The organism is Pseudarthrobacter sp. AL07, assembly GCF_029960665.1.
In the GTDB taxonomy this organism is placed as follows: Bacteria; Actinomycetota; Actinomycetes; order Actinomycetales; family Micrococcaceae; genus Arthrobacter.
The window spans coordinates 1-230,686 of the sequence record NZ_JASBRB010000002.1 but is presented as its reverse complement, the minus strand read 5'-3'; the positions used below and the strand labels follow the sequence as shown (position 1 = coordinate 230,686).

Here is a 230,686-nt window from a genome sequence, read left to right as displayed (position 1 = left end):
CACTCAAACTCAGCAGATCCCGCCGTCCCATGATTTGGGCAGACAACAGGCAGACGGCGCCGGCGGCCAGGAGCCCCCAGCCACGCTGGCTGAAAAGGTGCCGGGGGAGTCGGTCACGCAGCGCCATGTGACAGCCCAGCCTAGTGGTTCCGGCGCAATCCGGCGGGCGGGGCCGATGACCGGGCCGGGTTTTTCACCGGCTCCTGGTTCACCGGGAGCCGGGAGAGGATGCCCCGGATGACGGTGTGCGGCGTCTCGCCGGCGCCGGCTGCCTTGCGGTCCAGGATGATCCGGTGGGCCAGCACGGATTCCGCCACGCCGACGACGTCGTCGGGCAGCACAAAATCGCGGCCGTCCAGGGCCGCTGTGGCCTTCGCAGCCCGGAGCAGCTGGAGCATGGAGCGTGGGCTGGCGCCCAGCCGGAGCAGCGGGCTTCCGCGCGTTGCGCGGCCTACCGAGACCGTGTATTCCTTGACCGCCTGGGATACGTAAACCTGCTGGACGGTTGCGATCATCGCTGCGACGTCGGCCGCGGTGATCACGGGCGAGACCTTGGCCAACGGGGAGGTCGCCTGATGAGTCTCCAGCATCTCGATCTCGGAGTCCTTGTCCGGATAGCCCATGGAAATCCGTGCCATAAAACGGTCGCGCTGGGCTTCTGGGAGTGGGTAGGTGCCTTCCATCTCGATCGGGTTCTGGGTGGCCACCACCATGAACGGTTCGTCGAGTTTGTAAGAGTCGCCGTCCACCGTGACCTGGTGTTCCTCCATGCACTCCAGGAGGGCTGATTGCGTCTTGGCGGACGCGCGGTTGATTTCATCGCCAATGACGATGTTGGCGAACACAGCACCCGGGCGGAACTCGAAAAGCCGCGACGCCTGGTTGTAGATGGACACGCCCGTTACGTCCGAGGGCAGCAGGTCCGGGGTGAACTGGATGCGGCTGACCGTGCAGTCGATGCTCCGGGCCAGGGTTTTGGCCAGAAGGGTCTTGCCCACGCCCGGCACGTCCTCCAGGAGCAGATGGCCCTGGGCCAGCAAAACTGTCAGGGCGAGCCTGGCCGCATCCGACTTTCCGTCGATGACGGTGTTAACCGATGCCAGGATTCGCTGGCTGGCCGCGTGGAATGCTTCCCTGTCCATGGCTGCTGACTTATGGCCGTTGAGCTGGCCCACTTGCTCCGACACGGCGGAAAAGTTCCGGCTGGCAGGGGTCACCTCGTTGACAGCGGTGCGGCGGTGGGAATCCATCTGCAACCTTTCAGCCCCGGGATCGCCCGGAACGGGACAGCAGGCCTGCCTTCGCCCGGCGGTGGGCGTTCGCGTCTGTTCGTACCAGCCTACTAACACAACTGCCCTCGCTGACAGAGAGTTCCGGGAATTCTGCGGGGATCGGCCGCCGCTAGGCTTGAGGGATGTGCAAATCGCTGATTCCCGCCGCCTACCGCGCAGTCGGGACGGACCCTGAAGATGGAGCCCACGCTGCCGCTGAGGCCGCAGCCGGTGCAGCGGCCGGCACCCCAGCCAGCGCCGGGCGGCAGGCGCGGCCGGACTATCCGCCCGCGCCGGAGCCGTTGCCGGTCCCCGTGATGGACAACCATACGCACCTGGACTTCCCCGACGGTGAGAGCCCCGTGGGGATCGCCGCGGCGATGGATGCGGCCCAGGCCGTCGGAGTGCAGGGGGCTGTCCAGGTGGGCTGCGACCTGGAGTCCTCTCGGTTCACAGTCCGCGCCGTTGACCTGGACAGCAGGTTGCTGGGCGCCGTGGCACTGCACCCCAACGATGCCCCGGACTATGCCAGGCGTGGCGAGCTGGAGGATGCGCTGACGGAGATTGAGCGATTGGCCGCCCATCCCCGGATCAGGGCCATCGGCGAGACCGGCCTCGATTTCTTCCGCACAGAAGGGGACGGCCTTGCCCACCAGCGCTATTCGTTCCGGCGGCATATCGATATCGCCAAGCGACTGAACCTGACGCTGCAGATCCACGACCGCGACGCTCACGACGACGTGGTGCAGGTCCTGCGCGAGGAGGGGGCTCCGGAACGGGTGGTGTTTCATTGCTTCTCGGGTGATGAGGCGCTCGCCAGGATCTGCAACGCTGCGGGCTGGAACATGTCCTTCGCCGGCACCCTGACGTTTAAAAATGCCGCCAACCTCCGCGCCGCACTGGCGGTGGCAGACCCGGACCTCATGCTGGTGGAAACGGATGCGCCGTTCCTGACTCCGCATCCGCACCGCGGCCGTCCCAACGCCAGCTATATGGTGCCGTACACCGTCCGCGCCATGGCCGAATTGACAGGAACTGACCTCGCTGAGCTCTGCACCCGGATCAGCGAGAATACCGCGCGGGCGTACGGATCGTGGGACTGATCCCGGCCTCGACAGATGGCTTGATAAACATACTTCGTATGTAAAATTCTTGGCCGCTTTATAACGCTACGGTTACAGTAGAGAACTATTAGCCGGGGTCGGGGAAGGCCTTCGGATAATTTCACTCCATTCGCAGCAGGACCAGGCAGGGCTTTGATGCCCCCTGCCTGCCGCGCGGAGTGTGGCGGCGCAACGGTGCCCGGAGCTTGTCCCCAGGGTCACGCGCCGGCCATTTTACTGCGTTTTTCCCCGTGCCCGGATCGATCTAAAGTTACGGGCAATCGTGGTCAAGCTCTTCACAACGGACGGCAAGTTCAGTTTTATCAAGGTGGGCACCCAACTCGTGGTGCTTTGTGCGCTGGTGTTGGGCCTCGTGGCCTTCGTCGGAAATAACAAAACCGTTACCCTCAACGTCGATGGAAACGTGACTTCGGTCCAGTCCTTCGGCGGCACCGTGGGCCAGGTAGTAAAAAGCGCAAGCGTAGAACTGAAGTCGGCTGACCGCGTCTCGCCCCCGGCGGACGCCAAAGTGGAGAACGGCACCGTGATAAACGTCAACATGGCCAAGGCCGTGAAGGTCAGCCTGGACGGTTCCGAAAAGACCATAAACACCACGGCGCCGGATGTTGCTGGCCTCGTGACCGAACTCGGGGTGGCCAGCGCCTCCTCCGTCTCCGTCCCGAAGGACGCCCAGCTCGCTGTGGCCGGATCCTTTGTATCGATCTCCACGCCCAAGTCCGTCAGTATTGTGGCCGATGGTAAGGCCGCCACGGCCACCACCACCGCGGGGACCGTCGCGCAGGTGTTGGAGGACGCCGGCATCACCCTAGGCGTCGACGACCGCACCTCGCAGCCGGGCAACGCGCACGTGGTCAACAACATGGTGGTCAAGGTCTCCCGGGTGGATACCAGCCAGACCGCAGCCACCACTGAAAATGTTGCTTTCGACAGCATGACCACCGAAAGCGCCGAGCTCTTCAAAGGCGAGAAAGAGGTCACCCAGGCCGGCGTGGCCGGCAAGGTGGACAAGAGCTTCAAACTGGTGATGGTTGACGGCCGTGAAGCCTCGCGGACCCTGGTCTCCGAAACGGTTTCCGTGCCCGCCGTCACTGAAAAGGTCACGGTCGGCACCAAGGCAAAGCCAGCGGCCGTGGCCGTGACCGCGGCCGGAACGAACACCGGCGCCGCAGCCCCGGCCATGATGAACGAGGCCATGTGGGACAAAATCGCCCAGTGTGAGTCAACCGGAAACTGGTCCATCAACTCGGGCAACGGCTACTACGGCGGCCTCCAGTTCGACATCCGGACCTGGATCGGTTCCGGCGGCGGCGCCTACGCCCCCAACGCCAGCCTCGCCACAAAGGCGCAGCAGATCGACATAGCCAACCGCGTGTACGCACAGCGAGGCCTCCAGCCGTGGGGCTGTGGCTGGGCCGCTACAAGTTAGCCGCCATTAAGCACATGCGCTGGCGGCAGCTGACCACAACCGCCAGGTAAGCAGTAGGCGGCGGCCGGTCCCGGATTGTCCCGGGGCCGGCCGCCGCCGTTAAGCGGAAAAGCATGCCGCCTAACACGCATGATCCGCCCGGAAAGCGGGTGGACCGTCACAGCGGCCGGGATAGGATACCTAGGTGACTGAACCGACTGCCGCCGCGCCCGCACCCCTCTTCGGTGCCTCCGACATACGCCGGCTGGCGGATGAAATCGGTATCCGGCCCACCAAGACCTTGGGCCAGAACTTCGTCATCGACGGCAATACCATCCGCCGGATCGTCTCGGTTGCGAACATTGGGGCAACCGAGACCGTGCTGGAAGTCGGGCCCGGGCTTGGGTCGCTCACCCTGGGCCTTCTGGACGCCGCTCAGACGGTGGTCGCCGTTGAGATCGACCCTGTCTTGGCAGCGAAGCTGCCCGAAACCGTCAAGGCCTGGCGGCCTGAAGCGGCGGACTCTTTCCATCTTGTCCAGGCCGACGCCATGAAGGTGACGTCCCTCCCTGTTATGCCCACCGCCATTGTGGCAAACCTGCCCTACAACGTTGCCGTGCCGGTGGTCCTGCACCTCCTCCAGCACTTCCCCAGCCTCCAGCACGGTCTGGTCATGGTCCAGGACGAGGTTGCCGACCGCCTGGCTGCGGGGCCAGGATCAAAGACCTACGGGGTGCCCTCGGTCAAGGCAGCCTGGTACAGCAGCATGCGCAAAGCCGGCGTGATCGGCATGAACGTCTTCTGGCCGGCGCCGAAGATCCAGTCCGGACTCGTGGCCTTCACCCGGCGCGAACCACCTGAAACAACCGCCACCCGTGAGCAGGTGTTCGCGGTGATCGACGCCGCCTTCGCCCAGCGCCGGAAAACGCTGCGCGCCGCCCTGGCCGGCTGGGCCGGCGGTGCACCCGAGGCCGAACGTTGCCTCGTCGCTGCCGGGGTGGCTCCTTCTGCCCGGGGCGAAGTCCTGGACATCCACGCTTTCGCCCGGATTGCCGAAGCCCGCGAGGCCGGGTCGTGAACGCACTCTCGGGGAAGTTTCCCGCACGGACTGTCCGGGTAAAGGCGCCCGGCAAGGTCAACGTTTCCCTGGACGTTGGGCCGTTGCGCGCGGACGGTTACCACTCCGTTGCCAGCGTCTACCTGGCAGTTTCCCTCTATGAGGAAGTGGCAGCCACCAACACGGAGACGCCGGGGATCACCGTCAGCATCAGTCCTGACAGCACCCTGGACCTGGACGGCGTGGATATTCCGCTGGATGAGAAAAACCTGGCTTATAAGGCCGCAGCGATCATGGCCGATGTCTCCGAGCATTCCACCGGGGTGCACCTCGAAATCACTAAGCGGGTCCCCGTGGCCGGGGGCATGGGTGGCGGCTCGGCCGATGCCGCGGCCACCCTGCTAGCGTGCGATGCGCTGTGGAACAGCGGGCTGTCGCGGGACGAGTTGGCACACCTGGCCGCCGAACTGGGTGCCGACGTCCCGTTCTCCCTCCTTGGCGGAACCGCCGTCGGGCTCGGCGTTGGCGACGACCTTTCGCCGGCCCTGGCCAAAGCCCAGACCGACTGGGTCCTCGTGGCGGCGGACTATGGACTGCCCACGCCCGAAGTCTTCCGCACCCTGGACCGGCTCCGCGAGGCCGAAGGGCTGGACATTGCCGAGCCCACGGCCGTGGATCCCAAGATCCTGCAGGCGCTGCGGAGCGGGGACGCCGACGCCCTGAGCCGGGTCCTGGTGAACGATCTCCAGCGGGCCTCCATTGAACTTGCCCCCGCGCTCCGCGATACGCTGGGAATGGGCGAGTCCCATGGCGCCATCGCGGGGATTGTCTCCGGTTCGGGACCCACAGTGGCACTGTTGACGCACAATCCAACGGCTGCCGAAAGCCTGGCCGAGGATCTGCGGCACTACGGTCTGACAGCACTGGCTGTCCACGGGCCAGTGCCCGGCGCCCGCATCATCTCCGATACCCTCCTTTAAGAGCCCCTTCCTTACTGAGCAGCAGAAAGCAGTCCTCTTGGCACACCTTCTTGGCGGCGAAAACCTTTCGGTTTCGTACGCAACGCGCACCGTCCTGGACGGCATCACCCTCGGACTCGAGGAAGGTGACAGGATCGGCATGGTGGGCCGGAACGGCGACGGCAAGTCCACGCTGATGCGCCTGCTGGCGATGCGCTCAACCCCGGATTCCGGCCGGGTGACCAAGCGCAGCGAAGTCAACATCGGATATCTGGACCAAAGCGACGTGCTCGACGGCGACCTCACGGTCGGCGCGGCGATCGTCGGCGACCAGGCCGACTATGAATGGGCCCGTAATCCCCAGATCCGCGAAGTCATGGGCGGGCTTGTGTCCGACGTCGACTGGCACGCCAACGTCCACGCCCTCTCCGGCGGGCAGAAGCGGCGGGTGGCGCTGGCCAAGCTGCTGATCGAGGACCACGACGTCATCATGCTCGACGAGCCGACCAACCACCTCGACGTGGAAGGTGTCGCGTGGCTGTCCAGGCACCTGAAGACCCGCTGGCGGGCGAACCAGGGCGCCTTCCTGGTGGTCACGCACGACCGCTGGTTCCTGGACGAAGTCTGCACCAAGACCTGGGAAATCCACGATGGCATCATGGACCCGTTCGACGGCGGCTACGCGGCCTACGTCCTGGCCCGCGCAGAGCGTGACCGCGCGGCGAATGTTATGGAAGGCAAGCGCCAGATGCTCGTGAAGAAGGAGCTCGCCTGGCTGCGCCGCGGCGCTCCGGCCCGCACGGCCAAGCCGAAATTCCGCATCGAGGCCGCCAACGCCCTCATCGCCGATGTCCCCGAGCCACGCGACTCCACAGCCCTGAGCAAGATGGCCACCGCCCGGCTCGGCAAGGACGTCCTGGACCTCGAGAACGTCTCACTGGACTTCCTCGGCGGCGACCCCGGACAGAAGCTCTTCGACAACATCACCCTGCGGCTTGCACCCGGTGAGCGGCTGGGACTCGTGGGCGTCAACGGCGCCGGCAAGACCACGCTGCTGAAACTCCTCAACGGCGAGATTGAGCCGTCAGCCGGCAAGGTCAAGCGCGGCAAGACCGTGGTCACCGCCGTGCTGACCCAGGAGGTCAAAGAGCTCGACGACGTCTCGGACCTGCGCGTGATCGAAGTCATCGAGCGCGAAAAGCGGTCCTTCAACGTGGGCGGCAAGGAATTCACGGCGGGCCAGCTCGTAGAGCAGCTGGGCTTCACTAACGAAAAGCAGTGGACCCCGGTCCGGGACCTCTCCGGCGGTGAGCGCCGACGCCTCCAGCTGCTGCGCCTGCTGGTGGGGGAGCCGAACGTGCTGATGCTCGATGAGCCCACCAACGACCTCGACACCGACACCCTCGCCGCCGTCGAAGACGTCCTTGACGGTTGGCCGGGCACGCTCGTTGTGGTCAGCCACGACCGTTACCTGCTGGAGCGCGTGACGGACCACCAGATGGCGCTGCTGGGCGACGGCAAGATCCGCGCCCTGCCGCGCGGCGTGGACCAGTACCTCGAACTCCGCGAAGGGGCTCTTGCCGGCTCTACGATCACCGGCGGCGGCAACCCTGTCACCGGCCCGAGCGGCAGCACCGCCCCTGCCGCGTCCGGCTCCTCCGAAGCCGAAAAGCGGGACGCCCGGAAGGCAAAGAACCGGATCGAGCGCCAGCTGGGCAAACTGGAGCAGCAGGAAAAAAAGATTCACGACCAGATGGTCAAGAGCACCGCAGAATCGGACTTCGACGCCCTCGCCGACCAGAACAAAAAACTCAAGGACCTCGCCACGGACCGCGAAGCCCTGGAACTCGAATGGATGGAAGCCCTGGAAGTTCTCGGCGAGTAGCTTCGATATTGGGGCCGCCGCTGACATCCTCCGCGTTGCTCTTATCCCGCTTTCGAACGCAACCCGGCTCAGCTTTCCGTGCGGAGTTCGGGGTCTTTTTGGAGGCCGGTGAGGCCGTTTCAGGCGAGGTTGACCAAGCGCGCGGCAACGGTGTGTTTGTCAGGCTGGCGGCTGTCCGGCCACCGTGCCCACGAGCATCTGGGCGTACTTGGCGCCGTCCTGGGACAGCAGGGTGGAGAAGGCACCTTCGGGCTGCGACAAAAAGGCCACAGTCGACGTCGGCCAGCTGGCTGCGCCGCTGCGCGCCTGTCATCCGTATCCGGGGTGGGTTATTGCTCACATTTCCAGCATGCCCTAGCTCCGCTGAGCCGTTGAAAACGTCGGCGGCGCAGGGGCATCGCTGCCGAGTTTCCTGCCAATGTCGCGGGGGGCCCTGAAGCCATGGCAAAATAAATACTTGTGCCTTGGCCTTTGCGCCTGTGGCATGATCCGCCCTGGTGTAATGGCAGCACCCCGGCCTTTGGAGCCGTGGAGTATAGGTTCGAATCCTATGGGCGGAACTGCTGTGCGATGACCGTCCAGTAGGATGAACTCGGTGCCCCGCCGTGGATTTTGGCCGGACTGGCACCGCGCCCAGCGCAACGCGCAACCAAGCAAGGAGAACCCGTACGTGATCCCCGAGAATACCGGCCCAGCCGCCGTCATTGTTCTGGCAGCAGGCGCCGGTACCCGGATGAAATCCCGTACGCCGAAGATCCTGCACGAAATCGGCGGCCGGTCCATGGTGGGTCACGCCGTGCTGGCGGCCCGCAGCATTAACCCCGGACGGCTGGCCCTGGTGGTCCGCCACGAGCGGGATCTGGTGGCCCGCCACCTGAACGAGCTGGACCCCGATGCCCTGATCGTGGACCAGGACGACGTCCCCGGCACCGGCCGCGCCGTTGAGGTGGCCGTGCAGGCGCTGGACGCCCAGGAAAAACTCGCAGGCACCGTCGTGGTCACTTACGGCGATGTTCCACTCCTGACCGGCAGTCTGTTGGCGGACCTGGTGGCCACGCATGAGCGGGAGGCCAATGCCGTCACGGTACTGACCGCGCTGCTGTCTGACGCCACGGGCTACGGTCGCATTCTCCGCGGTGATGACAGCTCCATCATTGGCATCCGCGAGCACAAGGATGCAACGGAAGCTGAACGCCTTATCCGCGAGGTCAATTCCGGGATCTACGCCTTCGACGCCGATGTCCTCCGTGACGCGCTGGTCCACATCACCACCGACAATTCGCAGGGTGAAAAGTACCTCACCGACGTGCTGGGAATCGCCCGGCAGGCGGGCGGCCGGGTTGCTGCCGTCGTCACCGAAGACCGCTGGCAGGTGGAGGGCGCCAATGACCGTGTGCAGCTCTCCGCCCTCGGCGCGGAACTGAACCGCCGCACCGTTGAAGCCTGGATGCGCGCCGGGGTCACCGTCGTTGACCCCGGCACCACCTGGATCGATTCGACCGTCACCCTCGACGAGGACGTCCGTATCCTGCCGAACACGCAGCTGCACGGCGCCACCACCGTGGCGCGGGACGCCGTCGTCGGCCCCGACTCCACCTTGACCGATGTCCGCATCGGCGAGGGCGCCAAGGTGACCCGCACACACGGTTCCGGCGCTGTGATCGGCACGGACGCCGCTGTGGGCCCCTTCACGTACCTGCGTCCCGGCACCGTGCTCGGCGACACCGGCACGATCGGTGCGTTCTACGAAACCAAGAACGTCACGATTGGCCGAGGCTCCAAACTTTCCCACCTCGGCTACGCTGGTGACGCCGAAATCGGCGAGGATACCAACATTGGCTGCGGCAACATCACGGCCAATTACGACGGCGAGAAGAAACACCGCACGGTGATCGGCTCGGGCGTACGCACAGGTTCCAACACGGTCTTTGTTGCACCGGTCACCGTGGGGGACGGTGCCTACAGCGGCGCCGGCGCGGTGATCCGCAAGGACGTCCCGGCAGGGGCACTCGTCCTGTCCGTCGCCGCACAGCGCAACGCCGAGGGATGGGTTGTGGCCAACCGCCCCGGCTCGCGCTCGGCTGAACTGGCGCAGGCGGCCGCCTCAGATTCCTCACATACCCCGGCATCGACAGAAGAGGACCAGCGATAATGAGCGAAATTACGGCACGCGGCGAGAAGAAGCTGGTGCTAGCCGCTGGGCGGGCGCACCCCGAACTGGCGCGGGAAATCGCCAAGGAGCTGGGTACCGAGCTGCTGCCCGTTGATGCTTATGACTTCGCCAACGGGGAAATTTACGTCCGCGCCGGCGAAAGTGTCCGGGGAACAGACGCGTTCGTCATCCAGGCCCACCCTGCACCGCTGAACAACCACCTCATGGAACAGCTGATCATGATCGATTCGCTGAAGCGGGCCTCCGCCAAGCGCATCACCGTGGTGTCCCCGTTCTACCCGTACGCACGGCAGGACAAAAAGGGACGCGGCCGCGAACCCATTTCCGCCCGCCTGGTAGCGGACCTGTACAAGACCGCCGGTGCTGACCGCATCATGAGCGTTGACCTGCACACTTCGCAGATCCAGGGCTTCTTCGACGGTCCCGTGGACCACCTCATGGCCATCCCACTCCTGGCGGACTACATCCGCACCCGCGTCGCCGCGGACAACGTTACTGTCGTGTCCCCGGACACCGGCCGGGTGCGCGTTGCGGAGCAGTGGGCCGAACGGCTGGGCGGAGCGCCACTGGCGTTCGTGCACAAGAGCCGGGACCTCACTGTTCCCAACCAGGCCGTCTCCAAGACCGTCGTGGGCCAGATCGAGGGCCGGACCTGCGTCCTCATCGATGACATGATCGACACCGGCGGCACCATTTCCGGAGCGGTCCAGGTCCTGAAGAACGCCGGGGCGAAGGACGTCATCATTGCCGCGACGCACGCTGTCTTCTCCGAGCCCGCTGCACAACGGCTCTCCGAATCCGGCGCCCGCGAAGTGGTGGTCACCAACACGTTGCCCCTCACCGCGAATCAGCAGTTCCCGCAGTTGACGGTGCTGTCCATCGCACCGCTGATCGCCCGCGCCATCCGTGAAGTGTTCGACGACGGGTCTGTCACCAGCCTGTTCGACGGCAACGCCTGATTCCCGACGCTGTTGCAGCCGGCGGCGGGTCCGTTTTCAGTATTTGGTCCCGGCGCTGGTAAGCTTTTTGACGATACCTTGGCGAGGGAGAGCATCCGGGAAACCGGATCGCAGGTCTCCGTTATCGACTGGGTCTGAATCTCCCTTCTGGAAGGGCCGCCTCACGGCCGCCCGGCGTTGAAGGTCGTAACAGACCTCCGCCCTTGCTGAACACCTTTTAGTCTTCCGAGGAGATACACATGTCTGAGCAGAAGCTCGCAGCAGAAGTACGCACCGAATTCGGTAAGGGCTTTGCCCGCCGCGCGCGCATGGCCAACCTGATCCCCGCCGTCATCTACGGCCACGGCGCCGAGCCGATCCACATCACGCTTCCGGCGAAGGCCACCACGCTGGCAGTCCGCAAAGCCAACGCACTGCTGACCCTGGACGTCAACGGCGAAGAGCACCTGGCCCTGGTCAAGGACGTCCAGCGCGACCCCATCAAGCAGATCATCGAGCACATCGACCTGCTGACCGTCATCAAGGGCGAGAAGGTCACCGTGGACATCCCGGTTCACATTGTTGGCGAATTGGCTCCGGGCAGCGTCTTCAACCAGGAACTCACCGTCATCTCCCTTGAGGCAGAGGCAACCCACCTGCCCACCGCCATCGAGGTCGACATCGAAGGCCGCTCCGCCGGCCAGCACATCCACGCTTCCGACCTTGTCCTGCCGAAGGGTTCGGTCCTGCTGGCCGACGCAGACGCACTGGTGGTCCACATCTCCGAGGCCACAGAGGTTTCTGAGGAAGAGGCACAGGCTGACTCCGCAGCCGCAGTCTCAGCCGAGTAATAACGGCACAGTTTGATGTGTGGCCGGGCCCTGTCAGGGTCCGGCCACAGCCATGTCCGGACCACCTTAGGATTGAATAATGACTGACACCTGGCTGATCGTTGGCCTCGGTAACCCCGGGGCCGAATACAAGGACAACCGGCACAACGTCGGCCAGATGGTCCTGGACGAACTTGCTGGCCGGATGGGTGGAAAGTTCAAAACACACAAGGCACGCGCCCAAGTGCTCGAAGGGCGGCTCGGGCTCGGCGGCCCCCGGGTGGTGCTGTCCAAGCCGATGAGCTATATGAACGTTTCCGGCGGCCCTGTGGCGGGCCTGGCGAACTTTTACGGCATTGATCCTGACCATGTTGTTGCGGTGCACGATGAGATTGATATCCCGTTTAACACGCTAAAGCTGAAATGCGGTGGCGGCGAGGGCGGTCACAACGGGCTCCGGGACATGTCCAAGGCACTGGCCACCAAGGATTACTTGCGGGTACGGGTGGGAGTGGGCCGCCCGCCAGGGCGGATGGAAACTGCAGACTATGTCCTGCGCGATTTTGGCACTGCAGAACGCAAGGACCTTCCGTTCCTGCTCGATGAGGCGGCCGATGCCGTGGAATTGCTGGTCAGGGAAGGACTCAGCGCGGCCCAGCAGAAGTTCCATCCAGCCAGGTCAGACGGTCAGCCATAAAACTTAAAACGGTCTGTCCCTGTTTACCTGTGTGTGCCAAGGGGTAGTCTTCTTTCTAAGCGGGGGGGCGATGGGGCTTATCCCGCTTTAGGTGGGATTTAGGGGACAAGTTCATGTCAATCGAGCCACTCAGCTGGGGACGTGGGTCACCGCTCAACGACGTTGGGCTGCGCACCGACACTGCTGGCCGATCAGAGCCGCAGCCATGGTCCGTGCCTGCGCGGAGCGCCAACCTCGATGCGGTCCGTACAGCCCTGACCAGCCTCGAATCCCTGGGAGTCGTCATCACCGGCGGACGCGGCGTCGGCAAGTCCTCCTTAGCCAGGGCGGCCGTCTCCGAGTTGGGGCCGGATATCTGGACGTTGCAACTGCGCAGCGGACCGTCATCCGGAACAACGCCCTACGGTTGCCTGGCTTTCCTGCTGGCGCGCCTTCCCCAGGCGTACATGGGGTCACCCACGGCCATCCTCCGCGGCATTACATCCCTCATCAAAAGCGATGCCGCTGGGCGCCAGTGTGTCATCACCCTGGACACCGCAGGCGGCATCGATGACATGAGCGCCGGCGTACTGCTCAACATCCTCCTGACAGGGACCGCCCGCATTGTGGCCGTGGCACCCATGATCAGCGACCTTCCGGCCGACTTCCACTGGCTCCTCAGCGACCGCCGGCTCACCGAGGTCAGGTTGGACAACCTCAATGAACTGCAGACCCGCCAGGTGCTGCTTTCCTTGCTGGGCCACCGCGTGTCGGCCTCCCTGGTCAGCACCTTCCACACCATGGTTGGCGGAAACCCGCTGCTCCTGAAGGCGCTTGCCACCGAGCAGCAGCATTCGGGGAACCTGGTTCTTTCGGACTCCGTCTGGACACTGCGGGACAAAGTGGTGCTCGACGGCGCGGCCAGCCTTGACGACATCGTCCGATCCCAGTGGACCCGGAAATCTCCGGAGGAACGGGACGTCATCGAGATGCTCTCCTGCGCCCGCAGCGTGGAACTGTCCGGGCTGACTGCCGTTTACGGTGCCGGTGTGGTGGCGGACATGGAGGATTCGGGCCTGCTGAAGATCGATTCTTCGGACCACCGATGGGTTTCACTGCGCGAAAAGTACCTCGGCGACGTTGTCCGTTCCTGGCTGAGCATCACTCGTCGACGGGAACTGCGGAGCCTCCTCCTGGGCGGCAAGGAGCCTGACCCGGCCACCATGACGGTGGAGGAGCTGATGGCGTTCGGCGCCTGGACCCAGGAATGCGAGGCTGAGTTGAGTCCGGCCATGGCGCTGGCCGCTGCCGAAGCCGCAGTGCAGCTCTTTGACCCCCATTTTGCCCTCAAGTACGCCGACACATTGAAGCGGAATGACCCCCAGTGGGTGCCGGCCCAGCGGCAGAAGGCGGCAGCGTACCTGCTCATGGACCTGCCGGTGCAGGCAATGGCAGCATTGGACGATATTTCCCAGCCGCAGCTGGACAACCTGGACGTTGAAGAGTTCGCCCGGGTGGTCGCTGCCAAATCGCGGGTTATGGTCTGGCTCCCCGAACACACCGCCCGCGTGCCGGCACTTCTGCAGACGGCCCGGGAGCGGCTTGGCGTGGAACCGGGAATCGCGAAGGGCTGGCCGGAGCCCCTGGCTGCTGCGGCCAACCGGATCAGCCTGAGCGAATTCGAATACCAAGCCTTCGTGGGGGACTACTCCGCCGCCCTGCCGGCGCTGGAAGCCGCCGCGGACCCCGGGAAGAATCCGGATACCTGCTTCAGGATGAACTCAGCGGTAATCCTCATGAGCGCACTGTCCATGACAGGGCGGGAAATGGACGCGCTGAGCTTGATGAGGCAGGTGGGCGGGCAGATCTCCGACGCCGCCGAGATCGTGGGGCTGCGTGAGAAGTTCGCCGGCCGGGCGTACAACGTGCTCCTGATGGCAGGGCAGTGGCGCCGGTGCATCGACCTCCTGGATCCGCCTTCCGCGCGCGAATTCCACCGGCTCCCTTACCGGAGTGCTGCCGCGGAGCTCGCTGCCGGCATCGCCTACGTATACTCGGGCCGCGGTGCCGCGGCCCTTGATTCGCTGCTCTCGGCCGCTGCGCAGCTGGAGCTGCGGCCCCTCCAGAGCATGCTCCGCGCCGCCTACGCTGCCATCGCCTTCGCATATGCGCAGATCGGCAATGCCGGGCAGTCCCGGAAATATCTTGACAGACTGCAGCGGACAGCAGACGCCGCTGACCATGCCACCCGCAGCCGCACTGAATTCTGTGCCGATATGGCCGCCCGTTGGCTGGGGGACAGCGACGCAGCCACCCGCCTCAAGCAGTCCGCCCGCCGCGACATCGCAACGGGAACGTTCACACTTGCCGGGATCAGCCTGCTCGGAGCAACGGTCAACGGCACGGACGCTGACTTCCGGCTGATGGAACAAGTGGCCGGGCATCGCCAGGGCCCCTTGGCCGAAATTTCACGGCTGATCGCCGTGGGCAGCCGGACCCGCGATGCCAAAACGTTGCTTGCCGGCGGGGAACTGGCGGCCACCCTCGAACTGGATGCCGTTGAGGCCCGGTGCATGGCGTTGGCCGTTGACTACGCCCGGCAGGCGGGTGACTCGGTCTCCGCCAGGACTGCACAGGCCCGGCTCGACATCCTTGCAGCCACCGTTGCCAGCCTGCCGATCGTACCGAGCAGCGGCAGCCCGCTCCTGACAGCGCGGGAGCGGCAGATCGCGCGGCTGGCAGGCCGGGGCGCGTCCAACCGCGACATTGCCGTAGAGATGGGAGTGTCCGTGCGCACTGTGGAAGGGCACCTTTACCAGGTCTTTACCAAACTCGGAGTAACGTCCAGGGGTGATCTGACTGGACTCGTATAACGGCCACGTAGCCAAACCAGGACCGCCGTACCGGCTTCTCACGGGCCGGCGTGAACCGCTGGACCGGATCTGCAATATCATCCGCAGCCGCACGAGTCAGGCAGTGTTCCTCATGGCGGGCCCGGGCATCGGGAAATCAACACTGACCGAGGCCATCACCGAGCGGCTTGCCCAGGAGATGATCATTGTTCAGATTCATGGAAGCTCGTCGCTGTCCGGTGTACCCTTTGGAGTTCTGGCGCCGTACACCGCGGAGCTCACTGCCGAGGACTCGGTGTCCCCGGTGGCTGTGCTGCGGTCCGTGTGGAGGTACTTTGAGCAGCTGAAGGGCGGCAAAGATACCCCGTTGCTTCTGATGATGGATGACGCCCATCACCTGGACGAGGCATCGGCCAGCATTGTGGCGGACATGATCACCGCCGGCTGGGTCACCGTGCTTGCTGCCGGCAGGCCGCGACCAGGGCTGCCGCAGCCGCTCGCGCAGCTCTGGTACGACGGCCTGGCCGACCGTGTGGATCTGCGTCCCATGAATCGGGAGCAGATCGAGGAAGTCCTCTCCCATGTCCTTGATGGAACAGTCCCCGCTGGAACCATTGACACTATCTGGAGTGCATCCGGCGGAAATCCGCGGATTCTTGATGCCTTGTTGCACGATGCCGCAGAGCGGGGCCAACTCGCAAAGCGGAACGGGATCTGGATGCTGCTGGGCCCCTTGCCTGCCGACGGACCAAGACTCACCGAGGTGGTGGTGAAGGACATGCTCCGCCGCGGCCCGGAAGAACAGGAAGTCCTGAAACTTGTTGCCCTCGCCGGGCCCGTGAGCCGTAAAATGATCGAGGACACCTTTGGCGCCGACGTGGTGCGCACGCTTCTGGACCAGCAGATGATCGTCGAAAATTCCGGCATTCCGGCCGAACTCCGGATCTGGAACTCCGTATTCGGAGAGGCGCTCCGCACCAGCATCTCGGTGTCACGGAGCCTGCAGCTGCTTGAAAAGATCCAGGATCAGCTCGGCACCGCACCCGAAGGGTCTGAAGGCAGGATGAGGGCCGTGGAATGGGCCCTCGAATGCGGATTAAAAATATCCGATACCGAGCTGCTTGAGGCCGCCGGCACCGCCTTGGTCCACTCCCGAAATTGGAGTAGCCGCACGATGGCGGAAAAGGTCGCGGACCCGGACCTCGTACCGCAGGCACAGGCTGTCCAGGCAAGGGCCCTATTCAATGAAGGCGACTTCGTTGGTGCCGCTAAGCTTCTGGACGGGTGCTGGCTGCAGCTGGGGAAGGGGCCCTGGGCTGTTCCGGTCCTGATGCTCAGGGCAATGGCGCACCAGGCTCTGGGGGCACCGCTGGCAGTATTTGCAGCCGATTCCCGTGAAGCGCTTCAGCGCGCCGGTGCCATGACGGCTGGCCCCTTGGCCGTACTGCAGGATTCCGAACAGGCAACCGGTGCTCCTGACAGGATCTGGCAGGAGTGCTTGCTTCACCTGTTGGAGCTTGGCGAAGCCGGCAACCACCAGGCGTTGGCGGCCGAGGTCCAGGAACTTCGTAGCGGCCGCGGTGGTGATGCCACGGAGGACGCCCTGCATGCTGTGGGCCTCGCGCTGTTGGCCCATGCCCTCGCCTCGGCCGGACGTGCCGTCCAGGGGCTGGATGCTGCATTGCTGTCGGCCTCGGAACTTCCCGCCCTGCAGGGTGGCGTGTTCTTCTTCAATGAATTTGTCCTCGGCCGCCTGGTGGCAGACTACCTGGCCATGGGGGAGTGGGAGTCCGCGGAACGGGAGTTGGCGAACTACGCCGCCGGACAGCCGAGGGGTATCGCATATTTCAGCGGCAGCCTCGAGGTACTCCGTGGCTACTCGTTGCTGCGCCAGGGGCGGATGGAACGCGCCTACCAAACGCTGTTACCGGCTGTGGAGACCTTGCGGCTCAACGACCCGTTGCAGCTGTTCCGGTTTGGTTCCGGGCTGGCGTTCTATGCAGCGGCGAGGCTCGGTGACTCCGCCCAGGCCGGCCGGCTTGAGCTGGATTACAAGGATTCACCCTTGGGCTCCACTGGCTTCGGACTCCTTGCCACGGCCTATGCCGCAGCAGCATCAGAGTATGTAACGCACGACGGGAAAGGCCTGGCGTCCCTCCACACACTGTCCACCACGCGCGAGGTGACCAGCCGAACCGGGACACTTCTGGAACTTTTGGCACTCTGCTGGGACCTTGGCGATCATTCCGTGATCCCTTTGGTCCACAAGCTGGCGGGGAGCGTTGAAGGCCGCTGGGCCGCTGCAATGCTCACCCTGGCGGAGCATTGGGAGTCCGAAGACGCGGATTCCATCATGGAGACGGCGGCCATGCTTGAAGGCGCCGGATTCGTCAACCTGGCGCGGGAGGCCTACGCCCGGTCGAACACTGTCCTTGAGAGCTCCGGGGAGCGCCGGCGGGCCCGTCAGGCAGTGGCCCTGCGGGAGAAGTGTGACCACGAACTGGGGGAGCGGTTTCGGGAAGGCCACTTCATCGCCGCAGCACCGAGCGTGCACCTCACGCGCAGGGAACAGGACATCGTAGAGCTTGCTGTGCAGGGCTTCACCGACAGGGAGATCGCACAGAAGCTCATGGTGTCCGTGCGTACTGTGGAGGGCCACCTTTACCGTACCTACGTCAAACTTGGCGTGCGGAGCCGCGACGAACTGGCTACAGCACTTCCGCACTAGGGGCTGGGTACGGAAGCCCTCCGTCCGGGCCCCGAGCGCGGACGTCCCGGTATGCGTATTTACGTAGCCTAACCCGTAGCCCGGGCGCAAAAAACTAGAGTACTGCCTACTCGTGCGCCGGGCGTTCGTGTGCGGTTGACTTAGTGCGGCAGGAAAACCCGGATTCACCGGAACCGTGGACCGGCCAACAGACTTTATAGGCCTCGTTTTGACGCAAGCTTCCGGCACCTGGGGCCGGATTGAAACGGGGCCGGCGACGTCAGAGTCTTCTGAGACCGAGACTCTCCCCCCAGCCGTCGCCGGCCCTCACTTCCGCGGGCTGAAGCCCGGAGCTGCTGTGGGACAATTGAGTGTCAATCCATTGGCATCTCAAGGAGTTCGCTTTGGCCCTAGTATCAACGCCTGCCACGCTGGAACGCGCAGTGCCGGCCATGGATAACGCCGAAGTCCTCAGGATTCGGAACGACTTCCCCGTACTTGGCCAGCTGGTCAACGGCCAGCCCTTGGTGTACCTCGATTCGGGCGCCACGTCGCAGAACCCGCTGAGCGTCATCGAAGCTGAGCAGGAGTTCTACGAACAGCGCAACGCTGCCGTGCACCGCGGTGCCCACTACCTTGCGGTGGAGGCAACCGAGGTTTTCGAAGATGCCCGCCAGACCATCGCGGACTTCATCGGTGCCGACTACGCGGAAACGGTGTGGACCTCCAACGCCACCGAAGGCCTGAACCTGATCAGCTACGCGCTGTCGAACGCCTCGCTGTGGGCGGCGCAGGGGCGCGGTGACGGGCGGCTGAAAGAGCTCGGAGTGGGCCCGGGTGACCAGATCGTGGTGACGGAAATGGAGCACCACGCCAACCTGATCCCCTGGCAGGAACTGGCGTTCCGCACCGGCGCCACATTGCGCTACATCCCCATCGACGACGCCGGTGCCCTGCGGATGGACAGGGCGGCCGAGATCCTGGGACAAAAAACCAAGGTCCTCGCCTTCACCCACGCCTCCAACGTGCTGGGCACCATTAATCCGGTGCAGGAACTGGTGGCGCTGGGGCGGCGGGCCGGAGCCCTGGTGGTCCTGGACGCCTGCCAGTCCGCGCCGCACCTGCCGTTGAACGTCAAAGAGCTTGACGTCGACTTCGCCGTCTTCTCCGGCCACAAGATGCTGGCGCCCACCGGAATCGGTGTCCTCTACGGTAAGCAGGACATCCTGGATGTGCTGCCGCCGTTCCTCACCGGAGGATCCATGATCACCACCGTGACCATGGACCGGGCCGAGTACCTGCCCGCGCCGCAGCGCTTCGAGGCCGGTACCCAGCGCATCTCGCAGGCGGTTGCCTTGGCCGCCGCAGCCAACTACCTCACGGAAACCGGCCTGGACCGCGTGCACCGCTGGGAATCCGAGCTCGGCCAGCGGATGGTGGCGGGACTGGAGTCCATTCCCGGCATCCGTGTGCTGGGGCCCACCGCAGGACACGAACGGATCGGCCTCGCCGCATTCCACGTCGATGGTGTGCACGCGCACGACGTCGGACAGTTCCTGGATTCCCGGGGCATCGCCGTCCGCGTGGGACACCACTGCGCCCAGCCGCTGCACCGCCGCCTGGGCCTGACCGCAACCACCAGGGCAAGCGCCTACCTGTACAACACCACAGACGACGTCGACGCCTTCCTGGAAGCCGTTGCCGGAGTCCGGTCCTATTTCCGCGTCTAGCGCGATCACCGAAGGTACACCTCAATGAGCCTTGACCAGCTGTATCAGCAGATCATCCTTGACCATTCCAAGGTCCGTCACGGCAGTGGACTGGCGGGAATCGCCGCGCCGGCGGGTGCGTTCACGGGCCAGTCCCGCCAGCTCAACCCCGTCTGCGGTGACGAAGTCACGCTGCGGGTGGCTGTTGAAGGCGGCAAGGTGGCGCAGATTTCCTGGGACGGCGAAGGCTGCTCCATCTCGATGGCATCGGCGTCGGTCCTCAGCGAGCTCGCGGAGGGAATGACCGTGGACGAACTCCGCGCCGTCATTGGCACCTTCCGCGAAGTGCTCCGCTCGCGTGGGAAAGTCCACGCCGATCCCGAAATCCTGGGCGACGCCGCGGCATTTGAGGGTGTGGCCCGCTACGCCGCGCGCGTTAAGTGCGCCATGATTTCCTGGGTTGCCGCCGAAGACGCCCTGAACCAGGCAACCTAGGCCCGTACGGTCCGAAGCTGGCGCGCGGCCGCGCGGCCGCGCCGCGGCGGTCAGCGCCGCTGCTCGAAAACGTCCGGGACGCCGTCGCCGTCGGCATCACGCCGTTCCGTCTCTTCCACTACGCGGTAATGCCGGTTCCGCAACCGGAGCACCACGGCGGCGAGCAGGGCGGCCGCCAGTGATCCGGTGAGGATGGCCACCTTCGCGTGGTCATCGTGCGCCGAGCCCGCACCAAAGCTCAGCTCTGCGATCAGCAGCGACACCGTGAAGCCCACTCCGGCCAACATTGCAAGGCCGGCGACATCGATCCAGGCGAGGCCGTCGTCGAGCTTTGCCCTGGTGGTCTTAGTGATCAGGTAGGTAGTACCGAACACTCCAATCGTCTTGCCGACCACCAGCGCAGCCACAATTCCCAGTGCCACAGGATCCGCGAGGGCCGACCTGAAGCCGTCGAGGCCACCCACGGCTACTCCGGCGGAAAAGAAGGCGAAGACCGGGACGGCGAAACCTGCCGAAAGCGGGCGGAGCCGGTGTTCAAAGGACTCAGCCATCCCGGAGCCGGTCTCACCACGACTCCGCGACGCCAGTACCGGCACGGCAAATGCGAGCAGCACGCCGGCCACCGTGGCGTGTATGCCGGAGGCGTGCACGAGTCCCCAGGTGGCGGCGGCCAGCGGCAGCAACAGGTACCAGCTGCGGACCCTCCTCTGGGCCAGAAGGGCAAACAGCCCCAGCGGAACCAGTGCCGCCAGCAGGAAGAGCGGCTGCAGTCCGGACGAGTAGAAGAAAGCGATGATGCCGATGGCCAGCAGGTCATCCACTACGGCCAAGGTCAGCAGGAAGGTCCGGAGGGCAGCAGGCAGGTGGGTGTTGATGACGGCCAGGACGGCAAGGGCAAAAGCGATATCAGTGGCTGTGGGAATTGCCCAGCCACGCAGGCTCTCAGCGTCCTGCCCCAGGTTCACCAGCGTGTAGATCAGGGCGGGAACTGCAACCCCTCCCACGGCCGCGGCAACGGGAACCACGGCCTTGGACACCTTGCGAAGTTCGCCGGAGACAAACTCCCGCTTCAGTTCCAGGCCGGCCAGGAAGAAGAAGATGGCCAGGAGACCGTCGGAGGCCCATTGCCCCAGGGAGAGCCGGAGGTGCCAGGGTTCGTAACCGATTTTCAGGTCCCGCAGTGTGAAGTAGCCCTCGGCCGCCGGAGAGTTGGCCCAGAGGAGTGCGGCAGCAGTCGCCAACAAGAGGAGGGCGCCGCCGGCTGTTTCCAGTCTGAGGATCGCGGAGATCCGCAGGAATTCAGGGTAGCTTGAGCGGCTGAGGACCTTAGCGGCGAAGGCGGGACGGGAAGGGTGCTTGGCCATGAATGGCTCCTGGAATTAGGGGGTCGGCAAAACTATTGCCGACCAGACTTCCCGGCGCACCTTTGTATCAGCCTACCCGAGCAGGCCCATAACTCCGATCACCGCGGTGACAGCTCCCAGCATCATCGAGATGCTGACCAGCACCACGTGGACGGTGAGGAACTTTGTGGCCTTGCCGGCGGCGTCCCGCGCCCGGGGGTCCTTCATCACGCGACGCAGGAACTGCGGCCAGACCACGAGGGACCAGATGCCGGCGATGATCAGCAGGCAGCCCGCAAGCAGAGGGAGCTGCACGGCCTAGTGGCTTTCGAGCCAGGCCTGGGCCTGCTGGGACTGGATGTTCAGGGCCTTGGACACCATGGGCTCGGCCGCCTCGGCGATCTTGCCGCCCAGGAAGGGAACAGAGGACGTGACGTTGCCCTCGAGTTCAATGCGTGTGCTGCCGCCCTCTGCGACGAGCCGCTGGACCGCGGTCACATCAAGGGGGGCGCCGGCGATCTTCAGCGTGATGTTGCTCTGGCGGGAACCGTCAGCCGCTGGAGCCTCCCAGTTTTCCACCTGCGTCACTGTGAGCTTTTCGCCCACGAACTTGCGGGCGATCTCCGGCAGGCGGGTGGTGGGGAGGGTGCGGACCGAGGTGGTGCTGAATGCTCCGTCGACGTCTCCGGCCACTTCGAAGGACTCCAGGGTGCCGCCAACGAATTGGCTGGTGTGCCGCTGGAAGTCCTCGTTGATAAAAACAGCAGCAACGCTGCCGACGGCGTGCGGAAGGGTGGTGGTTGCACTCAGTGCCATGGGTCCTCCAGTGATGTGTAGGTCAGAACGCTTTTTGCTCCCCACATCCTACGGGGAGCCCTACCGGTTGTTGGAACCGGCCCCCGCGCTGCCGCCGCCGGCGATCTTCTGCGCCGCTGTGGTGATGTTCCGTGCCATCGCCGGAAAGATGAGGCTGTGGAATGGCAGTACGGCCAGCCAGTAGAGCTTTCCGCTGAGGCCCTTGGGGAAGAAAATCGCCCGCTGCCGGTAGCGGCTGCCCGTCCCGTCAGGTTCCACGGACAGCTCAAGCCAGGCACGTCCGGGGGCGCGCATCTCTGCGCGGAGGCGTAACAGTTTTCCGCGCTCTATCCGTTCCACACGCCACCAGTCCACCACTTCGCCTGAGGCCAGGGTGCCAGGATGCCGGCGTCCCCGCAGCAAGCCCGCGCCGCCGGTGAGCTTGTCCAGCCAGCCCCGAACGCGCCAGGCCAGCGGCAGTGAATACCAGCCGTTCCGGCCGCCGATCCCTTCGATGATGGTCCACACGTGGGCAGGAGCAACATCCCCGTGGAAAGTCCGCTCATCCATATAGACCGTGTGGCCTGCCCAGTCCGGATCGCTGGGCAGCGGATCGGCGTCCGCCCCGGCATTTGACCACGTGGTTTCCACCTGGCCGTCACGTTCCTTGCCCAGGGCCAGGGCAACAGCCCGCCGGTACGGAGTCAGACCGCTGGCCGGCACGGGAATATGGGCGTCGATATCTTGCTCGTGGGACACGGCATCGTGCTGCAGCGACTCGACGAGCGGCAGCGACATGGACAGCGGGATCGGCGTGGTCAGCGCCACCCACAGGCCGGCAAGCTTAGGGGCCGGAATGGGCAGCGCCAGGACCACCCGGTACGGCAGCCCGGCCTCGGCGGCGTATTCCTTCATCATGCCCGCGTAGCTCAGGACCTGCCGGCAGCCGATGTCGAAGGTGCGGTTGACCGGCCCGTCCATGGAGGCGGCACCCACAAGGTAATGCAGTACGTCCCGGACGGCGATCGCTTCGATCTTGTTGCGCACCCAGCTTGGGGCCGGCATCAGCGGAAGGGTCTCGGACAGGTGGCGGATCATTTCGAAGGACGCCGACCCGGAACCGATCACCACCCCGGCCTGGAACACCACAGCCTCCACCGCGCTATCCAGGAACACCTTCCCCACGGCTTCCCGGGAGCGCATGTGGGTGGACAATTCGACGTCGGCCGGGTGCAGGCCGCCCAGGTAAACGATCCGGCCTACATGGGCTGCGGCGGCAGCTGTGGCGGCTGTTTCCGCCATGGCCTTTTCCTTGGATTCGAACCCGGCGCCGGCGGCCATGGAGTGAACGAGGTAGTACAGCACGTCGACCCCGGCCAGCGCCTGGCGCAGGGAAGCGCCGTCGTCGAGACTGCCCTGGATCACCTCAACTTTGCCTAGCCACGGCACACCTGCGATCTTGGCCGGAGTCCTGACCATGACCTTTACGGTGTGGCCGGCCTCCAGCAGCCGGGGGACCAGGCGGCCGCCGATGTAGCCGGTGGCGCCGGTCACGAGGACGGTTTGCGCCGTCCCTGCGGCCACGGTGGAGGGAGTGTCGCTCGGACTCTTGCTATCGCTCATTGAAGGCTCCTCAGGCCAGGCGGGCGGATGCGTCAAACGGGTGCGCTTCCTCAGCAAGCTTAGCAACGGGGGTTCCCGGCGGGCCCCGGTGCAGGGGTAGGCTGGGATGACCCGGGATTCGAAGAGAATTTCGGGTTTTCGTGTTGCCTGCGATCCCTTGAACCCACAGGAGTTTCCGCCATGAGCCCCACTGGCCCGTCCCATCCTGGCCCGTCCCACGCCGGTCCATCGCTGGCCGGGCTGCGCCGTGTCCTGGCAGAAGACCAGACGTTCGCCAGGGTCCAGGCCGAGGCGGCCAGGGGCTTTGATGTCCGGGGCCAGGATTACCAGGTCAGCGCGCCGGCCGGTCTCCGTGCCGTCCTGCTGGCGGAAATGGCAGACGGCCTGGCCGCCGGTGCCGACGAAGGAACTCCCGATGGCGGGTTTCCCCCGGTGGTGCTGGCAGTCACCGCGACAGGACGCGAGGCAGAGGACCTGACGGCGGCCCTGCGTGCCTACCTGCCGGCCGATTCAGTGGCCGAGTTCCCCAGTTGGGAAACCCTGCCGCACGAGCGGCTCTCGCCCCGTTCGGACACGGTGGGCCGCCGGCTGTCCGTCCTGCGCCGCCTGGCTCACCCGGAAAGTTCGACGGCGGGTCCGTTGCGGGTGGTGGTGGCGCCGGTCCGCGCGGTGGTCCAGCCGATCGTCGCCGGGCTGGGTGAGCTCGTTCCGGTCACGCTGAAGGTGGGACAGGACATGCCGTTCTCCGACGTGGTGCGGAGCCTCGCCGACGCGGCCTACGCACGCGTGGACATGGTCACCCACCGTGGCGAGTTTGCCGTCCGCGGCGGTATCATCGACGTTTTCCCACCCACCGAGGACCACCCCATCCGGGTAGAGTTCTTCGGCGACGAGGTGGACCAGATGCGCTGGTTCGCGGTGGCCGACCAGCGCTCGCTGTCGGCGCCCGGCGTGCATCACCCCACCGAACTCCATGCCCCGCCCTGCCGCGAAATCCTGATCACGCCGTCAGTGATGTCCCGCGCGGCCACCCTGAAGGCGCAGCTCCCCGCGGCCGCGGACATGCTCGAGAAGATCGCCGGCGGCATCACCGTGGAAGGGATGGAATCCCTGGCCCCGGTGCTGGTGGATGCCATGGTCCCGTTCGTGGAGCAGCTGCCCGCCGGGTCCATTTCGGTGATTATAGAACCGGAAAAGGTACGCCGCCGCGCACATGATCTTGCCGCCACCAACGAGGAGTTCCTGGAAGCTGCCTGGTCCACGGCATCCGATGGCGGCACGGCTCCGCTGGACCTCAGCTCGGCGGCGTCGGAAGCCTTGCACTCCGCCAGCTTCCGTTCCCTGGCCGAAACCCGGAGCTCCTCGCTGGAGCACGAGGTCTCGTGGTGGTCGATTACGTCACTGGCCACTGACGAGGAGCTGCTGCCGGAGATCGACGTCCTCAACCTCCGCGCCCGGGAACCGCGCGGGTACCAGGGTGATGTGGCCGAGATGATGGACTTCATCGGCTCCCACGTCCGGGACCAATGGCGGATCGTGGTGGCCACGGAGGGTCCCGGCCCTGCGCAGCGCCTGGCGGAACTGTTCCACGATGCCGACATCCCCTGTGCCCGGGTGGACACCCTTGAGAAGGAGCCGCAGGCGGGCATCATCGAGGTGACCACTGCCGCCGTCGGACGCGGTTTTGTCCTGGACACCCTCAAAATTGGGCTGCTCACCGAAGCGGACCTGCTGGGACGGACGTCCGCGGGCTCCACCAAGGACATGCGGCGCATGCCGTCCAAGCGACGGAACGCCGTGGACCCGCTGCAGCTGGTCAACGGCGATTCCGTGGTGCACGAACAGCACGGCATTGGCCGCTTCATCGAACTCATCCAGCGCAAGGTGGCCGGCGGCGGAGACGGCGTCCGCGAATACCTGGTCCTGGAATACGCCCCGTCCAAGCGCGGCGCCCCCGGGGACCGCCTGTTTGTCCCCACCGACCAGCTGGACCAGGTGACCCGCTACGTCGGCGGAGACACGCCCGTACTCAGCAAGATGGGCGGCTCCGACTGGGCCAGCACCAAGTCCAAGGCACGCAAGGCCGTCAAGGAGATCGCCGGCGAACTCATCCGGCTGTACTCCGCTCGGATGGCCTCAAAGGGCCATGCCTTCGGGCCGGACACCCCGTGGCAGCGCGAGCTGGAGGAGGCCTTCCCGTACGTGGAAACGCCGGACCAGCTGACCACCATCAACGAGGTCAAGGCGGACATGGAGCGGGAAATCCCCATGGACCGCCTGGTGTCCGGCGACGTCGGCTACGGCAAAACCGAGATCGCCGTCCGGGCCGCGTTCAAGGCGGTCCAGGACGGGAAGCAGGTGGCGATCCTGGTGCCCACCACCCTGCTGGCCCAGCAGCACTACGAAACGTTCACCGAACGCTTCTCCGGGTTCCCCCTGCGGGTCAAAGCCCTGTCCCGGTTCCAGGGGACCAAGGAAACCAAAGAGACCGTTGAAGGAGTCAAGAGCGGCGCCGTTGACGTGGTCATTGGCACCCACCGGCTGCTGTCCAAGGACTTCGCGTTCAAGGACCTGGGCCTGGTGATCGTGGACGAGGAACAGCGCTTCGGCGTGGAGCACAAGGAAGCGCTGAAGAAAATGCGGACCAACGTGGACGTGCTGGCCATGAGCGCCACCCCGATTCCGCGGACCCTCGAGATGTCGCTGACCGGCATCCGGGAAACGTCCACCCTGGCCACTCCGCCGGAGGAACGCCACCCCGTCCTCACCTACGTGGGCCCGTACACGGACAAGCAGACCTCGGCCGCCATCCGCCGCGAGCTGATGCGTGAAGGCCAGGTGTTCCTGGTCCACAACCGGGTGTCCACCATCGAACGGACGGCTGCGAAGATCCGTGAACTGGTTCCGGAAGCGCGCGTGGAGGTGGCTCACGGGCAGATGTCCGAGAGCCGCCTGGAGCAGATCATCGTCGACTTCTGGGAGAAGCGCTTCGACGTCCTGGTGTGCACCACCATCATCGAAACCGGCCTGGACATCTCCAACGCCAACACCCTGATTGTGGACGGAGCCGACAAATACGGCCTCTCCCAGCTGCACCAGCTCCGCGGCCGGGTGGGCCGCGGCCGTGAACGCGCCTATGCCTACTTCCTGTACCCGTCCGAGAAGCCCCTGGGCGAGGTGGCCCTGGAACGGCTCAAAGCCGTGGCCACCCACAACGAACTCGGTGCCGGCATGCAGCTGGCCATGAAGGACCTCGAAATCCGCGGTGCCGGCAACCTGCTGGGCGGCGAGCAGTCCGGCCACATCCAGGGTGTGGGCTTCGACCTTTACATCCGCCTCGTGGGAGAGGCGGTGGCCGACTTCCGCGGGGACGCCGAGGAAAAGGCCGCCGAAATGAAGATCGAGCTGCCGGTCAATGCCCACCTCCCGCACGATTATGTGCCGGGGGAGCGGCTCCGCCTGGAGGCCTACCGGAAGCTGGCCTCCGCGGTGACCTACGAGGCCATCGAGGAGGTGCTGGCCGAACTCGTGGACCGTTACGGCGAGCCGCCGCTGCCGGTCCAGAACCTCATCGCCGTGGCCCGCTTCCGGGTGGGCGCCCGCGAAGCCGGCCTGTCCGACGTTGCGCTGCAGGGAAACTTCATCAAGTTCTCGCCCGCGCAGCTGCCGGAGTCGAAACTGATGCGGCTGACCCGGATGTACCCGGGTTCCCAGTCCAAGCCTGCCCTGGACGCGGTGCTGATTCCGAAGCCCAAGACCGCCAGGATCGGCGGCCGCGACCTCCAGGACGCCGAAATCCTCGAATGGGCCAACGGCGTCATCCGCAACATCTTCTCCGACGCGCCGCTCGCCGCTCCGGCAGCAAGGGGTTAAGCCCTTGATGGGAGGACACCACGCCGCGTCGGGAGCCGCGGCGTGGGTAGCCATTGCCTCAACGGGGCCGTACACGCTGGGCTGGTATCCACTGGACGCCACAGGAATCCTCATCGGCGGGATGGCGACGGCGGGGACGGCGCTCGTGTGCGACTGGGACCACCGCCACAGCACGGTGGCCGGCTCGCTGCCACCGCTCTCCAACCTGATTGCGGTGGGTATTGAGAACGCCAGCGGCGGGCACCGGCAAGGCACCCACTCGGTGCTCGGGGCCGCGTGCTTTGTGCTGCTGGCCACGATGGCCGGACAGTTCCAGCTGCAGACGGACTGGGGCCTGCTGTCCGTGGGTGCCGGCCTGCTGTGCATGTTCATGATCAACATTGCGGCCAAGGCGCTGAAGCTGTTTCCCAAGTCCGGATTTATCAGCAACTGGATCTTTGCGCTGACCATGGCCGGACTGGTGACCTGGTTCGCGCCGGAGCAGTGGACCTGGCTGCCCGTCTCGATGCTGACCGGGGTGGTGGTCCACATCGTGGGGGACATGATCACCACAGGGGGTGTGCCCCTGCTCTGGCCGATCGTCATCAAGTCGCCGAAGTTCCTCCGGAAGCTGCCGGTACTCAACGACGTCTGGAAAGCCAACGGCGCCTTTTCCTTGCCGCTGCTGGGCCGCGCCGGTTCCAAACGCGAGTGGCTGGTCCTGATCCCGGTGAGCGCCTACGCCATGGTGGGCATGTGCGTGGCGGCGTGGTCGTCGGCGAAAGCCCATTTCCCGGCCGCCATGGCACTCGGTAAGACCGTGGTCAGCCGGCTGCTGGGCGCGGGCTGACGCGGCCGGTACAGTTCACGACTTAAAAAGCTGCGGCCCCGGAATATCCGGGGCCGCAGACCTTTAAGTTGCAGAGGGTTCTTACTTGCCGCCGGCTGAATCGGAGCGGCCGGTGATGGTCTGCGGGATCCAGAACGCCAGGAAAAACAGGCCCAGGCAGACAGCCATCGGCCACGGGTTGCCGAGCGTGAGGAAGGACAGGGAGTAGATGGAGCCCAGGAACAGCGCCATCATGGGTACAAACAGAAGGATGCTGCCCACAAGGCTGTTCTCGTTCTGGGGGGTCTGTACCGTGGCGTTGCCGGACTCGGTGGTCTTGCTGGACATTATTTCCTCCTCGGCCCCGCGGGGCTCAAACTGTGGCGGCTCCGGGCCTGCGTCAGTAACTGGATGAACCCTGTTCACCCTTGACGATGGCAATGCCGGAACTGGCACCAATACGTGTTGCACCTGCAGCAATCATAGCCTGCGCGTCGGCCAGGGAACGTACGCCGCCGGACGCCTTGACGCCGAGATCGGGGCCTACAGTGCGGCGCATCAGAGCGATATCCTCGGCCGTGGCACCCCCGCCATTGAACCCCGTGGACGTCTTGACGAAGTCCGCCCCCGCTTCAACGGACGCCCGGCAGGCAAGGACCTTCTGGTCATCGCTGAGCAATGCGGTTTCGATGATGACCTTCAGGATGGCTCCGCCTGCGTGGACCGTCTCCGCGACGGCGGAGATATCGTCCACCAGCGCACCCTTGTCACCGGCACGGGCAGCCGCGATGTTGATGACCATGTCAATTTCGTCCGCCCCATCCAGTACCGCGCCGCGGGCTTCAAAGGCCTTCACGTCGCTGGGCGTGGCACCCATGGGAAAGCCGATGACCGAGCACGTGAGGACCCCGGACCCCTTCAGGGCGGTCTTGACTGTCTTGACCCAGAGGGGGTTAACGCAGACCGACTTGAAGTGGTACTCAGCGGCCTCGGCACACACTCCGAGGATCTCCGCTTCGCTGGCCTCGGGCTTGAGCAGCGTGTGGTCGATGTAGGAAGCGATGTTGCCGGTTGCGGGAATGGCTTCGTTGCTCATCAGGATGGTCCTTTCCAAGGGGCCTTGTGGGCCGCAAAACGCCGAGGCGTCCATGGCTCTTCTGGTGACCATCTTGCCATAGCAACGCGGGGTCACTTCCGGCCCAAAGAACGTTCCGCATTGGGCGGGATGTGACCCCGCGTTGTTGTGAGCAGGAGGTCAGGCAGCCACGGCAACGCGCTGTTCCGCCGCTGATATAGCGGTCATCAGCTGCGCCGCGCAGGCGCCGGCGGCAGAGGCCGCCGCGACCAGCAGCCCCAGCCGCACGCCGTCGAACGCGGCGGCGTCGCCGATGGCCCAGACGCCGGCGACCGATGTCCGGTAGTCCTTGCTGATGGCGATTCCGCCGTTGGGGGCGGTAGCGAGTCCGGCGCTGGCGGCGAGTCCATCGCGGGAAATCCGCTCTTCGGCCAGGACAACCAGATCGCCATTCATGCTGCTGCCGTCTTCGAAGACGACCCCGGAGGCGGTCAGGCCTGAGCCGGCGATGGAGTGCACTACGGCGGCCGGCCGGACCGTTGTGCGGATAGGCCGGACGCCGCGGGCCCGCAGCACCGCTTCGGCCTGGCCCGCTGCCGCGCCGGTTCCCACGAGGATCCCCAGTGGCCGCCGGCCCAGTTCCCGCGTCACTTCCTTCACGGCGTCGCCGATCCGGGCTGCGTCGTCGATCGTGGAGTAGCTCAGGCAGCGGCCGGCGCCGGCCACGGGGGACGCGACGGGCGCTGATCCGGTGGCGATGACCAGCTCGTCGTAGCTCAGGTCCATGCCGTCGGCGGTGGTGACGGAACGGTTCCCCGCGTCGATGAAGCTGGCTGGCTGGCCGAAGCGGACTGATACCTGTGGCAGCTCTGCGAGTTCCAGGAGTTCGGCTGGAGCGTCGTCCCGGTTGCTGAGGACGGTGACTGTGCCGCGGAAGCGTGCAGCGTCAAGCTGGCGGACCAGCGCCTGTGCGGCGGGCCCTGCTCCGGCAATGACAATGCGAGGAGCCTGGGAAACTGAGGTGGACGGTGCCGGAGCGGACATGTGCTCGCCCTTTCGCTGGCGGCCGCAGGAGCGGCCGGAACTTCGTGATGAATCCCAGCGTAGGCTGCCCGTTTTTCCACCGTGTTTCCACATTGTCGCTGCCATTTACCGCCCGGTAACAATAGGAGTTTTTGTCCAGATAATGCGCTCAAAACGGCGCTTTGGCCGCCTTATCTGGACAAAAACTCCTTTTGCGGGAGGCGCTAGACCCGGATCCGGTAACCCCGCTTGACCACCGTCTCCACCAGGCGGCCGTCCGGCAGTGATGACCGCAGGCGGCTGACCGTCATGTCCAAGGCATGGACCGAGCCCTTCAGCTCGAGCAGCTCCGACAGCGATTCCCGGGAAAGCACGGCCCCACCGGCCCCCAAGAGGGCGCGCAGCAGCAGCAGGGGCGCAGGCGCCAGCTCAACCTGTACTCCATCGACCCGCAGGCTGCGCCCGCGCAGCTCCAGGTTGCCCGACGCGGTGTCCAGCCGCCGCACATGGTTCAGGGCGAGGTGCTCGCACACCAGCCGGATGAGGGCGCCCATCCGGAACCGCTCCGGAATGAGCGGGGTGATGCCGGCGTCGAGCAGGGGCTGGGCCGTGACAGGCCCCACCACTGCCGTGGTGACGTTGGTTTTCAGGCTTTCGATGAGCTGCTTGTAGACGCCCATTTCGTGGGCGGTGCTCCACACGGCGTCGACGGCGGGGGCGCTGGTAAAGGTGAGCACGTCCAGGTTGCCGCTGCACACAGCCTCGATGAGGCGCGGGAGCCGGTCTTCGCCGTCGGGCTTTACCCAGCGGTAGGGGGTGACCGTCAGGACGGTAGCGCCGGACATACGCAGCCGTTCCAGCTGCCGGACGTCCGTGTAGCCGTGCAGCTGCACGGCCACGGTCTTGCCGCGCACGCCTTCGGCGAGCAGCATATCCACCAGCGTTGCGGTGGTTTCGTCGCTGCTGATTCCGACGTCGGCGAGTCCGGCCGCGCGGACGGCGCCGCGGGCTTTGGGGCCGCGGACGAACATCCGGCACGCCCCGAGGGTTTCCAGTAGCTGCTCACCGATCCCAAAGGAATCGGCAGCTTCGCACCAGCGGCGCATGCCGTACGCCGTGGTGGCGATGCACAGGTCCGGGCGTGCGGCGATGATGGCCTTGGTGTCCTCGATGAGGCGGATGTCCTCCTGCACCGGGGCGATTTTGAGGGCCGGCGCGTGCAGTACTTCCGCGCCGCGGCGTTCCAGGGCCTCGATGAGGTCCCGGGAGCGCCGGTGCGAGGTGACTCCGATGCGGAAGCCCTCCAGCGGGGAGCCCGCAGCCTCCGGCCCGGAGGTCTCTTCAAGCTGGGCGGGCTCAGCGGGTGCCAGTGCGGTCATGGGGGTCAATCCTTTCATGAACCGAGCAGCGAGGCGGCCAGCCGGTCGAGGTCGGCGGCGGCCTCAGCATGCCCGCGGTTGGCTTCTGCCACGCGAACCACCTCGCCAATGACCAGCACGGCGGGATTGCTGCACCCGGCAGCGGCGGAGGTGATGGTGCCCAGGTCCGCGATGGTGGTGCGCTGGCCGGGGCGGTAACCGCGTTCGACGACGGCCATGGGCATGTCGGGGCGCATACCGGCTTTACGGAGTCCGGCCGCGAGCTGGTGCAGGGTGCCGATGCCCATCAGAACCACAATAGTGCCGCCCAGTCCGGCCAGGTGCGTATGTTCCTTTTCGGTCAGCGGCGCGTGGCCGGAGACCACGGTGAACATGTGGCTGACCTCGCGGTGCGTGACAGGGATGCCGGCGGCCGCCGGCACGGAGATCGCGCTGGTGACACCCGAGATGACACGGACAGGCACGCCCGCTGCCACGCAGGAGGCCACTTCCTCACCGCCACGGCCAAAAACATAGGGGTCGCCGCCTTTGAGGCGGACCACGTTGTTGCCGGCGAGGGCGCTTTCGACCATGAGCTTCTCGATGTCGGCCTGGCCCACCTTGTGGTGGCCGGGCTTCTTGCCCACATCCACCAGTTCGGCGGAGGTCAGGTCCGGCAGGTCCTGGCAGGGAGCCAGCCGGTCGAAGAATACCACGTCCGCATCGCGGAGAGCCTTCACGGCTGCGACAGTCAGCAGCTCGGTGGTGCCGGGTCCGCCGCCCACCAGAGTGACGTGGCCGACGGGTCCGGCGGCAGGCTCGGCCGCCACCGGGATGCCGGTGGCGGCGCAGCGCTCGAGCAGAGGCTCCCAGCCGGGCTGGCCGTCGTCGACCGCTGCGACCAGGAACGGGCGCTCAGGGAGCGGGCCGTCATGCGCCGCACCCGCAGGGGTGCTAAGGCGAGAGACGACGGCGCCCGCGGCTTCGTAGCGGCGGACCGCCTGGCGGGCGGCGTGGTCGGAGCCGGTGACCAGGACTTCGCGGCCGGTGAGATCGATGCTGAGCTGCATGGCTATACCTCGTTCTCGTCCAGCAGTTCGGGAGCGGAGGGCCGCATGGGGATGGAGGCGCCGATCAGGACTGGCTGTTGGCTGGCGCGAGTCTTTTCCTCCGCAGTGGCAGGGCGCATCTGGCCGCGCTCGTCGGAGACGAAGGTGATGGAGTCATCCTTCTGGTCGGGCGCGTTGACGAAGGACCGGAACCGCCGCAGGCGCTCGGGATCCTTGAGGGTGTCCGCCCATTCGTCCACGTAGGTGTCAACGTGCTTGGCCATGGCGGCTTCAAGTTCCTCGGCGATGCCCAGGGTGTCATTGACCACCACGTCCTCGACGTGCTTGATGCCGCCGTCGAGCTCTTCCTGCCAGCGCGCGGTACGCTGCAGGCGGTCCGCGGTGCGGATGTAGTACATGAAGTAGCGGTCGATGTACTTGAGCAGGGTTTCGTCGTCGAGGTCCTTGGCCAACAGCTGAGCGTGGGCCGGGGTGGCACCGCCGTTGCCGCCGACGTACAGGTTCCAGCCGTCGGCCGTCGCGATCACACCGACGTCCTTGCCGCGGGCCTCGGCGCATTCGCGGGCACAGCCGGAGACGCCCATCTTGAGCTTGTGCGGGCTGCGGAGGCCTCGGTAGCGGAGCTCGAGCGCGATGGCCATTGCCACCGAGTCCTGGACACCGAAACGGCACCAGGTGGAACCGACACAGGACTTCACGGTGCGCAGGCTCTTGCCGTACGCCTGGCCGGATTCGAAGCCGGCGTCCACCAGTTCCTTCCAGATTTCCGGCAGCTCTTCGAGCCGGGCACCGAACATGTCGATCCGCTGGCCGCCGGTGATCTTGGTGTACAGGTTGTACTTCTCGGCCACGGCGGCGATAACGCCGAGCTTCTTCGGGGTGATCTCGCCGCCGGCGATGCGGGGGACCACCGAGTAGGTGCCGTCCTTCTGCATGTTCGCGAGGGCGCGGTCGTTGGTGTCCTGCAGGGTGCCGCGGCCGGCGTCCAGGACGTAGGCGCTGTTCTGGCTGGCCAGGATATTGGCGATGGTGGGCTTGCAGATATCGCAGCCTGCGCCGGTGCCGTACTTGGTCATGATCTCTTCGAAGGAGGTTAGTTCCAGGACGCGGATGGCGTCGAAGAGTTCCTGGCGGGAGAGTTCGATGTGCTCGCAGAGGGCCTTGGAGACCTCAACGCCGGACTTGGTAAGTTCGGTTTCCAGCAGCTTCTTGAGCATCGGCACGCAAGATCCACAGCTGGTGCCCGCGCGGGTGCAGCCCTTGAGCTCGCCAAGCTCCTGGACAGGGGCGTTGCCGTCGCAGGCGCCGCAGCCGTTGATGGTGTCGCGGATGGTGCCGGCGGCCACGTTGTTGCAGGAACAAAGGATGGCCTCGTCCGGGAGTTCGGTGTCCGGGGCGTCGCCGCCGCCGGCCGCCGTGAGGTAAGCGCCCGGTTCGGCGCTGAGTTCACGGCCGAGCAGCGGGCGCAGGCTCATGTAAGGGGATGCGTCGCCTACGAAGATGCCGCCGAGCAGGGTCTTGGCATCGTCGGTGGTGACGATCTTCTGGTAGACACCGCGGGCGGGGTCGGCATAGACGATTTCGAGGGAGTGCTCGGTCCGGGCGAACGCGTCACCGAAGCTGGCAACGTCCACGCCGGAGAGCTTGAGCTTGGTGGCGGTGTCGAACCCCGGGAAGGTGGCCTCTCCGCCGTGGAGGCGGTCAGCGACGATCTCCGCCATGGTGTTGGCGGGGGCAACCAGGCCAAGGCACATGCCGCCGAAGTTGGCCACTTCACCGATGGCCCAGATACCGGGGACTTCCGTGGCGCAGAAATCGTTGATGACCACGCCTCCGCGCGGGCCCAGGCTGAACTGCGGCTCCTCGCCCTCGGCTGCGCGGAAAAGTTCGTCACGGGGCTTGACGCCGATGGCCACGATGACGAGGTCGGCGGGGATGATCCGTTCGTCTGCCATGAGGACGCCGGTGACCTGTCCGTCGTCGTCGGAAAGGACCTGCGAGGGGAACACTCCGCCGTGGACCGTAAAGCCCTTGGCTTCGATGAGGCGGCCCAGTGACTGGCCAGCGCCTTCGTCCAGCTGGGTGTTCATCAGCCACGGTGCGCCGTTGATAACCACGGGAGTCGCGCCGAGCTGTTCAGTGCCTGCAGCTGACTCAAGTCCCAGGAGCCCGCCGCCGATGGTCACGGCGTTGATCGTGCGGCCCAGCTTTTCCGTGAGCTCCGCGATGGCCTTGTTGATGGCCCAGACGTCCTCGAGCGTGCGGTAAACATGCACGTGCTCGGCGCCGGGGATGGGCAGCCGCATGGCGTCGGAGCCGGTGGCAACCACCAGGTCGTCGAATTCAAAGATGCTGCCGGCAGCGGTCTCAACGGTCTTCGCCCCGGCATTGATCTTGACCACGCGCTCGCCGGTCTTCAATGACAGGGAAGCGTGGTCCCACATGGAGGCAGAGCCCAGGGTGAGGTCCACGCTGCTGTCCGTCAGTGCCTTGGAGAGCGCCACGCGGTCATAGGGGAGGTGGGCTTCTTCCGTGAGGACCGTGACGTCCCAGCCCTCAAGGCCCCGGGTGTGCATGGCATCGGCGAAGCGGTGGGCAGCAGGGCCGCCACCGGCGACGACGATCCGGCGCGGTGCCGTCTGGGGTGAAGTCTGTTCGGTCACTGTGGGCCTTTCGCATGTGCCGCAGACGGTGTTCTGCGACGTTCTCTGACGAGGTGTCCATCCAGACTAGGTAGCCGCAGTTTCGCTTCAGTTTCCCTTATGTTTCGTAGGCTTAACTTCTGCATCACGAACGGGTTTCCGAACGGGTGAGGTCTCTTTTACGCGCCGGACACATGCACCGCACGCCTTTGAAACACCCGTTGCCTAAGTTGTTTGGTACGGCCATAGAGGTGGCCAATCAAGCACGGGGAGAGGAGCCGGACATGACGGCAACACTGGAACTTGGGGCGCTCGCCGCCGACACCGCTACCTGGCACCGGGTCTGCGCCGTGGACGAGCTGGAGCTTGCCTGGGGCGAAGCGGCACTCATTGCGGGCCGCCAGGTGGCACTCTTCCGGACAGGCCCCAGTGAGGTTTTTGCCGTGGCCCACGAAGATCCCGCCACCGGCGCCCACGTGATGGCACGGGGCATTCTGGGTTCACGCGGCACACGGCCCACCATTGCGTCGCCGCTGCACAAAGAGGTCTACGATCTGGAAACCGGTGAATCCTTCGGAACCGCCGCGGTGCGGCTGGAAACGTTCAGCACCCGCATTTCAGACGGTTTCATCGAAGTTGAGGTTTAGCGTCCCGCTAGAGCCCGAGCGCCTCGCGGACATCACCGAGCACATGGTCCAGGGCGGAACGGGCTGCCTGCCGGGCTTCCGGAAGTTCGGCAGCTGACTCAACCGGGAGGATGACCTCCAGGTAGCACTTGAGTTTTGGCTCGGTGCCGCTGGGCCGGATGATGACCCGCGTGTCGTCCCGGGTCAGATACAGCAGGCCATCGGTGGGCGGCAGGTGCCCGCTCCCTTCGGCCAGGTCCACGAAAGTTTCAACAGCGGACGAACCGAACGAATCGGGCGGGCTCACCCGGAGCCGGTTCATCATGGCGTCCAGCAGGCCCAGATCCGCCACCCGGATACTCAGCTGGTCGCCGGCGTGCAGACCGTGCTGAAGGTAGAGCTCATCCAGGGTGTCGAAGATGGTTTTTCCGTCCGCCTTGGCGGCGGCAGCCATTTCCGCGATGAGGACAGCGGCAGAGATCCCGTCCTTGTCCCGGACCAGGTCCGGCGCAACGCAATAGCCAAGGGCTTCCTCGTAGCCGTAAACCAGCCCGGGCACCCGGGATATCCACTTGAACCCGGTCAGCGTTTCCTCATGCGCGTATCCTGCCGCGGCGGCGATGCGGGAGAGCAGGCGCGAGGACACAATCGAATTGGCGAAGACGCCGGCCCCTTCACCCCTGCCAAGTTCGTCCGCATTGCCTGACGCTTGCTCAGCGCCGGCCGCCAGCCGAGCCACAATATGTGCTCCCAGCAGCGCGCCCACCTCGTCGCCGCGGAGCATGCGCCACGCGCCGGTGTCAGGATCCTTGGCCGCCACTGCCGCGCGGTCCGCATCCGGATCGTTGGCCAGGACAATATCGGCGTCCACACGGGCCGCGGTCGCCAGGGCCAGGTCCAAAGCACCTGGTTCCTCCGGATTCGGAAAGTTCACCGTGGGAAAGTCGGGATCCGGCTCCGCCTGTTCGGCCACGAGAGTGACATCGGCAAAGCCGGCAGCATTCAGCACCGCCACGGCAGTTTCGCCGCCCACACCGTGCATGGGGGTCAGGACAATCCGCAGATCACGGGACGGGAAGCGGGCCGCATCGGCGAGTGCCGCCGTCGCGCGTTCATAATCCGCCGCAACCGACGGGTCCAGCACTGTCCAGCCGCCGGCGGCAAGGGTGATGGTTTCCAGGGCGCCCACGGCGTCGATCCGCGCGGCGATCCGGGCGTCGTAGGGCGCCACGATCTGCGCTCCGCGGCCGCTGTCCTCCACGGCATGACTGCCCAAATACACCTTGTAGCCGTTGTCCTGCGGGGGATTATGGCTGGCCGTCACCATCGCGCCGCCGTCGCAATTGAGGGCCCGCACGGCGAATGCGAGCAGCGGGGTGGGCAGCGCGGACGGCATCAGGAACGTTTCGATCCCGGCGGCCGTAAAGATGGCCGCCGTTTCTTCGGCGAAGATGTCGGAGTTGTAGCGGGCGTCATAGCCGACGACGGCGCGTGGCCGGGTCCCGGGGGCGGCCTCAGCCACCGCATCAACCAGGAAGTCGGCGAGGCCGGCGGCGGCGCGGCGCACCACCACGCGGTTCATGCGGTTCGGCCCGGCGCCCAGGGCGGCGCGGAGGCCTGCGGTGCCAAACTGAAGGGTGCCGTTGAAGCTGTCGGCCAGCTCCTGTGACGCTGCGGGGGAGCCCTCCTCCGCGAGTTGCAGCAGCTCGGTGAGCTCTGCGGCTGTGGCTAGATCCGGATCTGTGGCCGCCCACTCACGGGCTTGGCTGAACAAGGAGGCGGCATCGGAGGACGTCATGCGGTCAACGCTATCGTCATTGCTTCAGGAACTGTGCCTGAACACTCGCCTGTGACAGCGGAAAGCAGCGAAATCCTTGCAGGGAATTTTCTGGACAAGTAATGTCGCGAATATGAAACTTGGGCAGGGTGTTGAGTGGGGGCTGCATAGCTGCGTCAACATGTCCTGGACCGCGCCGGGGGAGGCCGTCAGCAGCGCACGGCTGGCCGAGTTCTACAAGCTTCCCGCCGCGTACCTGAACAAACAGCTCCAGGCCCTGGTGCGGGCCGGGATCCTGACCTCGGTGTCCGGGCCGCGGGGCGGCTTCTCGCTGGCCAGGCGTCCGGACCGGATTTCCGTCCTTGACGTGGTCCTCGCCGTTGAAGGAAATGACCATGCCTTCCGGTGCGAAGGCATCACCAAGGACGCGCCGGGCGGGAGTATGGACGCTGACTACGCCCGCACGTGCCTCATCTCCCAGACCATGCGCCACGCCGAAGTCACCTGGCGGACCGAGCTGTCCCGGCAGAGCATTGCCGGGATCGCACAGTCCATCGAGCGCCGGTTTCCCGAGGCCCGGGAGGACGCGGTCAGCCAACTCATGGGCGCCAAATCCTGACCAGCCTATAGGCAACGCGGGGTCACTTAGCGCCCGTTGCAAGGCCTCGGATGGGCGCTAAGTGACCCCGCGTTGCGCTAAAGCCTGGCGACGATGCCAGCCAGCAGTGTGGAGATGCGCGGTCCGGCGGCCTGGCCGGACTCGATGACTTCCTGGTGGCTCAGCGGCATGGCGCTGATGCCGGCCGCAAGGTTGGTGACCAATGAAATTCCGAACACTTCCATGCCTGCGTGACGGCCGGCGATCGCTTCCAAGGCAGTGGACATGCCCACCAGGTCCGCGCCGATCCGCTTGGCGTACTGGACCTCTGCCGGCGTTTCGTAATGCGGCCCGCTGAACTGGGCATAGACGCCTTCCTCCAGCGAAGGGTCCACTTCGCGGGCAAGGGCGCGGATGCGTGAACTGTACAGGTCTGTCAGGTCAACAAACGTTGCGCCTTCCAACGGGGAGGTGGCGGTGAGGTTGATGTGATCTTTGATGAGTACCGGGGTGCCCGGCGTCCAGTTTTCGTTAAGTCCTCCGCAGCCGTTGGTGAGGACCAGGGTTTTGCAGCCGGCTGCCGCGGCGGTGCGGATGCCATGGACCACGGCGCGGACGCCTTTGCCTTCGTAGTAGTGGGTGCGTGCGCCCAGGACCAGCGCGCGTTTGCCCTCTTTGGTCAGGACAGAGCGGATGGTGCCCACATGGCCCTCCACCGCCGGGGCATGGAAGCCCGGGACGGTGTCAGCGGTCAGGGTGGCGGTGGTCTTGCCGATGAGGTCGGCGGCTTCGGCCCAGCCTGAGCCCAGGACGAGGGCGATGTCGTGGCTGTCAACCCCCGTCTCCCGGGCGATGTAGTCAGCAGCGGAGCGCGCGGCGGCGAAAGGGTCCGTGTTCTGGAAGTCTGTATTACTCACTGGTACAAGTTATCGTGCTGCTGCCGCTGTGCACAGTGGCAACAGCGGTGCTCCAGGCCGCGGCCGGCACCGTGACGGGCCGCTCTTTTATTGGTGGTCCCTGCGCTGATGCGGGACAATGGTTGATTGTGACTACGCACCCTGATTTCAGCTCCCCCCGGATCGCAATCCTCGGAGGTGGCCCCGGCGGATACGAAGCCGCTATGGTCGCTGCCTCGCTGGGAGCGCAGGTCACCATCATCGAACGCGCGGGCATGGGCGGCTCGGCCGTGCTGACCGACGTCGTGCCTTCCAAGACTCTGATCGCGACGGCGGACCTGATGACCCGCGTCGGTGAGGCGGGCGAGCTGGGAGTGAAGTTCGACGTCGACGGCGGCGACTTTGTGCCGGCGATGCGCGCCGACCTCAAACACATCAACGACCGCCTGCTCGGCCTTGCCCGCCAACAGTCCACTGACATCTCCAGTGGGCTGGAGCACCAGAACGTCCGCATCCTGCTCGGTTCGGGCAAGCTCCTGGACAACCACACCATTGAAGTCCTGACCGCTGACGGCACCGAAATCGTGGAAGCTGACACCATTCTGCTGGCCGTCGGCGCGCACCCCCGCGAGCTGCCCACCGCGCGGCCGGACGGGGAACGCATCCTGAACTGGGCGCAGATCTACAACCTTGACGAGCTTCCCGAGGAACTGATTGTGGTGGGCTCCGGTGTGACCGGTGCCGAGTTTGCCTCCGCCTACAACGGCCTGGGCTCCAAAGTCACCCTGATCTCCAGCCGCGACCGGGTGCTGCCCGGCTCGGACACCGATGCTGCGGAGGTACTGGAGGAAGTCTTCGAGCGCCGCGGTGTGCGCGTGCTGTCCCGCGCCCGTGCCGAAACCGTCGAGCGGACCGACGACGGCGTGGTGGTCACTCTCGGTGACGGATCGAAAGTCACCGGCAGCCACTGCCTGGTATGCGTGGGTTCCATCCCGAACACCGCCGGCATCGGCCTTGAAGAGGCCGGCGTGGCACTCACCGAGAGCGGCCATATAAAGGTCGACGGCGTCTCCCGCACCACGGCGCCGAACGTCTACGCCGCGGGCGACTGCACCGGCGTGCTGGCTTTGGCCTCGGTGGCCGCAATGCAGGGCCGGATTGCGATCGCACATTTCCTGGGCGACAGCGTGATGCCGCTCAAGCTTCACCAGGTGGCGTCCAACATCTTCACCTCTCCCGAGATCGCGAACGTGGGCGTTTCCGAGGCCGAGATCCAGTCCGGCAAATACCAGGGCGACATCGTCAAACTTTCGCTCAAGAGCAATGCCCGCGCCAAAATGCGCAATCACAAGGACGGCTTCGTCAAGATCTTCGCCCGTAAGGGCTCCGGCACCGTGATTGGCGGTGTTGTGGTGGGGCCGAACGCGTCCGAGCTGATCTTCGCCATCTCCCTTGCGGTGACCCAGAAGCTCCACGTCGACGACGTCGCCAACACCTTTACTGTGTACCCGTCACTGAGCGGGTCCATCTCGGAAGCCGCTCGCCGCCTGCACGTCCACATGTAGCAGGTCCGGTAGCGTGGCGGGCATGACTACAGCTCTGGAGCGGCCACGCCGCGGAAAAATCATCGGTGGCGTTTGCGCCGCCCTGTCAGCCCGGTTCGGGCTCCCGAAGTTCCTGGTCCGGCTCGGCTTTGTGATCTTTGGCCTGCTGGGGATCGGGGAGCTGGTCTACATCGCCCTGTGGATCATGATCCCCAAAGCGTCGGCGTAGAGTCCGCCAGCGGCCGTTTGGTGGTTGGCCCTGAGACCAAGGGCCAACCGTGATGACAGCTTTACGGCCCTTCCTCCGGGAAAGCTTCGGGGTAAGGGAAGTTATGGCCATTGCAGAGCATGCCCGGGCTCGGCACTTCGGCCTTAAAGCCTGCCGCGACGATCTGCCCGTAGGACTGGACCCTGCCGCCTTCAACCGGATCGTCCGGGACATCGTTGAGGCCGGAGAACGAGCAGATCGAATTGGCATGGTCCGGGCCCCGTTCCACCTGCCCCGCGGCCGACGCAGGCGCCGTTGTCATTCCCATCAGCGCCAACGTACAGACGGCCGCACCCAACAGTGATTTCTTGTGCATTGTGTTGCCTCAATTCCTCGAAGTGATGACTCTTCTCGGTGGCAGACGCTGCAAATTGGTGCAAACCGTGACACTGCCCAGCGCAGGTCTGCTACCTACGGGCCGAAGGCCCGTGCGGTGAGTCTACTGACAGCGCACCGCGTTGGGAATAACCCGCGCAAATGGCCTGCGGAAAGCCGCCGGCCATGCGTCTTCGCCGGGACTTCCACGTGCTCAATCACGGGTGCATGGCTCAGTCACCGGTCGGAAATGTCAGGCGGCGGGAGCCGCCTGGAAGTGTTTTTCGATAAGCCCCTTGATGTCCTCGTGGCAGCCGCCGCAGCCGGTGCCGGCGCGGGTCGCCTTGGAGACCTCGGCCACTGTGGAGCAGCCATCGGCCACGGCACCCTGGATCCTGGTGCCGCTGACTCCGGCGCAGCGGCATACCGTTCCCGCAGGATCGGCGGGACCGGACGCGGCCAGCTGGTCCGGACCGTCCAGCCGCAGCAGCAGTGACCTGTCAGCCGGCAGTTCCGCGCCGCGCTCGAACAGTCCCACCAGCTCCGCGGCGGTCCGCGGCATGCCCACGGACACCAGGCCTTCCAGCACTCCGCCGCGGGTGGTCATCTTGACGTAGCGGCCGTGTTCCGGATCGGCCCACTGGGCGATCTGCAGCCGGGGCCGGCCGTTCACGGCACCCGCGGTGAGCGTCTCCACATCCCACGGTTCGGCCCCGTTGTTGCCGGCCACGGCCATGTTCATGCCGCGGGCCTTGAGCACAATCACGCCGGCCTGTTCCTGGGGCAGTTCCTGCAGCGCGTCGGCGTCGTCCTGTGTGCCGGAGGCCAGCAGGGTCAGGTATTCGGCCAGCCATTCGGCCTGCCGCCAGCCGGGACCCACCAGGCCGGACGGGCCCTTTGCCGTGCGGCACTCACCGCAGGCGGGGTCCGGGCAGCGGACCTCTGCGCAGTCGCCGATCGCGAAGATGTGCGGCTCGTGGTGGGCCCGCAGCCGGTGGTCCACCAGAATGCCAGCGCCAACCGACAGACCGCAGCCTTCGGCGAGCTCGGTCCTGGGGCGGACGCCGCAGGAGAGGACCAGGAGATCGCCGTCGATCGCCGAACCGTCATTGAGCAGCAGCGCCGAGAACCCGCCGTCGGGCGCGTTGTGCTCCACCCCGGTGGACCGGGCGTTGCTGGCCATCCGGACGCCGCACCGGCGCAGGCTGGCCGCCAGGACCGCCCCGCCGCCGCGGTCGATGTTGCGTCCCAGCGGGTGCGGCCCGTTGTGCACCACCGTGACGGTGGCACCTTCCTCGGCAGCGGCGAGGGCTGTTTCGAGGCCAAGGACGCCGCCGCCCAGCACCACTACACGTTTGCCGCCGTCGACCGCCGCGCGCAGAACCGAAGCGTCGCGGAGGTCCCGGAGCGCTGTGACGCCGACCGGAAGGACGGGGGAGGAGGGATCGGGGTTGATCCCGGTCAGATTGGGGATGACGGGCCGGGAACCGGTGGCGATGACCAGCCGCTCATAGTGGGCCGAGGTGCCGTCGGTGAGGATCACCTGCTGGCGGGCGCGGTCCACGCGGCGGACGCGCACACCAAGCCGGACGTCCACGCCGTCGGTGGTCAGGGCTGCGGCGTCGGAGAGGGCCAGGGCCTCGGCAGTGGTGCGTCCGACGCCGAGGTCGGCCACGAGCACCCGGTTGTAAGCGGCCTCGGCCTCTTGGCCCACCACGGTCAGGCTGACGTGCCCGTCGCGGACTGCGGGCAGCAGTTCATCGATCAGGCGGGCAGCCACCGGGCCGAAACCAACAATGACAATCTGCTCACTCATGATGCCTCCGATGTCTGAAGAACACTGGTCTGGGGCTGGTTCGGGGCCTGGTCGGCGGCCAGCCGGACCCAGACCTTGTTGAACTTGAATTCGGGCATCCCTGAGATGGGGTCGGTGGCGGCCTCCGTCAGCCGGTTGGCGCTTTCGAGTTCGGGGAAGTGGAACGGCAGGAACACCGTGTCCGGGCGGATTGCCGTGCTGAGCTCGGCCCGGCAGACCACCTGTCCGCGTTCGTTGGCCACCGAGACGAAGGAACCCTCGGCGATGCCCATGGACGTCGCGGCGGCCGGATGGATCTGTAATTTCGCCTCCGGCTGGCTGGCCAGCAACTCGGACACTCGCCGGGTCTGAGCGCCGGACTGGTAGTGCTCCAGGAGGCGGCCGGTGATGAGGGTCATGGTTTTTGCCGCCGGATCCGGATTGGCCTCGGGCGTACGACGACGGCGGGGCGTCACCGGGGTCATGACCGCCTTGCCGCCGGCGTGGGCAAACGTGTCCAGGAAGAGCCGGGGTGTGCCGGTGCTGCCCACAGGGTAGGGCCAGTAGGCGGCTTCGCCGCGGTCCAGCATGGCGTAGTCGATGCCGGAGTAGTCGGCGTGCCCGCCGGCCGAGGCCAACCGCAGTTCCTCGAAGACTGTTTCCGGATCTTCGCTGTAGGTGGAGGGTGCCTCGAGCGCTTCGGCGAGCCTGGCCATGATCCACAGTTCGCTGCGTGCGCCGGCCGGCGGCTGCAGGGCCCGGCGGCGGCGGAGGACGCGGCCCTCGAGGTTGGTGAGCGTGCCTTCCTCCTCGGCCCACTGCAGGACCGGGAGGACGAGGTCCGCTTCAGCGGCCGTTTCGGACATAAAGAAGTCGCAGACCACCAGGAAGTCCAGGCTGCGGAGCCCGGCGATGACGGCGTTGGCATCGGGGGAGGCCACCGCGATGTTGGAGGCGTGCACAAAAAGGCACCGGACGCCGTCGGGCTGTCCCAGCGACTTCAGCAACTGGACGGCGGGCAGTCCGGGCCCGGGAATGGTTCCCTCCGGGACGCCCCAGACGCCGGCCATATGGGCGCGGGCGGCGGGGTCGGTGATCTTGCGGTAGCCGGGGAGCTGGTCGGCCTTCTGGCCGTGCTCGCGGCCGCCCTGGCCGTTGCCCTGGCCGGTAAGGGTGCCGTAGCCGCTGCGGCGTGAACCGGGGAGTCCAAGAAGGAGGCTGAGGTTGATTGCTGCGGTGGCGGTGTCCGTGCCGTCCACGTGCTGTTCCACGCCGCGGCCGGTGAGGATGTAGCTGCCGCCCTTGGCCGCGCCGTCGGCAAGCCTGCGGGCCGTGTCCCGGATGAGCTCGGCCGGGACGCCAGTGAGGGACTGGACGCGTTCAGGCCAGAACGAGTTGACGCTGCGGACCAAGGCCTCATAGCCGGTGGTGCGTGCCGCGATGAAGTCTTCGTCTGCCAGGCCCTCGTGGATGATCACGTGCGAGAGGCCCAGCAGGAGGGTGAGGTCGGTGCCCGGCAGGGGCTGGAGGTGAAGGCCGCCGCCGTCGGCCGTGAACTTTGCCGTGGCTGAACGGCGGGGATCCACCACGATCAGCCCGCCGGCGTCGCGCGCGCCCTGGAGGTGCTGTACGAACGGCGGCATGGTTTCGGCCACGTTGGAGCCGAGCATCAAGATGGTGCTGGCCGTGTCCAGGTCCGCAAGCGGGAACGGGAGGCCGCGGTCCAGGCCGAAGGCGCGCATCCCGGCGGCCGCGGCGGAGGACATGCAGAAGCGGCCGTTGTAATCGATGCGTGAGGTGCCCAGGGCCAGGCGGGCGAACTTGCCCAGCATGTAGGCCTTTTCGTTGGTGAGGCCACCGCCGCCGAAGACCCCGACGGCGTCCTTACCGTAGCGTGCCTGCGTGTCCTTCACTGCGGTGGTGACCAGCGCCAGGGCCTGGTTCCAGCCGATGGGGCGATGGACGCCGTCGGCGCCCTTGAGGAGCGGTTCGGTGACCCGTCCGGGGTGGTTCAGGAGCGTGGCTGAGGTCCAGCCTTTGCGGCAGAGGCCGCCGCGGTTGGTGGGGAAATCGCGTCCACTGACCTCGAGGAGCACTTCGGGGAGGGGGGCTTCCAGGAGGGCAGCGGCCCGCGCTGCGGATTCAGCCGGCACGGGGACTGACCCCGGCTCGGAAGCCGGGGTCAGTTCCGCAGGGGATGTGAGCGTCATGGCGCACTGCAGGGCGCAGTAAGGGCAGTGCGTGTCGGCGCTTTTGGTCATGTTAGACGTGTCCCATCGCGTTTCGGTTGGCGTTGCGGATGTAGAAGAACCAGCAGACCGCCAGCATGACGACGTAGGCTCCGACGAAACCATAGAAGGCCGGGGTGTAGGAGCCGCTGGCCGTGTTGGAGGCGTTCAGCACCTGCGGAATAACGAAGCCGCCGTAGGCGCCGATGGCCGAGATGAGGCCGAGGGCCGAGGACGCGAGCCGCTGGGTTTGGACCGTGCTGGCACCGGACATTGCTGCGCGGCTGGACGTGGCGAAGATGATGGGGATCATCCGGTAGGTTGCGCCGTTGCCGAAGCCGCTGGCGGTGAAGAGCATCAGGAATAGGACCAGGAAGAGCCAGAAGTTCTTCAGAGGCAGGGTCCAGATCATGGTCAGGGTGATGACGGCCATGCTGGCGAACGCTGCAACGGTCATCCGCGCCCCGCCCATGCGGTCAGCCATACGTCCACCGTAGGGGCGGGCGAGTGAACCGACCAGCGGGCCGAGGAAGGCCAGCGAGAGTGCCATGGTGCCGACTCCGATGGAGGAGAACGCCGGGAAGTAGTCCTTGATGAGCTTGGGGAACACGCCGGCGAAGCCGATGAACGACCCGAAGGTGCCGATGTACAGCAGCGCCATGATCCACAGGTGCGGTTCCTTCAGTGCTGCGACCGAGCCGGCCACGTCACCCTTGGCGCTGGTGAGGTTGTCCATGTACTTCCAGGCACCGAAGGCGGCGATCAGGATGAAGGGGATCCACATCCAGCCGGCCATCGGCAGGTTGTTGACGCCGCCGATGGCGAGCAGGGTGATCATAATCGGGACGGCGAGCTGTGCAACGGCTGCACCCATGTTGCCGCCGGCGGCGTTCAGGCCCAGGGCCCAGCCCTTCTCGCGTGCCGGGTAGAAGAACGTGATGTTGGCCATGGAGCTGGCGAAGTTGCCGCCGCCGAAGCCTGCCAGAGCTGCCACGAAGAGCATGACGCCGAACGGGGTTTCCGGGTTGGAGACGCAGAGTCCCAGGCCGATTGAGGGAATCAGGAGGAGGAGCACGGACACGATGGTCCAGTTCCGGCCGCCGAAGCGGGGAACCATAAAGGTGTAGGGAATCCGGAGCGTGGCGCCTACCAGGCTGGGCATCGAGATCAGCCAGAAGATTTCCGAGGTGGTGAACGTGAAGCCGGCTGCCGGAAGCTGGACCACCACGATGGACCAGAGCTGCCAGACCACAAATCCTAGGAACTCGGCGAAGATGGACCAGTTCAGGTTGCGGCGGGCGATGGCCCGGCCGCCGGACTCCCACTGCTCTTTGTTCTCGGCGTTCCAGTTGGCGATCCAGCGGCCGGGACGGAATTCAAGGGCGGGGGCGTCGGGTGTACCCGTGGAGGGCTGCGTGCCGGCGGATGAGGACACGCCTCCGTGCTGGGGGTCGGTGTCTATATCTACGGAATTGCCGGGGCCGGCATTTGCGCTGCGGTCAACAGTCACGGTGGACCTCCTCATGGGGGATGTTGTTCTTCCAAGGTAAGGAAGGCGCGTTTCGTGGACGGTCGCGGTTTGTTAACGCGCTGTGACATTTGCCTATCGGCAGCCATCCGGCGGCGTGAGGAGCGTTAACGGCCGAAGGATGAGACAGGGTCCTCGGGTCCACATGATGGACGTTTTGTCCATTGAATGGACGGCTGGAACTACTATCGGACTCTAACTACTGCACGCCGGACCTTACCGGGCCCGGCCGGTTCTCAGGAAAGTGTTCATATGTCATCTACCCAAACCACCGCGGAGCCAGGATCCCCCAAGGCGGTGAACTCGCGCGGCCGCGTGATTGTGGCCAGCCTGATCGGCACCACCGTTGAGTTCTACGATTTCTACGTCTACGCGACCGCCGCCGTGCTGGTCTTCCCGTCGCTGTTCTTCCCCAACCAGAACGAGACCACCCAGCTGCTCAGCTCCTTCGCTGTCTTCGGTGTGGCCTTCGTTGCCCGCCCGCTGGGATCCATCGTCTTTGGCCACTTCGGCGACAAGTTCGGCCGCAAGGGCACCCTGGTGGCCTCGCTGCTGACCATGGGCATTGCCACCTTCCTGATCGGCTGTCTGCCCACCGCGCTGGTCCCGGGCTGGCAATTCTGGGCTCCGGCGCTGCTCGTTGTTATGCGCTTCGCCCAGGGCCTCGCCCTCGGCGGCGAATGGAGCGGCGCTGCCCTGCTGGCCACCGAAAACGCCCCGGCCAACAAGCGCGCCATCTACGGTACGTTCCCGCAGCTCGGCGCACCCATCGGCTTCATCATCGCGAACGTGATCTTCCTGGTGGCCAGCTACACGCTGACGCCGGCCGACTTCCTGGCCTGGGGCTGGCGCGTGCCGTTCCTGCTCAGCGCCGTCATGGTGATCATCGGCCTGTACGTCCGTCTCAAGCTGATCGAAACCCCTGCCTTCACCAAGGTGCTCGAATCCAATGAGGTGGCCAAGTTGCCGCTGGCCCGGGTCTTCAAGTCCAGTGGCCGTCCGCTCATCCTGGGCACGTTCATCATGCTCGCCACGTACGTGCTCTTCTACCTGATGACCACGTTCACGCTGACTTACGGAACCCGCGCCTCCAACCTGGGTGCCGCCAAGGCTGCTGCAGAGAAGGCCGGCAAACCAATGTCCGAGGCCGCCGCGGCAGCGTTTGTTCCCGGCCTGGGCTTCAACCGCAACGACTTCCTCTGGATGCTGATTGCCGGCGTCGTCTTCTTCGGCATCTTCACCCTGGTTTCAGGGCCGCTGGCGGAGAAGTATGGTCGCCGCAAGATGCTGCTGACCGTCACAGGTGGCATTTTTATCTTCGGCCTGCTGTTCGTTCCGCTGTTCAGCGGCGGCTTTGTGGGCACCATGGCCCTGCTGATCATCGGCTTCTCGCTGATGGGCCTCACGTTCGGCCCCATGGGTGCGCTGCTGCCCGAACTGTTCCCCACCAACGTGCGCTACACGGGCTCCGCCGTCAGTTACAACGTGTCCAGCATCCTGGGTGCTGCGGTGGCTCCGTTCATCGCCGTCGCGCTGTGGGAGCTGGCTGACGGCAGCCCAGTCCTGGTCGGTGTCTATCTGACCGCGATGTCGGTACTGACGCTGATCGCGCTGTTCGTGTCCAAGGAAACCCGCGACCTGGACTACGAGAACAACGTAGCCTGACGGGCCGCCGTCGGGCGTTCCAGCCCGGTTGCTGACGGAACTGCCCGGCATGTTCCCCGTTATTGCGGGGAACATGCCGGGCATTGCTGTGTCCGGACGGGACCAACGGGGGAGGAACGCACGACGGCGGCACCCGCCTACCAGCGCGGAGCTCAGCCGGCGTAGCGGGCCACGAAGTTCTTCAGAATGGTCATGGGTTCGGTGACGGTGAAGGTACGGGCGGCTGTCATCAGTTCCTCGGCGGATTCCGGCGGGAAGTAGCCGGCATGCCGGTAGATGTCGATCCTGGTGACCAGGCCCTCCGCGTCCAGCTCAGGGTGGAACTGCGTGGCGTACAGGTTCTGCTTGATCCGGAACATGTGGACGGGGCAGGCCTGGGAGGATGCCAGCAGCACGGCGTGGGAGGGCAGCGATGAACAGGCCTCCTTGTGCCCGGTGAAGGCGGTGAAACGGCGCGGCATCCCGTGCAGGAGCGGATCCGCGAGCCCGGCCTCCGTCAGCTCGATTTCCACCCCGCCCAACTGTTCGCCAAACGTCCTGTCAATCACGGCGCCCTGGTGCCTGCCCAGCGTCCCCACGCCGTAGCAGGCGCCCAGGAAGGGAAAGTCCTGTTCCACGATGTGGTCCAGCAGCCCGGCAAGCTCACGCTCCACCCGGTGCTGGGTGTCGCTTTTCTTCTCGGCGGGGTCGCTGGAGGTGAAGGGACTTCCGCCCACAATCACGCCGGAGTATTCGGCCAGGTCCAGGTGCGGCAGGGGCGCGGCCTCAAGCCGGACGCGCCGGAGCTGCTCCGGCGCCAGGCCGCAATACCTCAGGTACGCGGCATACTCGTCGTCAGCGGCGGCGTCTTCGGCCCGGGAGGCCAGGAGCAGGAAAGGCTTCACACGCTAAGTGTGCCTTTGGCCCCGGCCCGGCGCCAGAGCACCCCCGGCGCCAGAGCACTGTGCGGTGCCGGCGTGCCAATTGGGCCGGAGCACAGACCCGGCGCCGGGGGGATGTCAGTGGCTGGCAGGCTGCACGAACGATCGCCGGGACTGCGGCTGCGCGGCCGGGTCTGCATGGCGGTGGACCAGCTTCCAGTAGCCTTCTTCGCGCCGGAAGATGCTGGTCACACGGAGCGCGAATTCCTCTGGCGCTGCGGCGCTCCCCAGGCGGGCACGGAAGTGTTCCGTTTCCACCAGGAAGGCCGTATCACGTGCGGTGTAGGACGTGATGGTGTCGAATCCGAGCATCTCGCCGTCCTGGAACTGGCGGGACGCCTGGTCCAGCCGGGCCTCCACTTGGGCCCAACCGCGCGCGATGCCGCCGAACGGGTTGGCCAGCGTGACGTCGTCGAGCCTGGAATACAGGTCCTTGACGGCACCGGGATTCCCACGGGTGATTTCCGGAACCGCCAGGTGGTAGCGGTCTACTTCTTCTTCAAAACTGGGTGCAAGCATAGGGTGCCTCCGGCAGGGTCTAGTCTTCGATCGTGGCGATGACGGCGCCGGCCGACACCGTCTCACCGGCCGCTGCGCTGAGTCCGGTGATGGTGCCGGAACGGTGCGCGGTCAGGGGCTGTTCCATCTTCATCGCTTCAAGAACCACCACCAGGTCACCCTCGGCCACAACGTCGCCGTTGGCCACGGCAACCTTAACGATGGTGCCCTGCATCGGGGAGGTCAGTGCGTCTCCGGCGGCGGCCGAGGCCGCACCGCCTGAACGGAGGCGCTTCTTGGACTTGCCGGATTTGGCTCCGGAACCGGCGGTGGAACCCGCCCCGATCGAACCCAGGGAGGCGGGCAGGACAACCTCTAGGCGCTTGCCGCCTACTTCAACCACCACGCGCTGGCGTTCACCGGCGTGGCCGCCGGTGTCAGCGGTTCCGTCCGGCGTCCAGGCAGGAATGTTGTTGACGAATTCGGTTTCAATCCAGCGGGTGTGGATGCTGAAGGGCCCTTCCTCGGGCGCAAAAGCGGGGTCCGATACCACGGCGAGGTCGAAGGGGATAACGGTGGGGATTCCTGCCACCACCATTTCCTCCAAAGCGCGTCGCGAACGCTGCAGGGCCTGGGCGCGGGTGGCGCCTGTGACGATCAGCTTGGAGAGCATCGAGTCGAAATTGCCGCTGATGACATCGCCCTCCTCCACGCCGGAATCGATCCGGATGCCGGGGCCGGTGGGGTTCTTCAGGGTGGTGATGGTGCCGGGGGCAGGCATGAAGTTGCGGCCGGGATCCTCGCCGGTGATGCGGAATTCGAAGGAGTGGCCGCGGACCTCGGGGTCGCCGTAGCCGAGCTCCTCGCCGCGCGCCAGCCGGAACTGTTCGCGGACGAGGTCGATGCCTGTGACTTCCTCAGAGACGCAGTGCTCCACCTGCAGGCGGGTGTTGACCTCGAGGAATGAGATGGTGCCGTCCTGGCCCACCAGGAACTCGCAGGTTCCGGCGCCCTGGTAGCCGGCTTCCTTCAGGATCGCCTTGGACGATTCGTAGAGGCGGCGGTTCTGCTCTTCCGTGAGGAACGGGGCAGGCGCTTCTTCAACGAGCTTCTGGTTGCGGCGCTGCAGCGAGCAGTCACGCGTGGAGATGACCACAACGTTGCCATGGGCGTCCGCGAGGCACTGCGTTTCGACGTGGCGCGGGGCGTCCAGGAAGCGTTCGATGAAGCACTCGCCGCGGCCAAAGGCCGCCACGGCCTCACGCACGGCGGACTCGAAGAGCTCCGGGATTTCTTCGCGGTTACGGGCCACCTTGATACCGCGTCCGCCGCCGCCGAAGGCTGCCTTGATGGCCACGGGCAGGCCGAACTTGTCGACGAACTCGAGGATTTCCTCGGCGGACTCCACAGGATCGGCGGTGCCGGGAACCTGGGGCGCGCCGACCCTTTCGGCGATGTGCCGGGCCTGCACCTTGTCGCCCAAAGCGGAAATCGCGGCAGGGGAAGGGCCGATCCAGGTGATGCCGGCGTCGATGACCTTGGCGGCGAAGTCGGCGTTTTCGGCGAGGAAGCCGTAACCGGGATGGATGCCGTCGGCACCGCACTGGCGGGCCACGTCAATGATCTTGTCCATCACCAAGTAGGACTCCGCGGCGGTGTTGCCACCCAGGGAATAAGCTTCGTCGGCAAGCCTGACATGGAGCGCGTCGCGGTCCGGATCGGCGTAGACCGCCACGGAGGCAATGCCTTCGTCGCGTGCCGCGCGGATGATGCGCACTGCGATTTCGCCCCGGTTTGCGATCAGCACCTTGGTGAGGTTCGACTGCACGGGACTAGCGGACTGCTCCAAATTTGCTGACAAGGCGTCTCCTTCTTTCCTTCAGGGAGCCTAGCGCGATTTTGTGGGTTCCGCCGATATTACTTGCGGTTTCCGCGTGTAAACGGGCGCGGCTTTGTAGGGAACCTACAACTGGCCGGAAAATCGCCGCAATTATTCGGCGGACCACAGCTCCGTGATGCGTACGTTTGCGTGCGCGAGGAGGCTGCGCAGGGTGGAAACGGACAGCCCCACGACGGCGTGCGGGTCCCCGTCCACCTTCAGGATGAACGCGCCGCCCAGGCCGTCGATGGTGAAGGAGCCGGCGCAGTGAAGCGGTTCGCCCGTGGCGATGTACGCGTCGATCTCTTCCGGATCCATGTCCGTGAAGTGGACCTCGGCGGAGGCGACCGCCCCAAGTGTGGCGCCGGATCCCGGTGCTGTGGCGCCGTCGTCGGCCGCCCCATCCCCGGTGTCCTCGCCGGGCTCGTCATCGGCTGCCGTCGCGCGGCAGTCCACCAGCCAGTGGCCGGTGTGCAGGACCCCGCTGTTGCCGCTCATCCGCAGCATCCGTTCGCGTGCGACGGCGGCCGTGTAGGGTTTGCCGTGCGCCTCGCCGTCGAACTCGAAGACGGAGTCGCAGCCGATGACCAGCGCGCCCTCTGCTTCCGGCAACGCGGCCACGGCTTCGGCCTTGGCGCGTGCCAGCAGCAGCGCGGTATCGTGCGGGTCCGTGACGCCGTAGCGGGCCTGGACCGCGTCCTCGTCCACGTCGGAGACCAGCACGGAGTGCCGGATGCCGGCGTCGGCCAGGAGCTTGGTGCGGGCGGGGGACTGGGAGGCGAGGATCAGGCGGGTCACGGTTTCAGCCTAGTGGACTGGCTCGCTATGCTTCTGCGGCTCGATTTCGCGGCGTTCCAGCCGGGCGCCCTCCACGTCCACATCCGGCAGGATCCGGTCCAGCCACTTCGGCAGCCACCAGGTCTTTTCGCCGAGGAGGTACATTACGGCCGGGACGATGGTCATGCGGACCACAAAAGCATCCAGCAGCACACCGAAGGCCATGGCGAAGCCCAACGGCCGGACCATGGTCAGGTGGCTGAAGATGAAACCGGCGAACACGCTGACCATGATGATCGCAGCGGCGGTCACCACGGTGCCCGCGTGGCTGAAGCCGATGCGAACTGCCTTTTTGGCCGGGGCGCCATGCATGTAGGCCTCGCGCATGCCGGAGGCGATGAACACCTGGTAGTCCATGGCCAGGCCGAACAGCACACCGATCAGGATGATCGGGAGGAAGCTCAGGACCGCGCCGGGATTGGCGACGTCGAACACGCCGCCCAGCCAGCCCCACTGGTAGACGGCCACCACCAGGCCGAACGCTGCGGCCAGGGACAGCAGGAAACCGCCGGTTGCCAGGAGGGGAACCACGATGGAGCGGAACACCAGCAGCAGCAGGATGAGGGAGAGGCCGACGACGATCGCCAGGTACGGCGGCAGGGCGTCACCGAGTTTTGTGGAGACGTCGATGTTGCCGGCGGTCTGTCCGGTCAGGCCGATGGTGACCCCCGTTTCGGCCTGGATCTGGGTGCCGCGTTCGCGGAGTTCGCTCACCACCTGCACCGTACCGGCCTTGGCGGGCCCCTCTTCCGGGATGACCTGGAATACGGCGGTGCGGCGGTCTTCACTCAGTGCCACCGGCACTGTTGCCACCACGTTGTCCACGCCCCGGATCAGGTCCGCGACGTCATACTGCAGTTCCTGGGCCCGGGTTTCGTCCAGGCCCGCCGGGAATTCACCCACCACCACAATGGGTCCGGTAACGCCTTCGCCGAAGCTGCGCGCGGTGACGTCATAGGCCTGGTAGGCCTCGGAGTCCACCGGTTCGGAGCCGCCGTCGGGCAGTGCCAACTGGAGCTGCGCGGCGGGCAGGGCCAGCGTTCCCAGCAGGAGCACGCCGGCGACGAGCGCCACGACGGGGTGCCTGGTGACCATGCCGCCCCAGCCCTGGGTGCTCTTTTCCTCATCCTTGGCCTGGTCCGCAACCTCGTGGCCGGCCTCGGCGTTGTGGGCATCGGCCTTGGCCCAGGCCCGCCGGGAAATGATGCGCCGGCCGATCAGGGACAGCAGGGCCGGGGTCAGGGTGAGCGCCACCAGGACGGCCACCGCGACGGTGCCGGCCGCGGCCAGTCCCATCACGCTCAGGAACGGCAGGCCGGGCACCACCAGGGCAGCCAGGGCGATGATGACGGTCAGGCCGGCAAAAAGCACCGCGTTGCCCGAGGTTCCCGTGGCGCGCGCCACGGATTCTTCGGGATCCATACCCGCCTGCAGCTGGGTCCGGTGCCGGTTGACGATGAACAGCGAGTAGTCGATGCCCACCGCGAGGCCCAGCATCAGTGCGAGCATGGGCGAGATGGAACTCATCTCGAAGGCGCCGGAGAGGGCGAACGTGATGCCCACCCCGACTCCAACGCCGATGACGGCCATCAGCAGTGGCAGGCCCGCGGCGATGAGCGTGCCGAGCATCAGGATCAGGACCAGGGCCGCGACCCCGATGCCGATGATTTCTGCGGTGCCGAAGAGTTCTGAAATGTCTTCGGTGATTTCCTTGCTGGCCAGTGCCGTCACCCCAGCGGAGGACGTCTCATGCGCGATGTCCTGCACCTGCTGGCGCACCGCCGGTGTCAGGGCATTGATGGAGGTGTTGAACTGCACCTGTGCCACAGCTGCCTGACCGTCCGTTGAGACAAAGCGGATCCCGGCGGAAGCTTCAGCCTGCCGCTTGCCCAGGTCCAGCTTGGCTTTGGCGGCCTGCCATTCCTGAGTGCCGGCTTCGAGCTGCGCCTTGCCCTGTGCGAGGGCGGCCTTCTGTGCTCCAAGCCGGGCTTCGATCATGGCTGGGGTGGCGCCGCTGGCGGCGAACTGCTGCTCCGCGGCGCTCAGCTGCGCGGTGCCGGCGTCGAGTTCGTCGCGTGAGGCATCCAGGCGGGCCTTGCCCGCGGCAAGCTGCTGCTCGCCGTCGGCGATGGCCTGCCCGGCCTGGTCCAGCTTGGCCTGCGTGGCGAAGGGATCCACCGTGGCCTTGACGTCCGGCAGGTCGCCAAGCTTGGTCAGCGCGTCTGTGACGGCGGCGCGGCTCCGGTCGGTAAAGCCGCCTTCCGGGGCTTCAAAGACGATCGTGGCAGAGCCGCCCGACGCTGCCGGCAGTTCCTGCTTCAGCTTGTCCGCGATCTGCTGTGTCTCGGTGCCCGGAATCTGGAAATTGTTGGACAGCGTGCCATGGAACGCGGCTGCGGAGCCGGCCACGGCCACCAGCGCCACGAGCCAGAGCGAAATGACCAGCCAGCGGTGGCGGTAGGAGAACTTGCCGAGGCGGTAGAGCAGCAGGGCCATGTCAGAGCCGTTCTTTGTTGAGGTGGGTAGTGGCGGTTGTGGACGTCGCGGAGGGGCTGGCCGCCGGAACGGGGCTGCCGAAGCCGGAGCCGAGGTGGCCCATGGCGTCAATAAGCAGTTGCCGCAGGACAACGAGGGAAGCGGGGGAGAGATCGGCGCCGCACTGGGCGAACCACACGTCCATGGCCGCCTTCCCGCAGGAGATGACGGAGCCTGCGAGGGCGCGCAGGTACAGTTCGTCGACGACGGCGCCCGGGGTTCCGGCGAAGCGCTCCCGGGCCGCGCTGATGATCTCTTCGGTGCAGTGGTCCCACGCCTCAAGTTCGGACCGGGACAGGACCGCGTTTTCCTGGGTGAGTGTGAAGAGCTCTGCCAGCGGTGCCACGGTCATTGGGTCAGCGAGTTGCATCAGTGCCGCGCGGGCGGACTCGAGAACGGGCTCGTTCGCGGGGCGTAGCCGGAACTGCTGAAGGGCGCTGTCCAAGAACCCGTGCGTCACCGAAGCCAGGGCGGCTTCGATGCTGCTGAAGTAATTAAAGAAGGTGCGGCGCGATATCCCGGCGGATGCGGCGATATCCTCCACCGTGAAATTCCCTGGGCCCTTCGCACGCAGCAGAGTCAAAGCGGCGTCGGTGATGGCCTGGCGGGTGGCGGCTTTGTTGAGTTCACGGCGCGAGAGAAGGTCGGGCATGAAAATTACCCTACGTGCAAGTTTGCACGCCGCGCAAGTTGATTCACAGGAAGATGAAAGGTTCCCGACAGCTAAGCCTGAGGCTGCCGCCGGAGACTGAAAGAGTCCCGTCTGGGGCATCTTGACCAGCCGTCACCGGACGGCAGATCCAGGAGACAAGAATGGTACGCACAAAGAGAATTGCCCTTGGCCTCACGGCCACCGCGTTGGCCCTTGGCGCCGGGATCGGCGTCGCCGGCATGGCGTCCGCAACCACGACGCCCACACCCAGCACCAGCTCGAGCGCCACCGCGGACGGCAGCACCAGCACCAGCACCGCGCCCGCCGACGGCAAGGGCATGCGGGGCGGTCACGGCCACGGCGGCTTCCGCGGCGTTGACGCGGCGGAACTGGCCACCAAGCTGGGTGTGGATGAGGCCAAGGTGACGGAGGCCCTGAAGGCCTACCGTGACGCCAGTAAGCCCGCCACTCCGCCGGCCGAAGGAACCCGGCCTGACCCGGCGGTGAAGCAGGCTGAACTCGCGAAGTCCCTCGCCGCGACGCTGGGCATCGACGAGGCAAAGGTCACAGCGGCGCTTGAAGAGCTGCGGACTGCCGAACAGGCGGATCGCGCCGCGGCTCTGAAGACGCGCCTGGACGCAGCAGTCACTGACGGCAAGCTGACCCAGGCCGAGGCGGACGCCGTTGCCAAGGCTGTCCAGAACGGAGTCATCGGAGGTGGCGGCCGCTAGCAAAAGGACACCCCGCCCCCGAAGAGTTTTTGTCCAGATAATGCCCCTTTAAGCGTTTCCTGGGCGCATTATCTGGACAAAAACTCGGGGGTGGGGTGTTGCGGGGTGTGGCTGCGGCGGTGCGTCAGGCCTTGGCGTCGGCCAGCTCGCGTCCGGCTTCCGGAGAATCGGTAGCGCCGGTGATGGCGGAGGGATCTGCGGCGGAGGAGTCGGCGTCGTCGTCCACAAACGGAGTGCCGTTCAGGGGCGCGTTGTAGAGCGCCTCGTCAAGGATGCCCTGGCGCTTGGCCACAATGGTGGGCACCAGGGCCTGGCCTGCAACGTTGACCGCGGTGCGGCCCATGTCCAGGATGGGATCGATCGCCAGCAGGAGCCCGACGCCGGCCAGGGGCAGGCCCAGCGTGGAGAGCGTCAGGGTGAGCATTACGACGGCGCCGGTAGTGCCGGCGGTTGCGGCCGAACCGAGGACCGAGACGAGGGCGATGAGCAGGTAATGGCTGGCGTCCAGCTGGACGCCGAAGAACTGGGCCACAAAGATTGCTGAGATCGCTGGGTAGATCGCGGCGCAGCCGTCCATCTTGGTGGTGGCACCCAGGGGCACGGCGAAGGAAGCGTAGGCGCGGGGAACACCCAGGCTGCGCTCCGTGACGCGCTGGGTCAGCGGCAGGGTTCCGATCGAGGAGCGGGACACAAACGCCAGCTGCACGGCAGGCCAGACGCCGGAGAAGTACTGCTTCACGGACAGGCCATGGGAACGGATGAGGGCCGGGTAAACCACAAAGAGCACCAGGGCAAGGCCCACGTAAATGGCGAAAGTGAACTTGCCGAGCGCGCCGATGGTGTCCCAGCCGTAGACGGCCGCGGCGTTGCCGATCAGGCCAACTGTGCCGAGCGGGGCGATGCGGATGATCCACCACAGGACCTTCTGGATGACGGCCAGGGCCGAAGCGTTGAGGGTCAGGAACGGCTCGGCAGCTTTGCCCACCTTGAGGGCGGCGACGCCGACGGCGATGGCAATGACCAGGATCTGGAGCACGTTGAAGCTGACAGAGGTGGCGACCGTGGTGGCTGCGGTGGCGCTTTCAGTCACGGTGGAGCTCGCGCCGAGGCCCAGGAAGTTCTTGGGGAACAGCCCGATCAGGAAGGACCACCAGTCACCGGACTTGCCGGCGTACTTGGCTTCCTGGGTGATGCCGGTGTTGGCGCCGGGCTGCAGGAGCACGCCGAGACCGATTCCGATCACCACGGCGATCAGGGAGGTGATGGCGAACCAGAGCAGGGTGTTCCAGGCCAGCTTGGCGGCGTTGGAGACCTGGCGCAGGTTCGAGATCGAGCTCACCACGGCGGTGAAGATCAGCGGAACCACCGCGGTCTGCAGCAGCGAAACGTAGCTGGAGCCGATGGTCTGAAGCGTGGCGCCGAGGCCGTTGGGGGTTTCCTTGGTGCTGCCCGTGTACTTGGCCAGCAGGCCGAGGCCCAGCCCGACAATGAGGGCGGCGATGATCTGGAAACCGAACGAGCCAGCCCACTTGGGCAGCTGGAAGCCGGTCTTTCCTGCGGATTCGGGGGTGCGGGTTTGAGTGCTCACCAGAACACGCTAGGCCCGGGTTTCCTACCACGGCGAACAGATGTTGAGAAATGTTACGCCGCCACGTTGCCATCGAGGCCCAGGAATCCCCGCGAATCCGGCGTCAAACAAGGCAATTGTGAAGTTATTCCCGCCGTCATTGTGCCAAACGTCACCCCGGACCTGGCTAATCCAGCAGCGCCCGGCGGAGGGTATCGAGGCCTACGGAGCCGATGTTCAGCGCCCGCGTGTGGAAAGCCTTGAGATCAAAACCGGGCCGGGTTTCGAGGTCGGCGCGAATCTGTTCCCAGAGGCGCTGTCCCACTTTGTAGGAGGGGGCCTGGCCTGGCCAGCCGAGGTAGCGGGTGAATTCGAATTTGAGCTGGCCTTCGCTGATGGGCAGGTTCTCCTTGAGGAAGTCGTAGCCCGCCTCAGGGGTCCATGTTCCGCTGCCCCAGCGTTCGGGGATCTCCAGTTCCAGGTGGACGCCGATGTCGAACACCACGCGGGCCGCCCGCATCCGCTGCATATCCAGCATGCCCATGTGGTCGCCGGGATCGGCCAGGTAGCCGAGTTCCTGCATCAGCTTTTCCGCGTACAGGGCCCAGCCCTCGCCGTGGCCGGACGTCCAGCAGATGTTGCGCCGCCACTTGTTGAGCAGTTCCCGCCGGTACGTGGCGGTGGCCACCTGCAGGTGATGGCCCGGGACGCCTTCATGGAAGACCGTGGTGGTTTCGGCCCAGGTGGTGAAGGTGTCTTCGCCGGCCGGAACCGACCACCACATCCGGCCCGGGCGCGAGAAGTCATCAGAAGGGCCGGTGTAGTAAATGCCGCCCTCGTCGGTCGGGGCAATGAGGCATTCGAGCTTCTTCATCACGTCCGGGATCTCGAAGTGCACGCCGGCAAGCTCGGCAACTGCCTTGTCCGAGAGTTCCTGCATCCACGCTTTGAGGGCCTCCGTTCCCTTGAGCTGGCGGGCCGGATCGTTGTTGAGGAGGTCCTTGGCCTCCGCGATGCTGGCCCCTGGCTTGATGCCGGACGCGACTTTTTCCTGCTCGGCGATGAGCCGGTCCAGTTCCTGGACGCCCCAGGCATAGGTCTCTTCGAGGTCGACGGCGGCGCCCAGGAACGAGCGCGAGGCCAGTGCGTAGCGTTCCCGGCCGACGGCGTCCTGCTGCGGGGCGGCAGGCAGCAGTTCCGTGCGGAGGAATTCCGCGAGGTCCCTGTAGGCACTCCGGGCAGCGGCAGCGCCGGCGTCGAGCCTTTCCTGCGTTTCGCCCGGCAGGGGACCGTCGACAGTCCGGGCTCCGGCGGCGAGCTTGGCGAAGAAGCCGTCTTCGGCGGCGTATTTGGTGGTCTGCTCGATGACGATGGAGACCTGGCGTTCGGCCGCGACTTTGCCCGCGTCCCGGGCGTGGCGCAGGGATTCGATGTAGCTGCGGAGAGCGCCGGGGACGTTCAGGGCGCGGCCGGCGATGTGCTCCCAATGTTCAGCGGTTTCGGTGGGCATCAGGTCGAAAACGGCCCGGATGTCCTGTGCGGGGGAGGCGATGTTGTTCAGCTCGGCCACATCCCAGCCCGATTCGTGGATTTCCAGCTGGAGGCCCAGCCGTTCCCGCATGGCGTCCAGGGTGACGGCATCAACATCGTCCTGGGGCGCCAGGCACTCCAGGGCGGCAAGGGCCTTGCGGGCCTCTGCTGCAAAACCCGCGATGCCGGCGGGGGAGTAATCCGGGTACTCGGTCTCGTGCCCCGGCAGCCCCAGCGTGGTGGCAAGCGACGGGTTCAGCCGGATGAGCGTGTCGGTATAGTCATCCGCCACGGCATCGATGGCGGAGTGCGGACGGGCGGCGGGGGCGGCTTCGGTAGTCACCCCACGAGCCTAACCCCGGCTCCGCCTCCACGCGCCGGGTCCCGGCGTCGGGGCGAGCCGCAGCTGCTGGCGGCGCACCCAGTCGCGGGCAGTAGGCTTCCCGGCGGCCACGGCGTCGCCGCTGCCCAGGGAAAGCACGACGGCGGTCAGCGCCGCGAGCTCCTCGGCCGACGGTTGCCCTTTGACCACAGAGAGTACTGGGAGTGCGGGCTCAAGGGTTTCGCTCCCCGGCTCAACCAACGCGGCTTCGACCGCCGGATCCTGCGCCATCACAGCGGGATGTTCCCGTGCTTCTTGGTGGGCAGGCTCGCCCGCTTGTCGCGGAGGGCGCGGAGGCCCTTGATGATCTGGCCCCGGGTGTCGGACGGTGCGATGACCGCGTCCACGTACCCAAGCTGGGCGGCCTGGTAGGGGTTCAGCAGTTCTTCTTCGTACTGTTTGATGACCTCGGCCCGTCGGGCTTCGACGTCCCCGCCGGCTTCGGCAACGGCGGCCAGGTCACGGCGGTACAGGATGTTGACGGCTCCCTGGGCACCCATCACGCCGATCTGCGCCGTGGGCCACGCCAGGTTCAGGTCCGCGCCGAGCTTCTTGGAGCCCATCACGATGTACGCTCCGCCGTAGGCCTTGCGGGTGATCACCGTCAGCTTGGGGACGGTGGCTTCGGCGTAGGCGTACAGCAGCTTCGCGCCGCGGCGGATGATGCCCTGGAACTCCTGGTCCTTGCCGGGCAGGAAGCCGGGAACATCCACCAGGGTGATGATGGGGACGTTGAAGGCATCGCAGTTCCGGACGAAGCGGGCGGCCTTTTCCGAGGCTGCAATGTCCAGCGTGCCGGCGAACTGCAGCGGCTGGTTGGCCACGATGCCCACGGTGTGTCCCTCAACCCGGCCGTAGCCGATGATGACGTTGGGGGCATAGAGGGACTGCATCTCCAGGAAATGGGCGTCGTCAACGATCTGTTCGATGACGGTGCGCATGTCGTACGGCTGGTTGGCAGAGTCCGGGACGAGCGTGTCCAGGGCGAGGTCGTCGTCGTTGATCTCCAACTCTTGATGGTGCTCCAGCACCGGAGCCTCGGCAAGGTTGTTGGACGGCAGGAAGTCCAGCAGTTCGCGGACGAACTCGATGGCATCGGCTTCGTCGGAGGCCAGGTACGTGGACGTGCCCGTGTTGGCATTATGCTGGCGGGCGCCGCCGAGGGTTTCCATGTCCACGTCTTCGCCGGTGACGGTCTTGATGACGTCCGGTCCCGTGATGAACATGTGCGAGGTCTTGTCCACCATCACCACGTAGTCCGTGAGGGCGGGGGAGTATGCCGCGCCGCCGGCGGACGGGCCCATGATGAGCGAAATCTGCGGCACCACACCGGACGCGTGGACGTTATTGCGGAAGATGTCGGCAAACATGGCCAGGGAGGCCACGCCTTCCTGGATGCGGGCACCGCCGCCGTCGAGGATGCCCACTACCGGGCAGCCGTTGCGCAGGGCGAATTCCTGGACCTTGACGATCTTCTCGCCGTTGACCTGGCTCAACGATCCGCCGTAGACCGAGAAGTCCTGGCTGTAGACGGCAACGGGACGCCCGTCCACTGTGCCGTAGCCGGAGACCAGCCCGTCGCCGAGCGGCTTCTTCTTTTCCATGCCGAACGCAGTGGAGCGGTGCACGGCCAGCGCGTCAAGCTCCACAAACGAGCCTTCGTCCAGCAGGAGGTCCACGCGCTCGCGGGCGGTGTTCTTGCCGCGGGCGTGCTGCTTTTCGATGGCTTCGGGGCCGGAGGGTTGTTCTGCACGGGCCTGGCGGTCGCGGAAATCGGCGATCTTTCCCGCTGTCGTTGTCAGATCGTGGCTCATCAATTGTCTCCGGCTCTGTAGCAGATTGGTGCTGTAACAATGTGGTGCTGCGTGCGGTGGTACCTGGTAGGTCAGGTGTGGGATTTAAGTAGATTCCACACAAAGGACGAACCCTGCTGGCTAGTCTAATGACGCATCTGCGTGGGACGACTGTAGAAAACCTACAATTTTCCGCACTTTCCAGCGGCCAGCCCATATGTTACTCACCAGTAACATACCTCGGCTACAGTGGAGCCATGACTTCCAGCAACGACGCAAGGTCCACTGCCGCAACGCCGTACCAGGCCGCCGGGTCCCTTCGGGGCCGCACCATTCTGATGTCCGGCGGCAGCCGCGGCATCGGGCTGGCCATTGCCACCCGGGCCGCGCAGGACGGTGCCAACATTGTCATGATTGCCAAGACCGGCCAGCCCCATGCCAAGCTGGCAGGCACTGTCTTCAGCGCCGCCGAGCAGGTGGAAGCCGCCGGGGGCCAGGCTCTGGCCATCGTGGGTGACGTGCGCAGTGACGACGACGTCGCCGGAGCCGTGGCGGCCGCCGTCGAACGTTTCGGCGGGATCGACATCGTCCTCAACAACGCGTCCGCGATTGATCTCTCCTCCACCGACGACGTGGACATGAAGCGCTACGACCTGATGCAGGACATCAACGTCCGCGGGACATTCCTGCTGTCCAAGCTGTCGCTGCCGGCGCTGCGTAAATCGGCCCACGCGCACATCCTGACGCTCTCGCCGCCCTTGAATCTTGACCCCTACTGGGCAGGCAGGCACCTGGCGTACACGATGGCGAAATACGGGATGAGCCTCACGACGCTGGGCCTTGCCGAAGAACTGAAGGCCGACGGCGTCAACGTCAACTCACTCTGGCCGTGCACCCTCATCGACACAGCGGCCATCCGGAACATGCCCGGCGGCCAGGAAATCGTCCACGCTGCCCGCGGACCGCGGGTCATGGCCGACGCAGCCCATGCCGTCCTGACCGGCAGCAACCTGGCCGGGACGCGCGGGGCCGGCAACCACGGGGGCAGCGCGGGTGCGCCCAGCGGCAACTTCTACACGGACGAACAGGTGCTCCGCGCGGCAGGTGTCACCGACTTCCGTCCGTACAGCCTCGGGGCAGCGGAGGATCGGCTGGTTCCGGACATATTTCTCTGAGCCGCGGGTTCCAGCCATGTGGCTGCGGGAACAGCCAGCGGCGGCGCTTGAGTCGATAGGATTCAACCATGGATGACGCACACACCCCAGGAAATCCGTTGAATCGCGGAGCCTTGGCGGACCAGGATTTCCTTGCGGCCACGGGCATCGCCAAGCTGGTGGTGGTGGACGCCACCGGCTCCACCAACGCCGACCTCCTGCGCTCGGTGACCGTTGAACCCAAAGAATGGCCGGACCTGTCAGTGCTGACAGCCGAGTACCAGACCGCCGCCCGGGGACGCCTGGACCGGCGTTGGGAGGCGCCTCCGATGAGCTCGGTGTCGGTGTCACTCGTCCTGCGGCCCGCCAACGCAGAGGGCAGGCCGCTGCCCACCCACAAGTATTCGTGGCTGTCCCTGCTGGGCGCACTCGCGCTGCGGGAGACGCTGACCGAGGCCGCGGGCATTCCGGCCGAGCTCAAGTGGCCCAATGACGTACTGGTCCGTGGCCGAAAGATCGCCGGAATCCTGGCCCAGCTGGGGCCAATGGGGGACGGTTCCGTTCCGCCGGTCATTTTGGGGACCGGCCTGAACGTGACTTTGACCGCATCAGAGCTCCCGGTGCCCACAGCGACGTCGGTTGCCCTGGAAGGGCCGCTGACCGTTGATCGGACCCTGCTACTCAAGAGCTACCTCGCCCATTTCACAGTGCTTTACCGCAGCTTCTGCAATGCCGACGGCGACCCCACCGCCGGGATAGCCGGCGGCGCGTCCCTCCACAAGCGGGTGGAGTCCGTCATGGTGACGCTGGGCAAGCAAGTGCGTGCGCAGCTGCCCGGTGACCACGAGATCATCGGGCACGCTTCGAGGCTGGACGAGTACGGCTCACTCCTGGTGGTGGACAAGGATCGCCGGGAACATGTGGTCACCGCCGGCGATGTAGTCCACCTGCGCCCGTGGGTCCCGCCCGGCCAGGGCGCCGAAAGCGGCTATGCGTAAAGGCCTCGTGCCGGGCGAGCAGGTCATTACGATCACCCGACCGCAGCCGAGGAAGCTGGCTGGCCCTGCCGCAGCCTTCATTGCGGCGCCGGCCGCGGCAGCCTTTGCCAGTGCCTGGACCGTGCGCGGCGAGGCGACCCGATTAGTGCCTGTGGCCTCCGCTGACTGGACGCCGTGGATCGTCCTGGCATGCGTCATGGCCGCAGCGTGGATATGGTTGGCATATTGCCTGCCTCGGCTCCTGCAGTGGCAGGCAACCCGGTACATCCTCACGAGCCGCCGGATTGTTGCCCGCTATGGCATGGTGCGGCGCCGGGACGAGCAGGTCAACCTCGCGTCGATCCGCCACGTCACGGTCCATCAGTCGGTGCTGCAGCGCATATTGCGCTCCGGGAATATATCCTTGGAAACCGGGTACCAAGGTGTGGTGGGCATCCAGGACGTCCCGGAAGCAGTACGGTTCCGGGACTTCGTGCTGGATGCAATCGACGAACTGCCCGCGGGCGGGGACCCGAGTACTGATGACATATCGGATTACACAGACGAAGCGTTGCCGTGGGAGTTGAGAGAAGGTGGAGACGATGAACGATGAGGACCAGCGGGACGAAGCGGACCTGCCGGCTCCCGCCGTGCCCGAAACCGCCCACCCGGCAACAGGCACCCTCTCTCCGGAACGAGTGGCTGCCAAGGCTCTCGAGGCCCGGCTGTTGGGCGGCGAACGGAAGCTGCGGCGACGTGAGGTGGCCGCCGGCGCAGGGCTGTCCCTCCTTTCGGCCCGGAAGCTGTGGCGTGCCCTCGGCTTCCCGAACTTCGGCGACGAAGACGTCGCCTTCACCGAACGGGATCAGGCTGCGCTGTCCACGGTGGTTGACCTGGTCCGCACCGGAGTGCTGACCGAGGAAGCCGCCATCTCCGTGACCCGGTCCATCGGACAGATGACAGACCGCATGGTGGTCTGGCAGATCGAGGCCCTGGTGGAGGACATGGTCCACGAGCAGGGCGTCACGGACGCTGTGGCCCGCAAGCGCCTGGTGAAGGAACTTCCCTCCCTACTGGACGCACTAGAGGAGATGTTGGTCTATTCGTGGCGGCGGCAACTCAATGCCGGTGTGCAACGCCTGGCCGTGCGCGCCGAAGCCGGCCTGCAGGCCAGCGAAGAAGGCCGCGACGGGGACGAAGACGACGCCCCGCTGCCGCTGGCCCGCGCCGTCGGCTTTGCTGACCTCGTTTCGTATACGAGTCTCTCCCGCCGGATGAATGAAAAGACCCTCGCCCGGCTGGTCCAGCGCTTTGAGAACAAATGCGCCGAGATCATTTCCGTTGGCGGCGGGCGGCTGGTCAAGACGGTAGGCGACGAAGTCCTGTATATCGCGGAAACTCCGGCTGCCGGAGCCGAGATCTCGCTGGCCCTGGCACAGGCGTTCACCGAAGACGAGATCCTGCCGGAAGCGCGGGTGGCGATGGTCTGGGGCAGGATCCTGTCCCGGCTGGGGGACATCTACGGACCCACGGTCAACCTCGCCGCCCGTCTCACTACGTTGGCGGATCCGGGAACGGTCCTGATCGACTCCATGACTGCATCCGCGCTGGACCAGGACAAGCGCTTCATTCTCGTTCCGCAGCCTGCTGAAAATGTCCGCGGGTTCGGCGAAATCCATCCCGTGCTCTTGGCACGCGGTCAAGGAAAAGGCCTGGTCCTCGACTAGCCGGAACTGGGACAGCCCCGGGAGCCATGGAATACCCCATTGCTTAGCGTCAGGGACGTGTTTGTCCCTGACCTGCAGGTTTATCCAGTTGTTGGCGTATCGCGCTATAGTCGACCGTGGCGGGCTCCCCGTCCCGCAGGATTAGGGGAGCGCTCCCCATCGCGGCAGCAGCCATGCTTCGGTAGGCTGACGCGGGGAACAGAGAGCCCGGTATCGGGTCTTTGGAGGGGTCGCCACGGGGGCAGCCACACAATTGAGGGAAAAGTAACGCTGTGACATCACTGCTGGGGAAGTTCGGTCTCAAGAAGCGCCACAACAAGATCGTTACGGGTTCGGCCTTTGCCGCGGCAGGCGCTGTGCTGGTTGCCGGCGCGATCATTTATCCGGGGTTTAAGACCACTGAGGTGGAGTTGAACGACGGCGGCGTGTGGGTAGTCTCCAAGTCCAAGAATGCCGTGGGTCGTCTGAATTATCCCTCGCGTGTGTTGGATGGTGCGGTGACGCCGGCGAGTACCACTTTCGATATTCTCCAGAATGCCGGGGATGTGTTTGTGGATGATGAGACGGGTTCGACGTTGAACCAGGTTTCTCCTGCGAACATGCGTCTGGGCGGGGACAAGCAGCTGCCGGGTTCGGCGGAGGTGAGCTTCGGTGCGAGCGTGATCTCCGTGACGGACCCGGCATCAGGCAAGGTTTGGGCCGTGTCGCCGTCCACCGTTAATGGTTTTGACCAGGAAGCATCTGAGCCTGTGATGGTGGGTTCGGAGGGTTTGGTTTCTGCGGTTGGGGCTGATGACCGGATCTATAGTGCCGATCCCAAATCTGGTGCGGTGACTGTCACGGTGGTGGACGTGAATGGTGAAGTGGTGTCCGCTGATTCGAGTACGTGGGGTGAGTTGAAGGGTGCAGGGGACCTGCAGATCACGGTGGTGGGGGATAAGCCGGTGGTGTTGGATGCTGCTGCGGGGAAGTTGTTCCTGCCGGGCGGTAAGCGGTTGCAGTTGGATAATGCACGGGATGCGAAGCTGCAGCAGGGTGGTCCGGCGAGTGATTTTGTGGCGGTTTCGACGCAGAAGGCGTTGTTGAAGCAGCCGTTGGATGGTTCGACGGCGAAGACGGTGGCCTTTGATGGCGAGGGTGTGCCGGCGGCTCCGGTGCAGTTGGCCGGGTGTGTGCATGCGGCGTGGTCCGGGGCGAATAGGTATGTCCGGGACTGTGTTAATGATGCTGATGATAAGAACGTTGATGTGCCTAAGGCGAGTGCGTCGCCGTCGTATGTTTTCCGGGTGAATCGGGATCTGGTGGTCCTGAACGATGTGAATTCCGGGAATGTGTGGCTGGTGAACCAGAACATGCAGCTCGTGAACAACTGGGACGACGTTGTTCCCCCGAAGAACGAATCCGATGAGCAGGACCAGGAATCGGCGGACAACAACACCGTCAACGTCCTGCCGGACCGCACCAAACCGAACCGGCCGCCGGAAACCAAACCGGACACCCTGGGCGTTCGTCCGGGGCGGACCACCATCCTCAGCGTCCTGGACAACGATTCGGATCCTGACGGCGACGTCCTGACCGCCGCTGTCGGCGATTCAGGGCCCAAAGCCGGAACGCTGGAGAGCATCTACGGCGGCACCGCGTTCCAGATCTCCGTTCCCGCGGACGCTCGGCCCGGCGCCGAGACGTTCAGCTACAACGCCGCGGACGGCCGGGGACTTTCAGCAGGCGGACAGGTCACGCTCAACGTGGTGGGACCGGATGAAAATAAGGCGCCTGTCTTCAAACGCGGGGGAGACTCCACCACCATGCTGGTGGAACAGGGAAAAACCGTCAGCCAGAACATCCTCACCGACTGGGTGGATCCCGACGGCGACGACCTCGTCCTGCTGGACGCCAAGGCAGACAACGACCAGGACCAGGTCAAAGTCCGACGGGACGGGTTGCTCACGTTCCAGGACTCCGGGGCCACCGCCGGCAAGAAAAACGTAGAAGTCACCATCTGGGACGGCCGGGCAACGGTCACCGGCAAAGTTGTGGTGAACGTCCAGCCGCCGGGTGCCCTGGCACCGGTGGTCAACGCCGATCACGTCACTGCCGTAGTGGGCCAGGACCTGGTGATCGCGCCCCTGAAAAACGACGTCGATCCCAACGGCGGAGCCCTCCGCCTGGCACAGGTGGAGGCCAACGGTCCCGCCGAACTGGGCCCAGTCACCGACGGCGGTACGTTCACGTTCCGCAGCACCACTCCCGGTCCCGTCTATCTGACCTACATCGCCAGCAACGGCCCGCAAAGCAGCCAGGGCCTTATCCGCGTTGACGTGGAGTCCGGCAAGGACGCCGGTGACCCCGTGGCCGTCCATGACGTTGCGCTTATGCCCACCGGAGGCAGCGTGCTGCTGGATCCGCTGGCCAACGACTCGGATCCTTCCGGCGGCGTGCTGGTGCTGCAGTCCGTAAATCTCCCGGACAACACCACGGCTTCGGTGAGCGTGATAGACCACAGCGTCCTGCGCATCACCGATGTGCTGGGCACCAAGGATCCGTTCCTTTTTGAATACACCATGTCCAACGGCAAGAAGTCAGCCACCGGCAGTGTCTCAGTGGTCCCGGTCCCGGCTCCCGCCGTCGTCGAGGCGCCCCAGCCCAAACCCGACGAAGTGAACGTCCGGGTCAACGACGTCGTCACCATCCCGGTGCTAAACAACGACACGCACCCGCAGGGCCTGGAGCTGAGTGTGGACCCCGTGCTGCCGCAGGCAGTGGATGAACTGGACGGCAAGAGCTTCGTCTCGGAAAACACCCTGCGCTTTATCGCCGGCCCGCAGCCCAAGACAGTGCGCGCCATCTACAACGCCGTGGACCCGCAGGGCCAGAAGAGCGCCGCCGCCGTCACCATCCACATCCTTCCCTTGGAAGGCGCGGAGAACTCGCGGTCCCAGCCACAGAATCTGACCACCCGTGTGGTTGCCGCGGGAACGGTGCGCATTCCCGTCCCGCTGGACGGCATCGATCCCGACGGTGACTCCGTGCAGCTGACCGGGATCGACAGCACTCCTGCCATGGGAACCGCTACCGTGGGCAGCAACTTCATCGACTTCACCGCAGCCGGCGACGGCGCCGGAACCGACACCTTCCGCTACAAGGTGGTGGACCGCCAAGGTGCCGTCAACACCGGAACCGTGACCGTCGGCATCGCCCCGCGTGGCGAAACGAACCAAAAGCCCACTCCGGTTGATGACGAGGTCAAGGTCCGGCCGGGACGGCAGATTGCCGTCGACGCCACCGGCAACGACACCGATCCTGACGGCGACATCATCCGCATCTTCACAGACGGTATCGAGGCTGATGACGCCCTCCAGGCCACCGTCAGCAAGACCAGCGGCCGCGTCATCCTGACCGCCCCCGGCGCTGCCGGGACGGTCAACATCCGCTACACCATCGCCGACGACCGCGATGCCACCGCCCAAGCAACCATCCGCGTGGTGGTGGACAATGAGATTCCGCTCAAGGCACCCATTGCCCGCGACGACCGCGTGACCTCGGCCCAGGCGATGGGAAAAACTGCCGTGGACGTGCCGGTCCTCAAGAACGATGAAGACCCCGACGGTGTCGGCGAGAACCTCAAACTCAGTACCGAGTCACTCACCGCACGCCCGGGACCCGACGGGACCATGCTCGTGGACCTGACCGAACAGCCGCAGCTGATCCCGTACACCGTCGAGGACGTGGACGGCCAGAAGTCCACCGCCATCATCTGGGCGCCGGGGCTGGGGCAGCAGGTTCCCACCCTTGCCAAGGACGAGGTTATTGAGGTCATTGCCGGCCAATCCGTGAATGTTGATCTCAAGGAATGGGTTAAGGTCCGGGAAGGCCGCACGCCGCGGTTGACCCAGACGGACCGGATCAAACTCATCGGTTCGAATGGCAGCAACCCGGTTTCCGGTGACGGAACGGCACTGAAGTACACGGCCGGCGTTGACTACGTGGGCCCGGGCTCGCTGAGCTTTGAGGTTACCGACGGCACCGCCGTTGACGATCCTGCCGGGCTGAAATCTACTCTGAGCATCCGCACGAAGGTGCTGCCTGACCCCAACCGGAACAACCCGCCGGAACTCCTGGGCGCGAACGTTGACGTGCCGAAGGGCGAGTCTGCGGACCTGGACCTGGGCAAACTGACCTCTGACCCGGACAGGGACGATCTGGAGAACATGAAGTATGAGCTGGTCGGCGGCAGCCCGGCCAGCTTCAACGCCAGGATCGATGGCAAGGTGCTCAAGACGTCCGTGGACGGCGCCACTGCTACCGGCACTACCGGTGCGGTCCAGGTGAAGGCCAAGGACTCCCGCGGGCTGGAGGCAACGGCAACCTTCCAGCTGGCCGTCACGGCCTCCAACCGGCCCAAGCCCATTGCCAACGACGACATTGAACCCAGTGCGGCCGCCGGGAAGCCCGTCACTGTAAAGGTCCTGGCCAACGATTCGAATCCGTTCCCCGAAACTGCCTTGAAGATCATAGCTGCAGGCACCGAAACCGGAAGCGGCAACGTGGATGTTTCCGGCGATTCAGTTGTAGTGACGCCCGCGCCCGGTTTCACCGGGACGATGGTGGTGTCCTACACAGTGGCTGACAAGACGGAGGAATCTTCGCGGCAGGCGACAGCCCGCATCCGGCTCACCGTCAAGGACAAGCCGCTGGCACCGGCCACCCCGCAGGCCCAGAGCGTTGGAGACCGGACAGCACTTTTGAACTGGACCGCGCCTGCGGACCGAGGCTCACCCATCACCAAATACACGGTATACGGCGCGGGTTTCCGGCAGGACTGCCCCGCCAATACCTGCACCCTCACCGGGCTGGTCAATAACACCAAGTACGCCTTCGAGGTGACGGCCACCAACGAGTTCGGCGAGTCTGACCGTTCGCCTGCCTCGGCGGAGGTCAGGCCCGACGTCAAACCGGATACACCCCTGGCGCCGACCCTTAAGTTTGGCGACAAGCAGCTTGCGGTGAACTGGGCGGCTCCGGCGAGCAAGGGATCGCCGGTCAAGTCCTACGACCTGGAGATTTCGCCACCGCCCGCGGGACAAAACGCCCAGATCCAGAACCTGACCGCTGTCAGCTACGTCTGGAAGGGACTGCAAAACGGCGTGTCCTATAAAGTACGCGTCCAGGCCAGGAATGATGCCGAGGAACCGTCCGAATGGAGCGCGTACTCGGCAGCGGAAGTTCCTGCTGGTGTTCCGGCCACCCCGTCCGCGCCAACTGCGTCGCAGGCTGGGGCTGTGGGCGCGCAAAGCCAGCTCAAGGTCAGCTGGACCGCGCCGAACAACAACGGCGACGCGATCTCCTCGTACACCCTCACCACCCTGCAGGGCGGCGCAGTGGTTGCCACCCAACCGGTACCTTCAGGCACCACGCAGAACGTCACCGTGGACAACTCCGAGACCAACTACACCTTCACCGTCTCCGCCACCAACAAGGCCGGAACCAGCGGGACCAGTGCCCCATCCGCAGCCATCCGGGCCGCGGGAAAACCCGGCCAGGTGAGCAGCGGGACAGTGGCTGACACCGGTACCAGCGGCCAGCTCCGGGTGACGTTTACGTCGCTGACGCAGGCTCAGCGGAACGGATCAACGGAGACGGAGATCCAGTACAGTTACAACGCGGACGGCAAGTCGGGAAGTATCGCCGCCGGCGGTGGGACCATCGGAGGACTTACCAATGGCCGGGACATTACGGTCACGATTATCGCCACGTCCACCAAGAACAACGTCGCCGGCGACGCCAAGTCCATCGGGACGGGCAATCCATACGGACCGCCGAACGCACCCAACGTTGACGGAAAGACCTCGGCTAAGGGTGACGGTGACGTTCACTGGACCTGGAACAACCCGGCCGTCAATGGGCGCCCTTTGGATCACTTCGAGATCAGCTACGAAGGCGGCGCCTGGACCAGTGTTGGCCTGGCAAACCGCTACGACCGTCCGGCCGGTGGCTGGGACCAGGTCCGAACCCTCAAAGTCCGTGCCGTCACTGCTGCAGTGGGTCCTGCCGGCCAGGCGAACTCGCGTTCCGGAGCGGACCCCACACCACCGCCGCCCACGTCGTGGTCCATCACGGCGTCACCCGTACGAAGTTGCACCGAACCGCGCAAGGGTACCGACAGCTTCGTCGCCGGTAACCCGTCACAGTGCAACGGTGAAGGCAAGTGGCTTGACGCCGGCGCCGCCTCACAATCGGACCGCTACCAGGTCTGGTACAAGACGTCGAACAACCCGACGGGCATCTGGTACCACCTGACCAGCGGCATGGCCGCTGGCAACTGGCTCCGCTGCGACACGTCCAACCTGGGTTGCAACCCGCCGAACGGAATGCCCAACCGTTAGCGCAATACCGCCCGCACCAACACAGCGCAGGGGCTCCCGGCCCTACCAACCAGCACCAAATATTGAAAAGGACTTCCTTCATGACCATGACCACCGAGCAGGCCGAATGGTTTGCAGGCACTTTCGACAAGCTCGTCGCCAACGTGGGACAGGCGGTCCTCGGCAAGGACCATGTCATCCGGCTGACCTTCACCGCGATGCTGGCGGAGGGGCACGTGCTGTTCGAGGACGCTCCCGGCACCGGCAAGACCATGCTGGCCAGGGCCATGGCCGCCACTGTCCAGGGGTCCAATAACCGCATCCAGTTCACCCCCGACCTCCTGCCCTCGGACGTCACGGGCGTGACCATCTACGACCAGAAAACGCAGAAGTTTGAGTTCCACAAGGGACCCATCTTCAACAACATCGTCCTGGCCGATGAGATCAACCGTGCGTCGCCGAAGACCCAGTCGGCGCTGCTGGAGGTCATGGAGGAATCCCGGGTCACCGTGGATGGCGTCACTTACGAGGCGGGCCGGCCGTTTATGGTGATGGCCACCCAGAACCCGATCGAGCAGGCCGGTACGTACCGTCTGCCGGAGGCGCAGCTGGACCGCTTCCTGATCAAGACCTCAATCGGCTATCCGGATCACGCGTCCACGGTCCAGCTGCTCGGCGGCTCGAACCTGAAGGACCGCTCGAAAGAGATCTCCGCGGTGATCACCACCCAGGCCGTGGCGGACATGGCCGACCTCGCTGCCACCGTGCACGTGGACACGGCGGTCCTCGAATACATTTCCCGGCTCTGCGAAGAGACCCGCAGCGCGCCTGAAACCAGGCTGGGCGTTTCCGTGCGTGGCGCCATCGCCATGGTCCGCGCCGCCAAGGTCTGGGCCGCGGGGCAGGGACGGAACTTCGTCCTGCCGGACGACATCAAGGAACTGGCAGCCGTTGTATGGACGCACCGGTTTGTGATGGATCCGGAGGCTGAGTTCTCCGGCGCCACCCCCGAGGCTGTATTGGCCCGGGTCCTGTCCGACATCGCGGCACCGCAGCAGCGCGCCGCCGTCTGACGCTCCGACGGAGTTCCAGACCACCACTGACCAGCGCGAACAAAGGCACATTTATGTCCAGCAGCACTCCGTTGACCCGGCTTGCTGAACGTCTCCGTCAATCTTTCCAGCGGAACGGCAGATCCACCAGATTGCATCCCTCATCCGTTTGGGCCGAAGCCACCGGCACCGCCGCCCTTGCCCTCACCCCGGTGTGGGAGAAGGTCCGTGGCCTGTGGCTGCGCTACGTGTGGCCGGTCCTGTCGGTGGTCAGTGTCCTGGGCTGGTCGGTTCTGGCTGCCTCCATCCTGCTGTGGACCGCCGGCCAGGCTTTCGGTTGGCAAGAGGCCAAAGCTGCGGCCATCGCGGCGTGTGTCCTTTTCCTGATTGCCATCGGGTTCATCCTTGGCCGGTCCTCTTACAGCGTGATCCTGGACCTTGCCCGGACCCGTGTGGCCGTCGGGGACAGTGCGGTAGGAAGCATCGCCGTCTCCAACACCTCGGCCAGGCCTCTGCTGCCGGCCGCCCTGGAACTGCCGGTGGGCAACGCCACCGCGGTCTTCCACCTGCCCAGGATGAAGCCCGCGCAGGTGCACGAGGACCTCTTTACCATTCCAACCGCCCGCCGCGCCGTCATCGTGGTGGGCCCTGTTCGCTCCGTCCGGGCCGACCCCCTGCACCTCCTCCGCCGCCAGGTGCTGTGGACGGAACCGGAGGACCTGTTTGTACACCCGAAGACGGTGGCCCTGGCCGGTTCGGCCGCCGGATTCATCCGCGACCTAGAGGGCATGCCCACCACTGACCTGTCCAGCGCGGACGTGTCCTTCCATGCCCTGCGTGACTACGTACCGGGCGATGACCGGCGGCACATCCACTGGAAGACCACCGCCCGGACCAACAAGCTGATGGTGCGCCAGTTCGAGGAGACCCGGCGCGCCCACCTGGCCATCTCACTGTCCATCAACACGGACGAGTACGCGTCAGAGCAGGAATTCGAAATGGCCATCTCCGCGGCTGCCTCGATCGGCAGGCAGGCCATCCGGGAACAGCGCGAACTGGACGTCCTGACCCAAAAGGGGCCGCTGCGCTGCGAAACCGGGCGGAACATGCTGGACGACATGACGCGGATCGCCGGGGCACCCATGCGCCGGACCGCCGTCGACCTCGCCCGGAGCCTGGCCGACACGGTCCCCAACGCGTCCCTGGTCTTTTTTGTGGTCGGCAGCAATGTGACACCCGCCCAGCTCCGTTCGGCCGCGGCCTCCGTGCCGCTCGGCGTCAGGAGTCTGGCTGTGCGCCTCCACGTCGGTGCCGCTCCGGGCCGCGCGAACATCGCGGACCTGACAGTGCTGACGCTCGGCGACCTCGCTGACCTCGCCATCGTCCTCAGGAAGGCGGCCGCATGAGCTCCGCACCGGATTTCCGGCCGCGCCCGCAGCAGCGGCAGTACGAATCATCGTTCGCCGACGGCCAGCCGGTGTGGCATTTTGTGCTCGACGCCGGCGTCCTCACCGTCCTGCTGGGGTTGGGCCTGTTGGGCTTCAGCCTCAGCTTCGGCGGTGACCCCTTCTACCTGGTCTCGGGCTTCGGCGGCATCCTCCTGGGCCTCGGCATCGCCGCCGTCAACGCGCACCTGCGCCTGGGGTTACTGATTACCACGGCCCTCGCACTGGGGGCCTACCTCGTGCTCGGCACGCTCCTCGCAGTCCCGGACGCGGCGATTGCCGGTTTCGTTCCCAGCCTCGACTCCTTGCGGACCCTGCTCCTGGGCGTGGTGTTCGCCTGGAAAGACATGCTCACGGTGGGCGTTCCGGTGGGATCTGCCGGCGGCGTCCTGATCGTCCCGTTCCTGAGTTCGCTGCTCACCGCCTTGGTGGCCGGCATCCTCACCTGGCGGCTGAAAACCCCGTACTGGCCGCTGCTTCCCGTGCTGGTGCTGTTCGTCACGGGCATCGCCTTCAGCACCAACGCCGCCTTCCTCACGGTGGAGCGCGGCATCGGGCTCACCGTCATAGCGATCACCTGGGCCACCTTCCGCCGCGACGCACTGCGGCGCAGCGACACCCGCAAAGTGTCAGTCAACCGTCCGCAGACCGATGCCGCCACAGCCCAGCGGGCCAAGCTCCGCCGGCTGGGCACCGCAGCCGCCGTGATCGCCGCCAGCGTCGCCATTACGGCGGTGGCGGCGCCCCTGGTCACCGCCGGCGGTGACCGCAAGGTCCTGCGCAACGTGGTGGTCCCGCCGTTCGATCCCAAGGACTACATCACCCCCCTCGCAAGCTTCCGGACCTTCGTGAAGGACAAAAAGGACGACACTCTGTTCGTGGTCAAAGGACTGCCCCGGGACGGCCGTGTCCGGCTGGGGGCCCTGGATGCCTTCAACGGCACCAACTACAACATGGACCCCAACGGCTCCGGCAGCTTCAGCAAAGTAGGGGACACCGAATCCATCAACACCCTGGCCGACACCTCGGGCATCGTCCCCTCCAATGACTACTCCATCGACGTCACCATCCAGGACTACCAGGGCTACTTTGTCCCGGGCGGCCGGAAGACCACCGGCCTGAGCTTTGACCAGAGCGCCTCTGCCGCGGCGTCGGGCCTGTACTTCAATGCGGGCACCGATACCGCCGTGACCACACAGGGGCTGTCCAAGGGCGATTCCTACAGCGTCCAGGTGTCCGATCCCGTGAAGCTCGAACACGGCCAGCTGACCCAGTACGACTTCGCGAAGATCACGCTGCCGGACGCCGTCGAAGTCCCGCCGGTGGTGGGGTCACAGGCCAACGATCTCTCAGCCGATGCGCCGACCGCCATTGACCGGGTCCGCCAGATTGAGGCACATTTCCAAAAGACGGGTGCCTTCAGCAACGGCCTGGTCGCTGACGGCCAGTTGCCGAGTGTGTCCGGCCACAGCTCGTCGCGGATCAGGAACCTCCTGACCGCCAAGCAGATGCTGGGCGATGACGAGCAGTATGCCGTGTCCATGTCGCTGATGCTCCGCCACCTGGGGATCCCGTCACGGGTGGTCATGGGCTTCTACCCTGATCCGACCAGCCCGGAGAACGGAGCCGGTGAGGTAAAGATCACGGGCAAGGACGTCCACGCGTGGGTTGAGGTGGCGTTCGACCGGGTGGGCTGGGTCAGCTTCGACCCCACGCCGCCGAAGGACAATGTCCCCATCCCGCCGGACCCTGAGAACAAGTCCAAACCCAAGCCGCAGGTGCTGCAACCGCCACCGCCGCCGCAGGAACCGGCCGATCTGCCGCCGGATTCCTCGCCGGACGCCTTGGACGCCGACGAGAAGCAGAATAATCCGTGGCTCTTCTGGGGTGCCCTGCTGGGGGCCCTGGGCATTGCCCTGATCCCGCTGTCCATCCTGGCGCTGCCGCTGCTGCTGATCGCGCTCCTGAAATCACGACGCCGGAAGGCCCGCCTCACGGAGGGGCACCCCGCACAGCGTGTAGGAGGCGGCTGGAATGAAGTGGTGAGCCTCGCTACGGACATGGGTGCCGGCATTGACACGCGTGCAACCCGTCGCGAAAGCGCAGTGGTGCTCGCTGACTCGTTCCCCGCAACCGGTCAGACCACCACCATGCTCGCGCACCGCGCGGATGCCTCCATCTTCGGCGCCGGCCAGCCCAGCGAAGAGGAGGTCCGGGAGTACTGGACCATCGTGGACGGCTCGCTGAAGGAGATGACCGGAACTGTAGGGTTCTGGCGGCGCCAGCAGGCCCGCTTCTCGCCCCGGTCACTGCTGGCTGATGGCCGCAATGCCCTTAAGCTGCGTGGCGCCAGGCTCGGGCTGGGCCCGCTGGTGCGTCCGTCCGGCCAGGGTTCCCCCGGATGGCGGTCCGCCACCGGTAGGGTGGGGACCGGCCCGGACGGTGCCGGAACCCCGAATCCGGCAGTTCAGGACAGCGGACCCGGGACGGCGGCGGCTTCCGAGCCTGATGAGTCCACCGTTATGCGGAACCCTGGCAGGAAGAACTCCACTGAATCATGATGAACGAGGCCCAGCGCTGCCAGCGGTGCCAGCAACTGATCCGGCGCGGCGCCACATTCTGTCCGGCGTGCGGTGCTCCGCTTCCCAACAGGGCGGCACGCAGCGGACGCAACGTGGACCATGCACAGCGGGCCATGATGGAGCGTGCGGCGGCGCACGCCAGCCAGAATCCCGGTACTATCCCGGTAGTACAAACGGCTCCAGGGGGAGGAACGGGAATGGCAGCCAATCTTGAGCTTGTTCCGGCGACAGCAGGGAAAAGGCTCGGCGCAGCGGTGCTCGACTGGCTGGCCCCCGTCGCGGTCCTGGTGGTGACTTTCGCCATCGGGTTCGCGGGAATCACCCGCACCCAAAGCGGCGGCTTCATCATCTACGACACCCGATCGCTGGTCCTGTTCGGCAGCATCGGCCTGGGGCTGACACTGGTCTATCTGGCGGTCCTGGTGGGCATGGAAGGCCGCTCCGGGAAGACCCTCGGCAACCACGTCATGGGCATCCGCAGCGCTGACAAGGATGGTTACGCCCCCGGCGCAGGGGGAGTGTTCCTGCGCGGCCTCATCACCGGCGCAGGCATCATCCTGACGCTCCTGGCCGCCGTGGCCGTCGTCATCTTCAAATGGTTCGATGTGGCCGTCTTCATCCTCGGCCCGCTGCTGTTGATCGGCGCCGTGTGGGCCGTACTTGTGGTGGTTTCCAACACCTGGGACCGCGACGGCAGGCTCCGTGGCTGGCATGACACCGCCGCCAAAACACTGGTGTTCGACGTCAAGGACGGCCGCAACCCCATTACCTCCGGCGGCATCCAGGGACCGTACAGTTTCGCGCCCCTGGACCTCCCTCCTGTCCAGCAGGTCGCCTCGCCAGTCGCTGGGGCCGCAAAGCCGCCCCAGGTCGTGAACGCCCAGGCGGCCGTGGCCCAGCCATCGGTGCAGGCATGGCAGCCGCCGGCCCAACAACCCGTGCAGCGGTCCGCACAGCCGTCCTTCGCACCCCAGCCGTACGCGCCGCCGTCGTCCGCTCCTTTTCAGGCGCCGCAGGCGCAGACTGCAGCCCCGGCGGTTCCCGCGCCGGCCACCCGGACCCATCCCGATGACGACCTCGACCGTACGCAGATGCGCGGCGGCGCAACGTATGCGGCGCCCGTCGCCGTGCTGCGGATAAAGCTCGACGACGGCCGGGACTTCCAGCTCGACCGCAACGTCCTGTTGGGCCGGAACCCCCTGGGCCAGGCGGGGGAGCAGCAGGCCCAGTTGCTGGCAGTCAACGATCCCGGCCGCTCGATCTCCAAGACACACCTCCACCTGCTGACCGACGGCGCCGGCATCTGGGTGACGGACCGAAATTCCACCAACGGCAGCGCCGTCACCACGCCGGACGGCCGGCGCACGCCGCTGCAGCCGGGTGTACCCATCTTTGTCAGCCCGGGAGCCACTGTCCACTTTGGTGACCGTTCCTTCCACCTAGGACAGGCATGAACTCCCAGCCCGCCAGTGACTCAGCTGACGCAGACCACGGAACCGGCCTCAGCCTGAGTTACGGCTACGGCACGGACCGCGGGCTGCGCCGGGAATTGAACGAGGATTCCTTCATCGCCTCCGACCCCGTCTTCGCCGTGGCGGACGGCATGGGCGGACATGAAGCAGGCGAGATTGCCAGCGGCATGTGCGTCCGCGCCCTCGCTGCCATGCCACAGCTCGCCACCGGGGAGCGCAGCGTCACGGCGGCGGTGCTCCAGCAATACTTGCTCCGCGCCGACAGTTCCATCCGGGAGGTGACCGGTGCCCGCGCCGGGACCACGCTCACCGGGGCCGTTGTGGTGGAACAGATGGGCATGCCGTACTGGCTGGTCATGAACATCGGGGATTCCCGCACGTACCGGCTGAGCCAAGGGCACTTCGAGCAGGTCAGTGTGGACCACTCGGAGGTCCAGGAACTCGTGGATGCCGGTGAAATCACGCCTGAGCAGGCCACCGTTCATCCCCGCCGCCACGTGGTTACGAGGGCGCTGGGAACCGGGGACGAGACCGAAGCCGATTACTGGCTCCTGCCTGTTGAAGAAGGCGACCGGATCATGGTCTGTTCGGACGGGCTCAATGGAGAGCTGACGGATGAGCACATTTTCCGGATCCTGAGCACCGTGGGCCACCCGCAGGACGCCGTGGATGCCCTGATCCAGGCCGCGCTCCGCAATGGCGGAAGGGACAACGTCACCGTCATTGTGGTGGACGCCAGGAACGTGATGAACGACGGCGGCCTGGCCACCACAGCCCCCCGCCGCGCCGCTGATGCGGCAGAGGAGGACACCCTGCCCCGGGCACGGATTGTTGACGCCAGCCGGCCGGCCGGCCAGGACGACGAAGGAGGGGAACGCTGACATGCCAACCGCAACGTACACCGCGGGCACCTGGCTCGGCGTTGTCCGGGCCAACACTGTGGTCCTCCTGGGGCCCGGGACCCCGCCGGCCTTGGTCCAGTCCCTGTGGGAACTGCTGGAGGGCGCTCCGGAAGTCCACGAGGTGCTCCACGCGGTCACCAGCAGCTTCGGCGTTTCCCTGGCGCAGATACCGTCCTTCGGGATAGTCGATTCCGGTGACGCGCTCAGGATCTTCCTCCGCGGCGACCTGGACCTGACCGTGCAGCTGCCCGGCGGCCCCGTGGACCTGAACGGGCGGGACGTCACCACCTGGACGGAGCGCCGCTTGGACACACCCGAGTGGTACCGCCTCACTGTAGCCGGGGACAGCCATCCCGGACCCGTGTTGCCGCTCAGCGAAGGCGTGGTCCTGCTGGAGTCGCTGACGGTGTCTCTCGCCGGAGCCCCGGCGGACGAGGTGGTTTCCCTTTCGGCCACCCCCGCTGAAGCTGGGGCACCCACCCTTATCGGCGCCGTCGTCCTCGTGGCGGACGCCGGCCCGGCCCCTGAAACTGAACTGGTCCCTGAAACTGACGCGGAGCCTTCATCCGAATCAGTGCCGGTAACTGAACTGGAAGCGCAGCCGGAACCCGAACCGGCTTCGGAACATGAACTGGCGTCTGAACCCGAATCGGCGGCGGAGCCGGAACACGACCGGGAGGTCTCGGCCGAGACGGTGATGGGGCTTATGGACGAGGACTCCAATTTTGCGGCTGAAGCGCCGGAGACCCATACGGACCTTGAACCCGAGCCGGAACCGGAGCCCACCGCCCATCCGGATCAGGTCCCGGCCCACGAAATGACCGGCAGCTACGACCACCTCTGGGAGAGGACTGTTGTCCGCCGCATCGAGGACGCAGCCGTCCGCGACGACCCCGAAGACGACGATCACAGCGCTGCTGCGGCACCGGTCGACGCGGCTCCGGCACCGGTGGATGCGGCAGAGGGGGACGCCGCAGGGCAGTCGGACGCAGCCGCCAGCCTCGCCCCCGCCCCGCCTTCCCACGAACTGGCAGGCCCACCTCCCACCCCGCCTGCCGCCGCAGCGGCCGCCAGGATGATGGGCGGACTCATCGACTCGGTCCCGTGGCGGACAAGCGGGAGTGCGCCCGCTGCCCAGGCTGCGGCGTCGTCCAGTGCGCCGTCGTTGAATCTGCCGCCGTCGTTCAATCCGCCGTCGTTCAATCCGCCGTCGTTGAATCTGCCGCCGTCGGAGGTGCAGGCAGAAGTCCGCGCGGGGGAGTCGGCTGTGGACCCGGACGCCTTCGACGCTGACCACGATGGCCACACGATCATGAAGGGCGACCTTGCCGGAATGGCCGCACATCCCGCCCCGGTTCCGGAGCCGGAGGCCGCCGCCGGCCCCCTGGTACTGGCCCGGGTTTGCGATCGGGGACACGCGAATCCGCCCACCCATTCGCAGTGCGCTGCCTGTGGCTCGCCGCTGCCCGCCGACGCCGTCCAGGTGTCCCGGCCACGGCTGGGCCGGATGCGGATCTCGACGGGTGCGCTGGTTGACCTGGACCAGTCTCTGGTCATTGGGCGGCAGCCTTCTGTTTCCCGGGTCCACGGAGGTGTTATGCCGAGGTTGGTCCAGGTGCCCAGCCCCAGCGGCGACATCTCGCGCTCCCACGTGGAAGTGCGGTTGGAAGGCTGGCACGTGATGCTCTGCGATCTGAAGGCCACCAACGGCACGGTCCTGGTCCGCGAGGGCCAGCCGCCCCGCCGCCTGGCCCAGAACGAGATGGCCATCCTGCTCGACGGCGACATCGCCGAATTGGGTGACGATATCTCATTGCGTTTTGAGGAGATTCTTTGAGTTCCAAACGGCCTGTTGCGCCGCCGCCCCCCATCCCGGGGTTTACGTACATCAGCCTGCTCGGCTCCGGCGGGTTCTCCGACGTCTACCTCTACGAACAGGACCGGCCGCGCCGGAAGGTGGCGGTCAAGGTCCTTCTGTCGGACCTGAAGACCGAGGGTGCCCGGCGCAGGTTCGAGTCCGAGGCCAACCTGATGGCCCAGCTCTCCTCCCACCCTTACATCGTGACCATCTTCGAGGCCGAGGTGACCGAGGCCGGCCACTCCTACCTGGCCATGGAGTACTGCTCCAGGCCCAGCCTGGACGTCCGGTACCGCCGTCAGCGCTTCAGCGTTGATGAGGTCCTGGCCGTCGGCATCCAGGTGGCCTCCGCCGTCGAGACCGCGCACCGGGCCGGCATCGCCCACCGGGACATCAAGCCCGCAAACATCCTCGTGACCGACTACAACCGGCCGGCCCTGACGGACTTCGGGATCTCGGGCACGCTGGGCGGCGACGCCGACGAGGACGCCGGGATGTCCATTCCGTGGTCGCCGCCGGAACAGTTCGCGGACGGCCCCGTGGACGGCGTGATGGTGGATGTCTGGGCACTGGGCGCAACGCTGTACACACTGCTGGCCGGCAGGTCTCCGTTCGTGATGCCCGGTACCGATAACTCCCAGCGGGAACTGATCTCGCGGATCACCAGCGCGGCATTGCCGCGCCTGGGCCGGGCCGACGTTCCGGAGTCACTGGAGCGGGCACTGTCCACGGCAATGGCCAAGTCCGCGGCGTCCCGGTACTCCTCAGCCCACGCGTTTGCCCTCGCCCTGCAGCGGATCCAGGCCGAACTGAACCTCTCGGTCACGCCGTTCGAGGTACTCGAAGAGCAGCAAGTCGAAGAAAACCACCCCGATGACGGCTTCGAGGAAACCCGCGTCCGGAGCATCGCGGCCATCGATCCGGAGCAGACCGGCAGTGCCCCTACTTTCCCGGCACGCACCCGGCCGCAAGGCCCCGGAACCGGTGCGCCGCCGTCGGGCATTCCACGTGACGGGTTCCCCCCGGAACCTGGGGCCCCGGCAGGACCTGGGCCCCAGGTTCCGGGCAAGCTCTTTGCCGGCCAACAGGACAGCCCGCGGGTGGGCGGCAGTCAGGACGGCAGCAGCCCCGCGGGGGAGTGGGAGCATGCCACGATGCTCCGCGGCAAAGAACCGGCGGCCGGGTACGGGTCCGTGCCGGACGCAACTGTCCAGCGCCCACGGCTCCTTCCTGCACAGTCTGGCCAACAAACCGGCCACCAGCCAAGACAGCAGGCCGGCCAGCCGGGCGCCCCCGGCCACCGGGCGGCGGGGGGCGGGCCCGAGATTGACGCGACGATCAGCCGTCCCGCCCCGGTCGCCGAACCCGCCCCCAAGGCGGCACCCGACCACGGCAAGCGCAACGTGTGGCTTGCCGCTGCGGGCGGAACGCTGCTGGTCCTCGCCATCATTGTCGGAATTGTGCTGGCGTCCTCAGTTCAGGCACCGAAGGTCAAAGAGACCGCCCGAGTCAGCAAACCTCCTGCGGATGCCCTCGACAACGGGACAGTTCCCGACGTCGCCAACCTGGCGGGAACTGTGGACGCTACCGGCAAGGCGACGTTCACGTGGACTAATCCGCAGCCGAAGTCGGGCGACGCCTATAAGTGGCGGGTCTACGCATTAGGCAACAACGGCGGGTACCAGTCCACTGCCGAGCCAACCGCCCAGGTTGCGCTGAATCCGACGGAATCCACCTGTATCCAGGTGATGATCGTCAGGAGCGACGGCGCGTTCTCACCGTTGGAAGAAGACTCGATCGCCTGCACCCGCAAGTGACGGCAAAGCAGACCGGAACCGGTAGTGAACGCGGGCACTGCCCGACGAGGAGGCACGGAAAATGGGGGATCTAGCAATAGATTTCTGTGGTGAGTGGTACGAACCGTCCGATGAGGAAATCTTCAACATCGGCCGAGAAGGCGACCTGGAAGTGGACGACAACCCGTACCTTCACCGCCAGTTCCTGCAAGTGGCCCGCTACGACGGGATCTGGTGGCTAAGCAACGTGGGCGGGATGCTCTCCGCCACGGTTGCGGACGGTTCCGGCGGGATGCAGGCCTGGCTGTCGCCGGGTGCGCGCATCCCGCTGGTGTTCAGCCACACAAACGTCATTTTCACCGCCGGGCCCACCACATATGAGTTCGCCGTCCACCTCAAGACGCCGTCGTTCCGCCAGGAATCACGGGAGGACGACAGTAACGGCGACACCACCATCGGCCCCGTGGTCTTCACCGACTCCCAACGGGCCCTCATCGTAGCTCTCGCCGAACCCATGCTCCGGCGCGAAGGGACCGGGTTCAGCGCCATCCCGTCCTCGGCAGCAGCGGCCAAGACCCTGGGCTGGGCACTCACCCGGTTCAACCGGAAGCTGGATAACGTCTGCGACAAACTTGACCGCGTGGGCGTGGTGGGCCTGCGCGGCGGCGGCGGGAAACTGGCCACCAACCGGCGCGCGAGGCTCGTCGAGCACGCCGTCACGTCCCACCTGGTCACGCCCGACGATTTGTACTTACTGGAAAAGATGAGGGGCGTGGACGAAGGATGAGGATCCGGCTGACACTCCGCCGGGACCCGGCGGAAACCAAGGACCTGGCCGTGACCGTCGACGGCCTGGCCACGGTGGCGGACATCGCCACCCAGCTTTGGGTCGCGGACCCCGACCGCAAGGGATCGCCGGCACCGGAAAACCTTTCGCTCCGCATCGACGAGGCATTTGTGGGCGGCGGCATGCGCGGCAGCGTCCTGACCCGCACGGACAACCTCCTGGAGTCGGGCCTGCGCCCGGGCTCCGTGGTGTCCCTGACCGAAGTCAGCGAACTTTTCAACGCCCCCGGCGCCAATCGAGGACCCGCCGCAGCCACCTTGCGGATCCTTTCCGGGCCCGACGTCGGCCAGGAGTTTTCGCTGCCTTCCGGCACCAGCTACATCGGCCGGGACCGGGACGTTGACATCCGGCTCACGGACCCCCTGACCTCCAAGCGCCACGCCCGCATCACCGTGGGCGAGAGCGTGGAGATCGTGGACACCAACTCCGCCAACGGCCTCCTGATGGACGGCCTGCCGGTCACCCGGGCCACCCTGAACTCCTCCGACACGGTGACACTGGGGGAGACCACCGTCACCGTGGTGCCGCTGGGCCGCAACCAGGCGGCAGCACCGACGTCGCCCCTTGTCGATTTCAACCGCTCCCCACGGGTGGTTCCCCGCTTCGAGGCGCCCAAGCGCGTGCCGCCGGCCGGACCCAAACGTCCGGACCACCAGCCGTTCCCGTACATCATGCTGATGGCGCCGCTGCTGATGGGCGGCATCATGTTCGCGGTCACCCGGAACATCCTGTCGGTGGTGTTCATGATGATGATGCCGCTGTTCATTGTGGGTCACTATGTGGACCACAAGATGCAGACCAGGCGCCAGCAGAAGGAACAGCTCAAACAGTTCCGGGAGTCCATGGCCGCGTTCCGGCAGGACATCACCGAACTGCAGCACGTGGAACGCGCGGTCCGCCTGCAGGAAGCGCCGTCGGTCAGTGACACCGTGGATTCCATCTACAAACTCGGTCCGCTGCTGTGGACCCACCGTCCTGAGCACACCGGTTTCCTGGGCCTGCGCTTCGGGCTCGGCACCGGAACGTCACGCATCCTGTTCGAGGAACCCAACAGCAATGACACCGAAGCTGAATTCATGCGCGAGATCCAGGACTGCCTGAAGCAGTTCAGGGACATCGAGGGTGTCCCGGTGGTCTCCCAGCTGCGCACCGCAGGGTCCTTCGGCGTGGCCGGGGCCCGGGGCCTGGTGGACGACGTTGCCCGCGGCATGGTCCTGCAGTTTGTGGGGCTGCATTCGCCCGCGGAGGCCGTGGTGACAGCCATTACGTCGGCGCAGTCCCGGCAGCGCTGGGACTGGCTGCAGTGGCTGCCCCACGTGGGCTCCGGCCACAGTCCCCTCAGCGGCGACCACCTCGCCGCCGGTTCAGCCAGTGGCTCCTCCCTGGTGGCCAGGCTCGAGGACCTGCTCGACGCGCGGGAAGCTATGGCCAAACGCTCCACTCCCGAACACCGGGGATCCGTGGACCCGGCCAGGGACGAAGTCCCGGCGCCGGTGCTGCCGGCGGTCCTGGTCATCGTCGACGACGACGCTCCGGTGGACCGGGGCAGGCTGACCCGCCTTGCCGAGCGAGGGCCGGATTCCGGCGTCCACGTGATGTGGGTGGCCACCGACATCCAGGCACTCCCTGCCGCCTGCCGGGACTTTATGGTGGTGGACGGCGAAAACGGCACCACCACCGGGCAGGTGCGGCTGGGACGGCACACCTACCCCGTAAGCTGCGAAAGCCTCGACGCCGAACTGGCCGCCCAGCTGGCCCGGATGCTGGCGCCCGTGGTGGACGTTGGCAAGCCTGTCAGCGACGACTCCGACCTGCCCCGCGCGGTGTCCTACGCCACCCTGATCGGCAAAGACTTCCTGGACAACCCGCAGGCCGTGGCGGAGCGGTGGGTCGAGAACAATTCAGTGCATGCCTCCGCGGTTCCCAACAGGAAGGACAACGGCACCCTCCGGGCGCTGGTGGGTTCCAAGGGCATCGAGCCGCTCTACCTGGACCTGAAGAACGAGGGCCCGCACGCGCTGGTCGGCGGCACCACCGGCGCCGGCAAATCAGAGTTCCTGCAGTCCTGGGTCATGGGCATGGCTGCCGCGTACAGCCCGGACCGCGTGAGCTTCCTGTTTGTGGACTACAAGGGCGGGGCGGCGTTCGCCGATTGCCTCAGCCTGCCCCACACCGTGGGCCTGGTGACCGACCTCTCCCAGCACCTGGTCCGCCGCGCCCTGACCTCCCTCCGTGCAGAGCTGCACTACCGCGAGCACCTGCTGAACCGTAAGAAAGCCAAAGACCTGCTCGGGCTCCAGCGCGAAGCCGACCCGGAAGCACCGCCGTACCTCATCATCGTTGTGGACGAATTCGCGGCGCTGGCCACCGAAGTCCCCGAATTTGTGGACGGCGTGGTCGATGTCGCTGCCCGTGGCCGGTCCCTGGGCCTGCACCTGATCCTGGCCACGCAGCGTCCCGCCGGCGTCATCAAGGACAGCCTGCGCGCCAACACCAACCTCCGGGTTGCCCTGCGCATGGCGGATGAGGATGACGCTACCGACATCCTCGGCGTGCCTGATGCGGCCTACTTCGACCCGTCCATCCCGGGCCGCGGCGCCGCCAAGACCGGGCCCGGCCGCATCCAGGGTTTCCAGACCGGCTATGCCGGCGGCTGGACTACGGAGAAGCCCCAGCGTCCGCAGATCGACATTGTGGAAATGGCCTTCGGGTCAGGACCCAGCTGGGAGGCGCCGGCCCCGGAAAAACCCGTCAAGGAAGCCCCGGCCGGACCCAACGACATCGCCAGGATGACCACCAACATCGTCCGGGCAGCGGAATCGTTGGCCATCCGGCCCCCGCGCAAACCGTGGCTGGACGAGCTGGCCAAGACGTACGACTTCTCCAAGCTCCCGAACCCCCGGACGGACGAACGGCTGCTGCTGGGTGTGGCGGATGATCCTGCCCGCCAGGAACAGCCCACGGTGTTCTACGAGCCGGACCAGGACGGCAACATGGCCATCTACGGCACGGGCGGTTCGGGAAAGTCCGCTGCCCTGCGCGGCATCGCGATCGCCGCGGCCGTCACGCCCCGGGGCGGGCCCGTGCATATCTACGGGATAGATTGCGGTTCCTCCGGACTGAAGATGCTCGAAGAACTGCCGCACGTCGGCGAGATCATCAACGGTGATGACGTCGAACGCGTTGGCCGGTTGCTCCGCCTGCTCCGGGACATCGCCGACGAGAGGTCAGCCCGGTTCGCCGAGGTCAGGGCCTCCACCATCGTGGAATACCGGACCCTGGCCAACCGCCCGGACGAGAAGCGGATCTTCGTGCTGCTGGACGGCATCTCGGCGTTCCGCGAGACGTACGAATTCAGCCGCCTGTCCGCGCTCTGGGATATTTTCCTGCAGCTGGCCACCGATGGCCGTCCCCTGGGGATCCACCTCGTGGTCACCGGTGACCGGCCCAACGCGGTACCGGCGACATTGTTGGCCTCCATCCAGCGCCGGCTGGTGCTGAGGCTGACGTCCGAGGACGACTACATGTCCATGGACGTCGCCAAGGACGTCCTCACCAGCTCCTCACCGCCCGGGCGCGGCATGCTGGGCGGCTACGAGGTCCAGCTGGCCGTCCTGGGCGGTAACTCCAACCTGGCGCTGCAGGCCCGTGAAGTCCACAAGCTGAGCCAGGCGATGCTGCGCCAGGGGCTGGAGTCGGCACCCAAAATCCAGCGGCTTCCCGAACTGGTGGACTTGGATGTCCTGCCTGCCGGCAGCCCGGAGCTGCCCGTCATCGGTGTCGACGACGAAACCCTGCAGCCAGCCGAGATCATGGCACAGGGACCGCTGCTGCTGGCCGGTCCGCCAGGGGCCGGCAGGACGGTGGCGCTGGTGACCCTGGCGTACGCGCTGCGCCGCTCCAATCCGGACACGGAGCTGGTGTACATCGGCTCGCGCCGGTCCGCGGTGGCGTCGCTGCCGCTCTGGAACCGTTCGGTGGTGGGTGCCGAGGACCTGGCTGAGATCATCGAGGACCTCACAGAGCACTCTTCGGGGAACCCGGGGAAGCTGGCGATCTTCATCGAGGGCCTGACCGAGTTCACGGATACCGTGGCTGAATCGGGCGTTTCGCAGCTCGTGTCGGCGTCCATCAAGGCCGATCAGTGGGTCATTGGGGAATCGGAAACGTCAACCTGGTCCTCGGCCTGGTCCCTGGCCCAGCCTTTCAAATCCGGACGCCGGGGCCTGCTCATCAACCCGGGCGACATCGAAGGGGACAGTCTGCTCAACACGTCGCTGGGGCGCGTCAGCCCGGAATTCATACCTGGCCGTGGCTACATCGTTGGACGCGGCAAGGCGCGGAAACTGCAGATCGCCCTGCCGCCGGAAAACAGGGGCTGAGCCGTTGCTTTATGCGGGCCGGCAAATCCGCCGGATTTGCCGGCCCGTGGGCGTTGTAGGAGACTACCGGAAACACTGTTCGCTGCGGCAAGGGGGTGCCGGGCGCTGTCGAAAAGGTAACCATGATCCGATCTTCATCCGTGCTCCGCGACGTGTCCGCGGCTGCGGCCGCTGCGGTGCTGGCGCTCCTGGTTGGCCTTTCTGGGGCGGCCCCGGCGCAGGCCGACGACGGTGAAAATGGCAAAATGCCCTGTGTGGTGCTGTGTGGCCCGGCCGACGACCCGACGCCGCCCAGTCCGGGCAAACCAACGCCGACGCCGTCACCGCCAGCCCCGGTGATCGATCCCCCGGCACCGCCGCCCGCGCCCGTAGCGCCAGCAGCGGTACCGGTTCCCACCCTCGCCCCGGAACCGAGCGTTTCGCCGCCGGAGGAATCGAGATCGGCCGCGCCCAGCACCACCATCGCCAGCCCGCCGTCGTCGTCCGCAACCCCGTCCACGGAATCGAACTGGAACAAGCCAGTCACCAAATCGGCCAAGCCCACACAGGCCGCCGCCGTTTCCCGGAACGACGGCTCCGGCCTCTTCGGCGGCCCCAGCCTGCTGGCCATCATGGCGGGCGTGCTCCTGGTCGGAGTCGCCGGCCTCGCGTTCGCCTGGTGGAGCCGGAACCGACTCGCCTCACACTGACCAGGCTTAACGCTAACCGCAGAAGCTCTGACGAGGGGGGCAGCACAGTGTCCGGGCCCCACGGCAACTAACGGGGCTCGGCGGCGCATGGGCGTTTGGTTGTCGTGGCCGTAGGGCAAGATAGGTCTGTGAGCACAGCACCGGTCCCCGCAGAAAAAACAGCAAACAGCACTGAGGAACTTTTGGATCCTGATGCCGTCCCCGCCGGGACCGTTCGCGAAGAATACGAAAACCTGACGGACCTGGTCAGGAAGTACCGGTTTGCGTACTACCAGCAGGACGAACCCCTGGTCTCGGACGCTGAGTTCGACGAACTGTTCCGGCGCCTGGAGGAGATCGAGGCACTGCATCCGGAGTTGGTAGCCAATGATTCGCCCACGCAGGAGGTTGGCGGGGAAGTCTCAGCCGCGTTCGCCGCCGTCGAACACCTGCAGCGGATGTACAGCCTCGAGGACGTCTTTTCCCTGGCGGAGCTGGAAGCCTGGATCACCAAGGCCGAGGCCGGCGTCAGCAAGCTGGGGGACACCGCCCAGCTGACGTGGCTCACGGAACTGAAGATTGACGGCCTCGCAGTCAGCCTGTTGTACCGCGACGGGAAACTGGTCCGTGCCGCCACGAGGGGTGACGGAACCACCGGTGAAGACATTACCCACAACGTCCTGACGATCAAGGAAATCCCGACGGAACTGACGGGCACCGGCTTTCCCTCCGAGGTGGAAATCCGGGGTGAGGTCTTTATCCCCTCGAAGGCTTTTGCGGAATTCAATGAGGCACTGATCGAAGCCGGCAAGGCGCCGCTGGCCAACCCCAGGAATGCTGCCGCCGGTTCGATCAGGCAGAAGGATCCGGCGGAAACCGCCAAGCGTCCGTTGCGGATGTTTGTCCACGGCATTGGTGCGCGCGAAGGGCTTGAGACACTGAGCCAGTCCCAGACCTACGCCGTGCTTGAACAGTGGGGCCTTCCCGTCAGTCCGTATTTCGAGGTTCTCGGTGGCCTGCCGGAGGTGCTGGCCTTCATCAAGCGCTATGGCGAGCAACGGCATACCCTGATGCACGAAATCGACGGCATCGTGGTCAAGATCGACGACTTCGCCACGCAGCGTGCCCTCGGCTACACCTCACGCGTTCCCCGCTGGGCCGTCGCCTACAAGTACCCGCCGGAAGAAGTCCACACCAAACTGCTGGACATCCAGGTCCAGGTGGGCCGTACCGGCCGGGTGACCCCGTTCGGGGTACTTGAGCCGGTGAAGGTGGCCGGTTCCACCGTTGCCCGTGCCACGCTGCACAACCAGGACGTGGTCAAGGCCAAGGGGGTGCTGATCGGCGACGTCGTGGTGCTGCGCAAGGCCGGAGACGTCATCCCGGAGATCGTCGGCCCCGTGATGGCGCTGCGCACAGGCCGTGAGGACGAACTGCGCGAATTCGTGATGCCCGCCGAATGCCCGTCCTGCGGCACGGAGCTCGCCCCCTCCAAGGAGGGCGACATCGACATCCGCTGTCCCAATTCCAGATCCTGCCCTATCCAGCTGACGGAGCGCGTCGCGCACCTGGCCGGCCGCGGGGCCTTCGACATTGAGGCCCTTGGCGGTGAAGCTGCCGTGGCACTTACCGATCCGGCGGAGCCCAGGCCCGGCCCGCTGGTCAGCGAATCGGGGCTCTTCTCCCTGACCGCGGCGGATCTGGAGCACGTGCGGATCCTGCGCGAGAAACGTTCCAAGGGCGTGGGCACCGGCGTCTTCGAGCTGGTCCCGTACTTCTGGACAAAGGCAACCGCCAAGACGCCGTCCAAGCCCACGGCGACCACCGCGAAGCTCTTAGCGGAGCTGGAGAAGGCAAAGGCCCAGCCACTCTGGCGGGTGCTGGTTGCCCTGTCAATCCGGCACGTTGGTCCCCGCGCCTCGAGGGCCCTGGCCACGGCGTTCGGCACCATGGACGGCATCCGGAACGCCTCCGAGGAAGACCTGGCCCACGTGGACGGCGTCGGCCCCACCATCGCGGCCGCACTGAAGGAGTGGTTCGCCGAGGCCTGGCACGTGGAAATCATTGACCACTGGGCCGCGGCCGGGGTCCGCATGGAGGACGAGCGCGACCAATCCATGCCGCGGACCCTGGAAGGGTTAACCCTTGTGGTTACCGGCTCCCTGCCGAACTTCAGCCGGGACGAGGCGAAGGAAGCGATCCTCATCCGCGGAGGTAAAGCCGCCGGCTCGGTCTCGAAAAACACCAGTTATGTGGTGGCCGGCGAAAGCGCAGGCACCAAACTGGACAAAGCCGAACAGCTCGGAATTCCCGTGCTGGACGAGGACGGCTTCCGGGAACTCCTAGCGAACGGCCCTGCGCCTGCCGCCGAAGCCGCGCCCACACCGACGTCCACAGAATCAGAAGAGGCAGCCGAATGAACCAGCAGGATCTCACCACCGAACTGCTTGCGGTGGCCCGTCAAGCAGCCGCCGCCGGCGCCGCCGTACTGGCTTCCCGCAATGGCGAAACCCTGGATGTCAGCAACAAAGGCGACGCCGGCGATTGGGTTACGGCCTTTGATGTCGCCGCGGAGAACGCGGTTCGCGATGCCATCACGGCCGTCCGCCCACAGGACACCATCACGGGTGAGGAACACGGGACCACCCGGCCCGCTGCCCCCACCGGTTATCGCTGGTCCATCGACCCGCTGGACGGTACCACCAACTTCATCCGGAACATCGTCTACTACGCCACCTCCGTGGCAGTGGCGGATTCCGACGGCGTCTGGCTGGCCGGCGTCGTCAACGCCCCGGCGCTGGGCCGCGTCTACTATGCTGCCCGTGGCCGGGGTGCGTGGCTGGAAGAAGGCGGCCGGGTGACCCGGCTCCAGGGCCCGGTGCCGGACCGTACCGGGCAGATCCTCGCCACCGGCTTCAGCTACGACCCCGCCATCCGCTCCGAACAGGCTGCACTGCTGGGCAGCCTGATGGACGGATTCGCAGACGTCCGGCGGCTGGGCTCCGCAGCGCTGGACCTCTGCATGGTGGCTGACGGGACCCACGACGCCTACGGCGAACGCGGGCTCAACGAACATGACTTCTCCGCCGGTGCGCTGATCGCCGAGGAAGCCGGTTGCTGGGTCCGGCGTCCCCGGCTGGCCAGTCCGCTGGACGGCGGACCCTCCGACGAGGACAGGCTGGCCGCCTGGACCTGCGCCGGGACCTTGGCGTTGTCCGGGAAGTTTCCACTGTGACGCCGTTGCGCCACTAGCATTGTCAGGTGCTATCGCAAATAACCATCCGACCGGCCGTAGAGGAAGACTTCCAGGCCATCGCCAGGATCACCGTGGACTCATACCTGGCAGCAGGGTATTTCGACAGCGCGGACCATCCCTATATGCAGCAGATCCAGGATGTTGCCGCCCGTGCAGCGAAGTCCACCATCTGGGTTGCGGAGCGTGGCCGGCAGGTGGTGGGATCCGTGACTCTCGCGCTGGCAGGTGAACCGTTCGCCGACATCGCCCGGCCGGATGAGCTGGAATTCCGGATGCTGGTTGTGGATCCCGCGGTCCAGCGCAGTGGCGCAGGCAAGGCCATGGTGGAAGCCATCATTAAGCATGCCAAATCGCTGGAGGGGATCGCCGGCGTTGCCCTCACTACCGGCGGGACCTGGGAGAGCGCCCACGGCCTCTACCGGAAGACAGGCTTCAAACGTGTCCCCGAGCGCGACTGGTTGATTCCGGGCACCGACATAAAGCTGCTGGTTTACCGGCTTGACGTCCAGTCACCCTAAAGTGGTGCCGACTCATTTTCGGCACAGAAAGGCCCACCATGCGCAAAACATTCGGCACCGGCTCCGTCTGGGAGCAGACCCTCGGCTACTCCCGCGCCGTCCAGGTGGACACTACGCTGTACATCTCCGCCACGGCTGCCAGCGGCGAGGATGGCATTGTGGGCGATGACTTCTACACGCAGACCCAGTACATCCTGCAGAAGCTCGGCGTGGTCCTGGCCGACGCCGGTTTCAGCTTCGACGACGTGGTTCAGTCCAAGCTGTACCTGACGGACATCAGCAAATGGGAAGAGGCCGGCCGCGCCCACGGCGAAGTCTTCGGCGAGATCCGCCCCACGCTTGCCCTGGTGCACGTCTTGCCGTTCCTTGACCCGAAGATGCTCGTCGAGATCGAGCTCGTGGCGCAGAAGAGCGCCAACTAGCACGCTCCAATCTGCACCCCCGGCGCGAACGGACACTTGGGGCCCTGGATTCCGGGGCCCCAAGTGTCCTTTCGCGTTCGAAGGGCGCCGCTACTGGCCCGGGAGGCTGTAGCGGTGTTCCGGGCGTCCGGTGGTCCCGTAGCGCAGTTGGATGTCGACGGCGCCGTCGTCGGCCAGCGAGGACAGGTACCGTTGCGCCGTGGCGGAACGCTTTCCGCAGCGACCCGGTGTCCGACGCGGCTCTGAGGATCATGGTGTCCACGTCGAGCTGCTGCAGCAGGTCGAGCCCTGAGGCGTCCGGCAGGTAAACATCCAGCAGCACCAGATCCGGGCGGAGACTGTGGATCGCCTGCAGGGCCAAGGACGCCGACCCCACCGGCGCCAGCAAGGAATCCCGCCACCGAATCCACATACGCGGCATGCAGCTTGGCCACGTGGAAATCGTCATCCACAATCAGCACCCTGAAATCCTCAGGCATCATTGTCCTCTCGAGCCAAATCCGTGGTCCCCGAAGGTGTCCCGGCCCCTGTCCGGGCCGTCGTCCCCGGCTCCAGCAAGCGGACGTCCCGGCGGCGGCGCGCCAGTTTCCGGGCGAGGGCCAGGCCCAGCCCCTGCCCGCCACGGGTCCCGGCGGCCAGCCCGTCGCCGGAATCGGCAACGACGATGTGCAGCGTCCCGCCGTCGTCGTGCGGTTCATCCAGCACCTCCAGCTCCACCCAGCGGTCCGGGGACGAACCGGCGACGGCGGCGTTCACCGCGTTATCTACCAGGTTGCCCAGCACAGTGGTTACGTCCTGCGGCTCCGTGACCTGGCCCCGGACCAGTGTTTCGGGCCCGATCCGCAGCGTAACACCGCGCTCATCAGCCTCCACCCCCTTGGCACCCGCAAAGGCCTGCAAGTACGGGTCCTGCAACAGTTCCGCCTGGTCCACCGGAAACTTCAGCGGCCCCGTGGCGGCCAAGACGGCCAGGTACTCGCGGGCTTGCTGGTGCTGCCCGATGCTCATGGGGCCGGCGATGGTGTGCAGCTGGTTGGCGAATTCGTGGCGCTGGGCGCGCACGGCCGTGGACATGGTGCCCACGGCATCGAGCTGCCGGGTGAGCTGCTGGAGTTCGGTGCGGTCCCGGAGCATCACCACCAAGCCCAGGTTCTTGCTTCGATGCAAGGCCTTGCGCGCGTTGGCCACCAGGACACTGCCGCCGGCCACCAGCTCAATGGCATCGGCCTCCGACGCGTCAGGCCGGGTCAGCGCCTTGAGCTGCCCGGGCACCGGAGCGTCGGCCCACGGCGTGGTCGAGGCCATGTCCGCGTGGCTTGTCCAGATCATCCCGACGAGCATAGGCCCGTTCATGGCCGTCATCACCGGCGTCCTCAGCATCCCCATGACGTTCTTCATGAGCAACGACGCCTTCTACTTCGGCGTCCTGCCCGTGCTCAGCGAGACCGCCGCGCACTACGGAATCAGCGCCGCGGACATGGCGCGTGCCTCCATCACCGAGCAGCCGGTCCACCTGCAGAGCCCGCTGGTTCCGGCCATCCTCCTGCTCGTCTCGCTGGCCAAGGTGGACCTCCGCGACCACCACAAAAAGGTCCTGTGGCGCACCGCAGTGGTTTCCCTCGTCATGCTGGGCGTGGGGATGCTGACTGGAGCCATCGGGATCGGTTAGTCTGTAGCTGCCTGTGGCTGGCCTTTGTGGCCGGGACCACGGCACCGATGTGCCCGTCTGACGCCCGCTGGGGGTCGTCAGACGGGCACTGACGTTTCCCCACTAGACTGGTTCGGAAAACAATCCGAACCTGCAGGGGAGATCCATGGCTGCGATCAACCGTGACGATGTTGCGCACCTCGCGCGGCTCGCTCACATCGAGATGAGTGCTGAAGAGCTGGACAGGATGGCCGGCGAACTCGCCGTCATCGTTGATTCAGTGAAGTCCGTGAGTGAAGCCGCCGGTGATGACGTCCCGGCAACCTCCCACCCGATCCCGCTGACCAACGTGTTCCGCGAGGACGTTGTGGGCCACACCTTCACCGCGGAGCAGGCACTCTCGGGAGCTCCGGATTCCGATGAGAACCGTTTCAAGGTCCCGGCAATCCTGGATGAGGCATAACCATGACTGACACCAACGAACTCATCCGCCTCTCCGCCGCGCAGTTGGCCGCCAAGCTGGCCGCCCGCGAGGTCACCTCCGTCGAGGTCACCCAGGCGTACCTTGACCGCATTGCTGCCGTGGACGGCGGCGAACGCGGCGTGAACGCGTTCCTGCACGTCAACACCGAGGAAGCGCTCGCCGTCGCCGCAGAGGTGGACGCCATCCGTGCCGCAGGAGGTGCCGCGGCCGAGGAACTCCACGAACTCGCCGGCGTACCGATCGCGGTCAAGGACCTCATCGTCACCATCGGCCAGCCCACCACAGCGGGCTCCAGGATCCTCGAGGGCTGGCACAGCCCCTACGACGCCACGGTAGTCAAGCGCCTCCGTGCCGCCAAAATGCCCATCCTGGGCAAAACCAACCTGGACGAATTCGCCATGGGTTCCTCCACCGAGCACTCCGCGTACGGCCCCACCCGCAACCCGTGGGACCTGGACCGGATCCCCGGCGGTTCCGGCGGCGGCTCGGCTGCGGCCGTTGCTGCCTTCGAGGCCCCGCTGGCCCTCGGTACGGACACCGGCGGATCCATCCGCCAGCCCGGCGCCGTCACCGGCACCGTGGGAGTCAAGCCCACCTACGGCGGCGTCTCCCGCTACGGTGCCATCGCCATGGCTTCCTCGCTGGACCAGATCGGCCCGGTTTCCCGCACCGTCCTGGACTCGGCGCTGCTGCACCAGGTCATCGGCGGGCATGATCCCTTTGACTCCACATCCCTGCCCGACCCCCTGGCAGACCTCGTCGCCGCAGCCCGCGTGGGCAACGTCGAAGGCATGCGGATCGGCATCATCAAGGAACTCCACGGCGAGGGCTACCAGGCCGGCGTCGAGAACCGCTTCAACGAATCCCTGGAACTGCTCAAGCAGGCCGGTGCGGACATCGTTGAGGTGTCCTGCCCAAACTTCCAGTACGCCCTCGGTGCCTACTACCTGATCATGCCGTCGGAGGCTTCCTCCAACCTGGCAAAGTTCGACGGCGTCCGGTACGGCCTGCGCGTCCTGCCCGAGGACGGACCCATGACGATCGAACGCGTTATGGGTGCCACCCGCGCCGCAGGATTCGGCGACGAAGTCAAGCGCCGCATCATCCTGGGTACCTACGCGCTGAGCGCCGGCTACTACGACGCGTATTACGGGTCGGCCCAAAAGGTCCGTACCCTGGTGCAGCGCGACTTCGAGGCCGCGTTCGCGCAGGCCGACGTCCTGATCTCTCCCACGGCGCCCACCACGGCGTTCAAGCTCGGCGAGAAACTGAACGACCCGCTGGCGATGTACCTCAACGACGTCGCCACCATCCCCGCCAACCTCGCCGGCGTGCCCGGGCTGACCCTGCCCGGCGGCCTGGCGGACGAGGACGGCCTTCCCGTCGGCATCCAGCTGCTGGCTCCTGCCCGCGAGGATGCCCGGCTCTACCGGGTGGGTGCTGTCCTGGAATCCCTGCTTGAGGCACAGTGGGGCGGCCCGCTCCTGGACCAGGCGCCGCCGTTGGTTGAGACCCTTGTTGACGCCAAGGAGGCAAAATAATGAGCACGGACGCAACACTGAGCTTCGAAGAGGCCATGGAGAAGTATGATCCCGTCCTGGGGTTCGAGGTCCACGTGGAACTCAATACCAGGACCAAGATGTTCTCCTCGGCGCCCAACGTCTTCGGCGATGAGCCGAACACCAACGTCAACGAGGTGGACCTGGGCATGCCCGGCGTGTTGCCGGTGGTGAACAGGGTGGCGATCGAGTCCTCGATCAAGATCGGCCTTGCCCTGAACTGCAAGATCGCTGAATCCTGCACGTTTGCCCGGAAGCAGTACTTCTACCCGGACACTCCCAAAAACTTCCAGACGTCACAGTACGAGGACCCGATCGCGTACGACGGCTACCTGGACATCGAACTCGCGGACGGGACTATCTTCCGCGTGGAGATCGAGCGCGCCCATATGGAAGAGGACGCCGGCAAGCTGACCCACATGGGCGGGGCCGCCGGCCGCATCCAGGGTGCCGACTTCTCGCTGGTGGACTACAACCGTTCCGGCGTTCCGCTGGTGGAGATTGTCACCAAGCCCATCGAGGGCGCCGGTTCCCGCGCCCCGGAGCTGGCTAAGGCCTACGTGGCCGCCGTCCGGGAGATCGTCAAGAACCTTGGTGTGTCGGACGCGAAGATGGAACGCGGCAACGTGCGCTGCGACGCGAACGTTTCGCTGCGCCCGCACGGCCGCGAACGCTTCGGCATCCGCTCCGAAACGAAAAACGTCAACTCGCTGCGCGCCGTCGAACACGCCGTCCGCTACGAGATCCAGCGGCACGCAGCCGTCCTGGATGCCGGCAACCCGGTCATCCAGGAAACGCGCCACTGGCACGAGGACACCCGCACCACCACCTCGGGCCGGCCCAAGTCGGACGCCGATGATTACCGCTACTTCCCGGAGCCGGACCTGGTTCCGATCGTTGCGTCCCGCGAATGGGTGGAGGAGCTCCGCGCCACTCTGCCCGAGCCGCCGGCGGCCCGCCGAAAGCGGCTGCAGGCCGACTGGGGCTACTCGGACCTGGAATTCCGCGACGTCGTCAACGCCGGCGTTATGGATGAGATCGAAGAGACTATCGCCGCTGGGGCCTCTGCCTCTGTCGCCCGTAAATGGTGGATGGGCGAGATTGTGGGCCGGGCCAAGAACGCCGACGTCGATCCCGGCCAGCTGGGCGTCCAGCCCGCCACCATCGTGGAGCTGAACCGGATGGTCGAGGACGGCAAGATCAACAACAAGATGGCCACCGAGGTCCTGGACGGCGTGCTTGCCGGCGAAGGCACCCCGGCGGAGATCGTGGAGAAGCGCGGCCTCGCCGTCGTTTCCGACGACGGCCCCCTCCTGGAAGCCATCGACGCCGCCCTCGCCGCACAGCCCGACGTCGCGGACAAAATCCGCGCCGGCAAGCTCCAGGCGATCGGCGCGATCGTCGGCGGCGTTATGAAGGCCACCCGCGGGCAGGCCGACGCCGGCCGCGTCAAGGAGCTGATCCTCGCGAAGCTCGGCGTTGAAGGCTAGCCGAGGGCCGAGCCGCAGGCTAAGCAGCCTGTTTTAACCCAACTGGGTCGCAGTTAATGCTGTCATGAGCGCTCATGACGACATCTACTGCGACCCAGTTTGGCTTTAAGTACTCACTTCCCGCCCGCAAAGTACGCGTGTTCAGCGGGGCTTGCCGGTTCTAGACTGAAGTTCCAGGGCGCCGGAGCCCTGCCGGTGCTGTGGGAGGAATGGCCATGTCGGTCCAAGAACCGTTGAGATTCCGCAAAGTCCTGCTGGCCGGCGTCATTGCTCTGGCCCTGACCGGCACGGGTGTCGCCATCGCCTGGTCCGCCACAGACACGCCGTCGCCGTCGGCCTCCGCACCGGGGCAGTCGGACAAGGCGCCTGGCCAGGGGAAGTCGGACAAGGCCCAGCGCCCGCAGCATCTGCACAGTGAAAGTGTGGTGAAGAAGGCGGACGGGTCCTTCGAAACCGTGCTGACCCAGCAAGGCACGGTGGACGCCGTCAGCGAAACCTCGGTCACCGTCAAGAGCGAAGACGGCTTCACCCAGACCTACGCCGTCAACGCGGATACCAAGATCATCAAGTTCCCGGCCCCGGCCGCGGACGGTTCGCCGGCAACGGGCGACGACGGGAAGCGGCTGAAGCGGTCAGAGGTCACCATCGCGGACATCGCCACGGGCGACACCGTCCGGGTCTCCGGAGTGAAGAGCGGCAACAACGCCGAGGCGCGCCACATCGTGGAAGGCGCCGGAACGGGTCCGGGCCACGGAAAAGGCCTAGGCAAGGGGCACGGTCACGGGCTGGGCAAGGGCCTCGGCCACGCCAAGCGGCTTTCCCCCAAGTAGGTAGCAGCAGGTGTCGGTTTGAGCCCTCATAACGACATCTACTGCTACCTAGTTGGGGTGGGGGCCACCAATCCGGTCATGATCGCCTGCAGCGCCTCGCACACAATCACCACCGAGCGGCGCTTCAGGTTCTCCGGGCGGGCCAGGATGTCGATCTGCCTCCGGGTGCTGATGCCCTCAAGCGGCCGCAGCACAATGCCCGGGTTGAGCACCGGCCGGGCCGTATGCCGCGGCAGCAGGCCCACCACCCCGCCCGCCGCGACCAGCGCGGCCACGGTGGAGTAGTCGTTGATCCGGTGGACGATGTTCAATTCCCTGCTGGAGACGGCCGCGACGGCGGAGAGGACGTCCGCGGGGGAGTAGCCGGTGTGGCTGGTCACCCACGGTTCGCCCACGACGTCGGCAGCCGTGACGGTGTCCCGATCCGCCAGGGGATGCCCGGCCGGCAACGCAACATCCAGCGGTTCGTGCGCCAGCGGGATCACCGCCACACGCTCCTCGGGCCAGCGCGGGCTGTGGTCCATCCGGTGCGCCAGCACCAGGTCGTACCGCGCCGTCAGCGCCGGGAAATCCTGCTGCGCCACGTCCTCGTCGGAAAGCTGGATCCGCGGCTGGCCGGGCGCGTCCAGCATGCGCGCAAGCGGCGCGAACAGCGCCTGGCCCGCGCTGTGGAAACCGCTGATGGTCACGGGGCCAACGGGCGAGCCGTGATAGGCGCCGATCGCGGTCCGGGCGTCCGCCATGGCACTGACGACGGCGGCACCTGCGTCGGCGAGCACCTGGCCGGCCTCGGTCAGCACCAGGTTGCGGCCCTCTTTCCGGGTCAGCGGGACGTCAATGTTGCGCTGCAGCAGTGCCAGTTGCTGGGACACCGCGGACGGCGTGACCATCAGCGTCTCCGCCACCGCCTTCACGCTGCCCAGGGCGCCCAGTTCGCGGAGGATTTCCAGCTGATGAATTTCCATCCGTCCAGTCTATGCATAAGCGAATGCTTCATCGTCGATTGAGAGAATTCTGCTTGTGCTAATGCTTCGAAGTGGCTCTAATAAAGGGAGACCACACCGCAGGCCGCGGGTCGCTGCCAACAGTCAGGAAGCCAATGAAGGCACTCTACAAGTCCGGTGCACACGCCGGGTTCGAGCTGGTTGACCGCCCCGAGCCCGACGCCGGCCCCAACGACGTCAAGATCCGGGTCATGACTACCGGGATCTGCGGCACGGACCTGCACATCCAGTCCTGGGACGCTTGGGCGCAGGGCATGATCGAGGCGCCACTCATCGCCGGCCACGAGTTCTACGGTGAAGTGGTGGAAATCGGCGACGGCGTCCGCGACGTCAAGGTGGGGGACCGGGTATCCGGCGAGGGCCACGTGGTCTGCGGGATCTGCCGGAACTGCCGCGCAGGCCGCCGCCAGATGTGCATCCACACCGTCAGCGTCGGCGTGCAGCGGGACGGCGCCTTCGCCGAGTACGTGGTCATCCCCGAGACCAACGTCTGGGTCCACCACGATCCCTCCATCACGCCGGAACTCGGCGCCATCTTCGATCCGTTCGGCAACGCCGTACACACCGCCCTCAGTTTTCCCCTGGTGGGCGAGGACGTGCTGATCACCGGAGCAGGCCCCATCGGGCTTATGGCCATCGCGGTGGCCCGCCACGCCGGTGCGCGCAAGATCGCCATCACCGACGTCTCCGAGCCGCGGCTCGAACTGGCACGCCAGCTCGGCGTGGACCTGGCCATCGACGTCTCCACTACGCGCGTCAAGGACGCCCAGCGTGAACTCGGCATGCGGGAGGGCTTCGACATCGGGATGGAAATGTCCGGCCACCCCACGGCACTGCCTGAGATGATCGAGAACATGAACCACGGCGGCCGCATTGCCATGCTCGGCCTGCCCAGCCAGGACATCACCATCGACTGGGGCAAAGTGGTCACGCACATGCTGACCCTGAAGGGCATCTACGGCCGGGAAATGTATGAGACCTGGTACGCCATGAGCGCCATGCTTTCTTCCAACCCTGTGCTGAACGCCGGCATCTCAGCGGTGGTGACGGACAAGCTTCCCGCCGCAGACTGGGAAAAAGGCTTCGAGACCGCCCGCGCCGGCGTCGGCGGAAAAGTTGTCCTCGACTGGACCGAACTCTAAGGAGCACCATGTACACCTCCATCAAGGACCAGCTGCAGACTGAGCTGGACGACATCCGCACCGCCGGGCTCTTCAAGTCCGAACGCAGCATCAACTCCCCGCAGTCCAGCCATGTCACGGCCGGGCAGATCGGCCAGCCGGGCGCCACCGTCCTGAACTTCTGCGCCAACAACTACCTGGGCCTCGCGGACCACCCGGACATCATCACCGCAGCCAAAGAGGCCATGGACTCACGGGGCTTCGGCATGGCCAGCGTCCGCTTCATCTGCGGCACCCAGGACCTTCACCTTGAACTGGAAGCCAGGGTCTCCAGGTTCCTCGGCACCGAGGACACCATCCTCTTCTCCAGCTGCTTTGATGCCAACGGCGGCGTCTTCGAATCCCTTTTCGGGCCGGAGGACGCCATCATCTCCGATGCCCTCAACCACGCCTCCATCATCGACGGCATCCGGCTCTGCAAGGCCCAACGGTTCCGCTACGCCAACCAGGACATGGCGGACCTCGAGGCCAAGCTCGTTGAAGCGAAGGCTGCGCGGCGCAAGATCATCGTCACGGACGGGGTGTTCTCCATGGACGGCTACCTGGCGCCACTGGAGGCCATCTGCGACCTCGCCGAGAAGCACGATGCCCTAGTGATGGTGGACGATTCCCATGCCGTCGGCTTTATGGGTGCCACGGGGGCCGGAACCCCGGAGCATGCCGGGGTGTCCTCCCGCGTGGACATCTACACCGGAACGTTTGGCAAGGCCCTGGGCGGCGCGTCCGGCGGCTATGTGTCCGGCCGCACTGAAGTGGTGGCCATGCTCCGCCAGAAAGCGCGCCCGTACCTGTTCTCCAATTCCCTGGCCCCCGCGATCGTCGCCGCCACCATCAAGGCCCTTGATCTGGTGGAGAATTCCGGTGACCTGCGGACCCGGCTCTTCGAGAACGCCCGGCTGTTCCGCCGCCGGATGACCGAAGAAGGTTTTGAACTCCTCGACGGCGAACATGCGATTGTCCCCGTGATGTTCGGGGACGCCGTAATGGCCGCCAAGGTGGCGGACCAGATGCTCCAGCAAGGCGTCTTCGTCACCGCCTTCAGCTTCCCGGTGGTCCCGCGCGGCGCCGCCCGGATCCGCGTGCAGCTTTCAGCATCGCACTCAGCGGACGACGTCGAAGCGTGCGTGCGTGCGTTCGTCGCCAGCCGTGCTGCGGTAGCGGGTTAACCCAGCGGGGCTAAACCTCACAGAGCAGGACCGGCGCGGCCGGAGGGCAACTCTGCAAGGATGGAGCCATGGCAGCACACTACGACGTCCTGATTGTGGGCGGCGGCATCGCCGGCCTGTCCTTGGCCTCCGCGCTTGCGGGCAGCTGCAGCGTGGCGCTGGTGGAAGCGGAGCAGGAGCTGGCGTACCACACGTCCTCCCGCTCCGCCCGCCAGCTTATTCCGAGTTACGGCCCGGACGTGGTCCGGGAGCTCACGGTCCGGACCCTGGAACTGATCGCGGCCCGGGACGCCCAACTGCCCGAACCTGTCCTGACGCCGCGAAGCTTTATGCTCATCGGCACAGAGGAATCCGTCCGCGCCGAGGGCAGCGGCCACATGAATGCCATCACGCATGACCGGGCACTGAAGCTGTGCCCTGCACTGGTGCCCGGGACTTTCTCCGCCGCAGGCCTGGACACCGGATCCTTCGCCTGCAACGCCCCGCTGCTGCTGGAAGACCACCGGCAGCGGGCTGAGGCCGCCGGCGCCGACATCATCACCGGCGCCCGTGTCCATTCTGCGCAACGGCTGGGCTCTGGCTGGGAGATCGGGGCGGGGCAGGAAGCCTTTGAGGCCGGTGTGCTGGTCAACGCGGCCGGCGCCTGGGCCGACGAACTCGCCGTGATCAGCGGCGTGGAAAAACTCGGGCTCCAGCCGTACCGGCGCACTGCGGCGATTGTCGACGTCGAACATCCCGTGCCCGGGCACAGCCCCATGGTGGCGGCAGCGGACCACACGTTCTATTTCCGCCGGGAGGGCACCGACGTGCTGATCTCGCCGTCGGAATCGGTACCCAGCGGACCCGAAGACGCCCGGCCGCGGCCCGGCGATGTCGAGCGGCTGATCGTGAAGCTCAACCAGCTGACCACATTGGGAATCCGCGGAGTCCGGAGGGCCTGGACGGGGCTCCGGACCGAGGTGGCCGACGGCGTCCCGGTAGCCGGGTTCGACGCCGAAGCCCCGGGGTTTTACTGGCTTGCCGGTCAGGGCGGATACGGCTTCCAGACCTCATCGGCCATGGCCGAGCTCGCCGCCGCGCAGATCCTGGCCGGGCAGGGCACCGGTCACAGTACCGTTGCGGACCATCATCCGGCATCCCGGACAGCGGAGGCGCTGGCGGCCACGCGCTGGTCCATCCGGCGCTGAAAAATGGAACCCATGAGCACCCTGATCACCAACATCGCCGAGCTGATGACCCAGGACCTGGACCACCGCGTCCTTAAAAAGGCCGCCGTGGTGATCGAGGGCGAACGGATCGCCTGGCTCGGTTCCGCCGCGGATGCGCCGGCGGCCGATGACGCCGTGGACGCCGGCGGCCGGGCCGTTTTGCCGGGCTGGGTGGATTCGCACACGCACCTGGTGTTCGCTGGCGACCGCACCGCGGAGTTCGAGGCACGGATGGCAGGGGAGTCGTATTCGGCCGGTGGTATCGCCGTCACCATGGACGCCACCCGGCGCGCGTCCGATTTCGACCTCACCCGGCTGGCCATGGCGCGTGTGTCCGAGGCCTTGTCGCAGGGTACCACCTACCTCGAAACCAAGACGGGGTACGGGCTGGACATTGAGCATGAGGCCCGGAGCGCCCGGATCGCCTCCACGGTCGCAGACGAAGTCACCTTCCTGGGCGCACACCTGGTCCCCGCGGGCACCGATTCCGAGGCCTACACCGACCTCGTCTGCGGGCCCATGCTCGCCGCCGTCCGGCCCTACGTCCGGTGGGCGGACGTGTTCTGCGAGGAAGGCGCCTTCACTGCCGAGCAGTCCCGCCGTGTGCTGGAGGCGTGCCGCGCCTCGGGACTGGGGATCCGTGTCCACGGCAACCAGCTTGGCGAAGGTCCCGGCGTGCAGCTGGCGGTGGAACTCGGGGCCGCCAGCGTGGACCACGTGAACTATCTGTCGGGCCGTGACGTGGCGGCGCTCGCGGAAAGCTGGTCCGGCTGGAATCCGGTCAGCGGTACGGGTGACCGGGGCACCGTGGCAACCTGCCTACCCGCCTGCGATCTTTCCACCCGTCAGCCACTGGCCCCCGGGCGTGAACTGTTGGACGCAGGGGTGCAGGTGGCGCTGGCGTCCAATTGCAACCCGGGTACCTCGTACACCAGTTCCATGGCGTTCAACGTGGCGACGGCGGTGCTGCAGATGCGGCTCAGCGTCCACGAGGCGGTGCGTGCTGCAACCTATGGAGGCGCGCTGGCGCTGCACCGGGAGACAGGGCACGACGCCGACGGCGCCCGGGCGGTGGGTTCGCTCGCCGTCGGGCACCGGGCAGACCTGCATATGCTCAATGCACCTTCCGCCACGCACCTCGCCTACCGCCCGGGTATGCCGCTCACGTACGCTGTGTGGCGGGCCGGTGCGCGGGCACGCTAACTGGGGTCACGTATTTGTGATTGCGATGTGATTATTTGGTCCTGTTATGATCAGATAACGTCATATTCTGGTGACTGTTTGACGCCGATTTGTTTGCCGCTGAGAGGCTCCCCATGACCCGCACTGACCGCCTGACGGCCATTCTGGACATCCTCGCCAAGACCGGCCAGGTTGAGGTGGAGGAGATTGTCACGCAGCTTGCGGTCTCGCCTGCCACGGCACGGCGTGATCTGGACAGCCTGGCCAAGCGACGGCTGCTGACCCGCACCCGGGGCGGAGCCACCACCGGCGCCCTGGCCTACGACCTTCCTGGCCGTTACAACCGTGACGACCACGCCGAAGCCAAGGAACAGATCGCCCAGGCCGCCGCGGCCCTGATTTTTCCCGGCGCGGTGATCGGGCTGTGCGGCGGCACCACCAGTACGGCCTTGGCGCAGATCCTGGCCACGCGCGAGGACCTCAACGCTCCCGGCCACCAGTCCACCCTGACGGTGGTCACTAACGCCATCAACATCGCTGCGCAGTTGGCTGTCCGCCCCAACATCAAGGTCATGGTGACCGGCGGCATCCTGAACCCCCGCTCGTATGAACTGGTGGGACCGTACACCGACATCATTATGCAGAAGGTGGTCATGGACATCGCCTTCATCGGCGTGAACGGCATCGACCCTGAGGTCGGTCCCACCAATACGGGGGAGGGCGAAGCATCAGTCAATGCCTTGCTGGCCAGCCGGGCCCGGATCTCCTACGTGGTAGCCGACTCCTCCAAGGTGGGCGTCAGAGCCTTCGCCACCATGGACGGCTACGCGTTCACCCGCCTGATCACCGATTCCGGGATCTCCGACGAGGACAAGGCCGCATTCGAAGCCAACGGCACCGAAGTGATCGTGGCCCCGCACTAAGGGACCTGCATCCCCTAAAAGATCACCGGCGGCGCGTCCAGGACGGTCTCGTCCACCCGGCGGTCCACCCATTGGCTGAACGCAATGTCGAGTTCGTACTTGCCCAGGTCGGTGCGCAGGAGGGTCCGCACCGCGGCATTGTCCGGGTTGTTGAGCGATTCGAAATACTCCACCGACCAGTGGAACCAGCGCATGCAGAACAGGCGCATGGTGAGCCCGTGGGTCACCAGCAGGGTGTTGGGGGCGTAGTCCGGTTTGGACCAATGGCGGTAGAGCGTCTCCATAAAGGATGAGATCCGGTCGTAGACGTCGGAGCCGGATTCGCCCTCCCGGAACCGGTAAAAGAAATGGCCGTAGGCGTTGCGGAGTTCCTTCTGGTCTTCGATGTCGCCGGTGATCTGGAAATTGGCCCAGTCCTGCTCGCGGAGGCGTGGCTCTTCGATCACCCGTTCCGTGAGATTGCCGAGGTTCAGTGCCTCCAGGGTCTGGTGCGCCCGAAGGTACGGGGATACGTAGACGCAGACCTGCCGGCCGTCCAACTCGCGGCGGATCCGTTCCCCGGCGGCCGCGGCCTGCGCCAGGCCCAGTGGAGTCAGCGGAATCCGGTAGTCCGGGACCCTGTTGTAGATGGACGTATCGACGTTGGCCGCGGACTGGCCGTGCCGGATCATGAAGATTTTCCCTGGCGCGCTCATAAGCCCCAAGCATAGGTCCCGCCTCCGGCGCAGGGCCTCACTGCGAGCCGGGCCGTCGGGAATCAGCGAAGAACCAGAAACTACAGGCAAGATGGAACCATGTTGGTTCCCTCCCGCCGTCGCCTGCGGATCGAAGTCTGGATTGTGCTGGGTCTTTCCCTGGGGCAGTCCGCCGTCTACTCGGTGGTGCAGCTGCTGGACAAGATAACCCGGGCCCCGCTGGCCGAAGGCACGTCCACGCTGAACCGGTCACAGAGCCCGCGCGAATACTTCGACCTTACATACCAGCTGCTGGACATCATCTTCGCCCTGGTGCCCGTGCTGCTGGTGATCTACTTCCTCACGGACCAGCGGCAGTCCGGTGCCGGCGTGAGCTCCCAGAGCGGTTCGGCTTTCCGGAAGCTGGGCTTCAACTTCGCCCGGCCGGGCCGTGACCTGCTGCAGGGCTTTGGCCTGGCGGCGCTGATCGGGATCCCGTCACTGGGCCTCTACGCCGCGGGGCGTACGCTGGGGATCACCACGGCCATCATCCCCAGCGCACTCGACTCGTACTGGTGGACAGTTCCCGTCCTGATTCTTTCGGCGCTGCGGCACGCCGTGGTGGAGGAAGTCATCGTCGTGGGCTACCTCCTGGACCGATTCGGCAAGTTCGGCTGGAGCATGCCCCTGGCCATCTTCGCCAGCTCGATGCTCCGCGGCAGCTACCACCTGTACCAGGGCTTCGGGCCGTTCATCGGCAACGCCGTGATGGGTGTGGTGTTCGCCTGGCTCTACACGAAGACCAAACGGGTGATGCCGCTGGTCATCGCGCACGCGCTGCTGGACATCGTGGCGTTCGTGGGCTTCAGCCTCTTTGGCCGGGCCGTGGGACTGGGGTAAGAGGGCTGTTGTTCCCATGCCGCACCGTGCACTGAATCAGGTCCGGCTTAAAAGGATTCGGCCGCCATCGGTGGGTGGCATCATTGGCACCCGCTGATGGCGGCCGAAGCTTTGTACGTGCAATCAGATGGTGACTGCTCCGGTAGAGGTTTCGAAGGTCACTGACAGGATCCCAGGGGTTCCATGCGGAGCCACCCAGTCAACGGCGACGTCCTCCAGGGGCTTTTCGACGGGTTCACCCAGCCATTCCGTCACGCGTGCGGCGGAACCGGCTATGGTCAGGCAGCTCATCTTGACGTTGCTCTCATAGGCATTTGACGGGTGCAGGGCGGGGTCGCCCTCCCACTTGAGCATGTACGGGACCTGCGGGTCCGCGATCAGGCCCAGGATGCCGATCTGCTTCCAGACCAGCTCGCGGCCGTCCGGGAACTTGCGGTTGCCGTTGACGGCAGCACGGCCCAGTCGGTCTTCGAACGGAGCTAGGTCGTCCACTTCGACGCACCAGCCCATCCAGCCGCCGCCGGCTTCGGACCGGGCCCGGACAGCCTGCCCGAAGGGGGCCTTGTCCGATGCCGGGTGGTTCAGGACCTCCACAACTTCCAGGTATTTATGGCCGGCCAGGGGAATAATCATGTTCCGGGTTCCAAACCGGGGGTGCACCCCGCCCTTCACGGCTTCAACGCCGAGGGCGGACGAAATACGTTCGGTGGTGGCAACGAGGCCATCTTGTTCACAGGCGTAAGAGACGTGATCCATGCGCATGCCATCATCTTGGCACTTTGTGATCCGGCTCTCAGCTAAGGGCAGCCTTACCGGAATCCGTTGCGTCACGAGTGGACATTCCGCCGCAAAGCAGGAGAAGTACCGGCAGACTGACCACCTTCGTCACAATCCTGTTCCTGTCCGGGAAAGTCTTCCTACACTGAACGCAACGGAGTTGTGCCACACCACGTCAAGGAGCATTGAATGTCGAACGCATGGTCTTTCGAAACCCGCCAGATCCACGCTGGCCAGGAACCGGACAGCGCCACCGGCGCGCGGGCGCTCCCAATTTACCAGACGACGTCGTTCGTTTTCCCGAGTGCCGAAAGCGCCGCCAACCGGTTTGCCCTCGCAGAACTCGCACCGATCTACACGAGAATCGGCAACCCCACGCAGGACGCCGTGGAACAGCGGATTGCCAGCCTTGAGGGCGGGCTCGCTGCACTGCTGCTGAGTTCGGGACAGGCCGCTGAAGCCTTTGCCATCCTGAACATTGCCGAAGCCGGGGATCACGTCGTGGCCAGCCCCAGCCTGTACGGCGGGACGTACAACCTCCTGGCGCACACCCTCAAGAAGTTCGGCATATCCGTCACGTTTGTGGCTGACCCGGACAACCTCGACCAGTGGCGCGATGCCGTCCAGCCCAACACCAAGCTCTTCTTCGGCGAGGTGGTCTCCAACCCGCGGCAGGACGTGCTGGACATCGAAGGCGTGTCCGGGGTAGCTCATGACGCCGGCGTCCCCCTGATTGTGGACAGCACCCTGTCCACCCCGTACCTCATCCGCCCGCTCGAATGGGGCGCGGACATTGTGGTCCACTCCGCCACCAAGTATCTGGGCGGCCATGGGTCCGCGATCGCGGGCGTGATCGTGGACTCCGGAAAGTTCGACTTCGGCGCTGACCCGGAACGGTTCCCGGGCTTCAACACCCCGGACCCCAGCTACAACGGGCTGGTGTATGCCCGGGACCTCGGTGCCGGCGGTGCCCTGGGTGCCAACCTGTCCTACATCCTCAAGGCCCGGGTGCAGCTGCTGCGCGACCTCGGCTCGGCAGTGTCACCCTTCAACGCATTCCTCATCGCCCAGGGCCTGGAAACGCTGAGCCTGAGGGTGGAGCGGCACGTGGCCAACGCCGTCGATGTTGCCCAGTGGCTTGAGGCAAGGGACGACGTCGAATCTGTCGCCTATGCCGGGCTGGCCTCCAGCCCCTGGTATGAGCGCGGCCGCAAATACGGCCCCAATGGCACCGGCGCGGTGGTTTCATTCAACCTGGCCGGCGGCGCGGAGGCCGGGAAACGCTTCGTGGATGCCTTGGAACTGCACTCCCACGTTGCGAACATCGGGGACGTCCGTTCACTGGTGATCCACCCGGCATCGACCACGCACAGCCAGCTCTCGCCGGAGCAGCAGGTCATCGCCGGGGTCACGCCGGGACTCGTCCGTCTGTCCGTGGGCATCGAACACATCGATGACATCCTGGCCGACCTCGAGGCCGGGTTCCGGGCGGCCAAGGGTGCGGCGGACCCTAACAAAGACGCTGCGGGCCCGCAGGAGTAGGGCTTCCGCGAAGTCACAACCAGTCACACGCTTAGCAATAGACCGGGGCAGTTCGTACACTCGAAGCAGGTCATGAGTGCCAGCGACAGCCCCGGCTTGCTGGCCGGCAACCCTCTTTTGCGGCGGGGTGCCCCGGGTGAGGACCTGGCCTGCCGGTCAATTGACGGTGGGCAAGCGCATAGAAAAGGTCCTTCCATGACGATTACGATTTCCCGTACTGCAGCACCCGGAAACGGCGTGGTCCGTTACGCCAGCATCGGCGGACTTGAGCTCGAAGCCGGCGGTTACCTCCCGGACGTCACCCTTGGCTATGAAACGTGGGGAACCCTCAACGCGGACGGCTCCAACGCCGTCCTGATTGAACACGCCCTGACCGGCAGCACGCACGTGACGCGCGGCGACAGCGATGAGCCAGGCTGGTGGGAGCAACTGGCCGGACCCGGTGCGCCGGTGGACACCGACCGGTTCTTTGTGGTCTCCATCAACGTCGTGGGTGGCTGTTACGGCTCCACCGGGCCATCCTCGGTTGCCCCCGACGGCAAGCCATGGGGGTCGCGGTTTCCTTTGGTAACGCTGCGGGATACCACAGCGGCTGAGGCCAGGCTGGCTGACCAGCTGGGCATCCCGAGCTGGTACGCCGTGCTGGGAGGCTCCATGGGCGGCGCGCGGGCATTGGAATGGGCGGTCACCTACCCGGAACGGGTCCAGCGGTGCGCTGTTATCTCGATCGGTGCCGCCAGCACGGCCGAACAGATCGCATTCGCCCAGGCGCAGACGCTCGCCATCCGCCAGGACAGCAATTTTAACGACGGCGATTACTATGGCGGTCCGCTGCCGGAGGACGGACTGGCCCTGGCGCGGCGCATTGCGCACATCACCTATCGCTCCGCAGAGGAATTTGATGGGCGCTTCGGCCGGTCGGCCCAGCACCCGGAATCGCCATTCCAGGCGGCGGCGCTGGGGGAGCGGGGCCGCTACCAGGTGGAAAGCTATCTGGATTACCAAGGCAAAAAGCTGGTGCGGCGCTTTGATGCCAACAGCTACATCGCCATCACCGACGCCCTGATGAGCCACGATGTCTGCCGCGGGCGGGGTTCCCTGCACGACGCCTTGGGCCGGGCTACCGCCAGGTTCTTCGTGGCCGCCGTGGACAGTGACCGGCTGTATTTCCCCTCCCAGTCCCGTGAGCTGGCCGACGCGCTCCCGGGTGACGTGGATGTGCACGTTATTGAGGCGCCGATCGGCCACGACGGCTTCCTGACCGAGATTGGCCAGCTCGGCACCCAGCTCCGGAATACGTTCCTGGTCTAAGCAGTTAGCCGTTCATGATGTCGGAGCGGCGCTTCATATAGTCCTCCATTGCCAGCTCGCCGTTGCTGTACTGCTGGTCGAGTTCGGCCAGTTTCCGGGCCCGGTAGCCCTGCGGGCCCGACGGCGGCAGGGGAATGCCAGGGGCGGCAGGCTGCTTCGGTGCTTCCGCGCGCTGATCAGGCACCGATTGACCGGTGGGTTGCGGCTGACCGTACGGCGGGAACTGCTGGTCCGCAGAAGGAATCGGCTGCATGGGCGGCAGTGGCTGGCTCGGCGGCAGGGGCTGCGGGCTCATGATCTGTCGGAAGCCGCCACTCATGTAATCCTGCTGCGTGTAGCCATCACGGGGCTGTTTGTTCTGCGGCCCAGGATACTGTTCGCTGCCTGGGTACTGCCCGCCGCCTGGAAACTGCTCAGGGTAGCGACCGGAAAAGCTCTGCTCCTGGTTCCGTTTGTTGACGGACTTCCGGTACATCCGCATCGCCATAGGCACCACGAAGGACAGAATGATGATCCAGAAAAACAAGCTGTTCACGGTGTAGCGCCTCTCATATGTGTCCTTCCAGCTTAACCCCGGAGCCCACACGCACGGCCGGGATCCGCAGGAAGGCTCCATGCCGATCCACGGCATCGCTGTTCCCTGGGTCACGCCGGCCCGTGGCTAGCGCCGGGCGTCGGTGGTGCCCAGCGGCCCCTCGCCGGATCCCAACGGAACGCCAGGGCCGAACACGGGGCCCGGCGTCGGACGTTTTGCGGTGATGCCGTCGCCGGAAGAGCGGTGGCGCAGCCGCCGCACCACCCACGGGACAAAGTACTCGCGGGCCCACACCAGGTCTTCGGAGCGGGCTGCCCGCCACGTGCGGACGGGCAGGGGCTTGGGCCGGAGCGGCTCGAGAGTGTGGTTCACGTTCAGCGAATCCAGCACCATGGCGGCGATGGTGTGGTGTCCCAATGGCGAAAAGTGCAGGCGGTCCTCGTCCCACATCTGCGGATCGTTCAGCTGCTTGAGCGACCACATGTCAGCGATGATGGCGTCATGGCGGGCGGCCACGGTGCGCAGGTTCTCGTTGTAGATGGTCACCTTGCTGCGGATCCGTCCCAGCACCGAGGAGCCGGTATCCGGGCCGTTGAACAGCACCACCGTGGCACCGCCCATGGACAGGATCTGGACCACTGAATCAAGTTTTTCGGCGAGGGCGTCGGGGTCTCCGCCGGGCCTGATGAGATCGTTACCGCCGGTGGAAAGGGTTATCAGGTCCGGCTTCAGCGCCAGGCACGGAGCGAGCTGCTGGTCCACGATCTGCTGCAGGAGCCGGCCGCGAACCGCCAGGTTGGCGTAGGCGAAGTCCGTCGGGCCGCGGCCCAGTTCCTCGGCCACCCGGTCGGCCCAGCCGCGGAATCCGCCGGGCCTGGTTGGGTCGGGGTCGCCGATGCCCTCGGTGAATGAATCTCCCATCGCTACATAGCGGCTCCAGGGGTGCGCTTCCGTGGCCCTGGGTGGGCTCTGCATGGCTTTCGCGTCATTCACGGTCCTATCCTGCCTCCTCCTTCACAAGCTACGCCACCGTAGGTAGTTACCACCGGGTAACTGTAAGAATGGAAACCATGACTGACGCCCAAGTATTTCCCGCTCCTGTTGTTCTGTGGTCCCGGCCGGAGGACCAGCGCTCCGGGAAGCCGCTGCTGGTGCTGCTGCACGGCTACGGTGCCAACGAACAGGACCTGCTGAGCCTGGCGGATATGCTTCCCGAGGATTTTGTTGTTGCCTCACTCCGGGCGCCCCTGGTGACCGGCCCCGGGTTTACATGGTTCCCGCTGACGGCTTCCATCGAATACACGCTCGACGCCGTCAAGGCCGCAGCCATGTACGTGCAGGACTGGATTGACACCGTCAAAGCCGACCACCCGACGGTGACGCTGTTCGGCTTCTCCATGGGAATGGCCATGGCCACCACGCTGCTCCGGCAGCGCCCCGCTGACTACGCCGCCGTCGTCGGGCTTTCCGGTTTTGTGGTCAACGCGGACGGCGACCCCGCCTTCAAAGACGGCGAACTGGACGGCACGGTGCCGCTCTTCTGGGGCCGGGACCAGCAGGACCCCGTAATCTCAGCCGACAAAATTGACTACACCATGGGCTGGGTGCGGGGGCACGTCAAGCTCACCAAGGTGCTGTATGCGGGCATGTGGCATGGCATCAACCAGCAGGAAATCGGGCACGTCTCCGAGTTTCTGACGCACGAGGTGCTGAATAAATAAACGTACGACGGCGGTCGGCGGCACAGTGCCGCCGACCGCTGACGCTTGTCAGGCTTCGGGGGCCACAACCTTCACGGTCTGCCCGTTGACGGTGACCGTGTCGCCGTTGTGCAGCTGTCGTCCCCGGCGGTCATCGATCGCGCCGTTGACTTTGACGAGGCCGTTTTTGATCAGCTCAGCGGCTTCCACGCCGTCCTCCACCAGGCTGGCGAGCTTCAGGAGCTGGCCAAGACGGATCATGCTGTCGCGGATGGGGATCTCTTGAATGTCCTGGTTGCTCATACAAGTAATAATGCCTGACGTAAGGTGAATCCAATGACCCACACCCCCCGGCTGCCGCGGTTCGCGGGGCTCCCGCTGGCCGTCGTCGCGGGACTGGCCATTCCCGTCCAGGGCCGGATCAACGGTGCCCTCGGCGTCCGGCTCAACGACGGCATCGCTGCGGCCGTGGTGGGCTTCAGCATCGGCCTGGTGGTGATGATCCTGATCTCCCTGATCCTGCCCAGCGGCCGCGCCGGTCTCGCCAGGATCCTGCCGGCGGTCCGGTCCCGGGCCTTTCCGCCCGTGTACGTCCTGGCCGGCGGCATCGGCGCCCTTTTTGTTTTCTCGCAGTCCTTCACCGTGGGCATCCTGGGCGTGGCACTGTTTACCGTCGCCGCCGTGACCGGGCAGACCCTGAGCGGGCTGCTGGTGGACCGGCTGGGCATCGGTCCGGCCGGCAAACGGGCCGTAACTCCCCTGCGGATCATCGGATGCGTGCTGACGGTAGCCGCCGTCGCCTGGGCGGTTTCGCCACGGCTGGCCGGCCCGCCGGGTTCCCCGGGTGCTCCCGCGGACGGAGCCGGCGGCCTGGAAACCTTGGTCCTGCCGTTGATCCTGCCGGTCCTGGCCGGGTTCCTGATGAGTTTCCAACAGGCCATGAACGGGACGGCGACGGTTCACTACGGTTCGCCGATCGCCGCCACGCTGGTGAACTTCGTGGCCGGCGCGGTGTTCCTTTGGATTGCCTTGGCCATCAAGGTGGCCGTTGTTGGACCGGGCAATCCGTTGCCGGCGGAGTGGTGGTACTACCTGGGCGGACCCATGGGCTGCGTGTTCATCGGCCTGGGTGCGCTGCTGGTCCGGAGCCTGGGAGTGCTGGTGACCGGGCTCGGCATGATCGCCGGACAGCTCCTGGGCTCCCTGGGGCTGGACCTTCTGGTGCCGGCTCCGGGAAGCATCGTGGCCCCGGCCACCGTCCTGGGCACACTGCTGACGCTGGCCGCCATCATCCTGGCCACCCTGCCGTGGCCGCGGGGCGCCTTCCGGAGGCAGGCAGCTTCCGGAGGCAGTGGCCGGTAGGCTAGGACACGCAGTTCTCTGCATCTTGTTCCTTCGCCCGCCCCGCCCGCACCCAGCGGTGATGCACCCACGTGCAGCGGGGCCAGATACCCGCGGACCGCACCCAGCGGCCCTGTAGAAATTGGAGTCCACCATGGCAGCAAAATCCGTACTCGACCAGGTCATTTCCCTTTCCAAGCGAAGGGGCTTTGTGTTCCAGGCCGGTGAAATCTACGGAGGCTCGCGCTCTGCCTGGGACTACGGACCCCTCGGCGCTGAGCTGAAGGAAAACATCAAGCGCCAGTGGTGGCAGTCCATGGTCCGCGGCCGCGAGGACGTGGTGGGCCTGGATTCCTCCGTCATCCTGCCCCGCCAGGTATGGGAAGCCTCCGGCCACGTTGACGTCTTCTCGGACCCGCTCGTTGAGTGCCTCTCCTGCCACAAGCGCTACCGTGCCGACCACCTCGAAGAAGAGTACGAGGAAAAGAAGGGCCGCCCTGCCGAAAACGGCCTCAAGGACATTGCCTGCGTCAACTGCGGTACCCGCGGCGAATGGACAGAACCCCAGGAATTCTCCGGCCTGCTCAAGACCTTCCTCGGCCCGGTGGCCAGCGAGGAAGGAATGCACTACCTGCGCCCGGAAACGGCCCAGGGCATTTTTGTGAACTTCAGCAACGTGCTCACCACGTCCCGCAAGAAGCCGCCCTTCGGCATCGGCCAGATCGGCAAGTCCTTCCGCAACGAGATCACACCCGGCAACTTCATCTTTCGCACCCGTGAATTCGAGCAGATGGAGATGGAGTTCTTCGTCGAGCCCGGCACGGACGAAGAGTGGCACCAGTACTGGATGAAAGAGCGTATGTCCTGGTACACCGGCCTGGGCATCCGGGAGGAGAACCTGCGCTTCTTCGAACACCCGCTGGAAAAGCTGAGCCACTACTCCAAGGGCACCACGGACATCGAATACCGCTTCGGCTTCCAGGGCTCGGAATGGGGCGAGCTCGAAGGCATCGCCAACCGCACCGACTTCGACCTCTCCACGCACTCCAAGGCCTCCGGCCAGGACCTGAGCTACTTCAACCAGGCCACCAACGAGCGCTACACCCCGTACGTGATCGAGCCGGCCGCTGGCCTGACCCGATCCTTCATGGCGTTCCTGGTGGATGCGTACACCGAAGACGAGGCACCGAACGCCAAGGGCGGAGTCGACGTCCGTACCGTCCTGCGCCTTGACCCGCGACTGGCTCCCGTTAAGGCTGCGGTGCTGCCGCTGAGCCGCAACGAGGACCTCTCGCCGAAGGCCAAAGACCTGGGCGCGCAGCTGCGCAAGAACTGGAACATCGACTTCGACGACGCCGGCGCGATCGGCCGCCGCTACCGCCGCCAGGATGAGATCGGCACCCCGTTCTGCATCACCGTGGACTTCGACACCCTTGAGGACCAGGCAGTGACCATCCGCGAACGCGACACCATGAGCCAGGAACGCGTCTCACTGGACAAGGTGGAAGGCTACCTGGCCGCCCGCCTGATCGGCGCCTGAGCATGGCCATCGAATACCGCGAATGGCTTGAGGGCGATGACCTGACGCTGCTGGAAATCTGGGGCGGCCCGGAGACCGAACAGGCCCGGCAGTTCCGTGGAGCTCTGGCCGTCTCCTCGGGAGGCACGGACGGCACGCCGTGGCGCCGCTGCATCGTGGCCGAGGACGTCATTGACGGCGTTGGCATTCCGGTGGCGGCGGGCGTTGTCTACGAAGCCTCGCTGCACCCGGAACGGCTGTGGAGCTACATCGAGGTAGCGCGCGATCACCGCCGCGCCGGCATCGGTGCCACGCTCCTGACCATGCTGCGCCGCGAAGCCGAGCAGGCGCCGTCGGGCGTTACCAAGTTGCGCGCGAAGGTGCAGCCGGGCACTGCCGGGGCCGCGTTCGCCGAGGCGTTCGGGCTTGCGCCCATCCAGCGTTCCCGTCTCGTGGTGGTGGAACCGGGCGCCCTGAAGCTGCCGGTGTTCCCTGCGAAGAACGACGGCGGCGGGCCGGCCAACGACGAAAACGCCGGTTCCGACGTCGTGATGGACCTCGCTACCGGCTCCGTTGAGCTGACCGACGTCGTGGGGCGGTACTACACATCCATCCACGGCTGGGATTCGCCGGGCGTGCTGTCGGTGGGGCAGGTGCAGAAGCTGTTCCTGGATGACCTCACTGGCGCCCACGGTGCGCTGGTGCTGCGCGTAGAGCCGGGGTCAGCGTTCGGCGCCGCCGTTTCGCCCAGCAAGAAGGGCCGGATCCGCGCCTTTGCGGTGAGCTATGCGGAGGCGGCCCAGGACCCGGCGGCGGACGCGTCTGCCCAGGGCGCCAAGGCCACGGATGTGTTTGTGGGCCACGAACCCGCGCTGGACTCGGACGACGCCGCCGCTGCGGTCCGTGACCTGCTCTCGCTCCTCGCGTACCAGCACCCGGTCATGCTGGAACTGGACGATTCGATGGCCGCGCTGCGCGCCGCCGTCGAGCCCTTGCTGGAATCCGGCAAAGCGCGCCAGGCCGGCGCGGACACGCTGGTCGTCTCGGACTGACCCCCGTACCCAACTGACTCGCAGTTAACGCTCTCACAACGCGAAATGGCGACGTTAACTGCGAGTCAGTTTGGGGGCAGTCGCCGGCGTTTGGGCGGCCACGGGATGAAGCCGCTGGTTGCCTCGACATATTCCCGGTAGCCGGGCCGGCCGGACATCGCCTTTTCCGTCAGGGGCTTCCCGGTCTTCCCCGCCAGCGTCCACACCATCAGCGCCGCTGAGAGGATAGTCAGGATGCCCGGCCAGGAGTCTGCGGTGATGAGGAACAGCCCCGTCCAGATGGCTGCATCACCGAAATAGTTGGGATGCCGGGTGTATCGCCACAAACCGGTATCCAGCACCGTGCCGCGGCGGGACGGGTCCTTCTTGAACCGGGCCAGCTGCCAGTCGCCCACGGTTTCGAACACAAACCCCGTCATCCACAGCAGAATGCCGAGCACGGCCACCCACGCCACAGGCCCGGTGGCGAACATCCCCACCTGCAGCGTCAGGGACACAAAGAACATCACCGCGCCCTGCGGCAGGTATACACGGCGAAGTGCATAGACGTTCCTGGATCCGGGCGCAGGTTCCAGCAGGGCCTTGTACCGAGGGTCTTCGTGTCCGTCGCGTGCCCGCCACCCAATATGGGCACCGAGCCGTAACCCCCACAGGGCCGACAGGAAAAGCAACAGGAACCTGCGGGTGTCGTCGCCAGATCCGGCGGACAGGAACCAGGACACGACGGCCACCGCCACGAAGCCAGGGCCCCAGGCGACGTCCATCACCGCGTGCCGGCCCTGCCGCACGGCCACACCAAACGTCAGCGCCAGGACTGCCAGGACCGCCAGCGCTGTCCAGGGCAGTGACGCGGCGAACTCCGGCCAGGGGAAAGGGCTCATAGGGCCACTTCAGCGGAGGACACGGGCGCCAGTTCAGTCAGCGAGCGCGAGACGGGGTGTGTGAATCCGGTGCTCGCGGCGAAGGCCGTCATGACAAAGCCGGTGGCCAGCGTGTGCCACAGACGGCCGCGGCGCACCATAAAATGACCGGCACCGTGGATCGAAACATACTGCATGGAGGCTGTTGTCCCGGTGGCCCGGCGCGCGAAGGCCAGGGACTGGGACGGGCTGGTCATGTGGTCTCCGGTGCCGTGGACAATCAGGACCTTGCGCCCAGTGAGCGGAGTGGCAGGTGTCTCCGGGCTGAGCCAAGGGGCCAGCGCCACTACGGCATCCACCTGCGGATGGTCCGCGGCACTCACTGCGGTGAGGCCGCCCATGGAGTGCCCCACCAGATACACGGGAACGCCAGGGTGCTGCGCACTGATCTGCTGGAGGGCCCAGCGGGCATCCTGCAGTGCAGACCTGTCCGGCCCGTTCCAGCCCCGCACGCTGTTCCGCAGGGACCACACGGCCAGGCCATGGTCCTTCCCGGCACGGTGCAGATGCCGGGCGAACGTGATCATGCGCAGCGGGCTCAGGTGGCGAGCCTCCACGGGCTCAAAGCTGTGTGCCTTGCCCCCGTGCAGGACCAGTGCCACGCCGCGCGTTGTCCCCGCGGACGGCAGTACGGTGAGTGCCGCTTCCCGCCTCGCAGCAGGTTCGTTGGTGTGAAATTGAGTGCTGCGGTCCGTCACGTGTGGTTCCTCTCGGTTCATGCCATTTATCAACCCTAAGGCGCCGGACGTAGAGTGCAAGGTATGAGGTTCAACTGCTGATGGGCTCCGGTCACTCCCACGTTTCAACAGATCATTCGGAGCCGACAGCCGAGGCGATTGCTGCCCGGCGGAACGCAAACCGCATCCTGGCAGCCGTGCTGGTGCCGCTGACGCTGCTGACCCTGGTTGGCATGGCCATGCTGTGGCCGTCCGGGTCCCAAGCGGGGATCTCCCTCGCCAGCCCTTACTCGGCGGCGCCCGGCGTTACGTTTGATACCGGCAAGATCCAGAGCGTCGTGGAAGAAAGCTGCTTCCAGGGCTCCACAACCGCCAGCCCGCCCGCGGACACCAGCGGCCAGCCTGCCCCCGCCGGCTCCGAGTGCATGTTTGCTTTTACGGAACCGGACCGGGGCGGCAGCCCCGTCAAAGTAGTGATCAATCCTGACGTGGCGCAGTCCCACGGCGTGAAGCCGGGTGACCAGATCAGGTACCTCAACCTTTCGAACGCCCAAGGTGCCGCGGCGTCGCAGGGGACCCCGGCGTACATCTTCGTTGACTTCGTCCGGACCCTGCCCATCGTGATCCTGGCGCTCCTCTATGCCCTGGTGGTAATCGCCGTGGCACGCTGGCGCGGACTCCGGGCACTGCTGGGGCTGGTGGGCGCGTATTTCGTCCTTGCCGGCTTCATGTTGCCGGGGCTGGTGGAGGGCAAGCCTCCGCTGCTGCTGGCCCTGGTGGGGTCAACGGTGATCATGATCGGGGTCCTGTATTTTGCCCACGGATTCTCAGCGCGGACGTCCACGGCGCTGCTGGGCACCATGTTCGGCCTGGGCATCACGGCGCTGCTTGCTGCCTGGGCCACCGACGCCGCCAACCTGGCCGGCGTGGGCAGCCACGACGCCACTACCCTGATCAATACCTCGGCCAACATCTCCATTTCCGGAGTGATCCTCTGCGGCCTCATCATCTCCGGCCTTGGTGTCCTCAACGACGTCACCATCACGCAGTCGTCCGCCGTCTGGGAACTCTACGAGCTGGCCCCCGGCACCAGTGCCCGCAAGCTCTTCACCTCGGCCATGCGGATCGGCCGGGATCACATCGCCTCCACGGTCTACACCATCGCGTTCGCCTACGCCGGTGCAGCCCTGCCCATCCTGATCATTGTGATGCTGTATGACCGGCCGCTGGGGGACACCCTGACCAGTGCCGAGCTGTCAGAAGAAGTCATCCGCACACTTGTGGGCTCCATTGGCCTGGTCCTCGCCATCCCTGTGACCACGCTGATCGCCGTGCTGGTGGTGAAGGCCACCGGCGTCCGGACGGTGGGTCAGCCCGCCGTCGGCATCCCGGACGAAGACCGCCGACCAAACGGCACCCGGGGCGCCGACTCCATTAACGCGGACGACGTCGGCGTTACCGGGGCGCTCCCGGCGGCCGCCTTCGAGAGACGGTCACGGCAGTCCACGGAAGACTCCGACGATCCTGTCCTCGCCCGGAGGGTGCGCCGCGCAGACCGCGGCTGAACGGCAGCTGGCCGCCCGGCGCTGCCGGAGAGTTCCAAAGGGCGTGTCCACATGGCGTGGCTCGCCGATTTGCCCGCCTTTGCGACAATGGACAGGTGACTGTTACCGCAACGCCTCCCGCCCCCAAGCTGGAACTCCCGCCCCTGAAGCTGGGCCCCCTCACGGTGGACACCCCCGTGATCCTGGCTCCTATGGCGGGCATCACCAACTCCGCTTTTCGTCGTTTGTGCCGTGAATACGGCGGCGGCCTGTACGTGGCGGAAATGGTCACCTCGCGCGCCCTCGTGGAACGCACCCCCGAGTCGCTGCGCATCATCTCGCACGACGACGACGAAAAGGTCCGCTCCGTCCAGCTGTACGGCGTGGACCCCGTTACGGTAGGCCACGCAGTGCGCATGCTGGTCGAAGAGGACCGCGCGGACCACATCGACCTGAACTTCGGCTGTCCCGTTCCCAAGGTGACCCGGCGCGGCGGCGGGTCCGCCCTGCCCTGGAAGACCGATCTCTTCACCTCGATCGTCCAGACTGCGGTCAAGGAAGCGTCCAAGGGCAATGTCCCGCTCACCATCAAGATGCGCAAGGGCATTGACGAGGACCACTTGACGTACCTCGACGCCGGCCGGATCGCCCGTGATGCCGGGGTGGCCGCTGTTGCGCTTCACGGCCGCACCGCGGCGCAGTTCTATTCCGGCCAGGCAGACTGGTCTGCGATCGCCCGCCTGCGCGAAGCCCTGCCGGACATCCCTGTCCTCGGCAACGGCGACATCTGGTCCGCGGAGGACGCTGTGCGGATGGTCCGGGAAACCGGTGTGGACGGCGTGGTGGTTGGCCGCGGCTGCCAGGGACGCCCGTGGCTGTTCGGTGACCTCATGGCGGCCTTCGAAGGAAGCGAGGTCCGCCACAAGCCGGACCTGCACAAGGTGGCCGAGAGCGTCTACCGGCACGCTGAGCTGATGGTGGAAACCTTCGGTGACGAGGGCAAGGCCCTGCGGGAGATCCGCAAGCACATGGCCTGGTATTTCAAGGGTTATGTGGTGGGCAGCGAACTACGGACCAGACTGGCCATGGTGTCCAGCCTGGAGGTACTGCGCGAGACCCTGAGCCAGCTGGACCTGGACTCGCCGTACCCCGGCGTGGATGCCGAAGGCCCGCGCGGCAGGGCAGGATCGCCCAAGAAACCGGCGCTGCCCAAGGACTGGCTGGAATCCCGTGCCCTGAACACAGCGCAGTCCCGGGACATCTCTGCCGCGGAACTGGATGTTTCCGGTGGCTGAGACGCGCACCACGGCACAGGCCCTGCCCGGCTACGAGGCCCACGATTCCGCCCGGTGGGTGGAGGAACCGCCCAAAAACAACTACCGCTCCGATTTTGAGCGGGACCGCGCCCGGGTGCTGCACTCTTCGGCGCTGCGCCGCCTCGGCGCGAAAACGCAGGTGGTAGCCCCGGATACGGATGACTTCGTCCGCACCCGGCTGACCCACAGCCTCGAAGTCGCCCAGGTGGGCCGCGAACTGGGCCGCGCCCTGGGCTGTGACCCGGACGTGGTGGACACCGCCTGCCTGAGCCATGACCTGGGGCACCCGCCGTTCGGCCACAACGGCGAGTCCGCCCTGAACGAGGTGGCACATGCCATCGGCGGTTTCGAAGGCAATGCCCAGACCCTCCGGCTCCTCACCCGGCTGGAGCCCAAGGTTCTGGCCGCCGACGGGCGCCCGGCCGGACTTAACCTCACGAGGGCCAGCCTGGACGCGGCGGCGAAATACCCCTGGTCCGCGCTGAACGCGCCGGTGATCCACGGTCAGCGCACCAGCAAGTTCGGCGCCTACGAGGACGATCTGCCCATCTTCGACTGGATCAGGGAGGGCGCGCCGGAACGCCGATCATGCCTGGAGGCACAGGTCATGGACCTTGCCGACGACATTTCGTATTCCGTCCACGACGTCGAGGACGCGATCGTGGCCGGGCACTTCCAGCTGCGCTGGATGGATAACCCGGACCACCGGGCCCGTGTGGTGGGCTATGCCAAGCAGTGGTACCTCCCGCACAACGACCCCGCCGCGATCGACGCTGCCCTGGCCCGGCTGGAAGCCACCGACGTGTGGGTCCGCGAGGCCGACGGCAGCCGCAAATCCATGGCCGCCCTGAAGAACATGACGAGCCAGCTGATCGGCCGGTTCTGCCAGAGCGCACTGGAGACCACCCGTGCCGTCTACGGCCCGGAAAACCTCACCCGGTACAGCGCCGAGCTGATGGTCCCGGACGAGACGGTCATGGAGATCGCGGTGATGAAGGGCCTGGCCACCACGTTTGTGATGACCACCGAACACCGCCAGCCCATCTACGAGCGCCAGCGCGAGGTGCTGCATGCTCTGGTCACTGCCCTGAACGCCACGGGGGACCGTCACCTGGAGCCGATGTTCGCGGCTGACTGGCGGGACGCGCCCGACGACGGCGCACGGCTCAGGGTGGTCATCGACCAGGTGGCGTCGCTGACAGACGGCTCGGCGCTGGCTATGTACGAACGCCTCGTGGGGAGCCTGCCGTCGCTGTGGTGACAGACGCCATAGGGCGGCCTTCACTGGTGTTCCCCGGGACTAGGATGGCTCTGTGGCTGGCCTGATCAAACGCGATGACATAGACGAAGTACGCCAGCGCACGGACATCAAGGAAGTGGTTGATGGCTACGTCACGCTCAAGGGTGCCGGGCTGGGAACGTACAAGGGCCTGTGCCCCTTCCACGACGAACGGTCGCCGTCGTTCACCGTGCGCCCCCAGGTGGGCAGGTACCACTGCTTCGGGTGCGGTGAAGACGGGGACGTTATCGCCTTCGTGCAGAAACAGGACCACACCTCATTTCATGAGGCCGTGGAAAAACTGGCTGCCCGCATCGGCTACGAACTGCGCTACGAAGACGGCGGCACCGGCCCCAACCGTGAGGAAGTGGGCAAGCGCCAGCGCCTGCTGGATGCCCACAAAATCGCCGATGAGTTCTTCCGCGCCCAGCTGTTGACGCCCGGCGCCGCCGAAGGCCGGAACTTCCTGTTCGGCCGCGGCTTTGACCGCGCCGCCTCGGAGCAGTTCGGCGTGGGGTACGCGCCGCAGGGCTGGGACGCGCTCCTGAAGCACCTCCGCGGCCGTGGCTTCACAGACCAGGAGCTCAAGCTGACGGGGATGTTCTCCGAGGGGAACCGGGGCATTTATGACCGGTTCCGCGGCCGGCTCATTTGGCCCATCCGCGACATCGCCGGCGACACCATCGGCTTCGGCGCCCGCAAGCTGTATGAGGACGACCAGGGCCCCAAATACCTCAACACCCCCGAAACCACGCTCTACAAGAAGTCCCAGGTGCTTTACGGGATCGACCTCGCCAAGCGCAGTATCGCCAAAGACCGCCAGCTTGTGGTGGTTGAGGGATACACGGACGTGATGGCCTGCCACCTGGCCGGAATCCCGACGGCGGTGGCCACCTGCGGCACGGCGTTCGGCACCGAGCACATCAAGATCGCCCGCCGCCTGCTGTCGGACGACGGCACCGGGGGAGAGGTTATCTTCACCTTTGACGGTGACGCCGCCGGGCAGAAGGCGGCACTGCGCGCCTTCGAGGAAGACCAGCGCTTTACCGCCCAGACCTACGTGGCCGTGGAGCCCACCGGCGCCGACCCGTGCGACCTGCGCCAAAGCAGGGGCGACGCCGCCGTGCGGGACCTGATCGCCACGCGCCGGCCGCTGTTCGAGTTTGCCATCAAGGCCACGCTCAGGCGCCACAACCTGGACACCGTAGAGGGCCGGGTGGCCGCGCTGCGGGAATCGGCTCCGGTGGTGGCCCAGATCCGCGACGCAGCCATCAGGCCCGAGTATGCCCGGGAACTGGCCGGCTGGCTTGGCATCTCGGTTGAAGATGTCAGCCGGGCTGTTGGTGTCGCCATGAAGCGTGCCGCCGCAGGCGGGCCGGCTGCACCTGGGACGCCCTCAGGAGCCGGTACGGCGGCTCAGCTGGGGTCCGCCCAGGCGGGCGGGCCCGGCGTGGCTGCCGGTCCGACGTCGGGCGCTGTCCCTTCCTATCAGCGGCCCGACCCACGGGACCCCGTGGCCTCCATGGAACGGCAGGCCCTCGAGGTGGCGCTGCAGGAGCCTGCGCTCCTGGGCGGCGGCATCTGGGAGCGCTTCTCCGGGGCCCGGTTCATCACGCCCGCCTTCCTGGCCGTACACGATGCGATGCGCGCCTCCGGCCCCGAGCTGATCGGCGACCCCGCCCGCTGGGTGGGCCAGGTGATGGAGGAAGTCCCGGAACCCCTGCGGCCGTTGGTGTCCGAACTGTCCGTGGTGCCGCTGCCCGCTAGCACCGCCGAGGGAGTCCAGAAGTACGGCAGAGGCATTCTCACTGCGCTGTTTGAACTCCAGATCACGCGCGTGAAGGCGGACAAGATGAGCCAGCTGCAGCGACTCGACCCAGGCTCCGAGCACGACCGGATCCAGCAACTGCAGCGGGAACTGATGATGCTCGAAATGGAACGCCGGGCACTGCGCTCGGACGCCTGAAACGCGCCGATTCCACTCCGATTTCGTTTCCCCGCACGGTGTTTGCTAGGCTGGTACCCGCTTCATTCCTCCTTAGCTCAATTGGCAGAGCATTCGACTGTTAATCGAAGGGTTGCTGGTTCAAGTCCAGCAGGAGGAGCGCACAATCCCCGTTCCGGGTCTCCGGAACGGGGATTTTTTTATACCCGGGGCGGGTATGCGATGCTGTGCTGCCGTCGATTTCCCATTCCCGGGAAAACTTTGCTAATGTCATACCTGCTTCATTCCTCCTTAGCTCAATTGGCAGAGCATTCGACTGTTAATCGAAGGGTTGCTGGTTCAAGTCCAGCAGGAGGAGCAAACAAACAAAGATCCCCGTCCTCATCTCTGAGGGCGGGGATTTTTTGCATCAGACAAAGTCCATTTCCACTTGCAGGAAGCACTCCGCTTCGGTAATGGCTGCGCGGAAGGCGTCCTGCTCGGTTGGGAACTTGCGGGGCTCCCGCGGATGCCACTCATGGGCTGCTGAGTGCACCCGGACGAAGCCGGAGGCCGGCGGTGCGTAGAAGATGCCGAACCGCTGCACCGGCCATTCGGGCGACGTCTCCGGGGCCACCAGGAGGGCGGCGCTGAAGGCTGCGTTGAACCACTGCGCGATAGGCCGCCGTCGGTCGTCCGTGAAGAGTCCGGCGGCATAGAGGGCTGCGGACTGCTCGCCGGTTTGGGCGCACAGCCGGTCCCACCACAAGGGCAAAATGCCTGAGTCGCAACGTTGCCATGTGGCCGGGGGCGGCGGGGAGAACTGCCAGCTGGGCACGGATCTATTTTATCGTGGGAAAGCACCCCAGCGGCAGGGGTTGGCCCCTCCTCGGTGACCCGCGATTTGGCGCCGGGTCACAACGGCTCTCCAGACCCCCACAACTACGGGCGGTTCCAAGGGCCCGGGTTAACCCGGTACAGCAGGGCAGCACCGGCCAGCGCACCCAGGATTATGCCTAGGGCGCCACTGCCGAACACGCGCCCAAGGAAGTAACCGGCCACGCCGCCCAGCACTGCCCCGAGGAACAGTCCCCGGGGGTTGCGGTGCGGCTTGCGTGCTATGCGTTTCATCAGAATTAGTGATCGACGGGTTCAGTGGATCGAGGGCACGGTGCGCGGCCTGACGATCAGCCAGAGGCCAGCTATCGCGATCAGTATGCAGGCGGCCTGCACGGCGCCCATGGGGGTGGAGCTGGTGATGCCCAGCCACCCCACCACCGGTGACACCAGGCCGGCCATCAGGAACGTCGCGGCGCCCAGGAGCGACGCAGCCGTCCCGGCCTGTGCTCCGTGGCTGCTCAAAGCCAGCACCTGGACACAAGGGAACGTAAAGCCAGTGCCCATGATGTAGAACCAGAGCGGAACCATTGCGCCCCAAAGTCCCAGGCCGGCCTGGTCAAAGACCACAATCAGCAGGGCCATGAGGAACATCCAGGCTGTGGAACAGGCAAGGATCCACTGCGGGGGGACGATACGGATGAGCCTGGAGCTGATCTGGACGCCAGCCACAATGCCCAGGGAATTGATGCCGAACAACAGACCGTATTCCTGCGGCGAGAACCCGTAGATGCCCTGGAACAGGAACGGCGACGCGGACAGGTAAGTAAAGAGGCCGGCGAAGTTCATGCCGCCCACCACCAGGAGGCCCACGAAGATCCGGTCGGTGAAAAGAACCTTGTACCGCTGGCTGGCTGTCATGCCGGTCAGCCCGCGCTTTTCCGGTGGCAATGTTTCGCGGACCAGGACGAGCGCGGCGATGATCACCAGCGTGCCGTAACCGGCCAGGAACACGAAGATTCCCGGCCACGGCATCACCAGCAGCAGCTGCGATCCGATCACCGGGGCCAGAATCGGAGCCAGTCCGTTCACCAGGGCCATGCGCGAGAACATCCGGACCATGGCATAGCCGGAGAACAGGTCCCGCACCATTGCCATGGCCACCACACCGCCACCCGCAGCCCCCACGCCCATGAGCACCCGGAAGAAGCCCAACGTAGAGATGTCGGTGGACAGGGCTGCTCCCACGGAGGAGGCGATGTGCAGTGCCGTGGCCAGGATCAGCGGGAGCCGGCGGCCAAACTTGTCGCTGAACGGGCCCACCACCAGCTGGCCGAGGGCAAAGCCCACGGTAGTGCCGGCCAGTGTCAGCTGGACCTGGGCCTCGGTGACCCCCAGGCTCGCTTCCAGTGCCGGGAACGCAGGCAGGTATAGGTCGATGGTGAAAGGGCCCAGCGCGGTGAGTGCACCGAGGAGGAGGATGTACAGCAGTTTCCGGCGTCGGGTCAGCGAATCGCCCGGATTCGAGTGAGTGGTCACGGAGATCAATCCTAGGCCCGGAAGTTCCGTCTTTCCGGGGTTGCGGGCGCGCCGTGGGGCCAACCAGGAAGTTTGCCCCGGACCGGAATGATAGTTTTGGGGGCGGGACCGTGCTGCCGCGGGCTCCCACAGCACACGGATGCCGAATCGACCAGGCAGCAGACTACGCAACAAGTTAGGCGGGAACCGATGAGCGGACGTCACACCGGGCGCACCAGCCAGGGATTGCGGATCACCGCGCTGCCCAGGACGCTGAAACTACTCTTTCGCCTGGCCCCTCGCCAACTCAACGATGAAATCGCCTTCGCCAAGATCGAGCTCAAGCGCAAGGGCATCCAGGTAGGCGTCGCCGCCGCGTTCTTCGCCGTCGCGCTTCTTTTTGTGGCGTTTCTTGTGGTGGGCCTCATCGTGGCCGCCATAATGGGCCTGGCCACCATCATGCCGGCGTGGCTGGCCGCGCTGCTCGTCTGCGCTCTGTTCCTGGTCATCGCCCTCATCGGTGCCCTGATCGGCCTCCGCAAATTCAAGCAGGCCATGCCCCTGGTCCCGGCCGAAACCATCCGCGGGATCAAACACGATCTCGGCATCGCCAAGGAAGGCTCGGGCTTCAACGCCGAACTGCTTGATCCTGCCAGCCCGGAGGCCAAGGCCGCGAAGGCTGCCAAGGACGAAGCAGCCGCGAAGGCCAAGGCCGAGAAGGACGCCAAGGCCGAGGCGCATAAGAAGGAGTTCCCGCACGCGTCCGAGCCCGAGCTTCACCGCCGCCTCGAACAACGCCGGCGGCACCTGGCACAGGTCCGCGACGAGCTGGATACCGAGCTCGACATCAAGCCGCAGGCCATGTTCGTGCTCGGCGCTGCCAAGGAGAGACTCGGGGAGGGCAAGGCTGCCGTTGAACACGGCGCGGCCGCGGCCAGCCAGAAGTTCGCTGCCTTCTCCGGCTCCCGGGACGGCGCCGGCGTGCGCTGGAAGCCGCTTGCCGCCCTTGCGGCCTCCGCGACGATCCTTGTGGTGCTCCTGCGCAGGCTGCTCCGGAACCCCTGACAACACACATCACACTGGGAACTATGGAAGGGGGGCGGATTGAGGTTCATTGGCGCTGGCGCGCGACCCGGCCGCCCGCAAATTGACCACGACCGCGTTTTCACACTCCCCAACGCCCTGACGGTGCTGCGCTTTATGGGCGTGCCGCTTTTTGTCTGGCTGGTCCTGGCCCAAAAGGAGTATGGGACCGCCGCTGTGGTTCTGGTGGTTATGGCGGGAACCGACTGGATTGACGGGTACGTGGCCCGCCGTTTCGACCAGGCGTCCAAGCTCGGCCGGGTCATGGACCCGCTGGCGGACCGGCTTGCCCTGATCGCGGTGGCGGTCACCCTGGTGATTGCCGGCGTCGTCCATTGGCTGTATCTGGCCGCACTCCTGGTGCCGGACGCCGTGCTCCTGCTGCTGACACTCTCCTACTTCGGGGGCCATCCGGACCTGCCGGTGAGCCGTGTGGGCAAGGTCCGCACCGGATTACTGCTCCTGGGCACACCGCTGCTGGTCCTGTCGCGTTTGGACACCCCGGTTGCCGGGCCGCTGTACGTTGCCGCCTGGATCGTGCTGGGACTCGGGCTTGCCGGCCACTGGATTGCCGCCTACAACTACTTCTGGGCCATTCTGCGCAAGGGCCGTCAGCAGTCCCATCACGACGGCGGCACCGGCTGATGGTGTGGGTGGCCGTTCTGCTGGCGGTGTTTGGAGCGTTCTGCCTGGCCTTCGGAGCGCAGAAGCAGGGGAGTGCAGTCAAAGCTGACACCGGCGGGCTGGCGCTGAGTTCACATGGATTCCTCCGTCTGCTCCGCAATCCGCGGTGGGTTCTGGGACTACTCCTGCTGTGCGTCGGGATGGGAATGAACGCGGTGGCATTGGTCTCCGCGCCGCTGACGGTGGTACAGCCGATCGGCGCCATTGCGCTGGTCATTACCACGGTGGTGAACGCCCGGGACCAGGACATCACCATCAACCGGGCCACCATGGTGTCCATCGCGGCCTGCGTGACCGGCTCCGCACTCTTTGTCCTCCTTGCCGTCAACGTGACGCAGGAGAACCACCACGTGAACCAGGAGGACGAGCTCACCATCGTGTTGCTGCTGGCACTGGCAGTCGGCGTATTCGGCACCCTGGCGGTCATGTTCCGGCACCGGATGGGCGCGTTTGTCTACATCCTCGGCGCCGGCATGCTGTTCGGCTTCGTCGCGGTCCTGACACGTATCATCGGCAAACACCTGCTGGATCCGAACGGGCTGGCACTGCTCAATGTCCAGTGGTATTCGGTGGTGGCCATCGCAGCGGCCGGTGGCCTGGGTTCGTGGTTTGTGCAGAGCGCCTACTCGGGCGGCCCGCCGGACCTTGTCATCGCCGGGCTGACTGTCATCGACCCGATCGTGGGTATCGCCATCGGCATCGTGATCCTGGGTGAGCTGCGCCCGGACGTCCACGCCGTGATGGCGATTGCCATGGCTACGGCTGCTTCGCTTGCTATCGTGGGGGTGATCGCCCTTTCCAGGCACCATCCCGAGGTCACTAAGCGCAGGAAAGATGCGCGGAAGGCGGCGGGCAGGGCGTCCCACTAGCCTGTATTCCCAACCAGCCCACTTCATGACCAGCCGATTTTCACTAAGAGGCCCCGTGCTACCTTGCCGGCGGCCCACCGGTGCAGCCAGCGACAGCTGCCCGCGCCGTGACCTTCAGGAGCTCTCCACGTGACAACGCCCTCTGACCAGCGACCCCTGACCGTACTGATTGCCGCGGATACCTATCCGCCCCACATCAACGGGGCCGCCCAGTTCAGCTACCGGCTCGCGAAGGGTATGACGGGCCGAGGCCACGATGTGCATGTGCTGGCCTGCCGGGCGGACAACGGTGCGAGCTTCACCGAGTTCCGCTCCGAGGCGACCGTGCACCGGCTCCGCTCGCACGGGGTCTTCACTCACGAATACTTCCGCATCTGTTTCCCCTGGGAAATCAAGAAGGAGATCGGCCTCCTTTTCGACCGGATCAAGCCCGATGTAGTGCACATCCAGAGCCATTACATGATCGGCGAGCACGTGCTCTACGAAGCGGGGAAGCGGGGCATCAGAATTGTGGCCACCAACCACTTCATGCCGGAGAACCTGAACCCGTTCCTGCCGTTCCCGCAGTGGTTCAAGGACATCATCGGCAAGATCTCCTGGAAGGACATGGGCAAGGTCATGGGCCAGGCTGACGTGGTCACCACGCCCACACCCCTGGCCGCCAAGGCCATGCACCAGCACGCTTTTCTGCATAAGGTACTGCCACTCTCCAACGGCATCGACTCCGCAGCCTACGAGCTGAAGCCAGGCGAAGTTATCGAACCGCACGCCCATCCGACAGTGGTTTTTGTGGGGCGCCTGGCCGAGGAAAAGCACGTGGACGTGCTGATCAATGCCGTGTCCAAGACGCCCGAAGAGCTCAACGTCCACCTGGAGATTGTGGGCGGCGGCGAAGTCCGCGCGGCTCTTGAAGCGCAGGCGGAACGGCTCGGAATGGGGGAGCGGGTGAAATTCCTGGGACTGGCCAGCGACGAAGACCTCCGTGAGGCCTACATCAGGGCAGACCTGTTCTGCATGCCGGGGACCGCTGAGCTTCAGTCCCTGGTGACCCTCGAAGCCATGTCCGCCTCCACTCCCGTCCTGCTCGCGGATGCCATGGCACTGCCGCACCTGGTCCGCGACGGCGAGAACGGCTACCTGTTCACACCCAACGACAGCGACGACCTCGCAGCCAAGATCACGAGGATCCTCCAGCTGCCGGCCGACGAACGGGCGGCAATGGGCCAGGCCAGCCGGCGGATGGTTGAACCGCACAGCATCGAGGGTACTTTGCAGACCTTCGAGGACCTCTACCGGGGTGCAACCTACGACGATAAAGCGCTCTGACTGCGATCTGGCAGCCGCTCGCTCCATCCTGGCCGGGGCCCGGCTTTCTGGCTGCGTGGTCCGGATGCCCGCCACTGTTTGCTAGAGTGTTTTTGCCCTGCTGAAGCTGAAGTCGTCCACAGACCACGCTGGCAGGGGCGGGGGGCTATAGCTCAGCTGGTTAGAGCGCGGGACTCATAATCCTAAGGTCCTCGGTTCAAGTCCGAGTAGCCCTACTGTGTGTATGCCCTCCGGTCTGCGTTCACGCAAACCGGAGGGCATACGTGTCTCAGACGGATTCCTGGTCAAGAATGGCTGTGGCGAGCTTTTGGCGGATCACGTGTTCTTCGCCGCTCCCGGTGGTTGGCAGCCGCAGGAGCGGAATGCCGTGCGCGAGGCAGATCGCATCCTTGAAGCCGTCCCGGACTCGTTGCAAAGGATCAGCCTCGTGGAAGGCAAAACCATCAACTTCCACAGCGAGGACAGGCACATTGGTGATGCGGTTGTATATGACGAAGTCCACCGTGGCGCGGTTGCGCACGTAGGCCATCTGCTGGGCCGTGAGCCTGGACAGGTCGGGGAGCAGATTGCGCAAAACGACCTGCTGAGCAACGGCCAAATCCGTGTAGGTTGCCTCGGCAAGAATTTCGAGGAGCAGCGTCCACACGATGTTTTCGGAAGCGAACTTGGACGTGTTTTGAAGGCGGACAGCCAAGGGCCGGAGCACCGCCGAGTACTCCTTGTAGAGGAGATCGAATACAGATACGACTGCGCTATCGAACACGCCGTGCTCGGGATCCTGGTATTGGATGAACTGGACCAGATCGCGGAGATGACGGCTGGCCGGCAGCATGTCGTAATTCGTCACCAAAATGAACCGTTTGACCGCCCGGGATACCGCCACGTTGACCAGTTGCGGGTTATCCACAAATTCAACCCCGAAACGTCCGTTTTTGGTCTCGTCCAGGACCGTGCTCATGATGATGACTTCCTTCTCGCGGCCCTGGAACTTGTGGACGGTGTCAGCCTGGATGGTGTTGACGAGGGCTTCCGCCACTTTGTCCACTTGCAGACGGTACGGCGTGACCACACCTATGTCTTCAGGCCGTGTGTCTGAGCAGAGCTCTTGCAGGACTTCCTCTGCAATAACGTCCGCTTCCCGCTGGTTGGTGCGACCGCCCACGTGCTGCCGCATGTGGTTTCCCTTAGCTGTGCGTACCACTATGAGCGCCTTGTTGTCCGGGTCACTGACCGTGTACGGAACGAGTTGCCCACCGTAAAACTTCTTGTTGCAGAAATCGATGATGGCAGGGTCGCAGCGGTAGTGCTCCCGGAGCATTGTCCGGGGGAGGCCGGTGCCGAAGCGCTCGATGATTGAGGACAGGATATTGTGCCGCCCATAGTCGTAACTTGGCGCAGGTGCTGGCCGGGCGCGCTCGGATGCACCCTTATCCGCTATGTGCTGTAGCTGCTGCAGGTCGCCCACCACGATGACGTTCCGTGCGCAGGAAAGCGCCACGCCCGCGACTAGAAGGTCCACCTGGGACGCTTCATCGATGATCAGGTAGTCCAGCAGGAAGCCAGCCGGGATGCTTCGCCGTAGCGAGTGGCAGGTACTCAAGATCACTGGATAATCGTTGGCAAAGTTCTTGAAGTCCCGGCGATAAGTGTCGTCCGAATAGCCTTGAGACCGGCCACCGGAATAGCGCTGGTACAGACTGGCGTCCAGCGCTTGTCGTGACAAGTGCCTCAGTTCGTCTTCGAGACCGGGGCAGTCATTCTGATCGAGCTGCGCTTTCGCTCGCTCGATTTGCTGTTCCAACTCCGCAATTTTACTGTCGTAGAAAGCAGCCTGGAGACGCAGGACTACGTCTGTGTTGTCTGGATCGATGTGCTTCGTGGATCCATATCGAAGACGGCTCTTGAACCGTCGAAAAACTCTTTTGAGGGGACTTTCATTCGCTGGAACGGCCGCTGTCTGGGCGAGGAATTCGAGGATACGGTTAGACGGCCGCTTCAGGAGTGTCAATGCCGGAAGCGAGGGCAGTTCGTGACTGTCGACATGGTGGCTGAAGTGACGCCGTTCAAGTTTGTAGGCATCCAGCTCCTGCCGCCGCATAGCCAGCTCCCGGGCCATCACCTGCAAGTGCTGGAGTTGCTTGTCGAGCTCCGAAATCCGACCGGCTGCTGGCAAGGACACAGCTGAGCGCCCGGCTTGGCGTTGCACCTCGACGTTTTCGGTGTGTTGTCCCGCGAAGAACTTACGTCTCACGTCGCTACGCCCCAAGTCTGCAACGACGTGGCCGAGCCCTTCCCGCGCGAGCTTGTCGCGGACGTTTTCCACCGCGGCATTATTGGAAGACACAATGCCCACAGTTGTCCCCGGGGAACGGATGATGTTGGCAACCAGGTTCAGTATTGTTTGCGTCTTTCCTGTTCCCGGCGGCCCGTCGATGACCGAGATACGATGGGTGAGGCCTTTCATCAGAGCCTCGCGCTGGCTGAGGTTTGACGAAAACGGGAAAACAAGTTCCCCGATTTCCGCCGAGGCATCCAGGGCTTCGCCGCGAAGGTAGAGATCGAGGATGCTCCCCTGGGGGACGGCCCGAAAGTTCTTGTATAGGGGGCGCAATGGATCGTCCTGCCCGAGATGGGAAACGACGTGGTGCCAGTAGTTGAGGACGTCGTAAGCTTCGGTGGCGTCCTCCGCAGCGTGGACAATGCTGATCTCGTCGTGCCTGCATGTCCTATAGTCTTCGCGTCCACTGGTTAAGGAGAAAACGCGCCACCAGCTCTGGCCGGGACCGTCAAAACGCCACACCTCCGTCACTCCCTGCACGGGATCTCCACGGATGCTGACACAGTCCCTATCCTCAATGGGTTCGCGTGTCGGGTGGCGCAGAATCATGACGTTCTGGGCCGAATACCTGTATTTCCGCGGTCTGCTGGCTGGCTGGAATGTAACGAAGGTGAAGTCGGCGGCGGCAACGTAATCCAAAACTTGCGAGGTTTTGTCGTGAAATCCGGGCTGGTCCCTGCTCCGGATGAGAACGGCCTCGCGGCGCGGGTCAGTCAATACAATTCCCCCAAGTAAAAAGATGCAACATCCTTGCACCCGACGTTATCGAAGTTCGCTGCACCGTTCGACCGTCTGGGCGTTTGCAGGTCCAGCTTCCTTCCATCGCCACCGTTGCGGAGGGTAAGGCCGATGCGGTAAGTTACTCACCAGTAACTTAATGAACTTCCGGGGATATTCGCGCCTTGGAGCCGTCCATCAGCACTGATCCCTAGCGAGGAAAACCATGTCTAAGAAATCCATTGACATCAACAACCTTCCGTACGCCGACGGCGACTTCTTCGCCTTCGAGCAACTTCTCACCGCCAAGGAGCAGGACCGGCTCGCCGAGATTCGGGGTTTCCTTGCCCGCGAAGTCCGGCCGATTGCCGTGGACTGCTGGAACCGCGGCGAGTTCCCCATGGAACTCATTCCCAAGCTGGCCGAAATTGACCTGGTGAGCCCGGTGCGGCGCCAGGGCTACTCCAACCTGTTTGCCGGCCTGGTCCACGCCGAGGCCACCCGCGCCGATACCTCCATCGCTACCTTCATGGGCGTGCACGACGGACTGTTCACCGGCTCCATCGAAGCCCTTGCCTCCCAGGAACAGCAGGACGCCTGGCTGCCGGATATTTATTCGCTGAAGAAGATCGGCGCATTCGGGCTCACCGAACCCCTGGGCGGTTCCGATGTTGCCGGCGGCACACGCACCACAGCACAGCGCGACGGCGACACCTGGATCCTCAATGGCGACAAGCGCTGGATCGGCAACGCTACTTTCTCGGACTGGGTGGTCATCTACGCCCGAGACCTTGCCGACAACCAGGTCAAGGGTTTCCTCGTAGATACGGCGCTGCCCGGGTTCAGTGCCACCAAGATCGAAAACAAGATCTCCCTCCGGACCGTCCAGAACGCAGACATCGTCCTGGAGAACGTGGTGGTTCCGGACTTCTTCAAGCTGGCAGGCGCCAACAGCTTCCGCGACACCAACAAGGTCCTGAAGGTCACGCGGCTGTCCGTGGGCTGGCAGGCAGTTGGCCAGCAGCTGGCAGCGTTTGACGTGGCCCGCCGCTACGCCGTGGAACGCCACCAGTTCGGCCGTCCGCTGGCGTCGTTCCAGCTCGTCCAAAGCCAGCTGGTGCAGATCCTCGGGAATGCCGTCAGCTCGATGGGCATGATGGTCCGGCTCTCCCAGCTGGAGGATGCCGGCCAGGCCAAGGACGAACAGTCCGCCCTGGCCAAGGCATTCACCACCGCCCGGATGCGCGAGAGTGTTGCGATCGGCCGCAGCCTCCTGGGCGGCAACGGCATCGTGACGGACTTTGAGATGGCCAAGATCTTTGCAGATGCTGAAGCCATCTACTCGTATGAGGGAACCCACGAGATCAACACCCTCGTGACAGGCCGAGCCATCACCGGGATCTCTGCCATCGTCTAGTGCCGTCGGCCGTCAGCCCGTGTCCGGCCCCAGGGGCAACAGGATGGACGGGCGGAGGTCCGTGACGAATTCCAGCGGGTTGACGTAGGCGTCCCCGCGCCGGACGCCCCAGTGGACGCAGGCAATGGCACCGCAGTGCCCGGGTTGCAGCGTTCCGATGGTTTCGCCCTTCGCCACCACGGTTCCCGCCGTGAGCGGGCTGCCGACCGGCTCAAAACTGCTGCGGAGACCGCCCCCGTGATCGATGGTGATCACGGGGCGGTCCACTACCACTCCCACAAAACTGACGGTGCCGGACTCCGGCGAGGTGACCGGGACGCCGTCGTGCGTTGCTTCCAAGTCCACGCCACGATGCCCGCTCATCCACGGCTTGTCCGGAGGGTCAAAGGCGCGCAGCACCGTGGGCCTGGGGGAGAGCGGCCACTCCCAGGAATCGCGCGGCGCTGTACCTGCTGGGGCCGCCGTGGCCGGAAGCAGTAGCACGGCGGCCAGGACGAGTGATGCTTTCATGAACCCAGCTTTACGTGCCGGATCCCTGATGGGGAGTGCCCACTTTGGCCATGTGGAAAACGCCCGCCGAGGGCCCTCGGGTAGTCCAGCGGTTATTGGCTCCTGTAGTACACTTGGTGGAGCAGTTTGCTGTGCCCTCAACGCTTGCGTCGGCACGCCTCATTCAGGAATGCGGGGGAGCAGCAACTGACTACGCGTATCCAGCCCTCCAAATCTGAAGCTCCGGCTTTGTATGAGGAGGATTGTGTCTCTTGCGGTCAGGGCCTCGCGGTCCTGGTAAGGGTCGCAATGGATGCCAGGAGCACGGCCCGTCTTGGGCCACGCTAAATAACCGTCAACTATTGGCAGGGTAAGAGAGCCTGAAAAGGTTCTCTCATGAATGACCTGCCGGAAGGAGCGCCGGCATGCCCGTCGTAACTATGCGCCAGCTGCTTGACAGCGGCGTCCACTTTGGACACCAGACCCGCCGTTGGAACCCGAAGATGAAGCGATTCATCTTCACGGAGCGCAACGGCATCTACATCATTGACCTTCAGCAGTCGCTGTCCTACATCGACCGCGCCTACGAGTTCGTAAAGGCCACCGTTGCACACGGCGGCACCGTACTCTTCGTAGGCACCAAGAAGCAGGCCCAGGAATCCATCGCTGAGCAGGCTACCCGCGTTGGACAGCCCTACGTGAACCAGCGCTGGCTCGGCGGTATGCTGACCAACTTCCAGACCGTTTCCAAGCGCATCCAGCGCATGAAGGAACTGGAAGAGATCGACTTCGACGACGTCGCCGGTTCCGCGTACACGAAGAAGGAACTGCTGCTCCTTCGCCGTGAACTCACCAAGCTGGAAACCAACCTCGGCGGTATCCGCAACCTGACCAAGGCGCCGTCCGTGCTCTGGATCGTGGACACCAAGAAGGAACACCTGGCCGTTGACGAAGCCAAGAAGCTGAACATCCCGGTTGTGGCCATCCTGGACACCAACTGCGATCCTGACGAAGTTGACTTCCCGATCCCGGGCAACGACGACGCCATCCGCTCCGTCAACCTGCTGACCCGCGTTGTCGCCGACGCCGTTGCGGAGGGCCTCATCGCCCGCCACAACCGCGCTACGGGCACCACGGAAGCTCCGGAAGAACCGCTGGCTGAGTGGGAGCGCGAACTCCTCGAAGGCAGCAAGACTGAAGAAGCTCCGGCTGTTGAGGCTGCTCCGGCTGCTGAAGAAGTTGCCGCTCCGGCAGCCGAAGAAGCAGCCCCGGTTGCCGAGGAAGCTCCGGCAGCCGCCGAGGCTCCCGCCGCCGACGCTGACAAGTAAATCCGGATTCTCCGGCGCTGCCCGCAGCGCCGGAGCACCTGACAGGATGGCAGCTCACCCGGTGAGCCGCTGTCCTGTCGGTCCGTACACCACATACATTTTCTAGACAGAGGGGTTCCCATGGCGAACTACACTGCCGCCGATATCAAGGCTCTGCGCGAGCGCACCGGCGCCGGCATGATGGATGTCAAGAAGGCTCTTGACGAAGCCAACGGTGACGCCGAAAAGGCCATCGAGATCATCCGCATCAAGGGCCTCAAGGGCGCTACGAAGCGCGAAGGCCGCTCCACCGCTGAAGGCCTGGTGGCCGCCAAGGTCAGCAACGGCGTCGGCGTTATGATCGAAGTCAACTGCGAGACCGACTTCGTGGCCAAGGCTGACAAGTTCATCCAGCTGGCTGACAAGGTCCTGGCCGTGGCTGTGGAGTCCGGCGCTGCCGATCTCGACACCCTCCTGGCCACCGAAGTTGACGGCAAGCCGCTGTCCGAGGTTGTCGTCGAAGAAGGTGCAATCCTCGGCGAGAAGGTTGTTGTCCGCAAGCTCTCGCGCATTGTGGGCGGCACCGTTGACGCGTACCTGCACAAGACGTCCAAGGATCTCCCGGCCCAGGTCGGCGTCCTGTTCGCCGTTGACGGTGAAGGCGAAGCCGCTGCCACCGCCGCACACGACATTGCAGTGCACATCGCAGCGATGTCCCCGAACTACCTGACCCGGGAAGACGTACCGTCCGACCTGGTCGAGTCCGAGCGTCGCATCGCCGAAGAGACTGCCAAGGCTGAAGGCAAGCCCGAGGCGGCAATGACTAAGATTGTGGAAGGCCGCGTAACGGGCTTCTTCAAGGGTGAGGTCCTGGTTGATCAGGCTTTCGCCAAGGACGCCAAGAAGTCTGTGGCGCAGGTCCTCGAAGAGGCCGGCGTCAAGGGTACGTCCTTCGCACGTTTCCGCGTCGGCTCCTAGTCGAATCCGCAAAGGGGTGGCCACTTCGGTGGCCGCCCCTTTTGCATGCACCGGCTGAACGTCCGATGAGACCTTTGGCCACCCGGCACGATAACCTTTTTCAGAGTTCACCAACGGGAAGGCACCTATGGAAGCCGTCAATTCTTCAAGCCAGCCAGAGAAAAGCAGGCGCCGCGTCCTCCTGAAGTTGTCCGGCGAGGTCTTCGGCGGCGGCAAGCTGGGCGTTGATCCCGACACCGTCCGCGATGTCGCCAAGCAGATCGCCGCGGCGGTCCCCGACGTCGAGGTCGCAATCGTCGTCGGCGGCGGTAACTTCTTCCGTGGTGCGGAACTGTCCCAGAGCGGCATGGACCGTTCGCGCGCGGACTACATGGGCATGCTCGGTACTGTCATGAACTGCCTGGCGCTGCAGGACTTCCTGGAGCAGGCCGGCGTGGAAACCCGCGTGCAGAGCGCCATTACCATGGGCCAGGTCGCCGAGGCGTACATTCCGCGCCGGGCCATCCGGCACATGGAAAAGGGCCGCGTGGTCATCTTCGGCGCCGGCGCCGGCCTGCCGTACTTCTCCACGGACACTGTGGCCGCCCAGCGCGCCCTGGAAGTCCACGCGGATGTTGTCCTGATGGCCAAGAGCGGCGTGGACGCCGTCTACACCGCGGATCCGAAGAAAGACCCCACTGCCGAGAAGCTGGACACCCTGAGCTACGACGACGCCCTGCGCCGCGACATCAGGGTCATGGACCAGACGGCAATGACCATGTGCAAGGACAACAACCTGTCCATGGTGGTTTTTGGAATGGAAGGCGAAGGGAACGTCACCCGCGCCATCCTGGGTGAAAAGCTCGGTACCCTGGTGACCCCGTAGCTGCAGCTAGGATGATCTGAGTACGGTTCCATGGCCGCGGCCGGGCAACAATGGAACCAGGAACACTGAACCAAGATTGTGCAGGGAACCGGTATCCGGACTGCACTGATTTCTGAGGAGAGACCGTGATCGAAGAAACCTTGCTCGAAGCCGAAGAGAAGATGGACAAGGCAGTAGAGGTAGCCAAGGAAGACTTCGCCTCGATCCGCACCGGACGGGCAAACCCGGGCCTTTACAACAAGGTTCTGGTTGACTACTACGGTTCGCCCACCCCGCTGCAGCAGCTCGCTTCCTTCGCCATTCCGGACGCGCGCACCATCCTCATCACGCCGTTCGACAAGACCGCGCTGCGGGACATCGAGAGGGCCCTGAGTGATTCCGAGGTGGGTGCCAACCCCTCCAACGACGGCAACGTCATCAGAATCACCATTCCGGACCTGACCCAGGAACGCCGCAAGGAATACGTCAAGATCGTCAAGACCAAGGGCGAGGACGCGAAGATCTCCATCCGCAACATCCGGCGTAAGGCCAAAGAGACGCTGGACAAGCTTGTCAAGGATGGCGAAGCCGGCGAGGACGAAGGCAGCCGCGCCGAAAAGGAACTGGATGGCCTGACCAAATCGCACGTGGACGGCATTGACGAGCTGCTCAAGCGCAAGGAAGCAGAGCTGCTCGAAGTCTGATGAGCCAGGCAGAGCAGGCCCCCGCACCAAGGGCGCGCACCAGGGGGAAACAGTTGCGGAGTAATCCGACACCCAAGGCCGGCCGGAATCTTCCGGCAGCCATTGTGGTGGGCTTGGCCATGCTGATAGGTGTGCTGGGCGGCCTGGTTTTCCTCCCGCTCGGATTCGTGGCGGTCACCACCGGGTTCGCGGTCTTCGGAGTCTGGGAGATCTTCCGCGCCCTGGAGGCGAACGGAACCAGGCTGCCCATCGTCCCGGTCATGGTGGGTACACTCGGCATGCCGTTTGCCGCCTATTTCGGCGGTCTTGAGAGCCTTCTTTTTGTCATGCTCCTGAGCTGCGTTGCAGTTCTCCTCTGGCGTTCAGTGGAGAGCCCGGCGGGATCAGCGAACAGCATCTTTGCCGGTGTATTCACGCTGGGGTGGGTGCCGTTCTTCATCAGTTTCGCCGTGCTGCCGCTGCACGCCGTCGGTGTCGCCACCCCGGTGGGTCTCTGGCCTGGCGGGACCGTGCCGCCAGGGGCCTGGCAGGTGGCCGTGATGCTCCTGCTAGTGGTTTCGAACGATACGTTCGGCTATCTCGTAGGCGCGTCGCTGGGGAAACATCCCATGGCCCCCAAAATCAGCCCCAAGAAATCCTGGGAGGGTTTCGCCGGATCCGTTGCCGGGGCCGTGCTGATCGGCATCCTCGCCAGCATTTTCCTGCTGGACAAACCCTGGTGGGTGGGTGTGATCCTTGCGGTTGGCGTCGTTGCGGCGTCCACCGCAGGAGACCTGGCCGAGTCCATGGTCAAGCGGGAACTGGGAATCAAGGACATGAGCAGCATCCTGCCCGGACATGGGGGCGTAATGGACCGGCTGGATTCCATCGTCTTCGCCTGTCCCGTGGCATTTGTGCTGTTCGCACTGGTCGCGGGCGTCTGACACGGCCTTAACTGCCCACCTCCGCCGGAGCACCGGCAGCGCCAATAGACTGGTGCGTAACCTGACCCAGCTGAAGAGCAACAAAGGAACAACAGTGGCATTGGACTTTCAACGGAAAACTCCCGCGTCGTTTGAGCGCGTGCGGGGCAACGAATTCGGGTACAACGCCAAACAGGTGGACCAGTTCCTCCAGCGGGCCAGGGTGGCACTTGAAACACCGAAGGCCACCAGCCGAGGCGTCACCAGCGCCGACGTCCGGGGCGTCTCCTTTGACCCGGTCAAGGGCGGCTACGCTGCCGCCGTCGTCGACGCAGCGCTGGACCGGCTCGAAGACGCCTTCGCCCGCCGCGAACGGGACGAACTGATCGCCGCCAAGGGCGAGGATGCCTGGCTGCGGGAGATCGGCAGCCTCTCCGGAATCCTCAGGGGCCGCCTTCACCGGCCTGACGGTGAGCGGTTCCGGCGCCCGTCAAAAAAGAAGGCCCGCAGTTACAACATCCTGGATGTGGACAACCTTTGCTACGACCTGATCGGCTACCTCGAAGAGGACAAGCCGCTCAGCGTGGACAACGTCCGCCGGGTGGTCTTCCGTCCCGCCGTCGGCAAGGACGGCTACGAAGAGACGCAGGTTGATGCCTTCCTGGACCGCGTGGTTGAACTCATGGCGGCCATCGACTGAAAGCTTCCCGGCACGCTGCCCCGGACCAGGCTCAATGACTTTCCCGGGGAGTGGGGGACACAGGCGTGAATTGGCGCCAAACTGCCATATACGTCCTGTAGCCGTAGACCGACGAACCGGTGAAAAAAGCCAGTCCGAACACGGCCCCTACGGCGGCCGCGCCGGCGGCGCCTGTCCCGAAGATGGATGTCAGCAGCCCTGCCAGGATCGCGATGAGCGCCGAGTTCGCTGTGCTGATGAAAGTCATGCTGCTTCCTGCCACATGGCTCAGTGGGTTGCGGCTCCCCAGGAAGTCGTACGTCTGGACGGAGCCTGGCAGGTCGTCGTGCACGGAGGTCATGAAGTACCGGGCCATGCCCGGGTCAAGGGCAACGTAGGCCGCCCGCAGTCGGTTCATCGCGAGCACATACATCAGGTCCTCGTACGCAACATTAAAAACCCGGACCTGCGTGAGGCAGCCGATAACGACGTCTACGGAGAGCACCACTCCGGCCAAAACCATGAACATGTCCGAGAACCTGGTGGCCTGACCCACCAGTGCCAGGCTGACCAGGCTGGCGGAGGTGAACATCAGGAACATGCTGATGCGGGTCAGTACCTCAGCCTGTGTAGTGCTGCGGGATGCAAGCAGGCTCCAATGCTCGGTGGCGAGCAGCTGCGCCCGGACCGACGGCGGGACGCCGTCCGCCTCATGGGGGTGTTTCCGTCCTGCGTGGACATGCCGCAATTGTCCTCCCTCCAGCCGCCCGGCGGGAAGCCCGGGACCGCTTGTGCGGGTAAGATCAGCGTTCGGTGGCCAACGGCCGTTCCGGCGTGTGCAGCCGGGTCATGACCCGCGCCGTGGTCCGCGGAATCCGATGTTTTGTCGCCCGGGAGACGAGCACTGTCACGGCGAAGGCGGCCGGAACGGTCCACGCCGCCGGCTGGGCCAGCCAGAACGGCGTGCCGGCGGCGCCCAGGATGTTTCCCCACACCATGGCGCCACCGCAGAGGACGCCTCCGGTCACCATGCCGGCGATGGCGCCCGCATCGGTGAGCCCGCGCCACCAGATGCCCAGCAGGAGCACCGGGCAGACGGTGGAGGCCGTAAACGCGAACACCAGGCCCACGCTGCCGGCCAGCGCCATGGAATCAGTCATCAGGGCAATTCCCAGCGGGACCACAGCGGAGACGACCGCGGCGAGCCGGAATCCCCGCACACCGCCGCCGAGCACGTCCTGGCTGATCACGCCCGCCAAGGAGACCACCAGGCCGGACGTGGTGGACAGGAACGCGGCAAAGGCTCCGGCCACCACCAACGCGGAGAGCAGATCGCCGGCGGTTCCACCGATCAGCTGCCCCGGCAGCAGGAGAACCACGGCGTCCGGCTGCCCTGACCGGGCGAGTTCGGGCGCGAACATCCGCCCCACCAGCCCGTAGGCGGTGGGAAACAGGTAAAACACCGAGAGCAGCCCGAGCACGATCAGGGTGGTCCGCCGGGCCGAGTGTCCGTCCGGATTCGTGTAGAAGCGGACCAGGACGTGAGGGAGTCCCAGCGTGCCGAACAGCAGCGCCACCAGCAGCGAGATGTTCTGGTACGGCCCGGCCGGGGCCAGCCCGGTGGGATTCACGACGGCGGGAGCCACCGCGGATTCCCCGTCACCGGCGAGCGTAAACACGATGAACAGGACGGGCACAGCAATGGCGGTGAGCTTCAGCCAGAACTGGAAGGCCTGCACAAACGTAATGGAGCGCATGCCGCCGGCCACAACGGTCAGGCACACCACAACCACCACGGCCACGGAGCCTACCCAGGCTGGCAGCCCGGTGGTGATCCGGATGGTCAGTGCCGCGCCGTGGAGCTGCGGCACAATGTACAGCCAGCCCACCACAACCACCACCACACTGGTCACACGTCGGACCGCGCGCGAATCCAGCCTGGCCTCGGTGAAGTCCGGGATTGTGTACGCGCCGGACCGGCGCAGCGGTGCGGCCACAAAGAGCAACAGCATCAGGTAGCCGGCGGTGTAGCCCACGGGAAACCACAGTGCGTCGGTACCGGACAGCAGGATCAGCCCGGCTACGCCGAGGAAACTCGCCGCAGAGAGGTACTCTCCGCCGATGGCCGAGGCGTTCCACCAGGGCCTGACAGTCCGGGAGGCCACGTAGAAATCTCCGGTGGTCCGGGAGATACGCAGCCCGTAGAACCCGATGGCGGCTGTTGCCAGCGAAACGACAACCAGTGCCATCACGCCCACTACCGGATTCATCAGGCCATCACTTGTCCCCGGCCAGGTCCCGGTAGCGGCTCTCATTCCGTGCCGCGGCCCGGATAAAAAGCCAGGCGCTGAGGCCGATCACCGGATAGATGCCGGCACCCAGAAGGATCCAGTCGAGCGGGACACCCGCAACCCGGGTATCGGCCAAGCCCGGCACGGCTGCCAGCAACGGGAACGCAGACAGGATCAGCAGGAATACGATGGCCACAACCAGGGCCAGCCGCAACTGGGAACGGATCAGGGAGCGGACGAAGACCTGTCCCACGTCTGATTCCTCCGCCGCCTCGCGGGATTCCCCGGCGGGCCGGGGCACCGAGCGCGGGGCGGTGACGCGGACCCGGGTCATGCCTGCGGCCGGATGCGGGTGGCTTCCAGCTTTTCCCTGACCATGGGAAGGTGGCGGCGGCTGATGGGCAGGCCGGCGCCGGCCACCGAGACGCTGGGCTTGTCCGCCGCCAGCTTCATGGACTGCACATGCTTCAGCGCCACCAGGTAGGACCGGTGCGTCCGGATGAACCCGGCCTCCGCCCACTGCTGCTCCAGATCGGCCAGCGGCACGCGGATGAGATAGCTGGCATCCGCGGTGTGCAGCCGGGCGTAGTCTCCCTGCGCCTGGACGTACGTAACGTCGTCGCGCCTGATCATCCTGGTGGTGCCGCCCTGGTCAACGGTGATCATCTCGGGGGCGGCGGAGGCGCCGTCGCGCAGCAGCTCGCTGATCCGGCCCACCGACCGGGAGAGCCGCTCGGCCCGGACGGGCTTGAGCAGATAGTCCACGGCGGCCAGTTCGAAGGCTTCCAAGGCGCAGTCCTCGTCCGCGGTCACAAACACCACCGCTGGAGGTTTGCTGCTGCGCGTGATGGCGCGTGCCACATCAAGGCCGGACACGGCGGGCATGTGAATATCCAGGAAGACGGCATCAATCCTTTCGGTGTTCAGGGCCCGCAGTGCCTCCGCGCCGGACGTAGCCCGGTGGATGACCCCGATCCGGTCGTCCTTGCCCAGCAGGTAGGCCAGTTCCTCCACGGCGGGTAGCTCGTCGTCGGCGACGAGGACATTAATCATGGTCCTACATTAGCCGCCGCAGGCGGTTGGAAGCAGGCGGCTGGTTCAGGCGTCATGGCCGGGCTGGGACTTGGGCACGCGCATGGTGATCAGCGTTCCCTCGCCCGGCGCCGTCTCGATCACCAGGCCGTGCTGGTCACCGTACACCTGCCGGAGCCGGGCGTCCACGTTGCGCAGCCCCACATGGTCGCCGTCGTGGTGCCCGGCCAGCATTGACTGGAGCTCGGCAGGGTCCATCCCCACGCCGTCGTCCTCGATGGTCACTTCCGCGTAGGCGCCCGAATCGTTGGCGGTAATGGTGATGTGGCCCGCCCCTTCCTTGGCCTCCAGGCCGTGCCTGACGGCGTTCTCCACCAGAGGCTGGAGGCTGAGGAACGGGATGACGGTGCTCAGGACTTCCGGTGCGATCCGCAGGCTGACCTGGACGCGCTCACCGAATCGGGCACGCTCCAGCAGCAGGTACCGGTCAATGCAGCGCAGTTCCTCCGCTAGCGTGGTGAAGTCGCCGTGGCGCCGGAACGAGTACCGGGTGAAATCGGCGAACTCCACCACGAGTTCGCGCGCCCGCTCCGGATCCGTGTTGATGAACGACGCGATGGCGTTCAGCGAGTTGTAGATGAAATGGGGGCTGATCTGGGCACGCAGCGCCCGGACTTCGGCTTCCATCAGCAGCGTCCGGGACGCGTCCAGCTCAGCGAGCTCCACCTGGACGGCCACCCAGTCCGCCACTTCGCTCGTGGCACGGACCAGGCCTGCGCCGGCCGACGGGGCAAACGCCGCCACGACGCCCACCACCCGTGACCCGGCACGGACCGGGGCGATGACTGCGGCGAGGTTCCCGGAGGCAAGGTCCGCACCCAGGTCCCGCGCCTGGAGCACCGCGGTCCGGCCGCCGATCAGGACCTCTGCCGCCAGGTTCATCAACCGGGGCTTCAGTTCCTCGGCGGCACCGTCCCAGGCAAGCACCCCGGCCGTATCGGTGATGGCCAGCGCATCACAGCCCAGCAGGTTCCTTAGCTGCCGGCTCGCCTTGGCCGCGCCCGCCGGATTGAGGCCGGTACGAAGGTGCTGGCCGGCACTCGATGCAGCGTGGAGGGTGTTGTACGTGGCGCGCTCAGCGTCAGTGCCCAACTCACGGAAGGAGCGGAGCAGCTTGATGCCAACGCCGACGACGACGGCGATCGCCAGCACAATCACCGCAACTGCGGCGGCGGTCAGCAGCGGGGAGTCTGGCATGGTGCCCAGCGTAGCGGCGGGTGCCGTTAGTCGCAGCATCGTAACCGTTGAGCGACCGTTCCGGCCATGGTTCTGGAATGGCCGCCCGCGGCAGCGCAGAGTGATTGCAGTCACATTGTCCGAATCCTGCCCGCAGGCCTCGGCCGGTGTGAACCAGGCAAGTCTCAATGAGGAGGAACGATGGGTAACGATGCCCACACTCCGGACGCAGCGGCGTCCGTGGACTTCGAACAGGTCCAGTCGACAGAGCGGTTCCAGGAACTGCGCAAACGTCACCGCAGCTTTGTATTCCCCATGGCCGTGGCATTCCTGCTGTGGTACTTCGCGTATGTCCTGCTGGCTGACTACGCCGTCGATTTTATGTCCACCAAAGTGTGGGGCAACATCAACGTCGGACTGATCCTGGGCCTGCTGCAGTTCATCTCCACGTTCGCCATCACCGGCTGGTACGTCAGCTACTCCAACCGGAGGCTGGACCCCATCGCGGCGGAGATCCGCAACGAAATCGAAGGCCATGAGTTCGACAAAGGCGGCAACCGAGTGAGTGGAGTCACCAAATGATCGGAATTGCCACCGCGGTGGATGTGGCCGCGCTCAAGGACACTACGTTGCTGAACATGGGCATCTTCGGCCTTTTCGTTGCCGTCACCATGGTGATTGTGCTGCGCGCCAGCCGGAACAACAAAACCGCTGCGGACTACTACGCGGCCGGCCGCTCGTTCACCGGTTCCCAGAACGGAACGGCAATTGCCGGGGATTACCTGTCCGCCGCATCGTTTCTGGGCATCACCGGCGCCATCGCCATCAACGGCTACGACGGCTTTATGTATTCCATTGGCTTCCTGGTTGCCTGGCTCGTGGCCCTGCTGCTAGTCGCTGAGCTGCTCCGCAACACCGGAAAGTTCACCATGGCCGATGTCCTCTCCTTCCGGCTCAAGCAGCGGCCGGTCCGCATCGCTGCGGCCATCTCCACCCTCGCCGTCTGCTTCTTCTACCTGCTCGCGCAGATGGCCGGAGCAGGCAGCCTCATTTCGCTGCTGCTGGGCATCAGCGACTGGGGCGGACAGGCACTGGTGATCATCGTCGTCGGCGCCCTCATGATCATGTACGTACTGATCGGCGGGATGAAGGGCACCACCTGGGTCCAGATCATCAAGGCGATCCTGCTGATTGCCGGTGCTGCCGTGATGACCTTCTGGGTGCTGGCCATCTACGGGTTCAACCTCTCCGACCTGCTGGGCGGCGCCGTGGAAACCTCGGGCAACCCGAACATTCTCAACCCCGGCCTGCAGTACGGCAAGACCGAGACGTCCAAGCTGGACTTCATGTCCCTTGCCCTCGCCCTGGTCCTGGGAACGGCTGCCCTTCCCCACGTGCTGATGCGCTTCTACACGGTCCCGACCGCCAAGGAAGCCCGCAAATCCGTTGTCTGGTCCATCGGGCTGATCGGACTTTTCTACCTGTTCACCCTGGTCCTGGGTTACGGCGCTGCAGCGCTGGTGGGAGCCGAAACGATCAAGGCCGCCCCGGGCGGCGTCAATTCGGCGGCCCCGCTGCTGGCCTTCTATCTCGGCGGACCACTGCTCCTGGGCTTTATTTCCGCGGTGGCCTTCGCCACCATCCTGGCAGTGGTGGCCGGGCTGACCATCACCGCCGCAGCGTCCTTCGCCCACGACATCTACGCCAGCGTTATCTCCAAGGGCAAGGCCGACGCCGAGACAGAGGTCAAGGTGGCGCGGCGCACCGTGGTGGTCATCGGCGTGATGGCCATCCTGGGTGGCATCTTCGCCAACGGCCAGAACGTGGCTTTCCTAGTGGCGCTCGCCTTCGCCGTTGCGGCGTCGGCGAACCTCCCGACGATCGTCTACTCGTTGTTCTGGCGCAGGTTCACCACCCAGGGTGCGGTCTGGAGCATGTACGGCGGCCTGGGCTCGGCAATCATCCTGATCGCCTTCTCGCCTGTGGTTTCCGGCCTGAAGACCTCCATGGTCCCGGGTGCCAACTTCGCCTTCTTCCCCCTGAGCAACCCTGGCATTGTGTCCATCCCGCTGGCATTCCTGCTCGGCTGGCTGGGCACGGTGCTGGACAAGAAGCGCGAGGACACCGCCAAGCAGGCGGAGATGGAAGTACGCTCCCTGACCGGTGTTGGCGCGGAGAAAGCCGTCGACCACTGACACGCTGAAAACGATCCTGCTGGCTGATCGTCGCAGCGGATCTTGAACCACAGACAAGAGTCCCCGGGCCGTCAAGGCACGGGGACTCTTTTCTGCTCTGGTGCTGGCGCTAGGACTGGGGCTTGAGCTTGATGTTGATCATTCTCAGCTCGTCGGTGCCTTCGAAGCGGTAGGCGAGGTCGATCTTCTTGTCGCCGTCGCAAGTGATGAGGCCGGCCACGTCGGCCGCTTTCGTGCCGTTCTCGGTGCTGGCAGTCACCTGGTTGTAGGCCGGCTTGCAGGTGTTATCCATCTCTAGCGTCTTGATGCCGGCGATGAATTCTTCCTTGGTCAGCTGTTCGCGGAGGGCGGGGTCAAGATAGTCGTCGTAGGCCTTGGAACTGTCGCCCGCAATCACCAGCTTCGTGAAGCCGTCAGCCAGTCCCCGAGCATGGTTGGTGGCTCCGTTGACAACGTTGACCAGGATGAGCACGCCCACCACCGCCAGCAGCAGGACACCGCCCATAATGCCGAGGATGGTCCACAGCTTCCGGCGGTTTCGCGCCGGGGGTTCCTGTCCGGGCAGGCCGAACGGTCCATCTGGCGAGTACTGGCCAGGTGCCCCGTACTGTGCAGGCGGGCCAAACTGCGACGGGGGACCGTATTGCCCCGGCGCACCGTTCTGTCCCGGCGCACCATGTGGCGGGTTGCCCGGCAGCGGTGGCGCGCCGTGCTGCCCAGGGTTCCCGGGCTGCCCGGCTGGTTGTGCGGGCCAGGCCGCCGGCTGAACCGGCTGGTACGGTTCCTGAGGATTGCTCACGATGGAGCCTTTCCGGCAACGCACTGGCACTGCCTTATTGTAGGGACCCGCTGAACGGCACCCATGGATTGACCTTGGAACAGCCTATAACCCGCCCCGCCGGGGCTGGGTATCGCCGAATTAATAAGGGCTGCCGGCCCTAGGCGTCTCCGGATCCCCGCTCAAGCAATGGCTGGATGCGGAAGGGGATGAGTTCGCCCATGGCCAGGGCGGTATCCGTCCGGTCCACTCCATTGCAGGCCAGGATCTTCCCGTTGATCCGGAAGAGATCCTCGGCGTCCAGAGCTACCACGCGGAGCAGGAGGTCAGCGGAGCCGGTGAGGCCGTAGCCTTCCAGGATTTCCGGAATGCCGGCGAGGTCATGGGCCAGCTGCCCGAGTTTCTGCTGCTGGACATGGACGGAAATGAACGCCATCAGCGGATAGCCCAGTGACACGGGGTTGATCCGCCGTTCAAAGGACAGGAAGACGTGCTTCTTCTCCAGCTGGGCCATGCGCGCCTGCACGGTGTTCCGGGACAGCCCCAGCTTCTGGGCCAACGCCACCACTGTCCGCCTGGGGTCGCGGGCCAAGGCCGAGAGTAGCCGCGTGTCTGTGCCATCCAAAACGTGCATAATGCGCAACTTTAGCACGGTGACCTCTCTGCAAACGGGGCATTATGCGCAGTATCCGCCGCGGTGGTTGTACCCATTGAGCGTTGTGAGTAGGGTCACAAATATCCGGGGCAACGGCGCCCGGGCGGCCGACGGCGGGCGGGACCATAAGTCCCCAGGCTCCGGTCAAACGACGTGAGAAGGTTGCGTGCCATCGTGTCTACAGACAGGAACCTGATCCAGCTGATTACCCCGGCAGGGGAGCGGATCAGCCACCCGGAGTTTGATCCATGGATGAAGGACATCGGGGATGAGCAGTTATGTTCCCTTTACGAGGACCTCACGGTGATCCGGCGGATCGATGTTGAGGCCACCGCCCTCCAGCGTCAAGGCGAACTTGGTCTTTGGCCCCCGTTGCTGGGGCAAGAGGCGGCGCAGGTCGGTTCCGGCAGGGCCCTGCGCGAGGACGACTTTGTTTTCTCCAGCTACCGGGAAAACGGTGTGGCGTACTGCCGCGGCGTGGACCTGACAGACATCACGCGGGTGTGGCGTGGCACGGCCTCCTCCGGCTGGGATCCGTACTCCGTGAATATGGCCACCCCGCAGATCATCATCGGCGCGCAGACGCTGCATGCCACCGGTTACGCCATGGGCATCCAGAACGACGGCGCGGACTCGGTGGCGGTGACGTACTTCGGCGACGGTGCCACCAGCGAAGGCGACGTCAACGAGGCCATGGTCTTTGCCGCCAGCTTCCAGGCGCCCGTGGTCTTCTTCTGCTCCAACAACCATTGGGCCATTTCGGAGCCTGTGCGCTTGCAGTCCCACATCCAGATCGCGGACCGGGCTACCGGATTCGGCATTCCCAGCCTCCGGGTGGACGGCAATGATGTGCTGGCCGTTATGGCAGCCACGCGCGTGGCCTTGGACCGTGCCCGGCACGGCGGCGGACCCACGTTCATCGAAGCGGTCACATACCGCATGGGACCGCACACCACCGCTGACGATCCCACCCGCTACCGTGACGCCAATGAACTGGAGGACTGGGCCGCGAAGGACCCCATCCTGCGGGTCAAGGCCCTGCTGGAACGCAAGGGCCTCCTCACGGATCAGGTCAAGCAGCACGTTCACGACAAGGCAGAGTCAGTCGCCCGCGAAATCCGTTCGGGCTGCATCGGCATGCCGGATCCGGAGCCGATGGACATCTTCAAGCATGTGTACAGCGAGCCCAACTCGTGGCTGGACCGGCAGCAGGACCACTACGCCCGTTACCTGGCTTCCTTCGGCGATCCCGCGGGAGCCACCTCAGAAGAAGGTGCACGCTGATGACCCAGATGACCTTTGCCCGAGCCATCAATTCCGGCCTGCGCAAATCCCTCGAAAACGATCCAAAAGTCATCCTCATGGGCGAGGATATTGGCACCCTCGGCGGTGTTTTCCGGGTGACCGACGGCCTCCAGAAGGATTTCGGCACCCACCGCGTGGTGGACACCCCGCTGGCCGAATCGGCCATCATGGGCACCGCCGTCGGCCTCGCCTACCGCGGTTACCGCCCGGTGGTGGAGATCCAGTTCGACGGCTTTATCTACCCCGCCTTCGACCAGATCGTGAGCCAGGTGGCGAAGCTGCACTACCGCACCCAGGGGGCCGTGAAGATGCCCATCACCATCCGCGTCCCGTTCGGAGGTGGCATCGGCTCACCCGAGCACCACTCCGAGTCGCCCGAGGCGTACTTCACGCATACCTCGGGGCTTCGTGTGGTCAGCGTGTCCAACCCGCAGGATGCCCACACCGTGATCCAGCAGGCCATCCTGTCCGATGACCCGGTACTGTACTTCGAGCCCAAGCGCCGCTACCACGACAAAGGTGAAGTGGATGAGGGCATCGATCCGCGCACCGCGCTGCCCATGGACTCCGCCCGCGTTGTCGCCGAGGGCACGGATGTGACGCTCGTGGCCTACGGGCCGTTGGTGAAGACGGCCAAGGACGCAGCAGCCGCGGCCGCCGACGAAGGCATCTCCATCGAGGTCATCGACCTGCGCTCGCTGGCACCCGTGGACTACGCCACCGTTGAAGCATCCGTCCGGAAAACAGGCAGGCTGGTGGTCACCCATGAAGCCGGCCAGTCCGGTGGCCTGGGCGCCGAAGTTGCGGCCAGCATTACCGAGCGGTGCTTCTACCACCTCGAAACCGCCCCCGTCCGTATCACCGGGTTCGATATTCCTTACCCGTACTCCAAGCTCGAAATGCACCATCTGCCCGGCCTGGACCGGATCCTCGACGGCGTGGACCGCGCCCTCGGACGCCCGAACTCCCTCAGCGGGTTGGAAGGATGAGCGCCGCCATGATCAAGGAATTCAGGCTCCCGGACCTCGGCGAAGGCCTCACGGAATCCGAAATCCTCAGCTGGAAAGTGGCAGTGGGAGACACGGTGACGCTGAACCAGGTCATCGCCGAGGTGGAAACCGCGAAGGCCGTAGTGGAGCTGCCGTCACCTTTCGCGGGCGTGATCACTGCGCTCCATGAAGAGCCGGGAACAATCGTGGAGGTGGGCAAGCCGATCGTCTCCTTCGAAGTAGCGGACGACGGCGGCTCCTCACCTTCAGAGCTTGCGCCCGCCGGAGTTGCGCCCGCCGGAGTTGCGCCCGCCGGAGTTGCGCCCGCCGGGGTTGCGCCCGCCGGGGCGACCAATGCTGTGGCGGGCGCCGCAAAACGCGAGCCAAACCTGGTGGGGTACGGCGCCGTCGTCGAAAGTTCGGGCCGTCCAGCCCGCAGGGCCCGCAACTTCAAAACCCCGGTGGTTGAGCAGGTTAGGACCGAAACGCCGGTGGTTGAGCCTGTCGAAACCAGGCCCGCCGACACTGCGGAGCGCCCACGCTCCACGCCGCCGGTCCGGAAGCTGGCCAAAGACCTCGGTGTCGAGCTGGCCGCGGTCGCGGGTACCGGTGCCGGCGGACTGATCACGCGGGAGGATGTCCGGAATTTTGTCGGCGGGGAACTGTCGGCGCCGGTGCGTCACCTTTCCGCGGTATCGGATTCGGTTTCTGCCGCGGGGCCGGGAGCGCAGGGCGGCCGGGAAGTCCGTACTCCCATCAAGGGCGTCCGCAAGTTCACGGCGGCCGCGATGGTGGCGAGTGCGTTCACGGCTCCACATGCGACGGAATTCCTCACGGTGGATGTGACGCCCACCATGGACCTGTTGGCCAAGCTGAAGACGAGTAGGGCCTTTGCCGGCTACAAGCTCACGCCGCTGACGTTGGTAGCCAAGGCGGTGCTGATCGCGCTGCGGCGGAACCCGTCGCTGAACTCACGGTGGGAGGAGGCAGGCCAGGAGATTGTGCAGTTCAACTACGTGAACTTGGGCATCGCGGCGGCGACTCCCCGCGGGCTCACCGTGCCGAACATCAAGGACGCGGATACCTTCTCGCTGCTGGAACTCTCCGAAGCCCTGACCGGGCTGACCGAGACGGCGCGGGCGGGCAAGACTGCCCCGGCCGACCTCTCCGGCGGCACCATCTCCATCACGAACATCGGCGTCTTCGGCATCGATGCGGGCACGCCCATCCTGAACCCCGGCGAGGCGGCCATCCTGGCCATGGGGGCCGTGCGGAGAATGCCATGGGAATTCCAGGATGAGGTGGCCCTGCGCCAGGTCATGACACTGAGCTTGTCCTTTGACCACCGCCTGGTGGACGGGGAGCAGGGCTCTCGGTTCCTTGCCGATGTTGGCGCCATCCTGGCCGAACCCGGCATGGTGCTCACGATGGTCTGACCCACGAGTTTTTGTCCAGATAATCCGGGTTTCGGGCGATCTAAACCTCTTTATCTGGACAAAAACTCTGGGGTCTGGGTCGCCCCGCCGCTCAGGCCCGCACCACCCGTAGGGCCCTTTTTGTCGCACGGACCCTGGAGGCGCGGACCCTGGAGGCACCGAGCCTGTGGTCAGGGAACTTCGGGAACCTCCACCGTGAGTGCCGCCAACGCCATGCTCTCCAGAAGCGGCCGGGCCGTTTTGGGCGCGATCTTGCGTCCGTGGTTCCGTATGGAGTGCGGCGTGGAGTTGATCAGGCCGAAGGCAGCGTGGGCCCGCATCCGCAGTTCGATGGCGTCGGTGCCCGGATGCAGCAGCGACAGGACCTCCACCCAAATCTCCACGTAGTTCCGCTGCAGCGTCCGTACCTCGGACTGGTCCTTCTGGCTGAGGTTGCTGAAATCCCGGTCCTGCACCCGGATCACGTCCGGCTTTCCCAGCGCGAACTCCACCTGGAAGCCCACTAGCCTGCGGAGCGCAGCGAGTGGGTCCGCGGTCTCGGCAATGACGCGCCGGCCGCCGTCGAGCAGCTCGCGGCTGACGGTGAGCAGCAGGTCTCCCAACACCGCCTGCTTGCCCTGGAAGTGGCGATAAACGGCCGGGCCGCTGACACCAGCTGCGGCGCCCAGATCTTCCAGCGACACGCGGTTAAACCCGTGCAGCGCAAAGAGCGCCGCGGCCGCGGTAAGTAGGGCCTGACGTCGGTTCTCCTTCGCCTGGCTGCGGGGTGTTCCGGGAGTTCCCTGGGCTGCCAGTGCCTGTGCGGACGGTTTGACCGGTGGGGTTGTGGGCATGCTTTTCCTCCTAGGAACAGCAGATTCTAACAATGTCCCGTTGTGTTGGACATCACAGTTAATAAAGACTAACCTGATTTCCAGTTATAAAGCATTAACCGAGCTGGTTTCTCCGGCTCTGCCGGAGCCTTGGTGGCTTTCAAAAGATGAGGAACGGACACCGTCGATGGAGACCCTCGCCAGCCGGCTTGATGCCGCAAGTGAAGTGTTTGCTGCAAATAACGCTGCACAACTCGCTCTGGCCGCAGAGCTCCGGACCAGGCTGGCTGACGCCGCGTTGGGCGGGCCGGAAAAGTCGCGGGAGCGCCATGTGGCCCGTGGCAAGCTGCTGCCCCGGGAACGCATCGACCGGCTGCTGGATGACGGCAGCCCGTTCCTGGAGATTGCGCCGCTGGCAGCCAACGGCATGTACAACAACGAATCGCCGGGTGCCGGGGTCATTGCCGGGATCGGGATGGTGCACGGCCGCCAGGTCCTGGTGATTTCCAATGACGCCACGGTCAAGGGTGGCACGTATTATCCGATGACGGTGAAGAAGCACCTCCGCGCCCAGGAGATTGCGCTGGAGAACCGGCTGCCGTGCATCTACCTGGTGGATTCGGGCGGGGCCTTCCTTCCGAAACAGGACGAAGTGTTCCCGGACAAGGAGCACTTCGGCCGGATCTTCTTCAACCAGGCGAAGATGTCAGCAGCGAAGATCCCGCAGATCGCCTCAGTCATGGGTTCCTGCACGGCGGGCGGAGCTTACGTTCCGGCGATGAGCGATGAGACGGTGATCGTGCGGAACCAGGGCACCATCTTCCTGGGCGGTCCGCCGCTGGTAAAGGCCGCCATCGGCGAGATCGTCACCGCGGAGGAACTGGGCGGCGGTGATGTGCACTCGAGGATCTCGGGGGTCACGGACCATCTCGCCGAGAACGACGAACACGCACTGCAGATCGTCCGCGACATCGTGGCCACCCTGCCGAGGCCGGCAGCTCCCGCGTGGGATGTGGACACCGTCGTCGAGCCTCTGGCGGATCCGGAAGAGTTGTACGGCGCCGTCCCTGCGGACGTCAACGCGCAGTACGACGTGCACGAGGTCGTTGCCCGGCTGGTGGACGGCAGCAGGTTCCACGAGTTCAAGAGGGAGTACGGCACCACACTGGTCACGGGGTTCGCCAGGCTGCACGGGCACCCGGTGGGGATCGTGGCCAACAACGGCGTGCTCTTCAGCGAGTCCTCGCTCAAGGGCGCACACTTCATCGAGCTCTGCGACCAGCGCGGCATTCCCCTCATTTTCCTGCAGAACATTTCCGGGTTCATGGTGGGCAAGGATTCCGAGCAAGGCGGCATTGCCAAGAACGGCGCCAAAATGGTCACCGCCGTCGCCACCGCCCGGGTGCCCAAACTGACCGTCGTCATCGGAGGGTCCTTCGGCGCGGGCAACTACTCCATGTGCGGGCGGGCCTACTCACCGCGCTTCCTGTGGATGTGGCCGGCGTCCCGCATCTCGGTCATGGGCGGCAACCAGGCCTCCGGCGTCCTGGCCACGGTCAAGCGCGACCAGTACGAAGTGGCGGGCCGGGAATGGTCCGCTGAGGACGAGGAAGCCTTTAAGGCCCCGATCAAACAGCAGTATGAAGATCAGGGCAGCCCCTACTATTCCACCGCCCGCCTTTGGGACGACGGCGTGATTGACCCCGCGGACACCCGCACCGTCCTGGGACTGGCGCTCGACGTCGTCTCCCGCGCCCCGCTGCCGGAGACCTCCTTCGGCCTTTTCCGGATGTGAGTCAGCCATGACCGTTTCCTCGCCCGACATTCGTTCCACCACTCCGCAGAAGCCGCTGTTCAACACCGTGCTGGTCGCCAACCGTGGGGAGATCGCCTGCCGCGTGATCCGCACCCTGCGGGCACTGGGCATCCGTTCCGTGGCCGTCCATAGCGACGCCGATGCCGGGGCCCGGCACGTGCACGAGGCTGACACTGCCGTGCGGATCGGCCCCGCCGCCGCTGCAGAGAGCTACCTCAAGATTGCGGCGATCCTCAAGGCCTGCCGCGACACCGGCGCCGATGCAGTCCACCCCGGCTACGGCTTCCTCAGCGAAAACGTCGATTTTGCCCGCGCCCTCGAAGCCGCCGGCATCACCTTCATCGGCCCCGGCGTCGAATCCTTGAACGTCATGGGCGACAAGATCCGATCCAAGAACCATGTGGCCGGCTACGGTGTCCCGGTGGTGCCGGGCATCGCCGAACCGGGCATGACTGACGCGCAGCTGATCGGGGCCGCGGACGCCGTCGGATTCCCGTTGCTCATCAAACCTTCGGCGGGCGGCGGCGGCAAGGGCATGCACGTCGTGGAACGGGCCGCAGACCTTGCAGCCACGCTGGTCACCGCCCGGCGTGTGGCGGCGGGTGCCTTCGGCGACGACACGCTGTTCCTGGAGCGGCTGGTCCGCATGCCCCGACACATCGAAGTCCAGGTCCTGGCCGACAACCACGGCAACGTCATCCACCTGGGGGAGCGCGAGTGCTCGCTGCAGCGCCGCCACCAGAAAGTGATTGAGGAAGCGCCGTCGCCGCTGCTGGAGTCATTGCACGACGGCGGCGCTACCCGGGCTCGGATCGGCGAGGCTGCCTGCCAGGCGGCCCGCAGCGTGAACTACAGCGGTGCGGGAACTGTGGAGTTCCTGGTCTCGGACGAGGCCCCTGACGAGTTCTTCTTTATGGAGATGAATACCCGCCTCCAGGTGGAGCACCCGGTGACCGAAATGGTCACCGGCGTAGACCTGGTCGAATGGCAGGTCCGCATCGCCGCCGGTGAGGAACTGACCGTCCGCCAGGACGACGTCGAACTTAACGGGCACGCCGTCGAAGCCCGCGTCTACGCGGAAATCCCGGAGCGGACCTTCATGCCGTCCACCGGGACCGTGCTCCTGCTGGACGAAATGCCCGATCACGGAGCCGGCACGATCCGGGTGGATTCGGCCCTGCTGGAGGGTCTGGAGATCTCCTCCAGCTACGATCCGATGATTTCAAAGGTCATTGCGTGGGGCCCGGACCGCACCGTTGCCTTGGACACCCTGGACGCGGCACTCGCCGGCTACACAGCCCTTGGCATCGACACGAATGTTGAGTACCTGAGGCTGCTGATCAACGACGACGACGTCCGCGCCGGACATCTCGACACCGGCCTGATCGAGCGCAAGATGCCCGGCTTCGCCTTCCGGCGGGTTGACGACGCCGAACTGGTCGCGGCCGCCCTGTACGCCGTCGTGAGCGGGGAACAGGACAGCACGGGGACGCCCCCCGGTCCCTGGCAGGCCAGCAACGGCTGGCGGATCGGGGCGCCGGCGCCCCGGCGGATCAGCCTGGGAACGCCCGACGGCGGGATCGCAACAGTGAGTGTCATAGGCCGCGTGGCCGCCGGCCCGGTCCACGTCTGTGTCGGTGACGGGCCCTGGCGGACAGCTTCGCTGCGACTGCCGGGCCGCGGGTGCCTGGCCCTTACGCTCGACGGCGAAACCACGGAGTATGCGCTGGCGCCAGCGGACGCGGTCCCGGTCAGCCTTACCCCGGGCCACCTGTCTCCCGGAGTTCCCGCGGAGCTGTTCCTCGGCAACGGAGGCTGGTCCTGCAGGCTGGAGGTGCTGACGCGGGAGTCGCGGCTGGTCCGGGTGCTCGCCGCCGTCGAGCGCGAGGAAGGCACCGCGGACCCGGAGGTGCGCTCGCCCATGCCCGGAACGGTGGTATCCGTTGCGGTCAGCAACGGCGACACCGTGGAAGCCGGACAGGTTCTCCTCTCCGTGGAAGCCATGAAGATGGAACACCAGCTGGTGGCAGAGGTGGCCGGCACGGTCCACATCAGCATCAAGGCCGGTCAGCCGGTCAAAGCGGACCAGGTGCTGGCCACCATCCACCCTTCAACCACCGATTCAGATGCAGATTCACTTCAGGATTCCAACACGGAGTCGAACAAGGATTCCAACAACACAGGCAAGGGAGCCTAGCCATGGCAGATTTTGAGCTCAACGAGGAATACCAGGACCTCAGCGACACCGTCCGGGACTTCGCGGACAACGTGGTGGCGCCGGTCTCGGCCAAGCACGATGAGGAGCACAGCTTCCCGTACGAGGTGGTGTCCCAGATGGCGGACATGGGCCTCTTCGGGCTGCCGTTCCCGGAAGAGCACGGCGGGATGGGCGGGGACTACTTCGCCCTGGCGCTCGCCCTCGAACAGCTGGGCCGGGTGGACCAGTCCGTGGCCATCACGCTGGAAGCAGGCGTCTCCCTCGGCGCAATGCCGGTGTACCGGTTCGGCACCGAGGCCCAGAAGGAGGAGTGGCTCCCGCTGCTGGCCTCCGGCAAGGCGCTCGCCGGGTTCGGACTCACGGAGCCGGAAGCAGGCTCAGACGCCGGCGGGACCAAAACCCACGCCCATCGTGAGAACGGTGACTGGGTGATCAACGGCAACAAGGAATTCATCACCAACTCCGGGACCGACATCACGCGCCTGGTCACGGTCACCGCGGTAACGGGTCAGAAGGAACGCAAGGATGGCAGCCTCAAGAAGCAGATTTCCACCATCCTGGTGCCCACCACGACTCCGGGTTTCAGGGCGGAGAAGGCCTACAACAAAGTGGGCTGGAACGCCTCGGACACGCACCCGCTGACGCTCAAGGACGTCCGGGTGCCGGAAACGAACCTGCTCGGTGCGGAGGGGCGGGGTTACGCGAACTTCCTTTCCATCCTGGACGAGGGCCGGATCGCCATCGCGGCTTTGGCGACGGGGGCGGCGCAGGGCTGTGTTGACCTGTCCGTGAAGTACGCCAAGGAACGCAGCGCGTTCGGCCATCACATCGGCAAATACCAGGCCATCTCGTTCAAGATCGCCCGCATGCAGGCCCGGGCCCATACGGCCCGCCTGGCGTACTACGACGCAGCGTCGAGGATGCTGGCGGGGAAGCCGTTCAAGACGCAGGCGGCCATCGCTAAGATGGTCGCAGGCGAGGCGGCCATGGATAACGCGCGGGATGCCACCCAGGTATTCGGCGGCTATGGCTTCATCAACGAATTCACCGTGGCACGCCACTACCGCGACTCCAAGATCCTCGAAGTGGGGGAGGGCACCACGGAAGTCCAGTTGATGCTCATCGCCCGCGAACTGGGGCTGTAAAACGGTGGTCGAGCTGTAAAACGGTAGTCGAGCCCGTCGAGACCTGAAAGGACCAACGATGATCAACAAGGTTGTTGCCAGCGCCGAGGAAGCCATTGCGGACATTCCCGACGGCGCGTCGCTCGCGGTGGGAGGGTTCGGCCTCTGCGGAATCCCGGTGGCACTGATCGGTGCCCTGCACCGGCACGGCACCAAGGACCTCGAAACCGTCAGCAACAACTGCGGCGTGGACGACTGGGGGCTGGGCGTACTGCTCCGTGACGGCAGGATCCGGCGGACCGTCAGTTCCTACGTCGGCGAGAACAAGGAGTTCGCGCGCCAGTACCTCTCCGGCGAGCTTGAGGTGGTCCTCACCCCGCAGGGAACGTTGGCGGAAAAGCTCCGGGCCGGCGGCGCCGGGATCCCCGCCTTCTACACCAAAGCCGGGGTCGGCACGCAGGTGTCCGACGGCGGCCTGCCGCAGAAGTACGATGCCGACGGCGGCATCGCCATCGCCTCTTCCCCCAAGGAAGTGCGGACTTTCAACGATGTGGACTACGTCCTGGAGGAATCCCTGACACCCGACTTCGGACTGGTCCACGCCTGGAAGGGTGACCGCCACGGCAACCTGGTCTTCCACGCCACCGCCATGAACTTCAACCCGCTCTGCGCCATGGCGGGAAAAATCACCATCGCCGAGGTGGAGGAGCTGGTGGAACCGGGCGACCTGGACCCGGAGCACGTCCACACGCCAGGCATCTTCGTCCAGCGGGTGGTGGTTGTGCCCGCCGGTGAGAAGCGGATCGAAAAGCGGACCGTCGCCCTTGCCCAGGCTGCCGGAACCGGGAGCACCACCGAACAGGCAGGAGCGTAGCCATGGAGTCCAACAGCACGCAGGGAGCGCCTCCCCGCCCCGAAGCCGTACGGCCCGAATACCGGCGTGCCGCCGTCGGCCATCCGGAAGGCACCAATCCGGAAGCCAAAGGATGGACACGCAACGAACTGGCCGCCCGGGTGGCCCAGGAGCTCAGCAACGGGCAGTACGTCAACCTCGGCATCGGCATGCCCACGCTCATTCCCAACTACATCCCGGCAGGCGTCGAGGTGGTGCTCCACTCCGAGAACGGGATCCTGGGCGTGGGACCGTACCCCACCGAGGACGCGGTAGATCCGGACCTCATCAACGCCGGCAAGGAAACCGTCACGGTCAACAAGGGGGCCGCATTCTTCGATTCCGCCTCGTCATTCGGCATGATCCGCGGCGGGCATGTGGACGTTGCCGTGCTCGGTGCCATGGAAGTGGCCCAGAACGGCGACCTGGCCAACTGGATGATCCCGGGCAAGATGGTCAAAGGCATGGGCGGGGCCATGGACCTGGTCTTCGGCGCCAAGAAGGTGATCGTGATGATGGAACACGTGGACCGGAACGGCAACCCCAAAATCGTGGAGAACTGCTCGCTGCCGCTGACCGGCAAGGCCTGCGTGGACCGGATCATCACCGACCTCGCCGTGATCGACGTGGTCACCGAGGGCGGGCGGTCCCGGCTGGTGCTCCGCGAACTGGCCCCCAACGTCTCCGTGGAGGACGTGGCGGCGGCAACCGGCGCCGAACTGTTCGAAGAAGACCAGGAGCTCACCGTATGAACGGGGTTCCGCGCCCCGATGCCCCGGGCCCGACAACCGACGCCCCCCGGGTCATCGAACAACGCGGCCTGTACTTTGACGAGCTCGAAGAAGGCGTTGTCTACGCGCACCGGCCCGGCCGCACAGTGACCGAGGCGGACAACGTCCTGTTCACCACGCTCACCATGAACACCCAGGCCCTGCACTTGGACGCCGCGTGGAGCGCCGGCCAGCCGTACGGCCAGCGGCTGGTCAACTCAATGTTCACGCTGTCCACCCTTGTGGGACAGTCCGTCTCGCAGCTCACCCAGGGCACCATCATCGCGCAGCTGGGCCTGACGGACGTCTCCTTCCCGCACCCGCTCTATCACGGGGACACGCTCTACACCGAGACGGTGATCACCGGGAAGCGCCTCTCGGGATCGCGTCCCGGGCAGGGGATCGTAAGCATGCAGCACACCGGCAGGAACCAGGACGGCACCGTGGTGGCCCATGCCACGCGGAGCTGCCTCATGTGGACCCGGGACGCCCATACGGCGCAGTCCTCCGGTTAACAGGTGCAGCCTGCAGGTGCTGAAAAGGGGAGCGTGCAGGGCCCCGAAAAGAGGACAATGTCCGTATGACATTTGTGATGGGTCCCGCCCTCCTCTTCTGCCCTGCCGACCGTCCCGAGCGTTTCCCCAAGGCCGCCCAACGAGCGGACGCTGTCATCGTGGATCTCGAGGACGCCGTGGCTCCCGCGGACAAGCAGCGGGCGCGCGGCGCCATCCTGGCCCAGTTGGGCGCTTCCAGGGAGGGGCCGGAGCTCGATCCCAGCCGCACCATCGTCAGGATCAACCCGGCCGGCACCGACGAGTTCGAGAAGGACCTGCATTGCCTGGCCCACACGCCGTACCGCACGGTGATGCTGGCCAAGGCCGAGAACGCGGCCCAGCTCGAAGCCCTGGCGGACTACCACGTCATTGCCCTGTGTGAGACAGCCGTCGGGGTCCTCAACGCGCCCGCCATCGCGGCGGCCCCCAACGTGGTGGCACTGATGTGGGGCGCCGAGGACCTCCTGGCTTCCCTCAGCGGCACGTCCAGCAGAACGGACGACGGCGGCTACCGCGCCGTGGCCCTGCATGCCCGGTCCGCGGTGCTGCTCGCCGCACGGGCTTTCGGGAAAGAAGCCGTGGACGCCGTGTACGTCAACATCCCGGACCTTGACGGGCTGGCGCTGGAGGCAGCCGATGCCGCTGCGTCAGGATTCGGTTCCAAAGCCTGCATCCATCCCACGCAGGCGGCCGTTGTCCGGGGCGCCTACGCCCCGTCCGAGGCCGACGTCGCCGAGGCCACAGAACTGCTGCGGGTCGCCGCTGCCGCTGGATCAGGCGTGTTCCAGCACGGCGGCAAAATGATCGATGGCCCCATCCTCAAGCACGCCGAAGCCACCATCCGCCGGGCAGGCATCCGCTCGTAGGGCCGCCGGGCGAAACGAACCACATCAGCCAGTCCAGCCGCAGGTGGTATGGCGCCCACTGCCGGGGCAGTCGGCGCACGTCACAGGGTTTGCCCCTGAACGCATATTCGCGCAAGTCCGCCGAGTCCCCAGGTTCCTTGTCCAGGGTGCCCTCCAAACACGATCTCGACGCGGTGCTTCGTTACCGTGCCGAACGCGCCGTACGTGTTGGCCAGTTGCCAGCGGCTGAAGCTGGCATTCATCAGCTGCCCTTGGAGAGCAGGTTGCGCAGCGGCCAGTAGCTGAGCGCCACCAGCAGGAAGGTGGCCACTAAAGTGATGCCAAGCCAGTACGGGGACTGCCGCGGACGTCTACCCGGGGATCCCCAGTCGGCGGCAGGAACGGCAATGCGGCGTGGGCCACGCGGTCGCTGACCGCAGCGAAGGCCAGCACAAGGGCCATCCAGTTAAGCCACGCAAAATTGCCGCTGGCCACCAGCCACAGCTCAGCGGCCCCGGCATCGGCTGCGTTTCATGGTGGTAGTAGAGGGCCGTCAAGTCACGCCATTCCCGGCCGCCGCGGATCTTGATCATCCCGGCGCCGAACTCCAGCCGGAACACGAGCCAGGCCAACAGGATCAGGATGGTGCGCGGCGGCTCGGTCAGCCCCACGTTGACGATCGACATATACAGCAGCCACAGGGCCAGAAACGCGATCAGCGGAACAGCGTGGGCCGCCGGCGCGCGCTGAACCCTCCCAGATAGTCCGGTACCGGCAACAGACCGCGTTCGCCCAGCAGCGCTGGGAACTGGTTCAGGGAAGACAGGAACGCAACAAAGAACAGTGCCGCCACACCTCGCTGCAGCACCTGCCGGGCGAATCCGTACTCCGGCGCACCGAACCAGGAAACCCAGTCCACGCAATCCACGTTACGCCCGGCGTCGCTGTCCGCCCACTAAGATCGGATGGTGTTTGAATTGGTGCTCATTGCGGTCGTTGCGGGGGCTCTGGCCCAGCGGTTGGCCGGCCTCGGATTCGGCCTCCTCGTCTCTCCCGTCCTGGTGGTGCTGCTCGGTCCCTTCGACGGCGTCATGATCATTAACCTCTGCGGCGCAGCCTCATCCCTGCTGATCCTCTCCAGGGTCTGGCGGCATGTGGAGTGGAAGCGCTACTTCGGACTCGCGCTCGCCGCCCTCGCCGGGGTACTGCCGGGTGCCTGGCTGGCCAGCAATGTGGCCGAAGCGCCGCTGGAGATCTGCATCGGCGTCCTCCTCATCATCGCCCTGCTGGCCTCGCAGCGGCTGACGCGCAGCTCTTGGCGTGCCAGCGACCCTGTTCCCATGGTCTCTCTCGGCTTCACCAGCGGACTGATGAACGCGGCAGCGGGCGTCGGCGGACCGGCCATCACCGCGTACGCCATTGCCACCCGGTGGGAGCAGAAGAGTTTCGGCGCCACCCTCCAGCCCTACTTCGTGACCACCGGACTGTCTTCCCTGGCCATCAAGTACGTACTGTCGGGTGGACATGTTCCCGGCCTGGATGCTTGGCAGTGGCTCAGCATCCTGGCCGCCATGATGGCGGGAATCATCGCAGGCGATCTGCTGTCCGGCAAGGTCAAACCGGCCGCTGTCCGCAGGATCGTTGTGGCCATCGCCTACATCGGAGCCGTGTCCACGCTGGCGAAGGGTTTTATCGAGCTGGCGGCGGGAGCCTGACCGGACCGCGGGCCAGGTGCGGGATACTTAACCCATGCAGCCTCGCAGAGTCGTCCTCCTCGGATCCACCGGTTCCATCGGCACCCAGGCGATTGACGTCGTCGACGGCGCTCCCCACCTTTTTGAGGTGGTGGCGCTCAGCGCCGGCGGCGGCAATCTGGAGCTCCTGGCCCGCCAGGCCGTCCACACCGGTGCCGGCGCTGTAGGCATCGCTGCGGGGGATCCCCGGCAGCTTCGGGCCCTGATTTCCGAGGCCGCGCGCCTCGCCGGACGGCAGGATTATCGCCCAGAAATCATCGCTGGCCCGGACGCCTCCGCCCGCATCGCAGCAGTGGCGGCGGACGTGGTACTCAACGCCATTACCGGGTCCATCGGGCTCGCCCCGACTCTTGCCGCACTGAAGTCCGGTGCAACACTGGCGCTGGCCAACAAGGAATCGCTGATCGTGGGCGGAGCGCTCGTGAAGGCCGCCGCAGCTGAGGGGCAGATCGTTCCGGTCGACTCCGAACACTCAGCGATAGCCCAATGTCTGCGCTCCGGCTCCGCGGCTGAACTTGAAAAGCTTATCCTGACGGCGTCCGGTGGGCCGTTCCGGGACCGGACGCGGGAGCAGCTCCACGACGTAACGCCGAAAGAGGCCCTGGCGCACCCCACGTGGGACATGGGCCTGATGGTCACCACCAACTCAGCCACGCTGGTCAACAAGGGCCTGGAGCTCATCGAAGCCCATCTGCTTTTCGACGTGCCGCTGGACCGGATCGATGTTGTGGTCCACCCGCAATCGGTGGTCCATTCCATGGTCCAGTTCATCGACGGGTCCGTCATCGCCCAGGCCTCCCCGCCGGACATGCGCCTCCCCATTGCCCTGGGGATGGGCTGGCCGGACAGGGTCCCCAAGGCAGCCTCCCCGTGCGACTGGACCAAGGCCACCAGCTGGACGTTCGAACCGCTGGACACCGTAGCTTTCCCGGCGGTGGACCTGGCCAAGGACGCCGCCAAGCAGGGGAGCACCTTTCCTGCCGTCTTCAATGCGGCAAACGAGGAAGCGGTCATGGCGTTCCACGCGGGGCGCATCCGCTTCACCGAAATCGTGGACACCATCGATGCTGTCCTCAGCGAACATTCAGGATCCTCCGGGCTGACGCTGGAGTCGGTACTGGATGCTGAAAACTGGGCACGTACGCGCGCCCACGAACGTTTAGCAGTCAGCAGTCTCTAGGAAGCAGCAGATCAACGCATGAGCCCCGTCCTCCTTTTCATCCTCGGCGTCGTCTTTGTGGCGATCGGTATTGCCGTGTCCATCGCGCTGCACGAAGTAGGGCACCTGGTGCCCGCCAAGCTGTTCAAGGTGCGCGTCACCAAGTACATGATCGGTTTCGGCCCCACCCTGTGGTCCAAGCGGAAGGGCGAAACTGAATACGGCGTGAAGGCGATCCCGCTGGGAGGCTACGTGTCCATGATCGGCATGTATCCACCCAACAAGGAAGACGGAACCGTCCGCCCCTCCAGCACCGGGATGTTCCAGACCCTGGCCACGGAGGCCCGGTCCATGGCACACGAGGACGTGGGTCCGGAGGACGCAAACCGCGTGTTCTACCGGCTGCCGGTGTGGAAGAAAATCATCGTGATGCTGGGCGGTCCTGCCATGAACCTGCTGATCGGCGTGGTCCTGACAGCCGTGCTGCTGATGGGCTTCGGCATGGCCACGGCCACCACCACCATCGCCGACGTCTCCAAATGCCAGGTGGCGGCCGGCCAAACGGTTGATCCCGATTCCCCGGACTGCCAACTGACCCCCGCGGCCGCCGCCGGGCTCCGGCCCAACGACGTGGTCACCTCCTTTGACGGGAAGGCTGTCACTGGGTGGGACCAGATGACCGAATGGATCCGTGCCTCCGCCGGCAGGGAAGTGAGCATTACCGTGGAGCGCGACGGTGCGCCTGTCACCACCACAGTAACTCCGGTACTCTCTGCCCGCCCTGTCGTGGGTGTGGACGGACGCCAGGCCAAAGACGACGCCGGCACTCTCCTGTACCAGGACGTCGGATTCCTGGGCATCGGCTCGCAGACCGAACTGGTTCCCCAGCCGGCGTCGTCCGTCCTGCCCATGGCGGGCGAAAACATCAAGCAAGTGGCCGGCGTCATCTTCAACTTGCCTGCAAGGGTGGTGGGCGTCGCCAAGGCGGCCTTCAGTGAGGAAGAGCGGGACCCCAACGGCCCCATCAGCGTGGTGGGCGTCGGGCGCGTGGCCGGTGAAGTGGCCGCCATGGAAGAAGTGCCGCTCCAGTCCAGGATTGGCGCCCTGGTAGGGCTGCTCGCCGGACTGAACTTTGCGCTCGCGGTCTTCAACCTGGTCCCCCTGCTTCCGCTCGATGGGGGCCATGTGGCCGGAGCGCTGTACGAAGGGGCACGGCGGCGGGTGGCCAACCTGTTCGGCAAACCGGATCCGGGCGCCTTTGACATTGCCAGGCTGCTCCCGGTGACCTACGTGGTGGCTGTGTTGCTGATGGGCATGAGTGCGCTCCTGATCTATGCCGACATCGTCAAGCCGGTGAACCTGTTCGGCTGACTCCCACCGACGTCTGGCTCGCCGGAGACCCCCGGATCTGCCAGGAACCTGGGCGTTGTCCCGGAGCGTATACCCGGCCTGTTGCAGCAGTACCCGACCACATCGGGTGATTCTGAACAATCAGCCTTTATTGGCTGATGATTAATAATCAGCTATTTTTGATTGATTATGCGTGATCATCTGGGTACGGTTAAGCCATGTACGTACTGACCATCGACCAGCGCGGCAGCACCGCCGACGTCGACCGCGTTCCCGATCTGATCACCGCGCTGCGCAGCCTTGTGTCGGCGCCCTTTGAGCGCTCAGTGGGTGATGAACTCCAGGGCGTGGTGGAACATGCCGAGGATGTGGTGGAGATCGCCATGTACGCACTCCGGAGCGGGCACTGGTACGTCGGGATCGGCGTCGGTGCCGTGCAGCTCACCCCGGGTGGCAGCCCCCGGGAAGGTTCCGGGAGCGGCTTTGTGGCAGCACGAAAGGCCGTGGAACTCGCCAAGGGTGCGGCTGGTCAGGTGCCATTGTCGGTGGTGTCCGGCAGTATCGGCCGTGGCCGGGAGATGCCTCCCCGCGCCAAGGAAGGAGCAATGAGCAGTGCAAATGCCCAGGCGGTGCTTCGCCTGATCGGACGGCTGGTGCAGCAACGCACACCAGCCCAGTGGCGGGTGGTGGACCGGTTGCGCGCACTCCAGGGCGGCGATGGGAAGCACGGCAGCCAGAAACACGTGGCCCAGGAACTGGGAATCACGGAGCAGTCGGTGAGCCGTGCTGTGCTCAGGTCCGGCTGGCAGGAAGAATGGGCCGCCAGGCCCGCCGCAGCCATGCTCCTCGAGTGCGCGCATTCCCAGATTGAAGGCGACCGGTGAACGCACTATGGATCGCAGTTGCCCTGCTGGTGGCCGGATTTGCAGGATGGCCGGTGACCGCATTGGTCTTCCGGCTCGCCCGGACCATTGACGACAAAGCGGACGCGGCCAGTAAGCCGGCCCCGGACGCATCAGCCCAGGATCCTTCGGCCGATGTCACCGTGGACACCGTGTCGGAAGCCCCGCGGACCGGTACCGGGCAAACCGTCGACGGCGAGCTGACGGCAGGAGGCGGCCAGCCGCCGTCGGACCTTCCCCAGCCGGCGTCCACGCTGCCGGCCCAGCGGATCCTGCGCGGCGGGGCAATCATCGGAGTCCTGGAACGCCTGGGCGTCTGCGTGGCCATCCTGACCGGACAGCCGGTGGCCATCGCCTACATTGTGGCCATCAAGGGCCTGGGCAGGTTCGCCGAATTGAAGGAGACGCCCGTGGCTGCGGAACGGTTCATCATCGGAACGCTCACATCCATGCTGTGGGCCGCGGGAACGGCGGCGGTGATCAAGGTGGTGTTCCTGCAGTGAGTCTTCCCGGTGCCCGGATCGGCGGCAGCCCACCCCTGGGGATAGGGTGTCCTTATGACTGTTTTTGCCGTTGAGTATGTGTACGCCGCCGATTCCTCCGCCGTCCGTGATGACCACCGCCCTGCACACCGCGCCTGGCTGGCGGGTTTGGCGGATGGGGGCCAACTGCTGACCAGCGGACCCTACGGTGACGGGGCAGGCGCCCTGCTGATCTTCAAGGTCCAGGACGAAACCGAGTTGAACGAACTCCTCAAGCAGGACCCGTTCGCCGTCGCCGGCACCATTGCCGGGATCCGGACCACCGAGTGGACTCCCGTGATCGGCCTCCTGGCCGCACACGCATCCTGATTCCCGGACCTATTTCACTACTGAAACACCTATTCAAGGAGTCCACGTGACCTCGGTCAGCCTGGGAATGCCGTCAGCACCGCCGCCCGTCCTCGCACCCCGCCGCAAGACGCGGCAGATCAAAGTGGGTTCCGTCGGGGTCGGTTCGGACTCGCCCATCAGCGTGCAGTCCATGACCACCACGCCCACTACGGACATCAACGCCACCCTGCAGCAGATCGCGGAACTCACCGCTTCCGGCTGCGACATCGTACGCGTCGCCTGCCCGTCTGCCGATGATGCGGAGGCACTGCCCATCATCGCGCGCAAGTCCCAGATCCCCGTCATTGCGGACATCCACTTCCAGCCCAAATACGTGTTCGCTGCAATTGAGGCCGGCTGCGCGGCAGTGCGCGTGAACCCGGGCAATATCCGCAAGTTCGATGACCAGGTTAAGGAAATCGCCCGCGCCGCGAAGGACCACGGGACCTCCATCCGGATCGGCATCAACGCCGGATCCCTCGAGCCTGGAATCCTGAAGAAATATGGCAAAGCCACGCCCGAGGCCCTCGTGGAATCGGCCGTCTGGGAAGCCTCGCTGTTCGAAGAGCACGGTTTCAACGACTTCAAGATCTCGGTCAAGCACAACGACCCCGTCATCATGGTTGCTGCCTACGAGATGCTGGCCGAGCAGGGCGACTGGCCCCTGCACCTGGGCGTGACCGAAGCCGGGCCAGCCTTCCAGGGAACCATCAAGTCCGCTACGGCCTTCGGGGCGCTCCTGGCCAAGGGCATCGGCGACACCATCCGGGTTTCCCTCTCGGCGCCGCCCGTTGAGGAAATCAAGGTGGGCAACCAGATCCTCCAGTCACTGAACCTGCGCCCGCGCAAACTGGAAATCGTCTCCTGCCCGTCATGCGGCCGCGCCCAGGTGGACGTCTACACCCTGGCCGAGCAGGTCACTGCAGGGCTGGAAGGCATGGAAATTCCGCTCCGTGTGGCAGTGATGGGCTGTGTTGTGAACGGGCCGGGCGAAGCCCGCGAAGCCGATCTGGGTGTGGCGTCGGGCAATGGCAAGGGCCAAATCTTTGTGAAGGGCCAAGTCATCAAGACTGTGCCTGAGAGCGAGATTGTTGAGACACTGATCGAAGAGGCCATGCGCATAGCTGAAGAGATGGGGGAGGCCGATGGCGAAGATGCTGTCAAGGGTAGCCCCGTGGTTAGCGTCTCATAAAGAGGACGCCGTGCCGGCGGGGATATCCGTCAGGACCCTCGCCGGTGCGGACACCCCTGCCCTGCGGCGCCTCGCGTCGCAGGACCCGGTGGCCAATGTATTTATCCTGGCGCACCTTCGGGCGGCTGGTTCGGCTGCGCCCACCACTGGTGGTGCGGCCATCTTGGGAGTTTTCGACGACGGCATCCTGGCGGGCGCGTGCTGGGCAGGCGCCAACCTGGTCCCGGTCCAGCTTGACCCGGAATTCACCAGGCTTGTCGCTGCGGCAGCAAGCACATCCGGCCGCCGCTTCGCCTCCGCCTTTGGCCCCGCAGATGCCGTCCTTGCACTTCATGCTGAGCTTGCAGAACTGGGGCATGCGGCCCACGAGGTGCGGGATGAACAACCGCTGATGACGCTGTGCGGGCCGCCGGCAGTGGAGCCGAACGAGGACCTGGACCTTGGCCGGCTGGCCGATTTTGACCGGATCCTTCCTGCCTGCGCCGCCATGTTCGAAGAGGAAGTGGGCTATTCGCCGTTCCTCGGGGGCAAGGAGTTCTATAGCCGTCGGGTGGAAGGCCTCATCCGGCAAGGCCACTCATTGGCGCACGTCAACGAATCCGGCGATGTTGTGTTCAAGGCCGAACTGGGAGCTGTGACAGCTGACGTCACGCAGATCCAGGGTGTATGGATGAACCCGGGCTACCGCGGACAGGGTCTGAGCGCAGGCTACATGGCTGCCGTAGTGGAGAAGGCGCGAACGCTTGCCCCCGTCACCAGCCTTTACGTCAACGGCTTCAACCTGCGTGCACGGTCCACGTACGAGCGGGTGGGCTTCCGCCAGGTTGGCACCTTCGCCACGGTGCTGTTCTAGCCTCCAGGATGCCGCATTAGGTCACCCCTCAGCTTTCAGGTCACCCGTCAGGTAGTGCTGGACGTTAGGCGCCACGAGCCGGACAACGTCCTCGGGGGAAGCGGACGCGAGCGGTTCCAGCCGAATGACATACCGGACCAGCATCACGCCCACCATCTGCGTGGCCACGAGACTTCCGCGCATGGCCACTTCTGCGGGCGGTCCGGGGACTCCCGCCATGATCCGGCTGAGGATGGTGCGCTGTACCAGTTCCCGCAGCAGCAGGGTCTTCGCCTTCGAACCGATGGTTCCCCGGAGGAAGGCCACCAGGCTGTGCTGGGCCGGGCTCTCCCACAAGCGCAGCACCGCACGCACAATCGCCTCGGCCCGGTCCTCCGGCGAGTAGCCGTTGACGCCTGCCAGGACCTTCTCCGGGTCGGCCGGCAGTGCCACGCTCAGCGCAAAAAGCTGGTCCTTGCCTTTGAAGAAGTGGTGCACCATGGCGGGGTCCACTCCGGATTCCCGGGCGATCTGGCGCAGGCTGGTCCCCTCGAAACCGTGTTCGGCGAACAGTCTCCGGGCGGTGTCCAGGATCTGGTCCCTCGACTCGCTTGCCCCGCCGCGTCTGCCCCGCCGGACCGGACCAGCCGCGCTTCCTGCGGGCTCCGCGGCGCCCGCAGGATCTAAGCCGCCCGCCGGATACTGCTGTCCATTCACGCAGTCCGCCGCCGCAGGGTCAACGACGCGAGGACCAGAACCGCCAGGACAATGGCCACCATGATGCCCGCGTCCATCCACAGCTGGTCTGTGGCCTCGGTGTTGGTGGCAATCTCCTGGAGCGCATCCACCGAAAAGGTCAGGGGCAGGACGTTCGACACAGCCTCCAGGGCCTCATTCATCCTCTCGCGGGCCACAAAGAGACCACAGAGCAGAATCTGCGGGACCACCACCACCGGCATAAACTGCACGGCCTGGAATTCCGTGCGGGCGAAGGCCGAACAGAGCAGCCCCAGAGCGACGCCAAGAACCGCATTGATCACGGCAATCATGACCACCAGACCCGGGCTGCCTTGGATGTCGAGCCCGAAAATCCAGTAGGCCACGGCGGTAGCCACCAGCGACTGCAGCGCGGCCATGATGGAAAATGCGAGCCCGTAGCCGAACAGCAGGTCCGCCTTGTGGATGGGAGTGGTCAGCAGCCGTTCCAGGGTCCCGGAGGTGCGTTCGCGCAGCATCGTGATGGACGTAACCAGGAACATCACCACAAACGGGAAGATCGCCAGCATCATCAGGCCTACGCGGTCAAAAGTCCTGGGCGCGCCAGTCGCCAGTGTTTCATTTTCGTAGAGAAAGTACACGGCGGTGAGCAGCAGCGCAGGAACCACCAGGATCAGCGCGATGCTTCGGTGGTCGTGCCGGAGTTGGTCCAGGACACGCCGGGTGGTGGCCAACAGCATCAACACGTTCATGACCGTACCGTCCCTTCGGTGGACCGGCCCTCGGCGGTGTCCTGGATGATGTGCAGAAAGGCCTTCTCCAGATCGGCGCTGTGCCCGCGTTGACTCAATTCCGCTGGCGTCAGCTGCGCCAGGAGCTTCCCTTCCCGGAGCAGGAGCAGCGATCCGCAATGGCTGGCTTCCTCCATCACATGGCTGGAAACCAGGAGCGTGGTCCCGGACTCGGCCATGGTCCGGAACCGGTCCCACAGGTCCGCACGGAGCACCGGGTCAAGGCCGACGGTGGGTTCATCCAGCACGAGCAGGCTGGGACGAGCCACCAGGGCGCAGGCCAGTGACACCCGGCTCAGCTGACCGCCGGAGAGGTCCCCGGTTTTCTGCCTGGCCTGCGGGTCAAGCCCGACGGCGGCGATCGCTTCCGCGGCTTCGGCGCGGCCCTTGCGGTGCATGGCGCCGAAGTATCGGACGTTGGCTTCGACGGTGAGGTCCGGATACACGCTGGGGGACTGGGTCACGTAGCCCACCCGGTGCCGCAGGTCAGGGTGCCCGGCGGGCAGCCCCAGTACTTTTACTGAGCCGGAGGTGAGTAGTTGGACTCCCATGACGGCCCGCATGAGGGTGGTCTTGCCGCTGCCGGACGGGCCCAACAGCCCGGTTATCTGGCCCGTGTGGATGGAAAAGTCCAGGCCGCGCAGGACGGAAACATTTCCCCTGGTGACGTGCAGGGAGCTGGCGGCGACGGCCACCTCAGGTTCAGGGCCGGCCGGGGCAGTTGCTGCTGTATGGGACATGTGTGCCCTCCGAAATGCTGGGAGTCCTCGCTTAATTCACCAGATGGTGAATTAAACCTAGACCTGGCGAAGGTCGCCGTCAACAACTTCAAATGGAAAAACCCTTGTGCATGTGTCGGCTATCACATATGTTCGGATTAGCTGCGCTGGAGTGGGTGGGCGGTCTCACCAGTCCTCACCAGTACCCAGGCGTCAACGGCCATGGAGCCACGTCCGCATGTAATGACCAGCCGTTTACGGCCAGGGGCTTTGCACGCCGGGCGTGGCTCTAGTGCGTTCCGCCCGCCCGGCCCTCAGCACAGCCCCCCGCCCGGCCCTCGGCACAGCCCCCCATCCGACTCCGCGCCTGGCTCTGGCCCGGCTCAGGTTCCGCCGCCAGAAGGGGCTTGGATTGCCGGTAGATTAGTACCCAGAAGAATTGTCCCGTCCTGCTTTTCCAGCAGCTATTCCCAGAAACGGATACCCACCCTTGGTCACAAGAATGTCCCAGCTTTTCCTGCGCACCTTGCGTGAAGATCCCGCCGATGCCGAGGTGGCCAGCCACCGGCTCCTGATCCGGGCAGGCTATATCCGCCGGGCCGCGCCGGGTATCTACACCTGGCTGCCACTGGGGCTCAGCGTGCTGCGCAAAGTGGAGCAGGTCATCCGCGAGGAAATGTCAGCTATCGGCGCTCAGGAAGTCCACTTCCCGGCACTGCTGCCCAAGGAACCCTACGAGGCCACCAACCGCTGGACGGAATACGGCGAAGGCATCTTCAGGCTCAAGGACCGTAAGGGCAACGACTACCTGCTGGCACCCACGCATGAGGAAATGTTCGCCCTGCTGGTCAAGGACCTGTACTCGTCCTACAAGGACCTGCCGCTGAGCATTTACCAGATCCAGAACAAATACCGCGACGAAGCACGCCCCCGGGCTGGCTTGATCCGCGGCCGCGAATTCATCATGAAGGACTCCTACTCCTTCGACGTGGACGACGCCGGCCTGGACGCCAGTTACGCCGCACACCGCGTCGCCTACCTCAGGATTTTTGAGCGCCTGGGCCTGGAGGTTGTTCCCGTTGCGGCCACCGCCGGTGCGATGGGCGGGTCAAAGAGCGAGGAATTCCTGCACCCCACCGAGATCGGTGAGGACACTTTTGTGCGCTCCGCCGGAGGTTACGCGGCCAACGTTGAAGCTGTCACCACTGTGGTTCCCGCGGACATCGACTTCACAGGCGCCCCCGTCGCCGAGGTCCGGGACACCCCGGACACCCCCACGATCGACACGCTCGTGGACGCCGCCAACGTCCTCGCTCCGCGGGCAGAGGCCGACGGCGGCGCCTGGACCGCCGCTGACACGCTCAAGAACGTCGTCCTCGCCGTCACACTGCCCACCGGGGAGCGCCAGCTCGTCGTCATCGGCCTCCCCGGCGACCGCGGCGTTGACCTCAAGCGCGTCGAAGCGAACATCGGGTCCTTCTTGCCGCTTGCCGGCGAGATTACGCTCGAAGCCGCCAACGACGACGACCTCAAGAAGCAGCCCCTGATCGTGAAGGGCTATCTCGGCCCCGGCATGTCCCTGGACGCGCCGCTGCTGGGCACCGAGGGCGCCGCAAAGTTGCTCTACCTCGTGGACCCCCGCGTCGTCAGCGGCTCCGCCTGGGTCACCGGCGCCAACGATGCCGGCAAGCACGTCTTCGGTCTCGTCGCCGGACGCGACTTTGGCTGGGACGGCGTCATCGAGTGCACCGACGTGCGCGCCGGTGACGAGGCTCCGGACGGCTCCGGTCCGCTCGAAACCGCCCGCGGCATCGAAATGGGCCACATATTCCAGCTTGGCCGCAAGTACGCCGCGGCCCTGGACCTGAAGGTCCTGGACCAGAACGGCAAGCAGGTCGTGGTGACCATGGGTTCCTACGGCGTCGGTGTCACCCGCGCCGTCGCCGCCCTCGCCGAGTCCAACCACGATGAGAAGGGCCTGATCTGGCCCCGCGCCGTCGCCCCTGCAGATGTCCACGTGGTGGCCGTCGGCCGCGGCGAGGAGATCTTTGCCGCCGCCGAGAAGTTGGCCCTGGAACTCGAGGCCGCCGGCCTGGACGTCATCTATGACGACCGGCCCAAGGTCTCCCCGGGCGTAAAGTTCGGCGACGCGGAACTCGTCGGCGTCCCCACTATCCTGGCCGTCGGCCGCGGCCTGGTGGACGGCGTTGTGGAAGTCAAGGACCGCCGCAGCGGCGAAGCCGAGAACGTAGCCGTGGACAAGGCTGTTGACTATGTGGTCACCGCCGTCCGCAGCTGACCTGCGGCGGTGATTTCCGGTTTCGAGTCGATCCAGCTCACCACGATCATCCTGATTGTGGTGGCTGGATTTGCGGCCGGCTGGGTAGATGCGGTGGTGGGCGGCGGGGGCCTGCTGCAGCTGCCGGCCATGCTGCTGGTGCCGGGAATCACGCCGGTCCAGGCCCTGGCCACCAACAAGATGGGGTCTATTTTTGGCACCACCACGAGCGCGGTGACGTACTACAGGCGGGTGAAACCGGACCTTCGGACAGCCGTGCCCATGGCGCTGATCGCCCTTGCCGGCAGCTTCGCGGGGGCAGTTCTGGCCGCCACCCTGCCTGCGAGTGTCTTCAAACCGATCATCGTGGTGGCGCTGGTCGTCGTCGCGCTTTTTACGGCACTGAAGCCCAACGTCGGCGACATCACTGTGCTGAGGCACGATGGCCGCGCGCACTACGTGGTGGCCTGCCTGATCGGGGCCGTTATCGGCTTCTATGACGGCCTGATCGGTCCGGGCACCGGTTCCTTCCTCATCATCGCGCTCGTTTCGGCGATGGGCTATGCCTTCCTGGAGGCCAGCGCCAAAGCCAAGATCGTGAACATGGCCACCAACGCAGGCGCCCTGTTCTTCTTCCTGCCCCACGGGTCAGTCCTGTGGGGTGTTGGCCTGGTGCTGGGCCTGGCCAACATGGCCGGCGGCTACCTGGGCGCACGGACCGCGGTGAGGCAGGGCAGCCGCTTCATCCGTGTTGTATTCCTGCTGGTGGTAGGCGCCCTGATCATCAAACTCGGCATCGATGTCTGGGTGGAAAACTTCGTCTGAGAGGGTTGCCAAAGCCCTCGCAGTCGCCGGCCGGGCGTACCATGCAGGTATGTCCGCAGGCGGGGAATCCTATTCGGAAGCATTGTCAGCTGCGGCACGCCGCGCCGCCGAGTGGCTGGCGAGCCTGCCGGACAGGCACGTCGGTCCTGCCCAGAGCGCCCACGATCTCGCGGCCGACTTCGGCGGCCCGCTTCCCGAGCAGGGCATGCCTGCCGCAGCTGTGGTTGAGTACCTGGCGGACAAAGCCGAGCCGGGGCTGATGGCCATGCCCTCGGGGCGCTTTTTTGGCTGGGTGATCGGCGGGACGCTGCCTGCTGCGCTGGCCGCGGACTGGCTGGTCAGCGCCTGGGACCAGAACTCCGGCCTGCGCTACGCCACGCCTGCCATAGCCGCCATCGAAGAGGGGGCCGGCCACTGGCTGCTGGACCTCCTGGGCCTCCCGGCCGAATCGGATGTCGGCTTCACCACGGGTGCCACCATGGCCAACTTCACCGGGCTGGCCGCTGCGCGGTGGCGGTTGCTGGCCGATGCCGACTGGGACCTGGACGTCGATGGCCTGGCTGGCGCCCCGCGGATCAGGTGCTTTGTGGGCCAGGAGCGCCACGAGACGATTGACCTGGGTCTGCGGTACCTTGGGCTCGGCCGGCCCACCGCGGTCCCCGCTGATGCCCAAGGCAGGCTGGTCGCCGCAGACCTGGACCGGCTGCTGGCGGAAGGGTCCGGGCCCGCGCTGGTTTGCCTCCAGGCCGGCAACCTCCACTCCGGAGCCTTCGACCCCTTCGACGCCGCCATCGAGGTTGCCCGGCGGCATGGTGCCTGGGTGCACGTGGACGGCGCGTTCGGGCTGTGGGCCGCGGCAGTGCCCGAGTTCGCGGACCTTACCCGCGGCATGGCCCTGGCCGATTCGTGGGGGACCGACGCCCACAAGACCCTCAACGTCCCGTATGACTGCGGTATTGCCATCGTCAGGGATTCAGCAGCGCTACGCAGCGCCATGGGACTGCAGCACACCAGCTACCTGATCCACGACGTAGAAGGCCCGGGTGACCCGTTCGAAAAAGCGCCGGAGCTGTCCCGCCGCGGCCGCGGCGTGCCGGTGTGGGCCGCCCTCCGCTCCCTGGGCCGGGACGGCGTGGCAGCCCAGGTCCGCGGGCTCGCCGACGCCGCTTCGACGATCGGCAGCCGCCTGGCCGAGGTGGACGGTGTCGAGGTGCTCAACACGGTGGACTACACCCAGGTTTCGCTCGCCTTCGGGGACGACGCCACCACGCGCGCCGTGACTGCCCAGGTGATCGAGGACGGCAAGGTCTGGATGTCCGGGTCACGCTGGCAGGGCAGAGATGTCCTGCGCGTCTCGGTCAGCAACTGGAGCACTGACGCGGACGACGTCGGCACTGCCGTCGAGGCAGTCAGTTCCGCTTTGGCGGCTGTGCGGGCCGCCGGCTGATCAACTGGCGGCACCGTTCCATCGGGAAGCCACCCATCGCTCAGCTGTCGCCGTGTCCTGGCTCAGGCAGGGCGTGCGCCGAGGGGAGACCAGCGAGGGTCCGCCCGGCAAGGGTGCTGGCCACCCAGAGTGACCGGGCAAGATCTCCTTGGTGGCGCGGCAAGGACGCGTAGCAGAGGGCGTTCTCCACTTCGCGTGCCACTGCCCACTGGCGGGAAGCCTCGGCATCGAGTCCGGCCGCGGCGCTGAAGTCCTGGCAACGCCGCCTCAACCCTCCTGCCGGATCGCTCCGGGGCAGGTCGCCGAGACGGTTCCACAGCAGCGGTGCCACCGCGAACTCCGGTTCGCCGATCATGGGCTGCGGGTCGATGGCGACGAATGCTTCCCCGGGGAGCCCTCCGCTGCTGGGTTGGGGCCGGGCCAGGATGTTCAGGAAATGCAGGTCCGTATGGACCAGGACATCGCGACCCGAGCGGCGGCCCACGGCGCCGCGGGTCTGGCAGACCTCCAGGGCCGCCTCCAGTAGCCAGCGCGGGAACGGGCGGCCCTGCTGTTCCCAGTCGGCGGGCAGGTCATCGCTCCATTGTTCGGCCCGCCCGGCGATGTGGTCGAACTCCTGCCACTGCGGCCGGCCGTCCGGCACCAGGCCCAACTGCCGCATGGTGCTGCCCCAGGCCGCCGCCGCTTGATCCAGCGGAAGGATCTGGAGCGAGGAGTCCGCATTCAGCCGCTCAAGCAGCATGGCGCACGTTCCGGCGTCGGATTCCAACAGCCGGACGGCGCCGGAGCCTCCCCACAGCGCCAGCGCATGGCGTTCCACCCGTGCCTCATCGTGGGGAAACGCGATCTTGAGCGCCGCGGGCGTCCCGTCCGTCCGGCGGACAGGAACCACGACGCCGCCGTGGCCATGCCACGGGAGGGCGCCGGCTGCCAGGTCAACAGCCAGCCCCCAATGCTCCAGCCGCCCCTGCACCAGTCCCGGGAGGGAGGAAAGCCAGGCCCGTCCCGCGCTACTGTGGCTGAAACGCCCGCTAAGGGCTGGCGGGATCGGCACGCCAATCTGGACACTCACAGGACGCCGCTTGCGCCGAGCAGGTTGCCGATGGAGAACGTGGCAGCCAATGCCAAAGCCCCGCCCGCCACCACCCTGGCGGCGGCCCGTACCTTCGAGCCGCCGCCAATCCAGGCGCCCAGGGCCCCGGTGGCGGCAAGGGCCACCAGCACGGCCGCGAAGGTCAGTGGGACCCGGATGTTTTCCGGCGGCAGGAGGATGGCGGCCATCGGCAGGATGGCGCCGGTCACGAACGCAACAGCTGAAGCAAAGGCTGCATTCCACGGGCTCACTATGTCTGTTTCGTCGATGTTCAGTTCGGCGGACAGGTGTGCGCCCAGGGCATCGTGGGCTGTCAGCTCCCGGGCCACTTTCCTTGCTGTGTCCAGGCTCAGGCCCTTGCCCTGGTAGATCGCCGCGAGTTCCTCCAGCTCTTCCTCCGGCTGTTCCTGCAGCTCCAGGCGTTCCTTTTCGATCAGGGCCCGCTGGCTGTCTTTCTGGCTGCTGACGGACACGTACTCGCCCAGGGCCATGGATACTGCACCACCCACCAGACCGGCCGTGCCGGCGACGAGGATCGGTCCGGACTGTGTGGTTACACCGGCGACTCCCACGACGATTGCGGCGACCGAGACGATGCCGTCATTGGCACCGAGCACGCCGGCGCGCAACCAGTTCAGGCGCTGAGCGACGTCGTTTTGGTGGGGCTCGTTCTCATGAAGGGCGGGGGCGCCGGCACTGTTCATGCCTCCAGCAAAGCATTAGTGCCTGCGGCTGGCCAGTGTGCCGTGCCTTGGCTACGAATTGCCGGGAGTGCTGGTTGTGGAAGTTCCCGGAATTGATACAGGCTCCGGCAGTGGCGGCAGGAGTGTTTCGTCCAGGACCAGGCCGGGGACCGGGCCTGGCGACGCACCCCAGTGGACGGTCCGCCGTACCGCCGACTGAAGTGCCGAGAGTGCCCATGCCCGTTCGGGTCCCTCGCTAAGGGCCACCACGTCGCCGAGCACCGGAAGTGTCTCTGCTTCCAGTGTTCCCAGCCCCGCCGCAGGGTCTGCCAGGAACGCCTGGCTCAGGGCATAGCCGGGCTGCCTCAGGGGTACCGCGGCGCAGCGGGACCTGCCCATGGCCTCCGCTTCGCTACGGAGGACGCCGTGCTGGGCCAGGAAGTTCGACGCCGGAGCAGCTGACCCGGAGTTAAGCCGGGTCAGCGCGGCCTGGTATGCGTAGACCAGTTCCAGCTCGCCGGCAACGGCAGAGGCAAGCGCCAAGCCGAGGTCCGCGCCAGTGCTTGCGTCGGCGATCGCCGCTTCGCTGGCACAGCTGGCGGCGGCTGTAGCCGTAGCAGGGGTGGGGGCCGCCGGCGATGCCGGGGAGGACGGTCCGGCAACCGGAAGCGGTGCCAATGCGATCCCGGCCGCCGAGGCCAGCTCCTCCGCGGCCAGGAGCTGGGCGGTACCGGCGCCGGCGAGAAGGCGGGCCATGCCGCCGTCGGCCGTTTCGGCGTCCTGGAGCCGCTGTGCCCCGCTTGACTGGAGGGCAGCGGCGAGGTCTGCGGTGGTCGACGGCGGCGTGTCGGTGGGCGGCGTCGTGGCCAGTGCGGTGGCCGCGTCAGTAGGCGCGCCGTCCAGTGCAGGATCGCCGGCCGCATCAGCCGGCAGCATCAAGGCCCGGGCCTGCACAGTCAGCAAAGTCACAACCCGGGACAAGGCTGCAGCTTGTGGGGCCGGCGCAGTGGCGCCGGCAGTGTCTACGAGGTCCAGGCCCGCGGCCCTCAGGGTCAGGGAATCAGCGAACGCGGATGCCCTTGCTTGCTCGGAAAACGGCGGCGCTGCAGGCGGGGGCGGTTGGCGGGGAATGAGCACGAATCCCAGGCTCGCCACCAGAAGGGCGGCCAGCGCAAAAACGGCGTACTGGAAATAGCGCCCGTGGCGGCCGGTCTCCTGCGTGTCGTCTTTCACAACAGACCATGTTGTCACGCCTGATGCGGCTCTTCGTGCACCACTGCGGCCGGAAAATCGTTACGCTAGTAGTCACAACATCATCTATTGGAAGGCGGCCGGCATCGTGAGCAATGCAGAAGCCACGACTTCATCAGACGCTACCGGAACGGGTACCGCTGTTGCTGCGCCCGCCAACAATCCCGAAGCCACCAGGCTCCGGGCGCTGCTGGAACCGGCGGTGCAGGCCAACCGCCTGTACCTCGAGGACGTATCCATCATGGCGGGTTCGCACCGCGTGGTCCACGTGGTGGTCGACCTGCCGCAGGAGGAAACCGGCGGCGTGAACCTTGATGTCATTGCTGACATCTCCAGGATCCTCTCCGATGTCCTGGATAATGATCCAGCGGACGACGGGCGCCCCTACGACCTCGAGGTTTCCTCCCCGGGTGTCGCGCGTCCCCTCACCGAAGTCCGGCACTGGCACCGTGCCCGGGGCCGGATGGTCAAGGTTAACGTTATCCAGGGCGAAAACGTCACCGGCAGGGTCCAGTCCGTGGACGATTCCGGCGTCACCATCATCCCGGAGATCGCCGTCAAGAAGGGCATGAAGCCCAAGCAGGGCGAGCCCCAGATTCTTCCTTTCGACAGGATCCGCAACGGAAAAGTCGAGATCGAATTCAGCCACCTCGAAGAAGCTGGTCTGGAACCTGAGCACAATGGACCTTCTGAGGAGGCCTGATGGATATTGACATGAGCGCGCTGAGACTTCTGGAGCGTGAGCGCGAAATTCCGCTGGACCTCCTGATCCCCACCATCGAGCAGGCGCTCCTGGTGGCATACCACAAATCGCCCGGCGCCTTTGAAAAGGCCCGGGCCGAGCTGGACCGCAAGAGCGGCCACGTGACCATCTGGGCAGTGGAGATCGACGACGACGGCGCCCCCATTGGCGAGTTTGAGGACACGCCTGCCGGCTTCGGCCGTATTGCCGCGAGCACCGCACGCCAGATCATCCTCCAGCGCCTGCGCGACGTCGAGGACGACGCCATCCTGGGTGAGTTCAAGGGCCGCGAGGGCGAACTTGTGGCCGGCCTGATCCAGCAGGGCAACAACCCGCACATGATTCAGGTCAACCTGGGTTCGGTGGAGGCCCTGCTGCCGCCGCCCGAACAGGTGCCGGGGGAGAAGTACATCCACGGCAACCGGCTCCGCGCCATCGTTATCGACGTCCACCGCGGCACCAAGGGCCCGTCCGTCACGCTGTCCCGTTCACACCCGGGCCTCGTCCGGAAGCTCTTCGAACTGGAGGTCCCGGAGATCGCGGACCGCTCGGTGGAGATCGTGGCACTGGCCCGCGAGGCCGGCCACCGTACCAAGATCGCGGTCAAGGCCCACACCCAGGGCATCAACGCCAAGGGCGCCTGCATCGGCGAAATGGGTTCCCGCGTCCGCGCCGTTATGACGGAACTGAACGACGAAAAAATCGACATTGTCGACTTCAGCGAGGATCCGGCAACGTTTATTGCCAGTGCACTTTCCCCCTCGCGTGTGAATTCGGTCACCATCGTGGACGAGGCCACCCGCTCCGCGCGTGTGGTGGTCCCGGACTACCAGCTCTCGCTGGCCATCGGCAAAGAGGGCCAGAACGCCCGGCTGGCGGCCAAGCTGACGGGCTGGCGGATCGATATCGTCTCGGACGCGGCCCCGGCGCGCGAAAGCTAATCCGGTTCCGGGGCGGCGGCCGGCGGCGGATGCCTTCGGGCGAAGCCCCGGTTTCGGGCAGAACTGCCCCGAGGGGCTAGAATAGACATGACCGCGCCTAACGGCCGGTATTCGTGTGCCCTGAGTATTCCCGTTCCGCCGATGCGGTTGGGTCCTCGGGGCCGGCAGTTATGAACGTCAGGAAGATACTCACCGTGGCAGAAGTGCTTCACACCGAGGATCAACCGCAGCGTACCTGCATCGGATGCCGGAAAAAGGCACCGCGGTCTGAGTTACTCCGGCTCGTCGCCGAAGGCAGCGGTTCCACCGCAGTGCTGGTAGACGAACGACGCCGGATGGCTGGCAGGGGTGCATGGCTGCACCCCAGCGAAGCGTGCCTGGCCCTGGCGGTCAAGCGGCGAGCATTCGGAAGGGCCCTCAACGGTGCAACCGGGTCCACCGCCGTCGAACGCCGGATCATGGCAGGCAAGCAGGACGCCGGCCCGTTGCAGGTACCCCTGGTAGCTGCAGCAAAAACCGTCCAACCTGAAAGCGGGTCAGAAAACTGATGGAAACCCGATGAGTTCCCAGCGATGAGTGCGCAACGATGACAACTTTGTTGCGCTCTGCAATGGGCCCTGTAGTTGCAACCGCGGCTGGGGCCCGCAGTAAGAAGTAGACGGTTCGTGCCTGGCTCGGTGCGGACCGAGACAGGAGAAATGTGGCCAAGGTCCGCGTACATGAGCTTGCTAAAGAGCTCGGTATTACTTCCAAAGATGCAGTAACCAAACTGCAGGAACTGGGCGAATTCGTTCGCTCTGCCTCTTCAACCATTGAGGCCCCGGTGGTGCGGAAGCTCCGCAACGCCTACCCCGACGCAGCTGCTAAGACCGCAGCTCCGGCAGCCGCGCCCAAGGCGCCTGCCCCGTCGGCCGACACACGACCCGCAGCACCCGCTCCGGGCCCCGCAGCTCCCTCAGCCCCGGCAGCACCAGCTGCTGCGGCTCCGGCTGCACCCGCTTCCGTTTCCGCGGCCCCTTCAGCCCCGGCTGCACCAGCTGCGTCAGCCCCGGCTGCAAGTGCACCGTCCACCGGCGCCAAGCCCGGTGCCCGTCCGGCACCGAAGGCTGAAACCCCGGCTGCGCCGACCCGCTCCGGCGGATCAGCGCAGGGTGGTTCGCAGGGCGGCTCCGCACCGCGTCCCGGCGGTCCCCGTCCGGGCAACAACCCGTTCGCCACGTCCCAGGGCATGCCCCGCGGCCGCGGTGGCGACGGCGAGCGTGCTCCCCGTCCGGGTAACAACCCGTTCGCTCCTTCTCAGGGCATGCCCCGCGCGGGTGGCCGCCCCGACGGCGACCGTCCGGGTGGTCCGCGTCCCGCGGCCGGTGCCGGTGGCCCCCGTCCGGGTGGTCCGCGTCCCGCAGCCGGTGCCGGTGGCCCCCGTCCGGCTGCTGGCTCGGGTGGACCCCGCCCGGGTGCACCCCGTCCCGCGGGTGCCGGTGGAAACCGGCCCACGCCGGGGATGATGCCCAACCGCACCGAGCGTCCCGCACCTGCTGGTGCAGGACGTCCCGGTGGCGGCGCACGCGGTCCCGGACGTCCAGGTGGCGCTCCGGGTACCGGTGGAGCTCCGGGTGCCGGTGGCGGCGCTCCGGCCGGCGGCGGCTTCGGCAAGGGTGGCCGCGGTCGCGGTGGCACCCAGGGCGCCTTCGGTAAGGGCGGCGCAGGCCGTGGCAAGCAGCGCAAGTCGAAGCGTGCCAAGCGCCAGGAACTCGAACAGATGAGTGCTCCGTCGCTGGGTGGCGTGAGCGTACCCCGCGGCGACGGCAACACCGTAGTCCGGCTTCGCCGTGGCTCGTCCATCACGGACTTTGCCGACAAGATCGAGGCAAACCCCGCAGCACTGGTGACGGTCCTCTTCCACCTCGGTGAAATGGCCACGGCCACGCAGTCGCTGGATGAAGAGACCTTCGCGCTGCTCGGCGAGGAGCTTGGCTACAAGCTCCAGGTTGTGTCGCCGGAGGACGAGGAGCGCGAGCTGCTCTCCGGCTTCGACATCGACTTCGAAGCAGAGCTCGAAGCCGAAGGCGATGACGACCTCGAGGCACGTCCTCCAGTGGTCACCGTCATGGGCCACGTTGACCACGGTAAAACCCGTCTGCTCGATGCCATTCGCAAGTCCGACGTTATGGCGGGCGAGCACGGCGGCATCACGCAGCACATCGGTGCTTACCAGGTCACGCACACCCACGAAGACATCGATCGTAAGATCACCTTCATCGATACTCCGGGCCACGAGGCGTTCACCGCCATGCGTGCCCGTGGTGCGAAGGTCACCGACATCGCCATCCTGGTGGTCGCAGCGGACGACGGCGTAATGCCGCAGACCGTTGAGGCACTCAACCACGCGCAGGCAGCAAATGTGCCGATCGTGGTGGCTGTGAACAAGATCGACAAGGAAGGCGCCAACCCGGAGAAGGTCCGCGGCCAGCTGACCGAGTACGGTCTGGTTCCCGAAGAATACGGTGGCGACACCATGTTCGTGGAGGTCTCTGCCCGCCAGGACCTCAACATTGACGAGCTGCTCGAGGCTGTCCTGCTCACCGCGGACGCTGCCCTGGACATGCGCGCCAACCCGAACAAGGACGCCCGCGGTATCGCGATCGAAGCCAACCTGGACAAGGGCCGCGGTTCCGTGGCAACCGTCCTGGTGCAGTCCGGCACCTTGCGTGTCGGTGACACGATCGTGGCCGGTACGGCCCACGGCCGCGTCCGCGCCATGTTCGACGACGACGGCAGTGTCCTGACCGAGGCCGGCCCGTCCCGCCCCGTGCAGGTTCTGGGTCTGTCCAACGTGCCGCGCGCCGGCGACACCTTCTTTGTGACCGCTGACGAGCGCACCGCCCGCCAGATCGCCGAGAAGCGTGAAGCAGCCGACCGCAACGCCGCCCTCGCCAAGCGCCGCAAGCGCATCAGCCTGGAAGACTTCGACCAGGCCGTGGCCGACGGCAAGATCGACACCCTCAACCTCATCCTCAAGGGTGACGTGTCCGGTGCCGTGGAAGCCCTCGAAGACGCACTGCTCAAGATCGACGTCGGCGAAGGCGTGCAGCTGCGCGTCATCCACCGCGGCGTTGGTGCTATCACGCAGAACGACGTCAACCTGGCAACGGTCGACAGCGCCGTTATCATCGGCTTCAACGTCAAGCCTGCCGAGCGGGTTGCCGAACTGGCAGACCGCGAAGGCGTGGACATGCGCTTCTACTCCGTCATCTACGCAGCAATCGATGACATCGAGATGGCCCTCAAGGGCATGCTCAAGCCGGAGTACGAAGAAGTCCAGCTGGGCACCGCCGAGGTCCGCGAAGTCTTCCGCTCTTCCAAGTTCGGAAACATCGCCGGTTCCATCGTTCGCTCGGGCATCATCCGACGCAACACGAAGGCCCGCATCAGCCGCGACGGCAAGACCATCGGTGACAACCTCACCGTTGAGACGCTCAAGCGCTTCAAGGACGACGCCACTGAGGTCCGCACGGACTTCGAGTGTGGTATTGGCCTTGGTTCGTTCAACGACATCACCGAGGGCGACATCATCGAGACCTTCGAGATGCGCGAAAAGCCGCGCGTCTAGGTTGTCTTAGCGTTACAGGTGCGGGGCCGTTGGGTTTTCCCGGCGGCCCCGCCCCTACGCTGGGCGGCATGGGATCTGCGATCCCTTGCCGCCCAGCTTCGGCAGGCCCGATGCCACTCCCAGGCCGCCGGAAAAACCCAACGCGGGTCCGTCGTGAACTCGCCGTTAGTGCGTGGCAATGAATCCAAGATGAGTGCGACAGTCGCCCAAGTGGCCGCCGTCGTACATCCAAAATTTTTAGGAGTGGAAATGGCTGATCCCGCACGGGCTGCCAAATTGGCGCAGCGGATTAAGGTTGTTGTTGCTGAGGCTTTGGGCCGGAAGGTTAAGGATCCTCGGCTGGAGGGCATCACTGTTACCGATGCCCGGGTGACCAATGATCTGCAGCATGCCACGATCTACTACACCGTTTTCGGCGACCAGGCGATCCAGGCTGATGCTGCCAAGGGCCTGGAGAAGGCCAAGGGTGTGCTCCGCCAGGAGGTGGGGCGCAACGTGACTGTCCGCCTGACACCGACGCTGGAATTCGTCGCGGACCAGATCCCCGTCGTTGCCTCGAACCTGGAGGAACTGCTCCGGGCCGCCAAGAAGCGCGACGCCGAGGTGGCTGCCCTGGCCGAAAACGCCAAGCACGCCGGCGACGCCGATCCGTATAAGAGCGACATTCCCGCCGATGTGGAGATCGACGAGGACGACTTCGACGAAGAGGATATTGACCTCACCGACGACGAAGACCTCGACGAAGACGCCAACAAGTAGCTTCACGCGAAGAAGGCCCGGACCCGAAGTTGGGTCCGGGTCTTTTTCGTCGGCGGGATGTTCCCTGCGTTTCCTACCGGATACTGGCCTTCAGGACCGTTCCGGCGGTGAGGTCAGCGAAGCTGAAGCCGGCCGTGGCGTACAGGGTTTTCCCTCTCAGTTCGACGGCCGCAGGACCGTCCACAGCAGGAACTGTGAAGCCTCACGGGTCCAGGCATCGATCTTCACAATCTCGTTGCCGAACAGCGAGGCTGCGTAGACATCCCCGCTGTCGGACACTGCGATGCCGGTGGGGCCCAGGATATTCTCTGCTCACAGGCGTGTTGTGCCGGTAAAGGGGTTGATGCGGAAGATGGCGCCGCGGGCGCCCAGGGAAGGATCCTCGGGACCGCCTGGGAGCGAGGAGACATACAGCGAGCCGTCGGGGCCGATCTACACGTCCGTTGGCACCGGTTCAAACGCGTATTCGTGGCCAACGACGCACGCAGGGACTTCAACTGTTCCGCCCGCCATATCTATGGGAATCCTGGTGCCGGCAGGGACGACGGGAGGCCGTGGCGGCAAGACAGCGATAGTCGAGACGTCACCGGAATCGGCATCGGCTTTGAGGATGGCATTCATGCCGGCGTCAGCAACATAAACAGTGGACCCCTTGACTGCCGGAGCATAGGGATGGGAATCAAGGGCACCCGTGTACCGGGCCGGCGGGAAAGCGGGCCATTGCTGCCGGCACTCAGCTGAGACATCGGAACCGAAGCCATACTCCTGGTCACCATCCGGATTCTGGGCGCGTTCATAGCTCGCGAGATCGGCAATGGTCCTTACGTCACCTGATGAGTCGATCGACTTCAGGTAGCCCTCAAGCGCATCGGGATTGCCTCTACCACCGTCCACGCTCGCCACGAAATAGGTCGTCCCGCGTTTGGTTTCAACACCGCCGACGTCCCAATCCGACTTCGTGTAGACGTTGGCGACTTGGCGGCCATCCTTCACGCGGTCAAGCCGGCCCGCATAATTCTGGGTGACCAGGACAGAGCCGCCTCTACCGACGGCGAGGCTCAAAGGAGTCATCAGCCCTTCGGCCAGGATCTTCGGCTCTGGCGGTGAGTAGCTTTCGCCACCCCGCGGACGGGGCTGAGCAATGAGACCAAGTGGATATGGCATTAACAGCCCCCGGGCGCCAGAATAGTCCTCCGGGCGGGCTTCGTCGACGGAAATTTCCTTTTGTGAGCTCCGTTTTTTGAACCGGAAATCCTGGGTCGTGGCTAGGATCTAGATATGACGCAGGCGAGCGACAACCACGAGGCCACCCGCTACCTGGAACAGGCCATTGAGCTGGCTGTCCGGAACGTCTCCGACGGCGGCGGCCCGTTTGGTGCGCTGGTGGTAACCCCGGATGGGCGGGTCCATGAAGGCATCAACCGGGTCACCCGGGACAACGACCCCACCGCGCATGCCGAAGTGGTGGCAATCCGCGCTGCGGCAGCCGCAGGCGCCACGTTCGACTTGAGCGGCGCCGTGCTCTACGCCAGCTGTGAGCCGTGCCCGCTCTGCCTGTCCGCCGCTTTGTGGGCGCGGATCGATCGAGTTTATTTTGCGGCCGACCGCCATGGTGCAGCCGCTGCCGGTTTTGACGACGCCGTGTTCTACGAGTATTTCAACGGCACACGTCCGGAACTGCTGCCGGTCGCCCAAGCCGCCATTCCGGCGTCGGACGCTCCGTTTGACGCGTGGCGCCGCAACACGAAACGCAAGGATTACTAACCAGGTACCGGATCATGAATCCTGGCGTTCAGGCAGCCTGCCGACGCCATCGACCAGATCCTCGCGGGCACCACACAGCGCGATCCGTACCCAGCCTTCGCCAATCGAGCCAAAGGCGGTTCCCGGCGCGAACGCGACGCCGGAATCGGCCAGGAACCTGCGGGCCCAGCTGCGGACGTCCCCGTCGCTGACATGGGAGACGTCGGCCCAAAGATAGAAGGCTCCCTGGGCACTCAGGTACGGGATTCCCTTGGCCTCCAGCACGGCTGAGGCAGCGTCCCGGTTGCCCCGGTAGTGGTCATGGGCGTGACGGACGTAATCCTGCGGACCTGTCAGCGCCGCCAGCGCCGCATACTGCGACGGGGAGGCAACGCAGGAGACAATCGCCTCCATCACGTTGTTCATCTTCTGTTCCAGCCCCGGCGGACAGACCAGGGCACCGATCCTCAGCCCGGTCAGGCCGTACGTCTTGGAGAGAGTCAGTGACGTGAATACCCGCGCTTCGCCGGGGACGTCGCTGTCGAAGCGGGCCGGGCCGACGTGGGGGACGTCGTAGGTGAAGGCCTCGTAGCATTCGTCGGAAATGATCCAAAGATCATACTTGCGGGCAAGGTCCACCAGCTGGCGGGTCAGGTCCCCGCCTAGGACAGCGCCCAGGGGGTTGGACGGGGAGTTCAGGATGAGCACCCGGGTCCGGTCCGTGATGAGCGCCTCAATGTCATGGATCCGCGGCTGGAAGTCATGCTCGGGATACAGCGGGTAACCCACGGGTACGGCATTCAGGAGCCGGCTGGTCATGGCGAATGTGGGGTAGCCGGGGTTGGGGATCAGGATCTCGTCGCCGGGGGAGAGCAGGAGGCTCATGGCGAAGTGCAGGCCCTGCTGCGCGCCGTCCACCACGTAGACACGCTCCGCTCCGAGGCTGGTATCGAGTCCGGCTCGTTCGCGGAACCTGGCGGCGAATGCTTCACGGAGGGCCGGGATGCCGGCATTGGGCGTGTAGTTGGTCTCGTCCCGGTCGAGGCACGCCATTCCGGATTCCAGGATGTGGCGGGGGAGCGCGAAGCCCGGTTCGCCGATGCTCAAGACGATGGCCCCGGGGGTATGCCAGGCGGCCTCGGTGATTTCCCGGATCTGGTTGACGGGGACGTCGCGCGCGTGCGCCGCAATCTCAGGCATGGATGCCATCCTAGCCGCCGGAGTTGGGGGCTGGAGTTGGGTGCAGGGCTTGTGGGCAGGGGTGGTGGTCAGCGCCGATATACTGGGAAGCGTGCTTTCTGGACTGGTGATAGTGGACAAACCGCAGGGATGGACCAGCCATGATGTGGTTGGTCGGATGCGGCGTCTCGCCGGGACCCGGAAAGTGGGGCACGCCGGCACCCTCGATCCGATGGCTACCGGCGTCCTGGTGGTCGGCATCAACAAGGCCACCCGGCTCCTGACCTACATCGTGGGTACGTCCAAGACGTACACAGCAACCATCCGGCTGGGCCAGTCCACCATCACGGACGACGCAGAAGGTGACGTGATTGCCGCCGCCAGTGCCGCCGCCGTCGCCGACGAAGCAATCCACGACGGCGTGGCCGCCCTCACCGGTGACATCCAGCAGGTGCCCAGCAGCGTCAGCGCCATTAAGGTCAACGGCGAACGTGCCTACGCCCGGGTCCGCTCGGGTGAAGAGGTAAAGCTCGCGGCGCGCCCGGTCACTATCCACCGCTTCGAAGTTCACGGCATCAACCGGGAATCCGGCGGCGACGTTGTGGACATTGATGTCACGGTGGAGTGCTCCTCCGGCACCTACATCCGGGCCCTCGCCCGCGACCTCGGCGACGGGCTGGGAGTGGGCGGCCACTTGACCGCCCTCCGCCGGACCAACGTTGGCCCGTACTCTCTGGGCCAGGCCCGGACGCTGGAACAGCTGGCCGAAGAGCTTAACGTCCTGGAAATGTCCCAGGCAGCCCGGGCGCTGATGCCCAACCGTGAACTCACGGCAGAGGAGACCACCGAAATTTCCTTCGGACGCCGGATCGCGGCCGGAGCAGAAGCGGGCGATCCCGCGGCCGCCACCACTGAGCACCCAGCGGCGGCGTTCGCGCCCGACGGCAGCCTCGTGGCGCTTCTGGCGGACTCCGGAAACTTTGCCAAGCCAGTACTGGTGTTCGCGCCGGGCAATGGTGCGCCCGGAAAAGCAGCGGGCGGGGACGCCTAGGCATGGACGCCTACTTCTATATCATCCTGGTGGTCGGCCTGCTCTCCAGCGGGATCTGCCTCGGTGCCGGCATCCTCAAAAAGGCCCCCAACGATTTCACCATCCTCTCTGTTGCCGCCGTCGAGCTGGCACTGCTGGTTTACCTGGTGGGCTCGATTGTGAGGGTTATCGCGGGCGAATCGATTGCCGGCGAAGCCTGGGAGTTCTGGGGATACCTGGCCACTGCGATGCTCCTGCCGCCGGCGGCCGTGTACTGGTCCATCCTGGAACGGACCCGCTGGAGCAACTTCGTCCTCGCCGCCGTCGGTGTCACGGCCTTCGTGATGGCCGCCCGCATGAACCAGATCTGGTACTGAAATGGAAGAAGCACGCAACGTGAAAGCACCTCGTTCGGAAGCATCCCGTGCCAAGGCAGATGCCAAGGCCGGCAAGGACACCCGGAACACCGGCCCCGGACGTCTGCTTATCGCCGTCTATGCAGTATTTGCCATTTCGGCTACCGCACGCGCCGGCTACCAGATCCTGACGAAGTTCTCCGAGGCTCCGTTTGCATACCTGCTGTCCGCCTTCGCGGCGCTGGTCTACGTGGTGGCAACCGTGTCCCTGGCCAAGCCCGGCCGCACCTGGTTCAGGATCTCCCTGGCCGCCGTCCTGGTGGAACTTGTCGGTGTGCTGGTGGTGGGGGCGTTGAGTGCCGTCGACTCGGTGGCATTCCCGCATGAGACCGTCTGGTCCCTTTTTGGCCGGGGGTACGCGTTCATTCCGCTGCTGCTGCCGATCCTTGGACTGGTGTGGCTTTACCGGCGCCGGCCGCGCCGGCAGTAATCCCGCACCAGCGCTGCACCGCACCAGCGCTGCACCGCACCAGCGCTGCACCGCACCAGCGATCGGCGGCTGCCGGTAAGCCTTCGGGTACGTCCGCGAGTGCCGGCCCGTTGGCCTGGCGGCGTGTGGAAGCCATCTTGAATGCGGGTAATCTTAGAGAGTTCCGGCGCCGGTGCGTTCGGAGAGATGTCAGTTTTTAGGCAGTAAAAGGCGAGGGTGATGGTCTACATCTGGAACGATCCGGCCGAGGTCCCGGCGGACTTTGGTCCCTCCGTTGTCACTTTTGGCAACTTCGACGGCGTGCATCGCGGGCATCAGCAGGTGCTCTCGGAGCTCATCCGCTCGGCGCGGCTCAACAAGACCAAAGCCGTTGCCGTCACCTTTGACCCGCACCCTGCCCTGATCCACCGCCCGGAGTCCGCGCCCGAAATGATCATGGGCCTGCAGGACAAACTCGTGGCATTGGGGGAGCTGGGCCTGGATGCCATTCTGGTGATGAAGTACTCGCTGAACCTGGCCAGCCTCACCCCTGAGGAATTTGTCAGCCAGGTCCTGGTGGACAGCCTGCACGCCAGCCATGTGGTGATCGGTCACGATTCCCGGTTCGGCCGCGGCAACTCCGGTGACCTTCACACCATGAAGCAGTTGGGCGAAAAGTTCGACTTCGACGTCCAGGTCATCAGTGAGTTCGGTTCGGAAGGTTACCCGCTGCACAACGACGGCGGAACGGACCGCCGTTGTTCCTCCACCTGGGTGCGCGAAGCACTGGCGGAGGGTGACGTCGCCACCGCGGCGGCGGTGCTGGGACGACCGCACCGGATGCGCGGCGAGGTTGTCCACGGTGCCGCCCGCGGCCGTGTGCTCGGGTTCCCCACCGCCAACCTTGCCCACCAGGCCAGCGGGTTCATCCCAGCCGACGGAATTTACGCCGGCTGGCTGGTGGACCAGGCCGGCACGCGCTGGCCGGCGGCCATCTCGGTGGGGTCCAATCCCACGTTCGACGGCGTCAGCCGCCAGGTCGAAGCCCATGTGATCGACCGTCCGCACGAGGCCGTGGAGGACTTCGATCTGTACGGCCAGACAGTAGTGGTCGAATTTGTGGCGCGGCTCCGCGGCATGGTGGCATACCGTGGGCCGGAGGCGCTTGTTGACCAGATGCGTCTGGACGTTATTCAGGCCCACGATCTCCTGGTGCGGCACTGACCGGGTCCCACCCGCAACGAACAGCCAGAGAGGCAGCACCGTGGCCATCGAGAAGAACACCCGCAAACTGGACAAAGGCATTGTCCGCGATTTCAGTTCCCGGATGAGCTACGCGTCCTATCTTCAGCTGCCTACCCTGCTCAGTGCACAGCAGCCGGTCAGCACACCCGAGCACCACGACGAGCTGCTGTTCATCATCCAGCACCAGACCACCGAGCTGTGGCTGAAGCTGGTCCTGCATGAGCTCCGCAGCGCCGCGACCTGGCTGCGAGCAGACGATCTCGGCTCCGCACTTAAGGGCATCGCCCGGGTCAAGCACATTCAGAAAACCCTGACGGAGCAGTGGTCCGTGCTGGCCACGCTGACGCCCACGGAGTACTCCCAGTTCCGCGGTTTCCTGGGCAACTCCTCCGGCTTCCAGTCCAGCCAATACCGGGCCGTCGAGTTTGTCCTCGGCAACAAGAACCGCAAAATGCTGCCGGTGTTCGAATCGGACCCGGAAGCGCACGCCATGTTGGAGGAGTTGCTGAACGCGCCCAGCATCTACGACGAGTTCCTGGCCTACCTGGCCCGGCAGGGTTTCGACGTGCCGCAGTCCATCCTGGAGCGGGACGTCACCCGCGCCCACGAGTTCTGCCCCGACCTGTTACCGCTGTTCAAGCACATCTACGAAAACGCGGCCGCTAACTGGGGCGCCTACGAGGCCTGCGAGGAACTCGTGGACCTGGAAGATAATTTCCAGCTCTGGCGGTTCCGGCACCTCCGCACTGTCCAGCGGACCATCGGGATGAAAACGGGAACCGGGGGATCCAGCGGCGCCGCCTTCCTGCAGAAGGCCCTTGAACTCACCTTCTTCCCTGAATTGTTTGCGGTACGGACGGAGATCGGCCAATGAGCAATGCGATGGACGCGAAGTTGGAAAATCACGACGCCGCCATCCTCCTAGAGCAGGCAGCGCGACTGGACGCCGCTGACCCGTTGGCACGCTACCGCGCCCTCTTCATCGGGACGGACACGAACCTTTCCTACCTCGACGGCAATTCCCTGGGCCGGCCGCTGAAGAGGACCCCGCGGGACATCAGCACCTTTATCGAGGAAGGGTGGGGCGGCAGGCTCATTCGTGGGTGGGACGAGGAATGGCTGGACTTGCCACAGGCCATCGGCGATCAACTGGGCCGCGCTGTCCTCGGCGCAGCCCCGGGCCAGACCGTCATCGCCGACTCCACCACGGTGGTGCTCTACAAGCTGATCCGTGCTGCGCTGGCCACCGTGGCTGACCCCGCCCGCGCAGAGATCGTCCTGGATACCGATAACTTCCCCACGGACCGCTACCTGGTCGAGGGCATCGCCCGCGAGGAAGGCCTGACCCTGCGGTGGATCGAAGCCGATCCAGCGTCAGGGGTAAGCGTTGAACAGGTGCGGGACGCAACCGGCCCGGCGACCGCCGTCGTACTTTTAAGCCACGTGGCGTACCGCTCCGGCTTCCTGGCCGACCTTCCGGGTATTACGGAAGCTGCGCACAGCGCGGGGGCATTGGTGGTTTGGGATCTATGCCATTCCGCAGGCTCGGTGGAGCTGGACCTGGACGGGGCGGATGTGGATTTTGCCGCGGGCTGCACCTACAAGTACCTCAACGGGGGACCGGGCTCGCCGGCGTTTGCCTACGTCAACCGCCGGCACCTGCCCGGACTCCAGCAGCCGATCTGGGGCTGGATGGGACGCAAGGACGCGTTCGAGATGGCAGCGGGCTACGAGGCGGCGCCCGGCATCCGCAGTTTCCTGAGCGGCACGCCGGCCATCTTCGGGATGCTGGCCATACGCGGGACCCTTGACCTCATCGAAGAGGCCGGCATGGCTGCCATCCGGGAGAAGTCGCTGAAACTCACCGCCTACGCCGTGCAGCTGTATGAGGCCTGGCTGGCGCCGACGGGCGTGGAGCTGGCATCGCCGCGCGATCCGGCGCTTCGCGGGAGCCACATCACCCTGGATCATCCGGCGTTCCGGAACGTGACGGCGGCGCTGTGGGAACAGGACGTCATTCCGGACTTCCGCGCACCACACGGCATCCGTGTGGGGCTTTCGCCCCTAAGCACCAGCTTCGCTGAACTGTTCCGGGGGATGGCTGCCATTCGGGATCAGCTGCACCGCTGAGCTACTGCCTGTGGGTGAGGGTTTTTGGGGACGGCATTTGGTGACGGGGTTTGGCGACGGCGGGGGCTGTTTCGACAAGATTGCGGCGGGGCCGGTAAACTAAGGGTTGGTTCCGGCTGCAGTCCGTGGCGGCTGGTTCCTGTCATGTGTGGAAAGACCCTGGTTTGCGGGGGATTCCCGCGCGGGCAGACCCGGCAGTGAAGTACTGAATCGGGCCTCACGGCACATCTCTAGGAGTTATTGTGGCACTTGAAGCCGCTGTAAAGCAGTCCATCATCCAGGATTTCGCAACGTCCGAGGGCGACACCGGTTCGCCGGAGGTCCAGGTTGCAGTCCTGACTCAGCGGATCAAGGATCTGACTGAGCACATGAAGGTGCACAAGCACGATTACCACACCCAGCGCGGTCTGCTGGCCATGGTTGGTCGTCGCAAGCGTATGCTCACCTACCTCAAGAACACTGACATCACCCGCTACCGTGCGCTCATCGAGCGTCTCGGCCTGCGCCGCTAGTCAGCTTTAAGGGGCGGCCCCTTCCGTGACGGAAAGGGCCGCCTTCTTCAGAAGAAAATTAAACAGGAGGATCAACCGCATCACGCATTCGCGGTCCTCGGTAGTGATCCCCGGGAACGGCTTCGAAGAATGAAGCCCTCGGCCCGTGGGTCTCGATCGATGACCGGGTGCAGTGCAGGCCAGTAGACAGATGCTGGACTGGGTTGATGCGGCTGGACTCCGTGAAACAAGAAACGGAGGTGACTCTCTTGGAGGGTCCCGAAATCCAGTTCTCAGAAGCAGTCATTGACAATGGCCGCTTTGGTAAGCGTGTAATCCGCTTTGAAACAGGCCGTCTTGCCAAGCAGGCAGCCGGCGCAGCCATGGTGTACATCGACGAAGACACTGCGCTGCTGTCCGCCACCACCGCGGGCAAACACCCGCGTGAAGGGTTCGACTTCTTCCCGCTGACGGTTGACGTTGAAGAGCGTATGTACGCCGCCGGCCGTATCCCAGGCTCGTTCTTCCGCCGCGAAGGCCGCCCGTCCACCGAGGCCATACTCGCCTGCCGCCTCATGGACCGCCCGCTGCGTCCGGCCTTCGTCAAGGGCCTGCGCAACGAGGTCCAGATCGTGGTGACCGTCCTGGCCATCAACCCTGACGAGCTCTACGACGTGGTGGCCATCAACGCCTCCTCCATGTCCACCCAGCTCTCCGGCCTCCCGTTCTCCGGCCCGATCGGCGGCGTCCGCGTTGCCCTCGTCGCTGACGAGCACGGTTCGCAGTGGGTTGCTTTCCCCAAGCACTCCCAGCTCGAGAACTCCGTGTTCAACATGGTTGTAGCCGGCCGTGTTGCCGGTGACGACGTCGCCATCATGATGGTCGAAGCCGAAGCAACCGACAACTCCTGGAACCTCATCAAGGAACAGGGCGCCACCGCTCCCACCGAAGAGGTTGTCTCCGAGGGCCTCGAGGCTGCCAAACCGTTCATCAAGGCACTCTGCGAGGCCCAGGCCGACCTGGCCGCACGCGCGGCCAAGCCCACTGTTGAGTTCCCGGTCTTCCTGGACTACCAGGATGACGTCTACGCCGCCGTTGAGTCCGCTGCCGCCGAGAAGCTGGCCGCTGTCTTCCAGATCGCTGACAAGCAGGAACGCGATACTGCAACGGATTCACTCAAGGACGAAGTCACGTCTTCCCTGGCCGGCCAGTTCGAAGGCCGCGACAAGGAGCTGTCCGCAGCATTCCGCTCGGTCACCAAGCACGTTGTGCGCCAGCGCATCCTCACGGACCAGATCCGCATTGACGGCCGTGGCCTGACGGATATCCGCCAGCTCACCGCCGAGGTTGAGGTTCTGCCCCGCGTGCACGGCTCGGCAATCTTCGAGCGCGGCGAAACCCAGATCATGGGTGTCACCACGCTGAACATGCTCAAGATGGAACAGCAGATTGATTCGCTGTCGCCCGTCACGCGCAAGCGCTACATGCACAACTACAACTTCCCGCCGTACTCCACCGGTGAGACCGGCCGCGTGGGCTCGCCCAAGCGCCGCGAAATCGGCCACGGCGCCCTCGCAGAGCGCGCCATCATGCCGGTGCTTCCGTCCCGCGAGGAATTCCCCTACGCGATCCGTCAGGTGTCTGAGGCTCTCAGCTCCAACGGTTCGACGTCGATGGGTTCCGTCTGCGCCTCGACGCTGTCCCTGCTCAACGCAGGTGTTCCGCTGAGGGCAGCCGTTGCTGGTATCGCCATGGGCCTGGTCTCCGACCAGGTTGACGGTCAGACCCGCTACGCAGCCCTGACCGATATCCTCGGCGCCGAAGATGCTTTCGGCGATATGGACTTCAAGGTTGCCGGTACCGCCGAATTCGTGACGGCCATCCAGCTGGACACGAAGCTCGACGGCATCCCCGCTTCCGTGCTGGCAGCAGCACTCAAGCAGGCCCGCGAAGCCCGTCTTCACATCCTGGACGTCCTGAACTCCGCGATCGACACTCCGGATGAACTCTCCGAGTTCGCGCCGCGCGTCATCGCGGTCAAGATCCCGGTTGACAAGATCGGCGAGGTCATTGGGCCCAAGGGCAAGATGATCAACCAGATCCAGGAAGACACCGGCGCGGACATCTCCATCGAAGACGACGGCACGGTCTACATCGGCGCCACGAACGGTCCGTCTGCTGACGCAGCACGCTCCGCCATCAACGCCATTGCCAACCCGCAGATCCCCGAAATCGGCGAGCGCTACCTGGGTACGGTCGTCAAGACCACCACCTTCGGTGCCTTCATTTCGCTGACCCCGGGCAAGGATGGCCTGCTGCACATCTCCGAGCTGCGCAAGCTGGCCAACGGCAAGCGCGTGGACAATGTAGATGACGTGGTTTCCGTCGGCCAGAAGATCCAGGTGGAAATCACCAAGATCGATGACCGTGGAAAGCTGTCGCTGTCCCCCGTAGTGGCTGAAGAAGAAGGCGCCGAGCTTGTTGACGCTTCCGCCGCAGAGGGCGCTGCCGAAGCGGAGTAGTCCCCTGGCGCGGAGTAACATTCTCCGTCACTCGGCATGAATCGGCGGGGCCGGTGGATGATCCACCGGCCTCGCCGCTGTTACGATGGCAGCCAGATCCGGCTGCCTCTCCTGAAAGGCTTCAATGACTGTTGTACCCCTGCCGCTTGAGCAGAACCAGCCCGGCGACACCCTGGTCCACGGCTCCGACGGCGGCTCCGTTGTCCGGCGTTCAGTGCTGCCGGGCGGCGTCCGGGTACTCACCGAAGCGATGCCGGGCCAGCGTTCGGCGACCATCGGTTTCTGGGTGGGCGTCGGGTCACGCGATGAAGCCCCGGGCCAGCACGGCTCCACACACTTCCTGGAGCACCTCCTGTTCAAGGGGACCAAACGCCGCACTGCCCTGGAGATCGCCTCGGCCTTTGACGAGGTGGGCGGGGAGTCCAACGCAGCCACGGCCAAGGAGAGCACGTGCTATTTCGCGCGGGTGCTGGACACGGACCTGCCCATGGCCATCGACGTCATTGCCGACATGATCACCGGCGCCGTCCTGGATCCGGCCGAGATGGAGCAGGAGCGCGACGTCATCCTGGAGGAAATCGCCATGGACAGCGATGACCCCACGGACGTGGCGCATGAAAACTTTGTGGCTGCCGTCCTGGGCACCCACCCGCTGGGCCGCCCCATCGGCGGCACGCCCGCCGCGATCCGCGCCGTCGCCCGTGACTCCGTCTGGGAGCACTACCGCCGTTACTACCGCCCGGATGAGCTGGTCATCACCGCCGCCGGGGGTCTGGAGCACGACGTCGTCTGCAGCCTTGTGGTGGACGCCCTCCACACTGCCGGGTGGTCACTTCATCCGGACGCCGCTCCGGTGGATCGCCGCTCCACCGCGCGTGCGGACATCACCGGCACCGCCGGGCTGCATGTGGTCAAGCGTGCGGTAGAGCAGGCTAACATCATCATGGGCTGCCCCACGATTGTGGCCACCGATGAACGCCGTTACGTCATGAGCGTCCTCAACGCCGTCCTGGGCGGCGGGATGTCCTCGCGGCTGTTCCAGGAAATCCGCGAAAAGCGTGGCCTGGTGTACTCCACGTACTCCTTTGCCTCCTCCTACGCGGATGCCGGCTACTTCGGGATGTACGCAGGGTGTACTCCGTCCAAGGTCCGCCAGGTGCTGGACCTGCTGGGGCTGGAGCTGGACAAGCTTGCAGAAGGCGGGATCTCCGACGATGAACTGCGCAAGGCCGAGGGCCAGCTGTGCGGCGGAATTGTCCTGGCACTGGAGGATACGGGTTCCCGTATGTCCCGCCTGGGCCGCGCTGAACTGGTGTCCGGTGAATACCAGGACATCGACGAGACCCTGCGGCAGATCAAAGCTGTCACCGCGCAGGAGGTCCAGGACCTGGCCAGGGAACTCGCAGCTGCGCCGCGGACTGTCACCGTGGTGGGCCCGTTCGAGGAAACCGAAACCTTCGGTCTCTGACCGGCAGGCGTACGCCAGCCATAATGAACCTATGAACCTTCCGCAGCCGGGCATGGTGCACGCCGTGCTGGAGAACTTCCTGGGCCATTGGCGCGGCACCACCCGGCTGGACGCGTCGGCCTGGGGGCCCAGACGCACGGCCTCGGCGGAAGTCAGTTACACCAGGGCCGCCGGGGGCTACGCCGTCGTCCAAAGTTACAGACACACCGAAGCTGATGGCACGCACTTTGAAGGCCACGGCGTCTTTACTGTAGACCGGGACCACAATGACATCCTCTGGTACCACGTGGACAGCATGGGCCAGCCGCCGGGAGTCCCGGCCCGCTGCACGTGGGTGGAGGGTGTGCTGCGAGTCGAGCGCCACAGTGACCGGGGGACTGCCCGCCATACTTTCCGCGTGGACAACGACGTGCTGATCCACACCGCCGAGTTGCGACTCGGCGACGGCCCGGACTTTGTCCCGTTCATGACCTCCGAGTGCCGCCGCGTCTGACCCCATGCCGCCGCACGTTCCACCTGCCCCCGCGCGAACGGACGTTTGCGGCCCTGCAGAATTCCGACAGTCAGCCGGCTGATTCCAGAATCCTTGTCCGCGGCGTGCCATTCAAGGCTGGCGCTGCGGACGACGAATTCCACACCCTATCTTTCAGGTTCGCCAGCAATTGCTCAGCCTGGCCGCGTTCGTTGAAATCGAGTTCCACCACCACATAGTGGGAATCATCCACAGGCTGGGAAATCCGGTGGCCGACAACTCCGGAGGCCGCGCGGTCCACCGGATCCCGGTCGAAGGCCGCTTTCCACATGCCAAAGTCCTTGATGCCATGTTCTATTTGCAGTGTGTACATTGCTGCTTCTCCTTAGTTCATCGCGTTAGTTGGCGGCACTTGTTGACTCCGTGCTCCCACCCTTAGCTCCGCCGCCAGGAGAGCCTCACGGTTCCGCCGCGATACCTACCGTCACGGTAACTGTTGGCCGCTGCCGCCGGTATCCCAGAAATCTGGGCCCCCTGGGACGGAAGCGCCGGCGCCGGCCGCAGAGCGCATACTGGGGGAATGACCACTGGCAGGCCCTGGAACCGGAGCCTTGAACGGATCCGGCTGATCGGCGATTCCGCCCCGGATCACCACTCATTGCGCACCGCTGTGATTGCTGAGCTGGGCCGCGTGCTTCCGTTCAGTGCCTTCGTCTGGCCGATTTCAGATCCGCTGACCGCGACGGGCATCTCGCCCATTGCCCGGATTCCGTGCCCGGACGATCTGCCGTTGCTGATTCGGCTCAAGTACCTGACACTGGCAGGTCGGTGGACGCGGTTGGCGATCAATCCGTCGCCGGCGACGACGCTGCTGCTAGAAACGGCCGGCAATCCATCACGGAGCCTGGTGTGGGAGGGACTGATGAAGCGCTACGGAGTGACCGATGTCCTGTTCGCAGTGCTGGCGGACAAACACGGCTGCTGGGGTTGGCTAGACCTCTGGCGAACGGCGCAGGACGATCCCTTTACTGCTGAGGAAGTGGGATACATCGCCGCCATGACACGTGAGGTGATGCCCGCCCTGCGCCGTTCAATAGCCCGGCAGTTTCTGATGGAGGCACCCGGCGGGCGCGACCCCGGCGGGCGCGACCTCGCAGGACAGGAGGTGGTCCGTGCGGGGGCGCCAGCCATCGACGGAGGTCCGAGGCCGGACTTGCCTCAGCAGGCTGTGCTGACTCTGGATGCGGAGATGGCCGTGGTGGGTAGAACGGCTTCGGTGGAGGAGTGGCTGGGGCTGCTTCAGCCTGGCCCACGACCCTTTCAACGCGTACCGGCTGAGGTTCTCAACGTTGCTGCCCAGTTGCTGGCGCGTGAGGCCGGCGTGGATGGTCATCCTGCGTCCGCCCGTGTGCACATAGGGTGGGGCCAGTGGGCCCTGCTCCAGGCCAGCCGGATTGACTCCACCGGCACAGCGGCCATTCCGCCATTGGCCGTGACCATCCAGGCATGCCCTCCGGAAGCGAGGCTTGATATGTTCGCCCGGAGCTTCGGGCTGACAACGCGGCAGCGGGAATTGTTTGACCTTGCAGCCAGCGGCGCCGACACCAACGCCATGGCGGCTGCCTTGGGGATTGGGGCCTACACCGTCCAGGATCAGTTCAAGCAGATTTTCGATACGTGCGGCGTCCATAGCCGCGGGACGTTGTTGGCCTTGGCGATGGGAACGGCCCAGTAACTGGACGGGCCTTCAACTCTCTGGCGGTGGCATGCTTTTGTCCAGGTCCAGGTCCAGGTCCAGGTCCAGGTCCAGGTCCAGGTCCAGGTCGAGTTCCGGGTGCACGTCCAAGAACGAACCGGGGCTGGTGCTGGTGCCGGTGCCGGCCATGGGGATGTTTGCTGGCCAGTGTGGTGGTTCCCAGTCGGGGTGTTCGCTGGTGTAGTGGCGTCCGGACGGTGAGATCCAGCCGGGTGGTTCGTTCTTGCTGGCTGTAGTGGGTGTCCAGGCTGTGGTGTGGCGGAGTCGGTGGTGTTTGTGGCAGGGCTGGCCGAGATTGCTGATCCCGGTGCTGCCGCCGTAGGCCCAGGCGAGGAGGTGGTCGGCTTCGTTGTCGAGGGAGTGATTGCTGCAGCCGGGGAACGGGCATTTGCCGTCCCGAAGTCTGAGCCATTGGCGTTGCGCTTTTGTGAGCCGGTAGCTGGTCCGCCCGATCTCCAGCGGAGCGCCGTCTCGCGGGTCGATCAGGACGCGGTGGAAGGACTCGGCGCCGACGGCGATGAGTTGGCGGGCCATGGACGGCGGGATCGGTCCGTATCCGTCGAGCATGGCTGGTTCATCCGTGACACCCAACAGCGAGAGGAGGGGGACCGTAACAAGAACCTGCGCCCGCGGCGACGGGACACCAGCAGCCACGCTGCCGCCGTCGATACCTGCCTGGTCACCGGTGCCGCCGAGGAGCCAGGCGGCGGTGGTGTCGGCGCGGAGCTGGCTGAGGGTCCGTCCCTCATGGGGGCCTTGGAGGGCCCGGGCGGCGGTGGTGGTGCGGTCCCAGATTCCGGCCGCCTGATCGGCGGGGAGATAGGTGGAGAGCCAGGCCATCCCGTCCCGGTCCGGGGCATACTCCAGGCGCCGGTCGGCAGCGCTCTTAGTGTGGCGTTTTTCGATGCTGACCGGGTGGTGGCGTTCCCGCCAGGTGCGGGCCTTGTGCCGGAACCTTCCGGGAATGAGCTCACCGGCGAAGCCACGTGCCGGATTCGCGACGTCCGGGTCCAGGAAATGCGCTTCGAGCGCTTGTGCACCGGCAGGGTCCAGGTTCACGGTTTCGTCGACCATAATCCGGGCGTGCTGCCAGGAGATCGTCCCGGCCTGCAATGCGGACAGGGTCAGCGGCAGGGCCGTTGTGAGTTGGTGCGCTTCGGCGAGCAGGGCACTGGCGGCGCGTTCGCTGACCGTCAGCACGCATGCGACTTCAGCGACGACAGCCATCTCCTGCCCGGTGTGGTCCTGCGGGGACGCGGAAGGGCCTGCAAGGGCCTCGGCAGCGGCGCTGTAGCCGGCAGCCAGCCAGACCTTCAGGGCAGCACTTTTCGCGTCCAACCGTGAGATCTCCGCCAGCCCGTCCAGGAAATCATCCGCTACCCGGCGCAACGGATCAGCATCCCCGAAGCCGGCGGCTTCCGGCCCGCCCCGGAGCACAGCAGCAAGCTCCGCGAAAGACACCGAAAGGGCCTCCGCCGTCGCCACAGCTGCTCTGCTATCCATACACAAATGATCCCCGGAGGGTATGACAATAACGCCGAGGCTGAAGAGCTATGTGCATAACTCCGCGGCCACGGTCTTGATGGCAGCTATCGCGACTACGAGCCCGGGCCTTTCGGCGCGACGGACACTTACTCGCCTCAGATCCTGTGGCTCAGCTGTCCGCCGGGCCTGAGATCCGGGGCCTCAACTGTCCGTTCGCGCTGTCTGAAGGGTGTCCTACCCTCCGGCGAACGGGGGCAGCACGTCAACCACATCGCCCGGATTTAACACAGTCGTGCGGTCCCGGACGGCCACTTCGTTGAGCAGGAAGCTGCTCCGGGAGAGGACTCGTTGCAGGGGAGGCGTGCCGGCAGGTGGTTCGGCGCGGTCCACCGCCAGGACTGCCTGCAGCAAGCCGGCCACCGTCGTCCCGGACGCGAGATCAAAGGACTCCTCGTCCACACCCGCGGCAGCGCGTGCGGCAGCGAAGTAACGTACGTTCAAGAATTCAGCCTCCGATGGCGCTCATGCTGCGGTCCGGCTGGACAAAGTCCGGCGCGCCGAGACCTGTGTGGTCCATGCCGTGGGCTTTTGGCTTGACCCACATGGCGTCCTGCCAGCGTTCGGCCAGGGCTTCGTCGCTGGCGCCCTCCCGAAGCAGACCCAAAAGATCAAACTCCTCACGGGAGAACAGGCAGCTCATGATCTTGCCCTCGGCGGTGATCCGCGTCCGACGGCAGTCGGCGCAGAACGGCTCCGTGACGGACGCGATGATCCCCACGGTACCGAGCACCGGCCCGTCGGTGTCCGGCACCTCGGTGCCCAGCCCAGGACCATCCGGCCCCGCAGACCCGGCCACCCGGCGTCGTACGTCAAAGCGTTCTGCGGGGGCTCCATCGCGGGCGCGGGGATCGGGACTCAACACGAAGTCGCGCGAGAGCAGGGAACGGATCTCGGCCGCTGTGATCATGTTCCGCCGCGTCCACCCGTGGTCCGCGTCAAGGGGCATCTGCTCGATGAAACGCAGTTCGTAGCCGCGGTCCAGTGCCCAGGCGAGCAGAGACGGCGACTCGGTGTCGTTGATGCCGCGCATCAGCACGGCGTTGAGCTTGACGGGGCCCAGCCCCGCGGCCCAGGCGGCATCGACGCCTGCGAGTACGCGGTCCAGGAACGGGCGCCGGGTCAGCTTCGTGAAGGTCTCTTCGTGCAGCGAATCGAGCGAGACATTGATGCGGGTCAGGCCCGCAGCTTTGAGCGCGGCGGCTTTTTTGTCCAGGCCCACGCCGTTGGTGGTCATTGAGATCGGCAGCTCCGGGTGATTGCTCCGCAGGGCCGCGATGATATCAATCAGGTCCGCCCTGACCAGCGGCTCCCCGCCCGTCAGCCGCAGTTCCCGGACACCGAGCAGGTCCACGCCAATGCCGACAATCCGCACGATTTCCTCGGCCGACATCACAGCCTGTTTGGACAGCCACTCAAGCCCCTCGGCCGGCATGCAGTACGTACAACGCAGATTGCACTTGTCCGTCAGCGACAGCCTCATGTCCGTGGCCCGGCGGCCGTACTGGTCCAGCAGCCCGGGCGGAGTGCCGGCCGGCCGGGCAGGCGGCAGGCCCGGCCCGGCATTTTCTCGGGGTTGCGGCATGCCTAGCTGAACACTCATGAAATCAGGCTACGCCACCTTTGGCCGCGTCATGGCGCCGGGGCCGCAGGATGATCTTACGGAAGTCGTACAGAACTCCCGAAGACGGCCAAGTCCGGCGCTGCCGGGTCCCGGCGAACCTATGCTGGAGAGGTGAACAGCTCCCAGCCCATGCAGGAAACGGCCGACGACGGCGCCACCTCTCCCGGGCGCTCGGGAACTGCGGGTGCCGCTCAGTTCAGCCGCCGCTGGGCAGCAGCCTCGGGGGCCGTGGCCGCCGGCGCCGCCCTCGTCATAGGGGAGTTGCTGGCAGGCCTGATCAGTCCGTCCCTCTCGCCCCTGACGGCAGTTGGCGGGGCCCTGATCGATGCCGTTCCGCCGGGTGTGAAGGACTGGGCCATCTCCTTGTTCGGCACCGCCGACAAGGCAGTATTCGTGGCCGGGATGCTGTTGGTTATCGCAGCAGTCGGGGCGTTGGCCGGCATTCTGGAACAGCGTAGGCGGTTTGCCGGTGCAGCGGTGATTGGTGTTTTTGGGCTCGTCGGGCTTACTGCGGTGCTTACCCGCGCCCAGTTGACCCCAGCAGCGGCTGTGGTTCCATTGGTCGCAGCCCTGGCTGGAGCACTTCTGCTCGGATGGCTGAGCCGCCGGCTCCAGGAAGGACTGCCGGCCGGCGCAGCGGGGACAGAAATGTCCGCGAGGACTGCACGAACCGCCGGGCGGCGCACGTTCCTGCAGGTCCTGGCTGCGAGCGCTGGGGCCACCGCCGTTGGTGGGATTGTCGCCGCGGTCTGGCGAGGAGCGGCCGCCGGCATCAGTACTGCCCGCGAAAAACTGACGTTGCCCGCTCCATCGTCTGAAGCGCCCGCGATCCCTGCCGGCGCCGAGGTAAGCCTGGACGGAATGCAGCCGCTGGTCACCCCGAACCGGGACTTCTACCGGATCGACACCGCCCTGATTGTCCCTTCCCTCGACCCCGAATCCTGGGTACTCCGCGTCACTGGAATGGTGGAACAGGAGATTGAGCTGAACCTGGCTGATCTGCTGTCCAAGTCCCTGATCGAACGTCATGTGACCATCGCCTGTGTGTCCAACGTGGTGGGCGGGGACCTGATTGGCAATGCACGCTGGCTTGGCTGGCCGGTGCGGGAAGTCCTGGCCATTGCCCGGCCGCAAGCCGGTGCCGATATGGTCTTGTCCCGAAGCTCCGACGGCTGGACTGCGGGCACCCCGCTTGAGGTCCTCACCGACGATCGCGACGCCCTGCTCGCGGTGGGGATGAACGGCGATCCGTTGCCGTTGGAACACGGCTTCCCGGTCCGCATGATCGTGCCTGGCCTCTACGGCTACGTTTCCGCCACCAAATGGCTCACCGAACTCCGTGTCACCAGGTTCGCGGACGACGTCGGCTATTGGACGCCGCGCGGTTGGTCCGACCGTGGCCCCATCAAAACGTCCTCACGGATCGACGTGCCTCGAACCGGCCGGCGGGTGAGTGCTGGAACGGTCATGTTTGGCGGCGTGGCCTGGGCACAGCACACCGGGATCGGCAAGGTGGAACTCCGCGTCAACCGCGGTCCGTGGCAGGCAGCCCGGCTCGCACCCGGGATTTCGCTGGACACCTGGTACCAGTGGCAGGCTGGCATCGAGCTTGCTCCTGGGCAGTACGAGGTCCAGGTCCGCGCGACGGACCTCAACGGCGAGCCGCAGGTCGAGGAACGCCGGCCGGTTGCTCCCGACGGGGCCACCGGCTTCCACACTATTAGAGTTGATGTGAATCCATGACCGCCCGGACCGAAGGCAGGACCATGCACAGCTCTCCGCACCAGCACGGCCACACGACCCACCAGGCGCGGTCCGTCGTCCTGCACCGTGCCGCTGTCACCGAACTGCTGACACCCCTGGTCGCCCGGAAAAAGACGGAAAGGCTGGCACTTCGGGACGCGTTGGGCAAGGGGCTCGCCCAGGACGTTGCGGCCCCCCTGAGCCTCCCGCCGTTCGCCAACTCCCAGATGGACGGCTTTGCCGTCAACAGCGCGGACGTTCCCGAAAGCGGCGCGGAACTGCCTGTGGTGGTTGTCCCCATTCCGGCAGGCGCCGTGCCGGCGGCCCTGGGCGGTGGCACTGCCGCGGCCATCATGACGGGAGCCATGCTCCCCGCCGGCGCTGACGCCGTCGTGCCCGTGGAACGTGCCATCCCGGACCGGTTTCCTGCCGGAGGGGAAGCAAGCACCGTGTGGTTGCCGGCGACGGCGGCGGGCACCTTCGTGCGGTCGGCCGGGAGTGATATTGCGTTGGGGGAGCGGGCGTTGGCGGCGGGCACCTTCCTCGGCCCGGCGCAGCTGGGGCTGCTGGCGGCCCTGGGGATCGCCGAAGTTACTGTTCGCCGGCCGGTGACCGTCCTTCTGGCAACCACAGGCGATGAAGTGGTGGAACCCGGCCGGCCCTTGCCGGCAGGCAAGATTTATGACTCCAACGGAACGCTCCTTGAGAGTGCCATGCGGCAGGCGGGCCTGGCCGTGGTGCGCACGGCCATTGCCTCGGACCATCCTGACGAATTCCGCTCATTGCTGCGCAGCCATGCCGGAGCGGTGGACATGATCGTTACCACGGGCGGGGTCAGCCAAGGAGCCTACGAAGTTGTCCGCCAGGCCATGGAGGGCGAGGGCGCCGAGTTCCTGCATGTCGCCATGCAGCCCGGTGGCCCGCAGGGCATCGGAACTTTCGACGGAGTACCCTTCCTGGGATTCCCGGGAAATCCGGTCAGCTGCCTCGTTTCCTTCGAAATGTTCCTGCGGCCCGTGCTGGCCGAACTTTTTGGATCGCCCGCACCTCGGATCCCGGTACGCGCACGGCTGGGCCACGGCCTGTCGTCGCCGGAACATAAGCATCAGGTCCGGCGCGGAACCCTCCAGGGGGATGGAACCGTCCGCTTGGAAGGAGGCGAAAGCTCCCACCTCATGCATGCCCTCGCCGGCTCCAACGCGCTGGTGCACGTACCGGTTGGGGTCTCGGTGCTCGCCGAGGGCGACGAGGTGGAAGTATGGATGCTGTGAATCCAGAACATAACCCGTCCGCGCTGACCCATCTGCGCCAGGACGGCAGCGCCCAGATGGTGGACGTGTCCGCGAAAGCCGAAACCACCCGGGAAGCCACAGCCACTGCCACGGTCCGCACCACTGACGAAGTGCTGGGTATGCTCGGATCCGGCGGCCTGCCCAAGGGTGATGCCCTGGCCGTGGCGCGGGTTGCCGGCATCATGGCGGCAAAAAAGACGCCCGAGCTCATCCCGCTCTGCCATCCCTTACCGCTCTCGAAAGTTATCGTGGACTTCGAGCTCGGAACCGATTCCGTGGCGATCCTGGCCACGGTCAAGACGCGCGGGGTCACCGGGGTAGAGATGGAAGCACTGACGGCGGCCTCTGTGGCCGCGCTCAGCGTGTACGACATGATTAAGGCCGTCGACAAGCACGCCGTGCTGACCGACATCAGAGTGCTGGCGAAAAGCGGCGGCAAGAGCGGGGACTGGACACTATGAGCACCGAGAGCACTATCCTGCCTGAGCCAAACAGCGGGCCGCTTGCACCTCAACCTCACCTGCCGGAGCCGCACACGCACGGCGAAGTGCAGGGGCGCAAGGCCGGGGTTGTCATTGCGTCCACCCGTGCGGCCGCAGGCATCTATGAGGATGAAACCGGCCCGGTCATCATCGACTGGCTCACCGAGCACGGCTTTGAGGCCTACCCTGCCATGGTGGTGCCGGACGGTGAGCCTGTTGGTGCCGCCATCAGGGCCCTCCTCACCCAGCATCCCGCCGTCGTGATCACCAGCGGCGGTACCGGGCTGAGCCCGGACGACCGCACACCCGACGTGACCCTGCCCCTTCTGGACCGGGAAATTCCGGGCATCATGGAGGCGATCCGGCGCGAAGGCGCAGTCAAGACGCCGCTCGCCGCGCTCAGCCGCGGGCACGCCGGAGCTGCGGGGCAGACCTTTATTGTCAACCTGCCCGGGTCGCCCAAGGGCGTTATGGACGGACTGTCGGTGCTCGATCCGCTAATCGGGCACCTGTGCGACCAGCTGGAGGGCGGACATGGGCACTGAATCGGTTTTCGAAGTGGTCCACGCGGTGCTGAGCGCAGAACCGATCTCCGTGGACCAGGCCATCGCTGCCGTGGAGTCTGACACAGCAGGGGCGGTGGTCAGCTTCAGCGGCGTGGTAAGGAATCACGACGGCGGCAAGGCAGTGGAGCGGCTCAGTTACAGCGCGCACCCCACGGCTCATCAGGTGATGGCCGACGTCGTCGCCCGCCTTGCCGCCGAACATGCCGGGGACGGATCCGCCACGCAGCCCGTGCGGATCTGGGCTGCCCACCGCATCGGAATGCTCAACATCGGTGATCCGGCGCTGGTCTGTGCGGTCTCCGCTGCGCACCGAGGACAGGCCTTTGCCGTGTGTTCCGAACTGGTGGACCGCATCAAGGAGCAGGTGCCCATATGGAAGGAACAGTTCTTCGCGGACGGCACGGTGGAGTGGGTCGGCGCAGGCAGCTAGGGCGCACCGGCTTCCCTACGCCTTCCGGCGGCCGCGAGGTAACGCACACCTTTCGGTTCAATCCCGCACCCGGCCCGACGGTAGGGTTAACGGCATGATCGAACAACTCTCCGCGCCCACCCGCGTGGCTGTCCTGGGCGCCAACGGGCGCATGGGCGCCGAAGCCGTTAAGGCCGTTGAAGCGGCTCCTGACCTGCTGCTCGTAGCCGCCCTGGGACGCGGCGACTCGCTGGACCAGCTGGCGACGTCGGGTGCCCACATAGTGGTGGACCTCACCGTCCCCGAAAGCACCGAAGCAAACGTGCGCTACGCCGTCGAGCATGGCATGCATGCCGTCGTGGGGACCACCGGTTGGGACGCCACCAGGCTAGCCGCCCTGGAGGCACAGCTGGCGGAGCGCCCCGAAACCGGGGTGCTGATCGCCCCCAACTTTGCCCTTGGCTCCGTGCTGGCCTCGGCCTTTGCCGCCAAGGCCTCCAAATATTTCGCATCCGTGGAAATCATCGAACTCCACCACCCGGAAAAGGTTGATGCCCCATCCGGGACGGCTGTCCGCACCGCCCAGCTCATCGCCGCCGAGCGCAAGGCGGCGGACGTTCCGGCCAGTCCTGACGCGACCACCAGTGAACTCGCCGGCGCGCGGGGTTGCGACGTTGAGGGAGTCCGCGTTCACAGCGTTCGGCTCCGCGGGCTCGTGGCCCACCAGGAGGTGCTGCTCGGCGGGCCGGGGGAGCAGTTAACCTTCCGGCACGATTCCTTTGACCGGGCCTCCTTTATGCCTGGAGTGCTGCTGGGCGTGCGGAATGTCGCCGCACATCCGGGACTGACGGTGGGCCTGGACGGCTACCTGGACCTGGGACTCTAGGCCGTGGGCGGGTTATTTGCCGCGTTCCGGAAGAACCGCACGAAGATCTGGGTGGGTGCCGTAACCCTCCTGCTGGTCTTCTACCTGGTGGTGTCCTTCCAGCGCTCCATCCTCCTGTTGCTGGACAGCAACCCCGCCGCCAAGGCCATCGGAGCTGCCTACCTGGTCCTCCCGGCCATCGGCGCCTGGGCCATGATCCGTGAACTGCTGTTCGGCGCCCGCACGGAACAGATGGCCAAGGTCCTGGAAGCCGAAGGCGGGCTCCCGGTGGACGAACTGCCGCGCACACCCGCCGGCCGGATCGTCCGCTCCGCGGCGGATCTGGAATTCGAAAAGTACAAGGCCGAGGCGGAAGCGGCGCCCGGTGACTGGCGTTCGTGGTTCCGGCTCAGCTGCGCCTATGACGCTGCCGGGGACCGCAAGCGCGCCCGCGGGTCCATGCGCGACGCCGTGAAGCTGTTCCGCGGCAAGGTTCCCGCCTAGCGCAGGCTGGCCCGGTCGCCGCGCCCCAGCCGGTTGGCCGCATGGCCCACCAACTCCAACGGGCCCCGCCACTTCAGGAGCACAAACACAATACCCACGGTGATGGCCGCCGCGGCATGCGCCCAGTACATCCCGTCCTCGGTCCAGCCCGCGGGCAGCGGCTTCAGGTAGAACGCCGAAACAACCCAAACATGCGCTGAGTAGAGCGTGAGCGTCATGGCACCCGCGCCCCGCAGCGGCAGCAGCAGGTCCAGGTCCAGCCAGTCAGCCAGCCTGCCGAGCAGGAGGAACACGCCCACCGCGGCGGCTGCCACGCCGCAGGTGTGCAGAAGGTCCAGCGTGGTGGCCGAATGCGGCGCCGCGGTCGCCAGCCACCACCAGGATCCTTCCTGCCGGATTCCGGTGAGGTTGACCTGGAGGACGCTGTCCAGCGGGTAGCCGGGCGCGTTCAGGACCGCCTCCAGCGCGGCCCGGCCGCCCCAGTTCTCCATCGCGGCGGTACCCAAAGCCTTGGCCAGTGCGGCCACCGCCGCGCCGACGCAGAGCAGCAGGACAGGGACTATCGCTTTGGTGAGGGCCAGCCGGCCGATGACCAGGCCCACCAGCAGGTATGACAGCCACTGGAACACCGGGTAGTAGCCGGTCAGGAACAGGTCTCCCAGCAGGGGGAGCGGTGTGGAGAGGTCCTCCCAGGATGGATTATGGCCCAGGTTCAGGGGCGGATTGGCCGCCATAAGCCAGGGGCGGAGCAGATAGGCGAGCAGGGGGGAAACCACGATCCAGCCGACCGCCCAGCCGCACAGCGCCCTCAGCTTCAGGCCCAGGAACGGCAGGATGCACAGGAACAAGAGGGCGTAGTCTACCAGGATGTTCGCAAGGTTTACTTCCAGCCCGCCCAATGAGAGCCCGACGGCGGCAATCACCAGTGCGCGCAGTGCGATGCCGCGGCGGGCTGCGTTCAAGGCAGTACCTTCCGGCGGTAGCTGCTTTCCGGTAGACAGCGCCAGTCCCACGCCCGCCAGTACGGCAAACAGGGCGGACGCCCTGCCGGAGAAGGTAAGGCCGATCCAGGTGGGCGTGAGATCGGCGTTTGCCTCGAAGGTGGGGAGCAGGTGCGTGGCCATCATGCCAAGGAGCGCCAGCCCCCTGGCGGCGTCGATACCGCGGAGGCGGCCCGCGGCCTGTGAGGTTCGAGGCACCCGCGAGGGTCTTGCCGGGGCACGGGACGTCATCAGGCGATGTTCTCACACCAACCTTTGTGGCGGCAGTCAAGGGCCCGGCGGACACGCGGCCGTGAAGACCTTGTGTTCGAATATATGTTCGAATAATATGGGCACCATGCAAACCCCATCCCAGCCGCGGCCGTTTCCGGAATTCCCACTCGCCGGCGGATCGGTGCGCCCCGCCCGGGATGCCCAGGACGCCGCCCCGGCACATCCTGCAGGTTTGATGAAAGCCATGAGCCCAGGAGTGGTGGACTTTCTTTTCCGGCAGCTCGTGGCGGGTCGGTCTCCCGTGGACATCCAGTGGCAGGACGAAGGGGTGACACTCACCGCCCAGCCGGCGGGGGCCGAGCTGGCCCGCAGGTTGGCCGAGAGCGACCTCGACGCCTTGACGCCCACGGAACTGTTCCACTACGTCCGGGCGGCCCAACGGCTTGCAGCCTGGGCCGCGGGGCTGCGGGAGGCTGCGGTGGACCGGTACTGCCAGCCGGGGAATACGCAGGATGGTGTGGCGAGGGCTGACGAGCATCCCTAGGATAATGAGGTGACTGATGCCCTGACCGTCTCTGCCGTGCAGTACCAGGCGCTGGAAGGCGGGATTGTCCCGAATGTGCAAGAACACGTCCGGCTGATCGAGGATGCAGAGTCCCACGGCGCTCGGCTGGTGGTGTTCCCGGAGCTGTCGTTGACGGGATACAACCTGGCGCAGTTGGCCGATGACGGCTATTGGCTCCAGCACAAGGACCCGCGGCTGGGCGACCTTTACGAAATCTGCCGCCGGACCGGGATCACCGCCGTGGCGGGTGCTGCCTATCGGGAACCTGATGGCACGCCGCGGCTCGCCGGCCTCGTGATCCACCCCGACGGCACTCTCGGACTCGGCTTCAAAACCCACCTCCACGGCCAGGAGCGGGAGGTCTTCGCCGCTGGCGACGGTGCACTCGTGATCGAGCTGGACGGCTGGAAGATCGCGCTGGCCATCTGCTTTGACGCCGCGGTTCCTGCCCACGCCACCGGGGCAGCCCAGGCCGGCGCGGATATCTATGCCGTATCGGCCCTGTACACGCTGGCCGAAGATCGACGGCTTGGCCTGCACCTGGGAGCCAGGGCCATGGACAACCGGATGTTCGCCATCCTGGCGAACCTTGGCGGATCAACTGCACTGGGCCCTTCCTGCGGCCTCAGCGGGTTCTGGGGACCGGACGGCTTCGAACTGAAAAAGGCCGCCGGAACCGGCACGGAAGTGGTCACCACCGTCCTGCAACGGAGTGCCTTGCGGAAATTCCGCTGACGCTGCGGGTGTCGGACTTCCAGTGGGTGCGGACCTCAATTCCTGGGGCATGGCAGCCCCCTATTTGATGTGTATCACGCCGCTCCCATTGTCCTAACCAGCTGCCGACAGGGTAACGTTTTTTCCATGCCTCACAAATCCGCCACCGCTCCTGCCCTTGGTACGCTCCTGACCGCCATGGTCACGCCCTTCACCAGGGATGGCGCCGTGGACTACAAGCAGGCAGCCGAACTGGCCACCAGACTTGTGGACGATGGCTGCGACGGCCTGGTCGTCACCGGTACCACCGGCGAAACGTCTACCCTCTCGGATGACGAAAACCTTGGCATGTTCCGCGCTGTCAAGGAGGCCGTGGGAGACCGCGCCGCCATCATCGCCGGCACCGGGACGAACGACACCGCGCATTCGGTGCACCTCTCCCAGCAGGCGGCAGCGCTCGGCGTCGATGGGCTCCTGCTCGTCACGCCGTACTACAACAAGCCCAGCCAGGCCGGGGTCCGGGCACACTTCGAGGCTGTCGCCTCCGCAGCCGATGTGCCCGTTATGCTCTATGACATTCCGGGCCGTTCCTCCATCGCGATCGAGCCCGAAACCATGATCCGCCTGGCGCAGCACCCGAACATCGTCGCAGTCAAGGATGCCAAAGCCGATTTTGTTGCAGCCAGTCGCGTGATGGCAGAGACGGACCTGTACTTCTACTCGGGCGACGACGGACTGACCCTTCCGTGGATGTCCCTGGGCGCCGTCGGACTCGTGGGTGTTACAACCCACATCGCTACGCGCCGCTTCCGCGAACTGATCGACGCCATCAATGCGAACGACTTCGAAACCGCGCGTAAGATTAACTTCGAGCTGCTGCCCGTTGTACGGGCAACGATGACCCGTATCCAGGGAGCCGTTGCAGCCAAACTAATTCTTAAATGGCAGGGAGTCCTGCCCAACTCGATTGTCCGTTTGCCCCTCGTGGAGCCGGACGAAGCCGAGATCGTATCCATCCGCGAGGATTTGGCGGAAGCGGGGCTGGTCTTTCCCTGAGGGCTAAGACCAGCACCCTTTCGCCTGGAAAGTAGTGCACTATGACCCAAACCGCCCTTCCCGGCCTTGTCACGCCTCCACGTCTGCCGCAAGGCGCCCTTCGGATCGTTCCGCTGGGCGGACTGGGGGAGATCGGCCGGAACATGGCCGTGTTCGAAATCGACGGCAAACTGCTCATCGTGGACTGTGGTGTCCTCTTCCCGGAGGAGACCCAGCCCGGCGTTGACCTGATCCTGCCCGATTTTTCCTACATCGAGAACCGTCTCGACGACATCGTGGCCGTTGTCCTGACCCACGGCCACGAGGACCACATCGGCGCCGTTCCGTACCTCCTGCGGCTGCGCGCTGACATCCCCCTGGTTGGCTCACAGCTGACGCTGGCCCTCATCGAGGCCAAGCTGCAGGAACACCGGATCCGTCCGTACACGATGACCGTTGAAGAGGGCCAGGTCGAAAAGTTTGGCCCCTTCGAGTGCGAGTTTGTCGCGGTCAACCACTCCATCCCCGACGCACTGGCCGTGTTCATCCGCACGGCCGCCGGCACTGTCCTGCACACGGGCGACTTCAAGATGGACCAGCTGCCCCTGGACGGCAGGATCACCGACCTCCGGCACTTCGCCAAGCTCGGTGAAGAGGGCGTTGACCTCTTTATGTCCGACTCCACCAACGCCGACGTCCCGGGCTTCACCACCGCCGAAAAGGAAATCGGCCCCACGCTGGAACGGCTCTTCGGCCAGGCCACCAAGCGCATCATCGTGGCGTCCTTCTCCTCGCACGTCCACCGCGTCCAGCAGGTACTCGACGCCGCCGCCAAGCACAACCGCAAGGTGGCCTTCGTAGGCCGCTCCATGGTCCGCAACATGGCCATCGCCGCCAAGCTCGGCTACCTCGACGTTCCCGAGGGCCTCCTCGTGGACATCAAGAACATCGACAACCTGCCGGACAACCGCGTGGTCCTGATGTCCACGGGTTCCCAGGGCGAACCGATGGCCGCGCTTTCGCGCATGGCCAACGGCGACCACCGCGTAGTGGTGGGCGACGGCGACACCGTGATCCTGGCCTCCAGCCTCATCCCAGGCAACGAGAACGCCGTGTTCCGCATCATCAACGGCCTGCTCAAGCTCGGCGCGGACGTCATCCACAAGGGCAACGCCAAGGTGCACGTCTCCGGACACGCAGCCGCCGGCGAGCTGCTCTACTGCTACAACATCCTTGAGCCGCTCAACGCCATGCCCGTGCACGGTGAGACCCGCCACCTGATCGCCAACGGCAAGATCGCCATCGAGTCCGGCGTCCCCACCGCCAGCGTTATCCTTGCCGACAACGGCACCGTGATCGACCTCAAGGACCACCGCGCAGACGTAGTAGGCCAGGTTGAAGTGGGCTTTGTCTACGTGGACGGCTCCAGCGTCGGCGAAGTCACCGAAGCGGACCTCAAGGACCGCCAGACGCTCGGCGATGAAGGCTTCATCTCCATCATTACCGTCATCAACCGCACTACCGGCAAGGTGGTCTCCGGACCCGAGATCCATGCCCGCGGCGTGGCCGAGGACGATTCGGTCTTCGACGAGATTATCCCCAAGATCAACGCCGCCCTGGAAGAAGCCGTGCTCAACCGCACGGACCACACCACGCACCAGCTCCAGCAGGTTATCCGCCGCGTTGTCGGCACCTGGGTCAACCGCAAGCTGCGCCGCAAGCCCATGATCATCCCGGTGGTCCTCGAGGCGTAACAGCCCCGAAGGCAGCGGAATGGCAAAGGCCCGGTTCTTATGGAACCGGGCCTTTCCCATCTGCAACATGAGGCCGGGAACGGCCGGAAATCCGCGGAAAACCACGCCAGTTCCGGTACCGTGGCACGTATGGCCACTCGTACTACTCCCGCGCCCCGAGGCACCGCTGGCGGCAAATCCAGCGCCAAATCCGGCAGCTCGGCGGGCCGAGGTGCAGGCGCCACAGGGTCCAGCCGCACCGGCGGCCGGGCCGGTTCATCGGCGGGCACCGCACGCACCCGTCAGCTTCCCGCCGTCGACCAGCGGCAGCCCTGGCTGCTGCGCGTTGTGGCCGGCGCCTGGCTGGGCGTCGGCCATCTGGTTGGCGGCGGAGTCCGCAGGATCGGCTCCGATGTCAGCGACCTGCCGGCGGACGAACGCCGCGACGGCGCTGCCCTGTTCAACCTTGCCCTGGGCGTCTTCATCGCCACCTTCGCATGGTGGGGAATGACCGGCTGGTTCCCCGACGCCGTCTACAGCGTGGTCAATGGCACTTTCGGCTGGATGTCGCTGCTTTTGCCGCTGATGCTTTTTGTGTGCGCCTTCCGGCTCTTCCGGCAGCCCGACGACGGCCGGGGAAACAACCGGGTGGGCATCGGTTTTCTCATCATGACCTTTGCGGGCTGCGGCCTTGCCCACGTAGTGGGTGGCCAGCCCACCGTAGCCGAAGGCTTCGACGGACTCCGCCAGGCAGGCGGCATGCTCGGCTTCCTGGCCGCCTCACCTCTCGCAGCCATCCATGCCGCGGTGCCCATTGCGGTCTACGGGCTGCTGGCCTTCGTCTCATTGCTCATCATTACCGCCACCCCCTTCAGCGCCATTCCACGCCGGCTCCGGGGGGCCTATGAGCACCTCATGGGCATCGACCTGCAGGAACCCGGCGACGACGGGGACAGCCACGACCGCAGCTACCTCGAGGAAACCCCGGCAACCCAGGCGCCGCGGAAGAAGAAGCGACGCTTCTTCGGCAAGGACCACGAGTCCGACGCCGGGCTGGAAGGCTACGTGGGCGATGAAGCCTTCGAGCACGCCGTTATCGACGACGACGAGGCAGACGCCAAGCCAGACAGTGGATCGCGCCCCGCTCCCGGTGTGCGCCGCCCCACGAAGGCGGAGATCGCCGTCGAGAAAATCAAAGCCGCCCAGGGCATCGGCACCGCAGGGAGCGCCCCGGCAGAGGACAACGCCACCGAGGCCATCCCGCTGGTCACCCCCGGGATGGTCGCCGCCGGTTCACTCAATGCTGCAGCCGCCGCCGTCGCGCAGGTGCCGGCCAAGCCCGTCACACCCATGCCCCTTCCGGCTCCCATTCCGCAGCGGACCGAGCAGCTCTCACTGGCGGGCGACGTCACCTACACCCTGCCGCCGTCGGACGTTCTGACCCCGGGCTCCATCCCCAAGGAGCGCACCGAAGCCAACGACGCCATTGTGGCTTCGCTGACCGAGACCCTCAACCAGTTCAACGTGGAAGCGCAGGTCACCGGCTTCAGCCGCGGGCCCACCGTCACCCGGTATGAGATCGAGCTGTCCCCGGGCACCAAGGTGGAGCGGGTCACCGCCCTGTCCAAGAACATCTCCTACGCCGTGGCTTCCAGTGACGTCCGGATCCTCAGCCCCATCCCGGGCAAGTCCGCCATCGGTATCGAGATTCCCAACACGGACCGCGAGACCGTTTCCCTCGGTGACGTCCTCCGGAGCCAGAACGCGCGCCGGACCGACCACCCGATGGTGATGGGGGTCGGCAAGGACGTCGAAGGCGGTTATGTCGTGGCGAACCTCGCCAAGATGCCCCACCTGCTCGTCGCAGGTGCCACAGGCGCCGGTAAGTCCTCGTTCGTGAACTCCATGATCACCTCGATCCTTATGCGGGCAACCCCGGATGAGGTCCGCATGGTCATGGTGGACCCCAAGCGTGTGGAGCTGACCGCCTACGAAGGCGTCCCGCACCTGATCACTCCCATCATTACCAACCCGAAGAAGGCTGCCGAGGCCCTGCAGTGGGTAGTCCGCGAGATGGACGCCCGCTACGACGACCTCGCCAACTACGGGTTCAAGCACATCGATGACTTCAACAAGGCCGTCCGCGCCGGCAAGGTCCAGCCGCCCGTGGACTCCAAGCGCGTCATCCGGCCCTACCCGTACCTGCTGGTGATTGTTGACGAGCTCGCCGACCTGATGATGGTGGCCCCGCGCGACGTCGAAGACTCCATCGTCCGCATCACCCAGCTGGCCCGCGCCGCCGGCATCCACCTGGTCCTGGCCACCCAGCGGCCCTCCGTGGACGTCGTCACCGGCCTCATCAAGGCCAACGTGCCGTCCCGCATGGCCTTCGCCACGTCCTCCGTCACGGACTCCCGCGTGGTTCTAGACCAGCCCGGTGCCGAAAAACTCATCGGCCAGGGTGATGCTCTGTTCCTGCCGATGGGTGCCTCCAAAGCCATGCGTGTCCAGGGCGCCTGGGTCACGGAGTCTGAAATCCACAAGGTCGTGGAACACGTCAAGGGCCAGCTCAAAGTCGACTACCGCCACGATGTCGCCCCCGAGGCACCAAAAAAGCAGATCGACGACGACATCGGGGACGACCTCGAAGTGCTGCTGCAGGCCACCGAACTTGTGGTCACCACACAGTTCGGTTCGACGTCGATGCTCCAGCGCAAGCTCCGGGTGGGCTTCGCCAAGGCCGGACGGCTGATGGACCTCCTCGAGTCCAGGGGAGTGGTTGGCCCCTCCGAGGGGTCCAAGGCACGTGACGTCCTGGTCAAGCCGGACGACCTCGCGTCGGTGCTAGCAGCCATGAAGGGCCAGGACGCGCCCGCAGTTGCTGACTCGCAGACGGCGGCGCTCAGCGACAACGCCAACTCGAACATCGCCCAGGGCGGTTATGCGGAAGACCTCGTGCAGGCGGACCTGGACCAGCGCAGCCAGAAGATTGAGTACTTCGACGGCGCCGACAGCACCTCGGGCGACGACGAGGCCGGTTCCGAAGACGCGTGGTCACTCACCGGACGGTAGCCTAGGAGTGTGACTAGCACCGAAGCAACTGCCGCCGGCTCCAGCAGCCCAGGAATCTGGAATCTTCCCAACATCCTGACCATGCTGCGCATCGCCCTGGTGCCGTTCTTCGTGTGGTTCCTCATCGCCGATGCTCCCGGGCTGAACAGCGAGTCGGGGCCTTGGCGCTGGGCCGCGGTGGTGGTGTTCGCCGTCGCCATCTACACTGACAAGCTCGACGGCGACATCGCCAGGAGCCGCGGCCTCGTCACGAATTTCGGCAAAATTGCAGACCCCATCGCCGACAAGCTCCTCATCGGCTCAGCCTTGGTGATGCTTTCTATCCTGAACGAACTGCCGTGGTGGGTCACCATCGTCATCCTCGTCCGAGAGTGGGGCATCACCGCCCTTCGCTTCTTTGTCATCCGGTACGGTGTCATCCCGGCCTCGCGCGGAGGCAAGCTCAAAACCGTCGTTCAGACGGCCGCGATCTTCCTGTACCTCCTGCCGCTCGGCGCGCTGGCACCGTGGCTTGTATGGGTGGCTTTCGCCGTCATGATGGCGGCTGTCCTGATCACGGTATGGACCGGCGTCGAGTACGTCATTGAAGCCCTGCGAATCCGGTCACAGGGCAAACGGGCCGGAACAACTACAGCTGGAAACTAGGGAGCCGACGTGACCAACCTTCACCACCTGGCGGAACAGGCAGTCAAAAGAGCACTGGAAATGGGCCGCACCGTAGCGACCGCGGAGTCGCTCACGGCAGGAATGGTCAGCGCCGTGCTCGCCGACACAGCCGGAGCTTCAGGCATGCTCCAGGGCGGCGTGGTGGCTTACCAGAACTCTGTCAAAGTGGACGTCCTCGGCGTTCCGGCAGAGCTTCTGGCCGCTGCCGGATCCGTTGACGGCGCCGTCGCAGCGGCCATGGCGGCCGGGGCAAGGACCGCACTTCGGGCTGACATCGGCATCGCCACCACGGGGGTAGCCGGCCCGGAGGAACATGACGGCAAGGCGGTGGGAACGGTGTTTATCGGGATCGCCACAGCGGCCGGTGCGTCCTACCTCGAGTACGGCTTCACGGGTAACCGGGCCGAGATCCGCGGACAGGCTTGTGGTGCCGCGCTGGAAAGCCTGATAGCGGCCCTATCTTCCTGAAGCTACCGGGCGTAAAGTTGCCGGGAACAAATCCCGGTGTCCATTAGTTATTACATTGTGTCGCTTCCGGATAGCGGAGGCGCCTAGGATGAATAAACAACCACGGTTCGCTCCACGGCGGACCGCACTTATGAGGGAGCAAGGCGATACAGATGGTAAAGCAGCCCGTATCCATAAACGGCGTTGTCCGCTGGAAGGATGTGGGCCTCGCCGATCAGGCCAAGAGCGAACAGAAGGAGCGCAAGATGGTTGTCCTTCGTCACGAAATCGGTGATGTCCTGCGCGATGTACGCCAGCGTCAGGGACGCACGCTCCGCGAAGTTTCGCACAGTGCCCGTGTTTCCTTGGGCTACCTCAGCGAAGTAGAACGCGGCCAGAAGGAAGCTTCATCAGAGCTCCTCTCGTCAATCTGCTCAGCCCTGGACGTGCCGCTGTCCAGCATGCTCAGGGAAGTCAGTGACCGTGTTGCTGTCGCGGAGGGCGTAGCCGTTCCGGACACCGTTCCCCAGGAATTCTCACAGCGCTACGGCCGCGACCTTGATCGCGATCTCAACGCTGAACTCAACAACGAACTGTCCAAGGGCCTGCTTTCCGGCGCACGGTAAGCCGTCGCAGGAACCAGACAGGAACTTCAACAAAGCCTCCGGCCACTGGCCCGGAGGCTTTGTTGTGTGGTGGCTATTTTTCCGTGTCGCCGGCGGACGGGTCCTTCGCGAAAGCGTCAATTTCAAACATGGAGTTAAGTTTTGCCATGTATTCGGCGAGTGTCTGCAGTTCCCCGACCGGCCACTCAGCCAGCCGTTCACGGAAGTCCTGGCGGCGCGCATCCTGGACCTGGTGCATTCTTTCCTCGCCCTTTTCGGTCAGGCGGATCGACTGCGCCCTGCCGTCCAGGGGGTCAGCTTCCTTGAACACCAACCCAATGCGTTCCAGGAATGCGATCTGGCGGCTGACGGAAGGCTTGCCCACGCCGATATTCAGGGCCAGGTCTGTCAACCGGATGGGTCCCTCTCGCCGGATGACCGAAAGCAGTCCGTAGGCCGCCGGTTCCATGTCCGGGTGCACCTGCCGCGAGAGCTGATGGGAGACCGACCGGGCACGCCGCCAGAAGAGACTGATTTGGTGTTCCACAGTGTTCAGGGCTTCATCGACGGTGTCTTTGTCCGCACCTGTCTCCGCAGGGGACGTCACGGGAACGCCGGTCTCAGGACGGCCTGTCGCAGGAGTGCCGTCGGCAGTGTTGCTCATGGCAACAATTCTAGGGTCCGGGACCGTGAGAGACTCTATTGGTGCGGATCAGTGACTATTGGCGGCTTATGGACGACGAATTCGGGGCCGGCTACTCACGGGTCCTGAGCAGCACCCTGGTTCTGGCCGGCGCCGGCGGGCGTACGGCGGACCAGGCCCTCGCCGCCGGGGTAAGCCCCCGACAGGTGTGGTTGGCCGTCTGCGACGTCCAGGATGTGCCGCCGGAGCGGCGACTGGGACGCGACGTCAAACCCCAGCGCGACTGACACCGCCACCAGCGCATCGGCGTTCACCGATGTCAGTTTCAGAAGTCGCCTGCACGAAATGTCAGAAGTCGTCTGCACCACTTCTGGTTTTTGGGCTCCGTGTGGGACGTTGCGCTGCCAGGGACCCGGCCGGTGTTAGAGATCCGTCAGGCCAACGCCTTCGTCGTCGAGGCAGGGTGAGCGTTTGCCGGCAGGGGTTCCTGTTGAGCGGAGGCAGCTGCATTGAGGTCCTTTAACCGCGGGCAGAGACAGCCACACGAAGCGCTGCATCTTGTTGTACGTCCCAAAGTCCAGAACTGCGCGGTCCAGTTTCGGTGCGAGATCATGGCTGACACTTATCGCCAGTGATGTTCCTGCTCCCCGGCTGTCGTTTCCCGGGGGTTTCGTGGGTCGGTGGAGTTCACACCAGAGCGGTTTGCGCGGCGGGGTCCGCGAGAAATACAGGCCCTGCTTCCGGCATCCGCCGTCGCCCTGATAGCAATGCAACGTCCCTCCGAACACTGCCACCATTTCCATGGCCGGGGCTGTGAGGAAAAAATGGCCGTGTCCGGGTATGTCGGCCATGGTCAAGCCAGGTTGTGGGCCCGCCGTCCCAGCTTCTGCAAGGGCTGCGTAATCTACGGGTTTGGGTCGTGGAGGGTTAGCGGGCAATGGTGAGGACCGTTCCGACGTTGCGGATGCTTGCGCGGACGGTGTCCTCAACGGCCCTGTTAAGGGCTGCGAGCTCTGCAACGGTCCGGGCAGGATCCATGGGGGCGGTGACTTCAACGTTGAGGCGGTGGCCGCTCCACCGCAACCGGACGGTGGAGGCGGCAGGGGCTACCGGTGCGATGGCGGCTTCTGTGCGTTCCAGCAGGTCCGGGTCCACGCCGTCAAGGAGCCGGCGGCCAATGTCCCGGGCAGTGCCCCACAGCAGGACGAAAATAGTGACCGAGATCAGGATGCCGATAATAGGGTCCGCCAGCGGGAAACCAAGCCAGACGCCGATGACGCCCGCGACGACGGCCAGGGACGTGAAACCATCGGTCCTGGCGTGAACGCCGTCCGCCACCAGTGCCGCGGACCCGATCTCTTTGCCCACCCGGATCCGGTAGATCGCCACGATCTCGTTGCCGGCGAAACCGATCAGACCGGCCGCTAGAACCCAACCGAGGTTACTCAGCGGTTGCGGCTGGAAAAGGCGGATGACCGATTCCACACCGGCCACCACCGCGGAGAGCGCCACCATGGCGACAATGAAGAGTCCGGCCAGATCCTCGACCCGGCCGAATCCATAGGTATAGGTCCGTGTTGCCGCCCGGCGGCTCAGGACGAACGCCACCCACAAAGGAACGGCAGTCAGGGCATCGGAGAAGTTATGGATAGTGTCCGCCAGCAGGGCCACCGAGCCGCTGAACAGGAAAACGACCAGCTGCAGCAAAGAGGTGACCGCCAGGACGACCAGGGAAATCTTCAGCGCCCGGATTCCCTTGACCGACGATTCCATCGCCTCATCCACCGAGTCAGCGGCATCATGACTGTGAGGAACGAACAGACCGTAGAGGAAGCCCTTCAGCCCTCCGGGGTGCTCATGGTTGTGCTCATGATCATGCCCGTGGTCATGGTCATGTCCGTGGTCTTGGTCATGCCCGTGCCCGGCCAGGTGCTTATGCTCGTCGGCGCTGTAGTCATGCCCGGCGGTGCCGTGGTCATGGGTGTGGCTGTCGGCCTGTTTCATGGTTTCGTATTCTCCGCTGTCGAGTGGTGGTGGCGCGGCGTGCCGCCCAGGGAATGCTCCGCCTGGAAGATTGCATCGGTGACCAACTGACGGGCATGTTCGTTCTCGAGCCGGTAAAACACCCTAGTGCCCTCCTGCCGCGTAGAAACCATCCGGGCCAACCGCATCTTCGCCAGATGCTGCGACACCGCAGACTGTGGCTTTCCCACCGCCTCTGCGAGGTCATTGACCGACATTTCGCCGTCGCGCAGCGCCAGAATCAAACGCACCCGCGTCGCGTCCGCGAGCATTGCAAAAATCTCCACCGCCAGCTCGACATATCCGCTGTCACCATTCCGCCCACAGGCCGTATCTGCATCCATGCGAATATTATCGCATATGCACCTTCAAGTCTTATCCTCGTCGTACAACGCGCGGACTGTGGCGGCGGCTTCTGTCCGGACTGAAATCGCCTGTCGATCCCACGGCCTTGCATTACTCTTGGTCTCCGCCATGCCCGACACCTACCGGGGCACGCATTCTCCGGCTACTCTGTCGCAGAGGGGAATTCGTGGCGGAGATCGTGCTTGCAGGCGGAAAAGGGACGCTGAGCCTATATGTCGGCGGGACCCTTCATCTGATCTGGGCGCCCGGTTCCGTTCTTCAGGCCGAAGACGCCACGGAATCTGTGCTTGCCGTGGAGCTTCTTAGTGCTGGCCGGAAGCTCCTATTGCTAATCGAAATCATCGGCGTCAACCTCACTGTCGAAGCCTGCAACGACTACCGGGACACCCACTTCGTTTCCTCCGTAGCCATAGTGGGGACAACGAATCTTGACCGGGTCGTTGCCGCTTGGATGCGGCGCGGCCAGCACAATCTCCAGGAGTTTTTCACGTCGCGTCCGGCAGCAGTGGCATGGCTGGAGGGGCTGCCTGCTCCCGATATCGTCCACCAAGTCCCGGCCTGATTCTTCCCGACGTCGGCAGGTAGGAGACTCTGGAGGGCCGGCCACACTGGCAGGGAACTTCCGATGCCGATCTCCTCGCCGTCCGGGGACTCTACGGAGGGGCCCCGCGCCTGCGCATTGGCCGCACCACAAATGGCATCGTCACCTCTCCATGACGATTCGGGAATCCGCGGAGTGCCTGCTCAACCTCACCATCGGCATCAGATAAAACGGCCGATGAACAGTGAAGAACCGCCAGCCTGAAGTGACACTCACGGGCTGTTGGACCGGGCCGTTGTTGAATCCCTACAACGTTCAAAGGGCGGTTCATTTCCTAGGAAGTGGAACGCCCGGGACTGGTCCTTCGAAAAATGGCGACACGCCACGGAATGCCGTTCCACAACTATCTTCTTTTAGACGTCCCGTGTGGAGCGTGCAGGATAAGTATCGCTACAGTAGGTCCATGGATATTGGGTACGCCTGTCGTTTTCAGAAGTCGTCTGCACTCGCTCCCGCGGAATTCCGGGGTAGTGCAGACGAGTACGGACATGGAGATGTCACAAGTCCCCTGCACGGAATTGCATTCCGCTCAATAGTCCTCTGCACCAACCGTCACTTTTCAGAAGTCGCCTGCACGAAACAGCAGCGACTATTGCGTCGATGGCCCCGGCGTGCCTGCTGCCGGGACCCACCGGTAGAGCGTCGGGACGGAGACGCCGAGGCTCGTGGCCACTTCCCGGGGCGGTGTTCCCTGGTTGAGTAGTTTGCGGGCTGAGCGGATCTTGGCTTCCGTCATGATGCGTTTGCGGCCGCCGACCCATCCCTGTTCGCGCGCGGCCAGCAGTCCGGCCTGGGTGCGTTCGACCATGAGCTCCCGTTCCATCTGGGCCAAGGATGCCATCACGTTGAAGAAAAAGCGCCCGGAAGCCGTGGTGGTATCGATCGCGTCGGTGAGGCTGACGAAGTCTACGCCGCGGTTATTCAGGCCGCCGGCGAAGTCCAGGAGGTCTTTCACGCTCCGGCGCAGGCGGTCTGGCTTCCACACCACGAGGGTGTCACCGTCACGCATGGTGTCCAGCGACTGGTCGAGTCCGGGGCGGTGAGACTTGGTGCCGCTGATCGTGTCTTCGTAGATTTTGTCGCATCCGGCCTTCTTCAGGGCGTCGATCTGCAAGCCTAGGTTCTGGTCCCGGGTGGAGACTCGGGCATAGCCGATTCGGTGTGCGGTCATGGGGTGTGACTGTTAACTCGGAATGGCGGTTAAGTCGCAGCTTGAAATGGCGGTTTGCCTTTTCACTTCCGGAATGATGAACAGTACCCGGCGAGGAGCGGTACCCGTTCATCGTTTTTGGGGGCGCCTGGGTGAGGAACTTAGTTTTCCGTTGCCTCGATTGAACCCCGGCGTGGCATCCTTTTGGGCGGCGGTGTCGAATAACGGGCATGAACTATTACAGCCCGGCGGCGCAGGAACGGGCCAAAGACGCCGCCTATGATGCAGTGGAAAAAGTGCTGGCCAGCATGTTTGAACTGCTGAGCCGACAGGCCCTGACCGCACGGTGGGACCAGGCCGTTGAAGCCATGGCCAAACACCTCGAAGCACAGGACACCGGCACGGAATAGGCCGCCCGGGCCTCTAACCAACGGACAACCGCCCCGCAAAGCTCCGGGACCAGTAATAGCAACAGATCCACGACGGCGCATCAGCAGCAGCGCCCAAAGGACGGCCACCGACACGCTGCCCCCAGGAGGCCCTGCGCCGCTTTCAGCACCACAGTGTGGGGGCGCTCCTGGTCCCAGGGCTGTGCCTGACTGGTCCGGATGTTGACTTGCTCCGGAGCAGTCAGGCGGCCTGCATTCCTTGGGGCGTTGCTGTCCCCGGGTTCTTAGTCGTTGTCGTTATCGCCGCTGGTGTTGATGCTGCCGTTGACACCTGCCGGGAAGAACCCGCCCGAGCTGACCTGCTCCGGATTCAGGTAAGCGATGTTCAACACTTGGGCTGCGGTACGACTGAAAGCCAGCCCGTTCGCGTCCGTGGGAACAAGGTTGGCCACGGCCGCGGTGCCGATGCCCTGATCCAGATCCGTTGTCCCGTCCAGGCTGTCCCGGGCGTCCGAAATCTTCTGCACCGTGGTGTAGATCGCCGGGGTCTGGACCCCCAAAGCGTAGAGCGTCGTACGGATAATCCCCGCATGGTAGGCCTCGACGGCCAACAGTCCCGCGGCCGCCTCAAGATAGGTCTTATTACTGATCAACGGAGCCGCGCCCTTATACGCGGTGACACCGACGTCCTCGAATATAAAGGCCCCGAACAGGAAGTTGACCTCATTGGCATACACATCGAACTTGTCATGCGGACCGATCAGCCCCGCAGCCCGGGCCGCGGCCGTGAAGCTATCATCAAGACTGATCCTCGGCCTCGACACCGCAGCGCTGCCCAACGCACTGCGGAGGAACGCGACATGGGTCTTTTCATCCCCGGCGATCTCCTCAGCATACTTTTTGATCAGAGGCGTCTTGAACGGTACAGCCCTGCCGCCGACCACCGGACCCCGCCGCCCCGTCCCGGTGGTCATGTTATCCGGCAACCCCATCCCCGTGACGGCCCGGAGATAAAACTCAGCCTCAAGGTATTCCAAGTTCAACGCGAAGTTCAGAATCGCCGCGTCACTGGGGGCCCCGGCCTCCTCCGCAACAGCAGGCGACGCCGCCGCGGACGCGGCAACGAAAGCCGCCCCGGCGGTGAGCCCGCTCAGCCCGGCAGCCCGGAAAAACCGGCGACGGTCCACCGCGCTCTCCGCGCTCCGGGAAATAGCGTCAACAATAAAACGTTGTTCGAACATGGGACATTCTCCTGCCATTCAGAACGAAATGGCGGGGGCAGGACATATTCCTTTTAGCGCACCCCAGCGCTGCGACACCCTCGTCGCCACGACCAGACCGGCCATGATAACTGCCAGAGTACCCGCCCCGGCAACACGAAGAAAAGGGAGCCCGGAATCTAAAGGCTGAAAACAACAGCAGTCCACTCGCCCGGCAAAGCCAGCCTCCGGAGGCCCGTGGCTTTAACGACCATTTATGACTAGTCATTTCGACTTGCCGGAATCGGTGCCGAAATGTCAGTTTCAGAAGTCGTCTGCACTGCATTCCGCGGAATTACGGGGCTTGTGCAGACGGGTGTTGACACCGTCAGAAGTCCCGTGCACGGAACCGCATTCCGCTCATTAGTCCTCTGCACCAACCATCACTTTTCAGAAGTCGCCTGCACCAACCTGCGGGAACTACGGCTTTGCAGCAGTGCCTGCGGCCGGGACCCACCGGTAGAGCGTCGGCACGGAGACGCCGAGGCTGTTGGCCACTTCCCGGGGCGGAGTTCCCTGGTTGAGTAGTTTGCGGGCTGAGCGGATCTTGGCTTCCGTCATGATGCGCTTGCGGCCGCCTACCCGTCCCTGTTCCCGCGCGGCCCGGAGTCCGGCCTGCGTGCGTTCAACCATGAGCTCCCGTTCCATCTGGGCCAAGGATGCCATTACGTTGAAGAAGAAGCGCCCGGAGACCGTAGTGGTATCGATTGCATCGGTGAGGCTGACGAAGCCTACGCCGCGGTTATTCAGGCCGCCGGCGAATTCCAGGAGGTCTTTCACGCTCCGACCCAGGCGGTCCAGCTTCCACACCACCAGAGTGTCACCGTCACGCAGGGTGTCCAGCGCCTGGTCGAGTCCGGGGCGCTGGGACGTGGTGCCGCTGATCGTGTCTTCGTAGATTTTGTCGCATCCGGCCTTCTTCAGGGCGCTGATCTGCAGGTCCAGGTTCTGGTCCCGGGTGGAGACCCGAGCGTAGCCGATGCGGTGTGTGGTCACGGAGTATTCTCTTCTCAAAACTCAATCCGGTGCGTTGCTTCGACTGTACCGTTTCAAGAACTATTTGTGAGAACGACGGGCCTGAGCCCGGCTTTTCGCCAGCACGGCGTTTTTCCGCGGGAGGACGCCCCCTTCGCAGCCGCCCGCCACGAACACGACGAACACCACGATTCTCAAATCAATCTGTTCTTGAAATCGTTCGTTTGCGAGAATTCTTGATAATGAATCGGCGGATTCCCGGGATGGCTGTAACTCTCATTGGCAATCTGCAGGTCTTAGGGGTTTTTCATCTGCCCGACATGGGCCTGAATGTTTTTCATACGGCGGTGTCCGGCGTTGACGATTGGGCACCCGTCGTGTGCTTCGCCGGGCATGGACTCGGAGTCGCGGGTGGCGAGCAGAGCGGATCTGAGAACTGTCAGGTGGGCGATGGTGTCGTCTATGTCCTGGACGCGTTGTGTGAGCATGTCGTGGACGGTTGCGCAGGGCGGCGTCTCTGATTCTTCCTGAATGGTGAGGATGTCCGCTATGTCGTCCAGGGCGAGTCCGAGGGAGCGGGCGCGCTGGATGAACGCCAGGGTGTCGATGTCGTCGGAGGTCTACAGACGGTATCCCCCGGGACTTCGCGGCGGGGTCCGGATCAGCCCGCGTAGCTCGTAGAGCCGGATGGCTTTGGGCGTGAGGCCCGTGTTTTTGGCGGCCTGGCCCATCGTGAGCAGAGTTGCCATTTTTCCTCCTTGTCTTGACGTTACCCCCGGGTCAAGGTTTTAGCGTGGGACGTATAAGGAGGAGGTGGAAGGAAATGGCATTGCAACAAGGTGAGGTTTACCGTTGTCCGGATGCGTCGTGCGCCTGTGAGATCACGGTGACGAAGGGTGCGGCCGAAGGCCACGGCGGGGACAAGAACCCGACGTGCTGCTGCGGGCACAGCATGGAGAAGATCAGCTGAGCGGCCAAACGGCAAACGGGCGTCCAGGCATCCGGGCGGTTTTCGGGTACCCGGCATACCGGCGGCTCTGGGCGGCACGCACGGCCTCAGCCGCCGGCGACGCTTTCGCGACCGTGGCGCTGAGCCTGCTGGTGCTGGAGCTGACCGGCTCCGGTGTGGGTGTGGCCGGTGTTGTCGCCGCCGAAATCGTGCCGGTTCTTCTGCTCGGTCCGGTGGCCGGGATCGTCGTGGACCGGTGGAGCCCGGTGCCGGTGATGGTCTGTGCGGATCTGGTGAGGATGGTGTGTGCGCTGTCCCTGCCGCTGGTCATCGGTTCAGTGCCGGGCGTGTATGCCCTGGCGTTTGCGATGTCCGCCGCCTCGGTGTTTTTCAACCCCGCGGCGGCGTCAACGCTGCCCTCAATCGTGGGATCTGACGAGCTGGTGGCCGCGAACAGCGGGATCTGGTCCGCTGCGGTATTCGTCCAGATCGTGCTGGCCCCTGCCGCTGGCGCCGTGGTTCTCGTTGCCGGCTACACACCGGCGTTCTGGGTCAATGCGGCCAGTTTTGCCGTCTCGGCGCTGGTGCTGCGGAAACTGCGGGTGGACCGGGCTGGTTTAGCCGATCCTTCGAAGGATCGTTGGTGGCCCCGGGCCCGTGAGGGCTTTGTGCTGTTGGGCCGTCACCGTGTCCTTCGTGCCCTGGCTGTGGGCCAGCTGTTCGCCGCACTGTCTGCCGGGGCCACCAGTGCCCTGCTGGTGGTTTACGTGAAGGACCGGTTGGGCCTGGACTCCCGCGGATACGGCCTCGCCCTGGCCATGATTGGTGCCGGAGCGGTCCTGGGCCCCCTGGTGCTGTCCCGTTATGTCAGCAACCCGCGGCGCGCGGCCTTTGTCTTCGGCCCGTATCTGTTGCGCGCGGCCGTTGACGGAGTACTGGCTTTCACCCTTTCTCCTGTCCTCGCCCTCGGTGCGCTGGCCGGATACGGCCTTGGTACTTCGACCGGGGCCGTGACATTCAATTCCCTGCTGCAGGCCGAAACCCCCGCAGAAGCACGAGGCCGGATTTTCACTGCGTTCGACGTCATCTGGCAACTCGGACGCCTGGTCTCGCTGGGGATCGGCGGCTTTCTCGCTGACCGGGCAGGTCTTCCCGTTGTCTATGCTTCCGGCGCTGTACTGCTGACCGCGGCGGCGATCATCGGTTGGACCTCGCTGCGAGCCGCAGACAAGGACCACGGCTCCGCTCGGACCCATGACATTTGATGCGTGCAGTTTATGAGAAAAACCCGCCGGGAGTAGACGGATCACCGGTTCCGCCCCTTCCCGTCCGCGGTTGCCGCGGTTGATGTATTCCTTGGGCCTGCGGGAATTCAGCCGTGCCGGACGAGCACCGGGATCTGGTCGGGTTTAGAGGTAGTTGCAGATGCGTTCGGGGTCGCAGGCGGCGGGGTCCCCTGCTGCCGCGGCGTGATG

Annotated in this window: 201 protein-coding genes, 4 tRNA genes, 4 pseudogenes and 1 riboswitch (1 of these 210 cut by a window edge); of the genes and pseudogenes, 135 read left to right on the top strand and 74 right to left on the bottom strand. The window is 65.4% G+C overall.

Annotation, left to right across the window (positions count from 1 at the left end; genetic code table 11):
• Positions 1 to 127: the 5' portion of a DUF58 domain-containing protein gene (locus tag QK290_RS03020; protein ID WP_282329243.1), read on the bottom strand. 1,277 nt of this gene lie to the left of the window's left edge; only the first 127 of its 1,404 coding nucleotides appear in the window; it begins with the start codon at positions 125 to 127; the stop codon falls past the left edge of the window.
• A gap of 13 nt (positions 128 to 140) precedes the next feature.
• Positions 141 to 1,250 carry a MoxR family ATPase gene (locus QK290_RS03015; protein WP_282329242.1) on the bottom strand — a complete coding sequence of 370 codons (1,110 nt, stop codon included), beginning with the start codon at positions 1,248 to 1,250 and terminating at the stop codon, positions 141 to 143.
• A gap of 164 nt (positions 1,251 to 1,414) precedes the next feature.
• Here QK290_RS03015 and QK290_RS03010 point away from each other — a divergent pair, with 164 nt between their 5' ends.
• The 14 genes from QK290_RS03010 (at position 1,415) to sufU (ending at position 20,081) form a co-directional block, all read left to right on the top strand.
• A complete protein-coding gene (locus tag QK290_RS03010; protein ID WP_282329241.1) occupies positions 1,415 to 2,374 on the top strand; it encodes a TatD family hydrolase in 960 nt (319 codons plus the stop codon).
• 283 nt (positions 2,375 to 2,657) lie between these two features.
• Complete coding sequence (locus QK290_RS03005) at positions 2,658 to 3,821, top strand: resuscitation-promoting factor (protein WP_282329240.1); 1,164 nt, start codon at positions 2,658 to 2,660, stop codon at positions 3,819 to 3,821.
• A 184-nt stretch (positions 3,822 to 4,005) separates the two neighbouring features.
• On the top strand, positions 4,006 to 4,878 hold the full coding sequence (gene rsmA / locus QK290_RS03000; RefSeq protein WP_282329239.1) for a 16S rRNA (adenine(1518)-N(6)/adenine(1519)-N(6))-dimethyltransferase RsmA: 873 nt from the start codon (positions 4,006 to 4,008) through the stop codon (positions 4,876 to 4,878).
• A complete protein-coding gene (locus QK290_RS02995; RefSeq protein ID WP_282329238.1) occupies positions 4,875 to 5,837 on the top strand; it encodes a 4-(cytidine 5'-diphospho)-2-C-methyl-D-erythritol kinase in 963 nt (320 codons plus the stop codon). The genes rsmA and QK290_RS02995 overlap by 4 nt, the downstream gene beginning before the upstream one ends.
• Positions 5,838 to 5,874: 37 nt before the next feature.
• Positions 5,875 to 7,701: an ABC-F family ATP-binding cassette domain-containing protein gene (locus QK290_RS02990; RefSeq protein ID WP_282329237.1), complete on the top strand. Its 1,827-nt coding sequence runs from the start codon at positions 5,875 to 5,877 to the stop codon at positions 7,699 to 7,701.
• Between the two features lie 488 nt (positions 7,702 to 8,189).
• Positions 8,190 to 8,261: transfer RNA gene (locus QK290_RS02985), tRNA-Gln, on the top strand.
• Positions 8,262 to 8,371: 110 nt separating this feature from the next.
• Entirely contained in the window at positions 8,372 to 9,853 is a 1,482-nt protein-coding gene (glmU, locus tag QK290_RS02980; RefSeq protein WP_282329357.1) for a bifunctional UDP-N-acetylglucosamine diphosphorylase/glucosamine-1-phosphate N-acetyltransferase GlmU, read from the top strand.
• The gene (locus tag QK290_RS02975) at positions 9,853 to 10,833 is read left to right on the top strand and encodes a ribose-phosphate diphosphokinase (protein ID WP_056348072.1); all 981 of its coding nucleotides are present in this window, start codon (positions 9,853 to 9,855) and stop codon (positions 10,831 to 10,833) included. The genes glmU and QK290_RS02975 overlap by 1 nt, the downstream gene beginning before the upstream one ends.
• Before the next feature lie 239 nt (positions 10,834 to 11,072).
• Positions 11,073 to 11,663, top strand: coding sequence for a 50S ribosomal protein L25/general stress protein Ctc (locus QK290_RS02970; protein ID WP_282329236.1), 591 nt, complete (start codon positions 11,073 to 11,075; stop codon positions 11,661 to 11,663).
• 79 nt (positions 11,664 to 11,742) lie between these two features.
• The gene (gene pth / locus QK290_RS02965) at positions 11,743 to 12,339 is read left to right on the top strand and encodes an aminoacyl-tRNA hydrolase (RefSeq protein WP_282329235.1); all 597 of its coding nucleotides are present in this window, start codon (positions 11,743 to 11,745) and stop codon (positions 12,337 to 12,339) included.
• A 113-nt stretch (positions 12,340 to 12,452) separates the two neighbouring features.
• Positions 12,453 to 15,191, top strand: a complete 2,739-nt coding sequence (locus QK290_RS02960; protein ID WP_282329234.1) for a LuxR family transcriptional regulator — start codon at positions 12,453 to 12,455, stop codon at positions 15,189 to 15,191.
• Complete coding sequence (locus QK290_RS02955; protein WP_348994429.1) at positions 15,178 to 17,898, top strand: LuxR C-terminal-related transcriptional regulator; 2,721 nt, start codon at positions 15,178 to 15,180, stop codon at positions 17,896 to 17,898. Before QK290_RS02960 ends, QK290_RS02955 begins: the two co-directional genes overlap by 14 nt.
• A gap of 383 nt (positions 17,899 to 18,281) precedes the next feature.
• Positions 18,282 to 19,607: a SufS family cysteine desulfurase gene (locus QK290_RS02950; RefSeq protein WP_282329233.1), complete on the top strand. Its 1,326-nt coding sequence runs from the start codon at positions 18,282 to 18,284 to the stop codon at positions 19,605 to 19,607.
• Positions 19,608 to 19,631: 24 nt separating this feature from the next.
• On the top strand, positions 19,632 to 20,081 hold the full coding sequence (sufU, locus tag QK290_RS02945; RefSeq protein WP_282329232.1) for a Fe-S cluster assembly sulfur transfer protein SufU: 450 nt from the start codon (positions 19,632 to 19,634) through the stop codon (positions 20,079 to 20,081).
• A gap of 50 nt (positions 20,082 to 20,131) precedes the next feature.
• Here sufU and nhaA read toward each other — a convergent pair whose 3' ends face one another.
• The 4 genes from nhaA to QK290_RS02925 all read right to left on the bottom strand — a co-directional run bounded on the left by nhaA (position 20,132) and on the right by QK290_RS02925 (position 23,842).
• Positions 20,132 to 21,445 (bottom strand): Na+/H+ antiporter NhaA, encoded by a 1,314-nt coding sequence (gene nhaA / locus QK290_RS02940; protein WP_282329231.1) that lies wholly within the window; start codon positions 21,443 to 21,445, stop codon positions 20,132 to 20,134.
• 72 nt (positions 21,446 to 21,517) lie between these two features.
• Complete coding sequence (locus QK290_RS02935; RefSeq protein ID WP_282329230.1) at positions 21,518 to 21,739, bottom strand: hypothetical protein; 222 nt, start codon at positions 21,737 to 21,739, stop codon at positions 21,518 to 21,520.
• A 3-nt stretch (positions 21,740 to 21,742) separates the two neighbouring features.
• A complete protein-coding gene (locus QK290_RS02930; protein WP_185262984.1) occupies positions 21,743 to 22,240 on the bottom strand; it encodes a DUF2505 domain-containing protein in 498 nt (165 codons plus the stop codon).
• 60 nt (positions 22,241 to 22,300) lie between these two features.
• Entirely contained in the window at positions 22,301 to 23,842 is a 1,542-nt protein-coding gene (locus tag QK290_RS02925; RefSeq protein ID WP_282329229.1) for an SDR family oxidoreductase, read from the bottom strand.
• Between the two features lie 180 nt (positions 23,843 to 24,022).
• Between QK290_RS02925 and mfd the strand changes: the two genes are divergently transcribed.
• Together mfd and QK290_RS02915 are read left to right on the top strand one after the other, a co-directional pair.
• On the top strand, positions 24,023 to 27,715 hold the full coding sequence (mfd, locus tag QK290_RS02920; protein ID WP_282329228.1) for a transcription-repair coupling factor: 3,693 nt from the start codon (positions 24,023 to 24,025) through the stop codon (positions 27,713 to 27,715).
• 7 nt (positions 27,716 to 27,722) lie between these two features.
• The gene (locus tag QK290_RS02915) at positions 27,723 to 28,544 is read left to right on the top strand and encodes a metal-dependent hydrolase (protein WP_282329227.1); all 822 of its coding nucleotides are present in this window, start codon (positions 27,723 to 27,725) and stop codon (positions 28,542 to 28,544) included.
• 81 nt (positions 28,545 to 28,625) lie between these two features.
• Here the strand turns inward: QK290_RS02915 and QK290_RS02910 are convergent, their stop codons facing one another.
• The 6 genes from QK290_RS02910 to nirB form a co-directional block, all read right to left on the bottom strand.
• Complete coding sequence (locus QK290_RS02910; protein ID WP_282329226.1) at positions 28,626 to 28,871, bottom strand: hypothetical protein; 246 nt, start codon at positions 28,869 to 28,871, stop codon at positions 28,626 to 28,628.
• A gap of 52 nt (positions 28,872 to 28,923) precedes the next feature.
• A complete protein-coding gene (deoC, locus tag QK290_RS02905) occupies positions 28,924 to 29,619 on the bottom strand; it encodes a deoxyribose-phosphate aldolase (protein WP_282329225.1) in 696 nt (231 codons plus the stop codon).
• Between the two features lie 159 nt (positions 29,620 to 29,778).
• Positions 29,779 to 30,642 carry an FAD-dependent oxidoreductase gene (locus tag QK290_RS02900; protein ID WP_282329224.1) on the bottom strand — a complete coding sequence of 288 codons (864 nt, stop codon included), beginning with the start codon at positions 30,640 to 30,642 and terminating at the stop codon, positions 29,779 to 29,781.
• Positions 30,643 to 30,845: 203 nt separating this feature from the next.
• A complete protein-coding gene (locus tag QK290_RS02895) occupies positions 30,846 to 32,000 on the bottom strand; it encodes a uroporphyrinogen-III synthase (protein WP_282329223.1) in 1,155 nt (384 codons plus the stop codon).
• Between the two features lie 14 nt (positions 32,001 to 32,014).
• Positions 32,015 to 33,049 carry a uroporphyrinogen-III C-methyltransferase gene (cobA, locus tag QK290_RS02890; protein WP_282329222.1) on the bottom strand — a complete coding sequence of 345 codons (1,035 nt, stop codon included), beginning with the start codon at positions 33,047 to 33,049 and terminating at the stop codon, positions 32,015 to 32,017.
• A 2-nt stretch (positions 33,050 to 33,051) separates the two neighbouring features.
• Positions 33,052 to 35,712: a nitrite reductase large subunit NirB gene (nirB, locus tag QK290_RS02885; protein ID WP_282329221.1), complete on the bottom strand. Its 2,661-nt coding sequence runs from the start codon at positions 35,710 to 35,712 to the stop codon at positions 33,052 to 33,054.
• Positions 35,713 to 35,975: 263 nt separating this feature from the next.
• Here nirB and nirD point away from each other — a divergent pair, with 263 nt between their 5' ends.
• The gene (nirD, locus tag QK290_RS02880) at positions 35,976 to 36,338 is read left to right on the top strand and encodes a nitrite reductase small subunit NirD (protein ID WP_282329220.1); all 363 of its coding nucleotides are present in this window, start codon (positions 35,976 to 35,978) and stop codon (positions 36,336 to 36,338) included.
• Positions 36,339 to 36,345: 7 nt separating this feature from the next.
• On the opposite strand, the gene QK290_RS02875 is transcribed toward nirD, so the two are convergent.
• Positions 36,346 to 38,115, bottom strand: a complete 1,770-nt coding sequence (locus tag QK290_RS02875) for a phospho-sugar mutase (RefSeq protein WP_282329219.1) — start codon at positions 38,113 to 38,115, stop codon at positions 36,346 to 36,348.
• A 112-nt stretch (positions 38,116 to 38,227) separates the two neighbouring features.
• Between QK290_RS02875 and QK290_RS02870 the strand changes: the two genes are divergently transcribed.
• Positions 38,228 to 38,713: an Rrf2 family transcriptional regulator gene (locus QK290_RS02870; RefSeq protein WP_282329218.1), complete on the top strand. Its 486-nt coding sequence runs from the start codon at positions 38,228 to 38,230 to the stop codon at positions 38,711 to 38,713.
• A gap of 77 nt (positions 38,714 to 38,790) precedes the next feature.
• Here the strand turns inward: QK290_RS02870 and QK290_RS02865 are convergent, their stop codons facing one another.
• A complete protein-coding gene (locus tag QK290_RS02865) occupies positions 38,791 to 39,609 on the bottom strand; it encodes a purine-nucleoside phosphorylase (protein WP_282329217.1) in 819 nt (272 codons plus the stop codon).
• Positions 39,610 to 39,737: 128 nt separating this feature from the next.
• Here QK290_RS02865 and QK290_RS02860 point away from each other — a divergent pair, with 128 nt between their 5' ends.
• Together QK290_RS02860 and QK290_RS02855 are read left to right on the top strand one after the other, a co-directional pair.
• Complete coding sequence (locus QK290_RS02860) at positions 39,738 to 41,153, top strand: NAD(P)H-quinone dehydrogenase (RefSeq protein WP_282329216.1); 1,416 nt, start codon at positions 39,738 to 39,740, stop codon at positions 41,151 to 41,153.
• Positions 41,154 to 41,175: 22 nt separating this feature from the next.
• Positions 41,176 to 41,361 carry a PspC domain-containing protein gene (locus QK290_RS02855; protein WP_282329215.1) on the top strand — a complete coding sequence of 62 codons (186 nt, stop codon included), beginning with the start codon at positions 41,176 to 41,178 and terminating at the stop codon, positions 41,359 to 41,361.
• A 61-nt stretch (positions 41,362 to 41,422) separates the two neighbouring features.
• Here the strand turns inward: QK290_RS02855 and QK290_RS02850 are convergent, their stop codons facing one another.
• The 4 genes from QK290_RS02850 to QK290_RS02835 all read right to left on the bottom strand — a co-directional run bounded on the left by QK290_RS02850 (position 41,423) and on the right by QK290_RS02835 (position 47,248).
• On the bottom strand, positions 41,423 to 41,716 hold the full coding sequence (locus QK290_RS02850) for a hypothetical protein (protein WP_282329214.1): 294 nt from the start codon (positions 41,714 to 41,716) through the stop codon (positions 41,423 to 41,425).
• Positions 41,717 to 41,968: 252 nt separating this feature from the next.
• On the bottom strand, positions 41,969 to 43,531 hold the full coding sequence (locus QK290_RS02845; RefSeq protein ID WP_282329213.1) for an FAD-dependent oxidoreductase: 1,563 nt from the start codon (positions 43,529 to 43,531) through the stop codon (positions 41,969 to 41,971).
• Positions 43,528 to 45,771: a molybdopterin oxidoreductase family protein gene (locus QK290_RS02840; RefSeq protein WP_282329212.1), complete on the bottom strand. Its 2,244-nt coding sequence runs from the start codon at positions 45,769 to 45,771 to the stop codon at positions 43,528 to 43,530. The genes QK290_RS02845 and QK290_RS02840 overlap by 4 nt, the downstream gene beginning before the upstream one ends.
• 1 nt (position 45,772) lies before the next feature.
• Positions 45,773 to 47,248 carry an MFS transporter gene (locus tag QK290_RS02835; RefSeq protein ID WP_282329211.1) on the bottom strand — a complete coding sequence of 492 codons (1,476 nt, stop codon included), beginning with the start codon at positions 47,246 to 47,248 and terminating at the stop codon, positions 45,773 to 45,775.
• A 270-nt stretch (positions 47,249 to 47,518) separates the two neighbouring features.
• Between QK290_RS02835 and QK290_RS02830 the strand changes: the two genes are divergently transcribed.
• Complete coding sequence (locus QK290_RS02830) at positions 47,519 to 48,931, top strand: MFS transporter (protein WP_282329210.1); 1,413 nt, start codon at positions 47,519 to 47,521, stop codon at positions 48,929 to 48,931.
• A 152-nt stretch (positions 48,932 to 49,083) separates the two neighbouring features.
• Here the strand turns inward: QK290_RS02830 and QK290_RS02825 are convergent, their stop codons facing one another.
• From QK290_RS02825 to QK290_RS02800, 6 genes are all read right to left on the bottom strand, one after another.
• Positions 49,084 to 49,815: a glutamine amidotransferase gene (locus tag QK290_RS02825; protein WP_282329209.1), complete on the bottom strand. Its 732-nt coding sequence runs from the start codon at positions 49,813 to 49,815 to the stop codon at positions 49,084 to 49,086.
• Between the two features lie 114 nt (positions 49,816 to 49,929).
• Positions 49,930 to 50,370 (bottom strand): nuclear transport factor 2 family protein, encoded by a 441-nt coding sequence (locus QK290_RS02820; RefSeq protein WP_282329208.1) that lies wholly within the window; start codon positions 50,368 to 50,370, stop codon positions 49,930 to 49,932.
• Positions 50,371 to 50,389: 19 nt separating this feature from the next.
• On the bottom strand, positions 50,390 to 52,210 hold the full coding sequence (locus QK290_RS02815; RefSeq protein ID WP_282329207.1) for a biotin carboxylase N-terminal domain-containing protein: 1,821 nt from the start codon (positions 52,208 to 52,210) through the stop codon (positions 50,390 to 50,392).
• A gap of 129 nt (positions 52,211 to 52,339) precedes the next feature.
• Complete coding sequence (locus QK290_RS02810; RefSeq protein ID WP_282329206.1) at positions 52,340 to 53,026, bottom strand: nucleoside triphosphate pyrophosphatase; 687 nt, start codon at positions 53,024 to 53,026, stop codon at positions 52,340 to 52,342.
• Positions 53,027 to 53,035: 9 nt separating this feature from the next.
• Positions 53,036 to 55,561, bottom strand: coding sequence for an MMPL family transporter (locus tag QK290_RS02805; protein WP_282329205.1), 2,526 nt, complete (start codon positions 55,559 to 55,561; stop codon positions 53,036 to 53,038).
• A gap of 1 nt (position 55,562) precedes the next feature.
• Entirely contained in the window at positions 55,563 to 56,252 is a 690-nt protein-coding gene (locus tag QK290_RS02800) for a TetR/AcrR family transcriptional regulator (protein ID WP_282329204.1), read from the bottom strand.
• Positions 56,253 to 56,413: 161 nt separating this feature from the next.
• Here QK290_RS02800 and QK290_RS02795 point away from each other — a divergent pair, with 161 nt between their 5' ends.
• Complete coding sequence (locus QK290_RS02795) at positions 56,414 to 56,983, top strand: hypothetical protein (RefSeq protein ID WP_282329203.1); 570 nt, start codon at positions 56,414 to 56,416, stop codon at positions 56,981 to 56,983.
• Positions 56,984 to 57,107: 124 nt separating this feature from the next.
• Here QK290_RS02795 and QK290_RS02790 read toward each other — a convergent pair whose 3' ends face one another.
• The 4 genes from QK290_RS02790 to QK290_RS02775 form a co-directional block, all read right to left on the bottom strand.
• On the bottom strand, positions 57,108 to 58,571 hold the full coding sequence (locus QK290_RS02790; RefSeq protein ID WP_282329202.1) for a dicarboxylate/amino acid:cation symporter: 1,464 nt from the start codon (positions 58,569 to 58,571) through the stop codon (positions 57,108 to 57,110).
• Between the two features lie 166 nt (positions 58,572 to 58,737).
• Positions 58,738 to 60,423 (bottom strand): DUF885 domain-containing protein, encoded by a 1,686-nt coding sequence (locus QK290_RS02785; protein WP_282329201.1) that lies wholly within the window; start codon positions 60,421 to 60,423, stop codon positions 58,738 to 58,740.
• Positions 60,424 to 60,432: 9 nt separating this feature from the next.
• Positions 60,433 to 60,693, bottom strand: a complete 261-nt coding sequence (locus QK290_RS02780) for an acyl-CoA carboxylase subunit epsilon (protein ID WP_282329355.1) — start codon at positions 60,691 to 60,693, stop codon at positions 60,433 to 60,435.
• Positions 60,693 to 62,276 (bottom strand): acyl-CoA carboxylase subunit beta, encoded by a 1,584-nt coding sequence (locus QK290_RS02775; RefSeq protein WP_282329200.1) that lies wholly within the window; start codon positions 62,274 to 62,276, stop codon positions 60,693 to 60,695. Before QK290_RS02775 ends, QK290_RS02780 begins: the two co-directional genes overlap by 1 nt.
• Positions 62,277 to 62,512: 236 nt before the next feature.
• Here QK290_RS02775 and QK290_RS02770 point away from each other — a divergent pair, with 236 nt between their 5' ends.
• The 19 genes from QK290_RS02770 to QK290_RS02680 all read left to right on the top strand — a co-directional run bounded on the left by QK290_RS02770 (position 62,513) and on the right by QK290_RS02680 (position 93,675).
• A complete protein-coding gene (locus QK290_RS02770; RefSeq protein ID WP_282329199.1) occupies positions 62,513 to 63,430 on the top strand; it encodes an NAD(P)-dependent oxidoreductase in 918 nt (305 codons plus the stop codon).
• A 68-nt stretch (positions 63,431 to 63,498) separates the two neighbouring features.
• Positions 63,499 to 64,407 (top strand): biotin--[acetyl-CoA-carboxylase] ligase, encoded by a 909-nt coding sequence (locus QK290_RS02765; RefSeq protein ID WP_282329198.1) that lies wholly within the window; start codon positions 63,499 to 63,501, stop codon positions 64,405 to 64,407.
• Positions 64,400 to 64,999 carry a PH domain-containing protein gene (locus QK290_RS02760; RefSeq protein ID WP_282329197.1) on the top strand — a complete coding sequence of 200 codons (600 nt, stop codon included), beginning with the start codon at positions 64,400 to 64,402 and terminating at the stop codon, positions 64,997 to 64,999. Before QK290_RS02765 ends, QK290_RS02760 begins: the two co-directional genes overlap by 8 nt.
• Positions 64,989 to 66,113, top strand: a complete 1,125-nt coding sequence (locus tag QK290_RS02755; RefSeq protein ID WP_141139924.1) for an adenylate/guanylate cyclase domain-containing protein — start codon at positions 64,989 to 64,991, stop codon at positions 66,111 to 66,113. The genes QK290_RS02760 and QK290_RS02755 overlap by 11 nt, the downstream gene beginning before the upstream one ends.
• Before the next feature lie 272 nt (positions 66,114 to 66,385).
• The gene (locus tag QK290_RS02750; RefSeq protein WP_282329196.1) at positions 66,386 to 72,496 is read left to right on the top strand and encodes an Ig-like domain-containing protein; all 6,111 of its coding nucleotides are present in this window, start codon (positions 66,386 to 66,388) and stop codon (positions 72,494 to 72,496) included.
• An 80-nt stretch (positions 72,497 to 72,576) separates the two neighbouring features.
• Positions 72,577 to 73,548, top strand: a complete 972-nt coding sequence (locus QK290_RS02745; RefSeq protein WP_282329195.1) for a MoxR family ATPase — start codon at positions 72,577 to 72,579, stop codon at positions 73,546 to 73,548.
• Positions 73,549 to 73,601: 53 nt separating this feature from the next.
• Positions 73,602 to 74,933: a DUF58 domain-containing protein gene (locus QK290_RS02740; RefSeq protein ID WP_282329194.1), complete on the top strand. Its 1,332-nt coding sequence runs from the start codon at positions 73,602 to 73,604 to the stop codon at positions 74,931 to 74,933.
• On the top strand, positions 74,930 to 77,533 hold the full coding sequence (locus QK290_RS02735; RefSeq protein ID WP_282329193.1) for a transglutaminase domain-containing protein: 2,604 nt from the start codon (positions 74,930 to 74,932) through the stop codon (positions 77,531 to 77,533). Before QK290_RS02740 ends, QK290_RS02735 begins: the two co-directional genes overlap by 4 nt.
• A 218-nt stretch (positions 77,534 to 77,751) precedes the next feature.
• On the top strand, positions 77,752 to 79,008 hold the full coding sequence (locus QK290_RS02730; RefSeq protein ID WP_282329192.1) for an RDD family protein: 1,257 nt from the start codon (positions 77,752 to 77,754) through the stop codon (positions 79,006 to 79,008).
• Positions 79,005 to 79,907, top strand: coding sequence for a protein phosphatase 2C domain-containing protein (locus tag QK290_RS02725; RefSeq protein ID WP_282329191.1), 903 nt, complete (start codon positions 79,005 to 79,007; stop codon positions 79,905 to 79,907). Before QK290_RS02730 ends, QK290_RS02725 begins: the two co-directional genes overlap by 4 nt.
• A 1-nt stretch (position 79,908) precedes the next feature.
• Positions 79,909 to 81,765, top strand: coding sequence for an FHA domain-containing protein (locus QK290_RS02720; protein ID WP_282329190.1), 1,857 nt, complete (start codon positions 79,909 to 79,911; stop codon positions 81,763 to 81,765).
• Positions 81,762 to 83,603, top strand: coding sequence for a serine/threonine-protein kinase (locus tag QK290_RS02715; RefSeq protein ID WP_282329189.1), 1,842 nt, complete (start codon positions 81,762 to 81,764; stop codon positions 83,601 to 83,603). The genes QK290_RS02720 and QK290_RS02715 overlap by 4 nt, the downstream gene beginning before the upstream one ends.
• 61 nt (positions 83,604 to 83,664) lie before the next feature.
• The gene (locus tag QK290_RS02710; RefSeq protein ID WP_104061062.1) at positions 83,665 to 84,369 is read left to right on the top strand and encodes a hypothetical protein; all 705 of its coding nucleotides are present in this window, start codon (positions 83,665 to 83,667) and stop codon (positions 84,367 to 84,369) included.
• A complete protein-coding gene (locus QK290_RS02705; RefSeq protein WP_282329188.1) occupies positions 84,366 to 88,811 on the top strand; it encodes an FtsK/SpoIIIE domain-containing protein in 4,446 nt (1,481 codons plus the stop codon). Before QK290_RS02710 ends, QK290_RS02705 begins: the two co-directional genes overlap by 4 nt.
• A 122-nt stretch (positions 88,812 to 88,933) precedes the next feature.
• Positions 88,934 to 89,500 carry a hypothetical protein gene (locus tag QK290_RS02700; protein ID WP_282329187.1) on the top strand — a complete coding sequence of 189 codons (567 nt, stop codon included), beginning with the start codon at positions 88,934 to 88,936 and terminating at the stop codon, positions 89,498 to 89,500.
• Positions 89,501 to 89,682: 182 nt separating this feature from the next.
• Positions 89,683 to 91,899: an NAD-dependent DNA ligase LigA gene (gene ligA, locus QK290_RS02695; RefSeq protein ID WP_282329354.1), complete on the top strand. Its 2,217-nt coding sequence runs from the start codon at positions 89,683 to 89,685 to the stop codon at positions 91,897 to 91,899.
• On the top strand, positions 91,896 to 92,714 hold the full coding sequence (locus tag QK290_RS02690; RefSeq protein WP_282329186.1) for an inositol monophosphatase family protein: 819 nt from the start codon (positions 91,896 to 91,898) through the stop codon (positions 92,712 to 92,714). The genes ligA and QK290_RS02690 overlap by 4 nt, the downstream gene beginning before the upstream one ends.
• A gap of 26 nt (positions 92,715 to 92,740) precedes the next feature.
• Entirely contained in the window at positions 92,741 to 93,253 is a 513-nt protein-coding gene (locus tag QK290_RS02685) for a GNAT family N-acetyltransferase (RefSeq protein ID WP_282329185.1), read from the top strand.
• Between the two features lie 38 nt (positions 93,254 to 93,291).
• Positions 93,292 to 93,675 carry a RidA family protein gene (locus tag QK290_RS02680; RefSeq protein ID WP_282329184.1) on the top strand — a complete coding sequence of 128 codons (384 nt, stop codon included), beginning with the start codon at positions 93,292 to 93,294 and terminating at the stop codon, positions 93,673 to 93,675.
• A gap of 90 nt (positions 93,676 to 93,765) precedes the next feature.
• On the opposite strand, the pseudogene QK290_RS02675 reads toward QK290_RS02680, so the two are convergent.
• Together QK290_RS02675 and QK290_RS02670 are read right to left on the bottom strand one after the other, a co-directional pair.
• Positions 93,766 to 94,154 (bottom strand): annotated as a pseudogene (locus QK290_RS02675) (response regulator).
• Positions 94,147 to 94,962 (bottom strand): annotated as a pseudogene (locus QK290_RS02670) (ATP-binding protein); the annotation flags it as partial. The pseudogenes QK290_RS02675 and QK290_RS02670, both read right to left, overlap by 8 nt.
• Position 94,963: 1 nt before the next feature.
• On the opposite strand from QK290_RS02670, the pseudogene QK290_RS02665 reads away from it, so the two are divergent.
• From QK290_RS02665 to QK290_RS02645, 5 genes and pseudogenes are all read left to right on the top strand, one after another.
• A pseudogene (locus QK290_RS02665) lies at positions 94,964 to 95,344 on the top strand (citrate:proton symporter); the annotation flags it as partial.
• Positions 95,345 to 95,489: 145 nt separating this feature from the next.
• A complete protein-coding gene (gene gatC, locus QK290_RS02660) occupies positions 95,490 to 95,786 on the top strand; it encodes an Asp-tRNA(Asn)/Glu-tRNA(Gln) amidotransferase subunit GatC (protein WP_141940678.1) in 297 nt (98 codons plus the stop codon).
• Positions 95,787 to 95,788: 2 nt separating this feature from the next.
• Positions 95,789 to 97,348, top strand: a complete 1,560-nt coding sequence (gene gatA, locus QK290_RS02655) for an Asp-tRNA(Asn)/Glu-tRNA(Gln) amidotransferase subunit GatA (RefSeq protein WP_282329183.1) — start codon at positions 95,789 to 95,791, stop codon at positions 97,346 to 97,348.
• Entirely contained in the window at positions 97,348 to 98,856 is a 1,509-nt protein-coding gene (gatB, locus tag QK290_RS02650; protein WP_282329182.1) for an Asp-tRNA(Asn)/Glu-tRNA(Gln) amidotransferase subunit GatB, read from the top strand. The genes gatA and gatB overlap by 1 nt, the downstream gene beginning before the upstream one ends.
• A 215-nt stretch (positions 98,857 to 99,071) precedes the next feature.
• Entirely contained in the window at positions 99,072 to 99,686 is a 615-nt protein-coding gene (locus tag QK290_RS02645) for a hypothetical protein (RefSeq protein WP_282329181.1), read from the top strand.
• A gap of 44 nt (positions 99,687 to 99,730) precedes the next feature.
• Here QK290_RS02645 and QK290_RS02640 read toward each other — a convergent pair whose 3' ends face one another.
• Positions 99,731 to 100,651 carry a LysR family transcriptional regulator gene (locus QK290_RS02640; protein ID WP_282329180.1) on the bottom strand — a complete coding sequence of 307 codons (921 nt, stop codon included), beginning with the start codon at positions 100,649 to 100,651 and terminating at the stop codon, positions 99,731 to 99,733.
• Between the two features lie 134 nt (positions 100,652 to 100,785).
• On the opposite strand from QK290_RS02640, the gene tdh reads away from it, so the two are divergent.
• From tdh to QK290_RS02615, 5 genes are all read left to right on the top strand, one after another.
• Positions 100,786 to 101,832, top strand: coding sequence for an L-threonine 3-dehydrogenase (gene tdh / locus QK290_RS02635; RefSeq protein ID WP_282329179.1), 1,047 nt, complete (start codon positions 100,786 to 100,788; stop codon positions 101,830 to 101,832).
• Positions 101,833 to 101,840: 8 nt separating this feature from the next.
• Positions 101,841 to 103,037, top strand: coding sequence for a glycine C-acetyltransferase (locus QK290_RS02630; protein WP_282329178.1), 1,197 nt, complete (start codon positions 101,841 to 101,843; stop codon positions 103,035 to 103,037).
• 68 nt (positions 103,038 to 103,105) lie between these two features.
• Entirely contained in the window at positions 103,106 to 104,224 is a 1,119-nt protein-coding gene (locus QK290_RS02625; protein WP_282329177.1) for an FAD-dependent oxidoreductase, read from the top strand.
• Positions 104,225 to 104,236: 12 nt separating this feature from the next.
• A complete protein-coding gene (gene hutI, locus QK290_RS02620; RefSeq protein ID WP_282329176.1) occupies positions 104,237 to 105,448 on the top strand; it encodes an imidazolonepropionase in 1,212 nt (403 codons plus the stop codon).
• A 113-nt stretch (positions 105,449 to 105,561) separates the two neighbouring features.
• Positions 105,562 to 106,350 carry a DeoR/GlpR family DNA-binding transcription regulator gene (locus tag QK290_RS02615; RefSeq protein WP_282329175.1) on the top strand — a complete coding sequence of 263 codons (789 nt, stop codon included), beginning with the start codon at positions 105,562 to 105,564 and terminating at the stop codon, positions 106,348 to 106,350.
• A gap of 14 nt (positions 106,351 to 106,364) precedes the next feature.
• On the opposite strand, the gene QK290_RS02610 is transcribed toward QK290_RS02615, so the two are convergent.
• Entirely contained in the window at positions 106,365 to 107,045 is a 681-nt protein-coding gene (locus QK290_RS02610; RefSeq protein WP_282329174.1) for a histidine phosphatase family protein, read from the bottom strand.
• A gap of 99 nt (positions 107,046 to 107,144) precedes the next feature.
• Between QK290_RS02610 and QK290_RS02605 the strand changes: the two genes are divergently transcribed.
• Positions 107,145 to 107,924 carry a type II CAAX endopeptidase family protein gene (locus QK290_RS02605; RefSeq protein WP_282329173.1) on the top strand — a complete coding sequence of 260 codons (780 nt, stop codon included), beginning with the start codon at positions 107,145 to 107,147 and terminating at the stop codon, positions 107,922 to 107,924.
• Positions 107,925 to 108,047: 123 nt separating this feature from the next.
• Here QK290_RS02605 and QK290_RS02600 read toward each other — a convergent pair whose 3' ends face one another.
• Positions 108,048 to 108,686, bottom strand: a complete 639-nt coding sequence (locus tag QK290_RS02600; protein ID WP_282329172.1) for a VOC family protein — start codon at positions 108,684 to 108,686, stop codon at positions 108,048 to 108,050.
• Between the two features lie 204 nt (positions 108,687 to 108,890).
• Here QK290_RS02600 and QK290_RS02595 point away from each other — a divergent pair, with 204 nt between their 5' ends.
• Both QK290_RS02595 and QK290_RS02590 read left to right on the top strand, forming a co-directional pair.
• Positions 108,891 to 110,243 carry a bifunctional o-acetylhomoserine/o-acetylserine sulfhydrylase gene (locus QK290_RS02595; protein ID WP_282329171.1) on the top strand — a complete coding sequence of 451 codons (1,353 nt, stop codon included), beginning with the start codon at positions 108,891 to 108,893 and terminating at the stop codon, positions 110,241 to 110,243.
• A 68-nt stretch (positions 110,244 to 110,311) separates the two neighbouring features.
• Positions 110,312 to 110,426, top strand: a riboswitch (SAM riboswitch).
• Positions 110,427 to 110,438: 12 nt separating this feature from the next.
• Entirely contained in the window at positions 110,439 to 111,554 is a 1,116-nt protein-coding gene (locus QK290_RS02590) for a homoserine O-acetyltransferase (protein ID WP_282329170.1), read from the top strand.
• A 4-nt stretch (positions 111,555 to 111,558) separates the two neighbouring features.
• Here QK290_RS02590 and QK290_RS02585 read toward each other — a convergent pair whose 3' ends face one another.
• Both QK290_RS02585 and QK290_RS02580 read right to left on the bottom strand, forming a co-directional pair.
• Complete coding sequence (locus tag QK290_RS02585) at positions 111,559 to 112,185, bottom strand: hypothetical protein (RefSeq protein ID WP_348994428.1); 627 nt, start codon at positions 112,183 to 112,185, stop codon at positions 111,559 to 111,561.
• Between the two features lie 30 nt (positions 112,186 to 112,215).
• Positions 112,216 to 113,064 carry an SGNH/GDSL hydrolase family protein gene (locus tag QK290_RS02580; RefSeq protein WP_282329352.1) on the bottom strand — a complete coding sequence of 283 codons (849 nt, stop codon included), beginning with the start codon at positions 113,062 to 113,064 and terminating at the stop codon, positions 112,216 to 112,218.
• 95 nt (positions 113,065 to 113,159) lie between these two features.
• On the opposite strand from QK290_RS02580, the gene QK290_RS02575 reads away from it, so the two are divergent.
• Positions 113,160 to 113,810, top strand: coding sequence for a phospholipase (locus tag QK290_RS02575; RefSeq protein ID WP_282329169.1), 651 nt, complete (start codon positions 113,160 to 113,162; stop codon positions 113,808 to 113,810).
• A gap of 48 nt (positions 113,811 to 113,858) precedes the next feature.
• Here QK290_RS02575 and QK290_RS02570 read toward each other — a convergent pair whose 3' ends face one another.
• Positions 113,859 to 114,092: an RNA-binding S4 domain-containing protein gene (locus tag QK290_RS02570; protein WP_111906389.1), complete on the bottom strand. Its 234-nt coding sequence runs from the start codon at positions 114,090 to 114,092 to the stop codon at positions 113,859 to 113,861.
• A gap of 33 nt (positions 114,093 to 114,125) precedes the next feature.
• Between QK290_RS02570 and QK290_RS02565 the strand changes: the two genes are divergently transcribed.
• The 3 genes from QK290_RS02565 to QK290_RS02555 all read left to right on the top strand — a co-directional run bounded on the left by QK290_RS02565 (position 114,126) and on the right by QK290_RS02555 (position 117,701).
• Complete coding sequence (locus QK290_RS02565; protein ID WP_282329168.1) at positions 114,126 to 115,151, top strand: DMT family transporter; 1,026 nt, start codon at positions 114,126 to 114,128, stop codon at positions 115,149 to 115,151.
• Positions 115,152 to 115,284: 133 nt separating this feature from the next.
• A complete protein-coding gene (locus QK290_RS02560) occupies positions 115,285 to 116,670 on the top strand; it encodes a glycine--tRNA ligase (protein ID WP_160678738.1) in 1,386 nt (461 codons plus the stop codon).
• A 2-nt stretch (positions 116,671 to 116,672) separates the two neighbouring features.
• Positions 116,673 to 117,701, top strand: a complete 1,029-nt coding sequence (locus QK290_RS02555) for a GNAT family N-acetyltransferase (protein ID WP_282329167.1) — start codon at positions 116,673 to 116,675, stop codon at positions 117,699 to 117,701.
• A 65-nt stretch (positions 117,702 to 117,766) separates the two neighbouring features.
• Here the strand turns inward: QK290_RS02555 and QK290_RS02550 are convergent, their stop codons facing one another.
• Positions 117,767 to 118,582, bottom strand: coding sequence for a DUF1295 domain-containing protein (locus QK290_RS02550; RefSeq protein WP_282329166.1), 816 nt, complete (start codon positions 118,580 to 118,582; stop codon positions 117,767 to 117,769).
• Entirely contained in the window at positions 118,579 to 119,319 is a 741-nt protein-coding gene (locus tag QK290_RS02545; protein WP_282329165.1) for an alpha/beta fold hydrolase, read from the bottom strand. Before QK290_RS02545 ends, QK290_RS02550 begins: the two co-directional genes overlap by 4 nt.
• 80 nt (positions 119,320 to 119,399) lie before the next feature.
• Here QK290_RS02545 and QK290_RS02540 point away from each other — a divergent pair, with 80 nt between their 5' ends.
• The 6 genes from QK290_RS02540 to QK290_RS02515 all read left to right on the top strand — a co-directional run bounded on the left by QK290_RS02540 (position 119,400) and on the right by QK290_RS02515 (position 125,740).
• Positions 119,400 to 120,863 carry a YibE/F family protein gene (locus QK290_RS02540; RefSeq protein ID WP_282329164.1) on the top strand — a complete coding sequence of 488 codons (1,464 nt, stop codon included), beginning with the start codon at positions 119,400 to 119,402 and terminating at the stop codon, positions 120,861 to 120,863.
• A 95-nt stretch (positions 120,864 to 120,958) separates the two neighbouring features.
• Entirely contained in the window at positions 120,959 to 122,137 is a 1,179-nt protein-coding gene (gene dusB, locus QK290_RS02535) for a tRNA dihydrouridine synthase DusB (protein WP_282329163.1), read from the top strand.
• A complete protein-coding gene (locus QK290_RS02530; protein WP_282329162.1) occupies positions 122,130 to 123,419 on the top strand; it encodes a deoxyguanosinetriphosphate triphosphohydrolase in 1,290 nt (429 codons plus the stop codon). Before dusB ends, QK290_RS02530 begins: the two co-directional genes overlap by 8 nt.
• A gap of 52 nt (positions 123,420 to 123,471) precedes the next feature.
• Positions 123,472 to 125,403, top strand: coding sequence for a DNA primase (gene dnaG, locus QK290_RS02525; protein ID WP_282329161.1), 1,932 nt, complete (start codon positions 123,472 to 123,474; stop codon positions 125,401 to 125,403).
• A 66-nt stretch (positions 125,404 to 125,469) separates the two neighbouring features.
• Positions 125,470 to 125,542: transfer RNA gene (locus QK290_RS02520), tRNA-Asn, on the top strand.
• A gap of 125 nt (positions 125,543 to 125,667) precedes the next feature.
• Positions 125,668 to 125,740, top strand: a tRNA-Asn gene (locus tag QK290_RS02515).
• 51 nt (positions 125,741 to 125,791) lie between these two features.
• On the opposite strand, the gene QK290_RS02510 is transcribed toward QK290_RS02515, so the two are convergent.
• The 3 genes from QK290_RS02510 to QK290_RS02500 all read right to left on the bottom strand — a co-directional run bounded on the left by QK290_RS02510 (position 125,792) and on the right by QK290_RS02500 (position 127,743).
• The gene (locus tag QK290_RS02510; protein WP_193340161.1) at positions 125,792 to 126,199 is read right to left on the bottom strand and encodes a hypothetical protein; all 408 of its coding nucleotides are present in this window, start codon (positions 126,197 to 126,199) and stop codon (positions 125,792 to 125,794) included.
• A 104-nt stretch (positions 126,200 to 126,303) separates the two neighbouring features.
• Positions 126,304 to 126,483 carry a hypothetical protein gene (locus QK290_RS02505; protein WP_282329351.1) on the bottom strand — a complete coding sequence of 60 codons (180 nt, stop codon included), beginning with the start codon at positions 126,481 to 126,483 and terminating at the stop codon, positions 126,304 to 126,306.
• 30 nt (positions 126,484 to 126,513) lie between these two features.
• Complete coding sequence (locus QK290_RS02500; RefSeq protein ID WP_282329350.1) at positions 126,514 to 127,743, bottom strand: multidrug effflux MFS transporter; 1,230 nt, start codon at positions 127,741 to 127,743, stop codon at positions 126,514 to 126,516.
• A 183-nt stretch (positions 127,744 to 127,926) separates the two neighbouring features.
• Here QK290_RS02500 and QK290_RS02495 point away from each other — a divergent pair, with 183 nt between their 5' ends.
• From QK290_RS02495 to QK290_RS02475, 5 genes are all read left to right on the top strand, one after another.
• A complete protein-coding gene (locus QK290_RS02495) occupies positions 127,927 to 128,781 on the top strand; it encodes a phage holin family protein (RefSeq protein WP_282329160.1) in 855 nt (284 codons plus the stop codon).
• A 39-nt stretch (positions 128,782 to 128,820) separates the two neighbouring features.
• Positions 128,821 to 129,444 (top strand): CDP-alcohol phosphatidyltransferase family protein, encoded by a 624-nt coding sequence (locus QK290_RS02490; protein ID WP_282329159.1) that lies wholly within the window; start codon positions 128,821 to 128,823, stop codon positions 129,442 to 129,444.
• A complete protein-coding gene (locus QK290_RS02485) occupies positions 129,444 to 130,352 on the top strand; it encodes a DMT family transporter (RefSeq protein WP_282329158.1) in 909 nt (302 codons plus the stop codon). The genes QK290_RS02490 and QK290_RS02485 overlap by 1 nt, the downstream gene beginning before the upstream one ends.
• A 129-nt stretch (positions 130,353 to 130,481) precedes the next feature.
• The gene (locus QK290_RS02480) at positions 130,482 to 131,678 is read left to right on the top strand and encodes a glycosyltransferase (protein ID WP_282329157.1); all 1,197 of its coding nucleotides are present in this window, start codon (positions 130,482 to 130,484) and stop codon (positions 131,676 to 131,678) included.
• A gap of 141 nt (positions 131,679 to 131,819) precedes the next feature.
• A tRNA-Ile gene (locus tag QK290_RS02475) sits at positions 131,820 to 131,893 on the top strand.
• Positions 131,894 to 131,946: 53 nt separating this feature from the next.
• Here QK290_RS02475 and QK290_RS02470 read toward each other — a convergent pair.
• Complete coding sequence (locus QK290_RS02470) at positions 131,947 to 134,565, bottom strand: AAA domain-containing protein (protein ID WP_282329349.1); 2,619 nt, start codon at positions 134,563 to 134,565, stop codon at positions 131,947 to 131,949.
• A 394-nt stretch (positions 134,566 to 134,959) separates the two neighbouring features.
• On the opposite strand from QK290_RS02470, the gene QK290_RS02465 reads away from it, so the two are divergent.
• Positions 134,960 to 136,150, top strand: coding sequence for an acyl-CoA dehydrogenase family protein (locus tag QK290_RS02465; protein WP_185263063.1), 1,191 nt, complete (start codon positions 134,960 to 134,962; stop codon positions 136,148 to 136,150).
• Between the two features lie 12 nt (positions 136,151 to 136,162).
• Here the strand turns inward: QK290_RS02465 and QK290_RS02460 are convergent, their stop codons facing one another.
• Positions 136,163 to 136,660: a M23 family metallopeptidase gene (locus QK290_RS02460; RefSeq protein WP_282329156.1), complete on the bottom strand. Its 498-nt coding sequence runs from the start codon at positions 136,658 to 136,660 to the stop codon at positions 136,163 to 136,165.
• Positions 136,661 to 137,064: 404 nt separating this feature from the next.
• Here QK290_RS02460 and rpsB point away from each other — a divergent pair, with 404 nt between their 5' ends.
• The 6 genes from rpsB (at position 137,065) to QK290_RS02430 (ending at position 142,074) form a co-directional block, all read left to right on the top strand.
• Positions 137,065 to 137,967 carry a 30S ribosomal protein S2 gene (rpsB, locus tag QK290_RS02455; RefSeq protein ID WP_282329155.1) on the top strand — a complete coding sequence of 301 codons (903 nt, stop codon included), beginning with the start codon at positions 137,065 to 137,067 and terminating at the stop codon, positions 137,965 to 137,967.
• 120 nt (positions 137,968 to 138,087) lie between these two features.
• A complete protein-coding gene (gene tsf / locus QK290_RS02450; RefSeq protein ID WP_282329154.1) occupies positions 138,088 to 138,924 on the top strand; it encodes a translation elongation factor Ts in 837 nt (278 codons plus the stop codon).
• 127 nt (positions 138,925 to 139,051) lie between these two features.
• A complete protein-coding gene (pyrH, locus tag QK290_RS02445) occupies positions 139,052 to 139,789 on the top strand; it encodes a UMP kinase (protein ID WP_193340142.1) in 738 nt (245 codons plus the stop codon).
• A 125-nt stretch (positions 139,790 to 139,914) separates the two neighbouring features.
• Positions 139,915 to 140,472, top strand: a complete 558-nt coding sequence (gene frr / locus QK290_RS02440) for a ribosome recycling factor (RefSeq protein ID WP_056348274.1) — start codon at positions 139,915 to 139,917, stop codon at positions 140,470 to 140,472.
• Positions 140,472 to 141,395, top strand: a complete 924-nt coding sequence (locus QK290_RS02435; RefSeq protein ID WP_282329152.1) for a phosphatidate cytidylyltransferase — start codon at positions 140,472 to 140,474, stop codon at positions 141,393 to 141,395. The genes frr and QK290_RS02435 overlap by 1 nt, the downstream gene beginning before the upstream one ends.
• Positions 141,396 to 141,489: 94 nt before the next feature.
• Positions 141,490 to 142,074 carry a DivIVA domain-containing protein gene (locus QK290_RS02430; protein WP_282329151.1) on the top strand — a complete coding sequence of 195 codons (585 nt, stop codon included), beginning with the start codon at positions 141,490 to 141,492 and terminating at the stop codon, positions 142,072 to 142,074.
• Positions 142,075 to 142,105: 31 nt separating this feature from the next.
• On the opposite strand, the gene QK290_RS02425 is transcribed toward QK290_RS02430, so the two are convergent.
• From QK290_RS02425 to QK290_RS02405, 5 genes are read right to left on the bottom strand one after another with little or no spacing between them, the layout of a single operon-like run.
• Complete coding sequence (locus QK290_RS02425) at positions 142,106 to 142,801, bottom strand: hypothetical protein (RefSeq protein WP_348994427.1); 696 nt, start codon at positions 142,799 to 142,801, stop codon at positions 142,106 to 142,108.
• A gap of 55 nt (positions 142,802 to 142,856) precedes the next feature.
• Entirely contained in the window at positions 142,857 to 144,323 is a 1,467-nt protein-coding gene (locus QK290_RS02420) for a cation acetate symporter (RefSeq protein ID WP_282329150.1), read from the bottom strand.
• A gap of 7 nt (positions 144,324 to 144,330) precedes the next feature.
• A complete protein-coding gene (locus QK290_RS02415; RefSeq protein WP_282329149.1) occupies positions 144,331 to 144,678 on the bottom strand; it encodes a hypothetical protein in 348 nt (115 codons plus the stop codon).
• On the bottom strand, positions 144,675 to 145,397 hold the full coding sequence (locus QK290_RS02410) for a LytTR family DNA-binding domain-containing protein (RefSeq protein WP_282329148.1): 723 nt from the start codon (positions 145,395 to 145,397) through the stop codon (positions 144,675 to 144,677). The genes QK290_RS02415 and QK290_RS02410 overlap by 4 nt, the downstream gene beginning before the upstream one ends.
• A 45-nt stretch (positions 145,398 to 145,442) precedes the next feature.
• Complete coding sequence (locus QK290_RS02405; RefSeq protein ID WP_282329147.1) at positions 145,443 to 146,633, bottom strand: histidine kinase; 1,191 nt, start codon at positions 146,631 to 146,633, stop codon at positions 145,443 to 145,445.
• A 180-nt stretch (positions 146,634 to 146,813) separates the two neighbouring features.
• On the opposite strand from QK290_RS02405, the gene QK290_RS02400 reads away from it, so the two are divergent.
• Together QK290_RS02400 and QK290_RS02395 are read left to right on the top strand one after the other, a co-directional pair.
• On the top strand, positions 146,814 to 147,194 hold the full coding sequence (locus QK290_RS02400; protein WP_185263074.1) for a DUF485 domain-containing protein: 381 nt from the start codon (positions 146,814 to 146,816) through the stop codon (positions 147,192 to 147,194).
• Positions 147,191 to 148,807 carry a cation acetate symporter gene (locus QK290_RS02395; RefSeq protein ID WP_282329146.1) on the top strand — a complete coding sequence of 539 codons (1,617 nt, stop codon included), beginning with the start codon at positions 147,191 to 147,193 and terminating at the stop codon, positions 148,805 to 148,807. The genes QK290_RS02400 and QK290_RS02395 overlap by 4 nt, the downstream gene beginning before the upstream one ends.
• A gap of 109 nt (positions 148,808 to 148,916) precedes the next feature.
• Here QK290_RS02395 and QK290_RS02390 read toward each other — a convergent pair whose 3' ends face one another.
• The gene (locus tag QK290_RS02390) at positions 148,917 to 149,606 is read right to left on the bottom strand and encodes a hypothetical protein (protein ID WP_282329145.1); all 690 of its coding nucleotides are present in this window, start codon (positions 149,604 to 149,606) and stop codon (positions 148,917 to 148,919) included.
• Positions 149,607 to 149,745: 139 nt separating this feature from the next.
• The gene (locus QK290_RS02385) at positions 149,746 to 150,219 is read right to left on the bottom strand and encodes an Lrp/AsnC family transcriptional regulator (protein WP_282329144.1); all 474 of its coding nucleotides are present in this window, start codon (positions 150,217 to 150,219) and stop codon (positions 149,746 to 149,748) included.
• A gap of 195 nt (positions 150,220 to 150,414) precedes the next feature.
• On the opposite strand from QK290_RS02385, the gene pdhA reads away from it, so the two are divergent.
• From pdhA to QK290_RS02370, 3 genes are read left to right on the top strand one after another with little or no spacing between them, the layout of a single operon-like run.
• Complete coding sequence (pdhA, locus tag QK290_RS02380; RefSeq protein ID WP_282329143.1) at positions 150,415 to 151,524, top strand: pyruvate dehydrogenase (acetyl-transferring) E1 component subunit alpha; 1,110 nt, start codon at positions 150,415 to 150,417, stop codon at positions 151,522 to 151,524.
• Positions 151,524 to 152,534: an alpha-ketoacid dehydrogenase subunit beta gene (locus QK290_RS02375; protein ID WP_282329142.1), complete on the top strand. Its 1,011-nt coding sequence runs from the start codon at positions 151,524 to 151,526 to the stop codon at positions 152,532 to 152,534. Before pdhA ends, QK290_RS02375 begins: the two co-directional genes overlap by 1 nt.
• Positions 152,531 to 153,970, top strand: coding sequence for a dihydrolipoamide acetyltransferase family protein (locus QK290_RS02370; protein WP_282329141.1), 1,440 nt, complete (start codon positions 152,531 to 152,533; stop codon positions 153,968 to 153,970). The genes QK290_RS02375 and QK290_RS02370 overlap by 4 nt, the downstream gene beginning before the upstream one ends.
• A 170-nt stretch (positions 153,971 to 154,140) precedes the next feature.
• Here QK290_RS02370 and QK290_RS02365 read toward each other — a convergent pair whose 3' ends face one another.
• The gene (locus QK290_RS02365; RefSeq protein WP_282329140.1) at positions 154,141 to 154,803 is read right to left on the bottom strand and encodes a TetR/AcrR family transcriptional regulator; all 663 of its coding nucleotides are present in this window, start codon (positions 154,801 to 154,803) and stop codon (positions 154,141 to 154,143) included.
• Between the two features lie 166 nt (positions 154,804 to 154,969).
• Here QK290_RS02365 and QK290_RS02360 point away from each other — a divergent pair, with 166 nt between their 5' ends.
• From QK290_RS02360 to QK290_RS02330, 7 genes are all read left to right on the top strand, one after another.
• Positions 154,970 to 156,577 (top strand): carboxyl transferase domain-containing protein, encoded by a 1,608-nt coding sequence (locus QK290_RS02360; RefSeq protein ID WP_282329139.1) that lies wholly within the window; start codon positions 154,970 to 154,972, stop codon positions 156,575 to 156,577.
• A gap of 7 nt (positions 156,578 to 156,584) precedes the next feature.
• Positions 156,585 to 158,795 (top strand): biotin carboxylase N-terminal domain-containing protein, encoded by a 2,211-nt coding sequence (locus tag QK290_RS02355; protein WP_282329138.1) that lies wholly within the window; start codon positions 156,585 to 156,587, stop codon positions 158,793 to 158,795.
• Between the two features lie 2 nt (positions 158,796 to 158,797).
• Positions 158,798 to 159,961, top strand: a complete 1,164-nt coding sequence (locus tag QK290_RS02350; protein ID WP_282329137.1) for an acyl-CoA dehydrogenase family protein — start codon at positions 158,798 to 158,800, stop codon at positions 159,959 to 159,961.
• Positions 159,962 to 160,019: 58 nt separating this feature from the next.
• Positions 160,020 to 160,814, top strand: a complete 795-nt coding sequence (locus QK290_RS02345) for a CoA transferase subunit A (RefSeq protein ID WP_282329136.1) — start codon at positions 160,020 to 160,022, stop codon at positions 160,812 to 160,814.
• 2 nt (positions 160,815 to 160,816) lie between these two features.
• Entirely contained in the window at positions 160,817 to 161,584 is a 768-nt protein-coding gene (locus tag QK290_RS02340) for a CoA transferase subunit B (protein WP_282329135.1), read from the top strand.
• Positions 161,581 to 162,117 carry a MaoC family dehydratase gene (locus tag QK290_RS02335; RefSeq protein ID WP_282329134.1) on the top strand — a complete coding sequence of 179 codons (537 nt, stop codon included), beginning with the start codon at positions 161,581 to 161,583 and terminating at the stop codon, positions 162,115 to 162,117. Before QK290_RS02340 ends, QK290_RS02335 begins: the two co-directional genes overlap by 4 nt.
• 65 nt (positions 162,118 to 162,182) lie before the next feature.
• A complete protein-coding gene (locus QK290_RS02330) occupies positions 162,183 to 163,022 on the top strand; it encodes a CoA ester lyase (protein ID WP_282329133.1) in 840 nt (279 codons plus the stop codon).
• Between the two features lie 16 nt (positions 163,023 to 163,038).
• Here QK290_RS02330 and QK290_RS02325 read toward each other — a convergent pair.
• Positions 163,039 to 163,920 (bottom strand): annotated as a pseudogene (locus QK290_RS02325) (lipase maturation factor family protein); the annotation flags it as partial.
• A gap of 49 nt (positions 163,921 to 163,969) precedes the next feature.
• Between QK290_RS02325 and QK290_RS02320 the strand changes: the two are divergent.
• The 8 genes from QK290_RS02320 (at position 163,970) to QK290_RS02285 (ending at position 171,083) form a co-directional block, all read left to right on the top strand.
• Entirely contained in the window at positions 163,970 to 164,716 is a 747-nt protein-coding gene (locus QK290_RS02320) for a sulfite exporter TauE/SafE family protein (RefSeq protein ID WP_282329132.1), read from the top strand.
• A gap of 34 nt (positions 164,717 to 164,750) precedes the next feature.
• Complete coding sequence (dxr, locus tag QK290_RS02315) at positions 164,751 to 165,935, top strand: 1-deoxy-D-xylulose-5-phosphate reductoisomerase (protein ID WP_282329131.1); 1,185 nt, start codon at positions 164,751 to 164,753, stop codon at positions 165,933 to 165,935.
• Between the two features lie 18 nt (positions 165,936 to 165,953).
• On the top strand, positions 165,954 to 167,285 hold the full coding sequence (locus QK290_RS02310) for a site-2 protease family protein (RefSeq protein ID WP_282329130.1): 1,332 nt from the start codon (positions 165,954 to 165,956) through the stop codon (positions 167,283 to 167,285).
• Positions 167,286 to 167,482: 197 nt separating this feature from the next.
• Complete coding sequence (locus QK290_RS02305; RefSeq protein ID WP_282329129.1) at positions 167,483 to 168,148, top strand: MarR family transcriptional regulator; 666 nt, start codon at positions 167,483 to 167,485, stop codon at positions 168,146 to 168,148.
• Positions 168,145 to 168,669, top strand: coding sequence for a hypothetical protein (locus QK290_RS02300; RefSeq protein ID WP_282329128.1), 525 nt, complete (start codon positions 168,145 to 168,147; stop codon positions 168,667 to 168,669). Before QK290_RS02305 ends, QK290_RS02300 begins: the two co-directional genes overlap by 4 nt.
• A 54-nt stretch (positions 168,670 to 168,723) precedes the next feature.
• Entirely contained in the window at positions 168,724 to 169,017 is a 294-nt protein-coding gene (locus QK290_RS02295) for a YciI family protein (RefSeq protein WP_282329127.1), read from the top strand.
• 46 nt (positions 169,018 to 169,063) lie between these two features.
• Positions 169,064 to 170,230, top strand: a complete 1,167-nt coding sequence (gene ispG, locus QK290_RS02290) for a flavodoxin-dependent (E)-4-hydroxy-3-methylbut-2-enyl-diphosphate synthase (protein WP_104063099.1) — start codon at positions 169,064 to 169,066, stop codon at positions 170,228 to 170,230.
• Positions 170,193 to 171,083 carry a GNAT family N-acetyltransferase gene (locus QK290_RS02285; protein WP_282329348.1) on the top strand — a complete coding sequence of 297 codons (891 nt, stop codon included), beginning with the start codon at positions 170,193 to 170,195 and terminating at the stop codon, positions 171,081 to 171,083. Before ispG ends, QK290_RS02285 begins: the two co-directional genes overlap by 38 nt.
• A 21-nt stretch (positions 171,084 to 171,104) precedes the next feature.
• Here QK290_RS02285 and QK290_RS02280 read toward each other — a convergent pair whose 3' ends face one another.
• The 3 genes from QK290_RS02280 to QK290_RS02270 form a co-directional block, all read right to left on the bottom strand.
• Positions 171,105 to 171,656, bottom strand: a complete 552-nt coding sequence (locus QK290_RS02280; protein ID WP_282329347.1) for a TetR family transcriptional regulator — start codon at positions 171,654 to 171,656, stop codon at positions 171,105 to 171,107.
• Positions 171,657 to 171,775: 119 nt separating this feature from the next.
• Positions 171,776 to 172,519: an ABC transporter permease gene (locus QK290_RS02275; RefSeq protein WP_282329346.1), complete on the bottom strand. Its 744-nt coding sequence runs from the start codon at positions 172,517 to 172,519 to the stop codon at positions 171,776 to 171,778.
• A gap of 8 nt (positions 172,520 to 172,527) precedes the next feature.
• Positions 172,528 to 173,310 (bottom strand): ABC transporter ATP-binding protein, encoded by a 783-nt coding sequence (locus tag QK290_RS02270; RefSeq protein WP_282329126.1) that lies wholly within the window; start codon positions 173,308 to 173,310, stop codon positions 172,528 to 172,530.
• 469 nt (positions 173,311 to 173,779) lie between these two features.
• On the opposite strand from QK290_RS02270, the gene QK290_RS02265 reads away from it, so the two are divergent.
• Genes QK290_RS02265 through QK290_RS02255 form a run of 3 tightly spaced genes read left to right on the top strand, consistent with a single transcriptional unit; the run spans position 173,780 to position 177,839 of the window.
• A complete protein-coding gene (locus tag QK290_RS02265) occupies positions 173,780 to 175,588 on the top strand; it encodes a proline--tRNA ligase (RefSeq protein ID WP_282329125.1) in 1,809 nt (602 codons plus the stop codon).
• Positions 175,589 to 175,597: 9 nt separating this feature from the next.
• Complete coding sequence (locus QK290_RS02260) at positions 175,598 to 176,392, top strand: TSUP family transporter (protein WP_282329124.1); 795 nt, start codon at positions 175,598 to 175,600, stop codon at positions 176,390 to 176,392.
• A 49-nt stretch (positions 176,393 to 176,441) separates the two neighbouring features.
• Positions 176,442 to 177,839, top strand: coding sequence for a pyridoxal-dependent decarboxylase (locus tag QK290_RS02255; protein ID WP_282329123.1), 1,398 nt, complete (start codon positions 176,442 to 176,444; stop codon positions 177,837 to 177,839).
• Positions 177,840 to 177,879: 40 nt separating this feature from the next.
• On the opposite strand, the gene QK290_RS02250 is transcribed toward QK290_RS02255, so the two are convergent.
• Genes QK290_RS02250 through QK290_RS02240 form a run of 3 tightly spaced genes read right to left on the bottom strand, consistent with a single transcriptional unit; the run spans position 177,880 to position 180,848 of the window.
• Complete coding sequence (locus QK290_RS02250) at positions 177,880 to 178,911, bottom strand: aminoglycoside phosphotransferase family protein (RefSeq protein ID WP_282329122.1); 1,032 nt, start codon at positions 178,909 to 178,911, stop codon at positions 177,880 to 177,882.
• Entirely contained in the window at positions 178,908 to 179,636 is a 729-nt protein-coding gene (locus tag QK290_RS02245) for a VIT1/CCC1 transporter family protein (RefSeq protein WP_252575297.1), read from the bottom strand. Before QK290_RS02245 ends, QK290_RS02250 begins: the two co-directional genes overlap by 4 nt.
• 51 nt (positions 179,637 to 179,687) lie before the next feature.
• On the bottom strand, positions 179,688 to 180,848 hold the full coding sequence (locus tag QK290_RS02240) for a DUF4439 domain-containing protein (RefSeq protein ID WP_282329121.1): 1,161 nt from the start codon (positions 180,846 to 180,848) through the stop codon (positions 179,688 to 179,690).
• A 106-nt stretch (positions 180,849 to 180,954) separates the two neighbouring features.
• Between QK290_RS02240 and rimP the strand changes: the two genes are divergently transcribed.
• The 5 genes from rimP (at position 180,955) to rbfA (ending at position 186,918) form a co-directional block, all read left to right on the top strand.
• On the top strand, positions 180,955 to 181,569 hold the full coding sequence (gene rimP, locus QK290_RS02235) for a ribosome maturation factor RimP (protein ID WP_282329120.1): 615 nt from the start codon (positions 180,955 to 180,957) through the stop codon (positions 181,567 to 181,569).
• Positions 181,569 to 182,549: a transcription termination factor NusA gene (gene nusA / locus QK290_RS02230; protein WP_058929500.1), complete on the top strand. Its 981-nt coding sequence runs from the start codon at positions 181,569 to 181,571 to the stop codon at positions 182,547 to 182,549. Before rimP ends, nusA begins: the two co-directional genes overlap by 1 nt.
• A gap of 170 nt (positions 182,550 to 182,719) precedes the next feature.
• On the top strand, positions 182,720 to 183,097 hold the full coding sequence (locus QK290_RS02225) for a YlxR family protein (protein WP_141139999.1): 378 nt from the start codon (positions 182,720 to 182,722) through the stop codon (positions 183,095 to 183,097).
• 152 nt (positions 183,098 to 183,249) lie between these two features.
• Entirely contained in the window at positions 183,250 to 186,159 is a 2,910-nt protein-coding gene (gene infB / locus QK290_RS02220) for a translation initiation factor IF-2 (protein ID WP_282329119.1), read from the top strand.
• 249 nt (positions 186,160 to 186,408) lie between these two features.
• Positions 186,409 to 186,918 carry a 30S ribosome-binding factor RbfA gene (gene rbfA, locus QK290_RS02215; protein ID WP_185263105.1) on the top strand — a complete coding sequence of 170 codons (510 nt, stop codon included), beginning with the start codon at positions 186,409 to 186,411 and terminating at the stop codon, positions 186,916 to 186,918.
• A 156-nt stretch (positions 186,919 to 187,074) separates the two neighbouring features.
• On the opposite strand, the gene QK290_RS02210 is transcribed toward rbfA, so the two are convergent.
• Positions 187,075 to 187,197, bottom strand: a complete 123-nt coding sequence (locus tag QK290_RS02210; RefSeq protein ID WP_282329118.1) for a hypothetical protein — start codon at positions 187,195 to 187,197, stop codon at positions 187,075 to 187,077.
• Positions 187,198 to 187,350: 153 nt separating this feature from the next.
• Complete coding sequence (locus QK290_RS02205) at positions 187,351 to 187,989, bottom strand: ScyD/ScyE family protein (RefSeq protein WP_282329117.1); 639 nt, start codon at positions 187,987 to 187,989, stop codon at positions 187,351 to 187,353.
• 207 nt (positions 187,990 to 188,196) lie between these two features.
• Here QK290_RS02205 and QK290_RS02200 point away from each other — a divergent pair, with 207 nt between their 5' ends.
• Entirely contained in the window at positions 188,197 to 188,682 is a 486-nt protein-coding gene (locus QK290_RS02200) for a nucleoside deaminase (protein WP_282329116.1), read from the top strand.
• Between the two features lie 12 nt (positions 188,683 to 188,694).
• Here the strand turns inward: QK290_RS02200 and QK290_RS02195 are convergent, their stop codons facing one another.
• Positions 188,695 to 189,861 (bottom strand): pyridoxal phosphate-dependent aminotransferase, encoded by a 1,167-nt coding sequence (locus tag QK290_RS02195; protein ID WP_282329115.1) that lies wholly within the window; start codon positions 189,859 to 189,861, stop codon positions 188,695 to 188,697.
• 91 nt (positions 189,862 to 189,952) lie between these two features.
• On the opposite strand from QK290_RS02195, the gene truB reads away from it, so the two are divergent.
• The 10 genes from truB (at position 189,953) to QK290_RS02145 (ending at position 200,044) form a co-directional block, all read left to right on the top strand.
• Positions 189,953 to 190,891 carry a tRNA pseudouridine(55) synthase TruB gene (gene truB, locus QK290_RS02190; RefSeq protein WP_282329114.1) on the top strand — a complete coding sequence of 313 codons (939 nt, stop codon included), beginning with the start codon at positions 189,953 to 189,955 and terminating at the stop codon, positions 190,889 to 190,891.
• A 2-nt stretch (positions 190,892 to 190,893) separates the two neighbouring features.
• Positions 190,894 to 191,247 (top strand): hypothetical protein, encoded by a 354-nt coding sequence (locus QK290_RS02185; RefSeq protein WP_282329113.1) that lies wholly within the window; start codon positions 190,894 to 190,896, stop codon positions 191,245 to 191,247.
• 1 nt (position 191,248) lies between these two features.
• Complete coding sequence (locus tag QK290_RS02180) at positions 191,249 to 191,716, top strand: hypothetical protein (protein WP_282329112.1); 468 nt, start codon at positions 191,249 to 191,251, stop codon at positions 191,714 to 191,716.
• Positions 191,717 to 191,935: 219 nt separating this feature from the next.
• The gene (locus tag QK290_RS02175; protein ID WP_282329111.1) at positions 191,936 to 192,919 is read left to right on the top strand and encodes a bifunctional riboflavin kinase/FAD synthetase; all 984 of its coding nucleotides are present in this window, start codon (positions 191,936 to 191,938) and stop codon (positions 192,917 to 192,919) included.
• 40 nt (positions 192,920 to 192,959) lie between these two features.
• Positions 192,960 to 193,814 carry a tryptophan 2,3-dioxygenase gene (gene kynA, locus QK290_RS02170; protein WP_282329110.1) on the top strand — a complete coding sequence of 285 codons (855 nt, stop codon included), beginning with the start codon at positions 192,960 to 192,962 and terminating at the stop codon, positions 193,812 to 193,814.
• An 8-nt stretch (positions 193,815 to 193,822) separates the two neighbouring features.
• Positions 193,823 to 195,070: a kynureninase gene (gene kynU / locus QK290_RS02165; protein WP_282329345.1), complete on the top strand. Its 1,248-nt coding sequence runs from the start codon at positions 193,823 to 193,825 to the stop codon at positions 195,068 to 195,070.
• Positions 195,071 to 195,312: 242 nt separating this feature from the next.
• Positions 195,313 to 195,582, top strand: a complete 270-nt coding sequence (gene rpsO, locus QK290_RS02160) for a 30S ribosomal protein S15 (protein WP_104063120.1) — start codon at positions 195,313 to 195,315, stop codon at positions 195,580 to 195,582.
• A gap of 248 nt (positions 195,583 to 195,830) precedes the next feature.
• Entirely contained in the window at positions 195,831 to 198,083 is a 2,253-nt protein-coding gene (locus QK290_RS02155; protein ID WP_282329344.1) for a polyribonucleotide nucleotidyltransferase, read from the top strand.
• Positions 198,084 to 198,207: 124 nt separating this feature from the next.
• Positions 198,208 to 199,551: a pitrilysin family protein gene (locus tag QK290_RS02150; RefSeq protein WP_282329109.1), complete on the top strand. Its 1,344-nt coding sequence runs from the start codon at positions 198,208 to 198,210 to the stop codon at positions 199,549 to 199,551.
• Between the two features lie 31 nt (positions 199,552 to 199,582).
• Positions 199,583 to 200,044, top strand: coding sequence for a DUF1579 family protein (locus QK290_RS02145; RefSeq protein WP_282329108.1), 462 nt, complete (start codon positions 199,583 to 199,585; stop codon positions 200,042 to 200,044).
• 70 nt (positions 200,045 to 200,114) lie between these two features.
• On the opposite strand, the gene QK290_RS02140 is transcribed toward QK290_RS02145, so the two are convergent.
• Complete coding sequence (locus tag QK290_RS02140; protein WP_282329107.1) at positions 200,115 to 200,396, bottom strand: hypothetical protein; 282 nt, start codon at positions 200,394 to 200,396, stop codon at positions 200,115 to 200,117.
• A gap of 207 nt (positions 200,397 to 200,603) precedes the next feature.
• On the opposite strand from QK290_RS02140, the gene QK290_RS02135 reads away from it, so the two are divergent.
• Complete coding sequence (locus tag QK290_RS02135; RefSeq protein ID WP_282329106.1) at positions 200,604 to 201,758, top strand: helix-turn-helix transcriptional regulator; 1,155 nt, start codon at positions 200,604 to 200,606, stop codon at positions 201,756 to 201,758.
• Between the two features lie 12 nt (positions 201,759 to 201,770).
• On the opposite strand, the gene QK290_RS02130 is transcribed toward QK290_RS02135, so the two are convergent.
• The 3 genes from QK290_RS02130 to moaA form a co-directional block, all read right to left on the bottom strand.
• Complete coding sequence (locus tag QK290_RS02130; RefSeq protein ID WP_282329105.1) at positions 201,771 to 203,282, bottom strand: HNH endonuclease signature motif containing protein; 1,512 nt, start codon at positions 203,280 to 203,282, stop codon at positions 201,771 to 201,773.
• Positions 203,283 to 203,498: 216 nt separating this feature from the next.
• Complete coding sequence (locus QK290_RS02125; protein WP_282329104.1) at positions 203,499 to 203,765, bottom strand: MoaD/ThiS family protein; 267 nt, start codon at positions 203,763 to 203,765, stop codon at positions 203,499 to 203,501.
• A gap of 4 nt (positions 203,766 to 203,769) precedes the next feature.
• Positions 203,770 to 204,924, bottom strand: a complete 1,155-nt coding sequence (gene moaA, locus QK290_RS02120; RefSeq protein WP_282329103.1) for a GTP 3',8-cyclase MoaA — start codon at positions 204,922 to 204,924, stop codon at positions 203,770 to 203,772.
• Between the two features lie 132 nt (positions 204,925 to 205,056).
• Between moaA and QK290_RS02115 the strand changes: the two genes are divergently transcribed.
• The 7 genes from QK290_RS02115 to QK290_RS02085 all read left to right on the top strand — a co-directional run bounded on the left by QK290_RS02115 (position 205,057) and on the right by QK290_RS02085 (position 210,806).
• Positions 205,057 to 206,688, top strand: a complete 1,632-nt coding sequence (locus QK290_RS02115; protein WP_282329102.1) for a molybdopterin-dependent oxidoreductase — start codon at positions 205,057 to 205,059, stop codon at positions 206,686 to 206,688.
• Positions 206,689 to 206,711: 23 nt separating this feature from the next.
• Complete coding sequence (gene glp, locus QK290_RS02110; protein ID WP_282329343.1) at positions 206,712 to 207,959, top strand: gephyrin-like molybdotransferase Glp; 1,248 nt, start codon at positions 206,712 to 206,714, stop codon at positions 207,957 to 207,959.
• Complete coding sequence (moaC, locus tag QK290_RS02105; RefSeq protein ID WP_282329101.1) at positions 207,947 to 208,441, top strand: cyclic pyranopterin monophosphate synthase MoaC; 495 nt, start codon at positions 207,947 to 207,949, stop codon at positions 208,439 to 208,441. Before glp ends, moaC begins: the two co-directional genes overlap by 13 nt.
• Positions 208,438 to 209,007, top strand: a complete 570-nt coding sequence (locus QK290_RS02100; RefSeq protein WP_255482334.1) for a MogA/MoaB family molybdenum cofactor biosynthesis protein — start codon at positions 208,438 to 208,440, stop codon at positions 209,005 to 209,007. Before moaC ends, QK290_RS02100 begins: the two co-directional genes overlap by 4 nt.
• Positions 208,997 to 209,458 (top strand): molybdenum cofactor biosynthesis protein MoaE, encoded by a 462-nt coding sequence (locus QK290_RS02095; RefSeq protein WP_185263121.1) that lies wholly within the window; start codon positions 208,997 to 208,999, stop codon positions 209,456 to 209,458. Before QK290_RS02100 ends, QK290_RS02095 begins: the two co-directional genes overlap by 11 nt.
• A 94-nt stretch (positions 209,459 to 209,552) precedes the next feature.
• Positions 209,553 to 210,323, top strand: coding sequence for a 4-hydroxy-tetrahydrodipicolinate reductase (gene dapB / locus QK290_RS02090; RefSeq protein ID WP_282329100.1), 771 nt, complete (start codon positions 209,553 to 209,555; stop codon positions 210,321 to 210,323).
• Positions 210,324 to 210,326: 3 nt separating this feature from the next.
• Positions 210,327 to 210,806: a hypothetical protein gene (locus tag QK290_RS02085; RefSeq protein ID WP_282329099.1), complete on the top strand. Its 480-nt coding sequence runs from the start codon at positions 210,327 to 210,329 to the stop codon at positions 210,804 to 210,806.
• On the opposite strand, the gene QK290_RS02080 is transcribed toward QK290_RS02085, so the two are convergent.
• The gene (locus tag QK290_RS02080; protein WP_282329098.1) at positions 210,803 to 212,038 is read right to left on the bottom strand and encodes a heparan-alpha-glucosaminide N-acetyltransferase domain-containing protein; all 1,236 of its coding nucleotides are present in this window, start codon (positions 212,036 to 212,038) and stop codon (positions 210,803 to 210,805) included. The two genes, QK290_RS02085 and QK290_RS02080, sit on opposite strands and share 4 nt — an antisense overlap.
• 106 nt (positions 212,039 to 212,144) lie before the next feature.
• Here QK290_RS02080 and QK290_RS02075 point away from each other — a divergent pair, with 106 nt between their 5' ends.
• The 8 genes from QK290_RS02075 (at position 212,145) to QK290_RS02040 (ending at position 220,878) form a co-directional block, all read left to right on the top strand.
• Entirely contained in the window at positions 212,145 to 212,564 is a 420-nt protein-coding gene (locus QK290_RS02075; protein ID WP_282329097.1) for a hypothetical protein, read from the top strand.
• A 9-nt stretch (positions 212,565 to 212,573) separates the two neighbouring features.
• On the top strand, positions 212,574 to 213,320 hold the full coding sequence (locus QK290_RS02070) for a carbon-nitrogen hydrolase family protein (RefSeq protein ID WP_282329096.1): 747 nt from the start codon (positions 212,574 to 212,576) through the stop codon (positions 213,318 to 213,320).
• A gap of 126 nt (positions 213,321 to 213,446) precedes the next feature.
• On the top strand, positions 213,447 to 214,355 hold the full coding sequence (dapA, locus tag QK290_RS02065) for a 4-hydroxy-tetrahydrodipicolinate synthase (RefSeq protein ID WP_282329095.1): 909 nt from the start codon (positions 213,447 to 213,449) through the stop codon (positions 214,353 to 214,355).
• A gap of 41 nt (positions 214,356 to 214,396) precedes the next feature.
• Positions 214,397 to 216,088, top strand: a complete 1,692-nt coding sequence (locus QK290_RS02060; protein ID WP_282329094.1) for a ribonuclease J — start codon at positions 214,397 to 214,399, stop codon at positions 216,086 to 216,088.
• Between the two features lie 129 nt (positions 216,089 to 216,217).
• Positions 216,218 to 219,139 (top strand): DNA translocase FtsK, encoded by a 2,922-nt coding sequence (locus QK290_RS02055; protein ID WP_282329093.1) that lies wholly within the window; start codon positions 216,218 to 216,220, stop codon positions 219,137 to 219,139.
• Between the two features lie 9 nt (positions 219,140 to 219,148).
• The gene (gene pgsA, locus QK290_RS02050) at positions 219,149 to 219,784 is read left to right on the top strand and encodes a CDP-diacylglycerol--glycerol-3-phosphate 3-phosphatidyltransferase (RefSeq protein ID WP_193340088.1); all 636 of its coding nucleotides are present in this window, start codon (positions 219,149 to 219,151) and stop codon (positions 219,782 to 219,784) included.
• 9 nt (positions 219,785 to 219,793) lie between these two features.
• Entirely contained in the window at positions 219,794 to 220,273 is a 480-nt protein-coding gene (locus QK290_RS02045; RefSeq protein WP_282329091.1) for a CinA family protein, read from the top strand.
• A gap of 152 nt (positions 220,274 to 220,425) precedes the next feature.
• Entirely contained in the window at positions 220,426 to 220,878 is a 453-nt protein-coding gene (locus QK290_RS02040) for a helix-turn-helix transcriptional regulator (protein WP_056342905.1), read from the top strand.
• A gap of 73 nt (positions 220,879 to 220,951) precedes the next feature.
• On the opposite strand, the gene QK290_RS02035 is transcribed toward QK290_RS02040, so the two are convergent.
• Positions 220,952 to 221,521, bottom strand: coding sequence for a MarR family transcriptional regulator (locus QK290_RS02035; protein WP_282329089.1), 570 nt, complete (start codon positions 221,519 to 221,521; stop codon positions 220,952 to 220,954).
• Positions 221,522 to 221,562: 41 nt separating this feature from the next.
• On the opposite strand from QK290_RS02035, the gene QK290_RS02030 reads away from it, so the two are divergent.
• A complete protein-coding gene (locus tag QK290_RS02030) occupies positions 221,563 to 221,787 on the top strand; it encodes a DUF3046 domain-containing protein (RefSeq protein WP_282329088.1) in 225 nt (74 codons plus the stop codon).
• Between the two features lie 640 nt (positions 221,788 to 222,427).
• Here QK290_RS02030 and QK290_RS02025 read toward each other — a convergent pair.
• The gene (locus tag QK290_RS02025; RefSeq protein WP_282329087.1) at positions 222,428 to 223,504 is read right to left on the bottom strand and encodes a cation diffusion facilitator family transporter; all 1,077 of its coding nucleotides are present in this window, start codon (positions 223,502 to 223,504) and stop codon (positions 222,428 to 222,430) included.
• Entirely contained in the window at positions 223,501 to 223,866 is a 366-nt protein-coding gene (locus tag QK290_RS02020) for a metalloregulator ArsR/SmtB family transcription factor (RefSeq protein ID WP_282329086.1), read from the bottom strand. The genes QK290_RS02025 and QK290_RS02020 overlap by 4 nt, the downstream gene beginning before the upstream one ends.
• Before the next feature lie 188 nt (positions 223,867 to 224,054).
• Here QK290_RS02020 and QK290_RS02015 point away from each other — a divergent pair, with 188 nt between their 5' ends.
• Positions 224,055 to 224,450: a hypothetical protein gene (locus QK290_RS02015; protein ID WP_282329085.1), complete on the top strand. Its 396-nt coding sequence runs from the start codon at positions 224,055 to 224,057 to the stop codon at positions 224,448 to 224,450.
• 628 nt (positions 224,451 to 225,078) lie between these two features.
• Here the strand turns inward: QK290_RS02015 and QK290_RS02010 are convergent.
• Positions 225,079 to 225,660, bottom strand: a complete 582-nt coding sequence (locus tag QK290_RS02010) for a recombinase family protein (protein ID WP_282329084.1) — start codon at positions 225,658 to 225,660, stop codon at positions 225,079 to 225,081.
• A gap of 209 nt (positions 225,661 to 225,869) precedes the next feature.
• Here QK290_RS02010 and QK290_RS02005 point away from each other — a divergent pair, with 209 nt between their 5' ends.
• A complete protein-coding gene (locus QK290_RS02005) occupies positions 225,870 to 226,049 on the top strand; it encodes a hypothetical protein (RefSeq protein ID WP_282329083.1) in 180 nt (59 codons plus the stop codon).
• Positions 226,050 to 226,312: 263 nt separating this feature from the next.
• Here QK290_RS02005 and QK290_RS02000 read toward each other — a convergent pair whose 3' ends face one another.
• From QK290_RS02000 to QK290_RS01985, 4 genes are all read right to left on the bottom strand, one after another.
• Complete coding sequence (locus QK290_RS02000; protein WP_282329082.1) at positions 226,313 to 227,269, bottom strand: ferritin-like domain-containing protein; 957 nt, start codon at positions 227,267 to 227,269, stop codon at positions 226,313 to 226,315.
• Between the two features lie 438 nt (positions 227,270 to 227,707).
• On the bottom strand, positions 227,708 to 228,283 hold the full coding sequence (locus QK290_RS01995; protein WP_282329081.1) for a recombinase family protein: 576 nt from the start codon (positions 228,281 to 228,283) through the stop codon (positions 227,708 to 227,710).
• Between the two features lie 275 nt (positions 228,284 to 228,558).
• A complete protein-coding gene (locus tag QK290_RS01990) occupies positions 228,559 to 228,861 on the bottom strand; it encodes a MerR family DNA-binding protein (RefSeq protein WP_282329342.1) in 303 nt (100 codons plus the stop codon).
• Positions 228,862 to 228,882: 21 nt separating this feature from the next.
• Complete coding sequence (locus QK290_RS01985; RefSeq protein WP_282329080.1) at positions 228,883 to 229,011, bottom strand: MerR family DNA-binding transcriptional regulator; 129 nt, start codon at positions 229,009 to 229,011, stop codon at positions 228,883 to 228,885.
• Positions 229,012 to 229,195: 184 nt separating this feature from the next.
• On the opposite strand from QK290_RS01985, the gene QK290_RS01980 reads away from it, so the two are divergent.
• Entirely contained in the window at positions 229,196 to 230,476 is a 1,281-nt protein-coding gene (locus QK290_RS01980) for an MFS transporter (RefSeq protein WP_282329079.1), read from the top strand.
• Positions 230,477 to 230,686: the final 210 nt, after the last annotated feature.

Coding starts and splice junctions, on each gene's coding strand:
- QK290_RS02555 (WP_282329167.1), top strand. CDS start 116,673: ATGGCCATCGAATACCGCGAATGGCTTGAGGGCGATGACCTGACGCTG.
- QK290_RS02100 (WP_255482334.1), top strand. CDS start 208,438: ATGAGCACCGAGAGCACTATCCTGCCTGAGCCAAACAGCGGGCCGCTT.
- QK290_RS02975 (WP_056348072.1), top strand. CDS start 9,853: ATGAGCGAAATTACGGCACGCGGCGAGAAGAAGCTGGTGCTAGCCGCT.
- QK290_RS02900 (WP_282329224.1), bottom strand. CDS start 30,642: ATGTCCGCTCCGGCACCGTCCACCTCAGTTTCCCAGGCTCCTCGCATT.
- QK290_RS02560 (WP_160678738.1), top strand. CDS start 115,285: ATGGCAGCAAAATCCGTACTCGACCAGGTCATTTCCCTTTCCAAGCGA.
- QK290_RS02680 (WP_282329184.1), top strand. CDS start 93,292: ATGCGCAAAACATTCGGCACCGGCTCCGTCTGGGAGCAGACCCTCGGC.
- QK290_RS02485 (WP_282329158.1), top strand. CDS start 129,444: ATGGTGTGGGTGGCCGTTCTGCTGGCGGTGTTTGGAGCGTTCTGCCTG.
- hutI (WP_282329176.1), top strand. CDS start 104,237: ATGAGCACCCTGATCACCAACATCGCCGAGCTGATGACCCAGGACCTG.
- QK290_RS02850 (WP_282329214.1), bottom strand. CDS start 41,716: ATGCACAAGAAATCACTGTTGGGTGCGGCCGTCTGTACGTTGGCGCTG.
- QK290_RS02395 (WP_282329146.1), top strand. CDS start 147,191: ATGATCGGAATTGCCACCGCGGTGGATGTGGCCGCGCTCAAGGACACT.
- QK290_RS02740 (WP_282329194.1), top strand. CDS start 73,602: ATGTCCAGCAGCACTCCGTTGACCCGGCTTGCTGAACGTCTCCGTCAA.
- QK290_RS02460 (WP_282329156.1), bottom strand. CDS start 136,660: ATGAAAGCATCACTCGTCCTGGCCGCCGTGCTACTGCTTCCGGCCACG.
- QK290_RS02775 (WP_282329200.1), bottom strand. CDS start 62,276: ATGAGCCACGATCTGACAACGACAGCGGGAAAGATCGCCGATTTCCGC.
- rpsB (WP_282329155.1), top strand. CDS start 137,065: ATGCCCGTCGTAACTATGCGCCAGCTGCTTGACAGCGGCGTCCACTTT.
- sufU (WP_282329232.1), top strand. CDS start 19,632: ATGAGCCTTGACCAGCTGTATCAGCAGATCATCCTTGACCATTCCAAG.
- rbfA (WP_185263105.1), top strand. CDS start 186,409: ATGGCTGATCCCGCACGGGCTGCCAAATTGGCGCAGCGGATTAAGGTT.
- QK290_RS02780 (WP_282329355.1), bottom strand. CDS start 60,693: ATGGCGCAGGATCCGGCGGTCGAAGCCGCGTTGGTTGAGCCGGGGAGC.
- QK290_RS02770 (WP_282329199.1), top strand. CDS start 62,513: ATGACTTCCAGCAACGACGCAAGGTCCACTGCCGCAACGCCGTACCAG.
- QK290_RS02610 (WP_282329174.1), bottom strand. CDS start 107,045: ATGAGCGCGCCAGGGAAAATCTTCATGATCCGGCACGGCCAGTCCGCG.
- QK290_RS02765 (WP_282329198.1), top strand. CDS start 63,499: ATGGATGACGCACACACCCCAGGAAATCCGTTGAATCGCGGAGCCTTG.
- QK290_RS02470 (WP_282329349.1), bottom strand. CDS start 134,565: ATGATTCTGCGCCACCCGACACGCGAACCCATTGAGGATAGGGACTGT.
- QK290_RS02565 (WP_282329168.1), top strand. CDS start 114,126: ATGACCCACACCCCCCGGCTGCCGCGGTTCGCGGGGCTCCCGCTGGCC.
- QK290_RS02735 (WP_282329193.1), top strand. CDS start 74,930: ATGAGCTCCGCACCGGATTTCCGGCCGCGCCCGCAGCAGCGGCAGTAC.
- QK290_RS02075 (WP_282329097.1), top strand. CDS start 212,145: ATGCAAACCCCATCCCAGCCGCGGCCGTTTCCGGAATTCCCACTCGCC.
- QK290_RS02435 (WP_282329152.1), top strand. CDS start 140,472: ATGAGCCAGGCAGAGCAGGCCCCCGCACCAAGGGCGCGCACCAGGGGG.
- QK290_RS02800 (WP_282329204.1), bottom strand. CDS start 56,252: ATGCCCGACCTTCTCTCGCGCCGTGAACTCAACAAAGCCGCCACCCGC.
- QK290_RS02745 (WP_282329195.1), top strand. CDS start 72,577: ATGACCATGACCACCGAGCAGGCCGAATGGTTTGCAGGCACTTTCGAC.
- QK290_RS03010 (WP_282329241.1), top strand. CDS start 1,415: ATGTGCAAATCGCTGATTCCCGCCGCCTACCGCGCAGTCGGGACGGAC.
- QK290_RS02035 (WP_282329089.1), bottom strand. CDS start 221,521: ATGAGCAACACTGCCGACGGCACTCCTGCGACAGGCCGTCCTGAGACC.
- dapA (WP_282329095.1), top strand. CDS start 213,447: ATGCCTCACAAATCCGCCACCGCTCCTGCCCTTGGTACGCTCCTGACC.
- mfd (WP_282329228.1), top strand. CDS start 24,023: ATGAGCCCCACTGGCCCGTCCCATCCTGGCCCGTCCCACGCCGGTCCA.
- glp (WP_282329343.1), top strand. CDS start 206,712: ATGCACAGCTCTCCGCACCAGCACGGCCACACGACCCACCAGGCGCGG.
- QK290_RS02710 (WP_104061062.1), top strand. CDS start 83,665: ATGGGGGATCTAGCAATAGATTTCTGTGGTGAGTGGTACGAACCGTCC.
- QK290_RS02295 (WP_282329127.1), top strand. CDS start 168,724: ATGACTGTTTTTGCCGTTGAGTATGTGTACGCCGCCGATTCCTCCGCC.
- QK290_RS02760 (WP_282329197.1), top strand. CDS start 64,400: ATGCGTAAAGGCCTCGTGCCGGGCGAGCAGGTCATTACGATCACCCGA.
- QK290_RS02135 (WP_282329106.1), top strand. CDS start 200,604: ATGACCACTGGCAGGCCCTGGAACCGGAGCCTTGAACGGATCCGGCTG.
- nhaA (WP_282329231.1), bottom strand. CDS start 21,445: ATGGCCAAGCACCCTTCCCGTCCCGCCTTCGCCGCTAAGGTCCTCAGC.
- QK290_RS03015 (WP_282329242.1), bottom strand. CDS start 1,250: ATGGATTCCCACCGCCGCACCGCTGTCAACGAGGTGACCCCTGCCAGC.
- QK290_RS02970 (WP_282329236.1), top strand. CDS start 11,073: ATGTCTGAGCAGAAGCTCGCAGCAGAAGTACGCACCGAATTCGGTAAG.
- QK290_RS02830 (WP_282329210.1), top strand. CDS start 47,519: ATGTCATCTACCCAAACCACCGCGGAGCCAGGATCCCCCAAGGCGGTG.
- QK290_RS02645 (WP_282329181.1), top strand. CDS start 99,072: ATGTCGGTCCAAGAACCGTTGAGATTCCGCAAAGTCCTGCTGGCCGGC.
- tsf (WP_282329154.1), top strand. CDS start 138,088: ATGGCGAACTACACTGCCGCCGATATCAAGGCTCTGCGCGAGCGCACC.
- QK290_RS02570 (WP_111906389.1), bottom strand. CDS start 114,092: ATGAGCAACCAGGACATTCAAGAGATCCCCATCCGCGACAGCATGATC.
- tdh (WP_282329179.1), top strand. CDS start 100,786: ATGAAGGCACTCTACAAGTCCGGTGCACACGCCGGGTTCGAGCTGGTT.
- QK290_RS02355 (WP_282329138.1), top strand. CDS start 156,585: ATGACCGTTTCCTCGCCCGACATTCGTTCCACCACTCCGCAGAAGCCG.
- QK290_RS02720 (WP_282329190.1), top strand. CDS start 79,909: ATGCCAACCGCAACGTACACCGCGGGCACCTGGCTCGGCGTTGTCCGG.
- kynU (WP_282329345.1), top strand. CDS start 193,823: ATGGACGCGAAGTTGGAAAATCACGACGCCGCCATCCTCCTAGAGCAG.
- QK290_RS02255 (WP_282329123.1), top strand. CDS start 176,442: ATGTCCGCAGGCGGGGAATCCTATTCGGAAGCATTGTCAGCTGCGGCA.
- nusA (WP_058929500.1), top strand. CDS start 181,569: ATGGATATTGACATGAGCGCGCTGAGACTTCTGGAGCGTGAGCGCGAA.
- QK290_RS02225 (WP_141139999.1), top strand. CDS start 182,720: ATGAACGTCAGGAAGATACTCACCGTGGCAGAAGTGCTTCACACCGAG.
- QK290_RS02060 (WP_282329094.1), top strand. CDS start 214,397: ATGACCCAAACCGCCCTTCCCGGCCTTGTCACGCCTCCACGTCTGCCG.
- QK290_RS02150 (WP_282329109.1), top strand. CDS start 198,208: ATGACTGTTGTACCCCTGCCGCTTGAGCAGAACCAGCCCGGCGACACC.
- QK290_RS01985 (WP_282329080.1), bottom strand. CDS start 229,011: ATGGCAACTCTGCTCACGATGGGCCAGGCCGCCAAAAACACGGGCCTC.
- QK290_RS02550 (WP_282329166.1), bottom strand. CDS start 118,582: ATGAGCCCTTTCCCCTGGCCGGAGTTCGCCGCGTCACTGCCCTGGACA.
- QK290_RS02385 (WP_282329144.1), bottom strand. CDS start 150,219: ATGCACGTTTTGGATGGCACAGACACGCGGCTACTCTCGGCCTTGGCC.
- QK290_RS02360 (WP_282329139.1), top strand. CDS start 154,970: ATGGAGACCCTCGCCAGCCGGCTTGATGCCGCAAGTGAAGTGTTTGCT.
- QK290_RS02350 (WP_282329137.1), top strand. CDS start 158,798: ATGGCAGATTTTGAGCTCAACGAGGAATACCAGGACCTCAGCGACACC.
- QK290_RS02020 (WP_282329086.1), bottom strand. CDS start 223,866: ATGGATGCAGATACGGCCTGTGGGCGGAATGGTGACAGCGGATATGTC.
- QK290_RS02345 (WP_282329136.1), top strand. CDS start 160,020: ATGATCAACAAGGTTGTTGCCAGCGCCGAGGAAGCCATTGCGGACATT.
- QK290_RS02960 (WP_282329234.1), top strand. CDS start 12,453: ATGTCAATCGAGCCACTCAGCTGGGGACGTGGGTCACCGCTCAACGAC.
- QK290_RS02365 (WP_282329140.1), bottom strand. CDS start 154,803: ATGCCCACAACCCCACCGGTCAAACCGTCCGCACAGGCACTGGCAGCC.
- QK290_RS02095 (WP_185263121.1), top strand. CDS start 208,997: ATGGGCACTGAATCGGTTTTCGAAGTGGTCCACGCGGTGCTGAGCGCA.
- QK290_RS02010 (WP_282329084.1), bottom strand. CDS start 225,660: ATGACCGCACACCGAATCGGCTATGCCCGAGTCTCCACCCGGGACCAG.
- QK290_RS02040 (WP_056342905.1), top strand. CDS start 220,426: ATGGTAAAGCAGCCCGTATCCATAAACGGCGTTGTCCGCTGGAAGGAT.
- QK290_RS02640 (WP_282329180.1), bottom strand. CDS start 100,651: ATGGAAATTCATCAGCTGGAAATCCTCCGCGAACTGGGCGCCCTGGGC.
- dxr (WP_282329131.1), top strand. CDS start 164,751: ATGCAGCCTCGCAGAGTCGTCCTCCTCGGATCCACCGGTTCCATCGGC.
- QK290_RS02930 (WP_185262984.1), bottom strand. CDS start 22,240: ATGGCACTGAGTGCAACCACCACCCTTCCGCACGCCGTCGGCAGCGTT.
- QK290_RS02185 (WP_282329113.1), top strand. CDS start 190,894: ATGGACGCCTACTTCTATATCATCCTGGTGGTCGGCCTGCTCTCCAGC.
- QK290_RS02335 (WP_282329134.1), top strand. CDS start 161,581: ATGAACGGGGTTCCGCGCCCCGATGCCCCGGGCCCGACAACCGACGCC.
- QK290_RS02305 (WP_282329129.1), top strand. CDS start 167,483: ATGTACGTACTGACCATCGACCAGCGCGGCAGCACCGCCGACGTCGAC.
- QK290_RS02805 (WP_282329205.1), bottom strand. CDS start 55,561: ATGGCCCTGCTGCTCTACCGCCTCGGCAAGTTCTCCTACCGCCACCGC.
- QK290_RS02415 (WP_282329149.1), bottom strand. CDS start 144,678: ATGACCCGGGTCCGCGTCACCGCCCCGCGCTCGGTGCCCCGGCCCGCC.
- QK290_RS02000 (WP_282329082.1), bottom strand. CDS start 227,269: ATGTTCGAACAACGTTTTATTGTTGACGCTATTTCCCGGAGCGCGGAG.
- QK290_RS02925 (WP_282329229.1), bottom strand. CDS start 23,842: ATGAGCGATAGCAAGAGTCCGAGCGACACTCCCTCCACCGTGGCCGCA.
- QK290_RS02130 (WP_282329105.1), bottom strand. CDS start 203,282: ATGGATAGCAGAGCAGCTGTGGCGACGGCGGAGGCCCTTTCGGTGTCT.
- QK290_RS02630 (WP_282329178.1), top strand. CDS start 101,841: ATGTACACCTCCATCAAGGACCAGCTGCAGACTGAGCTGGACGACATC.
- QK290_RS02870 (WP_282329218.1), top strand. CDS start 38,228: ATGAAACTTGGGCAGGGTGTTGAGTGGGGGCTGCATAGCTGCGTCAAC.
- pyrH (WP_193340142.1), top strand. CDS start 139,052: ATGGAAGCCGTCAATTCTTCAAGCCAGCCAGAGAAAAGCAGGCGCCGC.
- QK290_RS02915 (WP_282329227.1), top strand. CDS start 27,723: ATGGGAGGACACCACGCCGCGTCGGGAGCCGCGGCGTGGGTAGCCATT.
- QK290_RS02755 (WP_141139924.1), top strand. CDS start 64,989: ATGAACGATGAGGACCAGCGGGACGAAGCGGACCTGCCGGCTCCCGCC.
- QK290_RS02625 (WP_282329177.1), top strand. CDS start 103,106: ATGGCAGCACACTACGACGTCCTGATTGTGGGCGGCGGCATCGCCGGC.
- QK290_RS02585 (WP_348994428.1), bottom strand. CDS start 112,185: ATGCCGTGGATCGGCATGGAGCCTTCCTGCGGATCCCGGCCGTGCGTG.
- QK290_RS02910 (WP_282329226.1), bottom strand. CDS start 28,871: ATGTCCAGCAAGACCACCGAGTCCGGCAACGCCACGGTACAGACCCCC.
- QK290_RS02730 (WP_282329192.1), top strand. CDS start 77,752: ATGGCAGCCAATCTTGAGCTTGTTCCGGCGACAGCAGGGAAAAGGCTC.
- pth (WP_282329235.1), top strand. CDS start 11,743: ATGACTGACACCTGGCTGATCGTTGGCCTCGGTAACCCCGGGGCCGAA.
- QK290_RS02705 (WP_282329188.1), top strand. CDS start 84,366: ATGAGGATCCGGCTGACACTCCGCCGGGACCCGGCGGAAACCAAGGAC.
- QK290_RS02330 (WP_282329133.1), top strand. CDS start 162,183: ATGACATTTGTGATGGGTCCCGCCCTCCTCTTCTGCCCTGCCGACCGT.
- QK290_RS02595 (WP_282329171.1), top strand. CDS start 108,891: ATGTCGAACGCATGGTCTTTCGAAACCCGCCAGATCCACGCTGGCCAG.
- QK290_RS02195 (WP_282329115.1), bottom strand. CDS start 189,861: ATGCCTGAGATTGCGGCGCACGCGCGCGACGTCCCCGTCAACCAGATC.
- QK290_RS02340 (WP_282329135.1), top strand. CDS start 160,817: ATGGAGTCCAACAGCACGCAGGGAGCGCCTCCCCGCCCCGAAGCCGTA.
- QK290_RS02420 (WP_282329150.1), bottom strand. CDS start 144,323: ATGAATCCGGTAGTGGGCGTGATGGCACTGGTTGTCGTTTCGCTGGCA.
- QK290_RS02275 (WP_282329346.1), bottom strand. CDS start 172,519: ATGCTGTTGGCCACCACCCGGCGTGTCCTGGACCAACTCCGGCACGAC.
- QK290_RS02845 (WP_282329213.1), bottom strand. CDS start 43,531: ATGAGTGAGCAGATTGTCATTGTTGGTTTCGGCCCGGTGGCTGCCCGC.
- QK290_RS02180 (WP_282329112.1), top strand. CDS start 191,249: ATGGAAGAAGCACGCAACGTGAAAGCACCTCGTTCGGAAGCATCCCGT.
- QK290_RS02575 (WP_282329169.1), top strand. CDS start 113,160: ATGACTGACGCCCAAGTATTTCCCGCTCCTGTTGTTCTGTGGTCCCGG.
- cobA (WP_282329222.1), bottom strand. CDS start 33,049: ATGCAGCTCAGCATCGATCTCACCGGCCGCGAAGTCCTGGTCACCGGC.
- QK290_RS02690 (WP_282329186.1), top strand. CDS start 91,896: ATGAACCAGCAGGATCTCACCACCGAACTGCTTGCGGTGGCCCGTCAA.
- nirD (WP_282329220.1), top strand. CDS start 35,976: ATGACGGCAACACTGGAACTTGGGGCGCTCGCCGCCGACACCGCTACC.
- QK290_RS02200 (WP_282329116.1), top strand. CDS start 188,197: ATGACGCAGGCGAGCGACAACCACGAGGCCACCCGCTACCTGGAACAG.
- QK290_RS02700 (WP_282329187.1), top strand. CDS start 88,934: ATGATCCGATCTTCATCCGTGCTCCGCGACGTGTCCGCGGCTGCGGCC.
- QK290_RS02600 (WP_282329172.1), bottom strand. CDS start 108,686: ATGCGCATGGATCACGTCTCTTACGCCTGTGAACAAGATGGCCTCGTT.
- dapB (WP_282329100.1), top strand. CDS start 209,553: ATGATCGAACAACTCTCCGCGCCCACCCGCGTGGCTGTCCTGGGCGCC.
- QK290_RS02820 (WP_282329208.1), bottom strand. CDS start 50,370: ATGCTTGCACCCAGTTTTGAAGAAGAAGTAGACCGCTACCACCTGGCG.
- QK290_RS02175 (WP_282329111.1), top strand. CDS start 191,936: ATGGTCTACATCTGGAACGATCCGGCCGAGGTCCCGGCGGACTTTGGT.
- QK290_RS02495 (WP_282329160.1), top strand. CDS start 127,927: ATGAGCGGACGTCACACCGGGCGCACCAGCCAGGGATTGCGGATCACC.
- QK290_RS02875 (WP_282329219.1), bottom strand. CDS start 38,115: ATGACGTCCTCCGATGCCGCCTCCTTGTTCAGCCAAGCCCGTGAGTGG.
- QK290_RS02145 (WP_282329108.1), top strand. CDS start 199,583: ATGAACCTTCCGCAGCCGGGCATGGTGCACGCCGTGCTGGAGAACTTC.
- QK290_RS02025 (WP_282329087.1), bottom strand. CDS start 223,504: ATGAAACAGGCCGACAGCCACACCCATGACCACGGCACCGCCGGGCAT.
- QK290_RS02855 (WP_282329215.1), top strand. CDS start 41,176: ATGACTACAGCTCTGGAGCGGCCACGCCGCGGAAAAATCATCGGTGGC.
- QK290_RS02055 (WP_282329093.1), top strand. CDS start 216,218: ATGGCCACTCGTACTACTCCCGCGCCCCGAGGCACCGCTGGCGGCAAA.
- QK290_RS02405 (WP_282329147.1), bottom strand. CDS start 146,633: ATGCCAGACTCCCCGCTGCTGACCGCCGCCGCAGTTGCGGTGATTGTG.
- QK290_RS02205 (WP_282329117.1), bottom strand. CDS start 187,989: ATGACTCCTTTGAGCCTCGCCGTCGGTAGAGGCGGCTCTGTCCTGGTC.
- QK290_RS02005 (WP_282329083.1), top strand. CDS start 225,870: ATGAACTATTACAGCCCGGCGGCGCAGGAACGGGCCAAAGACGCCGCC.
- QK290_RS02795 (WP_282329203.1), top strand. CDS start 56,414: ATGGTACGCACAAAGAGAATTGCCCTTGGCCTCACGGCCACCGCGTTG.
- QK290_RS02285 (WP_282329348.1), top strand. CDS start 170,193: ATGCTGTCAAGGGTAGCCCCGTGGTTAGCGTCTCATAAAGAGGACGCC.
- QK290_RS02895 (WP_282329223.1), bottom strand. CDS start 32,000: ATGACCGCACTGGCACCCGCTGAGCCCGCCCAGCTTGAAGAGACCTCC.
- gatA (WP_282329183.1), top strand. CDS start 95,789: ATGACTGACACCAACGAACTCATCCGCCTCTCCGCCGCGCAGTTGGCC.
- QK290_RS02270 (WP_282329126.1), bottom strand. CDS start 173,310: ATGTCCCATACAGCAGCAACTGCCCCGGCCGGCCCTGAACCTGAGGTG.
- deoC (WP_282329225.1), bottom strand. CDS start 29,619: ATGAGCAACGAAGCCATTCCCGCAACCGGCAACATCGCTTCCTACATC.
- QK290_RS02580 (WP_282329352.1), bottom strand. CDS start 113,064: ATGCAGAGCCCACCCAGGGCCACGGAAGCGCACCCCTGGAGCCGCTAT.
- QK290_RS02310 (WP_282329130.1), top strand. CDS start 165,954: ATGAGCCCCGTCCTCCTTTTCATCCTCGGCGTCGTCTTTGTGGCGATC.
- QK290_RS02410 (WP_282329148.1), bottom strand. CDS start 145,397: ATGATTAATGTCCTCGTCGCCGACGACGAGCTACCCGCCGTGGAGGAA.
- QK290_RS02375 (WP_282329142.1), top strand. CDS start 151,524: ATGACCCAGATGACCTTTGCCCGAGCCATCAATTCCGGCCTGCGCAAA.
- QK290_RS02615 (WP_282329175.1), top strand. CDS start 105,562: ATGACCCGCACTGACCGCCTGACGGCCATTCTGGACATCCTCGCCAAG.
- QK290_RS02465 (WP_185263063.1), top strand. CDS start 134,960: ATGTCTAAGAAATCCATTGACATCAACAACCTTCCGTACGCCGACGGC.
- QK290_RS02590 (WP_282329170.1), top strand. CDS start 110,439: ATGACGATTACGATTTCCCGTACTGCAGCACCCGGAAACGGCGTGGTC.
- QK290_RS02370 (WP_282329141.1), top strand. CDS start 152,531: ATGAGCGCCGCCATGATCAAGGAATTCAGGCTCCCGGACCTCGGCGAA.
- moaA (WP_282329103.1), bottom strand. CDS start 204,924: ATGAGTGTTCAGCTAGGCATGCCGCAACCCCGAGAAAATGCCGGGCCG.
- QK290_RS02245 (WP_252575297.1), bottom strand. CDS start 179,636: ATGAACAGTGCCGGCGCCCCCGCCCTTCATGAGAACGAGCCCCACCAA.
- QK290_RS02080 (WP_282329098.1), bottom strand. CDS start 212,038: ATGACGTCCCGTGCCCCGGCAAGACCCTCGCGGGTGCCTCGAACCTCA.
- QK290_RS02540 (WP_282329164.1), top strand. CDS start 119,400: ATGGGCTCCGGTCACTCCCACGTTTCAACAGATCATTCGGAGCCGACA.
- gatB (WP_282329182.1), top strand. CDS start 97,348: ATGAGCACGGACGCAACACTGAGCTTCGAAGAGGCCATGGAGAAGTAT.
- QK290_RS02140 (WP_282329107.1), bottom strand. CDS start 200,396: ATGTACACACTGCAAATAGAACATGGCATCAAGGACTTTGGCATGTGG.
- QK290_RS02725 (WP_282329191.1), top strand. CDS start 79,005: ATGAACTCCCAGCCCGCCAGTGACTCAGCTGACGCAGACCACGGAACC.
- gatC (WP_141940678.1), top strand. CDS start 95,490: ATGGCTGCGATCAACCGTGACGATGTTGCGCACCTCGCGCGGCTCGCT.
- QK290_RS02605 (WP_282329173.1), top strand. CDS start 107,145: ATGTTGGTTCCCTCCCGCCGTCGCCTGCGGATCGAAGTCTGGATTGTG.
- QK290_RS02840 (WP_282329212.1), bottom strand. CDS start 45,771: ATGACCAAAAGCGCCGACACGCACTGCCCTTACTGCGCCCTGCAGTGC.
- QK290_RS02400 (WP_185263074.1), top strand. CDS start 146,814: ATGGGTAACGATGCCCACACTCCGGACGCAGCGGCGTCCGTGGACTTC.
- moaC (WP_282329101.1), top strand. CDS start 207,947: ATGGATGCTGTGAATCCAGAACATAACCCGTCCGCGCTGACCCATCTG.